This window comes from Ruegeria sp. CDSB029 (assembly GCF_059611125.1).
In genome coordinates this window covers 1-228988 of record NZ_JBXWOX010000001.1, presented here as the reverse complement: position 1 = coordinate 228988, position 228988 = coordinate 1, and the positions used below count along the sequence as shown (strand labels likewise).

The 228988-nt window shown below is 57.0% G+C and carries 221 protein-coding genes, 1 tRNA gene and 1 riboswitch (1 of these 223 cut by a window edge); of the genes, 124 read left to right on the top strand and 98 right to left on the bottom strand.

Going from position 1 to position 228988, the window contains the following annotated elements; genetic code table 11:
- The 7 genes from AC2FI8_RS01110 to AC2FI8_RS01080 form a co-directional block, all read left to right on the top strand.
- On the top strand, positions 1–425 hold the 3' end of the coding sequence (locus AC2FI8_RS01110) for a site-specific tyrosine recombinase XerD (protein WP_496766586.1). Its footprint begins 529 nt before the window's first position; only the last 425 of its 954 coding nucleotides appear in the window; its start codon lies off the left edge, out of view; the stop codon is at positions 423–425.
- Between the two features lie 63 nt (positions 426–488).
- Positions 489–1799 (top strand): HlyC/CorC family transporter, encoded by a 1311-nt coding sequence (locus AC2FI8_RS01105; protein WP_496722447.1) that lies wholly within the window; start codon positions 489–491, stop codon positions 1797–1799.
- 203 nt (positions 1800–2002) lie between these two features.
- On the top strand, positions 2003–4420 hold the full coding sequence (locus tag AC2FI8_RS01100; protein WP_496776550.1) for a GcvT family protein: 2418 nt from the start codon (positions 2003–2005) through the stop codon (positions 4418–4420).
- A gap of 31 nt (positions 4421–4451) precedes the next feature.
- Positions 4452–5051 carry a nucleotidyltransferase family protein gene (locus AC2FI8_RS01095; protein WP_496776548.1) on the top strand — a complete coding sequence of 200 codons (600 nt, stop codon included), beginning with the start codon at positions 4452–4454 and terminating at the stop codon, positions 5049–5051.
- A 754-nt stretch (positions 5052–5805) separates the two neighbouring features.
- A complete protein-coding gene (locus AC2FI8_RS01090; RefSeq protein WP_496776546.1) occupies positions 5806–7248 on the top strand; it encodes a Do family serine endopeptidase in 1443 nt (480 codons plus the stop codon).
- Positions 7249–7429: 181 nt separating this feature from the next.
- Positions 7430–8110 carry a response regulator transcription factor gene (locus AC2FI8_RS01085; protein ID WP_058273791.1) on the top strand — a complete coding sequence of 227 codons (681 nt, stop codon included), beginning with the start codon at positions 7430–7432 and terminating at the stop codon, positions 8108–8110.
- Positions 8103–9473, top strand: a complete 1371-nt coding sequence (locus tag AC2FI8_RS01080) for a sensor histidine kinase (protein WP_108858814.1) — start codon at positions 8103–8105, stop codon at positions 9471–9473. The genes AC2FI8_RS01085 and AC2FI8_RS01080 overlap by 8 nt, the downstream gene beginning before the upstream one ends.
- Here AC2FI8_RS01080 and AC2FI8_RS01075 read toward each other — a convergent pair.
- Genes AC2FI8_RS01075 through AC2FI8_RS01065 form a run of 3 tightly spaced genes read right to left on the bottom strand, consistent with a single transcriptional unit; the run spans position 9470 to position 12207 of the window.
- Entirely contained in the window at positions 9470–9937 is a 468-nt protein-coding gene (locus AC2FI8_RS01075) for a CYTH domain-containing protein (RefSeq protein WP_496776544.1), read from the bottom strand. The genes AC2FI8_RS01080 and AC2FI8_RS01075 overlap by 4 nt on opposite strands.
- Positions 9934–10689, bottom strand: coding sequence for a ParA family protein (locus AC2FI8_RS01070; RefSeq protein WP_496776542.1), 756 nt, complete (start codon positions 10687–10689; stop codon positions 9934–9936). The genes AC2FI8_RS01075 and AC2FI8_RS01070 overlap by 4 nt, the downstream gene beginning before the upstream one ends.
- A 3-nt stretch (positions 10690–10692) precedes the next feature.
- The gene (locus AC2FI8_RS01065; protein WP_496776540.1) at positions 10693–12207 is read right to left on the bottom strand and encodes a CHAD domain-containing protein; all 1515 of its coding nucleotides are present in this window, start codon (positions 12205–12207) and stop codon (positions 10693–10695) included.
- Between the two features lie 162 nt (positions 12208–12369).
- On the opposite strand from AC2FI8_RS01065, the gene AC2FI8_RS01060 reads away from it, so the two are divergent.
- Positions 12370–12717 carry a TfoX/Sxy family protein gene (locus tag AC2FI8_RS01060; protein WP_282151034.1) on the top strand — a complete coding sequence of 116 codons (348 nt, stop codon included), beginning with the start codon at positions 12370–12372 and terminating at the stop codon, positions 12715–12717.
- 57 nt (positions 12718–12774) lie between these two features.
- Here AC2FI8_RS01060 and ndk read toward each other — a convergent pair whose 3' ends face one another.
- Together ndk and AC2FI8_RS01050 are read right to left on the bottom strand one after the other, a co-directional pair.
- Entirely contained in the window at positions 12775–13197 is a 423-nt protein-coding gene (ndk, locus tag AC2FI8_RS01055) for a nucleoside-diphosphate kinase (RefSeq protein WP_496722426.1), read from the bottom strand.
- Between the two features lie 114 nt (positions 13198–13311).
- Positions 13312–14514, bottom strand: coding sequence for a multidrug effflux MFS transporter (locus tag AC2FI8_RS01050; protein ID WP_496776538.1), 1203 nt, complete (start codon positions 14512–14514; stop codon positions 13312–13314).
- A gap of 108 nt (positions 14515–14622) precedes the next feature.
- On the opposite strand from AC2FI8_RS01050, the gene AC2FI8_RS01045 reads away from it, so the two are divergent.
- The 8 genes from AC2FI8_RS01045 (at position 14623) to AC2FI8_RS01010 (ending at position 21958) form a co-directional block, all read left to right on the top strand.
- Positions 14623–16473, top strand: coding sequence for an ABC-F family ATP-binding cassette domain-containing protein (locus AC2FI8_RS01045; protein WP_496776536.1), 1851 nt, complete (start codon positions 14623–14625; stop codon positions 16471–16473).
- Positions 16470–16862, top strand: a complete 393-nt coding sequence (locus AC2FI8_RS01040; RefSeq protein ID WP_496776534.1) for an ACT domain-containing protein — start codon at positions 16470–16472, stop codon at positions 16860–16862. Before AC2FI8_RS01045 ends, AC2FI8_RS01040 begins: the two co-directional genes overlap by 4 nt.
- Positions 16859–17482, top strand: a complete 624-nt coding sequence (locus AC2FI8_RS01035; protein WP_058273801.1) for a MarC family protein — start codon at positions 16859–16861, stop codon at positions 17480–17482. The genes AC2FI8_RS01040 and AC2FI8_RS01035 overlap by 4 nt, the downstream gene beginning before the upstream one ends.
- Before the next feature lie 39 nt (positions 17483–17521).
- Entirely contained in the window at positions 17522–18103 is a 582-nt protein-coding gene (locus AC2FI8_RS01030; protein ID WP_058273802.1) for a retropepsin-like aspartic protease family protein, read from the top strand.
- Positions 18104–18163: 60 nt separating this feature from the next.
- Positions 18164–18784, top strand: a complete 621-nt coding sequence (locus AC2FI8_RS01025; protein ID WP_496720082.1) for an ImuA family protein — start codon at positions 18164–18166, stop codon at positions 18782–18784.
- 62 nt (positions 18785–18846) lie between these two features.
- Positions 18847–20061 (top strand): MFS transporter, encoded by a 1215-nt coding sequence (locus tag AC2FI8_RS01020; protein ID WP_496722415.1) that lies wholly within the window; start codon positions 18847–18849, stop codon positions 20059–20061.
- The gene (locus AC2FI8_RS01015) at positions 20058–20654 is read left to right on the top strand and encodes a YceI family protein (RefSeq protein ID WP_496766622.1); all 597 of its coding nucleotides are present in this window, start codon (positions 20058–20060) and stop codon (positions 20652–20654) included. The genes AC2FI8_RS01020 and AC2FI8_RS01015 overlap by 4 nt, the downstream gene beginning before the upstream one ends.
- An 80-nt stretch (positions 20655–20734) precedes the next feature.
- Complete coding sequence (locus tag AC2FI8_RS01010; protein ID WP_496766625.1) at positions 20735–21958, top strand: MFS transporter; 1224 nt, start codon at positions 20735–20737, stop codon at positions 21956–21958.
- A gap of 32 nt (positions 21959–21990) precedes the next feature.
- On the opposite strand, the gene AC2FI8_RS01005 is transcribed toward AC2FI8_RS01010, so the two are convergent.
- Entirely contained in the window at positions 21991–23661 is a 1671-nt protein-coding gene (locus AC2FI8_RS01005) for a flotillin family protein (protein ID WP_496766627.1), read from the bottom strand.
- Between the two features lie 34 nt (positions 23662–23695).
- On the bottom strand, positions 23696–24451 hold the full coding sequence (locus AC2FI8_RS01000; protein WP_496766629.1) for an OB-fold-containig protein: 756 nt from the start codon (positions 24449–24451) through the stop codon (positions 23696–23698).
- 216 nt (positions 24452–24667) lie between these two features.
- Between AC2FI8_RS01000 and metG the strand changes: the two genes are divergently transcribed.
- The 3 genes from metG to AC2FI8_RS00985 all read left to right on the top strand — a co-directional run bounded on the left by metG (position 24668) and on the right by AC2FI8_RS00985 (position 30997).
- Entirely contained in the window at positions 24668–26413 is a 1746-nt protein-coding gene (metG, locus tag AC2FI8_RS00995) for a methionine--tRNA ligase (RefSeq protein WP_496776532.1), read from the top strand.
- A 276-nt stretch (positions 26414–26689) separates the two neighbouring features.
- Positions 26690–27856: an efflux RND transporter periplasmic adaptor subunit gene (locus AC2FI8_RS00990; protein ID WP_496722403.1), complete on the top strand. Its 1167-nt coding sequence runs from the start codon at positions 26690–26692 to the stop codon at positions 27854–27856.
- Between the two features lie 3 nt (positions 27857–27859).
- On the top strand, positions 27860–30997 hold the full coding sequence (locus AC2FI8_RS00985) for an efflux RND transporter permease subunit (protein ID WP_496722400.1): 3138 nt from the start codon (positions 27860–27862) through the stop codon (positions 30995–30997).
- 47 nt (positions 30998–31044) lie between these two features.
- On the opposite strand, the gene glpD is transcribed toward AC2FI8_RS00985, so the two are convergent.
- Positions 31045–32637 carry a glycerol-3-phosphate dehydrogenase gene (gene glpD / locus AC2FI8_RS00980; protein WP_496776530.1) on the bottom strand — a complete coding sequence of 531 codons (1593 nt, stop codon included), beginning with the start codon at positions 32635–32637 and terminating at the stop codon, positions 31045–31047.
- A gap of 193 nt (positions 32638–32830) precedes the next feature.
- On the opposite strand from glpD, the gene AC2FI8_RS00975 reads away from it, so the two are divergent.
- From AC2FI8_RS00975 to AC2FI8_RS00950, 6 genes are all read left to right on the top strand, one after another.
- A complete protein-coding gene (locus AC2FI8_RS00975) occupies positions 32831–33592 on the top strand; it encodes a DeoR/GlpR family DNA-binding transcription regulator (RefSeq protein WP_496776528.1) in 762 nt (253 codons plus the stop codon).
- A gap of 115 nt (positions 33593–33707) precedes the next feature.
- Entirely contained in the window at positions 33708–33863 is a 156-nt protein-coding gene (locus AC2FI8_RS00970) for a DUF5993 family protein (protein WP_496766643.1), read from the top strand.
- A 9-nt stretch (positions 33864–33872) separates the two neighbouring features.
- On the top strand, positions 33873–34442 hold the full coding sequence (locus AC2FI8_RS00965) for a disulfide bond formation protein B (protein ID WP_496776526.1): 570 nt from the start codon (positions 33873–33875) through the stop codon (positions 34440–34442).
- 34 nt (positions 34443–34476) lie between these two features.
- Positions 34477–34839, top strand: coding sequence for a DUF3302 domain-containing protein (locus AC2FI8_RS00960; protein WP_113788976.1), 363 nt, complete (start codon positions 34477–34479; stop codon positions 34837–34839).
- Positions 34840–34860: 21 nt separating this feature from the next.
- Positions 34861–36006, top strand: coding sequence for an HlyD family secretion protein (locus AC2FI8_RS00955; protein WP_058273814.1), 1146 nt, complete (start codon positions 34861–34863; stop codon positions 36004–36006).
- A gap of 11 nt (positions 36007–36017) precedes the next feature.
- Positions 36018–37580: an efflux transporter outer membrane subunit gene (locus AC2FI8_RS00950; protein ID WP_496776524.1), complete on the top strand. Its 1563-nt coding sequence runs from the start codon at positions 36018–36020 to the stop codon at positions 37578–37580.
- A gap of 3 nt (positions 37581–37583) precedes the next feature.
- Here AC2FI8_RS00950 and mprF read toward each other — a convergent pair whose 3' ends face one another.
- Positions 37584–40193, bottom strand: coding sequence for a bifunctional lysylphosphatidylglycerol flippase/synthetase MprF (gene mprF, locus AC2FI8_RS00945; RefSeq protein ID WP_496776522.1), 2610 nt, complete (start codon positions 40191–40193; stop codon positions 37584–37586).
- A 98-nt stretch (positions 40194–40291) separates the two neighbouring features.
- On the bottom strand, positions 40292–40720 hold the full coding sequence (locus AC2FI8_RS00940) for an Lrp/AsnC family transcriptional regulator (protein ID WP_496722388.1): 429 nt from the start codon (positions 40718–40720) through the stop codon (positions 40292–40294).
- A gap of 86 nt (positions 40721–40806) precedes the next feature.
- Here AC2FI8_RS00940 and rocF point away from each other — a divergent pair, with 86 nt between their 5' ends.
- From rocF to ocd, 3 genes are read left to right on the top strand one after another with little or no spacing between them, the layout of a single operon-like run.
- Positions 40807–41727, top strand: coding sequence for an arginase (gene rocF / locus AC2FI8_RS00935; RefSeq protein WP_496776518.1), 921 nt, complete (start codon positions 40807–40809; stop codon positions 41725–41727).
- Entirely contained in the window at positions 41727–42647 is a 921-nt protein-coding gene (ctlX, locus tag AC2FI8_RS00930; protein WP_496776516.1) for a citrulline utilization hydrolase CtlX, read from the top strand. The genes rocF and ctlX overlap by 1 nt, the downstream gene beginning before the upstream one ends.
- A gap of 6 nt (positions 42648–42653) precedes the next feature.
- Positions 42654–43697 (top strand): ornithine cyclodeaminase, encoded by a 1044-nt coding sequence (gene ocd, locus AC2FI8_RS00925; RefSeq protein WP_496766652.1) that lies wholly within the window; start codon positions 42654–42656, stop codon positions 43695–43697.
- Between the two features lie 52 nt (positions 43698–43749).
- Here ocd and AC2FI8_RS00920 read toward each other — a convergent pair whose 3' ends face one another.
- From AC2FI8_RS00920 to dctP, 3 genes are all read right to left on the bottom strand, one after another.
- On the bottom strand, positions 43750–45153 hold the full coding sequence (locus AC2FI8_RS00920; RefSeq protein ID WP_058273820.1) for a TRAP transporter large permease: 1404 nt from the start codon (positions 45151–45153) through the stop codon (positions 43750–43752).
- 3 nt (positions 45154–45156) lie between these two features.
- A complete protein-coding gene (locus AC2FI8_RS00915) occupies positions 45157–45786 on the bottom strand; it encodes a TRAP transporter small permease (protein ID WP_496776514.1) in 630 nt (209 codons plus the stop codon).
- 63 nt (positions 45787–45849) lie between these two features.
- Positions 45850–46866, bottom strand: a complete 1017-nt coding sequence (gene dctP / locus AC2FI8_RS00910; RefSeq protein ID WP_058273822.1) for a TRAP transporter substrate-binding protein DctP — start codon at positions 46864–46866, stop codon at positions 45850–45852.
- A 427-nt stretch (positions 46867–47293) separates the two neighbouring features.
- On the opposite strand from dctP, the gene acs reads away from it, so the two are divergent.
- The 8 genes from acs (at position 47294) to AC2FI8_RS00870 (ending at position 56713) form a co-directional block, all read left to right on the top strand.
- Positions 47294–49258, top strand: coding sequence for an acetate--CoA ligase (acs, locus tag AC2FI8_RS00905; protein WP_496776512.1), 1965 nt, complete (start codon positions 47294–47296; stop codon positions 49256–49258).
- 7 nt (positions 49259–49265) lie between these two features.
- Entirely contained in the window at positions 49266–49949 is a 684-nt protein-coding gene (locus tag AC2FI8_RS00900; protein WP_496776507.1) for an adenylate kinase, read from the top strand.
- Positions 49950–50134: 185 nt separating this feature from the next.
- On the top strand, positions 50135–50419 hold the full coding sequence (locus AC2FI8_RS00895) for a DUF4212 domain-containing protein (protein WP_496722375.1): 285 nt from the start codon (positions 50135–50137) through the stop codon (positions 50417–50419).
- Positions 50420–50424: 5 nt separating this feature from the next.
- On the top strand, positions 50425–52209 hold the full coding sequence (locus AC2FI8_RS00890; RefSeq protein ID WP_058273825.1) for a sodium:solute symporter family protein: 1785 nt from the start codon (positions 50425–50427) through the stop codon (positions 52207–52209).
- A 111-nt stretch (positions 52210–52320) separates the two neighbouring features.
- On the top strand, positions 52321–54144 hold the full coding sequence (locus tag AC2FI8_RS00885) for a DUF294 nucleotidyltransferase-like domain-containing protein (RefSeq protein ID WP_496776505.1): 1824 nt from the start codon (positions 52321–52323) through the stop codon (positions 54142–54144).
- 46 nt (positions 54145–54190) lie between these two features.
- On the top strand, positions 54191–54709 hold the full coding sequence (locus tag AC2FI8_RS00880; RefSeq protein WP_496776502.1) for a hypothetical protein: 519 nt from the start codon (positions 54191–54193) through the stop codon (positions 54707–54709).
- 1 nt (position 54710) lies between these two features.
- A complete protein-coding gene (locus tag AC2FI8_RS00875) occupies positions 54711–56123 on the top strand; it encodes a 3'-5' exonuclease (protein ID WP_496776500.1) in 1413 nt (470 codons plus the stop codon).
- Between the two features lie 89 nt (positions 56124–56212).
- The gene (locus AC2FI8_RS00870) at positions 56213–56713 is read left to right on the top strand and encodes a flavin reductase family protein (protein WP_496766669.1); all 501 of its coding nucleotides are present in this window, start codon (positions 56213–56215) and stop codon (positions 56711–56713) included.
- Positions 56714–56716: 3 nt separating this feature from the next.
- On the opposite strand, the gene AC2FI8_RS00865 is transcribed toward AC2FI8_RS00870, so the two are convergent.
- Genes AC2FI8_RS00865 through AC2FI8_RS00855 form a run of 3 tightly spaced genes read right to left on the bottom strand, consistent with a single transcriptional unit; the run spans position 56717 to position 58949 of the window.
- On the bottom strand, positions 56717–57196 hold the full coding sequence (locus tag AC2FI8_RS00865) for a DUF6505 family protein (protein ID WP_496776498.1): 480 nt from the start codon (positions 57194–57196) through the stop codon (positions 56717–56719).
- Entirely contained in the window at positions 57196–57891 is a 696-nt protein-coding gene (locus AC2FI8_RS00860) for a biotin/lipoate--protein ligase family protein (RefSeq protein WP_496695154.1), read from the bottom strand. The genes AC2FI8_RS00865 and AC2FI8_RS00860 overlap by 1 nt, the downstream gene beginning before the upstream one ends.
- A complete protein-coding gene (locus AC2FI8_RS00855) occupies positions 57888–58949 on the bottom strand; it encodes an Mrp/NBP35 family ATP-binding protein (protein WP_109312119.1) in 1062 nt (353 codons plus the stop codon). The genes AC2FI8_RS00860 and AC2FI8_RS00855 overlap by 4 nt, the downstream gene beginning before the upstream one ends.
- Positions 58950–59081: 132 nt before the next feature.
- Here AC2FI8_RS00855 and AC2FI8_RS00850 point away from each other — a divergent pair, with 132 nt between their 5' ends.
- The gene (locus AC2FI8_RS00850) at positions 59082–59810 is read left to right on the top strand and encodes a c-type cytochrome (protein ID WP_496776495.1); all 729 of its coding nucleotides are present in this window, start codon (positions 59082–59084) and stop codon (positions 59808–59810) included.
- Here the strand turns inward: AC2FI8_RS00850 and AC2FI8_RS00845 are convergent.
- The gene (locus AC2FI8_RS00845) at positions 59804–61756 is read right to left on the bottom strand and encodes a 4Fe-4S binding protein (RefSeq protein WP_496776493.1); all 1953 of its coding nucleotides are present in this window, start codon (positions 61754–61756) and stop codon (positions 59804–59806) included. The genes AC2FI8_RS00850 and AC2FI8_RS00845 overlap by 7 nt on opposite strands.
- A gap of 263 nt (positions 61757–62019) precedes the next feature.
- Between AC2FI8_RS00845 and AC2FI8_RS00840 the strand changes: the two genes are divergently transcribed.
- From AC2FI8_RS00840 to AC2FI8_RS00790, 11 genes are all read left to right on the top strand, one after another.
- Complete coding sequence (locus AC2FI8_RS00840) at positions 62020–62574, top strand: DUF3305 domain-containing protein (RefSeq protein ID WP_496776491.1); 555 nt, start codon at positions 62020–62022, stop codon at positions 62572–62574.
- Positions 62571–63155: a DUF3306 domain-containing protein gene (locus AC2FI8_RS00835; protein WP_496776489.1), complete on the top strand. Its 585-nt coding sequence runs from the start codon at positions 62571–62573 to the stop codon at positions 63153–63155. Before AC2FI8_RS00840 ends, AC2FI8_RS00835 begins: the two co-directional genes overlap by 4 nt.
- 4 nt (positions 63156–63159) lie before the next feature.
- Positions 63160–63771, top strand: coding sequence for a TorD/DmsD family molecular chaperone (locus AC2FI8_RS00830; RefSeq protein ID WP_496776487.1), 612 nt, complete (start codon positions 63160–63162; stop codon positions 63769–63771).
- A gap of 62 nt (positions 63772–63833) precedes the next feature.
- Positions 63834–64022 (top strand): ubiquinol-cytochrome c reductase iron-sulfur subunit N-terminal domain-containing protein, encoded by a 189-nt coding sequence (locus AC2FI8_RS00825; RefSeq protein ID WP_108858848.1) that lies wholly within the window; start codon positions 63834–63836, stop codon positions 64020–64022.
- Between the two features lie 128 nt (positions 64023–64150).
- Positions 64151–67045: a formate dehydrogenase subunit alpha gene (locus AC2FI8_RS00820; protein ID WP_496704357.1), complete on the top strand. Its 2895-nt coding sequence runs from the start codon at positions 64151–64153 to the stop codon at positions 67043–67045.
- An 11-nt stretch (positions 67046–67056) separates the two neighbouring features.
- Positions 67057–67650 carry a formate dehydrogenase FDH3 subunit beta gene (gene fdh3B, locus AC2FI8_RS00815; protein WP_058273836.1) on the top strand — a complete coding sequence of 198 codons (594 nt, stop codon included), beginning with the start codon at positions 67057–67059 and terminating at the stop codon, positions 67648–67650.
- Positions 67651–67761: 111 nt separating this feature from the next.
- Positions 67762–68112, top strand: coding sequence for a putative quinol monooxygenase (locus tag AC2FI8_RS00810; protein WP_496733019.1), 351 nt, complete (start codon positions 67762–67764; stop codon positions 68110–68112).
- 27 nt (positions 68113–68139) lie between these two features.
- The gene (locus tag AC2FI8_RS00805) at positions 68140–69339 is read left to right on the top strand and encodes a formate dehydrogenase subunit gamma (protein WP_496776484.1); all 1200 of its coding nucleotides are present in this window, start codon (positions 68140–68142) and stop codon (positions 69337–69339) included.
- Positions 69340–70602 carry a c-type cytochrome gene (locus AC2FI8_RS00800; RefSeq protein WP_496776482.1) on the top strand — a complete coding sequence of 421 codons (1263 nt, stop codon included), beginning with the start codon at positions 69340–69342 and terminating at the stop codon, positions 70600–70602.
- Between the two features lie 14 nt (positions 70603–70616).
- Complete coding sequence (locus AC2FI8_RS00795; protein WP_496776480.1) at positions 70617–70742, top strand: hypothetical protein; 126 nt, start codon at positions 70617–70619, stop codon at positions 70740–70742.
- Positions 70743–71615, top strand: coding sequence for a substrate-binding domain-containing protein (locus AC2FI8_RS00790; RefSeq protein WP_496776478.1), 873 nt, complete (start codon positions 70743–70745; stop codon positions 71613–71615). It abuts the gene before it with no gap.
- A gap of 4 nt (positions 71616–71619) precedes the next feature.
- On the opposite strand, the gene AC2FI8_RS00785 is transcribed toward AC2FI8_RS00790, so the two are convergent.
- From AC2FI8_RS00785 to AC2FI8_RS00745, 9 genes are all read right to left on the bottom strand, one after another.
- Positions 71620–72435, bottom strand: a complete 816-nt coding sequence (locus tag AC2FI8_RS00785) for an ABC transporter substrate-binding protein (protein ID WP_496776476.1) — start codon at positions 72433–72435, stop codon at positions 71620–71622.
- Positions 72436–72455: 20 nt separating this feature from the next.
- Positions 72456–73190: an ATP-binding cassette domain-containing protein gene (locus AC2FI8_RS00780; RefSeq protein ID WP_496766697.1), complete on the bottom strand. Its 735-nt coding sequence runs from the start codon at positions 73188–73190 to the stop codon at positions 72456–72458.
- Entirely contained in the window at positions 73183–73896 is a 714-nt protein-coding gene (locus AC2FI8_RS00775) for an ABC transporter permease (RefSeq protein ID WP_496766699.1), read from the bottom strand. Before AC2FI8_RS00775 ends, AC2FI8_RS00780 begins: the two co-directional genes overlap by 8 nt.
- A 153-nt stretch (positions 73897–74049) precedes the next feature.
- Positions 74050–75039 carry an ABC transporter substrate-binding protein gene (locus AC2FI8_RS00770; protein ID WP_058274243.1) on the bottom strand — a complete coding sequence of 330 codons (990 nt, stop codon included), beginning with the start codon at positions 75037–75039 and terminating at the stop codon, positions 74050–74052.
- Positions 75040–75095: 56 nt separating this feature from the next.
- Complete coding sequence (locus AC2FI8_RS00765) at positions 75096–75941, bottom strand: ABC transporter permease (protein WP_496766702.1); 846 nt, start codon at positions 75939–75941, stop codon at positions 75096–75098.
- The gene (locus tag AC2FI8_RS00760) at positions 75938–76870 is read right to left on the bottom strand and encodes an ABC transporter permease (protein ID WP_496766705.1); all 933 of its coding nucleotides are present in this window, start codon (positions 76868–76870) and stop codon (positions 75938–75940) included. Before AC2FI8_RS00760 ends, AC2FI8_RS00765 begins: the two co-directional genes overlap by 4 nt.
- A complete protein-coding gene (locus tag AC2FI8_RS00755; protein WP_496766707.1) occupies positions 76863–77657 on the bottom strand; it encodes an ABC transporter ATP-binding protein in 795 nt (264 codons plus the stop codon). Before AC2FI8_RS00755 ends, AC2FI8_RS00760 begins: the two co-directional genes overlap by 8 nt.
- A 55-nt stretch (positions 77658–77712) precedes the next feature.
- Positions 77713–79167: a dihydropyrimidinase gene (gene hydA, locus AC2FI8_RS00750; RefSeq protein WP_496766709.1), complete on the bottom strand. Its 1455-nt coding sequence runs from the start codon at positions 79165–79167 to the stop codon at positions 77713–77715.
- 74 nt (positions 79168–79241) lie between these two features.
- Complete coding sequence (locus tag AC2FI8_RS00745; protein WP_496776474.1) at positions 79242–80492, bottom strand: Zn-dependent hydrolase; 1251 nt, start codon at positions 80490–80492, stop codon at positions 79242–79244.
- Positions 80493–80663: 171 nt separating this feature from the next.
- Here AC2FI8_RS00745 and AC2FI8_RS00740 point away from each other — a divergent pair, with 171 nt between their 5' ends.
- Positions 80664–81272: a TetR family transcriptional regulator C-terminal domain-containing protein gene (locus AC2FI8_RS00740; RefSeq protein WP_496738714.1), complete on the top strand. Its 609-nt coding sequence runs from the start codon at positions 80664–80666 to the stop codon at positions 81270–81272.
- A gap of 30 nt (positions 81273–81302) precedes the next feature.
- Here the strand turns inward: AC2FI8_RS00740 and AC2FI8_RS00735 are convergent, their stop codons facing one another.
- The 3 genes from AC2FI8_RS00735 to AC2FI8_RS00725 all read right to left on the bottom strand — a co-directional run bounded on the left by AC2FI8_RS00735 (position 81303) and on the right by AC2FI8_RS00725 (position 84557).
- Positions 81303–82733, bottom strand: coding sequence for an NAD-dependent succinate-semialdehyde dehydrogenase (locus tag AC2FI8_RS00735; RefSeq protein WP_496776472.1), 1431 nt, complete (start codon positions 82731–82733; stop codon positions 81303–81305).
- Between the two features lie 103 nt (positions 82734–82836).
- Positions 82837–83781: a LysR substrate-binding domain-containing protein gene (locus AC2FI8_RS00730; RefSeq protein WP_282168505.1), complete on the bottom strand. Its 945-nt coding sequence runs from the start codon at positions 83779–83781 to the stop codon at positions 82837–82839.
- A gap of 2 nt (positions 83782–83783) precedes the next feature.
- Positions 83784–84557, bottom strand: coding sequence for an aspartate dehydrogenase (locus tag AC2FI8_RS00725; RefSeq protein ID WP_496776470.1), 774 nt, complete (start codon positions 84555–84557; stop codon positions 83784–83786).
- 145 nt (positions 84558–84702) lie between these two features.
- On the opposite strand from AC2FI8_RS00725, the gene AC2FI8_RS00720 reads away from it, so the two are divergent.
- The 5 genes from AC2FI8_RS00720 (at position 84703) to AC2FI8_RS00700 (ending at position 89146) form a co-directional block, all read left to right on the top strand.
- On the top strand, positions 84703–85656 hold the full coding sequence (locus AC2FI8_RS00720) for a dihydrodipicolinate synthase family protein (protein WP_496776467.1): 954 nt from the start codon (positions 84703–84705) through the stop codon (positions 85654–85656).
- A 95-nt stretch (positions 85657–85751) separates the two neighbouring features.
- Positions 85752–86294, top strand: a complete 543-nt coding sequence (locus AC2FI8_RS00715) for a 3-hydroxyanthranilate 3,4-dioxygenase (protein ID WP_058273852.1) — start codon at positions 85752–85754, stop codon at positions 86292–86294.
- Between the two features lie 24 nt (positions 86295–86318).
- Entirely contained in the window at positions 86319–87293 is a 975-nt protein-coding gene (locus AC2FI8_RS00710) for a TRAP transporter substrate-binding protein (protein ID WP_496776465.1), read from the top strand.
- A gap of 63 nt (positions 87294–87356) precedes the next feature.
- The gene (locus tag AC2FI8_RS00705) at positions 87357–87890 is read left to right on the top strand and encodes a TRAP transporter small permease (protein WP_496776463.1); all 534 of its coding nucleotides are present in this window, start codon (positions 87357–87359) and stop codon (positions 87888–87890) included.
- Positions 87887–89146 carry a TRAP transporter large permease gene (locus tag AC2FI8_RS00700; protein ID WP_496776461.1) on the top strand — a complete coding sequence of 420 codons (1260 nt, stop codon included), beginning with the start codon at positions 87887–87889 and terminating at the stop codon, positions 89144–89146. Before AC2FI8_RS00705 ends, AC2FI8_RS00700 begins: the two co-directional genes overlap by 4 nt.
- 131 nt (positions 89147–89277) lie before the next feature.
- Here the strand turns inward: AC2FI8_RS00700 and preA are convergent, their stop codons facing one another.
- From preA to AC2FI8_RS00680, 4 genes are all read right to left on the bottom strand, one after another.
- Entirely contained in the window at positions 89278–90582 is a 1305-nt protein-coding gene (gene preA, locus AC2FI8_RS00695) for an NAD-dependent dihydropyrimidine dehydrogenase subunit PreA (RefSeq protein WP_496766730.1), read from the bottom strand.
- Positions 90583–90600: 18 nt separating this feature from the next.
- Positions 90601–91437 carry a methyltransferase domain-containing protein gene (locus AC2FI8_RS00690; RefSeq protein ID WP_496733001.1) on the bottom strand — a complete coding sequence of 279 codons (837 nt, stop codon included), beginning with the start codon at positions 91435–91437 and terminating at the stop codon, positions 90601–90603.
- 46 nt (positions 91438–91483) lie between these two features.
- A complete protein-coding gene (locus tag AC2FI8_RS00685; protein WP_496776459.1) occupies positions 91484–92818 on the bottom strand; it encodes an NAD(P)-dependent oxidoreductase in 1335 nt (444 codons plus the stop codon).
- A gap of 159 nt (positions 92819–92977) precedes the next feature.
- Complete coding sequence (locus AC2FI8_RS00680) at positions 92978–93610, bottom strand: cupin domain-containing protein (RefSeq protein ID WP_496776457.1); 633 nt, start codon at positions 93608–93610, stop codon at positions 92978–92980.
- Positions 93611–93777: 167 nt separating this feature from the next.
- Here AC2FI8_RS00680 and AC2FI8_RS00675 point away from each other — a divergent pair, with 167 nt between their 5' ends.
- From AC2FI8_RS00675 to AC2FI8_RS00665, 3 genes are all read left to right on the top strand, one after another.
- On the top strand, positions 93778–94773 hold the full coding sequence (locus tag AC2FI8_RS00675) for a GT-B fold glycosyltransferase domain-containing protein (protein WP_496776455.1): 996 nt from the start codon (positions 93778–93780) through the stop codon (positions 94771–94773).
- Between the two features lie 72 nt (positions 94774–94845).
- Positions 94846–96138: an O-acetylhomoserine aminocarboxypropyltransferase/cysteine synthase family protein gene (locus AC2FI8_RS00670; RefSeq protein ID WP_496776453.1), complete on the top strand. Its 1293-nt coding sequence runs from the start codon at positions 94846–94848 to the stop codon at positions 96136–96138.
- A 3-nt stretch (positions 96139–96141) separates the two neighbouring features.
- Positions 96142–96852 (top strand): GNAT family N-acetyltransferase, encoded by a 711-nt coding sequence (locus AC2FI8_RS00665; RefSeq protein ID WP_496776451.1) that lies wholly within the window; start codon positions 96142–96144, stop codon positions 96850–96852.
- 2 nt (positions 96853–96854) lie between these two features.
- Here AC2FI8_RS00665 and AC2FI8_RS00660 read toward each other — a convergent pair whose 3' ends face one another.
- Positions 96855–97550, bottom strand: coding sequence for an SIMPL domain-containing protein (locus AC2FI8_RS00660; RefSeq protein WP_496776449.1), 696 nt, complete (start codon positions 97548–97550; stop codon positions 96855–96857).
- 164 nt (positions 97551–97714) lie between these two features.
- Here AC2FI8_RS00660 and AC2FI8_RS00655 point away from each other — a divergent pair, with 164 nt between their 5' ends.
- Positions 97715–99871, top strand: coding sequence for a hypothetical protein (locus AC2FI8_RS00655; RefSeq protein ID WP_496776447.1), 2157 nt, complete (start codon positions 97715–97717; stop codon positions 99869–99871).
- A 66-nt stretch (positions 99872–99937) separates the two neighbouring features.
- Here the strand turns inward: AC2FI8_RS00655 and hppD are convergent, their stop codons facing one another.
- Positions 99938–101035: a 4-hydroxyphenylpyruvate dioxygenase gene (gene hppD / locus AC2FI8_RS00650; RefSeq protein WP_496776445.1), complete on the bottom strand. Its 1098-nt coding sequence runs from the start codon at positions 101033–101035 to the stop codon at positions 99938–99940.
- A 146-nt stretch (positions 101036–101181) separates the two neighbouring features.
- On the opposite strand from hppD, the gene AC2FI8_RS00645 reads away from it, so the two are divergent.
- Together AC2FI8_RS00645 and AC2FI8_RS00640 are read left to right on the top strand one after the other, a co-directional pair.
- Positions 101182–101637: an Lrp/AsnC family transcriptional regulator gene (locus AC2FI8_RS00645; protein WP_496722290.1), complete on the top strand. Its 456-nt coding sequence runs from the start codon at positions 101182–101184 to the stop codon at positions 101635–101637.
- 19 nt (positions 101638–101656) lie between these two features.
- Positions 101657–103537 carry a monovalent cation:proton antiporter-2 (CPA2) family protein gene (locus AC2FI8_RS00640; RefSeq protein WP_496776443.1) on the top strand — a complete coding sequence of 627 codons (1881 nt, stop codon included), beginning with the start codon at positions 101657–101659 and terminating at the stop codon, positions 103535–103537.
- Positions 103538–103565: 28 nt separating this feature from the next.
- On the opposite strand, the gene cobT is transcribed toward AC2FI8_RS00640, so the two are convergent.
- Complete coding sequence (gene cobT, locus AC2FI8_RS00635) at positions 103566–104579, bottom strand: nicotinate-nucleotide--dimethylbenzimidazole phosphoribosyltransferase (RefSeq protein WP_496776441.1); 1014 nt, start codon at positions 104577–104579, stop codon at positions 103566–103568.
- 79 nt (positions 104580–104658) lie between these two features.
- On the opposite strand from cobT, the gene cobS reads away from it, so the two are divergent.
- Complete coding sequence (gene cobS / locus AC2FI8_RS00630; RefSeq protein ID WP_496776439.1) at positions 104659–105423, top strand: adenosylcobinamide-GDP ribazoletransferase; 765 nt, start codon at positions 104659–104661, stop codon at positions 105421–105423.
- On the opposite strand, the gene AC2FI8_RS00625 is transcribed toward cobS, so the two are convergent.
- From AC2FI8_RS00625 to AC2FI8_RS00600, 6 genes are all read right to left on the bottom strand, one after another.
- On the bottom strand, positions 105420–106187 hold the full coding sequence (locus AC2FI8_RS00625) for a potassium channel family protein (protein ID WP_058277667.1): 768 nt from the start codon (positions 106185–106187) through the stop codon (positions 105420–105422). The genes cobS and AC2FI8_RS00625 overlap by 4 nt on opposite strands.
- Before the next feature lie 116 nt (positions 106188–106303).
- Complete coding sequence (locus tag AC2FI8_RS00620) at positions 106304–106822, bottom strand: CarD family transcriptional regulator (RefSeq protein ID WP_496722279.1); 519 nt, start codon at positions 106820–106822, stop codon at positions 106304–106306.
- A gap of 285 nt (positions 106823–107107) precedes the next feature.
- Complete coding sequence (gene fdxA / locus AC2FI8_RS00615; protein ID WP_058273871.1) at positions 107108–107446, bottom strand: ferredoxin FdxA; 339 nt, start codon at positions 107444–107446, stop codon at positions 107108–107110.
- A 66-nt stretch (positions 107447–107512) separates the two neighbouring features.
- Positions 107513–107878 (bottom strand): RNA-binding S4 domain-containing protein, encoded by a 366-nt coding sequence (locus AC2FI8_RS00610; RefSeq protein ID WP_496719976.1) that lies wholly within the window; start codon positions 107876–107878, stop codon positions 107513–107515.
- Between the two features lie 6 nt (positions 107879–107884).
- Complete coding sequence (locus tag AC2FI8_RS00605) at positions 107885–110716, bottom strand: helicase-related protein (RefSeq protein ID WP_496776436.1); 2832 nt, start codon at positions 110714–110716, stop codon at positions 107885–107887.
- A gap of 22 nt (positions 110717–110738) precedes the next feature.
- Positions 110739–111308, bottom strand: coding sequence for a tetratricopeptide repeat protein (locus AC2FI8_RS00600; protein ID WP_496776435.1), 570 nt, complete (start codon positions 111306–111308; stop codon positions 110739–110741).
- Positions 111309–111377: 69 nt separating this feature from the next.
- On the opposite strand from AC2FI8_RS00600, the gene AC2FI8_RS00595 reads away from it, so the two are divergent.
- The 3 genes from AC2FI8_RS00595 (at position 111378) to AC2FI8_RS00585 (ending at position 114540) form a co-directional block, all read left to right on the top strand.
- Complete coding sequence (locus tag AC2FI8_RS00595) at positions 111378–111668, top strand: SCP2 sterol-binding domain-containing protein (RefSeq protein WP_496738736.1); 291 nt, start codon at positions 111378–111380, stop codon at positions 111666–111668.
- The gene (locus AC2FI8_RS00590) at positions 111668–112651 is read left to right on the top strand and encodes an alpha/beta fold hydrolase (RefSeq protein ID WP_496776433.1); all 984 of its coding nucleotides are present in this window, start codon (positions 111668–111670) and stop codon (positions 112649–112651) included. Before AC2FI8_RS00595 ends, AC2FI8_RS00590 begins: the two co-directional genes overlap by 1 nt.
- 68 nt (positions 112652–112719) lie before the next feature.
- Positions 112720–114540, top strand: a complete 1821-nt coding sequence (locus AC2FI8_RS00585; protein ID WP_496776431.1) for a M3 family oligoendopeptidase — start codon at positions 112720–112722, stop codon at positions 114538–114540.
- Here the strand turns inward: AC2FI8_RS00585 and AC2FI8_RS00580 are convergent, their stop codons facing one another.
- From AC2FI8_RS00580 to AC2FI8_RS00570, 3 genes are read right to left on the bottom strand one after another with little or no spacing between them, the layout of a single operon-like run.
- A complete protein-coding gene (locus AC2FI8_RS00580) occupies positions 114541–115428 on the bottom strand; it encodes a DMT family transporter (protein WP_496776429.1) in 888 nt (295 codons plus the stop codon).
- A 13-nt stretch (positions 115429–115441) separates the two neighbouring features.
- The gene (locus AC2FI8_RS00575) at positions 115442–115711 is read right to left on the bottom strand and encodes a DksA/TraR family C4-type zinc finger protein (protein WP_472723549.1); all 270 of its coding nucleotides are present in this window, start codon (positions 115709–115711) and stop codon (positions 115442–115444) included.
- Positions 115712–115769: 58 nt separating this feature from the next.
- Positions 115770–116744 (bottom strand): Gfo/Idh/MocA family protein, encoded by a 975-nt coding sequence (locus tag AC2FI8_RS00570; protein ID WP_496776427.1) that lies wholly within the window; start codon positions 116742–116744, stop codon positions 115770–115772.
- A 224-nt stretch (positions 116745–116968) separates the two neighbouring features.
- Between AC2FI8_RS00570 and AC2FI8_RS00565 the strand changes: the two genes are divergently transcribed.
- Entirely contained in the window at positions 116969–118039 is a 1071-nt protein-coding gene (locus AC2FI8_RS00565) for a fasciclin domain-containing protein (protein ID WP_496776425.1), read from the top strand.
- A gap of 41 nt (positions 118040–118080) precedes the next feature.
- On the opposite strand, the gene rpoH is transcribed toward AC2FI8_RS00565, so the two are convergent.
- On the bottom strand, positions 118081–118977 hold the full coding sequence (rpoH, locus tag AC2FI8_RS00560) for an RNA polymerase sigma factor RpoH (protein WP_496776423.1): 897 nt from the start codon (positions 118975–118977) through the stop codon (positions 118081–118083).
- A gap of 146 nt (positions 118978–119123) precedes the next feature.
- The gene (locus tag AC2FI8_RS00555; protein ID WP_496776422.1) at positions 119124–120158 is read right to left on the bottom strand and encodes an RluA family pseudouridine synthase; all 1035 of its coding nucleotides are present in this window, start codon (positions 120156–120158) and stop codon (positions 119124–119126) included.
- Between AC2FI8_RS00555 and AC2FI8_RS00550 the strand changes: the two genes are divergently transcribed.
- Positions 120157–120462 carry a DUF6476 family protein gene (locus AC2FI8_RS00550; RefSeq protein ID WP_496722258.1) on the top strand — a complete coding sequence of 102 codons (306 nt, stop codon included), beginning with the start codon at positions 120157–120159 and terminating at the stop codon, positions 120460–120462. The two genes, AC2FI8_RS00555 and AC2FI8_RS00550, sit on opposite strands and share 2 nt — an antisense overlap.
- Positions 120463–120465: 3 nt before the next feature.
- Here the strand turns inward: AC2FI8_RS00550 and AC2FI8_RS00545 are convergent, their stop codons facing one another.
- The 7 genes from AC2FI8_RS00545 to AC2FI8_RS00515 form a co-directional block, all read right to left on the bottom strand.
- Positions 120466–121449 (bottom strand): hypothetical protein, encoded by a 984-nt coding sequence (locus AC2FI8_RS00545; RefSeq protein WP_496776420.1) that lies wholly within the window; start codon positions 121447–121449, stop codon positions 120466–120468.
- A gap of 31 nt (positions 121450–121480) precedes the next feature.
- A complete protein-coding gene (locus tag AC2FI8_RS00540) occupies positions 121481–122479 on the bottom strand; it encodes a glycosyltransferase family 2 protein (protein WP_496738746.1) in 999 nt (332 codons plus the stop codon).
- Between the two features lie 108 nt (positions 122480–122587).
- Positions 122588–124603: a hypothetical protein gene (locus AC2FI8_RS00535; protein ID WP_496776418.1), complete on the bottom strand. Its 2016-nt coding sequence runs from the start codon at positions 124601–124603 to the stop codon at positions 122588–122590.
- A complete protein-coding gene (locus tag AC2FI8_RS00530) occupies positions 124600–125544 on the bottom strand; it encodes a hypothetical protein (protein WP_496695087.1) in 945 nt (314 codons plus the stop codon). The genes AC2FI8_RS00535 and AC2FI8_RS00530 overlap by 4 nt, the downstream gene beginning before the upstream one ends.
- Positions 125545–125549: 5 nt before the next feature.
- Positions 125550–126533 (bottom strand): glycosyltransferase family 2 protein, encoded by a 984-nt coding sequence (locus tag AC2FI8_RS00525; protein ID WP_496776416.1) that lies wholly within the window; start codon positions 126531–126533, stop codon positions 125550–125552.
- Positions 126534–126925: 392 nt separating this feature from the next.
- On the bottom strand, positions 126926–127348 hold the full coding sequence (locus AC2FI8_RS00520; RefSeq protein ID WP_496776414.1) for a hypothetical protein: 423 nt from the start codon (positions 127346–127348) through the stop codon (positions 126926–126928).
- Between the two features lie 503 nt (positions 127349–127851).
- A complete protein-coding gene (locus tag AC2FI8_RS00515; RefSeq protein ID WP_496722243.1) occupies positions 127852–128793 on the bottom strand; it encodes a response regulator in 942 nt (313 codons plus the stop codon).
- Positions 128794–129350: 557 nt separating this feature from the next.
- Here AC2FI8_RS00515 and AC2FI8_RS00510 point away from each other — a divergent pair.
- Both AC2FI8_RS00510 and AC2FI8_RS00505 read left to right on the top strand, forming a co-directional pair.
- Positions 129351–130091 (top strand): acyl-homoserine-lactone synthase, encoded by a 741-nt coding sequence (locus tag AC2FI8_RS00510; protein WP_496776412.1) that lies wholly within the window; start codon positions 129351–129353, stop codon positions 130089–130091.
- A gap of 402 nt (positions 130092–130493) precedes the next feature.
- A complete protein-coding gene (locus AC2FI8_RS00505; RefSeq protein ID WP_496776410.1) occupies positions 130494–131627 on the top strand; it encodes a response regulator in 1134 nt (377 codons plus the stop codon).
- 66 nt (positions 131628–131693) lie between these two features.
- Here AC2FI8_RS00505 and AC2FI8_RS00500 read toward each other — a convergent pair whose 3' ends face one another.
- Positions 131694–133058 (bottom strand): cytochrome P450, encoded by a 1365-nt coding sequence (locus tag AC2FI8_RS00500; protein WP_496776408.1) that lies wholly within the window; start codon positions 133056–133058, stop codon positions 131694–131696.
- Positions 133059–133327: 269 nt separating this feature from the next.
- Here AC2FI8_RS00500 and AC2FI8_RS00495 point away from each other — a divergent pair, with 269 nt between their 5' ends.
- The gene (locus AC2FI8_RS00495; protein ID WP_496766790.1) at positions 133328–134761 is read left to right on the top strand and encodes a sensor histidine kinase; all 1434 of its coding nucleotides are present in this window, start codon (positions 133328–133330) and stop codon (positions 134759–134761) included.
- 485 nt (positions 134762–135246) lie between these two features.
- Here the strand turns inward: AC2FI8_RS00495 and AC2FI8_RS00490 are convergent, their stop codons facing one another.
- Positions 135247–135408 (bottom strand): hypothetical protein, encoded by a 162-nt coding sequence (locus AC2FI8_RS00490; RefSeq protein WP_496722233.1) that lies wholly within the window; start codon positions 135406–135408, stop codon positions 135247–135249.
- Positions 135409–135629: 221 nt separating this feature from the next.
- Positions 135630–135716 (bottom strand) — tRNA-Leu (locus AC2FI8_RS00485).
- 144 nt (positions 135717–135860) lie between these two features.
- On the opposite strand from AC2FI8_RS00485, the gene AC2FI8_RS00480 reads away from it, so the two are divergent.
- Both AC2FI8_RS00480 and lipB read left to right on the top strand, forming a co-directional pair.
- Positions 135861–136520, top strand: a complete 660-nt coding sequence (locus tag AC2FI8_RS00480) for a DsbA family oxidoreductase (protein WP_496776406.1) — start codon at positions 135861–135863, stop codon at positions 136518–136520.
- 39 nt (positions 136521–136559) lie between these two features.
- Positions 136560–137216, top strand: a complete 657-nt coding sequence (gene lipB, locus AC2FI8_RS00475) for a lipoyl(octanoyl) transferase LipB (protein ID WP_496776404.1) — start codon at positions 136560–136562, stop codon at positions 137214–137216.
- Positions 137217–137514: 298 nt separating this feature from the next.
- Here lipB and AC2FI8_RS00470 read toward each other — a convergent pair whose 3' ends face one another.
- A complete protein-coding gene (locus AC2FI8_RS00470; protein ID WP_496776402.1) occupies positions 137515–138462 on the bottom strand; it encodes a cation diffusion facilitator family transporter in 948 nt (315 codons plus the stop codon).
- Between the two features lie 84 nt (positions 138463–138546).
- Here AC2FI8_RS00470 and AC2FI8_RS00465 point away from each other — a divergent pair, with 84 nt between their 5' ends.
- The gene (locus AC2FI8_RS00465) at positions 138547–138972 is read left to right on the top strand and encodes a MerR family transcriptional regulator (protein ID WP_496738757.1); all 426 of its coding nucleotides are present in this window, start codon (positions 138547–138549) and stop codon (positions 138970–138972) included.
- Between the two features lie 11 nt (positions 138973–138983).
- Here AC2FI8_RS00465 and AC2FI8_RS00460 read toward each other — a convergent pair whose 3' ends face one another.
- Positions 138984–139403 carry an HIT family protein gene (locus AC2FI8_RS00460; RefSeq protein WP_496732967.1) on the bottom strand — a complete coding sequence of 140 codons (420 nt, stop codon included), beginning with the start codon at positions 139401–139403 and terminating at the stop codon, positions 138984–138986.
- A gap of 289 nt (positions 139404–139692) precedes the next feature.
- On the opposite strand from AC2FI8_RS00460, the gene ctaD reads away from it, so the two are divergent.
- The 4 genes from ctaD (at position 139693) to AC2FI8_RS00440 (ending at position 143787) form a co-directional block, all read left to right on the top strand.
- On the top strand, positions 139693–141366 hold the full coding sequence (gene ctaD, locus AC2FI8_RS00455) for a cytochrome c oxidase subunit I (protein ID WP_496722223.1): 1674 nt from the start codon (positions 139693–139695) through the stop codon (positions 141364–141366).
- Between the two features lie 148 nt (positions 141367–141514).
- Positions 141515–142543 (top strand): bestrophin family protein, encoded by a 1029-nt coding sequence (locus tag AC2FI8_RS00450; RefSeq protein WP_496766793.1) that lies wholly within the window; start codon positions 141515–141517, stop codon positions 142541–142543.
- 105 nt (positions 142544–142648) lie between these two features.
- The gene (locus AC2FI8_RS00445) at positions 142649–143248 is read left to right on the top strand and encodes a 2-hydroxychromene-2-carboxylate isomerase (protein WP_282118722.1); all 600 of its coding nucleotides are present in this window, start codon (positions 142649–142651) and stop codon (positions 143246–143248) included.
- 44 nt (positions 143249–143292) lie between these two features.
- Entirely contained in the window at positions 143293–143787 is a 495-nt protein-coding gene (locus AC2FI8_RS00440) for a DUF2244 domain-containing protein (protein WP_496776895.1), read from the top strand.
- 21 nt (positions 143788–143808) lie between these two features.
- Here AC2FI8_RS00440 and AC2FI8_RS00435 read toward each other — a convergent pair whose 3' ends face one another.
- A complete protein-coding gene (locus tag AC2FI8_RS00435) occupies positions 143809–144294 on the bottom strand; it encodes a GatB/YqeY domain-containing protein (protein WP_496776400.1) in 486 nt (161 codons plus the stop codon).
- Positions 144295–144477: 183 nt separating this feature from the next.
- Between AC2FI8_RS00435 and carA the strand changes: the two genes are divergently transcribed.
- Both carA and AC2FI8_RS00425 read left to right on the top strand, forming a co-directional pair.
- The gene (gene carA, locus AC2FI8_RS00430) at positions 144478–145644 is read left to right on the top strand and encodes a glutamine-hydrolyzing carbamoyl-phosphate synthase small subunit (RefSeq protein WP_496776398.1); all 1167 of its coding nucleotides are present in this window, start codon (positions 144478–144480) and stop codon (positions 145642–145644) included.
- A gap of 80 nt (positions 145645–145724) precedes the next feature.
- A complete protein-coding gene (locus AC2FI8_RS00425) occupies positions 145725–147593 on the top strand; it encodes a glycosyltransferase (RefSeq protein WP_496776396.1) in 1869 nt (622 codons plus the stop codon).
- Between the two features lie 3 nt (positions 147594–147596).
- Here the strand turns inward: AC2FI8_RS00425 and AC2FI8_RS00420 are convergent, their stop codons facing one another.
- The gene (locus tag AC2FI8_RS00420) at positions 147597–148244 is read right to left on the bottom strand and encodes a GntR family transcriptional regulator (RefSeq protein WP_496776394.1); all 648 of its coding nucleotides are present in this window, start codon (positions 148242–148244) and stop codon (positions 147597–147599) included.
- Between the two features lie 100 nt (positions 148245–148344).
- Between AC2FI8_RS00420 and AC2FI8_RS00415 the strand changes: the two genes are divergently transcribed.
- The 3 genes from AC2FI8_RS00415 to AC2FI8_RS00405 all read left to right on the top strand — a co-directional run bounded on the left by AC2FI8_RS00415 (position 148345) and on the right by AC2FI8_RS00405 (position 150597).
- Positions 148345–148989, top strand: coding sequence for a pyrimidine 5'-nucleotidase (locus tag AC2FI8_RS00415; protein WP_496776392.1), 645 nt, complete (start codon positions 148345–148347; stop codon positions 148987–148989).
- An 86-nt stretch (positions 148990–149075) separates the two neighbouring features.
- Positions 149076–149324 carry a hypothetical protein gene (locus AC2FI8_RS00410; protein ID WP_282168549.1) on the top strand — a complete coding sequence of 83 codons (249 nt, stop codon included), beginning with the start codon at positions 149076–149078 and terminating at the stop codon, positions 149322–149324.
- A gap of 76 nt (positions 149325–149400) precedes the next feature.
- Positions 149401–150597 carry a UbiH/UbiF family hydroxylase gene (locus AC2FI8_RS00405; protein WP_496776390.1) on the top strand — a complete coding sequence of 399 codons (1197 nt, stop codon included), beginning with the start codon at positions 149401–149403 and terminating at the stop codon, positions 150595–150597.
- A 13-nt stretch (positions 150598–150610) separates the two neighbouring features.
- Here AC2FI8_RS00405 and AC2FI8_RS00400 read toward each other — a convergent pair whose 3' ends face one another.
- The gene (locus AC2FI8_RS00400; RefSeq protein ID WP_496776386.1) at positions 150611–151738 is read right to left on the bottom strand and encodes an aminotransferase class V-fold PLP-dependent enzyme; all 1128 of its coding nucleotides are present in this window, start codon (positions 151736–151738) and stop codon (positions 150611–150613) included.
- 230 nt (positions 151739–151968) lie between these two features.
- Here AC2FI8_RS00400 and hutC point away from each other — a divergent pair, with 230 nt between their 5' ends.
- The gene (hutC, locus tag AC2FI8_RS00395; RefSeq protein ID WP_496722205.1) at positions 151969–152670 is read left to right on the top strand and encodes a histidine utilization transcriptional repressor HutC; all 702 of its coding nucleotides are present in this window, start codon (positions 151969–151971) and stop codon (positions 152668–152670) included.
- 6 nt (positions 152671–152676) lie between these two features.
- Here the strand turns inward: hutC and AC2FI8_RS00390 are convergent, their stop codons facing one another.
- Entirely contained in the window at positions 152677–153135 is a 459-nt protein-coding gene (locus AC2FI8_RS00390; protein ID WP_108858912.1) for an Lrp/AsnC family transcriptional regulator, read from the bottom strand.
- The gene (locus AC2FI8_RS00385; RefSeq protein WP_108858913.1) at positions 153132–153587 is read right to left on the bottom strand and encodes an Lrp/AsnC family transcriptional regulator; all 456 of its coding nucleotides are present in this window, start codon (positions 153585–153587) and stop codon (positions 153132–153134) included. The genes AC2FI8_RS00390 and AC2FI8_RS00385 overlap by 4 nt, the downstream gene beginning before the upstream one ends.
- 132 nt (positions 153588–153719) lie before the next feature.
- Here AC2FI8_RS00385 and ilvC point away from each other — a divergent pair, with 132 nt between their 5' ends.
- Positions 153720–154742: a ketol-acid reductoisomerase gene (gene ilvC, locus AC2FI8_RS00380; RefSeq protein WP_058273912.1), complete on the top strand. Its 1023-nt coding sequence runs from the start codon at positions 153720–153722 to the stop codon at positions 154740–154742.
- 73 nt (positions 154743–154815) lie between these two features.
- Entirely contained in the window at positions 154816–155718 is a 903-nt protein-coding gene (locus AC2FI8_RS00375) for a DMT family transporter (RefSeq protein WP_496776383.1), read from the top strand.
- Here the strand turns inward: AC2FI8_RS00375 and glmM are convergent.
- From glmM to AC2FI8_RS00330, 9 genes are all read right to left on the bottom strand, one after another.
- Complete coding sequence (gene glmM, locus AC2FI8_RS00370) at positions 155715–157058, bottom strand: phosphoglucosamine mutase (protein WP_058273913.1); 1344 nt, start codon at positions 157056–157058, stop codon at positions 155715–155717. The two genes, AC2FI8_RS00375 and glmM, sit on opposite strands and share 4 nt — an antisense overlap.
- A 34-nt stretch (positions 157059–157092) precedes the next feature.
- On the bottom strand, positions 157093–158091 hold the full coding sequence (folP, locus tag AC2FI8_RS00365) for a dihydropteroate synthase (RefSeq protein ID WP_496776380.1): 999 nt from the start codon (positions 158089–158091) through the stop codon (positions 157093–157095).
- Positions 158088–159008, bottom strand: a complete 921-nt coding sequence (locus tag AC2FI8_RS00360; RefSeq protein WP_496776378.1) for a dihydroneopterin aldolase — start codon at positions 159006–159008, stop codon at positions 158088–158090. Before AC2FI8_RS00360 ends, folP begins: the two co-directional genes overlap by 4 nt.
- Positions 159009–159111: 103 nt before the next feature.
- A complete protein-coding gene (locus tag AC2FI8_RS00355) occupies positions 159112–160482 on the bottom strand; it encodes a multicopper oxidase family protein (RefSeq protein ID WP_496776376.1) in 1371 nt (456 codons plus the stop codon).
- A 73-nt stretch (positions 160483–160555) separates the two neighbouring features.
- The gene (locus AC2FI8_RS00350; protein ID WP_058277625.1) at positions 160556–161197 is read right to left on the bottom strand and encodes a cell wall hydrolase; all 642 of its coding nucleotides are present in this window, start codon (positions 161195–161197) and stop codon (positions 160556–160558) included.
- Between the two features lie 186 nt (positions 161198–161383).
- Positions 161384–163945 carry a putative PEP-binding protein gene (locus tag AC2FI8_RS00345; protein ID WP_496776375.1) on the bottom strand — a complete coding sequence of 854 codons (2562 nt, stop codon included), beginning with the start codon at positions 163943–163945 and terminating at the stop codon, positions 161384–161386.
- A 43-nt stretch (positions 163946–163988) separates the two neighbouring features.
- On the bottom strand, positions 163989–166208 hold the full coding sequence (gene glyS / locus AC2FI8_RS00340; RefSeq protein WP_496776374.1) for a glycine--tRNA ligase subunit beta: 2220 nt from the start codon (positions 166206–166208) through the stop codon (positions 163989–163991).
- 9 nt (positions 166209–166217) lie between these two features.
- A complete protein-coding gene (gene gltS, locus AC2FI8_RS00335) occupies positions 166218–167432 on the bottom strand; it encodes a sodium/glutamate symporter (RefSeq protein ID WP_496776370.1) in 1215 nt (404 codons plus the stop codon).
- A 7-nt stretch (positions 167433–167439) separates the two neighbouring features.
- Entirely contained in the window at positions 167440–167964 is a 525-nt protein-coding gene (locus tag AC2FI8_RS00330; RefSeq protein WP_496738776.1) for a DUF6446 family protein, read from the bottom strand.
- 91 nt (positions 167965–168055) lie between these two features.
- Between AC2FI8_RS00330 and AC2FI8_RS00325 the strand changes: the two genes are divergently transcribed.
- Positions 168056–168688 (top strand): MarC family protein, encoded by a 633-nt coding sequence (locus AC2FI8_RS00325; RefSeq protein ID WP_496738777.1) that lies wholly within the window; start codon positions 168056–168058, stop codon positions 168686–168688.
- Positions 168689–168696: 8 nt separating this feature from the next.
- Here the strand turns inward: AC2FI8_RS00325 and AC2FI8_RS00320 are convergent, their stop codons facing one another.
- On the bottom strand, positions 168697–169626 hold the full coding sequence (locus AC2FI8_RS00320; RefSeq protein ID WP_496766811.1) for a glycine--tRNA ligase subunit alpha: 930 nt from the start codon (positions 169624–169626) through the stop codon (positions 168697–168699).
- 205 nt (positions 169627–169831) lie between these two features.
- Here AC2FI8_RS00320 and AC2FI8_RS00315 point away from each other — a divergent pair, with 205 nt between their 5' ends.
- Entirely contained in the window at positions 169832–171565 is a 1734-nt protein-coding gene (locus AC2FI8_RS00315; protein ID WP_496766812.1) for a serine protease, read from the top strand.
- Between the two features lie 55 nt (positions 171566–171620).
- Here the strand turns inward: AC2FI8_RS00315 and AC2FI8_RS00310 are convergent, their stop codons facing one another.
- Both AC2FI8_RS00310 and AC2FI8_RS00305 read right to left on the bottom strand, forming a co-directional pair.
- Complete coding sequence (locus AC2FI8_RS00310) at positions 171621–173195, bottom strand: thiamine pyrophosphate-binding protein (RefSeq protein WP_496776368.1); 1575 nt, start codon at positions 173193–173195, stop codon at positions 171621–171623.
- On the bottom strand, positions 173195–174643 hold the full coding sequence (locus AC2FI8_RS00305; protein ID WP_109312003.1) for a TrkH family potassium uptake protein: 1449 nt from the start codon (positions 174641–174643) through the stop codon (positions 173195–173197). Before AC2FI8_RS00305 ends, AC2FI8_RS00310 begins: the two co-directional genes overlap by 1 nt.
- On the opposite strand from AC2FI8_RS00305, the gene AC2FI8_RS00300 reads away from it, so the two are divergent.
- On the top strand, positions 174642–175364 hold the full coding sequence (locus AC2FI8_RS00300) for a hypothetical protein (protein ID WP_496776366.1): 723 nt from the start codon (positions 174642–174644) through the stop codon (positions 175362–175364). The genes AC2FI8_RS00305 and AC2FI8_RS00300 overlap by 2 nt on opposite strands.
- 334 nt (positions 175365–175698) lie before the next feature.
- On the opposite strand, the gene folE2 is transcribed toward AC2FI8_RS00300, so the two are convergent.
- Positions 175699–176802, bottom strand: a complete 1104-nt coding sequence (gene folE2 / locus AC2FI8_RS00295; protein ID WP_282150935.1) for a GTP cyclohydrolase FolE2 — start codon at positions 176800–176802, stop codon at positions 175699–175701.
- 169 nt (positions 176803–176971) lie between these two features.
- Entirely contained in the window at positions 176972–178162 is a 1191-nt protein-coding gene (metZ, locus tag AC2FI8_RS00290; protein WP_496776364.1) for an O-succinylhomoserine sulfhydrylase, read from the bottom strand.
- A 65-nt stretch (positions 178163–178227) separates the two neighbouring features.
- A riboswitch (SAM riboswitch) is annotated at positions 178228–178305 on the bottom strand.
- A 121-nt stretch (positions 178306–178426) separates the two neighbouring features.
- Here metZ and AC2FI8_RS00285 point away from each other — a divergent pair.
- Together AC2FI8_RS00285 and AC2FI8_RS00280 are read left to right on the top strand one after the other, a co-directional pair.
- Positions 178427–179116: a glutathione S-transferase N-terminal domain-containing protein gene (locus AC2FI8_RS00285; protein ID WP_496722170.1), complete on the top strand. Its 690-nt coding sequence runs from the start codon at positions 178427–178429 to the stop codon at positions 179114–179116.
- Positions 179117–179221: 105 nt separating this feature from the next.
- Complete coding sequence (locus tag AC2FI8_RS00280; protein WP_496722169.1) at positions 179222–179839, top strand: imm11 family protein; 618 nt, start codon at positions 179222–179224, stop codon at positions 179837–179839.
- A gap of 13 nt (positions 179840–179852) precedes the next feature.
- Here AC2FI8_RS00280 and AC2FI8_RS00275 read toward each other — a convergent pair whose 3' ends face one another.
- Positions 179853–179984 carry a hypothetical protein gene (locus tag AC2FI8_RS00275; RefSeq protein WP_496722167.1) on the bottom strand — a complete coding sequence of 44 codons (132 nt, stop codon included), beginning with the start codon at positions 179982–179984 and terminating at the stop codon, positions 179853–179855.
- Between the two features lie 212 nt (positions 179985–180196).
- Here AC2FI8_RS00275 and AC2FI8_RS00270 point away from each other — a divergent pair, with 212 nt between their 5' ends.
- Positions 180197–180913: an extensin-like domain-containing protein gene (locus AC2FI8_RS00270; RefSeq protein ID WP_496776362.1), complete on the top strand. Its 717-nt coding sequence runs from the start codon at positions 180197–180199 to the stop codon at positions 180911–180913.
- Positions 180914–180917: 4 nt separating this feature from the next.
- On the opposite strand, the gene AC2FI8_RS00265 is transcribed toward AC2FI8_RS00270, so the two are convergent.
- Positions 180918–181289 (bottom strand): OB-fold nucleic acid binding domain-containing protein, encoded by a 372-nt coding sequence (locus AC2FI8_RS00265; RefSeq protein ID WP_496722965.1) that lies wholly within the window; start codon positions 181287–181289, stop codon positions 180918–180920.
- A 127-nt stretch (positions 181290–181416) separates the two neighbouring features.
- On the opposite strand from AC2FI8_RS00265, the gene AC2FI8_RS00260 reads away from it, so the two are divergent.
- Together AC2FI8_RS00260 and AC2FI8_RS00255 are read left to right on the top strand one after the other, a co-directional pair.
- Positions 181417–181740 carry a 2Fe-2S iron-sulfur cluster-binding protein gene (locus AC2FI8_RS00260; RefSeq protein WP_170383687.1) on the top strand — a complete coding sequence of 108 codons (324 nt, stop codon included), beginning with the start codon at positions 181417–181419 and terminating at the stop codon, positions 181738–181740.
- Positions 181740–182462 (top strand): FG-GAP repeat domain-containing protein, encoded by a 723-nt coding sequence (locus AC2FI8_RS00255; RefSeq protein WP_496776360.1) that lies wholly within the window; start codon positions 181740–181742, stop codon positions 182460–182462. Before AC2FI8_RS00260 ends, AC2FI8_RS00255 begins: the two co-directional genes overlap by 1 nt.
- Before the next feature lie 81 nt (positions 182463–182543).
- Here AC2FI8_RS00255 and purD read toward each other — a convergent pair whose 3' ends face one another.
- On the bottom strand, positions 182544–183806 hold the full coding sequence (purD, locus tag AC2FI8_RS00250) for a phosphoribosylamine--glycine ligase (RefSeq protein WP_496776358.1): 1263 nt from the start codon (positions 183804–183806) through the stop codon (positions 182544–182546).
- A 74-nt stretch (positions 183807–183880) separates the two neighbouring features.
- Between purD and xseA the strand changes: the two genes are divergently transcribed.
- Positions 183881–185374, top strand: a complete 1494-nt coding sequence (gene xseA / locus AC2FI8_RS00245; RefSeq protein WP_496776356.1) for an exodeoxyribonuclease VII large subunit — start codon at positions 183881–183883, stop codon at positions 185372–185374.
- 6 nt (positions 185375–185380) lie between these two features.
- Here xseA and AC2FI8_RS00240 read toward each other — a convergent pair whose 3' ends face one another.
- Entirely contained in the window at positions 185381–185776 is a 396-nt protein-coding gene (locus AC2FI8_RS00240; RefSeq protein WP_496738790.1) for a hypothetical protein, read from the bottom strand.
- Between the two features lie 130 nt (positions 185777–185906).
- On the opposite strand from AC2FI8_RS00240, the gene AC2FI8_RS00235 reads away from it, so the two are divergent.
- From AC2FI8_RS00235 to AC2FI8_RS00215, 5 genes are all read left to right on the top strand, one after another.
- Complete coding sequence (locus AC2FI8_RS00235) at positions 185907–186545, top strand: lysoplasmalogenase family protein (protein WP_496738791.1); 639 nt, start codon at positions 185907–185909, stop codon at positions 186543–186545.
- 58 nt (positions 186546–186603) lie between these two features.
- On the top strand, positions 186604–187767 hold the full coding sequence (ftsY, locus tag AC2FI8_RS00230; protein ID WP_496776354.1) for a signal recognition particle-docking protein FtsY: 1164 nt from the start codon (positions 186604–186606) through the stop codon (positions 187765–187767).
- Between the two features lie 87 nt (positions 187768–187854).
- Complete coding sequence (locus AC2FI8_RS00225; protein WP_282118758.1) at positions 187855–188757, top strand: DMT family transporter; 903 nt, start codon at positions 187855–187857, stop codon at positions 188755–188757.
- Positions 188758–188773: 16 nt separating this feature from the next.
- Entirely contained in the window at positions 188774–189379 is a 606-nt protein-coding gene (locus AC2FI8_RS00220; protein WP_058274883.1) for an inner membrane-spanning protein YciB, read from the top strand.
- Between the two features lie 160 nt (positions 189380–189539).
- Entirely contained in the window at positions 189540–190208 is a 669-nt protein-coding gene (locus tag AC2FI8_RS00215; protein ID WP_058274845.1) for a Crp/Fnr family transcriptional regulator, read from the top strand.
- A 220-nt stretch (positions 190209–190428) separates the two neighbouring features.
- Here AC2FI8_RS00215 and AC2FI8_RS00210 read toward each other — a convergent pair whose 3' ends face one another.
- The 6 genes from AC2FI8_RS00210 to rpiA all read right to left on the bottom strand — a co-directional run bounded on the left by AC2FI8_RS00210 (position 190429) and on the right by rpiA (position 196826).
- The gene (locus AC2FI8_RS00210) at positions 190429–191865 is read right to left on the bottom strand and encodes a Do family serine endopeptidase (RefSeq protein WP_496776893.1); all 1437 of its coding nucleotides are present in this window, start codon (positions 191863–191865) and stop codon (positions 190429–190431) included.
- Positions 191866–192050: 185 nt separating this feature from the next.
- Positions 192051–192245, bottom strand: a complete 195-nt coding sequence (locus AC2FI8_RS00205) for a DUF2065 domain-containing protein (RefSeq protein ID WP_496704414.1) — start codon at positions 192243–192245, stop codon at positions 192051–192053.
- Complete coding sequence (gene hflC, locus AC2FI8_RS00200; RefSeq protein WP_282118761.1) at positions 192245–193141, bottom strand: protease modulator HflC; 897 nt, start codon at positions 193139–193141, stop codon at positions 192245–192247. The genes AC2FI8_RS00205 and hflC overlap by 1 nt, the downstream gene beginning before the upstream one ends.
- Complete coding sequence (gene hflK, locus AC2FI8_RS00195) at positions 193141–194286, bottom strand: FtsH protease activity modulator HflK (RefSeq protein WP_108858948.1); 1146 nt, start codon at positions 194284–194286, stop codon at positions 193141–193143. The genes hflC and hflK overlap by 1 nt, the downstream gene beginning before the upstream one ends.
- A 72-nt stretch (positions 194287–194358) precedes the next feature.
- A complete protein-coding gene (gene gor / locus AC2FI8_RS00190; RefSeq protein WP_496776352.1) occupies positions 194359–195717 on the bottom strand; it encodes a glutathione-disulfide reductase in 1359 nt (452 codons plus the stop codon).
- A 323-nt stretch (positions 195718–196040) separates the two neighbouring features.
- A complete protein-coding gene (rpiA, locus tag AC2FI8_RS00185) occupies positions 196041–196826 on the bottom strand; it encodes a ribose-5-phosphate isomerase RpiA (protein ID WP_496776350.1) in 786 nt (261 codons plus the stop codon).
- A 167-nt stretch (positions 196827–196993) separates the two neighbouring features.
- Here rpiA and AC2FI8_RS00180 point away from each other — a divergent pair, with 167 nt between their 5' ends.
- The 4 genes from AC2FI8_RS00180 to AC2FI8_RS00165 are packed head-to-tail and all read left to right on the top strand — an operon-like array spanning position 196994 to position 200459.
- A complete protein-coding gene (locus AC2FI8_RS00180; RefSeq protein ID WP_496776346.1) occupies positions 196994–197695 on the top strand; it encodes a glutathione S-transferase family protein in 702 nt (233 codons plus the stop codon).
- A gap of 1 nt (position 197696) precedes the next feature.
- Positions 197697–199070: an L-serine ammonia-lyase gene (locus AC2FI8_RS00175; RefSeq protein WP_058274837.1), complete on the top strand. Its 1374-nt coding sequence runs from the start codon at positions 197697–197699 to the stop codon at positions 199068–199070.
- 24 nt (positions 199071–199094) lie between these two features.
- Positions 199095–199505, top strand: coding sequence for a GFA family protein (locus AC2FI8_RS00170; protein ID WP_496766828.1), 411 nt, complete (start codon positions 199095–199097; stop codon positions 199503–199505).
- A 39-nt stretch (positions 199506–199544) separates the two neighbouring features.
- The gene (locus AC2FI8_RS00165; RefSeq protein WP_496766829.1) at positions 199545–200459 is read left to right on the top strand and encodes a DMT family transporter; all 915 of its coding nucleotides are present in this window, start codon (positions 199545–199547) and stop codon (positions 200457–200459) included.
- Here the strand turns inward: AC2FI8_RS00165 and AC2FI8_RS00160 are convergent.
- Entirely contained in the window at positions 200404–201111 is a 708-nt protein-coding gene (locus tag AC2FI8_RS00160; protein ID WP_496776345.1) for a thiamine diphosphokinase, read from the bottom strand. The genes AC2FI8_RS00165 and AC2FI8_RS00160 overlap by 56 nt on opposite strands.
- 121 nt (positions 201112–201232) lie before the next feature.
- Between AC2FI8_RS00160 and AC2FI8_RS00155 the strand changes: the two genes are divergently transcribed.
- The gene (locus AC2FI8_RS00155) at positions 201233–202864 is read left to right on the top strand and encodes a hypothetical protein (RefSeq protein ID WP_496776343.1); all 1632 of its coding nucleotides are present in this window, start codon (positions 201233–201235) and stop codon (positions 202862–202864) included.
- 73 nt (positions 202865–202937) lie between these two features.
- Here AC2FI8_RS00155 and AC2FI8_RS00150 read toward each other — a convergent pair whose 3' ends face one another.
- The 5 genes from AC2FI8_RS00150 to nthA all read right to left on the bottom strand — a co-directional run bounded on the left by AC2FI8_RS00150 (position 202938) and on the right by nthA (position 206308).
- Positions 202938–203180 (bottom strand): DUF2842 domain-containing protein, encoded by a 243-nt coding sequence (locus tag AC2FI8_RS00150; RefSeq protein ID WP_496722135.1) that lies wholly within the window; start codon positions 203178–203180, stop codon positions 202938–202940.
- Complete coding sequence (locus AC2FI8_RS00145; protein ID WP_496722134.1) at positions 203180–204472, bottom strand: adenylosuccinate synthase; 1293 nt, start codon at positions 204470–204472, stop codon at positions 203180–203182. Before AC2FI8_RS00145 ends, AC2FI8_RS00150 begins: the two co-directional genes overlap by 1 nt.
- Positions 204473–204687: 215 nt before the next feature.
- Positions 204688–205023, bottom strand: a complete 336-nt coding sequence (locus AC2FI8_RS00140) for a nitrile hydratase accessory protein (protein ID WP_496766833.1) — start codon at positions 205021–205023, stop codon at positions 204688–204690.
- Entirely contained in the window at positions 205020–205697 is a 678-nt protein-coding gene (gene nthB / locus AC2FI8_RS00135; RefSeq protein WP_496766834.1) for a nitrile hydratase subunit beta, read from the bottom strand. Before nthB ends, AC2FI8_RS00140 begins: the two co-directional genes overlap by 4 nt.
- The gene (nthA, locus tag AC2FI8_RS00130) at positions 205694–206308 is read right to left on the bottom strand and encodes a nitrile hydratase subunit alpha (RefSeq protein ID WP_496766835.1); all 615 of its coding nucleotides are present in this window, start codon (positions 206306–206308) and stop codon (positions 205694–205696) included. The genes nthB and nthA overlap by 4 nt, the downstream gene beginning before the upstream one ends.
- 150 nt (positions 206309–206458) lie before the next feature.
- Here nthA and secG point away from each other — a divergent pair, with 150 nt between their 5' ends.
- The 17 genes from secG (at position 206459) to AC2FI8_RS00045 (ending at position 221736) form a co-directional block, all read left to right on the top strand.
- Positions 206459–206824 (top strand): preprotein translocase subunit SecG, encoded by a 366-nt coding sequence (gene secG, locus AC2FI8_RS00125; protein WP_058276104.1) that lies wholly within the window; start codon positions 206459–206461, stop codon positions 206822–206824.
- Between the two features lie 158 nt (positions 206825–206982).
- Positions 206983–208626, top strand: a complete 1644-nt coding sequence (pyrG, locus tag AC2FI8_RS00120; RefSeq protein ID WP_496776341.1) for a CTP synthase — start codon at positions 206983–206985, stop codon at positions 208624–208626.
- Positions 208627–208749: 123 nt separating this feature from the next.
- A complete protein-coding gene (locus AC2FI8_RS00115; protein WP_496722126.1) occupies positions 208750–209232 on the top strand; it encodes a bacterioferritin in 483 nt (160 codons plus the stop codon).
- A 160-nt stretch (positions 209233–209392) separates the two neighbouring features.
- Entirely contained in the window at positions 209393–210169 is a 777-nt protein-coding gene (locus tag AC2FI8_RS00110; protein WP_058276116.1) for an isocitrate lyase/PEP mutase family protein, read from the top strand.
- A 110-nt stretch (positions 210170–210279) separates the two neighbouring features.
- Positions 210280–210729, top strand: a complete 450-nt coding sequence (locus tag AC2FI8_RS00105) for a tellurite resistance TerB family protein (RefSeq protein WP_058276107.1) — start codon at positions 210280–210282, stop codon at positions 210727–210729.
- 20 nt (positions 210730–210749) lie between these two features.
- Positions 210750–211187 (top strand): tellurite resistance TerB family protein, encoded by a 438-nt coding sequence (locus tag AC2FI8_RS00100; RefSeq protein ID WP_496766837.1) that lies wholly within the window; start codon positions 210750–210752, stop codon positions 211185–211187.
- On the top strand, positions 211184–211936 hold the full coding sequence (locus tag AC2FI8_RS00095; protein ID WP_496776339.1) for a phosphate/phosphite/phosphonate ABC transporter substrate-binding protein: 753 nt from the start codon (positions 211184–211186) through the stop codon (positions 211934–211936). Before AC2FI8_RS00100 ends, AC2FI8_RS00095 begins: the two co-directional genes overlap by 4 nt.
- Positions 211937–212061: 125 nt before the next feature.
- The gene (locus AC2FI8_RS00090) at positions 212062–212838 is read left to right on the top strand and encodes an ABC transporter ATP-binding protein (protein WP_058274821.1); all 777 of its coding nucleotides are present in this window, start codon (positions 212062–212064) and stop codon (positions 212836–212838) included.
- A gap of 31 nt (positions 212839–212869) precedes the next feature.
- Positions 212870–213583: a transporter substrate-binding domain-containing protein gene (locus tag AC2FI8_RS00085; RefSeq protein ID WP_058276110.1), complete on the top strand. Its 714-nt coding sequence runs from the start codon at positions 212870–212872 to the stop codon at positions 213581–213583.
- A gap of 71 nt (positions 213584–213654) precedes the next feature.
- Complete coding sequence (locus AC2FI8_RS00080; protein ID WP_108858966.1) at positions 213655–214542, top strand: ABC transporter permease; 888 nt, start codon at positions 213655–213657, stop codon at positions 214540–214542.
- On the top strand, positions 214539–215345 hold the full coding sequence (locus tag AC2FI8_RS00075; RefSeq protein ID WP_496776336.1) for an ABC transporter permease: 807 nt from the start codon (positions 214539–214541) through the stop codon (positions 215343–215345). Before AC2FI8_RS00080 ends, AC2FI8_RS00075 begins: the two co-directional genes overlap by 4 nt.
- Before the next feature lie 451 nt (positions 215346–215796).
- Positions 215797–217131: a tyrosine-type recombinase/integrase gene (locus tag AC2FI8_RS00070; RefSeq protein WP_496776334.1), complete on the top strand. Its 1335-nt coding sequence runs from the start codon at positions 215797–215799 to the stop codon at positions 217129–217131.
- 280 nt (positions 217132–217411) lie between these two features.
- The gene (locus AC2FI8_RS00065) at positions 217412–217606 is read left to right on the top strand and encodes a hypothetical protein (RefSeq protein WP_496776332.1); all 195 of its coding nucleotides are present in this window, start codon (positions 217412–217414) and stop codon (positions 217604–217606) included.
- A gap of 189 nt (positions 217607–217795) precedes the next feature.
- On the top strand, positions 217796–218308 hold the full coding sequence (locus AC2FI8_RS00060) for a hypothetical protein (RefSeq protein ID WP_496776330.1): 513 nt from the start codon (positions 217796–217798) through the stop codon (positions 218306–218308).
- The gene (locus AC2FI8_RS00055) at positions 218290–218499 is read left to right on the top strand and encodes a hypothetical protein (protein ID WP_496776325.1); all 210 of its coding nucleotides are present in this window, start codon (positions 218290–218292) and stop codon (positions 218497–218499) included. Before AC2FI8_RS00060 ends, AC2FI8_RS00055 begins: the two co-directional genes overlap by 19 nt.
- A gap of 77 nt (positions 218500–218576) precedes the next feature.
- The gene (locus tag AC2FI8_RS00050) at positions 218577–219749 is read left to right on the top strand and encodes a tyrosine-type recombinase/integrase (RefSeq protein ID WP_496776323.1); all 1173 of its coding nucleotides are present in this window, start codon (positions 218577–218579) and stop codon (positions 219747–219749) included.
- 361 nt (positions 219750–220110) lie between these two features.
- Positions 220111–221736: an adenylate/guanylate cyclase domain-containing protein gene (locus tag AC2FI8_RS00045; protein ID WP_496776319.1), complete on the top strand. Its 1626-nt coding sequence runs from the start codon at positions 220111–220113 to the stop codon at positions 221734–221736.
- 219 nt (positions 221737–221955) lie between these two features.
- Here the strand turns inward: AC2FI8_RS00045 and AC2FI8_RS00040 are convergent, their stop codons facing one another.
- Together AC2FI8_RS00040 and AC2FI8_RS00035 are read right to left on the bottom strand one after the other, a co-directional pair.
- On the bottom strand, positions 221956–222537 hold the full coding sequence (locus AC2FI8_RS00040) for a GNAT family N-acetyltransferase (RefSeq protein ID WP_496751207.1): 582 nt from the start codon (positions 222535–222537) through the stop codon (positions 221956–221958).
- 286 nt (positions 222538–222823) lie between these two features.
- Positions 222824–223471, bottom strand: a complete 648-nt coding sequence (locus tag AC2FI8_RS00035) for a class I SAM-dependent methyltransferase (protein ID WP_282022346.1) — start codon at positions 223469–223471, stop codon at positions 222824–222826.
- Between the two features lie 84 nt (positions 223472–223555).
- Here AC2FI8_RS00035 and AC2FI8_RS00030 point away from each other — a divergent pair, with 84 nt between their 5' ends.
- The 3 genes from AC2FI8_RS00030 to AC2FI8_RS00020 all read left to right on the top strand — a co-directional run bounded on the left by AC2FI8_RS00030 (position 223556) and on the right by AC2FI8_RS00020 (position 225840).
- Positions 223556–224467 carry a LysR family transcriptional regulator gene (locus tag AC2FI8_RS00030; RefSeq protein WP_496776891.1) on the top strand — a complete coding sequence of 304 codons (912 nt, stop codon included), beginning with the start codon at positions 223556–223558 and terminating at the stop codon, positions 224465–224467.
- A gap of 16 nt (positions 224468–224483) precedes the next feature.
- Complete coding sequence (locus AC2FI8_RS00025; protein WP_282022344.1) at positions 224484–224975, top strand: P-loop nucleotide/nucleoside kinase family protein; 492 nt, start codon at positions 224484–224486, stop codon at positions 224973–224975.
- 178 nt (positions 224976–225153) lie between these two features.
- Complete coding sequence (locus AC2FI8_RS00020) at positions 225154–225840, top strand: GNAT family N-acetyltransferase (RefSeq protein ID WP_496776317.1); 687 nt, start codon at positions 225154–225156, stop codon at positions 225838–225840.
- Positions 225841–226051: 211 nt separating this feature from the next.
- Here the strand turns inward: AC2FI8_RS00020 and AC2FI8_RS00015 are convergent, their stop codons facing one another.
- Positions 226052–226468 (bottom strand): nuclear transport factor 2 family protein, encoded by a 417-nt coding sequence (locus AC2FI8_RS00015; protein ID WP_496776315.1) that lies wholly within the window; start codon positions 226466–226468, stop codon positions 226052–226054.
- 626 nt (positions 226469–227094) lie between these two features.
- On the opposite strand from AC2FI8_RS00015, the gene AC2FI8_RS00010 reads away from it, so the two are divergent.
- Complete coding sequence (locus AC2FI8_RS00010; protein WP_496776314.1) at positions 227095–228039, top strand: aldo/keto reductase; 945 nt, start codon at positions 227095–227097, stop codon at positions 228037–228039.
- A gap of 131 nt (positions 228040–228170) precedes the next feature.
- Here the strand turns inward: AC2FI8_RS00010 and AC2FI8_RS00005 are convergent, their stop codons facing one another.
- Entirely contained in the window at positions 228171–228908 is a 738-nt protein-coding gene (locus AC2FI8_RS00005) for a methyltransferase domain-containing protein (protein ID WP_496776312.1), read from the bottom strand.
- Between the last annotated feature and the right edge of the window lie 80 nt (positions 228909–228988).

Here is a 228988-nt window from a genome sequence, read left to right as displayed (position 1 = left end):
GCAAAGGTGGCAAGGAACGGATGGTGCCACTGTCGCCTCCGGCGCGCGATGCGTTGGCGGCGTGGTTGCTTATCAGGGACGAGGCCGAGGACAAGCAGGTTGCAGAAGGTGCTCAGCGTTCCAAGTTCCTGTTTCCGTCTCGCGGCAAATCCGGCTATCTGACCCGGCACAGGTTTTTTCTGCTGGTCAAGGAACTGGCCGTAGAAGGTGGCGTTTCGCCGGAAAAAGTGACACCACACACCCTGCGCCATGCCTTTGCCACGCATCTTCTGGCCAATGGCGCTGATCTGAGGTCGATCCAGACCCTGCTGGGCCATGCCGACGTGGCGACCACGGAAATCTACACCCATGTCCTGGACGAACGCCTGTCAGAGCTTGTGTTGCAACATCACCCGCTGGCGAAAGACGGCGATGACGACGGCTAACCCCTTGATCCACAGCATGCGCACCCCCATAACGGATGCAGTATCACGAACAACTAAGGACCGATGGAACCCTCTTCTGCTTCTCTGATCGACGGCGCATTCTGGTTTACCACAGGCGCCATTCTACTTTTGCTTGTCCTATCGGGCTTTTTCTCGGGTTCTGAAACGGCATTGACCGCCTCGTCGCGCGGAAAACTGCGTGCGCAGGCCGACAAAGGGTCGCGCGGTGCGCAGAAGGCCCTGGACATCACTGACGATAACGAGCGACTGATCGGTTCGGTCCTGTTGGGCAACAACCTTGTCAACATCCTTGCCGCATCGCTTGCGACTGCGCTTTTCACACGGCTGTTCGGTGAAAGCGGCGTTGCGCTGGCAACGCTGGTGATGACCCTTCTAGTCCTGATCTTTGCCGAGGTTCTTCCCAAGACCTACGCGATCACCAATTCGGAAAAGGCGGCCGCTGCCGTAGCACCGATCATCGGTGTCGTCGTGACGGTGTTTTCACCCATCGTTGCAGCCGTGCGCCTGCTGGTACGTGGTGTTCTGCGCCTGTTTGGCGTCCAGATCGACCCGGACAGCAACATTCTCGCCGTGCGCGAGGAAATCGCCGGGGCATTGCAGCTTGGTCATTCCGAAGGCGTGGTCGAAAAGGAAGACCGCGACCGTATCCTTGGCGCGCTTGATCTGGGCGATCGTACGGTTGAAGAGATCATGTTGCACCGCTCGAATATTGAGATGATCGATGCAGACGCTTCGCCCGAGGCCATCCTTCAGCAATGCCTGAAAAGCAGCCACACCCGCCTGCCCGTATTTCGGGATGAACAAGAAAACATCGTGGGTGTCGTACACGCCAAGGATCTGTTCCGCGCAATGTACGCCCATGCCGGCGGCAGTGAGAACGCCGATAACCGACTGAAAGAGTTCGACATCCTCAAGGTCGCGAACGATCCCTATTTTGTTCCGGAAACCACCACTCTGGACGATCAGATGCGCGAATTCCTCCGGATGCACAGCCACTTTGCGCTGGTGGTGGATGAATACGGTTCGCTGCGCGGGCTTATCACGCTTGAGGATATCCTCGAGGAAATCGTGGGCGAGATCGCGGATGAGTTCGACATAGACGAAGACGTTTCTGTAACCCGAACCGAAGATGGGCAGTTTCTGGTCGAAGGAGCCACCACGATCCGCGACGCCAACCGCGCGATGGATTGGTCCCTGCCCGACGATGAGGCAAATACCATTGCCGGTCTGGTCATTCACGAAGCGCAGATGATCCCAACCGTCGGTCAGGTCTTTTCTTTTCACGGCTTTCGCTTTGAGGTGACAAAACGTCAAGGCAACCGGATCACCGAACTGAAAGTTCGCCCTCTCTGAGGACAACCCAAAAAACTGCAAGATTCCACCGGCGTTCTAATCCGAGCGCCGGTTTTCTTTTAGACAACCACCGTATCCTTCCTGTTTGGGTTAGCCAGCAGGCGCCGAACCCGGATCGCCTTCCGCGACACTTTCTGTCGCTGAAGCTATTGCAAAGGCAGCTTTCCTATTGAGACTGACGGCATAGCCATCAGGAGACGTGCATGAAACTCACAACCCAAGTTGCAGTCATCGGCGGCGGAGTCGTTGGATGTTCCGTACTCTATCACCTGACCAAGCTGGGGTGGACTGACGTGATGCTGTTGGAACGGTCCGAGCTGACCAGCGGGTCAACCTGGCACGCGGCGGGCGGGTTTCACACCCTGAACGGTGACACCAACATGGCGGCGCTGCAGGGATATACGATCCGGCTGTATAAAGAGCTGGAAGAGATTACCAGCATGTCCTGCGGTCTGCATCATGTGGGCGGAGTGACGCTGGCAGATAATCAGGATCGGTTCGACATGTTGCTGGCAGAACGCGCCAAGCATCGCTTCATGGGGTTGGAAACCGAAATCGTTGGCCCGGATGAGATCAAAAAGATCGCTCCGATCACCAACACCGACGGGATCATCGGTGCACTCTATGATCCTCTGGACGGTCATCTGGACCCGTCGGGGACCACCCATGCTTACGCCAAGGCGGCCCGGATGGGAGGTGCAACCATCGAAACGCACTGCATGGTACGCGAAACCATCCAGCGCCCCGACGGGACATGGGATGTCGTCACCAACAAGGGTACGATCCATGCCGAACACATCGTCAATGCCGGTGGCCTTTGGGCGCGCGAGGTTGGCGCGATGGCGGGCGTCTATTTCCCGCTGCACCCGATGGAACACCAGTATCTGGTGACAGACTCGATCCCTCAGATCGAGGCGATCATCGACGCTGGCGGCGAGCATCCGCATGTGATGGATCCCGCCGGAGAAAGCTATCTACGGCAGGAAGGGCGCGGGCTGTGTATTGGGTTCTATGAACAGCCCTGCAAACCCTGGGCCGTCGATGGCACACCGTGGGAGTTTGGCCACGAACTGCTGCCCGACGATTATGACAAGATCACCGACAGTATCGAATTCGCATATAAACGCTTCCCCGTTCTGGCCGAGGCTGGTGTCAAATCGGTGATCCACGGACCGTTTACCTTTGCGCCGGACGGAAACCCGCTGGTCGGGCCGGTGCCAGGCATGCGCAACTATTGGTCCGCCTGTGGTGTGATGGCGGGCTTCAGCCAGGGCGGCGGGGTTGGCCTGACGCTGGCGCAATGGATGATCGAAGGAGAGCCTGAGCGCGATGTATTCGCCATGGATGTCGCCCGCTTCGGCGACTGGGTCGGCCCTGGCTATACGCGCCCGAAGGTGATCGAGAACTATCAGAAACGCTTTAGCGTCGCCTACCCCAACGAAGAGCTGCCTGCCGCACGTCCGAACCGGACCACCCCGATGTACGATATCTTAAGCGATCTGGGCGCGGTTTGGGGTCAGCAATACGGGCTGGAGGTTGCGAACTATTTTGCGCAAGGCGATGAGCCGGGCTATGAAACGCCCTCGTTCCGACGTTCGGATGCGTTCGATGCCACAGGCCGCGAGGTTCGCGCTGTTCGCAACGGCGTAGGTATCAATGAAGTCCACAACTTCGGCAAGTACCGCATCACTGGTCCCGGCGCACGAGTTTGGCTGGATCGGGTCATGGCCGGACGAATTCCAAATCCGGGGCGGTTGTCCCTGACGCCGATGCTGTCGCATAAGGGCAAGCTGATCGGGGACTTCACTGTCTCTTGCCTGAGCGAGACCGAATTCCAGTTGACTGCTTCATATGGCAGTCAGGCCTTTCACATGCGTTGGTTTCTGCAACATCGGGAAGACGGCGTTTCCATTGAAAATGTTTCCGACCGATTGAACGGGTTCCAGATCGCAGGCCCAAATGCCGTAGAAGTGCTGGCGGCATGCACCCGCGAGGACATTTCTGACCTCAGGTTCCTTGATGTTCGCCGCATGACCATCGGTATGACCGACTGCACCGTTCAAAGGGTCAGCTACACGGGCGATCTGGGGTACGAAATCTACTGTGATCCGATGGCCCAACGGCAATTGTGGTGGACCCTTTGGCAGGCTGGCCAGCCCCACGGCATGGTGCCCTTTGGCATGCGCGCGATGATGAGCCTGCGGTTGGACAAGTTCTTTGGGTCCTGGATGAGCGAGTTCTCACCCGACTACTCTGCCGCGGAAACCGGGCTGGATCGCTTTATTGCCTTCACGAAGAACACCGACTTTATCGGTCGCGCCGCAGCCGAGCTTGAACGCTCCGAGGGGACCGCGCGCAAACTGGTCTCGTTCGAAGTGGATGCAGACGACGCCGACGTGAATGCCTATGAGCCGATCTGGCTGGATGGTGCGGTCGTCGGATTCTGCACCTCGGGCGGGTATTCACACTATGCCGGTAAATCCATCGCCATGGGCTTCCTGCCCTCGGACCGTATACGCGACGGTTTAGAGGTCGAGATTGAGATACTGGGCCAGATGCGCAAGTCGCGCGTGATCTCAGTATCACTGTTCGACGCGGACGGTGCACGCATGCGGGGATGACAAAAGATGGCCATGGTGGCTATGTGATTGCATGAGAGATATTCCCATCATTCTTCTGGCCGCCGGACAATCCCGCCGCATGGCTGGCGCGGACAAGCTGATGCAAAGCGTCGATGGCATACCCCTGATACGGCGATCCACACAAACAGCGTTGCAGGTAGGCCCGGTGATCGTTGCGTTACCACCTGCCCCGCATCCTCGCCAGGACGCCTTGAAAGGCATGGATGTTGTTGCAGTTGAAATACCCGACGCTGATGAGGGCATGAACGCCAGTTTGCGCGGTGCTCTTGCGCATGTGCCCCCCGATGCCGGGGCTGTCATGGTTTTACTGGCAGATTTGCCGGAAATCACAGTTGGTGACCTGAAGCAGGTCGCAGAGTCTATCCAAGAATATCCAAATTGCTTGATCTGGCGTGGGGCGACAGCCACAGGAAAGCCCGGCCATCCGGTTGTGTTTGCCCGTCCGCTGTTCAGAGAACTCAGTCAACTTACCGGCGATGAGGGCGCGCAGTCCGTTGTGCGGGCGCATAAGAATGCAGTGCATCTTCAACCATTGCCCGGCCAAAACGCCCTGTTGGATTTAGACACGCCCGAGGATTGGGCGCGCTGGCGGGCCAAGAAGGCCACATAACCTGCCTGCCAAAAAAGAAACGGCCCGGTCGATACCGACCAGGCCGTTGCCCAAAACAGGACTACCACTTTTCACCAATCCTGAAAACGCTGCCAAAAATGCCTATGGCACCCTGGCTATTCCGCCGCTGAACCTAAACAAGACCCCCTCGTTAACATGCCGCTTAGCGTTTCCAGTGACTGTGACAAGCCGTTGGCACCCCCTAGTGCCGTCGGCTCCCCCTTCGCTTGGGCAAGATCATCGTCACCCAAACGGTGCTTCCAAACAATGTAAAATTGGAAAGAACGGTTAATTTTTGGCGTCTCGGAATGGTTTTTGCGCAACATCCCGCCGAGGCGAAATCTACCTATAGAAGATCAATGAACTGCCCATTTTAGTCCAAACCTGACGTTATGCATATTCTTTATTAGTTATATATAAAAGTTATAGGGCGCATATGCACTTGATTTGACCAGACTGCAGAAACACACCACAACCAAGAGATGAGCGAATTTTCGCCAAGGCCTTCCAGCGATCCTTTGTTACCAAAACTGAATCAATTCAGGTTAAATCAGGGTTTGACTTTCAAATTGGCAACAATGGCCGATTCGTGACAAGCGATTCGCTATTATCTCGGCGGAACGTCGGCATACAACGACCTGTTTGTGGCGAAATTAAGATTTCTTAATCCTCAGCACAGGAAACTCACAGGTTGATGCCTCATCTCCTCGGTTAACGCGCGGCTGCAATCGCGTGAAATAAACAGGAGACAAAAATGAGCATCCGTAAATCCTCGCTGCTTTTGCCACGTGCAACAGGCCTCGTTGGCGCATCCGCGCTTGGCGCCGCGCTGCTGGCCACGACCGCCCTGCCCTCGCTGGCAGACGAAGCCCTGGCTGATCTGGTTGAAAGCGTGTCCCCCTCGGTGGTGACCATCATCGCCGAACAGGACATTGTGCCCGTGCAAGCACCGGGACAGGGACAGAATTTTGATTTAGAAGACCACCCCTTTGGTGAATTCTTCAAACGCTTCGGAGCGCCTGAGGGCTTTCAGGCACCGCAGCGTGGACCATCGCAAGGCTTGGGATCGGGGTTTGTACTCGACGAAGCCGGGTACATCATCACCAACCACCATGTTGTCGACAATGCCTCGACCGTGACCGTCCGTCTGAGCGACGACCGTAGTTTCAAAGCCGAAATCGTGGGCACCGACCCGCTGACCGATATCGCCGTCCTGAAGATCGACGCCGGCGAAGCGCTGCAAGCCGTTGAGATCGGGGACAGTGACGTTATCCGCGTGGGTGAGGACGTCGTGGCCATCGGCAACCCGTTTGGCCTGCATTCGACCGTGACCACGGGCATCGTTTCAGCCAAAGGCCGCAATATCTCGGCCGGGCCCTACGCTGAATTCATTCAGACCGATGCGGCCATCAACAAGGGCAACTCGGGCGGTCCACTGTTCAACATGGAAGGCGAAGTGATTGGCGTGAACTCGGCCATCTACTCGCCCACCGGCGGGTCGGTTGGTCTGGGCTTTGCGGTGACATCGAACATCGTTGAACATATCGCCGCCGATCTGCGTGACGATGGTCAGGTCAGCCGCGGCTGGCTGGGTGTTTCAATCCAGAATGTCAGCCCAGAGATCGCGGCGGCCATAGGGATCGATGCCTCGACCGGCGCACTTGTGTCAGATGTCGTCGCGGGCAGCCCCGCAGAGGGCGTGTTGGAGCAAGGTGACGTTATCCTGACCTTCAACGACGAAGCCGTCGACTCCAGCAGTGATCTGCCGATCCTCGTCGGAACAACCAAAGTCGGCACCGACAGTGTTATGACTGTTCTACGCGATGGCAAAGAGCAGCAAATTGAGCTGACAATCGGCCAGCATCAGAGCGCCTCAGCCGAGGTCGACAAATCGGTGGACGAAGGTATCTCGGGCACCGCGTTGGGCGTGACCGTCGCACCGCTGACCGACAGCAACCGCGCACAAATGGGCGTAGCTGAGAATGTCGATGGTGTGGTCGTCACTGATCTGAAGCCCGACAGCCCTGCCGCCAAGGCCGGTCTGCAACGCGGCGACGTGATCGTAAAACTGGGCGGTCAAGAGACCGCCTCACCCGACGCGCTGAAGGCTGCGCTGGACAGCGAAAAGACTGACCCCGCACTGGTGCTGATCAACCGGGGCGGAAACCAGATCTTCGTGGCGGTGGAAATCGCCTGACCCGAAGTCCGCGTGCGCCATTTGATGGGGATTTCTGGCGTGCGCCTCCTCGGCGGATTGAATTGTCCGCATTCCGCCGGGACTGCCGGGTGCGCTGCAACGCACCCGGCACGTAATTTACGCAAATCATGTGCTTTTCAGGAAATTTGTGTTTAAATCCCGATAGAAAGGAACCCGAAACATGAGCCGCCGCCTGCTGATCGTCGAAGATGACGAGGACACTCGTGAGTTCATCGCCAAGGGCTTTGGCGAGGAAGGTTATGTGGTCGAGCAGGCCGCAGACGGGCGCGAGGGTCTGTACCACGCCACGGATGGCGGGTTTGACGCCATTGTGCTGGACCGGATGCTTCCTGGTCTTGATGGTCTGTCGCTGATCCGATCTTTGCGAGCCGCAGGGGTCAAGACCCCTACCCTGATGCTGACCGCGATGAGCGCGGTTGACGAACGGGTCAAGGGCTTGCGCTCGGGTGCGGATGACTATCTGGTCAAACCGTTTTCGTTCCAAGAACTGCATGCGCGGATCGAAGCCCTGTTGCGACGCCCGCAGGAATCTGAGGAAACCGCGACGCTGACCTGCCGCGATCTTGAGATGGATCTGTTGACCCGCAAGGTCACCCGCGACGGGCAAGAGATTTCCCTGACCCCGCGTGAGTTCCAGATCCTTGAATTCTTTCTGCGCCGGAAGAACCGCGTTGTATCGCGCACAATGCTGCTGGAAGGTGTCTGGGATTATCATTTCGACCCGAATACCAACGTGGTCGACGTCCATATATCAAAGCTGCGCCGCCAGCTGGATGAAGGCGACAGGCCGCCATTGATTGAAACGGTTCGAGGTGCGGGTTACATGATATCCGATGGATAACTTGCGACTTTCGTTCAATAATTCTCGCACCCGCCTCGTTCTAGCCAGCATGGTTCTCAGCACGTTGCTGACCGCAATCGTGCTGGGGCTTGTATACTTCACCGCCAATCGCAGTATCGAGGGTGAGACCCGTTCAGTGGTATCCGCCGAACTGACAGGCCTGGCAGATGAATACGAACGACGCGGTCTGTTCGGGCTGTTGCAAGCCATTGAACGCAGGATTCCAACCGCGTCCGAGCGGGATGCGCTGTATCTTTTGACCGACCGGTTCGGTGTGAAGCTGGCCGGGAACCTCAAGCACTGGCCTGCGGATGTCACGGCAGGCAGCGGTTGGGTCGATCTGGATCTTCGCCGCGCCGATAACGACCAGTTGGTGCCGATCTCGGCCGCCTCAGTTCGCCTGCCCGGTGGCGAACGCCTGTTGGTAGGTCGGGATGCCCTTGCACGGCAGCAATTCGACCGTGCACTGTTGCGCGCGGTTGGCTTGGCCCTAGCCATTGCACTGGCGCTAAGCCTTTTGACCGGTTGGCTTTTCACCCGGCTGGTATTCACTCGCCTGTCGGAATTTGCGGGCACGGCAGAAAACATCGTGTCAGGTGATCTGTCCCGCCGCATGCCCTTGCGCGGAACCGGGGATGAGCTGGATCAAGTGGCCGGAACCTTGAACAGCATGTTGGACCGGATTGAGGAACTGATCAGCAATCTGCGCACAACCTCGAATTCAATCGCGCATGACTTGCGATCCCCCCTGTCCCGTCTGCGCCAAAGGGTCGAGTCGCTGTCTGACCCGTCCAAAAGTGATCTGGACCGCGAGGTCGACGTGGCCCGCGCTACGGCCGAGATCGACCACGTGCTGCGTGTTCTGGGGCAATTGACTGAAATCTCACGCGCCGAAGCCGGTGTCGGGCGTGAACAATTCGAACCCGTGGATCTGCAGCAACTGATTGGCGACGTCGTCGAGCTGTACGAACCAGTTGCCGCCGATCAGGGCATCTCGCTGGAGGTCGTCGGCACCGCCCACACTGTTCAGGGGCACCGCCCGCTTCTGTCTCAAGCGCTGTCAAATCTTCTGGAAAATGCCATGCGTTATGCCCCGGAAAAGACGGCAATCACGATCACCCTGTCAGAAAGCGGCCCCTACACCTGCCTGAGCGTGCGTGACCGGGGCCCTGGTGTCCCAGAAGAGGATTTACCACGCCTGCAGGTGCCCTTTGTGACGCTCGATCCCGCAAGGACCGAGCGCAACTCAGGCCTGGGCCTGGCGCTGGTGGCAGCGATTTCTCACATGCATCAGGGCGCATTCGAGGCGCGCAATTGCGACCCGGGTCTTGAGGCAACAATCAAACTGGCGCGTAAGCCCTAGATTGGCACACCCTTGATCGCCATCATTTTGTTTTTATAACGTTTATCTGCCGTCACATCTGTTCCGAACCAGTCGGGCGGCGTGTATGCCTGCGCCTCGGCCTCTGTGTCGAACTCCACCTCGACCAGCCGCAGCGGCGCGAGGCTTCCCAGAAAGATGTCCAGCTCAAACACCCGACCGTCTAGCATTTTTCCGGTATAGCGTTCTTTCTCAACCCGACGTCCTTCGGTTTCCGGCCAGAAGGTTTCGAATTGCTCGGCCGTGATCTCGGCCTCGCGTTCCACCCGCACCAAGGAGCCCGCTCCTTTGAGCGTCAAAAAATACCTGTCATTCTTTTGCCGCAGACGCAATTCCGTGGAATCGTCCGGTGCAGTCAGATAGCCTTGGCGGATGACGGCCTTATCCGCGCCGCTCAAGTCGGGCAATTCCGCCACCAGAAACTTGCGTTCAATTTCGGTGCTCATCGCTTTGAAACCACTTCGTTTTCCATCTCGTCGTACAGCTTTTGATATGCCAAACTGGCGGCGCTGCGCGGGGCGAATTCACTGACTGGCGCACGGTTCTGCCCCATCCGTTCGATATCCGCCGCAAACGGGATTGAGCTGTGCAGGAACCGCTTGCGATAGAGCTTTCGCATCGCATCCATCGTCTCAAGGTGCAGGGTCTTGCGCTGTTGCACCATGGAAAAGAATGCTGTCAGCTTTTTCTTCGACAACTTGTTGGTATCGAAAAAACCGACCAACTGATCGAAAGACCGCTCTGACAGCGTCGTCGGGATGACCGGAATCACGATCAGATCTGCGGCTTTAAAGATGTTTTCCGACAGGGTTGAAAAGTTGGGCGGGCAATCCAGAATGATCACCTCATAATCGCTGCCCGCCGAGATCAGCGCTTTTTTCAGCCGCGACCGCTTGTTCCGCATCCGTGACAGGAAGACGTCAAAATCCCGAAAGGTCATGTTTGCTGGCAGCACGTCGAGACCCTCGAAGTCACTGGCGCGAATGGACTTGGTAAACCGCGCGACATCCTCAAAGAACTTTGCATCAGTCAGTTTTTTGGACGGCTTGACGCGCAGATAAAACCCAGACGCCCCCTGCGGATCCAAGTCGCATAGCAAAACCTTGTGCCCTGCTGCCGCGTAGGCATGGGCCAGATTGACCGAGGTGGCGGTTTTACCCACACCGCCCTTGTTGCTGTAACAGGCAATGATCTTCACTCCTCAGCCCTCCTTTTGATGAAACAAACTGCGGAACAGGTGCCGGATGTCCGGGCTGTCGAAATGCTTGAAATTTGCGATGACTCGGTCGCGTTCTGCCTTTTGGAGTTGATCCAGAACAGAAATCAGCCCGCCCACGGACAAGGCCAACTGCGCATTAGCGCGGCCTTGCTTATTGGTGTGCTGTTTCACAAAATTCAGAAGCGCCTCTTGTTGGACTGAGAAATCATTGAACAGGCCCAGATTATCCTGCAGCTTTTTTAATGGCTTGATGATCGTTTTGAATGCCTTTGCGTCGAACAAAGGCGCAAAGAACTCCATAAGATAACGCAGTTTTTTGCAGTCGATCCGCAGATTATGAACATCTTCATCAGGCGTGTCCGAGGTGATACGTCGCGCCAGTTTGCAGGTTTTGCGATATCGCTTCCAGATCAGCGCGCGCGCATATTCATAGGCAGGCCGATCTGCATTTGGGCCAGGCTGCAGGTTTGTCGGATCAGCAAATAGCTCGGTCAACTTTTTCATCTGATTGTCATAGTTTTGCGTCCGAAAACGCCGGGACAGACGGCCAAGTGCCTGACTGCGTTCCTTTTCGAATTGCGCAAACATGGTCACGGCACCCGCATGAAGTTTCGACGGTAACAGGTTGAAGTAACTGCCTTTTTCCAACAGATAGACATCCAAATCCCGTACGCGACCAGTGGGTTCCATCAAACCGGAAAACTCGCGCTTTAATGCAGCGGTTTGTTCGGGTGAGAACACACCCTTGAACAGGCCGATCACAGATCGCACGCGGCGCAGAGAAACGCGGTAGTCATGCAGAAATTCAGTATCGATATCATCGATCACGCCCGCCTCGTTCTGGCGCGCGACCGCCAGATAGGTGCGAATGATGTTGGTGGCGACTTCAATTGATGGTTCTTGTTTACTAACGCGGATTTCGGGCTTGGCCCTGTATATGGTCGCGTCGGGAAACAACCAGTCGAATAATGGCTTCGCCTTGCTTTTGCCAGCCTCCAATTTCGTCAGCTTTTCACAAACAGCCTTATACGCCCGGTCATATCCGCGCATGTGTTGAACGGTTACAACTGTTACCTGCCCCTGATCCGAGGACATCAACATCATCGTGCCGCGCACTTGCGTCTTTTGCAGGTCACCCAGAATGGCAAACGAGCGGTGTTTGGCCCTGCCCGCCCCGACGCTCATCAACGCGCGCAACTTGGGAAAGCCCGCTAGACCTGCCTTGACGGGTCCGACAGGCAATTCCTGCACGAACTTGCCCTTACCCTTGCACCACTGGGTTACGGCTCGGGCACCGTGCAAAAGGATCAAGGACTCATCGGTCTCGATCAAAACTTTGGCAGATGCCCTGAGGGATTGGTCATGACAATCCAGAATATCAAAATTTCCAGCAGGTTCAGCGGCCTCGAACCGCAATGCCAATTCTTTCAAAGATTTAGTAAAACCCGCCTCATCGAATGCTCCCGGGATAACAAAACAGTTTTTGACCCGAGCCATTAAGAGCGTCCCTTTCACCGAGGATCCAGTACGTGATCATGAATTCATATTCCTGCGATCCGATCAACGACTAACTCCGTTGATCAACAGCAATGACCAGAACATCTGATTTAATTCGAACAACCAAATGACTCTGTCCGGTCATTTGGCTAAGACGGGGGTATGTCTGATCCTGTTTCATCGATCCGCAATCTCGGCCCGGCTTTTGAGCAATCCTGCGCACGCGCAGGCATTCATTCTGCGCAGGAATTGCGCGATTTGGGGGCGGATGAGGCCTATGCACGGCTGTTACAGGCGGGCACCCGGCCGCATTTCATCGGATACTACGTATTAGTGATGGGATTGCAGGGGCGCCCCTGGAACGACTGCAAGGGCGAGGAAAAGAAGGCACTGCGCGTAAAGTTCGACGCGATAAAATCCAGCGTCAGCACCGCCCCGGAAACCCAGATGATTTCTGATCTGGATGCGATAGGTATACGCGTTGCGCCGAAAGATCTTAAACAGGTCTGAAACGAAAAAGGCCGCACCCCCAATGGGATACGGCCCTGAACTTCGTCTGACGGCGGATTAGCCGACCAGTTCGATGCCCGAGAAGAAGTACGCGATTTCAACGGCAGCAGTTTCAGGCGCGTCCGAACCGTGGACCGAGTTTTCGCCAACCGATTCAGCAAACTCGGCGCGGATGGTGCCGGGTGCTGCGTCTGCGGGGTTGGTTGCGCCCATGACTTCGCGGTTCTTTGCAATGGCGCCTTCGCCTTCCAGAACCTGCACAACGACTGGCTCCGACGACATGAATTCGCACAGTTCGTCATAGAACGGACGCTCGGCATGCACGTCGTAGAACTTGCCAGCCTGAGCTTTGGTCATGTGGATGCGCTTTTGCGCAACGATGCGCAGGCCAGCGTCTTCGAACTTGGCGTTGATCTTGCCAGTCAGGTTGCGACGGGTTGCATCAGGTTTGATGATCGAGAATGTGCGTTCCAGTGCCATATCGGCCTCTCCTTACTATATGGCGCGAGGTACGCGCCGAAATCCATCGCGCGCCGCCTAACACGGTATGTGCCTCATGAAAAGTGGAATGATTGCGCCAATGGGTCTTGGCGATCAGATTGTGTCCGGCAAGGGCTCTGACGCGTCGATCCGGCGAACGTAAAGCACCGCAAGCAATCCGACAAAGCTGCTGGCAAACATCATGCCCAACACCAGATAGGGCCCATTTTCGGGGCTAACAAATGCGCCGGTCATCAAGGTCAGAATGGCTCCCAACGCCACGATCAGCGCACCAGAAAGCCCCGCGGCGCTGCCTGCCAGATTGGGTCTCACGGACATTACGCCGGCCGAGGCGTTGGCATTCGTCAGCCCGTTACCGAAGCCCACGCAAATGGCCGAGCCGAAGAATACCCAGACTGAACCCAGACCTGCTGTGAACAACAGCAACCCGCAGAAAGGCCCAATAGAGGCAACGACCCGACCGATCAGGATCATCGTCGTCAGCTTCGTGTGTGCTGCGATGCGCCCGGTAATGAGATTCCCCACCATGAAGCCGCCGGTAATAATTCCGATCCCCAGACCCAGCATGGCGGGGCTCAGGTCGAACCAGACCGCAGCGACCAGTGGCGCACCGGTGATAAAGCTGAAGAACCCGCCGATCGAGAATGCCGCACACAGTGCGTAACCCCAGAACCGACGCGCGCGAAACAGATGTGGGTATTCCTTTAGCTGAGCCGCGAATGTTGCAGATCGGTTCGTATTCGTCTCACCCATATCCGCCCACAAGAGCACCAGCATCCCCGCCCCAAGAACCGAGTACAATATGAACCCGGCACGCCAACCGAACAGCATATCCAATGCACCGCCCAGCATCGGGCCAAGCATCGGTGCCAAAGCCATTGCCATCGCAACATAGCCCAGTTTGCTGGCAGCCTCGTTCGGGGCATATAGATCCCTGATCGAGGCGCTGGACAACACGGGTCCGGCCACCACCGCTGCTTGCAACAGACGGAAGCCAAGAAATATCCAGATCGGCTCGGCCAATACGCAGCCAACCGATGCCACTGTGAAAACTGCCATGCAAATCAACAGGATCGGTCTGCGGCCAAACCGGTCCGACAACGGCCCCATGATCAATTGCAACACGGCGGATACCGCCAGATACCCGGCGACTGACAGGTTAATCAGTCCGTAGTCGACCTGAAATCCCTCGGCCATCCTCGCAAGCGACGGCAGGAACATGTTCAACGACAAAACCGACAACGCCGTGGCGAAGATCAAAGTGACCAAAGAAGGAGGCGTCTGAGCCGCGCGCATGATGAAAACCGTCGAGTAATGCCAACCGGATCAGCGCTAACACATTGCTTGGATATTGAACATATCAAGCTGCTGGCGGCGGCACCAAGGCTCTGCTAAGAGCGCGTCATGCTACGGATTCAAGACATAACCTACGCGGTTGAAGGCCGCCCCCTGTTCGATGGGGCCAGTGCGACTATTCCCGACGGCCACAAGGTAGGCCTTGTGGGACGGAACGGCACGGGGAAGACAACCCTGTTCCGACTGATCCGGGGCGAATTGGCGCTGGAGTCAGGCAATATCAATGTCCCGAAGCGCGCGCGGATTGGCGGAGTGGCGCAAGAGGTGCCCTCCTCGGATGTGTCGCTGATCAACACGGTTCTGGCGGCCGATACTGAGCGCAGTGCGCTGATGGACGAGGCCGACACCGCGACGGATCCCACACGTATCGCCGAAATTCAGACCCGTCTGGTAGATATCGACGCCTGGTCTGCCGAGGCGCGCGCGGCCTCGATCCTCAAAGGTCTTGGGTTTGATGATGACGACCAGTTGCGCCCCTGCTCCGACTTCTCGGGCGGCTGGCGGATGCGCGTGGCCCTGGCGGCGGTACTGTTTTCACAGCCCGATCTGCTGCTGCTGGACGAACCGACAAACTATCTGGACCTCGAAGGTGCGCTGTGGCTGGAGAGCTATTTGGCCAAATATCCGCACACCGTCATCATCATCAGCCACGACCGCGGGTTGCTGAACCGCGCGGTGGGTTCGATCCTGCATTTGGAAGACCGCAAGCTGACCTACTACGCGGTTCCTTATGACAAATTCGCCGAACGCCGCGCTGAACGGCTGGCACAGGCGGAATCCGAGAACGTGAAAGCCAAAGCCCGGATCGCCCATCTGCAGAGTTTCGTGGATCGCTTCCGTTACAAGGCATCCAAGGCAGTTCAGGCCCAGTCACGCTTGAAAATGATCGAGCGCATTCAGCTGGTTTCAACCCCTCAAGAGGCCGCTCTGCGCGCGTTCTCCTTCCCAGAGCCGGAAGAGCTGTCCCCGCCGATCATTCAGATTGAAGGCGGCGTGACGGGCTATGGTGAAACCGAGGTGCTGCGCCGCTTGAACCTGCGTATTGACCAGGATGACCGGATCGCGCTGCTGGGCAAGAACGGTCAGGGCAAGTCGACCCTGTCCAAGCTGCTGTCCGACCGCCTGCCCCTGATGGCGGGCAAGATGACCCGCAGCAACAAGCTGCGTATTGGTTATTTTGCGCAGCATCAGGTGGATGAGCTTTATGTGGACGAAACGCCGCTGGACCATCTGCGACGCCTGCGCCCGAACGAGGCGCCGGGCAAGTGGCGGTCGCGTCTGGCGGGGTTCGGGCTGAACGCGGATCAGGCTGAAACTAAAGTTGGTCGTCTATCGGGCGGCCAAAAGGCACGCCTGTCTCTGCTGATCGCCACCATCGACGCGCCGCATATGTTGATCCTGGACGAGCCGACCAACCACCTGGATATCGAAAGCCGTGAGGCATTGGTCGAGGCGTTGACCGCCTATTCCGGTGCGGTGGTTCTGGTCAGCCACGATATGCACCTATTGTCGCTGGTCGCGGACCATCTGTGGCTGGTCTCGGACGGAACGGTAAAACCCTTCGAGGGAGATCTCGAGACCTATCGCACCATGCTGCTGGGACGCGACAAACCGGCCAAAGAGAAACCGCCGGTGATCAAGCCCAAGCGCCCTTCGCGCGAGGCAGTACTGAACCTGCGGGCGGACCTTCGCAAATGCGAGGACCGGATCGAGAAGCTAACGGATATGCACGATAAATTGTCGGCCAAACTGGCAGATCCTGCGCTTTACGAGGACGACAGGAAAAACGATCTTGCAACGTGGAACCGGAAATTTGCCGAAGTGGTCGAAGCCATGCAAAAAGCCGAGGCGCTTTGGGTCGTCGCGGCCGAACGCCTGGAAAAGGCCGAAGCGACATGACGAAACCCGTAGTCGAAACGACTGCCATGATCGCAGGCATGCGCCCTGAACTTCACGACGGGGAATTTGCCTTTGTCGTTTGGCCGCATGACAAAGCCTGGCCCGAAGGGACGCGGGCCAGTTGCATGGAGGCCGAAGGCCTGTCCCTCGTCGTGCCGATCGACGCGGCACCCGCTGGCGCCATCAGTATGAAGTGCATCACCCTGCGGGTTCATTCCTCACTGGAAGGCGTTGGCTTGACTGCCGCTGTGTCCGATGCTCTTGCCCAAAGTGACATTCCGGCAAACATGGTCGCGGGGTATCACCACGACCACGTCTATGTTCCAAGCAATCTGGCGGAAAAAGCTGTGGCCGTTCTGTTAGACCTCCAACAAGGTGCCGGCAAATGATCGACCTCGCCTTTTTCATCACTGCCTTCACCACTCTGTTCGTGGTGATTGACCCCTTTGGCACCGCGCCGATTTTTGTGGCTTTAACTCAGGACATGGACGCCCGCGCCCGTCGCCGGACCGCCTATCGCACCTGTGCCGTGGCCTCTGGCATACTCATTGCCTTTGCCGCCTTTGGCGAAGCGGTGCTGGGTTTTGTCGGTATCTCGATGGAGGCCTTCAAGGTCGCCGGGGGCGCGTTGTTGTTCCTTACAGCATTGGACATGCTGTTCGAACGACGAACCAAACGCCGTGAAGACCGAGTCGAGGAAGAAGAGGAACACCACGACCCGTCCGTGTTCCCGCTGGCCATTCCGCTGGTCGCCGGTCCCGGATCAATTGCGACGATTATCCTGCTGGCCGGACAGCACCCGGGTATTCTTGGCATTGTCGAGGCCTGTATCGTCATGCTGGCCGTCATGGCCGTGGTTTTGACCTTCTTCCTGTCCGGCGGCCTGATTGCGCGCTTGCTGGGCAAAACCGGCCTGAACGTATTGACGCGGCTGTTGGGGATGCTGCTGGCGGCGTTGTCGGTTCAATTCATCCTGGACGGCCTCAAGGCCTTTGGATTTGCGTCGTAAAACCCCATATATCTTTCAGTGAATATGGTGAGGAGCGCTATGGACGGCGACAACATTGGACGTTTGGTATATCTGGCCGTGCTTGGTACGGCCGTTGTGGCGTGGTTTGTCGCGCAAAACCGCCAGTCTTTGAACAAAACGCTGCAACAGGCTTTGGCGTGGGTCTTTATCTTTATCGGTGTCATTGCCGTTGTCGGCCTGTGGGAAGACATCCGCACCACTGTTGGCCCTGCCCCGCAAATGACTGTCACCGGCCAGACCATAGAGGTTCCGCGCGCCTCCGACGGACACTATTATCTGCCCATTGATGTGAACGGAGAACCGATCACCTTTCTGGTGGACACTGGCGCAAGCCAGATTGTTCTAAGCTCGCGGGATGCCGAACGTGTTGGGATTGATCCCGATCAGTTGAATTATTTCGGCCGGGCAAATACGGCCAATGGCGTTGTGCGTACCGCGCCGGTGCGCCTGGACACGCTGGCATTGGGGCCGATCACGGACCAGAATATCTCGGCCTGGGTAAACGAAGGGGAATTGGACAAATCCTTGCTGGGTATGGATTACCTGCATCGGTTCTCGAATATCCAGTTCGCCAATGGCCGCCTGCTTTTGTCGCGTTAAGACGTCCGTTGTCGCAATTCCACAATTGAGAACAAAACAAGAACATGCTAACCTGACAGCATGTCTACACATCTTCTTGGCCGCAAACCCGCACGTGAGGTGCCGGGGATAGATCTTCATCCGCAGATCAGACTGCAACTGGCCCGCGTGCACGAGGCTTGCGGCCCCGCCCGGCGCAGCTTTGCCATGTGGCTGGCGGGGCAGATGCAGGGGCCGGTGCTGTGGATCGCGCCCGCATGGGAGCCCGGCCAGCTTAATCCCGATGGCATGATGGCCTTTGCCGACCCCGCCCGGTTCATCTTTGTGCGCCCGACCCGGTCCGAAGACCTGCTGTGGTGCGTAGAAGAGGCGCTGCGCAGCGCGGCCATGCCTCTGGTTGTCGGTGATCTGCCGGGCGCGCCGGGGCTGACGCCAGTGCGGCGCATGCATCTGGCCGCAGAACAGGGTGGTGCGATGGGGCGGGCTCCGCTTGGGATGCTGCTGACCCCTGGTGACGGTGGTGCACAGGGGGTAGAGACGCGCTGGCACATGGCCGCAAACCATCAGGCAGAGGCCCGGCGCTGGACCCTAACCCGCCGCCGCGCCCGCGCCCTGCCCCCGGTCAGCTGGCATGCCACGCAGACCAAACCGCGAGCCGGTTTGCACCTGCAACAGATCGCCACAGAAGACACACCCGTGTGATCACGCCCCCCTCACGGGGTTTGTGACTGGCCAAAGCAAGGGCCGAGCCCTAGCGTTTCAGGATGAGCCACGCGATCCACGATAGCCGATACTCCTGGCTGCGACTTGCGATCACTTTGATCATCGCAACCGTGGCCAATGTGGGAATGTGGGCCGTCATCGTTGTGATGCCCGCCATCGAAACCCAATTCAACGCCGGACGTGCCGAGGCCGCGATGCCTTACACATTGGCCATGATCGGATTCGCCCTTGGCAATTTTTGGATGGGGCAGTTGGTGGATCGGCTGGGCGTGACCAAGGCCCTGATCGGGGCCGCAATCCTCAGCGCCACCAGCTATCTGTTGGCGACACTGGCGCCCAATATTGTGATGTTGTCCGTCGCACATCTTCTATTGGGCCTCGGGGCATCCATCGGCTTTGGACCATTGATCGCTGACATCTCGCACTGGTTCATGAAACGCCGCGGGATCGCCGTGGGTCTGGTGGCAAGCGGAAACTATCTGTCCGGGGCCATCTGGCCGACCTTGCTGTCCGGCATACTCACACGCGATGGCTGGCAACAGGTCTACCTGACGCTGGCTGTCATAACGTTGCTGGTCGTTATCCCCCTGTCCCTACTGTTGCGTCGACAGGTCCCGGCCGAGGCGCACAGCACCGCAGCATCTGCCGCACAAATCAAGGCGCGCAGCGTTGGTATTTCCCCCCGGGCACTTCAATACATCCTCGGTCTGGCCGGTATTTCGTGCTGTGTCGCGATGTCGATGCCTCAGGTGCATATCGTGTCCTATTGCGTCGGGCTGGGTTACGGACCCACAGTCGGCGCCGAGATGTTGTCCCTGATGCTGTTCGGAGGTGTGATCAGCCGAGTAATATCAGGCATGGCCGCCGATCAACTTGGCGGCGTTCTGACGGTTCTGATCGGCTCGGTTCTTCAATGCCTCGCACTGTTCCTGTTCTTGCCTTATGACGGGATGGTCTCACTCTACCTGATCAGCCTGCTTTTTGGCCTGTCACAAGGCGGCATCGTTCCCGGCTATGCCCTTATCGTGCGCGAATATATGCCCCCGCGAGAGGCCGGCGCGCGCGTGGGGTTTGTCATGATGATGACGATCATGGGCATGGCGCTGGGGGGATGGATGTCCGGCTGGATTTATGACGTTACCGGCAATTACCAACTGGCTTTCGTAAACGGCATTCTATGGAACGGCCTGAACATCGGAATTCTGCTGTTTCTGCTCAGCCGCTCGCGCGCCCACAGACAAGAGGTTTTGGCATGAGATCATTGACGCGGCGCTTTCTGATTGCGGGTCTGGCGAGCCTTCCGTTGGCACGGCCAACTCATGCTGCGTTGGTCCAATATGAATTGTCTCGAGCCGGAACGTCCGTCGGATTTTCCTTCATGCTTTCGGGGGTTGCGCAGTCAGGCACGATGCCGATCCAATCAGCAGATATTCGGGTCGACACGGATCAGTTACAAAACAGCCGTGTCACCGTCGTGCTGAATGTAGCCGCGGCGCGCACCGGCTTGCCCTTTGCCCGCGGCCCGATGCTAAGCAAAAGCGTTCTGAACGCGCAGGAATTTCCGACCATAACGTTCAAATCCACCCGAATTCAGCTTGGCCCAACAGGCCGCATTTCCGAAGGCGCAACTATCACCGGAGACCTGACTGTGCGCGGAGTCACACGCCCGGTGACCCTGCAAGCCAATCTGTACCGTCAACCCGGATCCGAGGCTGATGATCTGAACGCATTGTCAATTCGACTGTCGGGCGCGTTGAACCGTCACGAATTCGGCGCCTCTGGTTATCCCGATCTGGTCGCCGATACCGTGTCTTTGAACATCCGGGCCGAGTTGACCCGCAAGGCCTGACACCCAAAGGACAAAAAACGACGCGCAGAGGTCGAATTATCACGCGCAACGCTCGCTGATGGGGTAATGCTGGGCGCACTATGCGCACGATCATTTCTTTTGCCGCCCTGTTTCTTTCTGTCATTCTTCTGCAGCTCTCGACGGGCGGCGTTGGTCCTTTGGATGCGATATCCGGCATCACGCTTGGGTTCACGACCGGACAAATCGGTATGTTGGGTTCGGCCCATTTTGTTGGCTTCTTCATTGGCTGCTGGTGGTCCCCCCGCCTAATGGGCAGTGTCGGACATTCGCGCGCTTTTGCGGTCTGCACGGCCTTGGGTGCGATGGGTCTTATTGGGCATACGTTGACCGAAAACCCGTACATCTGGGCAGCCCTTCGAGTCGCATCCGGAACCTGTGTCGCCGGGGCCTATACGGTGATCGAAGCATGGCTGAACGCCAAGGTCACAAACGAAACGCGCGGCCGCGCCATGGGGACTTATCGCATCGCGGATATGGGCGCGTCTCTGTGCGCACAGTTGATCATCGCGGTTCTGCCGCCTGCGTCTTATGTGTCGTACAACTTGCTGGCTATTTTGTGCTGCGCGTCCCTGTTGCCGCTGACGTTGACACGGGCCAGCCAGCCGAAAACACCCGACGCCCCTCGGCTAAAGCCCAAACTGGCCTGGCGCAGCTCGCCCTTGGCTGTTGCAGGAGTGATCGTTGCGGCGCTCAGCTCTGCGTCGTTTCGGATGGTTGGTCCGGTCTACGGTCAGGAAGTTGGGCTGGACGTGGACCAGATCGCATTCTTCCTGGCGTCATTCGTATTGGGTGGCGCACTGGCGCAGTACCCGGTTGGCTGGCTGGCCGACAAATATGACAGACGCTGGGTGCTGATCTGGCTGTCCGTTGCTGCGGTCGTCAGCAGCGGTGTCACAATGGCGGCCAGCGGAACAGGAACGGTAGGCGTCATGCTGGCTGCCGTATTCTTTGGCCTGACAACCTTCCCGATCTTCTCGGTCTCTTCCGCTCATGCGAATGACTTTGCAACGGCAGAAGAACGGGTCGAGCTTTCCGCGGCACTCATGTTCTGGTTCGCTTTGGGTGCGATAGCCTCGCCCTATATCTCATCGACACTGATTCAGCAGTTCGGACCCGGAGCGCTATTTGCATTTGTGGCCATCGGCCATGTTTTCCTGATCATCTTTGGCCTGGCCCGAATGCGCTCACGCCCGACGCCCGAAGAGCGGACAAACTATGTCTACGCGCCACGCACATCTTTCACGATTGGTCGTCTGCTGAAACGGTCGCGTGAAAGGAAATAAAAAAGGGCCGGGAAAACCCCGGCCCCTTTCGATTAGTGTTCAGTCCGCGATCCTTCTTCGATCACGCCGCCCTCTTCGGCAGGTTCGACCGTTGATTCAAGCGCACCGTTGACGACACCGCCGACACCGTTTTCCATCGACAAGCCAAGCTCTTCACCCAGCTTCTTGAGCGCCGGCATCTGCACCGCCATTCCCATGATCGAGTCCAGCGCCTGATTGACGACCGGCTTGTCACCGTTCGATGCGCCGCCGCCATTGGCGCCACCGATACCGCCGACCTGATGGATCTTGATCGAGTCGATCTTCTCAGCCGGTTTGACCATCTCCGCAATAATCGACGGCATGGTTTCAATGCGTGCCAGATCAACCTTCATGCGGATCTGATCCACTGACAGCACGTTGTCTGCCTCGACGATCGCACGCTTACCTTCGGCTTCGGCCAGCATGTCGTTCTTCTTGGCCTCGGCACGGATGTTCAGTGCATCTGCTTCGGCCTGGGCCTCTTCACGGCGGGCTTCGGCGCGGTCAGCAGCGGCTTCTTTGTCAGCTTGCGCAGCCAGTCGGATCGCCGTCGCCTGACGTTCAGCTTCACGCGTGGCTTCAATCAGAGCGATCTGCTTGATACGCTCGGCCTCGGCAACCTTTTGCGCGGTAGCCACGGCTTCGGTCGCCTTGGTCGCCTCAGCGCGGGCCAGATCGGCTGATGCACGCGCGCGGCTTTCCTCTTCGGATTTCTGCGCGATGATGATCTGACGCTCTTGTTCAGCCACTTCCAGCTCACGCTCTTTCGAGATCTCGGCCTCGCGGATTTTACGCTCACGCTCGATGTCTGCGGCGCGAATGGCTTCTTCACGGGCGATCCGTGCCCGTTCCGTTTCGCGTACCGAGTCTTCGGTCCGGGCTGCAACCTCGGCCTCTTGCGCCACACGCAGCGTTTCGATCTGTTGCGTCTGCTCGATGCGCGCCTGCTCTTCGTCCTTTTCGATCAACAGCTTCTGACGCTGAGCTTCCATCGCTGCCCGACGTACCTCGACCTCGGCATCGGCATCAATCTGCGCGCGCTCTTTCTTTGAGGTCGCAATCACCTCGGCCAATTTGCGCATACCCACAGCGTTAAAGGCGTTGTTTTCGTCCAGAGCCTCAAACGGCGTCTGGTCCAACGCGGTCAACGAGACAGATTCCAAAGACAAACCGTTCTTCAGCAGGTCTTCGGACACCGCATTCTGCACTTCTTGCACAAAGTCAGCGCGGTTTTCGTGCAGACCGTCCATCGTCATCTGGGCCGCAACAGCGCGCAGACCGTCGATCAATTTGCCTTCGATCATTTCCCGCAGCTGTTCGACGTCGAATGTACGGTCGCCCAGTGTTTGGGCTGCGCGTGCGATGCCCTCTTCTGTCGCCATGACCGAGACGTAGAACTCGACGCCCACGTCGACACGCATCCGGTCTTTGGTGATCAGAGCGGCCTCGCCGCTGCGCTGAACCTCAAGGCGTAGGGTTTTCATGTTGACTGGGCTGACTTCGTGCAGCAACGGCACGACGATAACGCCACCATCCATGATGACTTTCTTACCGCCAGCACCGGTTTTCACCAGGCTGATCTCTCGGGTCGCGCGTTTATAGAGACGGCCAAGCACAAGGCCGATAAACAAAACTACTGCCAGAATGGTCACAACTATGACGGCTAGGAATTCAAGTTCCATGCAAAATCCTCCGTGATGGGGTTAGAAATTTTGGTTATTCAGACATGCCGACCAGAACGAACCGGTCGCGCCGTCGGTCGCGCAGCACCAGCACATCGGTGCCTTGCTTCAGCGCGTCTTTGTCCTGCAGCGGCTCAGCGCGCAGGTAGTGGGCGTTGCCAAAGCGGTCCATGACACGCACCTCAGCCGGGCGTCCGCGCGAAGCGGTGCCTTGGGTGATTACGCCCCGGCGGCGAGCAAGCATCCGTTCGGACATTGCCTCGGTCTCGGTTTTGGGCAGCAAGCGGGCAAAGACCCCGCCAAAGCCACGTGCAAACCAAAGACCAAAGGCACCGGCAGGGATCGCGGCCATCCAGGCAGGCAGGTCGAAGCCAAGCAGATCGCGCAGCGCCAACTGCAGGCCCATACCGGACAGGCCAAAACCCGCCAGCAGAACAACCAGCCAGATCATGAACGGCACTTTGCCGATCCCAAGCCACGCCAAGGGTCCCGAAGGGGCCGCGCCAGGCGCGTCCGCTTCGACCTCGGCCAGCTCAAAGTCACCTAGGTCGACATCGGCATCGATATCCAGATCGAAATCACCAACATCGAGATCCGGGGCGTCAACAACGTCCAGATCAACCTCGCCCTCGCCCGCCATAAGGCTTCCACCCAGGACCAATGCGATCAGTTCCAGCACAAGCAGGCCGAACAGAAGCGCAAGCGCCAAAGTGAAGGGCGCAAATGCACCCTCGAGCAGAAAGTCGAACATCAGTTGTTTGCCCTCGTTATTGTATACTGTGGTATACATGATAGATGGGAACTCATTGTGAAAATTCAAGAGTTTGTGATTCCAATTTACAACTCTGGGGTATTGCATGCGATGAAGACGACGCAATCCAAGGCTGCAACTCAGTCCGATTTTTCCGGCGACCCGTGCCTAAAATGACGTCCGAACCAAAGCCGGGGTTTTGCTGGCCGGTAACATAATGTAGACGGGCGCGCAGACAGTACGCGGAAACGGAACATGGCTCGAATTCTCATCACCTCAGCGATCCCTTACATCAACGGGATCAAGCACCTCGGTAACCTGATCGGCTCGCAATTGCCGGCTGATCTGTACGCGCGCTACCTGCGTGGCCGGGGGAACGAGGTCATGTTCCTGTGCGCCACCGACGAACACGGCACACCCGCCGAGCTGGCCGCAGCGAAAGCGGGCAAGCCAGTGGCTGAATACTGCGCGGACATGTACGAAGTTCAGGCCGATATCGCCAAGCGTTTTGGCATGAGCTTCGATCATTTTGGCCGCTCGTCCAGCGAGCAGAACAAGACGCTGACCCAGCATTTTGCCGGGAAGCTGGACGATGCTGGGCTGATCCGCGAAGTCGGCGAAAAACAGGTCTATTCCAACGCCGATGGCCGCTTTCTTCCTGACCGCTATATCGAAGGCACCTGCCCCAATTGCGGATATGAGCGCGCGCGGGGCGACCAGTGTGAAAACTGTACCAAACAGTTGGACCCGACCGATCTGATCGAGCCGCGCTCGGCCATTTCCGGTTCAACTGATCTGGAGGTGCGCGAGACCAAACACCTGTACCTGCGTCAATCAGCGATGAAAGATCAGCTGGATGCATGGATCGACAGCAAAAGCGACTGGCCAATCCTGACAACCTCGATTGCCAAGAAATGGCTGCATGACGGCGACGGTCTTCAGGATCGCGGCATCACCCGCGATCTGGACTGGGGTGTACCGGTCAAGAAGGGCGATCAGGACTGGCCCGGCATGGAGGGCAAAGTCTTCTACGTCTGGTTCGACGCGCCGATCGAATACATCGCCTGCGCGAAGGAATGGGCGAATGCCAACGGCAGGACCGAGGCCGACTGGGAGCGCTGGTGGCGCACCGACAAAGGGGCGGATGATGTCCGTTATGTCCAGTTCATGGGCAAGGACAATGTGCCTTTCCACACCCTTTCCTTCCCGGCGACAATTTTGGGCACCAATACGTACAACGAAGAATCTGGGTCATCTGAACGTTGGAAGCTTGTCGACTACATCAAGTCGTTCAATTACCTGAACTACGATGGTGGTCAGTTCTCGACCAGCCAAGGCCGTGGTGTGTTCATGGATCAGGCGCTGGAAATCCTGCCAGCCGATTATTGGCGCTGGTGGCTGCTGAGCCATGCACCAGAAAGCAGCGACAGCGAATTCACATGGGAGAACTTCCAACAGTCGGTGAACAAGGACCTGGCGGATGTTCTGGGTAACTTTGTCAGCCGCATTACAAAGTTCTGCCGCTCAAAGTTTGGTGAGGCAGTTCCTGAAGGTGGCGCTTTTGGCGATCGCGAACACGCGTTGATTGATGAACTGACCAAACGCGTCCACGCCTATGAAACGCATATGGAGGCGATGGAGGTTCGCAAATCCGCGCAGGAACTGCGTGCGATCTGGGTTGCGGGCAACGAATACCTGCAAGCTGCTGCCCCGTGGTCGACCTTCAAGGAAGACCCTGAACAGGCCGCCGCTCAGGTACGTCTGGGCCTGAACCTGATCCGCCTCTACGCCGTACTCAGCGCACCGTTCATCCCTGAAGCCTCGGCCAAGATGCTGAGCGCAATGAACACATTGGACACCAGTTGGCCTGACGATGTCGCAGCCGCGCTGGACGCCCTGCCCGCCGGTCACGAATTCACGGTACCAGACGTTCTGTTCGCCAAGATCACCGACGAACAGCGCGAAGAATGGCAATCCAGGTTCGCTGGACAGCGCGACTGATGTTTTGGATCACAACACCATTGTTACGGAGGCCATTTGGCCTCCGTTTTCATTTGAAATGGGGCAAAAACCGGGATTAGGCGCCAAAACTCCATAGGATCTTGGCGTAAGTCCGCCTGAAACCGGAATAATTTCCGGGCACACCACCCAGCTGACGCATTCAAGAAGCTTGAGATAAAGTTCCAAAACGGCCATCCTGCCAAGAAATCAGCACGACTCGTCGAGGCAACAGAGCTGCCCCGGCGCAATATCCTTAGGTCTAATGAGGCGCCCGCCATGTCCCTTGCATTAAAGAATTCATTTTTTCGACACAGAGGTCCGGTCTTGGCCATCGCGGCACTGACCAGTTTGGGCGCCTCGTTCACGGCGCTGGCCCAGGATCAAAGCGACGCGCCGCCGCCGAAAGTGTCTATTGCAGCGGCCTATACTGAAGAAATTACCGATGAGGCCGTGTTCATCGGGCGCGCCGAGGCCATTAACAAGGTGGATATTGTCGCCCGCGTGAACGGCTTTCTTGAAACTCAGGATGTGGAAGACGGTGCGCTTGTCAAAAAAGACGACCTGTTGTTCACCATCGAACCCGATCTTTATGAGGCGACCCTGGAGGCCCGGAAAGCCGATCTGGACCGGGCCGAGGCCAATCTGGAGCTTGCCAAGGTCGATCTGGCCCGAAAGGAAGAGCTGTACAAACGCGATGCCACCCCGGAGTCCGAGCGTGACATCGCCCGCGCCAATGAACTGGTCGCCGAGGCCGAGGTCAAGGCCGCTCACGCTGCCATCCAACAAGCAGAGTTGGACCTGAGCTATACCGAAATCCACGCGCCGTTTGACGGGCGGATTGGGCGCGTAGAAACCAGCGTAGGTGACGTTGTCGGACCAACAAACCCCCCGCTCGTCAACCTGGTAAGCGAAGCCCCTATCTATGTAAATTTCTCGCTGAACGAAAAACAATTCACCTCGGTCCTCGAACAGGTTGGAGAGAGCGCAGCTTCACTGGCTGAAAGCAACAAAAGCCCGAATGTGCACCTCACCTTACCCAACGGAACCAAGCTGGACGAAACAGGCGAGATCGTTTTTGTAGATAACCGCATCGACCCGCTGACAGGCGCAATTACTATGCGTGCCGAGTTCCCCAACGCGGACCGGTTCATCATCGACGGACAATTTCTGAGCGTTCAGATCGAAGCACTGGAGCCCACCCTTCAGGTGCTGGTCCCTCAGGCCGCATTGCAACGCGATCAGCGCGGCGAGTTCGTGCTGGTGGTGAATGACAAGCAGATGGTCGAACAGCGCTATATCACAACTGGCGACGTGGTTGGGACCGCGATTATTGTGACAGATGGTCTGCGCGAAGGTGAAAGCGTGATCGTTGAGGGCCTGCAGCGGGTTCGCCCGGGCGTTGCGGTGGATGCCGTCGTCGCCTCTGAACAGCCGGGAGAATAACGGATGTTCTCAGCCCTGTTCATTAGCCGGCCCAAGCTGGCGCTTGTTATTTCGCTTGTCCTGACGATCATGGGCGGCATCGGCTATTTGGTTCTGCCGGTCGCTCAGTTCCCGGACATTACGCCACCGGTGGTCAGCGTGACGACCACCTACACTGGCGCCAACGCCGAAACCGTGGAAAACACCGTCGCCGCCCCGATCGAGGCGCAGGTCAACGGTGTAGACGACATGATCTACATGACGTCGACTTCGGCAGACAACGGATCCTATTCGCTGAACGTCACATTCGAAGTAGGCACTGACCCGGATATCGCCTCAGTCAACGTGCAGAACCGAGTGGCTCAGGCCATGTCATCCCTGCCCTCCGAGGTAACCTCGTCAGGTGTGGTCACACAAAAAGCATCCACCAACATGCTGTTGCTGGTGACGCTGACCTCACCGAATGAGACGTATGACAGTGTCTTTCTATCAAACTATGCTTCGATCAACCTGAAGGACGCGCTGGCGCGTGTTCAGGGTGTGGGTAAAGCCGACGTTCTGACCAATCTTGAATACGCCATGCGGATCTGGATGGACCCGGATCAGATGGCTGCTTTGTCCATCACACCCGGTGACGTGATCAATGCAATTCGGGAACAAAACGTCGAAGTTTCGGCCGGTTCTATCGGCGCTCCTCCGGTCCCGGAAGGGCAGACCTTTCAATACACGATCAAAACCAAGGGCCGCCTAACCTCGGCCGCAGAGTTCGGCGACATTGTCATCCGGACTGGGGATGCCGGTTCAATCGTACGGGTCAAGGACATCGCGCGGGTCGAGCTGGGCGCGGAGTACTATGCGGCCTCGGGCTATTTTGACAGTGTCCCGGCGACGGTAATCGGTATCTACCAGGCCCCTGGCGCGAACGCGCTGGCCGTGTCGGACCGAGTAGAGGCCGAGCTTGAGCGGTTGTCACGTACCTTCCCGACGGATGTGGAATACGCTGTTCCATTCAACACGACGGACTTTGTAAATCAGTCGCTGAATGACGTGGTCACGACCCTGATCTTGACCTTCATCCTTGTGATTTCGGTGGTGTTTGTTTTCCTTGGAAGCTGGCGCGCGACGATCATTCCAGCGGTTGCGATCCCCGTCTCGTTGATCGGGACCTTTGCGTTCCTGCTGCTGTTTGGCATGTCGCTGAACACGATCTCATTGTTCGCTTTGGTGCTGGCCATCGGCATCGTGGTTGATGACGCGATTGTTGTGGTTGAAAACGTCGAACGGATTATCGCAGACGAAGGCCTTCCCCCTGCCGAGGCGACGCGCAAAGCCATGGGGCAGATCACCGGTCCGGTGATTGCGACAACGCTGGTTCTGTTGGCGGTGTTCGTACCCGTCACCTTTATGCCCGGCATCTCGGGGCGGCTTTATTCGCAGTTCGCTGTGACGATCTCGACCGCTGTTGTGATCTCGTCGATCAACGCGTTGACGCTGTCGCCTGCGTTGTGCGGGTTGGTGTTGAAGGCGCGATCCGGCCCACCCAAAGGGCTGTTGGCAGTGTTCGAGAACTTCATCGGTGGTGTTCGCAGTGGCTATGTCGCCATAGTCCGGAAACTACTGATCCTGCCTATCGTTGGTCTGGGCATCATCGTGGCGCTGGCCATGGGTACGGGCACAATCATGTCCAACACCTCAAGCGGCTTCCTTCCACTTGAAGACAACGGATATCTGTTCGTGGATGTGCAACTGCCAGACGCTGCGACGTTGGAACGGACCGAAGCGGTCACTGCACGTGTCGACACACAGATCCAACAGATCCCCGGCGTCGCAAGCACAGTTCTGATCAACGGCTTCTCGATCCTGAACGGCACAACGACAAACGGCGCCGCGATCTTTGTGAACCTCGACAACTGGGATGAACGGAAAGAGGATGACCTGAGCGCTGACGCGATCCTGCAGAAAGTACTGGCGATAGCCTATGGTGAATCCGCTGCATCGATCATCGCGTTCAACCCACCACCCATTCAAGGCTTGGGCAACTCGGCTGGCGTCGAGATGGAGGTGCAGCAGACCGGAGGCGGTACGCCTCAGGATCTGGCCTCGGCGGTTGGGTCGTTCGTCTATGCGGCTAACCAACGTCCTGAAATCGGTCAGGCCTATACCACTTTCCGGGCCAACGTTCCTCAGTTGTTCGTGGATCTGGACCGCGAAAAGGCCAAGACGCTGCAAGTGTCCGTGGCCGAGGTGTTCCAGACGATGCAGGCGCAGTTGGGGTCATACTATGTGAACGACTTCAACCTGTTCGGACGTGTGTATCGCGTGATGATCCAGGCCGACGGTTCATATCGTGATAATGTCGACGATATCGCGAACCTGTATGTGCGATCGACCAAGGGTGAGATGGTGCCGTTGGGTACGCTCATCGATGTCGAAAACGTACTGGGTCCGGTCTTGCTGAAACGTCACAACCTGTTCCGTTCGGCGACCGTAACGGCGGTTCCGGCCCCTGGGTTATCCACCGGTGACGCGATTAATGTCATGACCGAGGAATCCACGACTGCCCTGCCCCCGGGCTATGCTTTTGAATGGACCGGTACTGCACAACAGCAATTGGCGACCGGTGGTCTGGTGGTCGTCATCCTCGGGCTGGCGATCCTGTTCGGCTACCTCTTCCTTGTGGGGCAATACGAGAGTTGGACCTTGCCCGTGTCGATCCTGCTATCGGTGATCGTCGCCTTGTTCGGGGCGGTGGCGGCCGTGGCCATCGTGGGCAGCGACATCAACCTCTATACGCAGATCGGGATGATCATGCTTGTGGGGCTGGCCTCAAAGAACGGCATTCTGATCGTTGAATTCGCGATGGAACAACGCGCCAAGGGGTTGTCGGTCAAAGACGCCGCAGCCGAGGCCGCTTATCAGCGTTTCCGTGCGGTAATGATGACGGCCCTGTCCTTCCTGTTGGGTGTTGTGCCGCTTCTGGCGGCCAGCGGCGCGGGTGCCGCCAGTCAGAAGGCCATCGGTGTCGCCGTGTTCGGCGGGATGCTGGCAGCCACTTTGGTCGGCGTGATCCTAGTGCCGGTCCTATACGCCTTGCTGCAAGGGATGCGGGAATGGATCAAGGGAACCAAGGATGATCCGGGCTCATCAGAAGAGGCCGCGTGATCCAAAACAAAAGCCCCGCCAAACTGGCGGGGCTTTTACTTTTTTGGTCAGGCGTTCACTACGACGGGTTCGGTTTTGCGATCCATCCAGCCTTGAATGCCGGCGATTTGCTCGGCACTTAACCGCAGGCCCATCTTGTTTCGGCGCCAAACAACATCTTCAGCCGTGCGCGCATATTCTTTGTCCATCAGCCACGCCAATTCCCGTGCGGTTAGCGTCGCGCCGAAGTCCTCGCCCAGATCCGATGCGGACTTGGCATCGCTCAAAATTGTCTTGGCCTCAGTGCCATAGGCGCGAACCAGTCGTTGCGCCCAGACACGATCCAGAAACGGGTAGTCGGCCGACAGTGCCTCGACCAAATCCGGTACGCCACCAACTGGAAAATCGCCGCCCGGAAGCGAAACGCCTGCAGTCCAGGGGCCGGGAAGATCGGGGAAATGCTCTGACACTTTGTCCATCGCACTCTCGGCAAGACGCCGATAGGTGGTGATCTTGCCGCCAAAGACATTCAGCACTGGCGCCCCACCCTGCGCGTCAACTTTTAGTGTATAATCCCGCGTTGCCGCGGTGGCGCTGCTGGCCCCGTCGTCATACAGCGGACGCACACCGGAATAGGTCCACGCGATGTCATCGCGCGTAACCGGTTTTTGGAAATACTTCGAGGCAAACGCGCACAGATAGTCCTGCTCTGTCTCCGTACAGGTCGGGGGCTCTGCTGGGTCTGGGTGATCCTGATCCGTTGTGCCGATCAGCGTAAAATCGCGCTCATACGGAATGGAGAAAATGATGCGCCCGTCTTCACCTTGGAAGAAATAGCACTTGTCGTGATCATAAAGCTTAGGCGTCACGATATGGCTGCCGCGCACCAATCGCACACCTTCACGAGAGTTGATGTGGATCTTGGTCTGGATGATGTCCCCAACCCAAGGTCCACCTGCGTTGATTAACATTTTAGCCTGCACCGTCTGCGTGTCGCCGCTGTGCTTATCGCGGATGGTAATTTCCCACAGATCATCGACGCGTTTGGCCGCCAGAACTTCGGTCCGCACCAGAATATTCGCCCCACGTGCCTCGGCATCGCGGGCATTCAGCACAACCAGCCGTGAATCCTCAATCCAACAATCGGAATACTCGTAGCCTGTGTGAAACTTGTCCTGCAGCGGCCTGCCTTCCGGCGCGCTTTGCAAATCCAGTGAGCTTGTCCCCGGCAGGATTTTGCGCCCCCCAAGATGGTCATACATAAACAGGCCCAGACGGATCAACCACGCCGGGCGCCGTCCCTTCATCCAAGGCATTACTGTGCTGAGAAGTCGCGATGTCGGCGTTTCAGAATCGAACCGCATATCCTTGTGATACGGCAACACGAACCGCATCGGCCAGCTGATATGCGGCATTGCCCGCAGCAGGGTTTCACGCTCGATCAACGCCTCGCGCACCAGACGGAATTCAAAGTACTCCAGATACCGCAGGCCGCCATGAAACAGCTTGGTCGAGGCCGAAGACGTCGCCGAGGCAAGATCGTTCATCTCGGCCAATGTCACGGACAATCCGCGCCCGGCCGCATCGCGCGCTATTCCGCACCCGTTAATCCCACCACCAATGATGAAAAGGTCCGTGACCTTGTCCGTGTGCCGTTCCATGTCCGGATGATTCTCTTTGTTTGAAAAACCGGGCTCATTAACCCGATGAACGCGCGTTTCGTCAACGTTTACTTTCGTTTATTTTCGTTTTATCACCACAAATCGAAGTGTTTCAAGTGTGTGGTCGATCAGATCTCTTGGAAACCCTTCGAAATTAGAACAAAAACGAACACACACCGTTTCGGAGCCGACCATGTCCCTTTCCTTTCGTCAGTCAGACATTCTGAACATCGCCAGACAGGATGGCCGTGTGATGGTGGATGACCTGGCCGCTCAGTTCGGGGTCACGGTTCAGACCATTCGCCGCGACCTGTCTGAGCTGGCGGATCTGGGGAAGCTGGACCGGGTTCATGGCGGGGCCGTCATTCGCTCAGGCGTTTCCAATATTGGCTATGAGGATCGCCGGGCCCTGAACGATGAGGCCAAGGCGCACATTGCGTCGGCCTGCGCCCTAGACATCCCGGACGGCGCGTCGGTTTTCATGAATATCGGGACCTCGACCGAGGCGGTTGCGCGCCAATTGGTGAACCACAAGAACCTGATGGTCGTCACAAACAACATGAATGTCGCCAATATTCTGGCCGAGAACACCGATTGCGAAATCGTCGTCGCGGGTGGTGTCCTGCGCAGATCGGATGGCGGGCTGGTCGGCAATCTGACGGTCGCAACCATCCGGCACTTCAAATTCGACTATGCGGTCATCGGCTGCTCGGCACTTGATGCCGATGGCGACCTACTGGATTTCGATTTTCAAGAGGTCCAGGTCAGCCAAACGATCCTGGCCCAGACACGGCGCACCTTTCTTGTGGCCGATCATTCAAAGTTTCAGCGTGCAGCCCCCGCGCGTATCACTTCATTGGCTGAGATCGACACGTTCTACACGGACCGGCCTCTGACGGACCGCCTAAGCAAGAGGTGTCAGGCGTGGAAGACCGACCTTCGCGTGTGCCAATAGCCCCCTAAGCAGTTCTCCTAAAAGGTGAACTGGGTAAGAGTTTTCTTGCCAGACCTCCCAGTGCCTGACAGTATCGCGATATTGCGGTCGTTGCACGGAAGGGGAGAACCGGGCCATGATAGCGCTTTTATTTGCGTTACTTACAGCCACCATGGGGCTGAATTATTTTCAACAAACAACGGCAGCCAATGCGCTGTTTTTCTTCACGCTGGCGTTGAGTGTGTACTGGCTGAAATTCCACGCCACCAGCCAATTGACCATCCAGTTGTAGGGGACGGTGATGACACCAGAACTGTCCCGAACCCTGAACGCCATGGGCATGCTGGCCGTCAGTCTGGTGCTGCTTTTGGCCTTTGTTTACCAACTGACGCTTTACGAACTGCCCTGCCCGCTTTGCCTGCTGCAGCGCGTCGGCTTTGTCGCCGTGGGCGTTGGGCTGGGGTTGAACCTGCTATACGGCGCGCGGCCGCAGCACTATTCTTTGATGTTAATCGCAGCGCTTTATGGCGGCAGCGTTTCTGTCCGCCAGATCCTTCTGCATATCGTTCCCGGCACGGGTCATTACGGCTCGCCCGTGTTAGGGCTGCACTACTATACGTGGGCGGCCATTTGCTTTTTCCTGATCCTGTTGGGCACCGCGGTTATGCTGCTGTTTGATCGCCAATACGCTGACGACACTTCGGAGCAGCCGCGGTTTGGCGGAAGCACACTGGCCAAAACAGCCTTTTTTGTCATGTTTGGTTTGGCTGTTCTGAACGCCGGCTCGACACTGCTTGAATGTGGTCCTGGCATTTGCGCTGACCCGCCAACCACCTACAAAGTGATTGACGAACTGGGCTCCAACAATTGAGGATGGGAAAACCTTCCCGAACGGAGGCACGAAGATGGGGTTACTTGGGCAGCCGCTTGGCTACTATGACTACCTGACATTTGTTGCGTTGATCTTGCTGCTGGCCGCCGTCATGGCGCTGTTTCTATTCGTGATGGGATTGCCCGGCCGCATCGCAATTAAACGCAACCACCCTCATGCCGAGGCGATAAAGATCATGGGATGGATGGGGTTTCTCGCCATCGTACCCTGGGTCCATGCCTTCATCTGGGCGTTCCACGATGGAACGGTGGTCGATATCCGCCGTATGCCCGATGATGAGCGTGAGGCGGTTCGCAAAGAAATCAAGCGCTTGGGTGGTGAGTTGACGGAAGAATACCGTGACCCGCTGGATCCGGAAGAGACGCAAAAGAGCTAAGGCCAAAGGAAACTACAAAATATGTTTGTCGCCCTCGGCATTACGCTTTTCTACATCATTTTCGTCTGGCTTATTTTCTTCAAGTTCCAGTGGCTGAAGTTCAACATCATGTGGGGCATCGTATCCTTCTGGGTCGGTGCGCACCTGCTGTTGATCTTCCTTGTCGCCCTTCGGTTCTTTCAGCCGTTCTCTATCGACAGCCACGTGGTCCGCTCGACCATCCAGATCGTCCCACGGCTGACCGAACCGACGATATTGACTGAGGTACTGGTCGAGCCAAATACCGAAGTCACAAAGGGCGATCCACTGTATCGGTTCGACGATACTGTGTTCGCGCTTGAAGTTGAGGAAGCCACAGCGCAACTGGTCGCGGCCGAGCAGAACGCCAAGATCCTTGAACAGGACGTCATTGCCGCAGGGGAAGCCATTGAGCGTGCCAACGCTCAACTTGCCTACGCACAGACGCAGCAAGCCCGATACGAAAATCTTGTACCCGCAGGTGGTGCGCGTCAGGACGAGCTGGATCGCTGGAACGAACAGGTGACCGAGGATCAGGCTCAGGTCAAAGAGGCCACGGCCAATCTGGAAAAGGCGCAACTGGCGCTGGATTCCCAGATTGACGGCGTGAACACCGGCATCCTTCAGGCGCAGGCGCAATTAGACAAGGCCCAGTACTTCCTGGACAACACAACAATCTACGCCCCCGAAGACGGCATGATCGTGTCCCAACAAGCCCGTCCCGGTCTGGTCGTCGGCGATATTCGCCTGGGCGCCATTGCCAGCTTTGTCACCAAGGATAACCCTTACATTCTTGCAACCTACCGTCAGCAGAACCTGAAATTTGTCGAGGTCGGCCAACCCGTTGAGGTAGCCCTTGATCTGTATCCGGGTGAAATCCTGACCGGCAAGGTCGAGGCAATCTGGTGGGCAACCCGACAAGGTCAGTACTTGCCGTCTGGCCGCCTGCCGGGGTTTGAGCTGCCAAAACTGCCCGGACGCATTGCCGTGCAAATCTCGGTCGATATCCCGGACGGGCACACCTTCCCTGCCGGTGGTCACGCGGCCGTGGCGATTTATACCGGTCAGGGCAAAAGCTTTGAGTTCCTAAGGCGGATCAACATTCGTCTCTATTCCTTCGCCAACTTCATTCGACCACTGGATATTTAAGGACGCAAATGATGACCCGGGCCAGACTTTACCGCCGACTGATGGGTACAGCCCTATGCGCCGCCCTTCTGGTCGGTTGTGCGCCAGTTGGCCCAGACTTCGTGCGCCCAAGCTCTCCGGTCGTGAAGCAGTGGATTGAGGTCAACACCCCAAGCACTGGTCAAAGCGGTCTGACCTCGCGCAGCGCTCCGGTGGTGAAATGGTGGCAGACCTTCAACGACCCCACCCTCAATAAATTGATCGCCGAGGCCTACGCCCAGAACCTTGACCTGCAGGTCGCCGGTGCCCGCGTCTTGCAAGCGCGCGCGCAGTTGGGCATCGCGTTCGGCGAGCTCTATCCCCAATCGCAGGCCATCGGTGCATCCATTGAACGCCGTCAGGTCAGCGACAACCTCGGACCGATTTCCGATATCCGCCGGATCATTCCGTTGGACACCGAGTTTTCGACCTCGCAGGTCGGCTTTGATGCCCAATGGGAACTGGACGTGTGGGGCCAGCAACGTCGTGGCGTTCAGGCCGCGCGATCCAATCTGGCGCTGCAAGTGGCCAACTATGACGACGCGCTTGTCACCCTGACCGGCGATGTTGCGGCGCTTTATGTCAACATTCGCGCCTTGCAGGAGTCGCTAGCCGTGGCGCGCGACAACATCAAGCTGCAACAGGAATCAGCGGACCTGACCCAATTGCGATTTGAAAATGGCGTGACAACCGAGCTGGACGTACAGGAATCCACGGCCCTGTTGAATAATACCAAGGCCTTGGTGCCAGAGATTGAAAGTGATCTACAACAGGCCAAAAATGCTTTGGCCGTGCTGTTGGGAACCACGCCGTCCCGCATGACCAGCCTACTAGGCAATTCCGGGCGGATCCCCTCTGCGCGTACGAATGTGTCCGTCGGTGTCCCCGCCGAGCTTCTGCGCCGCCGCCCAGACGTTCGCGCAGCCGAGTTGGAAGCGGCCACGCAATCAGCGCAGGTCGGGATCGCTTTGGCCGACCTTTATCCGCAATTTATCCTGTCAGGTGCTATTGGCCTGCAAGCCTCGGGCGGGCAAGATCTGTTTTCAGCAGGCAGCAACACCGGGCTCGCGAATGCCGGTGTGGTCTGGAACGTGCTGAACTATGGCCGGATCAAAAACAACGTCCGCGCGCAGGATGCGGCCTATCAGGCGTTGATCGCCAATTACCAGAACACTGTCCTGACCGCCTATTCCGAGGTTGAAAGCGCCATGGTGGCCTATGCCCAATCTCGCAAGCAAGTTGGCTTCTATGAAAAAAGCGTCGCGGCTTCGCGCAAAGCGGCTGATATCGCCATCGACCAGTATCGGGACGGTATCGCAAGCTATTCGCGTATCCTGAACACCCAAACAGCCCTGTTGCGATCACAAGCCAATCTGATTCAGGCCCGCCAGCAGGTGTCCAGCAATCTGGTTGCGGTTTACAAGGGATTGGGTGGCGGCTGGCAGATCCGGCAGAACCAAGAATTCCTACCAGAAACCGTTCTGGCCGAAATGGCATATCGCACAGATTGGGGCGATCTTCTGGAGAAAACCCCAACCCGTGCCAGTCTGAACTGAGTGTTACTTCGTCAGCCCGCGCAAACCGCCTGAAATCAGGATGTTCACCTCGTACAGAATACGTGGTGCTGCCAGACCACCGGGGCTGGCGAGGTAATTCGGGCTCCATTCTGGATCGAACTTCTGCTTGAAGGATCGCAGCCCTTCGAAGTGATAGAACTGCTCGCCGTGCTCATATACGAACCCGCCGACGCGGTTCCAGAAAGACGCCAGTTGACGGTTCTCAATTCCCGAAAACGGTGCCGCTCCTAGCGAGAACCAATGGAACCCCTGCTCTGCCCCCCAGGTCATCATCTCGGCAAACAAGGCGTCCATGATAAAGTTCGACCCGTCCGGCTCATACCGCATCAGGTCCAACGACAATTCGGACTTGTTCCCGCCTTGGAAGAGGTTGGCGAAGGCGACGATCTTTCCCGTATCTGCCTTCTTCAGCACCGCGAAATCGAAATAAGACAGGTATTCATCGTCAAACCCGCCCAAGGCGAACCCCTTCTCCTCGCCCGCCTTATGCTCCAGCCAATCGTCTGAAATCTTGCGCAATTCGGGCAACACAGGGCCCACTTTGTCCTTCGGTATGATCTCGAACACATACCCTTCGCGTTCGGCCCGGTTCTTGGCCTGACGGAACCGCTTGCGAGATTTGCCGTCCAGCGAGAAATCTTTCAACGGCACGCGCGCGACCTCTCCGATCTTCAGAATAGACAGGCCCAGATCCAGAAACGTCGGCAGGTACTTAGTCGATACGCTGTAGAAAGCGCACAACTTGCCCTCACGGTCAGCCATTTCGCGCAATTGCCAGATCAGTTGCTTTCCGGCGGTTTCATCCCCAACCGGCTCCCCCTTGGTGATCAGCGCATTGCCTGTGTCGGCATAAGCCAGAAATGCGTCATCGTCCGGTGAAATCAGGAATTGCTTGTCGCCGGTCAGTGAAATCTGCGACTCGGTGTCTTCGCTTGCCATGACCAGGCGTTCAACAACCTCGGGGATCTCCGTCCGGACCAGTTCCGGAACCTCGCGCCCGAACAAAGAATTCACGGCCACCACACCAAGAATAACCGCCACCACAAGGCTGGATCGCAAAAAGCGCGAGGCGTCACCATTCCATGCGAACTCCCACCACAAGGCGTTCTTGTACTCGACATGCGAATAGGAAAACAGCCCGACCCAAAAGACGACCAGAAGCAAGGCGACCACGCTGACCAGCCACGGGATGTTCAGACGGAATATCGAGGCCCCGCTGACCCGGTAAAACGCTCCGCGAAACGTGGCCAGCAAGGCGATAGTGCCCAACATGCTGATCGCTTCGTGCGTATCCAGACCCTTGGCCAGCGAAGCAACAAATCCGGCAACCATCAGCAGCATGGCCACTATCCATGCGCGGTACAGCTTGCGGAACAGGCCGCGTGAAACAAGGATCAGTAGAACTCCGACAGCGCTTCCGGCAAGATGCGAAGCTTCAACGAAGGACAAAGGTAGAAAGTCCCGCAAGGCGCTAAGGTTCTCGCAGCCTGCAGGCAACGCCCCGGACACCAGCAGAATGACACCCGCCACGGCGGCCACGCCTGCGGCAACCATCGGCACAATCGGACGGATCACGCGGTAAACCCACGTGGCGGCTCCGCTGATGTGATGTCGGTGCGTCAGGGCCGAGGCCACCGCGATGGAAAGCGTCGCAATGGCGAACGGTAAGAAGGTATAAACCAAACGATATAGCAAAAGGGCGGCGATCACGTCAGACCGACCCGAAGCACCTAGCCCGGCGATCAAAGTCGCCTCAAATGCGCCAATCCCACCTGGAGCGTGGCTGAGAATTCCGACTGCAATGGCGCCAATGTAAATGGTGAAGAAGAACGGAAACCCGACCCCAAGGTCATCCGGCATTAAAACATACAGCGTCATGGACGCCCCAAACAGGTCGCCCACAGCCGCCAGCGTCAGCAATCCCGGCAACTTGCCGCCCGGCAGATTGAAACCCAAACCACCGGTGGCCAGTCTGCGTCCGCCCTTGGACAGCCAAATGAACAAGGCTGCAAAACCAACAAGCAGGCACAGCCCTATCACGGTTTCGAACGTGTCACTTATCGGCAGAACCTTGGACACTCCATCCGGATGAAAGGTTAGCAACCCGCCCAAAAGCAGAATGAAACCCGACCAGAACGCGATCCAGGATGTAGCGATCACCCCCGCGACTCGACCCAGATCAAGACCCAGGGACGCATAGATCCGATACCGGATCGCCGTGCCGGTGATGTAGGAAAACCCAAGGCAATTCGAGACGGCATAGCCACAGGCCCCAGCCATGCCTGCGACAGGCAATGGGACCTCACCATCTGCCACGCTTTGCACGGCAAACACATCGTAAAGTGACAGTGACAAAAAGCTGACTGCCGTCCAGCACAGGGCGAAAAACATCAGTTTCCACGATGTGTTCGCGACGTCCGTTTTTACATCGGCCCATTTGACGTGCGAAGACAGTTCATGAAGGACAGTCAGGGCAATAAGGGTAACCAGAATCGGTATCGCGATTCGGACTACGGGCTTTTCAAGAAATCCCGATACCCGCTCGGCCAGGCGCACAGCCCAGAGTTCTTCGGCATTTTCATGAGTTGCCATGCTTTGTCCCTGCTCTCAGGCGCGATCACACTCTGCACGATCGAAACGCGCAGGCCGACTTTCGCACAATTTCGTTCAAGCTCAAAGCGCTACGGGCGTCAGACCCGACCTTTGCGCGTGGACAGCAACAGGTTAGTCTCGGACTTGGTTATCCCTTCCATGCGCCGGATCTGGAACAAAACCTCGTCCAGTTCGGCCAGGGTTTCGGTCCAGATTTCGGCGATCAGATCCCAGCTGCCGTTCGTGGAGTGAACCGCGCGCACCTGCCGCATAGCAGCGATACGAGCCATCGTACGTTCAGTCCCACGGCCTTCGATTTCCAACATCATCAGCCCGCGCACCGGGCTTTGCGCAACGTCCTGTCGGGTGAGGACGGTGAACCCAACTATCTCACCAGACTGTTTGAGCCGTTGCAGTCGGCTGCGGACAGTGGTGCGGGTTACCCCCAGCGTTTCGGCGAGTTCGGATAGCGATGCTCGTGCGTCGCGGTGCAATGCACTCAGCAGCCTACTATCCAAATCGTCCATAACCACTTCCCATTTCGCTTATCCGAATGTCATTTTGAACATTTTGCTGTCTTTTCGCAAGCCATCATGAGGGACTAGATAGTCATATGGATACGCAAAATGTAATATTGGTTGGCGCACCGATGGACGCAGGAAAGCGTCGTCAGGGCTGCCGCATGGGCCCGGACGCCTATCGGGTGGCCGGTCTGGAACAAGCTCTAACTGACCTCGGACACCAAGTGACGGATGTCGGAAATGTCGGTGCCGATCCGTCAGATGTACCGGAGCATCCACACCTTGTGGCCCTGCCCGAGTGCGTCGGTTGGACCAGCGCTCTGAGCCGCGCCGCACAGGAAACCGCACCGAACGGCCTGCCGATTTTTATGGGCGGCGATCACGCCTTGTCCATGGGTACGGTTTCAGGAATGGCAGCGCATGCCGACGGGATCGGGCGACCTCTGTTCGTGCTTTGGCTGGACGCACACAGCGACTTTCATACACCTGACAGCACGGGCAGTGGCAACCTGCACGGCACACCGGTTGCTTATTTTACGGGGCAACCCGGATTTGACGCCTTCCCTTCGCTGACTGCCCCGGTCCCAACGGATCGAGTAGGCATGATCGGCCTGCGATCCGTGGACCCGGCTGAACGTGCACGACTGGAACAGGATCAGGCCATGTTGGCAGACATGCGCAGCATTGATGAACATGGCATCAAGGCGCCGTTGATCGCGTTCCTCGACCGAGTACGCGCAGCAAACGGTATCCTCCACGTCTCACTGGACGTCGACTTTCTGGACCCTTCAATTGCGCCCGCTGTTGGCACAACTGTTCCTGGAGGAGCGACCGAACGCGAAGCCCATCTGGTGATGGAACTGCTGCACGAAAGCGGTCTGGTCTGCTCACTGGACCTGGTCGAACTGAACCCGTTTCTGGATGAGCGTGGACGAACCGCAAAACTGATGGTCGATCTGGCCGCATCCCTGCTTGGGCGCCGAATCTTCGACCGCCCGACCCGGAGTTTCTGATGAATTCCCTGCAATCTCCTTCCGCTGTCGTCATGGTTCGACCGCACGAGTTTGTGTCGAACCCAGAGACTCGCCATGACAATGCGTTTCAGACACTGGCACACCGATCCGCCGAAGCGACCTCAGCAGCCGCGCGCGATGAACATGATCGCGCAGTCGAGCAACTGCGCGATGCAGGCGTCACAGTTCATGTATTTGATGATCACGGTCAACAGAACACGCCGGACAGTGTCTTTCCCAACAACTGGTTCTCGACACATCCCGGCGGGCACGTTGCGATCTATCCGATGTTTGTTCCGTCGCGTCGACGCGAACGCCGCACAGATGTTATCGAGTTGCTGAAACAGGAATACCGCGTTCAGGACGTGATCGATTATTCGGGGCTGGAACAGGACGATCTCGCACTGGAAGGTACCGGAGCAATGGTTCTCGATCACGTCGGCCGCATCGCTTACACGGTCAAGTCAAACCGCGCTGATCCCGTTTTGTTGGAGCGGTTCTGTACCAACTTCAATTACGAACCCATCGCGTTCGAAGCTAGGGACGACGCAGGCCGAGACGTTTATCACACCAATGTCCTGATGGGGATCGGCACACATTATGCACTGATCTGCCTCGACATGATCATCGATGCCGAACGCCGCGCGACCGTACAGGCGCGATTGGAAGAATCCGGTCGCGCCGTAATCGATCTGTCCCATGACCAGATCGCAGATTTTGCCGGAAACACCATCGAGCTTAGTGGTCGTGATGGGCTCGTGCTGGCTCTTTCCAGTCGCGCCAAAGATGCGCTGACACCCCAACAGACCGACATTATCGAAGACAGCGCCACTCTGCTGCCATTGTCAGTTCCAACCATAGAAACAGCCGGAGGATCAGTGCGTTGCATGATCGCCGGTATCCACCTTTCCCGCCGATAGGAGACCATGATGCAACCTTCCGACAAGGCGCTTGTGCCCTTTGTATCCGTCGACAACATGATGCGGCTGGTGCACCACATCGGGCTTGAAAAGATGATCACTCAGATCGCAGCTCAGATTGAATCCGACTTCAAACGCTGGGAGAGCTTTGACAAAACCCCCCGCATCCCGGCCCACTCACCCCATGGCGTGATTGAGCTGATGCCGACTTCGGATGGCGAGGCCTACGGGTTCAAGTACGTCAACGGCCACCCGAAGAACACGTCCGAGGGCCTGCAGACCGTCACCGCCTTCGGCCTGCTGGCTGACGTTTACACCGGCTACCCGACCCTGTTGACCGAGATGACGATGCTGACCGCGCTACGCACCGCCGCGACGTCAGCATTGGTGGGCAGTTACCTGGCCCCGAAAAACTCGCGCGTCATGGCTATGATCGGCAACGGCGCGCAGTCTGAATTCCAATGTTTGGCGTTCAAGGCCATGTGTGGAATTGACACCGTACGTATGTATGACACCGATCACGCAGCGACCGAGAAATGTGCAGCGAACCTCAAGAACACCGGACTGACAGTTGTGTTATGCAAAACACCTGAAGATGCCATCGAGGGCGCGCAGATCATCACCACCTGCACAGCGGATAAGAAATATGCCACTATCCTGACCGACAACATGGTTGGACCGGGCGTGCATATCAACGCCATTGGCGGAGACTGTCCCGGCAAGACCGAGTTGCACCGAGACATCCTTCTGCGGTCTGAGATCTTTGTCGAATACCCCGAGCAAACTCGTATCGAAGGCGAGATTCAGGCGTTGGATGACGATCATCCGGTGACCGAGATGTGGCAGGTGATGACAGGTCAGGCCAAGGGGCGCCAAGATGACCACCAGATCACGCTGTTTGACAGCGTCGGCTTCGCGATCGAGGATTTCTCTGCGCTGCGCTACATCCAGTCCGCCATCGAAGGCACTGATTTCTTTGAACCTTTGGACATGCTGGCCGATCCGGATGATCCACGGGATCTGTATGGGATGCTGATGCGGGCGAGCTGAAGAACCCGCACTTCGCATCAACTAACCCCCGGTTCACCACCGGGGTTTTTTTCTATCCGGCGAGTGACGGCAGGTAGAGTACGATACCGGGAAACGCCACGAGCAGCGCGATCGTCACACCATCGGCGATGAAGAACGGGGTTACGCCTTTGAACACGTCCTGAACGCTCAGATCCGGACGCACGCCTGCAACCACGAAACAATTAAGGCCAATGGGCGGCGTGATCAGGCAAAACTCGGCCATTTTCACCACCAGAATACCAAACCAGATCGCACACATTGGACCAGACATGCCAAAGGCGCTTTCGGCGGCGCTGACCGTCTCACCCCCGTTCAGGGCCATGACCGCCGGATAGACGACCGGTAATGTCAGCAACAGCATCCCGATGGCATCCATGAACATGCCCAAGACCGCATAGGCGAGCAGGATACAGATCAGGATCAGCATCGGCGACATTTCCAACGAAGTGATCCAGTCCGAGAACGCGCCCGGAAGATCGGCAAACCCCAGAAACCGTACGTAGATCAGCACCCCCCAGATGATCGTGAAGATCATCGCGGTTAGTTTGGCAGTTTCCAGCAGCGCCGACTTCAGTTCGGGCCACCGCATTCCGTGGAAAAGGGCGAAACAGAAGACGATGAAGGCACCGATAGCCCCGCCTTCGGTTGGAGTGCCCCAAGCCTTTTCTCCAAACGGGTTGTAGACAAAGCAAATGATGATCAGGATTACAGCGACAATCGGAAAGGCGCCCGGCAGTGACGCAAAACGCTGTTTCCAGGTGAAACCTGTTACCGGTGGACCAACGTTTTTGAATACAACCGCGATGCCGACGATAAGCAGACCGTACACAACGGCCGAAAATGCACCGGGGATAAACCCGGCGAGCAGCAGTTTACCGACATCCTGTTCTACGATGATGGCATAGATCACAAGGATCGCAGATGGCGGGATCAATGAGGCCAGTGTACCGCCCGCTGCGACCACTCCGGCTGCGAATTGCTTGTTGTAACCGACTTTCAGCATCTCGGGGATAGCGATCCGGGCGAACACAGCCGAGGTCGCCACCGACGCGCCAGAAACGGCCGCGAACCCGGCTGTGGCGAACACAGTCGAAACCGCGAGCCCTCCGGGCACCCACGCAACCCAACGTTTAGCGGCCTCGAACAACGCGCGCGTCAGCCCTGCGTAATAGGCAAGATAACCGATCAAGATAAAGGTGGGGATCAGGCTGAGTGTATGGGCCGCAACCTTGGAATGGGGCACCTGCCCCGCCGTCTTGACCGCGACGGTTAGTGCTTTGCCGAAGCGATCAGGATCGTATCCAAACTTGGCCCAGAAAATCCAAACCAACCCGACCAGCCCCGCAAGAGCCGCCGCGAAGGCCACGCGCATTCCGGTCACAACCAGAACCAGCAGGCCACCCGTGACCCACAGGCCAATCTCTATCGAGTCCATGCGTTAGTCCTGCCCTTCGAATTGTTCGGCTTCGGCAGCGGCCTGAGCAGCCGCATCCTGTATCAGTGGAACGGCTACGGGGCTTTCGGCCCCTACGATCAGCGCGCGACCATATCCCCAGACCTGAAGCAGCAACCGCAAGCAGAGCACCGAGAACGCCACAGGTGCCAGCAATTTGGCCGGCCAAAGCGGGATGCCGATGTCGATCGAACTGTCGCGGCTCCACATAGGAGCGCCAAAGTCGAACGAGCGGTCAAAATGGGACCAGCTGCCCCACACTAAAGCCAACATCAGCAGAAGGATCAGAAGGACCGAGATTAGCTCGAACAACCAAAGTGCCCGCCCGTGCAGACGTGAGATGACAATGTCCATCCGGATATGACCGCCATCGCGCTGTACATATGAAATGCCCAAAAACGCAATCAGCGGCATCGCCTGTTCGATCCAGTCGACATAACCGGGCAAAGGCGCGTTGATCGCATTGCGTCCGCTGACCGAGACAACCGCCAGAACCATAAGACTGAACACGGCGATACCGCTGATCAGAGCCAGAAACCGCTCTAACCTCAACAACTTACGGCCCAAAGAACTCAGGAGGCTGTTGTCTTCAAGCACCGTGGCCTGTCCTGCCATTGCGGTGTTCCCCTGTATTTTTATCGGTGTCCGGATGCCCCGATGGGCACCCGGATTTTGCGTTTAGTTACCGCTGCGCTGCTGTTCCAGCGTGGACTGGACCAGATCATACAGGTCCTGCGCAGGGATACCCTGAGCGGACATATCCTCAATCCACTGTGCCCGGATGGGATCGGCAGCTTTGGTGCGGAACTCTGCGATTACCGCATCATCGATCTGTACCTTTGCGACGCCCTTTTCGTCCAAAACACTGTCCCACTGGTCCAGCAGCGACCCATAATTGGCCAGATAGTGATCAATCGCTTCGTCGATCGAACTGTCCAGCGCCTCGCGATGCTCAGCCGGCAGTGCCTCATAGGCATCGATATTGACCACAACCGGGCAATTCACAGTGCCGGGGTTCAGGTTGGCCGTCCACCAATCTGCTTCGTTGATCGTGCCAAAAGACAGGTGCGCGTGCTGAGCAAAGGCAACCGTGTCAACGACACCGGACTCCATTGCGTTAAAGGCTTCGGTTGCAGGAACCGAAGTCGGCACACCACCAACCGCCTCGAATGCCTTGCCCAGACCACCTGTGGCGCGGACACGCATGCCTTCGAACTCGGCAAGTTCGTCACGCGGGTCGCCGGTTCCGACGATGTTGTACTGCGGCATGGGCGAGGTCATGATGATACGCGCATTCCACTGCGCCATCTCATCCTTAACGGCAGGGTGATCGTAGACCGCGTGGCTGACGGCAACTTCCTCATCCAGATTGTTCACGCCCAGGAACGGCAGTTCCAGAACGGTGATCGCGCGGTTTTTGTCGCGATGATATCCGGCACAGAACTGAGCCATCTCAAACGCACCAATTTCGATTCCATCCAGATTTTCGCGCGGCTTGGACAGGCCACCATAGCTGACATTGATGGTGAAATCGCCGTTTGTCTTTTCGCTGACCAACTCAGACAGTTTCTCGACATGCTCGGTGAACGCACGACGTTTGCCCCAGACCGAAGCATTCCATTCAGTTGCGGCTGCCTCGGACACGAACGCAACACACAAGGCGGCCACAGCAGAGCCGCTCAAGATCTTTTTCATACTGATTTCTCCCTTTGCTGCACCCCCTTACCGAGGCGCTTGGCGTCAAAGCTAGCGCCAACATCGGAATGTGCCAACCCCCGGTCAACATTCCTGACCAGCTGCGAATGGCACCGTTGAACGCTAACAACCGAAAGGTGAGTCACAGATGCAATTTAGTTGTAACCGGGCGGCCTATTTCCACAGAATTTTTCATTACAGCCAAAGCTATGTAAAAAAACTACTTTCCCCGATAATGGTCTCTTTCTTTACAAAATCACCCTGGGTCAAAAAAATAATTTACAAACTAATCGTGAGAATTCGGTAATTTATTTCCTTGTTTTCAGCTCTCCGTATTATTGCGCATAAGGAGGAAACAGATCGACATCGCCAGTTCAGCAGGCAAAATCGGTCTGATTCAATATGATCCAGAGGGAGGAGCCTCAGAATGACAACCGCTGCCCAGGCAGAAGCCAATACCTTTCCGCCGTCCGCCGAAACCGTGGCCCGCACGCATGTTAACGCTGAAAAATACACTGAGATGTATGCGGCTTCGATCAACGATCCCGTCGCGTTCTGGGACGAACAAGGCAAGCGGATCGACTGGATCAAGCCCTACACACAGGTCAAAGACGTAAACTATGATTTCGGCTCGGTCGGAATCAACTGGTACGCAGACGGCACGCTGAACGTTTCGGCCAACTGCCTGGACCGCCATCTGAAGACCCGCGGCGATCAAACTGCGATCATCTGGGAACCGGATGATCCAAAAGACGAAGCGCAGCACATCACCTATGCTGAGTTGCACCGCCGGACCTGCCGGATGGCAAACATTCTGGAATCGCTGGGCGTGCGTAAGGGCGACCGCGTCGTGATCTATATGCCGATGATCCCCGAGGCCGCCTATGCCATGCTGGCCTGCGCGCGTATTGGCGCGATCCATTCGATCGTCTTTGCGGGTTTCTCACCAGACGCTCTGGCGGCGCGCGTCAATGGCTGCGACGCAAAGGTTGTCATCACCGCCGACGAGGCCCCTCGAGGCGGCCGCAAGACTGCGCTGAAATCCAATGCGGATGCTGCTCTTCTGCACTGCAAAGACACAGTGAAATGCCTGTTGGTCAAGCGCACCGGTGGTCAGACCACATGGATCGACGGCCGCGACTACGACTATAACGAAATGGCGCTTGAGGCGGACGACTATTGTGCACCCGCTGAGATGAGCGCAGAAGATCCGCTGTTCATCCTCTACACCTCAGGCTCGACCGGACAACCCAAGGGTGTGGTACATACCACTGGCGGCTATCTGGTATTCGCATCGCTGACCCATGAGATCACCTTCGATTACCACGAGGGCGATGTGTATTGGTGCACGGCTGACGTGGGCTGGGTCACAGGCCACAGCTATATCGTCTACGGCCCGCTTGCCAACGGCGCGACTACATTGATGTTCGAAGGTGTCCCTACCTACCCCGACGCAGGCCGTTTCTGGGAGGTGTGCGCCAAGCACAAGGTCAACCAGTTCTACACCGCACCAACCGCGATCCGCGCGTTGATGGGGCAAGGCAACGAGTGGGTCGAAAAGCATGATCTGAGCGACCTGAAACTACTGGGCACCGTGGGCGAACCGATCAACCCTGAAGCCTGGAACTGGTACAATGAGGTGGTCGGCAAAGGAAATTGCCCCATCGTTGACACGTGGTGGCAGACCGAGACCGGTGGTCATCTGATGACTCCCCTGCCCGGAGCACACGCGATGAAGCCTGGTGCCGCGATGAAGCCTTTCTTTGGCATTCAACCGGTCGTGTTGGACCCGCAGTCTGGTGTCGAGATCACCGGAAACGGTGTCGAAGGTGTTCTGTGTATCAAAGACAGCTGGCCCGGCCAGATGCGCACCGTCTGGGGTGATCATGAACGATTCGAGAAGACCTATTTCTCGGATTACAAAGGCTACTACTTTACCGGGGACGGCTGCCGTCGTGACGAGGATGGTGATTACTGGATCACTGGCCGGGTTGACGACGTGATCAACGTCTCGGGCCACCGCATGGGCACAGCCGAGGTCGAAAGCGCTCTGGTCGCGCACGGCGCGGTCGCTGAAGCTGCTGTAGTTGGCTATCCCCATGAAATCAAAGGACAAGGCATCTATTGCTATGTCACTCTGATGAATGACCGTGAGCCGTCGGATGAGTTACTGAAAGAGCTGCGCACATGGGTCCGGACCGAGATCGGCCCGATTGCATCGCCTGACGTGATCCAGTGGGCTCCTGGTCTGCCCAAGACCCGCTCGGGAAAGATCATGCGCCGTATCCTGCGCAAGATTGCCGAGAACGACTTTGGCGCATTGGGTGACACGTCTACGCTTGCCGATCCGTCGGTGGTCGAAGACCTGATCGAAAACCGTGCGAACAAGTGAGGATGTGATGGACGCTGCCACGATCACCACACCCGCTGTTCTGATCCTTCTCGGCCCTCCGGGTGCCGGGAAGGGAACACAGGCCCGTATGCTTGAAGACAAGTTCGGGCTGGTTCAACTCAGCACCGGCGACCTGTTGCGTGCGGCTGTCGCCTCAGGAACTGAGGCCGGCAAGGCCGCTAAGGCGGTGATGGAAGCCGGCGATCTGGTCAGCGACGAGATCGTCATTGCCATTTTGCGCGACCGTCTTGCTGAACCGGATTGCGCCAAGGGCGTCATTCTTGACGGCTTTCCACGCACAACGGTTCAGGCCGAGGCGCTGGACGGATTGCTGTCGGAAACCGGGCAGAAGATCAACGCCGCCATCAGTCTTGAGGTTGAGGACGGCGAAATGGTTATCCGTATCTCGGGCCGCTACACCTGCGCCGGATGTGGCGAAGGGTTCCATGACACGTTCAAGGTCCCTGTTGTTAAAGGCAAGTGTGACAAGTGCGGCAGCACCGAGTTCAAGCGCCGTGCTGATGACAACGCCGAAACCGTCGCCTCGCGGCTGGCTGCGTATCACGCGCAAACCGCGCCTTTGATTACTTATTACCAAGACCACGGCGTTCTAAAAGGCCTGAACGCCATGGGCAATATCGATGACATCGCGGGCAATCTGGAAAGGATTGTCAGCGACGCCATGAACTAAGGGAAGACGGCCCGCCCTGAATAAGGGCCCAATTCCTAAAGGAAAACTTCAAAGTACCCGCCTTGGCGGATCGGAGAAGTCGTGCCTGATGCCACCCTGGCATTCGGCATTTCGAAAAGCGACCCCGCGCGTTGGAGGTTTTGGACAACGGGTCGCCCATGGAAGAAGCGAAGGAGGAACCCGCAATGGCGGATCAATCAACACACTCCGCGCAGACTGCCGAGGCCGACAAGGGCTATTGGCAGGCGAACCTGCGTCTCATCTACATCAGCCTCGTGATCTGGGCGCTGGTGTCTTTTGGATTCGGCATTCTGCTGCGTCCGCTGCTGTCTGGCATCGCCGTTGGCGGCACCGATCTGGGCTTTTGGTTCGCTCAGCAAGGATCGATCTTGGTCTTTTTGGTGCTGATCTTCAACTACGCCTGGCGCATGAACAAGCTGGACGCCGAATACGGCGTGGATGAGGAGTAAGCGGAATGGACCAGTTTACCATCAACCTGCTCTTTGTCGGCGCGTCCTTTGCGCTGTACATCGGCATCGCGATTTGGGCCCGTGCGGGTTCCACATCGGAATTCTACGCCGCCGGTCGCGGCATTCACCCGGTCACCAACGGCATGGCAACAGCGGCAGACTGGATGTCTGCGGCCTCGTTCATTTCGATGGCGGGCCTGATCGCCTTTACCGGCTATGACAATTCGACCTTCCTGATGGGTTGGACCGGCGGTTACGTGCTGCTGGCACTGCTGCTTGCGCCCTATCTGCGTAAGTTTGGCAAATACACTGTCTCGGAATTCATCGGCGACCGTTTCTACAGCCAGACCGCGCGTATCGTTGCAGTGATCTGTCTGATCGTTGCATCGGTGACTTACGTGATTGGTCAGATGACCGGTGTGGGCGTGGCCTTTGGCCGCTTCCTCGAAGTATCGAACACCTCTGGTCTGCTGATCGGTGCTTGTGTCGTGTTTGCTTACGCAGTGTTCGGTGGGATGAAAGGCGTGACCTACACTCAGGTCGCACAGTACTGCGTACTGATCACTGCCTACACAATCCCGGCGATCTTCATCTCGCTGCAGCTGACCGGCACGCCGGTTCCGGCGCTGGGTCTGTTCAGCGATACTGCCAGTGGTGAGCCTTTGCTGACCAAGCTTGACGCGATCGTGACCGAGCTGGGCTTTAACGAATACACTGCCCACCACTCGAACACACTGAACATGGTTCTGTTCACACTGTCGCTGATGATCGGCACCGCCGGTCTGCCGCACGTGATCATGCGCTTCTTCACCGTACCGAAAGTGTCGGATGCCCGCTGGTCCGCTGGCTGGACGCTGGTCTTCATCGCTCTGCTGTATCTGACCGCCCCTGCGGTTGGCGCAATGGCGCGTCTGAACATCACCGACATGATGTGGCCCAATGGTGGCATCGAAGGTGGCGCTGTCTCGGTCGAGGATATCGACAATGATCCGCGCTATGACTGGATGCAGACGTGGCAGAAAACCGGTCTGTTGGACTGGGAAGACAAGAACGGCGACGGCAAGATCCAGTACTACAACGACAAGAACGCCGACATGCAGGCACTTGCCGAAGAAAAAGGCTGGGTTGGAAACGAGCTGACCAAGTTCAACCGCGACATCCTGGTTCTGGCCAACCCCGAGATTGCCAACCTGCCGGGTTGGGTGATCGGTCTGGTCGCTGCCGGTGGTCTTGCGGCTGCTCTGTCGACCGCTGCGGGTCTGTTGCTGGCGATCTCGTCGGCGGTATCCCACGACCTTGTCAAAGGTGCGATCAACCCGCAAATCTCTGAAAAAGGAGAACTGCTGGCTGCTCGTATCGCAATGGCTGTGGCCATCGTTGTCGCAACCTATCTGGGTCTGAACCCACCGGGCTTTGCGGCGCAAACCGTGGCCCTGGCGTTTGGTCTGGCGGCTGCCTCGATCTTCCCGGCGCTGATGATGGGGATCTTCTCGACCCGCATCAACAATACCGGCGCGGTTGCGGGCATGCTGGCTGGTCTGACCGTAACCCTGGTCTACATCTTCCTGCACAAGGGCTGGCTGTTCATTCCGGGCACCAACTCGTTCACTGATGCTGATCCGCTTCTGGGTCCGATCAAGTCGACCTCGTTCGGCGCCATCGGTGCAATGATCAACTTCGGCGTCGCTTACGTCGTCGCCGGAATGACCAAAGAGACTCCGCCGGAGATCGTTGAATTGGTCGAAAGCGTGCGTATTCCCCGTGGCGCAGGCGCAGCTCAGAATAAATGAGTATGATGCGGTGCATGGATCCTTTTCACGTACCGCATCTTTCGACCGACTACTCCCGCCCGGCACTATGCCGGGCGGGATTTTTCAAAACCGGAAAGCCAGGATTTGACGATGCCCCTGTCTCATGACGAAATCACCCGGTTCCTGAAATCCGTCCACCCCTATGATGCCTTGCCCCCAGAAACACTGGATCAGATCGCCAATCAGGTCGAGGTTTGGGAAGTCGAGGAAGACTTTCCCGTGTACGAACTTGGGCGCACCCTGCCCGGCGTTTTCGTGATCTATGAAGGGCACGTTGAAATCACCGATGAGAATGACGCCGTGGTATCTCATCTTGGTCTGCGCAATTCGTTTGGTGAGCGTGGGCTACTGAAAGACGGGAAAGCCGCAACCAAGGCGCGCGCGCATACGCCATCCGTTTTGCTGGTCCTGCCGCCAGATCTGGTGCGCGAGTTGATCGATGGGCATGACGTCGTTTCGAAATTCTTCAACCGGACCCGTTCGAACCGGTCCGGCCCGCAAAGCCTGGCCACCAGCGCGATTGACGTTCTTATGGCGCATAACCCTGCAACCTGCCCACCGGACACATCAGTTCAAGAAGCCGCCCAAATCATGCGTGACAAGCACATTTCATCCTTGTGCGTCACCGAAACGGATAACCTGCTGGGCATCGCCACCTTGCGCGACATCTCGGGCAAATACGTAGCCAATGGCATGCCCGCAGAGACGCCGGTGTCAGCGATCATGACAGCGAACCCAATCACCCTGTCGCCATCTGACATTGGATCGGACGTTCTGCACGTGATGATGGAACGCGGGATCGGTCATATCCCGATCAGCGAAGGTGGACGTTTGGTCGGCATCGTAACGCAAACGGACCTAACCCATTATCAAGCCGTGAATTCGGCAGAGCTTGTCCGCCGGATCGCTCAAGCGGACTCGGCAGAACAAATGGCGATGGTAACGGCTGAAATCCCGCAGCTTCTGGTGCAACTTGTGGCTGCCGGAAACCGGCACGAGATCGTGACACGGCTGATAACGGACATTGCAGACACGGCAACCCGCCGACTGTTGGCCTTGGCCGAGGACAAGCTGGGCCCAGCACCCGTTCCCTACTTGTGGTTGGCTTGTGGGTCGCAAGGGCGGCAAGAACAAACTGGAGTATCCGATCAGGACAACTGTCTGATGCTGGACGACAGCGTGACCGATGCCGATATGAAGTACTTCGCCGAGCTTGCCAAATACGTCTCGGATGGCCTGGACACCTGCGGATATTTCTATTGCCCGGGCGACATGATGGCGACCAACCCACGATGGTGTCAGCCGGTGCGCGTCTGGCGCGACTACTTCAACGGATGGATCGCCAAACCGAACCCCGAGGCGCAGATGCTGGCCTCAGTCATGTTCGACCTGCGCCCTATCGGAGGGGCCTTTCACCTGTTCGACGATCTGCAGGCCGAGACACTGGCAGCGGCCAACGCAAACTCGATCTTTGTGGCGCACATGATCTCGAACTCGCTAAAACATACGCCTCCGTTGGGTCTGTTGCGCGGGTTTGCGACCATCCGGTCTGGTGAACATCGCAATACGCTGGACCTCAAACATAACGGAGTGGTCCCAGTCGTTGACCTTGCGCGGATCTACAGCCTTCAGGGCCAGTTGACCGAAGCCAATACTCGGGCGCGTTTGAAAGCAGCCGCATCTGGCGGTATCCTCAGCCCCTCGGGCGCGCGGGATTTGCTGGATGCGTATGATCTGATCGCAGAAACCCGCCTTGAGCATCAGGTCAGGCTTGTGAAGGGCGATCAAAAGCCGGACAATTTCCTGCCGCCCTCGGACCTGTCAGATTTTGAGCGAAGTCATCTTCGGGATGCGTTCGTTGTGGTAAAAACCATGCAATCGGCAGTAGGTCACGGCAAGGGAATGCTGGGCTAAAGCGGCAATAACTATTGGCGACTACGCCAGACATACGGAGAGTCACATGTTTCTGGAACTGATCGGCACCATATTTGCAGGCTTTGCCTTTGCCGGCATCGTAATGGTTCTAAACAAAGTGACGGGTGGCCGCCTGCCCCGCTGGATAACGCCCGTTGCCGCTGGTCTGGGTATGATCGGCATGACGATTACCAGTGAATATTCCTGGTACGACCGCACACGCGATACTCTTCCCGAAGGTATGACCGTCATTCAAGAAGTTGAAAGTCGCGCCTTCTATCGCCCCTGGACCTATGCTGTGCCCTTCGTAGACCGCTTTGCCGCCATTGATGCCGGTTCCGTTCGCACCAATGAACAGGTTCCCGAACAACGGTTGGTAGAACTGTATCTCTTTGGTCGCTGGGCCCCGGTCTCAAAACTGCCGGTCGTGGTCAACTGCAAAGAGTTCAGCCGCGCCAATCTTGCGGATGGGGCAGAATTCGCGGATGACGGGCGGCTGCTGAACGCCGACTGGATCGACGTCACCGCCAGTGACCCGATCGTCGAGGCAACCTGCGGAGTGTGACATGCTGAACCGGTTAAGCCTGCGTCTGCGCATTTTCCTGTTCTTCTGCCTGTTGGCCTTTGGCGCTCTGACCGTCAGCTCTCTGGCGCTGTGGATCAGCTATCGACGCGTTGCTGATCCTGATCTGCTTGATTCATTCATCTTTGCCGAAATCCTGATGGGTTTTGGCTTTCTGGCTTTGACTGCGGCGGTTTGGTTATTATTCGACGACAATGTCGCCAAGCCAATCGAACGGATATCCGCCCAACTTAGGGCCCGCGCGCATGCCGGGGTCAGCACCGAATTGGACACACAGGCCGCGCGATATCTGGGCGATCTGGCACCAGCCGCGGCTGGGCTAGCCGATCAGTTGTCCGGCAAAACACTGGACGTGGCGCAGGCCGTGGCCGAGGAAACCGCGCACCTGGCGGCAGAGAAACAACGTCTGACGGCCCTTCTGACCGAAATCCCAGTTGCGATGCTGTTGGCCGGCCCTACCCACAAGATCGTTTTGTATGATGGTCAGGCTGCCGAGGTGCTTGCACAGATTGCGCATCCCCGGCTGAATGCTTCGTTGCTGGAATATCTGAAGTCTGATCCGTTGGAAGAAGCTCATGCCAAGTTGGTGAAGACCGGGCTAGAGGTCACCTGTACACTGACCAGTGTTGATGGTACCCAGAGTTACAGGGCGCGCATGAAACCCTTGGGCAACGCACCGGGGTATATGCTGGTTTTTGAGGACAGTGCTGCAAACATCGCGCCCGAGGCTGCTCGACCCTTGGTCTATGACTTCGACTTGTTGAACACGTCCACGGACGAGGCCATCGACAACCTTGCTCTGCGGGACTTGTGCTTTGTCGTGTTTGACACCGAAACCACCGGACTACTGCCCCACAAGGACGAAATTGTTCAGATCGGGGCCGTGCGAGTTGTCAACGGGCGGATCGTGGAAGGAGAACAACTGGACATGCTGGTTGATCCCGGCATCCCGATCCCGCCGGCCTCGACCAAGGTGCACAAGATTAGTGATCATATGGTTCAGGGTGCGGCGGGCATTGCCGAGGCCGGGCGGGTGCTGCATCAGTTTGCCCGCGATGCAGTGATCGTGGCCCACAACGCGCCATTCGACATGGCGTTTCTACGGCGGCATGCCAAACGCATGGATGTCGATTGGGATCACCCCATTCTGGATACAGTTCTGTTGTCTGCCGTGCTGTTCGGGGCAAGTGATAAACACACGCTGGACGCCCTGTGCGAACGGTTGGACATCACCATCCCCGAACAACTGCGCCATACCGCTTTGGGTGATGCGATTGCTACCGCCCAAGCGCTGGTCAAAATGCTACCGATGCTGCAGGCGCGCGGCATGACAACCTTTGGCCTGGTCGTTGAGGCAACGCGCCAACATGGTCGTCTGTTGGAAGACCTGAACTAGTTCGGAAAACACGCATACCGGACGCAGCTTTTAATGGACAAACCCCGCGCGTCGTGGCACCTGAGGCACGGCCACGGGATGAGCGCGCAATGACGGAAAAACAATTCACTCCAACCCCGGATCGAAGCACCGCTTTCCGTGAAGCGTTGGGGTGTTTCGGAACCGGTGTGACGGTGATCACCACAAACACTGATCAGGGCCCTCGGGCCATCACGGTCAACTCATTCGCGTCGGTATCGCTGGACCCGCCCCTTGTCTTGTGGTGCTTGGCCAAAGACTCCAACCGGTTCGACGATTTCAATGCCAGCCGACATTATTCGATCCATGTGATGGGGCAGGATCAGCAGGAACAGGCCCTGCGCTTTGCCCGCGACGGCAAGGATTTTTCGCACGCGGAATGGGCCCACGACACTGCGCGCCGACCGCAATTATCCGGTTGTCTGGCCCGGTTCGATTGTCAGGTGCACGCACAACACGATGCGGGGGATCACCTGATCATTGTTGGCGAGGTTCAAAAGGTCATGTACCGCACCGGCAAAGGATTGATCTTTAAGCGCGGTCAATTTGGCGGCTTTGCGGATCTGATCTGACGGTTATTCGTCCAATGACCCATGTACGGCCAGAGCCTCTAGCTGAGTCTCTTGCGGCGTGATCAAACGGAAAGCCTCACGCACTCCGGCGTCTGACAGCTCACGCGAGACGGTCAGCAGCGTGTTTGGGTTATGCTCATCACACAGCTCGGACATGTGGGCGATCTCGGCCCGTGCGACGTCCATGGCGGCCTCGACCGACGGTGCCCCGTAAAGCTGCACAAAGTGTTCAGCAAGGCTCTGCGCGATCTGATCCAGCTCGCCCTGTTCCACCTGCGTGACCGCGACGAAGGTCACCCGCCCAAAGGTTTCCACGCCTAACCAGCCATTCGCAAAAGCCTGACGCGCTTTGCCTTCAAGATCGCCTTCGCCCCAATTTGAGAACTCGAATCCGCCCGAAATGCACCATTCCCCGGTTCGCGCCGGGGAGTGGAACACATTCATGTCGCTTTCGTCGAAATGGATTGCGCGCGCTAGTTTCATCATCCGTTCTCCAACAATTCCGTCAGCGGGCGAAGCTGTGTATCTGAACCATGCCGGATCAGCATGCCGAACCGTTCATCCGTCCCCAGAAACACGCCCGTTTCACCGAAGGGCTCTCCTACTCCGCGCAGCAGGCCTATCCATTCTCCGTGCACAGGCGCGTTACCGTCCTCTTGCCAGCGGTTCAGCCATGTCATCATGTGCCGCGACCAGCTTTCGACAAGCTGCGTTGCCGAGACATCCGCGCAGCCCTCGTCGTAAAGTGCGGTGACATCCGGGTTTTCGCCCGGTGCCTGACTGGTTTGCAGCAGCGCCAAATCCCAACCGACGATCAGCCAATCCGGTTCTGCTTCTGGATCTGCATCCGAAGCTGCCGCACGGAACATTCCGCATTTGGCCCCATTCACACATATCAGCCCGTCCCACCCCAGATGAACCGCGACCTCAGGCGGAGCTAGCGCGCCCAGCGCGTTCTGGAACCCAACAGCGCAAAGCGGCACCATTGCCATCGCATCGCGCAAGACAACCTCGGGGGCAAAAACGATGGCCACACGCAGACGATCGGCCTGAATGTTATAAACCACGGTACCGCCATCACAGCCCAGCGCAGCCATGGCCTGCGCGCGCTCGAACGGGTCTTCCCCACCCTGCACCGGGTGGCCCGTCAGCAAAGGGGGAAAGACCGGCTCGTTCATGCGTTGCCCTTGGCAATCATGCCGCGCGCAATTTGGCGAAACGCTTCGGCTTGCGGACTGTCGGGCTTGCTGACCACGATCGGTGCACCGCCATCAGCGGCAACCCGGATATCCAGATGCAGCGGGATTTCACCCAGCAAAGGAACGCCCAGCGCCTCGGCCTCGGACTTTACGCCGCCATGGCCGAACAAGTGTTCTTCATGCCCGCAGTTCGAACAGATATGCGTCGACATATTCTCAATCATCCCAAGGATGGGCGTCTTGAGCTGGTTGAACATGTCGATCCCCTTGCGGGCATCGATCAGAGCCACGTCCTGAGGGGTCGAGACAACAATGGCACCGTCCACGTTGAACTTCTGGCTCAACGTCAACTGCACGTCACCGGTGCCGGGCGGCAGGTCGACGATTAGAACATCCAGCGCGCCCCATTGCACCTGACCCATCATCTGTTGCAGCGCGCCCATCAGCATCGGACCACGCCAGACAACAGCCTGACCTTCATTGGTCATCAGGCCCATCGACATCATGGTGACGCCGTGGTTGCGCAATGGCAGGATCGTTTTGCCGTCGGGACTGGCCGGACGGCCCGAAACACCCAGCATCCGGGGCTGCGACGGGCCATAAACATCCGCATCCAGCAGACCAACGCGTCGCCCTTCGGCCGCCAAGGCACAAGCCAGGTTGGCGGAAACCGTGGACTTGCCAACGCCGCCCTTGCCCGAAGCCACAGCGATAATCCTGTCCACACCCGGCACGGCCTGCGGCCCGGTCTGCGAGGGCTTCGGTTTCGGCTTCAGATCTGGCGGTGCCTTTTCGGAATGTGCGGTCAGCATGGCCGAGACCGTGGAAACACCGTCGACCAACTTTGCAGCCTGTTCGGCTGCGGCACGGACGGGTTCCATCTGCTCAGCCTGCTTGGGGTCGATCTCAAGCACAAAGCGCACGGTGTCGCCTTCGACGTTCAGCGCGCGAACAACTCCAGCGCTGACGATGTCCTGTCCAGAGACGGGGTCAGTGATCTTTCTCAGGTTTGCAAGAACTGCGTCACGAACACTCATGCGTCATTCTCCTTTTGGAACCCGCTGGCCAGGGCTCTGCGTATCGACAAGCTGTGGTTGCCGTTCATTGCACGTGTCTCCGTCTCATTCAGTTCATTTGACGCATTTGGTGCCGTGCCGTTAGGCTGTGGCATGCGCTTTGTCCTCTTGTGCCTGAGCCTGACGCTCTCTGCCACCCCCTCTTGGTCGCAAGAGGCGATTGGTCTTGCCGCGCCGGACGAGGTTGCTGACTCTGGTCTGCTGCAACATATCCTTCCTCGCTTTTCTCTCAAGACCGGGATCCGGGTTATTGCAGATGATGCCGGCGTTTTGGTGCTGGAAACCGCCCCTCCGGGTGATCCTGTGTTCGCGCGCGACGGTGTGATCTATCACCTTCGGATCGAAGAGGACGTCAAACATGAGCGATTCCGCGACTGGCTGCTGTCCGATATCGGAAAACGGACGGTTGAAAGCTATGCGCCAGAGCAAGGCGCGCCCTTCTCGGCCAGCTTCGACATTGCAGCCGTGGAAACCGAAACAGTGATCGACGGCGATACGCTGCGCGGCGAGGAACTGTCGATGACCCATTGCGGTCGGTGCCATGTGATCGGACCAAAAAACCGGATGAATGGTCTGGGATCGACGCCCTCTTTCGCGGTGCTGCGCGCCATGCCGGACTGGTCGGAAAGATTTGAGGCGTTCTTTGCCCTAAACCCGCACCCCTCGTTCACACAGATCGACGGGCTGACACCTCCGTTTGATCCGCAGCGCCCATCACCCATCTATCCTGTCGAGATGACGCTAGACGACCTAGAGGCCATCCTTGCCTTTGTCTCGGTCATGACCGCAGCGGACTTGGGTGCGCCCTTACAGCTTCAGTGATCCTTTCGTTTTGAGAAATAATCCTCGGTCGTGACGACACGAGGTTTCGGGTTAGACTGGAACGGGTTGTCCTCTTGCTGGAACTGTGCGTTCACGCGGCAATTGTCACACATCTGGATCATCCGCGCCTTGTCCGAGGTGGCAAACATCGGATGTGTACCCGCAAGCTTTTCCATGATCCGTTCCACGGTGGACTTAACTCCGAACAATGCCCCGCATTCTACACAAGCAAACGGCTCCTCTTCATTCAGCACCTGCTGGGACAGGGCTGCATCGCTCAGGTCAAGCTGCGGGACAAGAGCAATCGCATCCTCCGGGCAGATGCCTTTGCACAACCCACATTGCAAACAGGCGTCTTGCTGGAAGTTCAATTGCGGCTTGTCCGGGTTATCGATCAAAGCACCCGACGGGCACAGCGACACACAGCTGAGGCACAAAGTACAGGCATCCGTGTTGACAGCGATCGCCCCATAGGGCGCGTTTTCCGGCAAGGCCAGCGGCTTTTCAGCTTTGGGGTTCAGTGCCTGCGCAGCCAAACGGGCGATCTGTCGGCGGTTACCCAATGGCAATACCGGGTCGGCCAAAGGCTGAGGGACATCTTGCGCATAAAGGACATCAGACAGCGCATCCGGGTCGGCCTCATCCAACAACCCCAGGGCATTCGCCCCCGCTATTGCCTGTGCCAAGGCCAGTTCACGGTCCAACGCATCGCGCTCGGTCGTTGGGGATAGCAAGACGTCCACTCGCGCGAAACCATGCGCCAAAGCAGCCAGCATCTCGGCATGGCCAAAGCCTGAAATCACACTCAGCTCCAGTGGGACCACATCGGCAGGCAAGCCACGTCCAAAACGGGCGGCCAATCGGATCATTTCGGCCCCGTGGGCATTATGCACCAACAAGCGTGGCGCGGCTCCACCAGCACGGCGGTAGGTGCGCGCCAGGATGTGCATCCGCGACAGCAACGCCGAAACCGGCGGATCTTCGTAGGTGATCGCAGTTGACGGACAAACCGCCGCGCATTCACCGCACCCGGCGCAGATCATGGGGTCGATTTCCACATGCTCACCGGCAGGTTTGATCGCACCGGTCGGGCAGATGTCCAGACAGTTCGTGCAAGCGACCTGTTCGGCCCGTGAATGGGCACACAGCGTTTCTTCCATCCGCACGTAAAGCGGCTTTTCGAACGTGCCGACCAATTGAACCGCCTCAAACGCCAACCGTTCGACGGACAATGGATCTTTGGGATCAGCCCGCAGATAGCCTTCGCGCTTGCCCGGTGCCTGAACCAAGGGTGTGTCGCCGGTCAGGTCCAGAACGATGTCACAGCCCGATTGTGCCCTGTCACGTGCCTCTGTCCACATAAAAGCTCCGCGACCGCCGGGCTCAAGCTGCTGAAACGCGTCAAGCTGCAGGGTAAACCCACCCAATGCACCGTTCAGCGATTTGATGCGCCCACGCACCACGTCGAACGCGCGCGAAAAGGGCGCAGCCTCATCTGTAACAAGCACCGTAACCGCCAGTGTAACGGCCAGTTTTTCAGCAGGTGCAAATGCAACGTCGCCGGGACCGATGATCAGGCATGTGCCTTCGCTATAGACGTCTACGCTGGGCGTCACCGGCTGCGGCAACAAGGCTTCGGCGGCCAGGGCAGCCATCTTGGGGGCCGCATCCGCGCCCTCATCAGACCACCCGGCCCTGTCACGAAGATCAACAAAGCCCGGGGCGTCCACATTCAGTTCTTTGGCCAGGGCCTGAAACACTTCCTGCTCTTGTCCGCAGGCAATGATGGTGTCCCCCTGTTGTATCTCCGCGGCCGCCGCTTCCAACTCTCGCGTGCAAAGCGCTGTGAAAACCTTGGAACATTCCATCTCGCAGGCCGAACCGATCTTGTCGGAATTCAGAGGTTGAGACCCGGCGCAATCGCATAACAGTAGTTTGGTGCCCATGATCCTCCCCCGGATACTTCTCCACCTCTTCGCATCTCAGGCTGTATCCCCGTTGCTGGAATGTAAACCCTTTGGGCCAGCGGGCCATTTGGCCACGGAAACCCCATTCTTTACAATAAACAAAGGTGTCCGCTTGCGAGGATCACTATTTTGCTACCAGCCATTACGACTAAGGTCGTACGAAGCGGGCTTGGCACCTGAGCGCTTTGTGTACCATAGTGGACCTCAGGGAAGGCATGGGAGAGCCTTCCGGGGAGGAGCCAGTGGCCAAGGCCGCAAGCCAGATTGAAATGCCAATCGGCGTCGTCGTGCGCAAAACACCCGGTGTAACCCGCTGGGCGAAATGGAATTGGCGCGCCATTGCTGTGTTGCCCGGTGCCGGGCCTGCGGACTGGCACGAAATGCGGCGTGAAGGCGAGGCCATTGAGTACCACGCAGCGACCCTGCCCCTGACCCTTTGGGCGGACGAAACCGAAGCCTATATGGTGAACCTGTCGGACGGCCAGCCGTCGATCTACCTTGTCCTTCGTGATGCGCTGGATGGCGAAAGGCCGATGGATGCAGTGCTGGTAACGGCGTCACCCTTCGAAGGTCAGGACTATGCCGATACCGGTGAAGAGATCGTTGAGAAAATTCCGATGACCGATGGGTTGATCGCCTGGGTGCGCGACTTCGCTCTGGAACATCATAACGACGAAGTCTTTGTGAAACGCCGTCGGGACAAAAAACGGATCGATTTGGTCGAGAACGGCAAGGGCGACGCACGCATCCGGCAAGAGTCAGACGTGTACCGCGCCCCGCGGAGGATCGTGCAGTGACCCAAGCCCGCGATTTCTGGTCCCGCCGCAAAGCGGCAGTACAGGCGGAAGCCGAGGCCGAGGTCATCGCGATTGAAGAACAGGCCATTGCCGCCCAACACGCCAAACTGGAAGAAAAATCCGATGCGGAGATTCTAAATGAACTCAACTTGCCCGACCCTGACGAATTGCAGGCGGGCGATGACGTCTCGGGCTTTATGGCCAAGGCGGTGCCTGACCGTCTGCGCCGTCGTGCCTTGCGACGGCTGTGGCGACTAAACCCGGTTCTGGCCAATGTCGATGGCCTTGTGGACTACGGCGAGGATTATACCGACGCCGCCTGCGTGATCGAAAACATTCAGACCGCATATCAGGTTGGAAAAGGTATGCTTGCACATGTCGAGGCGCTGGCGGCTGAGGCCGAAGACAGCGAAGCGGACGAGGCATTTGAATTGGATGAACCGCAGGAAGAACCCGTGGCACCCTCAGAACCCGCGCCAGAGCCCGTTGTGATAGTTAAGGCTGAAATAACACCGGACGCGTCGGAGGATGCAGAAATCACCCCTGCCCCACGCCGCATGAAATTTGAATTCGAAGGATAACCTGATGACCGCAAGTGAAGCGCAACAGATGAATGTCTCGACAGAGGATCGTATGCGCGCGGATTTCTACAACTTTCTGGGGCTGCTTCTGTCTGCGCCGCCTGATCAGATGCTGCTGGATCAAGTTTCCGGTCTGACTGGCGATGAAACCGATCTTGGACAGGCCATTCAGGCCATGGCCCGCGTCGCCAAAGTGACCAAGCCCGCCGCTGCGGAACGCGAATTCAACGCGTTGTTCATCGGGTTGGGACGCGGCGAGCTGCTACCTTACGCCAGCTTCTACCTCACTGGATTCCTGAATGAGAAACCTCTGGCGCAACTGCGCAACGACATGGCGATGCGCGGCATTACCCGAGCCCGGAATGTTTTTGAACCGGAAGACAACATCGCTTCATTGATGGAGATGATGGCGGGCATGATCGTTGGTCGCTTCGGCGCAGCTGCATCTTTGGAGGACCAGAGGGCATTCTGGAACAAACATATCGGCCCTTGGGCCATGCATTTTTATTCGGATTTGGAAGGCGCCGAAAACTCGGTTCTCTATGCCTCGATCGGCACAGCCGGTCGGATCTTTATGGAGATCGAGCGCGAAGCCTTCCGAATGACGGCAGCGTGAAACGCTGTCATTCGCCAGCGCCCCCATGGGGCGTCACACTGCAAATGGGAGAGGAGAAACCCATGAGCAAGACCAAGGAAGAAGGCGCAACGCGCCGCGACTTCCTCAAATTGGCTGGAACCGCAGCGCCCGCTGCCGTTGCCGCCGCCAGCCTGAGCGGAAAAGCCGAGGCAGCCGAGCTGCCTACGGATGAAACCCGCATTCAGGACACCGCGCACACGCGCGCATACTTGAAAAGCGCACGCTTCTAGCGCGACGACAGCGCCCGGTTCTAACCCGGACGAGGTCACACCCGACTGACGGTTGCGATTGGCCCTGACGTCGGCACCAGCAGTACCAAGCCAGCCGTGGCTCACACGGCGCGCAAGGGAGGAAAGAAATGCTTAGGAAAAAGACCAACGGGGTTGCGAGACGCCCCCAGCGGACAAGTATCCTGTCCCAGGTCGGCGAGAAAACCGTCGATCGCCGCGCATTCCTGCGTGGCTCGGGCCTGACGATCGGCGGCCTTGCCGCGATCAGCGCCACGGGTGGAACCGTGACGCCAGCCAGTGCCCAGACAGCGGCCAATCAGGCCGTCGAAAACATCAAGTCCATATGCACCCACTGCTCGGTCGGCTGTACCGTCGTCGCCGAAGTGCAGAACGGCGTCTGGATCGGGCAAGAGCCCGGTTGGGATAGCCCGTTCAATCTGGGTGGACATTGCGCCAAGGGGGCCGCAGTTCGCGAGCACGCCCATGGCGAGCGTCGCCTCAAGTATCCGATGAAGAAGGAAGGCGGCGAGTGGAAGCGCATCAGCTGGGAAGAGGCGATCAACGAGATCGGCGACGGCATGATGAGCATCCGCGAGGAATCCGGTCCAGACAGCGTCTATTGGCTGGGTTCTGCGAAGCATAACAACGAACAGGCCTATCTGTTCCGCAAATTCGCCGCCTATTGGGGCACGAACAACGTGGACCATCAGGCCCGTATTTGCCACTCAACCACGGTTGCAGGTGTCGCGAACACATGGGGCTATGGCGCCATGACCAATTCGTACAATGACATCCATAACTCTCGGGCCATCTTCATCATCGGCGGCAACCCGGCCGAGGCGCACCCTGTCTCGCTGCTGCACGTTCTGCGCGCGAAAGAGCAGAACAACGCGCCGCTGATCGTCTGCGACCCGCGCTTTACGCGCACCGCGGCGCATGCGGATGAATATGTCCGCTTCCGCCCCGGTACAGACGTTGCTTTGGTCTGGGGTATTCTGTGGCACATCTTCGACAATGGATGGGAGGACAAAGAATTCATCCGCACCCGTGTCTGGGGCATGGATCAGATCCGTGAAGAGGTTGCCAAGTGGAACCCGGAAGAGGTCGAGCGCGTCACCGGCACCCCCGGTTCGCAGCTGAAGCGTGTTGCGCGCACCATGGCCAACAACCGTCCTGGTACGGTGATCTGGTGTATGGGTGGTACGCAGCACACCAATGGTAATAACAACACCCGCGCCTACTGCGTGTTGCAGCTTGCGCTTGGCAACATGGGCACCTCGGGTGGTGGCACCAACATCTTCCGCGGCCATGACAATGTTCAGGGCGCAACGGACCTTGGTGTTCTGTCCCACACCCTGCCCGGCTATTATGGCCTGTCAAAAGGTGCATGGGGTCACTGGGCACGTGTCTGGGGTGAAGAGCCCGAATGGCTGGCGGGCCAGTTCGCCACGATCAAGGACAAGGAAGGCAAGGACAAACCGCTTCAGAACGAACGCGGCATCCCTGTTTCCCGCTGGATCGACGGTGTTCTGGAAGACCCGGCAAACATGGATCAGGACAACAATGTCCGCGCCATGGTGCTGTGGGGCCACGCGCCCAACTCACAGACCCGGATGACGGAAATGAAGACGGCGATGGAGAAGCTGGACATGCTGGTCGTGATCGACCCGTATCCTACAGTTTCCGCCGTTTTGCATGACCGTACCGATGGTGTCTACCTGTTGCCCGCCTGTACGCAATTCGAAACCCGCGGCTCGGTCACGGCATCGAACCGCTCGCTGCAGTGGCGTGACAAGGTGGTGGAACCGCTGTTCGAAAGTCTGCCAGACGAGGTCATCATGGCCAAGTTCGCCAACAAGTTCGGCTGGGCGGACCGTCTGTTCCGAAACATCGAAATGGACGACCCGGAAACACCGAATGTTGAAAGCATCACACGTGAGTTCAACTCGGGCCTCTGGACCATCGGTTACACCGGTCAGTCACCGGAACGTCTGAAAAGTCACATGGCCAACCAGCACACGTTCGACAGAACCACGCTGCAGGCCATTGGTGGACCCAACGACGGCGAGTATTACGGTCTACCCTGGCCTTGCTGGGGAACGGCTGAGATGGGTCATACGGGGACACCAAACCTCTATGACATGTCCAAACCGGTGGCCGAAGGCGGCCTGACCTTCCGCGCCCGTTTCGGCGTGGAACGCGATGGTGACAACCTGCTGGCCGAAGGGGTTTATAGTGTCGGGTCGGAAATTCAGGACGGATACCCTGAATTTACGATGCAGATGCTGATGGACCTTGGCTGGGATGGCGATCTAACCGCCGAAGAACGCGCGGCCATAGACGCCGTTGCGGGACCAGAAACCAACTGGAAGACCGACCTGTCCGGCGGCATCCAGCGGGTTGCGATCGAGCATGGCTGTGCGCCCTTCGGGAACGCCAAAGCCCGCGCGGTTGTCTGGACCTTCCCGGATCCGATCCCAATCCATCGTGAGCCGCTTTATACGCCACGTCGCGATCTGGTAGAGGACTATCCGACCTACGAGGACCGTCAGGCCTATCGCCTACCCACGCTTTATGCATCGATCCAAAAGAACGACTTTTCAAAGGATTATCCGATAATCCTGACGTCTGGTCGTCTGGTCGAGTATGAGGGCGGCGGTGATGAGTCACGGTCAAACCCGTGGCTGGCCGAGCTGCAACAGGACATGTTCGTCGAGATCAATCCGCGCGATGCCAACAATCTGGGCATTCGTGACGGGGCACAGGTCTGGGTCGAAGGTCCCGAGGGCGGCAAGGTCAAGGTGATGGCGATGCTGACCAACAGGGTCGGTGCCGGCGTGGCCTTCATGCCGTTCCACTTTGGTGGCCATTTTCAGGGTGAAGACCAGCGGAATAAATACCCTGCTGGTGCCGACCCCTATGTCTTGGGTGAAAGTTCCAACACCGCCCAGACTTATGGCTATGATTCAGTGACCCAGATGCAAGAGACCAAGTGTACTCTCTGCAAGATCTCGGCAGCGTAAGGAGAACGATAATGGCTAGAGCAAAGTTTCTCTGCGACGCTGAACGCTGCATCGAGTGCAACGCCTGCGTAACCGCGTGTAAGAACGAGCACGAGGTGCCGTGGGGCATCAACCGCCGCAGGGTGGTGACGATCAATGATGGCAACCCGGGCGAACGCTCGATCTCGGTGGCCTGTATGCATTGTTCGGATGCGCCTTGCATGGCGGTGTGCCCGGTCGACTGCTTCTATCAGAACGAGGAAGGCGTCGTCCTGCACTCCAAGGACCTGTGCATTGGCTGTGGCTATTGCTTCTATGCGTGCCCCTTCGGTGCGCCGCAATACCCGCAGGCGGGCAACTTCGGATCACGTGGCAAGATGGACAAATGTACCTTCTGCGCCGGTGGTCCCGAAGAAAACAACTCGACCGCAGAGTTCGCAAAATATGGTCGCAACCGGATCGCCGAGGGCAAACTGCCCATCTGCGCCGAGATGTGTTCCACAAAGGCCCTGCTCGCCGGCGACGGTGATGTTGTGTCCGCCATCTACCGTGAGCGCGTCGTGGCGCGCGGGTTTGGCTCGGGCGCATGGGGTTGGGGCACAGCCTACGATCAGAAAGACGGATAAATCCGTCTGACAAGAAAAGACGGTCCCGTGTTCATCCACGGGACCGTCACAGCGCGACCAAAGGGATTTGGTCGAGCTTAGGTTGCATGTCCAATCTGCGCGGAGCATTTCATGACCGAAGATATTTACTGGCTGCTGAAACTTGAGTTGCAGGCCGATCAGGATGCTGCATTTGATGCGCTGATGGCGGAAATGGTGGATGCGACACTGAACGAAAGTGGTGCGAAATCTTATGAGTGGCATCGTACAGGGTCGACTGTTCACATCTATGAACGCTACGCCAGTTCAGATGACGCAATGATCCATATGCAGAACTTCGGAGCGAATTTTGCCGACCGTTTTCTGGCAATTCTCACCCCCACCACGTTAGAGGTTTACGGACCAGCAAAAGATGACCTGCGCGATACCCTGACACCCGTAGGAGCAGTTTTTCACGAACAAGTCGGCGGCTTTGACCGATAACCCCGTACGACACAGGAGATTCGATAGATGCGCCTGATCCAAATGCTGCTGATACCACTTTTCCTTGCCAGTTTTGCCTGGGCACAGGAAAACACTGAAGTTCCTGCAGAATCTGACCGCAGCGCCACAGGCGGTGCAACCACTCTGCAAGATATCATGGCCCGTCAGCGTGGTGAAAAGGTCGACAACAGCTATCGGTCCGAAAACTCCGGCCAAGGCAATGCCGAAGGCTTGCTTGGACAGCTTGGAACGCGCGGTGTGACCTCGGACAGCGATGTCTATCGCGCACTTCGCTACGGTTTGGCGGATGTGACCGTGTCATCTCATGGACCGGCCGCGACTGTACTGATCCAGGACGGCGGCATGTGGTGGCTGAACTTCCGCACCGGCCCTTTGCGTGAATACGGATCTTACATCATCGGCGGTATGCTTGTACTGTTGCTGCTGTTTTTCCTGATCCGCGGAAAGATCAGGATTGATGGTGAAAAGACCGGGCGGAAGATTCTGCGTTTCAACGGGATTGAGCGGTTTGGGCATTGGCTGTTTGCCGGGTCCTTCCTGATCCTGGGCATTACCGGCCTGCTGACCTTGTATGGCCGTGATTTCCTGATCCCCGTTTTTGGCAAAGAGGGGTTCGCGACCATCGCTCAGGGCTGCAAATGGCTGCACAACAACCTGGCTTGGGCCTTTATGCTGGGGCTGATCATCGTGACCGTGAACTGGATTTCTCACAACATCCCGAACCGCACCGACCTGAAATGGCTCGCTGCTGGTGGGGGGTTATTCACCAAAGGCAGCCATCCCCCAGCCAAGAAATTCAATGCCGGACAAAAGATCATTTTCTGGCTGTGCATCCTGCTGGGCGTCTCGATCAGCCTGTCGGGTCTGTCGCTGCTGTTCCCGTTTGAAATGCCGCTGTTTGCCAAAACCTTCTCTATCGCAAACGCGACAGGCATTCCGCAAATGCTGGGCTTGAACCTGCCCGTGCAGATGTCCCCGCAGGAAGAGATGCAATACGCCCAGATTTGGCATGTCATGGTCGCCTATGCGTTCATCGCGATCATTCTGGCCCACATCTATCTGGGCTCGGTCGGTATGGAGGGCGCGTTTGACGCCATGGGAACCGGAGAGGTTGAAGAACAATGGGCGCGCGAGCATCACTCGCTGTGGCTGGAAGAGGTGCAGGCAAAAGAGGCCAGCGAAGGGGCGGCCTCGCCCGCCGAATAAATGCGCAAGCTGGTTCTGGCTCTGGCGTTGATGCCCCTGCCCGCAATGGCCGAGTTCTTTACGCTCAAGGGCCACGGCGGACCCATCATGGGGATCGCCACCGCGCCAGACGGTCGGATCGCCACGGCCAGCTTTGACAACTCGGTCGGTGTTTGGACGGATCAATCCCCAAAATGGTTGGAAGGCCACGAAGCGGCTGTCAATTCAGTTGTTTTCAACGGCACCGCGATCTATTCGGCAGGAGATGACTTTACATTGCGCCGGTGGCCCGAAGGTCAGGTTGTGGGTCAGCACAAAGGCAAGATCGTGGGCGTGGCCGCATCCAAAACCCATGTGGCAACGGCCAGTTGGGACGGCACAATCGGCCTATGGCCAGTTGACGGTTCGGCGCCGTCGATCCTCGGCCCTACTGGCAGTGGTATAAACGCTGTCGAATTCTCGAACGATGGTTCACAGCTCTATTCCGCGGGCATCGACGGGTCATTGCGTATTTGGGACGTCGCCACCGGGCAGGAAACCAACCGGTTTGTTGAACACGGCTTTGGTATCAACGAGCTGGTGCTGAACGAGCGGGATAACTGGATTGCCTACGGTGCGGTTGATGGCGTCACCCGCGTCCTCGACCTGACAACTGGCGACGAGCGTGATTTCACTTTGGAACGTCGACCGATCCTTGCATTGGCGCTCAGCCCGGATCGCAGCATGTTGGCCGTCGGAGACGGCGAAGGCTATATCATGGTGATCGACACGGTCGAATGGCGCATCGCGCAGGATTTCAGGGCCACCTTACGCGGCCCGGTCTGGGCGCTGGCCTTTTCGCCTGATGGGCAGAACCTGCATGCGGGTGGCATCGACGAGGCCATGTATAGCTGGCCAGTTACCGCGCTTGGCGATCAGGAACAGATGGCTGCGAATGAACCTAGTTTTCTCAAGAACCCTGAAGAAATGGAAAACGGGGAACGCCAGTTTGCCCGTAAATGCTCGATCTGCCACAGCCTGACCTCCGACGGGCAACGCCGCGCAGGCCCGTCCCTGTACGGAATTTTCGGGCGCAAATCGGGAACGTTGCCTGAATATTTTTACTCGAACACGCTGCAAGACTCTGATATCGTTTGGAATGAAGAAACGATAAACGCTCTGTTTGACGAAGGGCCGGACCACTACATTCCGGGGTCGAAGATGCCGATGCAACGGATCACCGAACCCAGGGACAGGGACGACCTTATCGCCTTTCTACGCCGCGCCACGGCACCAGAAAACTGAGCCGGAGGAGACCTATGAAAGCCTTTCTAGCTGCTGTCGCCGTAATGGCGGTGATTACTGTCGCCGCGCCTTATACGCTGCAACAGATCGGTTTCAGTGCTGCGGATACCGGCACCAGCTCGGCTGTGCGTCTCGACTGAATGTCCGAATATCTGACCACCAAGGAACTGGCCGATCTGCTGCGCATTGGCGAACGGAAGGCCTATGACCTGGCCTCATCGGGTGAGGTGCCTTGCGTGCGTGCCATGGGCAAACTGCTGTTCCCGCGGGCCGAGGTGACTGCATGGCTGAACGCCTCGCGATCTGGCCCGGAAGTGGCCGAACCGCCCCTTCCCCCGATTGTCGCTGGCAGTCACGATCCGCTGCTGGACTGGGCGCTGCGCGAAAGTGGTTCGGGGCTGGCGACCTATTATGATGGCTCGTTCGACGGGCTGACCCGTCTAAAAGACCGCAACGCGCAGGCGGCAGCGCTGCACATTCATGAGGATGGCGGGTTCAACACCCAAACCCTGAAAGACGCTTTGGGTGAGGCCCCGGTCGTTCTGTTCGAAATCGCGCAGCGGCAGCGTGGGTTGCTGCTGGCACCGGGCACGTCGGATATTCAGGGTTTTGCGCAGCTAAAAGGCCGACGTATCATCCTACGCCAAGATAGCGCGGCCAGCCAAAGGTTGTTCGATGCACAGCTAAAGGCCCACGATATGACGCGCGAAGATCTGGAAACCCTACCCACCTGTGCCCGCACAGAAGAAGAGTTGGCCATTGCCCTGCATGACAACAAGGCCGAAGTCGGGTTCGGACTAGGCGCATTGGCTGGGCTGTACGATCTGGGGTTTGTTCCCACGCATACCGAACGTCTGGACCTGGCGATTTGGCGTCGAGCCTATTTCGATGACCCGATGCTGAAATTGCTCAGCTTTGTGCAGTCCGACCGGTTCCTGACCCGCGCCGATGAGTTTGGTGGGTATGACCTGTCCGGTCTGGGAACGATCCACCACAATGGCGCCAGCGGGTGATCCCCTATTTCGCGTTCGGAAAGAACAGCTGCTGACCATTCAACTCAAAGGCCTCGATGGCTGCCTGCCCGTCCGGGCCGATCAACCAATCAACAAACCGCTGCCCTGCCGCCGCCCGTACACCCGCGTGTTTTTCGGGGTTCACCAGAATAACGCCGTACTGGTTGAACAAGCGCGGGTCACCTTCGACCAACACTTCAAGGTTTCCACGGTTGCCGAAGGACTCCCACGTCGCACGATCCGTCAGGGTATAAGCATCCATGCCACTGGCCACGTTCAACGTCGCGCCCATGCCTGAACCGGTTTCCCTGTACCACGTGCCCGATTCCGCAGTCGGATCTACTCCGGCGTCGTTCCAGTGGCGCATTTCGGCCTTATGCGTTCCGCTGTCGTCCCCGCGTGATGCAAAGGGAACTTCGGCCTCAGATACCGCGGTCAAAGCGGCCACGATATCCGGTCCGCCCTTCACCTTGGCCGGGTCTGATTTCGGACCGACAAGAACGAAGTCATTATACATCACGTCAAATCGTTCAACACCCCAGCCGTCGTCGACAAACTGCTCCTCGTCCGCCTTTGCATGGACCAACAGAACGTCACCATCCCCATTGATTGCGTTACGGATCGCCTGCCCGGTGCCCACAGCAACAACGCGCACGTCGATCCCGGTTTCCGCCTCGAACCAAGGAAGGATGTAATCCAACAGTCCCGAATTTTGGGTCGAGGTCGTTGATTGCACCACGATAAATGGTTCTTCGGCCATGGCCGGACCTGAAAACAAGCCAAGTGAAACCAATGCTGCCCGAATGAAATTCCGGATCATTCTAAACTCCAGATTTTTTGTTATGTCACCAATCCGCCTGCAAGATACCTGCGCGAGGCATCACTTTTGGGATCGTCCAATACCTGACGCGCATCGCCATGTTCAACCACATGACCGCCCTGCATCATGACGACATCCGATGCCAGCCGGCGCGCCTGACCGATGTCATGGGTCACCATGACAATGCGCACCCCCCCTTCTGATGCCCGCAGGATCATGCGTTCAATCACCTGAGTGGCGCTGGGGTCCAGCGCGCTGGTCGGTTCGTCTAGAAACAAGGTATCCGGGTCCAGCGCCAGCGCGCGCAGGATGGCCAGCCGCTGCGCCTCACCTCCCGACAGCGATCTGGCCGATTGCCGGGCTTTGCCTTCCAGCCCGCCTTGGGCCAGCAAATCAGCAATACGCGTCTTGCGAGCAACGCGCTGCAGGCCCTGCCGTTTCAGGACAAAATCCAGATTGGCTGCAACGGACCGGCGCAGCAAGACGGGTTGCTGAAACACCATCGCCTGCCGGGCCTTGTGATCAGCATTCAAAGGAACTCCATCTTGCTCCACGTACCCTTTGTCCGGCGCAATCAGCCCATGCAGGCACCGCAGCAACAGGCTTTTGCCCGCGCCGTTCGGTCCAAGGATTAAGGTCGGCCCCGGCCCGCTCAATGTCAGGTGCGGAACGTCCAGCAATGCGGTGCCATTACGCGCAATCTGCAATCCATTAACGGTGATGCGCCGCGCCATTTCCGAGACCAGATCACGCATGGCGCAACCCCTCTCTCTCAGCCCGCAGGCTGAGCGTGCTGACCATGGCGTTCACCGCTATGGCAATACCGATCAGGATCGCGCCGAGCGCCAGGGCCAGCGCAAGATTTCCCTTGGACGTTTCCAACGCGATGGTCGTCGTCATCACCCGTGTCACGTGGTTGATGTTGCCGCCAACGATTATGACCGCCCCAACTTCGGCAATGGCGCGACCAAATCCGGCCAGCAACGCCGTGACCAGCGCCAACCGCGCATCCCACAGAAGTACTGGCACAGACGCCAGCCGCGACACGCCCAAGGATCGGAGCTGTTCCGAGTATTCCTCGGCCAGCATCTCGACCACCTGCCGCGTCAACGCAGCGACGATGGGCGTCACCAAAACAACCTGCGCGATGATCATCGCGGTCGGTGTGTAGAGCAGTTCAAGGACGCCCAAAGGCCCGGATCGCGACAACATCAGATAAACCAGCAGGCCTACGACAACCGGCGGGAACCCCATCAGCGCGTTCATAAGAATGATCAAAACCCGCCGCCCCGGAAAGCGTACAACAGCCAGCGCAGCGCCAACAGGCATGCCAATAAGTGCAGAAATCAGGACGGCAAAAATGGAAACTTTCAGGGAAAGCAGCACAATCGCCCAAAGCTCTGGATCCCCATTCAGGATCAGAGTGAACGCCGTATTGAATTCCGCTGCAAATCCCTGCATTTTATTCGGACTATCGCCAGTTTCGTATGAAATGCGCTGTTATTCATAGAATTCTACGCCATTTCGATCTCAAGTACAGACACATTTCCGACATAAGAACCAGGAAACGCGGCCCCGATTGGGACCGCGCCTTTTCAGTCAGTGCGAAGCGGATCAGTTCAGAGCCGCATCCGTGATCTGGTGCGTCCAAGCGCCGTCTGGCTGCTTGGTGATCACAGGATCGGAACCGCCCGCCAGCAGAGTGGCAACGGTGCGCTCAAAATCGGCAGGGTCCAGCGAACCGTTCGAACCTGAGGTCAGCTTCGCGATCTCGCCCATCATGCGTTTCTGGTGCTCTTCGGTCTGGGCGCCGGTCTCATCGTTTTCCAGCACGATATCGGCTGCCTCATCCGGGTGTTCTTCGGCGTATTTCCAACCCTTCATCGAGGCGCGAACGAAGCGTTCCATCTTGTCGACAAACGCCGCATCCCCAAGGTTCTCTTCCAGAACATACAGGCCGTCCTCCAATGTCGCGACGCCCTGATCTTCGTATTTGAAGGTCACCAGCTCATCCGGGTTGACGCCGGAATCGATGACTTGCCAGTATTCGTTGTAGGTCATGGTGCTGATGCAATCGGCCTGACGCTGCAGCAACGGATCGACGTTGAAGCCTTGCTTCAGAACCTCGACACCGCTTTCGCTTTTGCCACCCGTGTCGATGCCCAGTTGGCTCATCCAGCTCATGAACGGGAATTCGTTGCCAAAGAACCAAACGCCCAGCGTGCGGTTCTTAAGGTCTTCGGGTGCCGCGATCCCGGCATCTTTCCAGCAAGTCAGCATCATACCCGAGCTTTTGAATGGCTGCGCGATATTGACCAGAGGCAAACCCTTTTCGCGTGCAGCCAGCGCGGCGGGCATCCATTCGACGGTCACGTCAGCGCCGCCACCTGCGATCACCTGCGTCGGTGCAATGTCTGGTCCACCAGGCAAAATAGTGACGTCCAGCCCCTCTTCCTCGTAGAACCCCTTGTCCTTGGCAACATAGTAGCCCGCGAACTGAGCCTGCGTGACCCACTTCAGTTGCAATGTCACCTCATCCGCAGCGAAAGCCGAACTGGCGGCCAGACTAAAGGCGGCTATCGCCCCGCTGAGTAGCTTATTCATCTTCATATCTCCTAGTTGCTGTTGGTGCCCCTTTTGGGGTCTGTTGAATTATTGTTTTATCCACGTTGCGACGGGTGCCAGAAGGTCACCGCCTTTTCGATCATTGCGACAAGACCATAAAATGCGGTCCCGGCCAAAGCGGCCACCACAATCTCGGCCCAGACCATATCCAGCGACAATTGCCCCACGCTGGTGGATATCCGAAAGCCCATGCCTAGCGTGGGCGAGCCAAAGAACTCTGCCACGATAGCGCCGATCAATGCCAGGGTGGTAGAAATCTTTAAGCCGTTGAAGATAAAGGGCATCGCGGCAGGTAACCTTAGCTTGAGGAAGCTCTGCCAATACGTCGCCGCATAGGTCTCCATCAGGTCACGCTGCATGGCCGTGGCCTCGCGCAACCCGGCCACTGTGTTGACCAACATGGGAAAGAACACCATCACCACAACGACGGCGGCCTTGGAATGCCAGTCGAATCCGAACCACATCACAAGAATGGGCGCGGTCCCGACAATTGGCAGCGCTGCGACAAAGTTCCCAACGGGCAGCAACCCAAGTCGCAGGAATTCCCAGCGATCCACAGCGATTGCCATCAGGAATGCAGCGCCACAGCCTATCAGATAGCCGCTGAGCGCCCCCTTGATGATGGTCTGCACAAAGTCGGCCCAAAGGATCGAAAGGCTGTCGGCAAATCGCACCGCAATGACGGACGGCGCTGGCAGAATGACCAAGGGAACGTCGAGCCCCCGGACCACCAGCTCCCACATAGCGATGATGGTCAGACCGAAAATCATCGGGGCCAAAAACCGAACTGCGCGGCTGTCAGCCTGAGGTCCGCTGGCGAGACGGCTGTTCAACCACCACCCAAAAAGCCACAGGAAGATTGCAAAGAAAACCAGGATCATTGCGACATCCCCATCCGCTTTAGCACCGAGCGTTCAAGAACCCCAAGCAACCCGACCAGACAGGCCGCCAGAATGGCCGCTGCAAACAAGGCTGACCAGATTTGAACCGTCTGGCCGTAGTAGCTGCCTGCCAGCAACCGCGCGCCTAGTCCGGCGACGGCACCCGTCGGCAACTCACCCACAATGGCCCCGACCAGCGACGCTGCGATACCGATCTTCAATGAGGTAAACAGATACGGCATCGAGGCCGGCAAACGCAGTTTCCAAAACCCCTGAGACCGGCTGGCATTATAGGTGCGCAGCAGGTCAAGTTGCATTGCATCGGGACTGCGCAGCCCCTTCACCATACCGACAACGACAGGAAAAAAGCTCAGATAGGCCGAGATAATTGCTTTGGGGATGATCCCCTGAATGCCGATCGAATACAGCACCACGATGATCATCGGTGCCAGAGCGATGATGGGAATGGTTTGGCTGACGATGGCCCAGGGCATGACAGACAGGTCCATCACGCGGCTATGCACAATCCCCACGGCCAGCAGAATGCCCAACCCCGTGCCAATCGCAAAGCCCAGCATAGTGGCACTGAGTGTAACCCAGGCATGATAGATCAATGATCTTTTCGAGGTGATTTTCTTCTCGACTGTCGTTTCCCACAACTCTTCAGCCACCTGATGCGGTGCGGGCAAGCGTGGTCGGTCTTGGTCCCAAGTCTCATCGATGGCGTAAGGATTGTCGAATACCAGCTCAAACTCGCTCATGTCGCGCCGATCAACCGCCTTGGGCGGATCAACCGCCTCCCCTGCGCGTTCAAATTCCGTCAGAACACCCTTGATGTTCATTGGCACGCTGGCGGCATACCAGAACAGGATAATAACGCCCACGACAGTAAGGACAGCCCAGACAGCTCTGATCCCTGCACTAGTCATCTGTATGCCCCGCCCGCAGGCCCTCACGCACGCGATGAGCGACTTCTATGAACTCAGGCGTGTCGCGAATATCCAACGGCCGCTCTTTCGGCAGAGGGCTGTCGATCACATCCGTAATCCGACCCGGGCGCGGGCTCATCACGACGATCTTGGTGCTGAGATAGACCGCCTCGGGGATTGAGTGCGTGACGAAACCGATGGTCTTTTCCGTCCGCGCCCACAGCGCCAGAAGCTGTTCATTCAGATGATCACGCACGATCTCATCCAGCGCCCCAAAGGGTTCGTCCATTAGCAGGATATCGGCGTCAAACGCCAAGGCGCGCGCGATACTGGCCCGCTGCTGCATTCCTCCGGACAACTGCCAGGGAAACTTGCCTCCAAATCCTTCAAGATCAACTAGTTCCAGAACGTTTCTCACACGTTCATCTTGCTCAGCGGCCGAATACCCCATGATCTCAAGTGGTAGCTTGATGTTCTTAGCGATTGTGCGCCAAGGATACAGACCCGCCGCCTGAAACACGTACCCATAAGCCCGGTCCCGCCGCGCTTCGTCCGGGGTCATGCCATTGACAGTCAGGGTTCCACCCGTTGGGGTTTCCAATGCCGCGATACAGCGCAAAAAGGTAGTTTTGCCGCAGCCCGAGGGGCCAATAAAACTGACGAATTCGCCCTTGCCGACAGTCAGGTTGACGTCTTTCAACGCGTGAATCGGTCCGTCATTGGTTTGGAAGGTCAGATCCAGCTGCCTTGCCTCGATCACAGGCTGGGTAGTGCTTTCAGTATTCATTCCATAGCCTTGAAAAGATTTGATTTTGGGCCGCCACAAAGGCGACCCACACGCGTCATACGCCCGTCGCGGGGATGCCCGACCGCTCGATCGGTCGAGGCGCGGTCAGCTCTTTCCAGGTGCTCAACGCCTTGTTCACATGGCCATTAGGTTCGCGTGCGACAAAATCACCGTGACCTTCCTGCGTGCGAATCTCGCCGTCATGCACAGCCACATGCCCCCTCGTCAGGGTAAAGCGCGGCAGGCCTTTGACCTCTTTCCCCTCAAACACGTTGTAATCAATCGAGGATTGCTGGGTGTCCGCGCTGATCGTCTTTGATTTCTCAGGGTCCCACACAACGATATCCGCATCTGCCCCAACAAGGATCGCGCCCTTTTTGGGATAGCAGTTCATTATCTTGGCGATGTTTGTTGACGTCACCGCGACGAATTCATTCATCGTCAGACGGCCTGTATTCACCCCATAGGTCCACAGCATAGGCATCCGGTCTTCCAATCCGCCCGTGCCGTTCGGGATTTTGGTAAAGTCGCCAACACCGTACCGCTTTTGCTCGGTCGTAAAGGCGCAATGGTCTGTCGCTACAACGCTCAGCGTGCCCGAGTGTAGACCGTTCCACAGGCTGTCCTGGTGCTGCTTATTCCGGAACGGAGGGCTCATGACCCTCCGTGCGGCGTGATCCCAATCTTGATGGAAGTACTCGCTTTCATCCAATGTCAGGTGCTGGATCAAAGGTTCGCCCCAAACGCGCTTGCCCTGCATTTTGGCCCGGCGGATCGCTTCATGCGCATCCTCGCAGGACGTATGCACCACATAAAGCGGCACGCCCGCCATATCGGCGATCATGATCGCACGGTTGGTCGCCTCACCTTCAACCTGCGGCGGGCGGGAATAGGCATGCGCCTCGGGGCCGTTGTTCCCCTCGGCCAGCAGCTTAGCGCTGAGTTCAGCCACCACATCGCCATTCTCGGCATGCACCATCGCTATACCGCCCAGTTCGGACAGGCGCTTGAACGAGGCGAACAACTCATCGTCATTCACCATCAACGCGCCCTTGTAGGCCATGAAGTGCTTAAACGTGTTGATCCCCCGCGTCTCGATCACCGTCTTGATGTCATCGAACACCTGCTCCCCCCACCATGTCACGGCCATGTGGAAGGAATAGTCACAGTTTGCACGGGTGGATTTGTTGTCCCATCGCTTCAGCGCGTCCAACAGGCTTTCGCCCGGGTTGGGCAGTGCGAAATCGACGACCATCGTGGTGCCGCCCGCCAAAGCGGCCCGCGTTCCACTTTCGAAATCGTCACTGGAATAAGTGCCCATGAAGGGCATCTCAAGATGTGTATGCGGATCGATCCCGCCGGGCATGACGTAGCAGCCCGTGGCGTCCAGTTCCTTGTCGCCCTTCAAACCCAGACCGATTTCAGTGATAACACCGTCCTCGACTTTGACATCTGCTTTGTAGGACAGATCGGCGGTAACGACGGTCCCGTTCTTGATCACAGTAGACATGTTTTTCTCCCTGCGGGCGCTTTGCGCCTCATGTTGTTTTGATGTGAGAACCCGGCGGTCAGGCCGATTCCCTTTTATTCAACGATTTCTGCAGTTTCGACGACGGCGTGAAGCAAGACATCCGCACCTGCCGCGGCCCATTCCTTGCTGATCTCTTCGGCTTCGTTGTGACTCAATCCGTCAACGCACGGGCACATGACCATCGCAGTCGGCGCCACGCGGTTGATCCAGCAGGCATCATGCCCTGCTCCCGAGATGATATCGGTATGCGAGTATCCCAGCCGCTCTGCCGCATCGCGAACCGCTGCAACGCAGCCATCGTCAAATTTCACCGGATCAAACCCGCCAACCTTTTCAAATTCGATCTGCAGGCCCATCTCATCGACAATGTCCTCAGCTGCCACGCGCAGACGGTTTTCCATATCAGTAATGACATCCAGCTCGGGCGAACGGAAATCGACCGTGAACACAGCCTTGCCGGGGATCACGTTACGAGAGTTTGGATAAACATCGATGTGCCCAGCTGCGCCAACAGCGTGAGGTGCGTGGGACCACGCTATCTCGTCTACCTTCTCTAGAATGCGCGCCATCGCCAGCCCAGCGTTCTTGCGCATTGGCATCGGAGTCGAGCCGGTATGAGCGTCCTTGCCGGTCACGGTGACTTGGGTCCAGCTCAGGCCCTGCCCGTGTGTCACAACACCGATATCCTTGCCCTCGGCTTCAAGGATTGGGCCTTGTTCGATATGCAACTCAAAGAAGGCATGCATCTTCCGAGCACCGACTTCCTCGTCGCCCCGCCAACCAATACGCTGCAATTCATCCCCGAACTTCTTGCCCTCGGCATCTTCACGGTCATAGGCCCAGTCCTGCGTGTGCATTCCTGCAAACACGCCCGAAGACAGCATTGCCGGTGCGTACCGAGTGCCCTCTTCATTGGTCCAATTGGTCGCGATGATTGGATGCTTCGTCTTGATCCCCAGATCGTTGAGCGTACGAATGATCTCCAGCCCACCAAGCACCCCGAGAACACCATCATACTTGCCACCGGTCGGCTGCGTATCCAGGTGCGAGCCGACATAGACGGGCAGCGCCTCGGGGTCGCTTCCTTCGCGGCGAGCAAACATGTTGCCCATCTGATCCAACCCCATGGTGCAGCCTGCATCCTCGCACCACTTTTGAAATAAGGCGCGCCCTTCGGCATCTTCATCCGTCAGGGTTTGGCGGTTGTTGCCGCCCGCAACTCCGGGGCCGATCTTGGCCATTTCCATCAGGCTGTCCCAAAGTCTGTCGCCATTGATCCTGAGGTTTTGCGCCGGAGCTGCCATCTTGTTCTTCCCTGTTGCTTGCGATTTGGCTCGCTTTTGGTGTCTTGATTTGACCATCTGGTCAAACTCACGCTATCACGGGTTCGACATCAGTCAAGAAATTGCATGGTGCCGCCGGAAAATTCGACATATTTGGTGCCCGCTTGGCGGAAAATGAGACAGTCAGGAAACATGCCCAAAGACCGCGCCCCGACCCGAATTCAGAAAAAGAACCGCGCCGCGATTCTCGAAGCCGCACTGAACGTGTTTTCGGCGCATGGTTTTCGTGGGGCGACCGTCGATCAAATCGCCACCGAGGCCGGGCTGAGCAAGCCGAACCTGTTGTATTATTTCCCGTCGAAAGAGGCGATCCACACAGCCCTGCTGTCAGGCCTGCTGGAGGTCTGGCTTGCCCCACTGCATGATCTGGACGCGGATGGCGATCCGATGGAAGAAATCCTCGCCTATATCCGCCGCAAGCTGGAAATGAGCCGAGATCTGCCGCGCGAAAGCCGCTTATTTGCAAACGAGCTGGTTCAAGGCGCTCCGCGCATCCACGAATCTCTGTCGCACGACCTAAAATCTCTGGTGGATGAGAAGACGGCAATACTCACACAGTGGATGGATCAGGGCAAAATCGCGCGCCTGCACCCCCATCACCTGATTTTTTCAATCTGGGCGCTGACACAGCATTACGCCGACTTCGACGTTCAGGTCCGTGCCATTCTGGGTGACGAAGATCCCTTTGAGGGGGCCGAACCGTTTATCGACACGCTGTATCGGAAACTTCTTACGCCATAGAAGAACCGCTTTTTTCGGCGGTCCCTATTCTCAGGTAATATTGGCGGAATGCCACACATTCTTGACAACCATGTAGTTGTCCAGCCCCTCGGTGCCGCCTTCGCGACCATAACCGCTGGATTTCACCCCACCAAAGGGGGTTTCGGGCATGGAAGCCTCCAGCGTGTTGATCGACAGGTTACCAACCTCAACCTCATCAATCAGCCGGTCGATATAGTCCGCGCGATTTGTGAACGCGTAACCGGCCAGCCCATAGGGCACCGAGTTTGCTTTGGCGATTGCATCATCCAGTGAGGATACCGGATTGATCACAGCCACCGGACCAAAAGGTTCCTCCTGCATGATCCGGGCGTTGTCGGGCACGTTCAGCAGGACGGTGGGCTGAAAGAAGTACCCTTTGTCGCCATGTTTGGCGCCACCCGTGGCAACCGTCGCGCCCTTTTCACGGGCGTCTTCCACCAATTCGATCAGTGCAGGCACCCGCCGGTCATTTGCCAAAGGCCCCATTTCCACATTTTGGTCCATGCCGTTTCCGACAACAGTTGCTGCAGCGCGTTCAACGAAAGTTGTGGCGTAATCGTCAAAGATGCTCTCGTGCGCAAAGAACCTTGTGGGCGAAGTGCACACCTGCCCGGCATTGCGCATTTTTCGAACTGCGCTTGAGATCCCGGCCACTTTCACATCTGTGTCTTCGCAGACAATTACAGGCGCGTGGCCACCAAGTTCCATCAGCACCGAAGTCATGTGTTCCGATGCCAAGGTAGTCAGATGCCGCCCTACAGCGGTTGAGCCGGTGAAAGCCACAAGCCTTACAGGATCCTGCGGGATGAGGTGGTCTGAGATTTCTGCCGGCTCTCCGAACACCAGGTTCAGGACGCCCGAAGGAAGACCGGCATCTTCAAAGGCTTTTGCAATATGTATTGCCCCGGCGGGTGTTTCTTCTGCCGCCTTCAGTATGATCGAGCAGCCCGAAGCCAGTGCTCCGGCAATTTTTCGTGCTGGTTGGCTCATCGGGAAGTTCCAGGGTGAAAAGGCCGCGACGACACCGATAGGCTGGTGATGAACGGAAAGCTTGTGACCCGGAGCCGCAGGGATGACCCGCCCATAGGTCCGCATCGCCTCGCCCGCGTCCCATTCAAAAAACTCTGCCCCTCGGATAACCTCAAGCCTGGCCTGCTTCAGCGGCTTGCCGTGTTCCATGGTGATAGCATGGGCAATCTCTTCCTGACGTTCCCGCATCAGCGCAGCAGCGCGCAGAATTGTGTCGGAACGTTCGCGCGGTGAGGTGCGACTCCATACGCGAAACCCTCGGACTGTAGCCTCCAGGGCGTCATCCAGATCCTGCCTTGAGGCGCATGGAAGACGCCCGATTTCGCCCTCGGTCGCTGGATTCACAACCGGAATGTCGCGGCTGGTTGTGCGCCATTTGCCTGCAATGAACAGCTTGAGCTCAGGATACATGAAACCGTTGCCTCCAAGTTTGACCATTTCAAATCACGCAATGGCTGGCATTACTTCAAGTGAATTGGGTGAATACTGATATCAATTTGACGAATACCTGACCTCATTTCTGTTTCACCGCCTGATGCAGCGCCGATTTAAAGGCCCGGCCAGCGGGGGAAAGATCATCATCCGCCCGGAATGAGACACCAATCGGCCCCTGCCCAAATGGGACATCCCAATCCAATGGCGACAGGTAGCCGTGGGCGATGTCCTGCGACACGACCTCGGCCGGCATAAGCCCGATCAGATCGCGCGACTGCAGCAAAGCACGATTGGTCAGGTAAGATACGGATTCGATCGTCACGGGCGGAACGTATTGCTGCTGGCCAACAAAGAAATGATCCAGCTGACGCCGCAATGTGGTTTCCAGCGGCGGGACGATCCAGCCAAAGGGTTTGGTCTGAGCGAAGGAAACATCCGGGCGACCCGCAAGAGGATGCTGATTGCCGACAATCGCCAGAATGCGGTCTTCAAACAGCTTTTCCTGCCTGATCTTGTCACGGTGCCTATGAGAGGGAAGCCGCCCGACTACCATGTCGATTTCGCCCGAAAGCAACCTCGGCATCAGGACTTCGTTCGTGCCCTCGTTGATCTTGATCGCCACATTCGGGCGGTCAGCCAAAAGGATTTCAATGGCCGCCGGCAGCAGGCTGGTTGAAGCCGCCAACAAAGTGCCCACCACCACGCGGCCTGCATTGCCTTCGTTCAGGTCATCCAGTTCCTGCGCAGCGTTCGAGACCTGTGCAAAGATTAGCTTGCCGTGACGTATCAAAGTTTCTCCGAACACGGTCGGAATCACACCCCGATTGGTCCGGCTAAACAGCTTGACCTCAAAATCCAGTTCCAGATCCTGAATCATCTTGGTTGCGGCCGGTTGCGAGATGCCCAGCTCGCGTGCAGCGTTCTGGATGTTACCGTGGGCTCCCACCGCTACCAGCAGGCGCAGTTGGCGCAGTTTCAGCCGGGTCAGGGCGCGATCGACGATGCGTGAGTGACGTCCCACCATGGTCAGATCACAATTGGGTCCAGAAGCTGCTCGAGCTTTGCCACCACACTCATCGCGGCCAAGGCCGAGCTGCGTGGATTGTCCGGCAGGGACTTGCCGCTGATCTGGAAATGAAACCGCCCGAATTCGCCTTGGGCCTCGATCTCGTGAGTGTTGCCGTTGGCTGAAGGGTCCGCAATCAGTTGAACCTGCGTGTCGTCGAACCCTAGCCCAGCCAAAGCGACTGCCGCCGCCACGTTTGCATTTTTGGGATAATTCAACGCGGCCTCACGAGCGGTGCCATTGAAATGCGTTTCCGGCTTGGTGAGATTTGCGAGGTCTAACTTGTCCTCAGCGATTGAACCTTTCCAGCCCTGCGGTGGCTTGCGCGCGACATAGATAACCTTGTCCAACTTGCCGGTCGCAGCCGCACCAAGACAATCCAGCGCACCGATGGCGCCACTGGCCAGGTGCAGCTTGGCCCCCCCGCCGCGAGCAGAGGACTCCAGTGCATCCGCGACCTGCCGGTCTGCCAATGCGCCGATGGATACGGTGACCATATCAATTCCACGGGACAAAACCTGAGGACCGTACTCCGCCAACGCGTGATGGCCCGCGCAGTCGATCACCAGATCTGCTCTGGAAGTGAGATCTTTTACAGAGCTCACAAATAAATCCGGATCCTGCGAAACGCTGCTTGCGCGAACCAGAACCGCATGAACCTGATGCCCTCGCGCCTGAATCGCATCCAAGACATGCTGCGCGATCGCGCCTTTTCCAATCAATCCAATCTTCATGCGGCAAACTTAACCCAGAGCCAAAGATTCCTAAATTGATATTCTATGGATATTCTAATTTCTGATATCCAATTCCCAGCTTTCGCATTGGATCAGAAGAGATGATCGGGCTTTCATAGCAGCATAACCAGAAGGTCCGCCTGATATGAATTACTCTAAACACGATGCAAAAGCCTATGCGCGCGCGCACATGACCGGTATCTGGGCGGCGGCCCTGAACCCGTTCAACGATGATTTGTCACTGAATGAGGCAGGCCTGAGGTCAAACATTCGTCACTGGATCGACGATCTGGATATTCAGGGCCTGTTCGTGGCGGGGAAACAGGGCGAGTTTTTTTCGATGAGCCTTGATGAGCGCAAGCGCAACTTTGAAATTGCGGTCGATGAATGCGCGGGCACGGCCGGAGTGATCGTCTCGGTCTCGGATCAGAACATGGACACGGCGCTGGAACTGGCCCGCCATGCGCAGAATTGTGGGGCCGATTACATCGTCTTGCATGCCCCTGTCCTGAGCTTTGTTCAGGATCGTGGTGAAGTTCTTTACCAGTACTACAAACGGTTCTGCGATGAACTGGACATCGGGATCGCGATGTGGAGCCACCCGGACAGCGGATACCTGATGCAACCCGAAGAATGCGCACGGATTGCTGATTTGCCCAACATCGTGGCCATCAAATACTCCGTCCCGCGTGAGATGTATGTGAAACTGACGCATATGGTGGGCGACAAAATTCATGTCTCGACATCGGCTGAACATGAATGGCTGGACAATATTCTGGAACTGGATTGGAAACTGTATCTGTGTTCGTCGCCGCCTTACCAATTACAGACCAAGAATGATCAGCGCATGAACGAATACACGCGGCTGGCGTTTGCCGGCAAAGCAGATGAGGCGCGCAAGGTGTTTGACAGCCTGAACCCGGTTCGGGACGCGATGAAGCGAACCAAACCTGCAGGCAAACCCACCGCTTTTGGAAAATACTGGCAAGAGCTGCTGGGACAGGTCGGAGGGCGTGTGCGACCCCCAATGCTGGAACTGACCGAGGCGGAAAAAGAGATCATCCGCAAAGGGTTCGCGGAATGCGGCCTGAAGCCATAGCCACATCGATATAAGCAAATCGGATATCTAGATGCGGATAATTTCTTTGCGGTTATGAAAAAACCGGCCAAACTTCTACTAACAGGGAGTGGGACATGTCGAAGTTAAGTGCATTCAACTTTCAGAAATGGATCGACGAACACCGTCACCTGCTGAAACCACCTGTCGGCAATCAACAGGTGTGGGAGGATGCCGACCTGATGGTCACCGTCGTCGGCGGGCCGAACAAGCGAACCGACTATCACGACGATCCAGTTGAAGAGTTCTTCTATCAGCTAGAAGGCGACATGGTGCTGAAGCTGTATGACGGAGAGGAATTCTATGACGTTCCGATCCGCGAAGGTGAGATCTTCTTGCTGCCGCCGCATGTGCGCCATTCACCACAAAGACCGCAGGAAGGCTCAATCGGATTGGTGATCGAACCCAAACGGCAAACAGGCGAGCTGGACGCGATCGAATGGTATTGCTTTGAATGCGGCACCCGCGTTCATCGGGCCGAGATGCAATTGCAGTCTATCGTCAAGGACTTGCCGCCGGTCTACGAAAAATTCTATTCATCAGAAGAAGACCGAACATGCCCGAACTGCCAGACCGTGCATCCGGGAAAAGAGCCGCCAGAGGGCTGGGTCACACTCTGAGATGAACAAACAACAGGGAAGAACATGAAACATTTTGCTAAGATCGCCGCTTCGGCTGCAGCGCTTGCTGTGACATCGCTGGCCGCCCATGCAGATGAATTCCGTCTGGGCCTGATCACGCCACCTCCGCATATCTGGACCAAAGCTGCCGAGTCCTTTGGGGCCGAGCTGAACGAAGCCAGCGGTGGTGCCCATACCGTATCTGTATTCCCTGCCCGTCAGTTGGGCAACGAGGCAGAGATGCTGCAACAATTGCAAACCGGCGCGCTGGACATGGCATTCATGACCGTGGCCGAAGTGTCGAACCGCGCACCTGAGCTGGGTGCGTTTTATGGGCCGTATCTCGCGGATGATATCGGCCACGCGGGGCGCATCCTGCGTTCGGATGCCGCAAAATCGATGCTGGAACCCCTGCCCGGTCAGGTAGGTGTTGTCGGCGTTGGTTACGGCATGGCCGGACTGCGCCAGATCGTCAGCCGGGGTGATGTATCTTCTGCCGAGGACCTGTCCGGACTGAAATTGCGGATCACTCCGTTCACACCAATTTTGGATTTTTACAACGCAGTTGGAGCTGCACCAACACCGATGCCGCTGCCTGCTGTCTATGACGCGCTGGCCAATGGGCAGGTCGATGCCATTGATATGGATGCTGAACTGATCTGGGTGCTAAAATACTACGATCACGCCGACACAATTGTTCAGTCTGATCATATGATGTTCCCGATGGTCGGGCTGGTCTCGGCCAAAGTCTGGGCGGGACTGTCCGAAGAAGACCGCGCGATGATCGGTGAACTGATGGCCAAGCATGTCGACAGCACCATCGACGCCTACGTTGCCAACGAAGCGAAGTGGCTGGAACAGATCGAGGGAACCGGCAAGGCCTACAAGAAAGTCGATGCCTCATTCTTTGGCGACGCGATTGAGGAGTGGAACGGCATCTGGTCCGAAAAAACCTCGTCCCTTGACGCGCTGCGGGAGACTGCGGCAGAAACCAAATAAAGTTGAACGTTTCAAGGAAAGGGCGCAGGTCAATCCTGCGCCCTTTTCCATAGGGGATCGGCGATGTTATACCGGCTGTCTGCAGCGTGGGCGTGGGTTGAGTTATGCTGTGCTGCAGCACTGGCCGTTTGCGTCACCCTATTGATCTTGTTGAATGTCGTGACACGCACTGCGGGTAACGCCTTGTTCTGGGTGGATGAACTGGCAATCTATGCCATGGTGTGGATGACATTCCTTGGCGCATCCGCGGCGTTACATCACCGCAATTCGGTCTCGATCACAATCCTTGTGGATCTGGTTCCGCCTCAAGCCCGGGCAATCATCCAAAAAGCGGTCGATATCGTTGTCTTCATTTTTGCAATCGCGATGCTGTGGGTCTGCTGGCGCTGGTTTCTGCCTTTGGACATCGCCCGCACTGGGTTCGACGCAATGGCTTTTCAGGGCAACACGTTCAACTTCATCTATGCTGAGCCGACCTCGACACTCGGGCTGCCAAAATTCCTGTTTTGGTTCGTGATGTGGCTATTTGCCTTGGGGGCCACGCTGCATTCAACAATGCATCTTGTAGCGCGACCTGAACGAGGGTTGCAGGCATGAGTCCTATTGTCTTTCTGGCGACGCTGCTTTTGTCGGTCCCTGTCGCCATCGTGCTGGCGATCACCGCGATCTGGTACATCTGGGAAAGCGGGAACACGGTTCTTTATGACAGTTTCGCTCAGAAGATGTTTGGCGGGCTGGAAAACTACGGCCTGCTGGCTATCCCGCTCTTCATGCTGACAGGAGAATTGATGAACGAAGGCGGCATGACCCGTCGACTGGTCGCCTTGGCGCGCGTTTTCGTGGGCGGGTTTCGGGGTGGGCTGGCCTATATCAACCTGCTGGCCAATATGTTCATGGCCGCCATCATCGGTTCGGCGACCGCACAGATCGCTGTGATGTCCCGCGCCATGGTCCCCGCGATGGAGGAAGAGGGCTACAGCAAGGGCTTCGCCGCCGCCACAACAGCCGCCGGTGGCCTGTTGGCGCCGGTCATCCCGCCGTCGATGATGTTTGTTATCTTCGGTGTTCTGGCGCAGATCCCTATCGGCGACATGTTTATAGCCGGGATCATTCCCGGATTGCTTTTGGCCGGAGCTTTTGCACTGGTAATCACGTTAATTGGTTGGGTTCAGCAATTCCCCAAGGGAGTCTGGATGTCCCGCAAAGATGCCGTACAAGCCCTGATCGCCGCCCTGCCCGCCATGCTGATCCCGGTTTCGATCATCGGCGGCATTTTGTTTGGCATTGCAACGCCAACGGAATCCGCCGCCATCGCTTCGCTAATCGCATTTCTGGTCGGGTGGCTGATTTACGGAGATCTGAAGCCGCAGAATCTGGGCGAGATGTTCAAACGAACAGCCGCAAATGCGTCGATGATCCTGTTCATGATCGCCGCGGCCAGCGTATTTGGCTGGGTCATCATCTACGAGGAAATACCGCAGCAGCTCGCCGGGTTGATCACATCCATCACATCCAACCCGTTCATGTTTCTGCTGATCGTAAATGCCGCCCTGCTGTTGGTAGGGATGGTGATCGACGGGATCGCCGCCATCATCCTGATCACCCCTATTTTGTTACCGATTGCCACTGGATCCTACGACATCAGCCCCTACCAGTTCGGAGTTGTTGTATGCCTGAACCTTGTTCTTGGCCTGCTTACGCCACCCGTCGGGATCGGCCTCTATATCACCTCATCCATGAGCGGCACGACCCCCGGAACAATTCTGAAATCGCTTTGGCCGTTCCTGATTGCAGTGGCCGCTGTGTTAATACTGCTCAGCTATGCGCCGATCTTGTCGACCTACCTGATCTAGCGAAACGAGATGAAGCTGCGGGTCTTTGGAGACACTGTTCAGTTGGGGCAATAACCGCCATCCACGTGGTCAACAGCACAATTAGTAAGGGGCCCACGCTTTGGGGCCCCTTCTTGTTTTTAGCAACCAAATTACTCGGCAGCTTTGGCCATCGGGTTGTTTGGATGGGTCGTCCAATTCGCATATTCCGGCTGAACTTCCTGCCCTGTACGCGGATCAACCTCGCCCGCGGCCATTGGCACCATTGAGATACATCCATCCACTGGGCACACGTCTACGCACAAGTTACAGGCGACGCATTCGTCATCCATGACCTCGAATACCCGATCATCGGACATGGAAATCGCCTGGTGGCTGGTGTCTTCGCACGCGGCATAGCAGCGACCGCATTTGATGCACTGGTCCTGATCGATCTTGGCCTTGGCCACGTAGTTTAGGTTCAGATACTGCCAGTCAGTCACGTTCGGAACGGCACGACCGACAAACTCGGACACGTTTGTGTACCCTTTTTCGTCCATCCACTTGGACAGACCTGCAGTCAGTTCGTCGATGATCTTAAAGCCGTAAGTCATAGCTGCAGTACACACCTGGACGTTTCCACAGCCCAGAGACATGAACTCTGCCGCATCGCGCCATGTGGTCACGCCGCCAATGCCGGAAATCGGCAAGCCATGGGTGGCTTCGGCGCGGGCGATCTCGGATACCATCGACAGGGCAATTGGCTTGACCGCCGGGCCACAATACCCACCGTGGCTGCCCTTGCCATCAATCGATGGTTCCGGGCTGAACGTGTCCAAATCAACGCTGGTGATCGAATTGATCGTGTTGATCAGTGACACCGCATCCGCGCCACCGTTTTTCGCCGCCTCGGCAGGCTTGCGAACATCAGTGATGTTTGGCGTCAGCTTCACGATCACGGGCCGGTCATAGTATTTCTTGCACCAGCGGGTGACCATCTCGATATATTCCGGCACCTGCCCTACGGCTGCGCCCATGCCACGCTCGCTCATCCCGTGCGGGCAGCCAAAGTTCAGCTCGATCCCGTCCGCGCCGGTTTCTTCGACACGCGGCAGGATTGCTTTCCAGGCCTCTTCCTCGCAGGGCACCATGATCGACGCGATCAGCGCGCGATCTGGATAGTCCGCCTTAACCCGGGCCATTTCTTCAAGGTTCACCTCAAGCGGGCGGTCGGTGATCAGTTCGATGTTGTTGAGACCCAACAGGCGGCGATCCGCGCCATAGATCGCGCCGTAGCGCGGCCCGTTCACGTTTACGACCGGCGGCCCCTCGGACCCGAGCGTTTTCCAGACGACACCGCCCCACCCGGCCTCGAATGCGCGGCGCACATTGTATTCCTTGTCTGTCGGCGGCGCCGAGGCGAGCCAGTAAGGATTGGGGCTGGAAATGCCCAGAAAGTTTGTTGTCAGATCGGCCATGGCTTCTCCCTTCCCGGCTCAGCCGGTTTTCTTGAATATCATTTCGGTCGGACGAATGCGCCCGGCCTTGAGGTTCGTGACGTAGTTTTGAAACTTTTCAGGCGCCGTCTCGCCCATCATCAGGTGGATGCCCAAGGGCGGCGGGCCGCTTTCGGCGATGCGCGCAAACACCTCTTCGAAAAAGGTCAGCGCGAAGTCGGTCCGGTCCGTCTCGGTGACCAATTCGAAGCCCGCCGCTGCGGCGGCGTCTTTGTAAACCTCTGGCGCATCAACAAAAGATGTCTCGGCGACAGTCGACCATGGCAAAGGATAGGCCAGTGGCTCGGCAACTTCCCCACCCATCACATCAAACAGGGCAAAGGTCCCATCCCAGGCCAGCGCGCGCGAGACTTCCGTGAAAAGGCCAGCCTTGTTTTCGATGTTCATCCCGACATGCATCATGACAGCAAGATCGAAGCCTGCATCCGGCACAGGCATGTCCAGTGCGCTGCCCACCAGAAAACTCGTCTTTTCGGAATGACCGACAATCTGACTCAAAGCCGTGGCCGTTTCGACAAACTCCGGTGTCAGGTCGACCCCGGTCACCGTTGAGTCATAACGATCCACGATGTACCGCGACGTCCCACCGATGCCGCAGCCGACATCCAGCACACGGGTCGCGTGGGTCGGTGAAAGCTGGGCGAAAAGGTTGTCCGTCGCAAGAACACCGCCGGTGTGGAACTCATCACCCGCCTTTAGGTCGGCAACCGTGGCCGCATTGGGATCAATGCCACTGGCTTTAAGCGCTTCACGCATGCGTTCCGTAAGAGCACCAGTTGTATAGTGTTGCGCAACAGCTTGTTCGATCTGGGACATGAGAATACCTCAGCAGCGAATGGGATGGGGTGAATGCCCCATCCTATCACGAAACGAGCGTTGCGTGGATGTCCATCGCCGCATCCCGGCCTTCGGCCACGGCGGTCACGGTCAGGTCTTCACCCCCCGCCGCGCAATCGCCCCCGGCCCAGACACCGGTCATCGAGGTGCGCCCCGCGCCAGACACAGCGATCTTGTTGCCATCCAGCTTCAGCCCTTCGGGCGCGCCGTCTAGGTTTTGACCGATCGCTTTGAGGACCTGATCAGCGGGTATGCGGATCATCTCTCCGGTGCCCGAAAGCTGACCGTCGTGACTGGACGTATACTCCAATTCGATCTCCGCTGCTGCCCCGTTTCCGTGCACAGCCACGGGCTGCACGTTGGCCATGATCTTGACTCCGTGCGAGGACGCGAGGTCCTGCTCATACCGGCTGGCGCCCATTGCATCTCGCCCACGGCGGTATGCGATGGTGACATGTTCGGCGCCCAACAGTTTCGATTTCACCGCAGCGTCCACAGCGGTCATGCCACCGCCGATCACCACGACGTTGCGACCCACCGGCAGATGCGACAGGTTCGAGGCCTGACGAACGTCCGAGATGAAATCGACCGCGTGGCGGACACCGTCCAGGTCAGCACCCTGCGCACGCAGGGCATTCACCCCGGCAAGGCCGATAGACAGGAATACTGCATCGTAGTTCTCAACCAGCCCGTCCAGCGAGACGCCCTCTCCCAAAACAGAACCGGTTTCGATAGAAATACCGCCGATTTTAAGCAGCCAGTCTACTTCGGCCTGCGCAAAATCGTTCGTCGATTTGTACGCGGCGATCCCGTATTCATTCAGTCCACCCGGCTTGGGGCGGCTTTCGTGGATCACCACGTCATGCCCAAACATCGCCAGCCGGTGCGCACAGGCCAGACCCGCAGGTCCTGCCCCGATTACGGCAACTGTTTTGCCTGTTGGTGCGGCCCGTTGGAACGGATGACTTCCGCCAACCATCACACTGTCTGTTGCATAGCGCTGAAGACGACCGATTTCCACCGGTGAACCTTCGGCGGTTTCGCGCACGCAGACTTCTTCGCACAGCGTTTCAGTCGGGCAAACGCGGGCGCACATGCCGCCCAGAATGTTCTGCGCCAAAATGGTCTCACCCGCCGCTTCGGGCTGACCAGCCTGAATCTGGCGCATGAACAGCGGAATGTCGATGTCTGTCGGACAGGCTGTGACGCATGGTGCGTCGTAACAAAAATAGCACCGATCCGCTGCCACGGCGGCCTCATGAGGGGCCAGTGGCGGATGCAAATCCGTGAAATTCGAGGTCAGCTCATCGCTGGACAGCCGCCCGGAGACAATGCCGGGGGCAATCTGGCCCTGTGCCATCACTCTACTCCCTGTAGATATGTTTGTTGTAGCCTCAGCTTGCCACAAAGTAATTTTTTATCAAATGGTAAAATTTGCCAAATGGTCAAAAAATGAAAAAACCGGACCAATCGACCCGGTTTTCCTTTGTTTCTGCCTGTTTTTCTTGCAGCGAACGTATCAGACCATCTGGGCCAAATGCCCTGTTTTGGTCCAAACGCGCGCGCCAGAAGGCCCAGCCACGGCGGTTGATCGCGCGCCCGGCGGCAATCTCAGCCAATCCCAGGTCGTGAAATCCTCGTCAGATTCCCTCAGCGAACCTTCGATCACAAACAGCTCCATTCCGTGCGACGCGTCCAGATCCAACGCCTCGCCCGCCGCAAGATTGAACACGCGGACATCTTCATGCGCGTCCTTGAACAGTTGAGTGTTCCCCTGACCATTGATCGAACGGCGCACCTCAGTCCGGTCGTCTGGGTCAAACTGATGCAACTTCACCAGGATTGTCGCACCCTCTTTAGCCGAAGGTGTGTGCGAAGAGGTTGGAGGGTTTCTCACATAGCTGCCGACCGGGAAATCACCGGTTTCGTCCTGAAATACGCCGTCCAGAACCAGATACTCTTCTCCCCCGTCATGGGTGTGGGCAGAAAACGCGCTGCCCGGAGCAAAACGGACGATTGTCGTTGCGCGGGCAACCTCCTCGCCGATGCGATCCAGCATCTTGCGTTCTACACCGGCAGCTGGCGACGCGATCCATTCATTCTGGTCGAAATGAACTGCAACACGTTTGGTGAAATCTGCGTTGATCCTCATGGGGGCACTCCTGAACGGGGACGTGTCCCTAACATGGGATTGCGCCGACATTTTTCAAATTGCGCGCATCGCATCTGGTTTTGACGGGCGCGTCTGCATACTGTACGTCCGACAAGAAACCCGAGCAGCGCCGGACCACGGCACCCACAAGTACTGAAAGTCACCGGATGCAGGCCAGCGCCCCGAAATTCAACATCGTTATCATCGGGCAAAACAACCGTCTGCAATACGAAGCCCTTTTGTTTGCCGCCTCGCTGCGGCACAGCAGCCCTGATTTTTCCGGTCGACTGTTCGTGGCTGTTCCGCAACCCGGTCCACGCTGGCCGCAGGACCCTACCATCCAGGACGAGGATCTGCTGAAAGCACTCCGCCAGTTGGATGCCGAGATCCTGCCGTTCGAAAACAGTGTATTTGGCGCCAGTTACCCTTATGGCAACAAGATCGAAGCTTTGCTGGCCATGCCCGAGGGTGAGCCCTTTGTGTTTTTCGACAGTGACACACTGATCACCGGCGACCTGACCAGCGTCCCCTTCGACTTTGACCGCCCCGGCGCATCGCTAAGGGTCGAAGGAACCTGGCCCAAACCAACCTTGTATGGTCCTGGACTGGATGGGATCTGGAAGGCGCTTTATCAAAGGTTCGGACTGGATTTCGACAGTTCGCTGGATACCAGCCAACCTGTGGATTACTGGCGGCGCTATCTGTACTTCAATGCCGGGTATTTCTTTCATTCCTGCCCTCACACCTTCGGAAAGCGCTTTCTGGACTATGCCCGCACGATCCGCGACGGCGAGATCCCCGAGATGGCTGGACAGAATTTTGACCCCTGGCTGGATCAGGCTGCACTGCCGCTGGTTATCCATTCGTTCGGCGGCGGTCGCGATGCCCTGCCCGCAGGTCTTCTGGACGGATCGGTCAGCTGTCATTACCGCCTGTTTCCCTTGCTCTACGCTCGTGAAAGCGATCACGCTGTCGAGGTGCTGGAAACCGTGGTTGCGCCGAACCGGGTGAAGAAAGTCCTCAAGGGGTACGATCCGATCAAGAAGCTGGTGCTGCAGCGCAAGGGTCACAAAATCAGGGACATGTTCGACCGCGAGAACCTTCCCAAACGCGAGCAGGTTATTCGCAACACGATACGCAAGAATGGTCTTTGGATGCGCTGACAGGAATGTTGTCTGCACGCGCCCAATCGCCTAGAGATTCAGCAACGCACTTTCCAACAGGAGATTTCCAAGATGTCTGACGGCCCCACCTACGGTTTTGATACGCTTCAAATTCACGCGGGCGCCCGGCCCGATCCCGCAACTGGCGCGCGTCAGACACCGATTTATCAGACGACAGCCTATGTGTTCCGCGACGCGGATCACGCGGCCGCCCTGTTCAACCTGCAAGAAGTTGGTTTCATCTATTCCCGCCTCACCAACCCCACCGTGGCCGTTCTGCAGGAACGTGTTGCCACTCTGGAAGGTGGCGTCGGTGCCGTGTGCTGCTCATCAGGTCACGCGGCACAGATCATGGCGCTGTTCCCGCTGATGGGTCCGGGCTGCAACGTGGTCGCCTCGACCCGTCTGTACGGCGGCACGGTTACGCAGTTCAGCCAGACCATCAAACGCTTTGGCTGGTCTGCCAAGTTTGTCGACACCGATGATCTGGACGCCGTGAAAGACGCAATCGACGAAAACACCCGTGCGGTGTTCTGCGAATCCATTGCCAACCCCGGCGGCTATGTCACCGACATCCGCGCGCTGGCGGATGTGTCTGACGCTGCGGGCATTCCGCTGATCGTCGACAACACCTCGGCCACGCCATACCTGTGCCGCCCGATCGAACACGGCGCGACTCTGGTCGTGCACTCGACCACCAAATACCTGACCGGCAACGGCACCGTCACCGGCGGCTGCATCGTGGATTCGGGCAAATTCGACTGGTCAGCAAATGATAAGTTTCCCTCTCTTAGTGAACCGGAACAAGCGTATCACGGCCTTAAATTCCATGAGACCTTCGGCCCGCTGGCCTTCACTTTCCACGGAATTGCCATTGGCCTGCGCGATCTGGGCATGACCATGAACCCGCAGGCGGCACACTATACGCTGATGGGAATCGAGACCCTGTCCCTGCGGATGGAGCGTCACGTCGAAAACGCACAAAAAATCGCCGCATGGCTCGAGGCGGATGACCGCGTGGAATATGTCACCTATGCCGGACTGCCATCGTCGCCGTACCACGATCGGGTGAAGACGCATTACAAGAAGGGCGCGGGAGCCCTGTTCACCTTCGCGGTCAAGGGCGGCTATGACGCGTGCATCAAACTGGTCAACGCGCTTGAGATTTTCAGCCACGTGGCCAACTTGGGTGATGCAAGGTCGCTGATCATTCACTCTGCCTCGACCACGCACCGGCAGCTGACCCCGGAACAGCAAGAGGCCGCAGGCGCTGGCCCCGGCGTTGTGCGCGTGTCCATTGGTATCGAAGACGCAGATGACCTGATCGCCGATCTTGATCAGGCGCTGGCCAAAGCGTCGGCCTGATCCATGAGCGGGCACAACACCAATGATCTGGGCCAACCCATCGGATTGCCGGTAACGGGCGATTTCCCTCGCCCTACACCACCCTACACGCCGATGGAGGGCCGATATTGTTCCGTTGTCCCGCTTGATGTGAACAGGCATGCGCCCGGGTTATTCCGGGCGTTTGCCAACGACACGGATGGCCACAACTGGACCTACCTTCCCTACGGGCCGTTCGACGGCGAACGCGAGTTTGAAGATTGGACCCGTGAGACCTGCATGGATTCCGATCCGATGTTCCACACGGTACTGGATAGCAACGAAACGCCGGTGGGTATGGCTTCATTTCTGCGGATTGACCCGGCGGCGGGTGCGATCGAGGTGGGACACATCCACTTCTCACCCTTGTTGCAGCGTAGCCCGCAATCGACCGAGACCATGTTCTTGATGATGCGGCGCGTGTTCGATGAGTTGGGCTATCGCCGTTACGAATGGAAGTGCGACGCGCTGAACGCGCCGTCCTGTCGCGCGGCCGAGCGTTTGGGCTTTACCTTTGAAGGTATTTTCCGACAGGCCACCCATTACAAAGGTCGCAACCGGGATACGGCGTGGTATTCCATCCTAGACAGCGAATGGCCCCGCATCCGCGGCGCCTTTGAGGATTGGCTATCGCCGGACAATTTCGACCAGACGGGCCAACAAAGGCAACCTTTGAAGGCCCGCGCAAGCGTCTGAGGTTACTCAGAGATTTCGAATTCCATGGTGACGGTGACCGAAACGGACACCTCGCCACCTGCGACCGGCACACCACCTGCATCCGCAGAGCTGAATTCCCGCATCATGGCCACGGCGCGCGCGCCACCGACCTGTTCGCTGATCTCTTGAACTGGTCCGAGTGTCACGTTAGCCGCCTGTGCCAACTGCTCGGCCTTGGCGGTCGCTTCGGCCACAGCGTTGGCCCGCGCCTGCGCTTGCAACGGTTTCGGATCCTGCACGCCAAAGCTCAACCCGCCAAAATCATTGGCTCCATCCTGGATAACCGAGTCCATGATCGTACCAAGCTGCGACAGGTCACGCACACGTACTACGACTCGGTTCGAGGCGACAAAACCGGAAATCTCGGGTCGATCTCCGCTGGCGCTGTTCCGGTTGTTCCAAACCGGCGACAAAGACACATCGCGGGTCTGCACATCACGCGTTTCGATCCCAAGTTCCTGCAACCGGCTCAGGACCTGAGACACCGATTCCGAAGTGGCCTTCATCGCGTTTGAGGCCTGCCCGTCTTCATTGGTCACGCCCAGAGTAATAGTCGCCATATCAGGCGCGGCCTGCACGGTTCCCGCCGCGTCAACGGTGATGCGACGTTCTTCCGCATGGGTCATGCCCGCAACTGACATCGTCAGAACTGCAGCTAGAAAAGCGATTTTATTCAAGGTCTTCCCTCCAATTTTCTTTCTTCCAACATGGGGTGGCGGGGGTCTGCCGAACAAGGGGAAAGACCGGCTTTTTCTTTCCCTCGGCGGGATCCTGCTTTAATGTCGCTCTGCGGGCGAATGATCGTTTGCACAGATGCTGACAACTATGGTTTTTCCGGATTATGAAACCCGCCTTTGCGCTGTCTTTTTCTTCGACCGGAATATCCTTGCACCACCATTCGGATGGTGACTGGTACTGCATTGGCGAGGTTGCTCTGGATGCGCCCGACCTGAATACGCAGATCATCGCATTGCGGGATCAGGGCTTTGCCCTTGAAAACGACCTGAACTGCAAGCTGGTGATACCAGCGGATCAGGTACGATTTTTGTCCGTATCAACAGAGGGCCTAAGCCCCGAGGAAAGCGCTGAAAAAGTGCGGGCGGAACTGACCGAGGCAACTCCCTATGCGCTGGATGAGCTCGCCTTCGACACCGCAACCGTCGGTCCGACAACCCATATTGCCGCTGTCGCCAGGCAAACCTTGGATGAGGCCCGGACATTTGCCGCCGAGCACGGGTTTGTTCCGGTACAGTATTCAACCCCGACCGAGGGTCAGGAATATCCGGCTGAACCTCGGTTCGAAATCGATGCCCCAGACACGGTCATTGCTGCGGAACCGTTCGAGGTTGAGGATTCTGCCAAAACTGATGAAGGACCTATCGCAGACACGATTGCAGATTCCGAGACCCCGACAGAGTTTCCTTCAGTCCCCGTCACGGCCGGTGCTGTGGAAACGGTTGAGGTAGAAGAGTCCGCAAAAGAAAATGAAGCTGCCGCCGATCGGGCAATCGTTTTTACCGAGCCCCAAACGGAGCTTCCTTCCGCGCCCAATGCGACCGCGGCGGTGGACCCCGGTGAGGGCGAAGAACCCGCCAAAGAACATGATGGCCCTGCCATTCACGCGATCGCTGATACCGAGATCCCACCAGAGTTTCGTTCAGCGCCCAACGCGAACATTGCTGCCGAAACGAAAGCCACACACCCAATCAACCGCTACGCCGTTCCAGCTGCGGCAGCCGCTCTCGTTGCCGGTATTGCCCTGACCGTGTGGTCGTTGACCGGATCTGACGACACCGAACCCTCAGTAGCCGAGGCGGTTTCGATTGAAGAAACTGTGCGAAACCCCACACCTGACGAGCAGATCGCCGAAACACAGGAGGTTGACGGCGATCCGGAGCTTGAATTCGAGCCTGAGGCGGCCGCAACCGCGCCAGAGGAAGAGCAGCAAACCGAACCTGTTGAAGAAACCGCCGCTGATCTCAGCGCGACCGATGCTGCAATCCTCGAAGCGCTGAATGTGGCACCGACGCAGGTTGAACCGGTGGGACAAGAGGCTGAGCCCATAGAAATCCCGTCACAGGTGGGCATCGAGATATTTGCCCCTGATCCTTTGCCCGATCCGATCCTGGAATCGGCAGAGGACCTGTATCTGGCATCCCTGGACAGCACTGAGTTGTCGCGGGACGCGGTGGCGCTGCCCCCCGTCAGCAGCTTCGAAACTGACCTGCCGTTTGAGCAAAACGCCCTGCCCGCTCAGGCTGGAGTCCAGTTTGATCTGGACGAACGCGGCCTCGTCACGCCTTCAGCCGAAGGGACCCTGAATCCCGACGGAGTAGTCGTTTACCTTGGCCGGCCCGCCAAGGTTCCCCCGGCAGTTCCGGTTCGGTTCGAACAAGAGCCGATTGAGGAAGATCCTACAGCCCGCTTGGCGCAGAAACGCCCGAATCCCCGCCCCGCTAATTTGCTGGAAAGCTTTGAACGGCAACAACTTGGCGGACGCACACGCGAAGAACTGGCGGTTCTGCGTCCAAAACTGCGCCCCAAGTCCCTGCAAAGCAGCCCTCAAATCGACGAAACGCCGACGGCTTTGGCAGTCGTTCGCGTTCCGCGCCCCAAAACACGACCAGCCGGACTTGCCCGCCCGACCAGTACAAACACAAGCACCGCCAATCTCGGGTCAACTGCTGCGGTCGATCAAAGCTCGGACGAAGCTGGCTCTTTCCAACCAAGGGCCGTGGCACCGAAAATCCCGTCGACCGCCTCGGTGGCGCGGCAGGCGACTATCGACAATGCGCTCAACCTGCGCAAGCTGAACCTGATTGGGGTTTACGGGACCCCGGCCAATCGGCGCGCGCTGGTCCGATTGCCCAGTGGTCGGTACAAAAAACTGAAAGTCGGAGACAGGCTGGACGGCGGCAATGTTATCGCCATTGGCGACAGCGAATTGCGATACCAAAAGCGTGGAAGAAACCTGACGTTGAAAATGCCGCGAAGCTGACGGTTCAAAAAGCAAAGGCGGCCGAGGGATATCCCCGACCGCCCTTTGGTGACTTAATTTACGCCGTTAAGCAGCTGAAATTTCACCGCTTTCGATCTGCTCGCGTTCGATAGATTCGAACAGGGCCTGAAAGTTCCCTTCGCCAAATCCGTCATCGCCTTTGCGCTGAATGAACTCGAAAAAGATCGGACCGATCACGGTTTTCGAGAAGATTTGCAGCAAGATCCGGGTCTCGCCACCGTCCAGCACGCCCTCGCCATCGATCAGGATCCCGTGTTTGATCATCCGGTCCAGGGGTTCATCATGATCCACGACACGTTCCTTGGACATGTCGTAATAGGCCTGGTTCGGACCCGGCATGAACTTCAGGCCCTTTTCCGCAATCGCATCGGTCGAGGCGTAAATATCTTCACTACCCACCGCGATATGCTGAATACCTTCACCCTTGTACTTCTTGAGGTATGATACGATCTGCCCGGTTTCGCCCCGGTCTTCGTTGATCGGAATACGGATACGACCACAGGGCGATGTCAGCGCGCGGCTAAACAGGCCAGTGAATTTACCCTGAATGTCAAAAAAGCGGATTTCGCGAAAGTTAAACAGGCTCTCGTAGAATTTGAACCACTTATCCATGTTGCCCTTGTAGACGTTGTGCGTCAGGTGATCGAGGTAATAGAACCCATCGCCGCGCGGTTTGGACTGTTTGTTCCAGGTGAATTCCTGATTGTAAGGCGATGTTTCATAATACTGATCGATGAAATAGATCAGCGAACCGCCAATACCCTTGATCGCTGGGGCCTCCATGGTCTTGTCCGCCGCGTCATAAGGTTCAGCGCCTTTTGACACCGCGTGTTCATAGGCTTTCTGCGCGTCCACGACACGCCATCCCATCGCAGGGGCACAGGGACCGTGATCGGCCACGAACTTAGCGGCAAAGCTCTCCGGGTCAGCATTCAGGATGTAGGTCACGTCCCCCTGCTGCCACAGCTCAACCAGGGGCTTGTCCGTGTGGTGTCCGACCAGCTCAAACCCCATTTTGGCGAAAAGATCGCGCAGTTCTTGCGGCTCAGGGTGGGCGAATTCGACAAATTCAAACCCATCGGTTCCGGCTGGATTTTCAGGGCTGATGACAGATTTCGGGGCGTTATGCGGGAAAGGTCCCATGGCGCGTCTCCGTAAAAACAGGAATTTCTTTGCTGATTCCAAAATACGCCTTACCAAGCGCTGTTTCTGCGCATAGTTTTCGTGTAAACTATGGTCGCATGCGCAATTTGCGCATATTCTTTAAAGAATATGGAGAAAATCCGCATATGCTGGATTCCACCGATACGCGCCTGCTGTCTGCCTTGCAAAAGGACGCACATCTGACCGCGCATCAATTGGGTGAAATGCTGAACCTGTCACCAAGTCAGGCCGGACGTCGCCGTCAGCGGCTTGAGGCCGAAGGCTATATCACCGGGTATGCCGCGCGGCTGGATCCACTCAGGCTGGGTTTGCAGGTTCAAGGCTTCATACAGGTTCACTTGGGCACTCATGGCCCGGAACAATCCGAGAGCTTTGCTCGCATGGTCAACACCCGCCCCGAAATCACCAGCGCCTGGACGATGACCGGAGAGGCAGATTATCTGCTGCACGTCTATTGCGACGATCTTTCCGCGCTCAACCGCTTGCTTCACCAGGTGATACTGCCGCATCCTGCAGTGGCACGGGTGCACAGCCAGATCGTGATGGACCAACTTAAACGCGACGCGCCATTGCCCACCTGACCGGGCCGAGAGGACAAACATGGACGATTTCCTTTACCAGGCTTCGATCTATCTGGCTGCCGCCGTGATTGCAGTGCCCTTGTCGGCACGTCTGGGGTTGGGTTCTGTTCTGGGTTATCTGGCCGCTGGCATCGTCATCGGCCCTGTCTTCGGTCTTGTGGGGGCCGAGACCGAAAGCCTGCAGCATGTAGCGGAATTCGGTGTGGTCATGATGCTGTTCCTGATCGGGCTAGAGCTTGAGCCGCGCGCTTTGTGGGACATGCGAGACCGGCTTCTGGGTTTAGGCGGCCTGCAGGTGTTGCTTTCCACCGCAGTCATCGCTGCAGTGGCCATGTATGCAAATCACCCCTGGTCGGTCGCCCTGGCCGTCGGGTTGACCTTATCACTGTCCTCAACCGCTATTGTTTTACAGACCCTCTCGGAAAAGGGTCTGATGCAGACAAATGGCGGGCGAGCGACGTTTTCGGTCCTGTTGACACAGGACATAGCCGTCATTCCCATTCTGGCAATGCTGCCGCTTTTGGCGCTGCCTGCAATGCCTCATATCGAAAGCGACGGCTCAATCGACCGCGGCGCGGACGCACTCCATGACGCGGGCCATCACAGCTTGTCACTGGTCGAAGGTTTGCCTGGCTGGGCTGTTACGCTGGTCACCATCGGCGCGGTTGCCTTTGTCATTTTGGCCGGTATCTACCTGACGCGCCCACTGTTCCGCTTCATCCACGCAACCCGGTTGCGCGAAATGTATACGGCGCTAGCGTTGATGATCGTCGTGGGCATTTCCTTCCTGATGACACTAGTCGGGCTCTCCCCTGCTCTGGGCGCGTTTCTGGCGGGCGTTGTACTGGCCAGCTCGGAATTCCGGCACGAAATGGAAAGCGACCTTGAGCCGTTCAAGGGCCTGTTCCTGGGTCTGTTCTTCATCACGGTTGGTGCCGGGATTGATGTCGGCTACTTTTTCAACGACCCGCTTGATCTGATTGGTCTGGCACTGCTGGTCATACTGGCAAAGGGCATCATCCTGTTTCTGGTTGGCCGCGCGTTCCGGTTGCGTGGTCGGGATCACTGGTTGTTCACATTGGGTCTGGCCCAAGCGGGCGAGTTCGGCTTTGTGCTGCTGGCTTTCTCAACGCAGCAAAACGTCATCCCACCGGATTTGTCGCAAAAACTGCTGATGATCATCGCCCTGACAATGCTGATCACGCCGTTGTTGTTCATCATCTATGATCTGATGTCGCGCCGTATGGGCGATGGCGCCGCGGAAGTCGAACCAGATGAGATCGACGAGAAAGGCCCTGTGATAATCGCCGGGATTGGTCGTTTTGGTCAGATCGTGAACCGGCTTGTTCGCGCCAGCGGCTTCAAAACCGTCGTTCTGGACCACGATATCGAGACAATCCAGTTGATGCGGCGGTTCGGCGTCAAAGGGTTTTTGGGTGATCCCACGCGGCCAGAACTGTTGCGTGCCGCCGGGCTTGAAAAAGCTTCTGTTCTGGTCGCCGCGATGGACGACCCCAAGCAGGTCACTCGGTTGGTTGGCTTTGCCCGGCGTCAGCGACCGGATTTGCATATTGTAGCCCGTGCACGTGATCGCACCCATGTCTACCAATTGTATCAGGCCGGAGCGGATGACATTGTCCGCGAGATGTTCGACGGATCGCTGCGAGCGGGCCGCTATGTTTTAGAAAACGTAGGTCTGAGCGAATATGAGGCGGCGCAGGCCGAGCAGACATTCTATCACCACGACCGCGCCTCTGTGCGTGATCTGGCAGAGCTGTGGATTCCCGGAATGCCAACCGCTGACAACAAGAAGTACATCGAGCGGGCGCGGCAGCTTGAGAAAGACCTGGAAACCGAGCTGTTGGAACTGGCCGAGAAACACGCAAAGAAATCAGCCTGACCCGGTCTTGCCGGATCAGGCTGCTCGATCAACCGTCCGAAACACCTGCTTCGGCAAATGTCGCCATTCCGGAATGGCACGCGACGGCACTTTTGAGAATGTTGATGGCCAGCGCTCCACCAGAAGCTTCGCCCAGGCGCAACCCAAGGCTCAACAGCGGCTCTTTACCCAATTTGGCCAATACGGCTGTGTGGGCACCTTCGGCGCTTTGGTGGCCTGCGACCGTGTGATCTAAGGCACCTTCGGCCACGCCTGCCAGACAGGCTGCAGCCGCCGAACAAATAAAGCCGTCAAGAATGACCGGAATGCGCAACGCCCGCGCAGCGGCGATGGCCCCGGCCATAGCCGCGATTTCGCGCCCGCCCAGACAGCGCAGGATTTCCAGCCCGTCGCGTGATCCGGCATGCAAGGCGACGCCTTCAGCCACAACACGGGTTTTGTTGGCCAGACCGGCATCATCAACACCTGTGCCGCGTCCGGTCCAATCGGCCGCCTCCCCCCCGAACAGGGCGCAGGCGATGGCAGCCGCAGGTGTGGTGTTGCCGATCCCCATCTCTCCGACAACCAGCAAGTCGGCGCTTGGATCAACGGCAGTCCAACCCATGCGCAACGCCGCGAGCAGTTCGTCCTCGGACATAGCTGGGCCCGAGGTAAAATCAGCCGTGGGTCGGTCCAAATCCAGCGCGTGCACATTCATGGTCGCACCAGCGGCTTTGGCCAATTGGTTAATCGCCGCGCCGCCATGTTCAAAATTCATGACCATTTGAACGGTTACTTCTGGCGGAAAGGCGGAAACACCTTGCGCAGTAACGCCATGATTGCCCGCAAACACGATGACTTGGGGGGCAGAGATCTGCGGTCGGGCGTCCCCGCGCCAGCCCGCATACCAAATCGCCAAATCCTCGAGCCGACCCAAAGCACCGGGCGGTTTGGTCAATTGTCCGTTGCGCTCGGCAGCACCTTGCAGCGCATTTCCATCCGGTCCCGGAGCGTTACTCAGGGCCTCGCGAAGGGTATTCAGGTCTTTTAATTCCGGCAGCATCCAAAGCCTCGTTGCATCAGAGTGGTCCTGTGTGTTTAACCGAAGCGTCCGATCCAACAAGACCCCGAAAGGCGCGGGAGTGAACAAAAACGACACCAAACTGTTTTCCGCGTGGGATTTTCCGCTGTCGCTGGTCCTGTTGACGCGTCTGCCGATGCCGCGCCTGCCGGAATATCGGTTTGCGCGGCAGGCCAATGCGGCCTGGGCTTTTCCCCTGGTGGGGCTGGTCGTCGGGGCGTTGGCCTGTGCCGTCGGTTGGACAGCCGGTGCATTCGGCTTACCTGCATTCGCCAGCGCCGTAATACTTGTAGCGGTGCTTGTGATCGCCACTGGCGCGATGCATGAAGACGGGCTTGCGGACACGGTTGACGGATTTTGGGGCGGGTTCACCACCGAACGCCGCCTGGAAATCATGAAGGACAGCCATATCGGTGCTTACGGCGTTCTAACTCTGATCTTTACCCAACTGCTGCGCGTCGCGCTGATCGCGGCGCTTCTGTCGGACAACGCATTTGCAGGTATTCTGGCGGCCTGCATCGTCTCACGCGCAGTCATGCCCATCCTCATGGCAGCTTTACCCAACGCCAGAAAAAGCGGGTTGAGCCATTCGGTCGGCGGCCCAAAGGCCGAGACTGCGGCGACAGGCTTTGGCCTTGCGGTCATCTTATCGCTGCTGCTGATTGGACCAAGCACACTGATGGCAACGGTTTTTTCAGCGCTGATTGTTGGAATCCTGGCACTCGTCGCCAAGGCCAAAATCAATGGACAAACGGGGGACGTCCTTGGTGCCTCGCAGCAACTGGCAGAGCTTGCGTTCCTTTTGGCATTGGTTGCAGCGATCTAAGTCGTCCCGCCTGTTTCGATCCTCAGGGTTTCGCCGCAATGCTTGCAGTGAACCGCGTCTGGATCGTGACGATACAGGCCACAGTTTGAGCATTTGTGACGCACTTTCTGCGGCATGAAAATCGCCTGCGCCAACCGGACAAACAACGCCACCCCGACGATCATGATGAAGACCGAAAACAGTTTACCCCCCGGGGTCGCCAGCGTGATGTCTCCGAATCCGGTGGTCGTCAGGGTTGCCATGGTGAAGTAAAGCGCATCGATATAGGCGTGCGGGCTGTTTTCTGGGATGAAGAACACCAAAACAGCGGTGGACGTGGCGAACACAAACACCAACAGGTTGATCGCCGCGATCACTGCGTCCTCATGCGTCCGGAAAAAATCGCTGTCCCGCCGCAGATCCCTTAGCAGGTGATAGGAATGGATCAGGCGTAGCGCTCGTAAGATACGCAGGAACGCCAGATTCCAAGGTAGAAACAGATCAAGAAACAGCGAAACGATCACAACAATATCGGCCATCGTGTAGACTTGGCGCAGCAGCTTCCAGCGATCCTTTGAAATCCACATCCGCGCCGAAAAATCCAACACGATGAAGAACCCGATGATCAGGCTGGCAACGGTGAATCCCGTGCCGTGTTCGCCATTTGCCGTGGCGACAAAGAAAACGATGGTGATCGCGTCAAACAGGATCAAGCCATAGCGAAACCAGACGGAAATGGGGTCGTGGCCGATATATAGATATTTGACTGTCTGTTTTAGGTTCACTGTCTACGCGCCTCTTCTTGCTGGAAAATTAGCCGTAAACTGAGCTTTCACCAAGCCATCAACGTGAAAAAGCCGCCCCCTTTCGGGAGCGGCCAGAAATTTGACTGGAGAAGCGATCAGGCAGCCGCAGCCGCGCGCGAGGTCAGAACCTCATCAATCTGCTTGGCCGCCGACACTTCACCTGCGCTGGACACAGCCGCGACTTCGCGGGTCAGGCGTTCCAGCGCGGCTTCGTAGAGCTGACGTTCAGAATAGCTCTGTTCGCGCTGGTCGTCAGTGCGGTGCAGATCGCGCACAACTTCAGCGATCGAGATCAGATCACCGGAATTGATCTTTTGTTCATATTCTTGTGCGCGGCGCGACCACATTGCGCGTTTCACCTTGGCCTTACCCTTCAGCGTTCTCATCGCCTGACTTATAACGTCAGGAGAGCTAAGGGACCGAAGGCCGGATTCGGTAACCTTGTTGGTCGGCACCCGCAGGGTCATCTTGTCTTTTTCAAAAGAAATGACGAACAGCTCGAGCGAGTATCCCGCGACTTCCTGCTCTTCGATCGAGATGATCTGGCCCACACCATGGGCGGGATAGACAACATAATCGTTCGGGCGGAACTCAAGCTTTTTCGACTTAGACATACAGGTTCATCCTTGGTTACGAGGGAGAGGCAGAGACAACAAAAGACCCCAAACCGCGCCACTATCTGGCCCAGTCAGGCGGTAAGTTTGTCAAAAAATCAGAACTCCAAAGCGTACATACTTACGGAGTCATCCCCATCTCATTCATCATTCAGTTTCTGAGTATATCACAAAATTGCGACGCCCGAAAGTCTGCCCCCCACAATGGTGAAGAAACCCGAGACTTTTCAAAGTGATACAGCAGAAGACCGCTATTCAAACCACCCGGTTGAGTTACCGAATCGCTTAACCGCCTTCGCCGGGTGCTTCGGAGAAATACTTCTCCATTTTGCCCTCTTCGCCGTCACGCTCTTCCGCTTCAGGCAAGGGGTCTTTCTTGGTCACGATAACGGGCCATTGTTCCGAGAATTTTCGGTTGAACTCGACCCACTGTTCCATTCCAGGCTCAGTGTCGGGACGAATGGCGTCCGCAGGGCATTCGGGTTCACACACACCACAGTCGATGCATTCGTCGGGGTGAATGACCAATGTGTTCTCACCTTCGTAAAAACAATCCACCGGACACACTTCGACGCAGTCGGTGTATTTGCAGCCAATGCAGTTTTCGGTGACGACATAGGTCATTGTGGGATTCCCATTCTCGGTTTGGGCGTCTAGCTAATTCAGTCTGGCCTTCTCTTCAAGGTAGGATCAACCATCCCGGGGGCGAGAAAGATCAAGCGCGCGCCTATCTTTCTTTGTTGGACGACCCTTTCCCTCAAATCCCGGATTCTTAGGGGGCACGTCCTTCTTTTCCGTCATATCGAAGTATAACGTTTGTGCCTCGGTCGCCGGGCCACGCCTTTCCCCCAGTGCTTCGACGCGTACTACGCGTACGATACGGCCTTGGGGAAAGGTCAGAACGTCACCGGGCCCAATGGCCTGTGCCGGCTTCAGAACCCGGTTTCCGTTCAACCGGACATGACCGCCGCTGACCTGTTTGGCGGCCAGGCTGCGGGTCTTGAAGAACCGCGCCTGCCACAACCACTTGTCGATCCGCAGCTTGGCCTCGGCCATCGCAGATCAGTTGCCGTCCTTCAAACCCATAAGCGCTGCTGCAAACGGGTTATCGGGATCGATCGCCTTTTCCTTCCGGGGCGGACGGGATGAGAAGGTCTTGCCACCTTGCGGTTTGCCACCCTTCTTACCTTGCGGCTTGCCGCGACCATCCTGCGGTTTACCGCGCGGTTTGCCTTTGCCCGGCCCCTGCCCTTGTCGCTGTTCACGACGCGGAGCACGATTGGCTGGACGCTGACGACCCCAGGTGAAAGTGTAGAACACCTCAACTTCGGTCTCGTCTGAGGTGGGTTCGGTTGCCGGAGCCTCGGCTACCGCCTCGGTGCTTTCGGTGGCCTCGGCTGGCGCCTCGGCGGTCGCGACGACCTCTTCGGCTTTTGCCTCGGGCGCCGGGGTTTCCTCGGCGGCAGGCTGTTCCGTCACGTCAGTCGCGGGCTTTTCGGCTTCGACGGGTGCGGCTTTCACCTTTTCACGCTCACCGCGCTCGGCCTTATAGCCCAGCCCTTGCATCAGATCCGCGAACTGCTCAAGCGTCATGCCGGTGATCGACAACATATCGGGCTTGGCCTCGAAACCACCTCGGCTGTCTTCGGCACGCAGCATGTCTGCCAGACGTTCCAGCATGTCGATGCGGATCGAACGCTCGCCGGCATCGCGGTAACCGCACATGGTATCGTAGCCCTCGGGCGCACCTTTGGCGACCGGAACAGTGACCAGACCCGGAGGCGGCGCGTCAGGGAATTCCTGCAATCCACCGGCCAGCGCCCAAAGAACCAGACGCAGACGCGTAGGCGCGGGTTTCAGCAGAAGCGGCATGAAGATTGTGAACTGACCAAACCGAATGCCGTGCTTGCGCAGGGCTCCACGGGCGTCCTGATCCAGATCTTTGACCTCTTGCGCAACACCTGCGCGGGGCAGAACACCCAGCCCTTCAACCATGCGGAAGGCGAACCCTTTGGCCAAACCTGACAACTCTTCGTCGCGCGACAGGTTCAGCAGCGGCTCGAACAGGGCGGCAACCTTTCGGTCGATGAAATGTTGCAGACGGCGCTGCACTTTCTGTTCGACATCCGGGCCTGCGGCCTCATCCACAAAAACCTCGACCATCGGCTTGAGAGGTTCTGCCCCGGCAACCAACTTGCCAACAGCATACTCGCCCCACATCAGGCCACCCTGATCGGTAAAATCAATTTCGGTATCGGGCGCGTTATAGAAGCGGTCTGCACGCAGATGGAATTGCGGTGCGAGTGCTTGCAGAGAGGCCGATTTGAGAGCTTTCGCCTCGGTTCCCTGTGCGCTTTTGTCCGGGGTAAACCGGAACCCTTCCAGACGACCGACGAATTCTCCTTCGACGGTCACTTCACCCTTGTCATTTACTTCGGCCAAAAGGGCCTCCTTCTGTTTGAGCCGGCGCAACAACACTGACGTGCGCCGGTCCACAAATCTCTGAGTCAAACGATCATGCAGAGCGTCCGACAGCCTGTCTTCTACAATGCGCGTTTCCGCGCGCCAATGTGATTCGTCACGCACCCATCCGTTTCGTTGCGCAACATATGTCCAGGTGCGAATATATGCCAACCTTTTGGACAGTGCATCAATATCCCCATCTGTTTTGTCGATGCGGCGGATTTGCCGCGCCATGAACTCGTCAGGGATAGCGCCGCGTTCATGCAGATGACCATAGATCACCTCAAGCAGGCTGGCGTGCTCCGCGTGGCTGATACCGCGAAAATCGGGGATTCGGCACACATCCCACAGCAATCGGACGGAAGAGCCATCGCTGGCACGGGCGATAACCTCGGCATCCTGAGACAGCGATTTCAGTGCGTTCAGGTCGTCTGCGGGTCGGGCCTTGATCAGATGTTCGCTGTCAGGGCTAACCTCAAGCGAGTCGATAAGGGCCTCAACCGAGCCAAATCGCAAAGCGGCATTTCGCCAATTCAGCTTTTTCATCGGCGTGAACCGGCTGTCCATGATCGCCTGCGCCACCCCGTCGTCCAGCGGTGGGGCTTCACCGGTCACGCCAAAGGTGCCATCCGACATCCCGCGCCCTGCCCGGCCTGCGATCTGGGCCAGTTCATTGGGCGCCAGAAGCCGCATACGCCGGCCGTCAAACTTGGTCAGCGACGAAAACGCCACGTGGTTCACATCAAGATTCAAACCCATCCCAATGGCGTCAGTTGCAACGAGGTAGTCCACCTCACCGTTCTGATACAGCTCGACCTGCGCATTCCGGGTGCGCGGGCTGAGCGCGCCCATAACAACGGCCGCCCCGCCCTTTTGGCGGCGCAGCAGCTCGGCAATGGCGTAGACGTTATCGATCGAAAACCCGACAATGGCACTACGTGCGGGCATGCGGCTTATCTTTTTCGAGCCGGAATAAACCAGCTGAGACATTCGTTCACGGCGAATGAACTGCACTTCGGGCACCAGCGCCGCAATCGGACCGCGCAAAGTGTCAGAGCCCAAAAACAGAGTCTCATTCGTTCCGCGCGACCGCAGCAGACGGTCGGTGAAAACATGACCACGCTCGGGATCTGCACACAGCTGGATTTCGTCGATGGCTACGAAATCTGCGCCCATACCCTCGGGCATCGCCTCAACGGTACAGACCCAGTATTTAGCACGCGGCGGAACGATCCGCTCTTCACCCGTTACAAGGGCAACGACCGACGGCCCGCGGATCGCGACGATCTTGTCATAGACCTCGCGCGCCAGCAGACGCAGCGGCAAGCCGATCACACCTGTCCGGTGCCCCAGCATCCGCTCAATCGCGTAATGGGTTTTGCCTGTGTTGGTCGGGCCCAGTACGGCCACGATTCGGGATGACCCGCTCACCTTTGCCCCCTGCCCCAGCTTGTTAGAGGGCCGAGCCCTCGACCCGGGGCTTCAGTCGATTCACGGCATTGGTTACTTCTTCGTGATGGGGATGTATAGCTAAAGCACGTTCATAAGCGTCCAGCGCTTTGTCGGGTCGATCGACGATCTCAAAAATCAGCCCTAATCCGTAGATGGCCTCGTAATTGTTGGGGTTCAGCGTCAGGGCGTATTCCAGATCAGCCGCAGCCATACCGAAACGTTCGATCCCAAAAAAGGCCGATGCCCGCACGTGCCAGGCTTCCGCAAATTGCGGCGCGTGATCCGTGAGCGCAGTCAGATGCTGGATCGCGGCCAGCGAGTCACCGTCCTCCAATGCCTCGCGCCCGCGCTCAAGCAACAGATCCGCCGAGGCCGAGCCAGACTGTGCCCACAGCGCCTTGAGCTGACGATCTATGTTCATCGCCTGTTCGGGGGTTGCCTGCGACAGTTGCAGCAATAGTTGTTCCTCATCCTTGGAATCCGCCGTTTGGGCGAAAGAAGGAATGGAAAACGTGACTAGAAGCGCTGTTGCCGCGACGATACCTTTGAGATTGGTGCTTGCAATGCTCATAACAACGTTCAGTGTAGCGCTGCGCCCGCGGATGTCCATTCCCGGCGCACAAACATAGTGAGGAGAATCATGAGCGACACTCTGGAAAAAGCGGCAGCCGCATTGAACGAAAAACTGTCGGGCGGCGATTTTACCGCATCGGCAAAATTTGCCATCGCCGATCTGGGCTCGATCGTTCTGGACGCAAGCGGCGCGCGCGTCAGTGATGAAGAAACGGACGTCACCATGAGCGCGGACGCAGACACGTTCGAACAGATCCTCAGCGGCGAGTTGAACCCCACCGGCGCCTTCATGTCGGGCAAGCTGACCGTGGATGGTGACATGGGCGTTGCCATGCAACTGGCATCGGCACTGGCCTGATGGATCTGTCGCCGGCCCCTTTCTTTGCAGACATGGCCGGCGTCCCCGCCGGTGGTCAGGCTCATTGGCTGAACACAGCGGACAACACACGCATTCGGGTGGGCCACTGGCTGCCCGAAGGCGATACCTGCGGCACGGTGATGATGTTCCCCGGCCGCACCGAATACATCGAGAAGTACGGCAATTGCGCGGCCGAATTCACTGGCCGCGGCTTTGCCTTCCTGGCTGTCGACTGGCGCGGTCAGGGTCTGGCCGACAGGCTACTGGATGACCCGCGCGTCGGGCATGTCGAGCAGTTCACGGATTATCAACAAGATGTTCAAGCCACACTGAACCTGGCAACCGAACTGAATCTGCCGAAGCCTTGGTTTGTGATCGGACATTCCATGGGCGGGGCCATCGGTATGCGCGCAGCATTGGAAAAGAACTGCTTTGCCGCCTGTGCCTTTACCGGGCCGATGTGGGGCATTTTCTTTACCCCAATCATGAAACCGCTCAGCCGTCTGACAGCCTATTGGGGGCCTAGGATCGGGTTGGGGGAAAAAACACCACCGACCACATCCTTGGAAAGCTATGTGGCCTCCCAACCGTTCGAGGGGAATGTACTGACCCGCGATCCGGACATGTTCCAGATGATGAAGGATCAACTGGCTTCACAGCCCGAACTGGCGCTTGGTGCGCCTTCGACCATCTGGCTGCGCGAAGCCTTGGATGAATGCGCCTGGTTGATGGACCAGACCGCACCGGATACGCCGTGTCTTACCTTTCTGGGCAGCCATGAACAGATTGTCGACCGCAAGGCTATCCGCGCCCGCATGGCGAACTGGCCCAGTGGCACTCTGGTCGAAATCCCAGATGGCGAACACGAAGTTCTGATGGAGGCACCCGACGTGCGCGGGCCGGTCTTTGACCAATTGGCCGCTCATTTCAAAGCCACGCAAACTGACGCGGTGCCGGAACCGGTTCTGTCTTCCGAAGTCTGATCACGCACCGCTTGTGATCCCCGTCTCGCGCGCCTAGATGTTGGCGAAAGCTATTATCGAGGTGATCCATGCGCGACCTTCCCTTTCCCGTCCGAGACGCAAATGCTGCCGGAGGTGCCGGCAATCTGGGCAACCTGCCGGAATGGGATCTGACCGATCTCTACACCTCAGAGGACGCGCCCGAACTGTCCCGCGATCTGGACTGGTTGGAAAAGGAATGTGCCTCGTTTGCCGAAGACTACGAGGGCAAGCTGTCTGATCTGGATGCTGCGGGTCTGCTGACCTGCGTCGAGCGCAATGAGAAAATCAATTCAATCGCCGGGCGCATCATGTCGTTTGCCGGCCTGCGCTACTATCAGCTGACCACAGATGCCGAGCGTGCCAAGTTTCTGTCCGACATGCAGGAAAAGATCACCATCTTCACCACCCCGCTGGTGTTCTTCACGCTTGAGATCAACCGCATCGACGATGATGTCCTGAAGGCGCATTTCGATGTGAATGCCGATCTGGCGCGGTACGAGCCAGTCTTCCGCCGCATCCGCGCGATGAAACCCTACCAACTATCTGACGAGCTTGAGAAATTCCTGCACGACCTCGGCGTTGTTGGCGACGCGTGGGAGCGTCTTTTTGACGAAACCATTGCCGGGTTGACCTTCACTGTTGATGGCGAAGAACTGAACATTGAAGGCACCCTGAACTTTCTGACCGAGCAGGACCGCGCCAAACGCGAAGCAGCCGCGCGCGAGTTGGCCGCTGTGTTTCAGGACAACGTCAAAACCTTCGCCCGTGTCCACAACACACAGGCCAAGGAAAAGGAAATCGTAGATCGCTGGCGCAACATGCCGACCGCGCAAACCGGTCGCCACCTGTCCAATGACGTGGAACCCGAGGTTGTTGAGGCTCTGCGTGAGGCGGTCGTGGCCGCCTACCCCAAGCTCAGCCATCGCTATTATGAGCTGAAACGCAAATGGCTGGGTCTGGATGTCATGCAGGTCTGGGATCGTAACGCTCCGCTACCGATGGAAGACACCCGCATCGTTGATTGGGATGAAGCGGAAAAGACGGTGATGGACGCCTACAATGCCTTTGATCCTCGCATGGGTGAGATTGCGGCGCCGTTCTTCTCACAAGGCTGGATCGATGCGGCCGTGAAGCCCGGTAAAGCTCCGGGCGCTTTTGCACACCCAACCGTCACCGAGGTTCATCCATACGTGATGCTCAACTATCTGGGCAAACCGCGCGACGTGATGACACTGGCGCATGAGCTTGGCCACGGCGTGCACCAGGTGCTGGCTGCCGATCAGGGCGAGATGCTGTCGTCAACGCCACTTACGCTTGCCGAGACTGCATCTGTATTCGGCGAAATGCTGACCTTCCGCAAGATGTTGGATAAGGCCAAGACCCCCGAACAACGCAAAGTGCTGCTGGCCGGCAAGGTCGAGGACATGATCAACACAGTTGTCCGACAAATCGCCTTCTACGACTTCGAATGCAAACTGCATGCGGCCCGCCGCGAGGGCGAGCTGACCCCGGATGACATCAACGCTTTGTGGATGAGCGTTCAGGCCGAAAGCCTTGGGCCCGCATTTGAATTCATGGATGGGTACGAGACCTTCTGGGCCTATATCCCGCACTTCGTCCATTCACCATTCTACGTCTACGCCTATGCGTTCGGTGACGGTTTGGTGAACGCGCTATACTCGGTCTACGAAAGCGGTGCGGACGGGTTCGAAGACAAGTATTTCGAAATGTTGCGCGCTGGTGGGTCCAAACACCACAAGGAACTGCTGGCCCCGTTCGGATTGGATGCAAGCGATCCCAAATTCTGGGACAAGGGTCTGTCGATGATTTCCGGCTTTATCGACGAGCTGGAAGCGATGGAAAACTAGTCACTTCTGGCTTTTGGTCGTCAGGAAAATGGCGACCACAATCAACACAGCCCCTAGGGCCGCGACCGGCGTGATTGCGGCCCCCAGAAACAGGGCTGAGTTGATGAACGTAAACACCACGGATGCGGCGAACATCAAGGTCGCAGTCAACGTCGAGACCCGCGCGGCGGCCTCGTACCAGAGGTAGTAGGCCAAAGCGGTCGGCAGCACCCCCAACAAAATCAGGAAGACGGCATCGTTGGCTGTTGGTATTTGCAGTGAAAATGCGGCCAGCGGGACCAATAGCACACCCGAGCACAAGAATATCCCAAATAGGAAGTTCAGACGTTCTCCGGTCGTTTCAGAGTTTCGCATCGCCCGGCTGCTTGAGATTAGGAAAACCGCCCAGCTTAGCCCTGCGCCGATTTCAAGCAGGTCCCCGAACAGGGGTTCTCCACGGCCTTGGAAATCCTGAAATACCGTTAGGAAGACGCCAAAAATCGCCAACCCCGTGGCAAGTATGTCTGTGCGCGTAACGGGCGTGTCCGCAAAGAAATACAAGAAGATCAGCACAAAGAATGGCGCCGTGTTCTCAAGAACCATGGCATTGGCTGCACCGGTATGTTCAAGCCCGATATGGAACAGGATGTAGTTGACCACGGTGGACAGAACGGCCAGCCGAAAATTCCAGTCATTCAACCGGATCGAAACAGCGACCCGCATCACGCGCAGCATGCAATAAATAGCGATAGCTGCGATGAACAGGCGCGTTACCGCAATTTGCAGCCCTCCCAGATCGCTGGTCAGGTAGCGGACTATGACGCTGTGCGTGCCCCACAGGAAAGCCGCAAGAAACCCAAGAACCAGCCCGTTTTGCAAGAGTGGCTGCTTCTCTTTGGTGTCGGGCATCCTTGTGCCCCGCTTACTTCAACTGACTGTCTTTAGAACCGCGCCGATTGATTCCGCCACGCGCTTGGAATGAGCTGTCCCGATCCTGTTGGCAATCCAGGCAAAGTTTAACACCGGGAATGGCGATCCGTCGCTTTTCTGGAATCGGCTCTTCACATTCGGCGCAATGGGTCAGGCTTTCCCCGACAGGCCGCTTTTGCGCCTGCATCCGGGCCAGTTCGTCCGTAATGGACGCTTCAATCTGTTCGCTCACCGCGCCATCACGCGCCCAACCGCCTGCCATGGTCTCCCTCCTGATCAGGTGACAGCCAGATTAGTCCAGCCGAGCGCTGCGTGGCAAGTCAGAGGGCGACCGCGCCCTCAAACACCCTGTCAATCATTGCCTGCGTTCCGCGCGAGAATTCCAACGGGCATGGGTAATCAGCCCCGTCGCGGACTGACTGGCAAAATGCCTCGACCTGAAGCTTGTAGTGATCGTCGCCGGGGAAGCGCGTGACCTGAACCTCCAATCCTGGGCGGTGCAGTTCCACCCGCGCCTCTCCAAAGACCCGCGCGTTGAACGGCGCGGTCAGGCGGATCACACCACCCTCGCCATGAAACACCATCTCTTGATGCGGGTGCATCCGGATCGAGACATAGCTGGAATAGGTGAAATCGGGGAATTGCGCGCGTATTTCGGTGAAGGCATCAATGCCGTCTTCCCAGCGGATTGCAGATTGTACCGAGACCGGTTCTTGCCCGGTGGCGAACCGGGCGCTGCCGATTACATAAACGCCAATGTCGCGCAACCCACCGCCCCCGGTTTCGGCCCGGTTACGGATGTTTCCGGTGTCTGCGCGGTTGTCAAAACTGAACGCGCCCGTCACATGCACGAGCTTTCCAATGGCCCCATCCGCAATCAGTTGTCGCACGAAATGCCACTGCGGGTGGTGCACAATCATGTAGGCTTCGGCCGCCAGCAAACCGGTCTGATCCCTCCTTTCGATCAGCGCATCAAACTCGGGCGCGGACATGGCCATGGGCTTTTCACACAGAACATGCTTACCCGCGTCCAGCGCCTTGAGGCTCCATTCGACATGCAGATGGTTGGGCAGCGGGATATAGACCGCGTCGATCTTGGGATCGGCCAAAAGGGCGTCATAGCTGCCATAAACCGTCAGATCAGGGCAGTACTGCTGGAACGGCTCAGCCTTGGCTGCGTCCGACGTGGCGAGACCTGCCAACCGGGCCCCGTCCGCCGCGTGAATTGCCGGCGCCATGAACTGTCGTGCGAATTTCGCGGCGCCAAGAACGCCCCATTGAACAGGTTGCTGCATACCGCCGCCTCATCCTTTGTTAGCTTGTGCCGTCTCTATCAGGGAATCGCTTTAAAGTCAGGGGTTTCGTGGTGTTTTCCGCCCAATAACGCACGCAAACCTGAGAATTTCTTGATCCGTTTCATTGTCCGCGCCGTAGCAGCTATGTCACCGGGTAATCGGCATTGTCCGCTCAAAGCACCCGGGATTGATGTTGTGACCAACTGGGTGGGAGATTGCCAGACATGCCAACACCGACAGAGACAATTACCGGAATCGTGTTGATGAGCGGAGCCGTCGGCTCGTTCGATGACAACAACGGAGATTTTGACATCCTGCGCGAGGCCGTTGTTGCCGCTGGCCTTGCTGGTGCACTGGATGACCCCGAGGCCAGCCTTACGGTATTCGCCCCAACCGACGCCGCCTTTATCGGACTTGCCCAGGCTCTGGGCTATGCGGGTTCGGACGAAGCAGGCGCGTTGGGGCACATCGTCAAGGCGCTGACCCTGTTGGGCGGAGGGGATCCCATCCCCCTGCTGACAGAGGTGCTGAAATACCACGTGGTCAACGGGGAATTCGACCTGGCTGCGGTCGCCGGCTTGGGCGACGGCGCACAGATCGAAACGTTGCAGGGTTCGTCGGTTGAATTGAACCTTCAAAGCGCCCCACCAAGTCTGGGCGATGCGGATGACGGCATCGCCGATCCGGGTATCATCCAAACCGATATTGATGCCACAAACGGGATAATTCACGCCCTAAACGGTGTCCTTCTGCCCGTATCGGTGACGGACATTCTGGGTCAGAAAAACACCGATTTCATCCTCGGCGACGACTCGGACGACTTCTACTTTACCGGGCGTGGTCAGGACTTTGTTCATGGTGGTGGCGGGAACGATGTCATCAATACCGGCAGAGAAAACGACGTCGCGTTGGGCGGCGCTGGAAACGATGTGATCATTGGCGGTCGCGGCAAAGACATTCTGCGTGGTGACGAAGGCGAAGATACGATATTCGGCGGCAGAGGGGCCGATGTGATCGATGGTGGAGCCGACGATGACATCCTGTTCGGTGGGCGTGGCAAAGACATGTTTGTCATTGAAAACGGAGACGGCGATGACTGGATCGTCGACTTCCGGGTCGGAAAGGACAAAATTGACTTGTCCGGCTACGAAGGCATCGCCGGGTTCGAGGATATCGAGGATGATATCTCGGGTGGTTTCTTCCAGACCACGATCGATCTAGGTGACGGGGACAGTATTGTCCTGGCGGGCGTTGGGGCCGGACATCTGACCGAAGACAGCTTTATCTTCGTCTAAAGAAAATCAGCCCGCCGTTATGGCGGGCTGAACCAATTGGGTCAGACAGTACCCATCATGCCCTTTTCACGGGCCAGTTCGCGCATCTTTTTCTGCAGCTTCTCGAAGGCACGAACCTCGATCTGACGAATGCGCTCGCGGCTGACATTGTACTGCGTGCTGAGCTCTTCCAGCGTGACGGGCTGATCCATCAGACGGCGCTGAGTCAGGATGTCCTTTTCCCGGTCATTCAGGACATCCAGCGCAGCGGCCAGAAGCTCGCGCCGGGCGTCCAGCTCGTCGCGGGCTTCGTAATCGCCCGCCTGATCGGCATCTTCGTCCTCAAGCCAGTCCTGCCATTGCATGGTGCCTTCGCCCTCGGACCCGACGGTCGCGTTCAGCGAGGCATCACCACCCGACATCCGGCGGTTCATGCTGATGACTTCAGCTTCGGTCACGCCCAGATCTTCGGCGATCTTTTTGACGTTCTCAGGACGCAGGTCGCCTTCTTCCAGCGCACCAATACGAGCTTTGGCCTTGCGCAGGTTAAAGAACAGCTTTTTCTGTGCCGACGTGGTGCCCAGCTTGACCATCGACCACGACCGAAGAACGTATTCCTGGATCGAGGCACGAATCCACCACATCGCATAGGTCGCCAGACGGAAACCTTTTTCCGGATCAAACTTTTTGACCGCCTGCATCAGGCCCACATTGGCCTCGGAAATCACTTCGGCCTGTGGCAGGCCATAGCCGCGATAACCCATAGCGATCTTGGCCGCCAATCGCAGGTGTGACGTGACCATTTTATGTGCAGCTTCAGTGTCTTGCTCTTCGACCCAACGCTTGGCGAGCATGTACTCTTCTTCCGGCTCAAGCAGCGGAAATTTGCGAATTTCCTGCATATAGCGGTTCAGACCGCCCTCGGGCGTCGGCGCGGGGAGATTTGCGTAATTTGCCATGATTCATGTCCCTCCGACAAATGTTTACTTCGTTAACATGGGATATGGGAATAAGTCCCGATCCATTCAAGAGGTACCGTTAACAGTTTGAAATTAACGATTGATAAAGGAAAGCTAAGAACGCGTTACTCACGTATGTTTGCGTATTATGTCAGTGGCGCGCGCAATTGTTCAATCAGAATTTCCATATCTTTTGGCAAATCAGCCTCAAACCGAAGGTTTTCGCCTGTCACAGGGTGCTCAAAGCCTAAAACTGCGGCATGCAGCGCCTGTCGCGAAAAACCGCGCACAGCCTCAGCAGCGGCAGCACTGAAGGCTTTCGCCGCAAGCTTGCGTTTGCCCCCATACACTGGATCGCCAACCAGCCCATGCCCGGCATGGGCCATATGGACACGGATCTGGTGCGTCCGGCCGGTTTCCAACCAACATTCAATCAGCGCGATGCCAGCCGGGTTGCCAAATGTCTCGACCAACCGCGCCCGAGTGACCGCATGCCGACCACCGTGGAAAAGAACCGCTTGTTTCTGCCGGTCGTTTTTGTGCCGCGCCAATTGCGTGGTCAGCCGCATGATATTACCCGGTTCAAAGCTGACACCCTTGATGCCGCGCAAACGTGGGTCATTCGCATCCGGTACGCCGTAGCAAATCGCGCGGTAATAGCGTTCGACGCTATGCGCCTCGAACTGCGCCGCCAGACCGTGATGGGCCGCGTCAGACTTGGCGACCACCAGCAAGCCGCTGGTCTCTTTGTCGATGCGGTGCACGATGCCAGGGCGTTTGACGCCCCCCACACCTGACAGGTCCTTACCGCAATGATGCAGCAAGGCATTGACCAGTGTTCCGTTGGGCGAGCCCGGCGCAGGGTGAACGACCATGCCTGCCGGTTTGTTGATGACGATCAGGTCCGCGTCCTCATAGACGACGTTCAGCGGGATATCTTCGGGACCTATGTGGCTTTCTTCGGCTTCGGCGACGGAGATCGACACCGAGGCGCCTTCGGTCACCTTGGCCTTGGGGTCCCGAACTTCGACACTGTCGATTGTCACCTCGCCGTTCTCGATCAGACGGGTCAGGCGGGTGCGCGACAGGTTTTCATCCGCTGGTACATCCCGTGAAAGCGCCTTATCAAGACGTGGCGGCGGATCGGCCGCGATCTGAAATTCAATCTGGCGGGTGCCCATGACTGTCCCTTCCGAACCCCAAGAACCGCAGGAAACACCACAGCTTCGCTTGCTGCGGCGCATGGTCATGCTGCTGACCGCGGTGATGATTGGCGGGGTTCTAGTGACATTCGCACTGATTGTCATCCGACTATCGGACAGAACCCCTACCCTGCCCGATCAAATTGAACTGCCGGATGGTGCCAAAGCACAGGCCGTAACCATCGGCAGCAACTGGTACGCCGTCGTGACCGATGACAACCGCATCCTTATTTTTGACAAGACGACCGGAAAACAGCGTCAGGAAATCGTCGTACAAGAGTAGCGATCAGCTGTCCAAAGCCATCCGGAATACGATCTCAGAGGCTTTACGCAAAGCCTCATACTCTTCCGGCGTATCCCTGCGGAACCTCTTGTCCTCATCGCTTAGCTTTGTCGGGCTGAACAGTTCGGGCCGGTCGGGAAAGAACTCTTGCTGAAAGGTGGTATCCTGCTTGGCCAGGAATTCGTCCAGCCAAGCGCGCTCATCTGGTTCCAGCACATCATTCCGGCGCACCATGACGGGATCATCGACAAAAATTCGGCGTAACTGGCGACTTTTCTTACGCCCCATTGCACGGGAGATGACACCAAAAGCTTCGCTCGCCGCGCGGGATTGCGACGGGTTAGACACGGCTCCTGCTGAAACCTCCTCGGCCAATGGCGTACCGATCCGCGACAGGAAATCATCAACGACGTTGCCCCGCACCATGCCCGAGCGTTCATACAAAAGCGGAGCAACGGTGACGCCGGGAAAGGCGGTCCGGATTTCGGCGATTTTGGCAGAAAAGCTCAACCGTTCCGGGTGGTTGCGGATAAGATCAAGTTGCTGGCGGATGTATTCACTGCCGCCGTTGGACAACCGCCCTGCCTTGGCCCGCTGTTTGTAATCCGCCTCGAAGAAATCGGAATACCGGCGGCAATAGTAGGTGATCGTCAATGCACGCGAGGGGATATCAGCAAAAACCTCGGCCAGCCGGTTCAGATTGCAGGAATAGAACATCTCGGACGAAACAACACAGGTCTGATCCGCATGCGCATCGTACTCAGTGGTCATAGCAGACCGAAACGGATCCATCGGATCAGCGCTCTGGTTGATGTGAAAGGCGACGATGTTGTGACTTATCGCCAGACGTGTGCCGCCATCCAGCCTGCGTCGGCCGGTCTCCATATAGTGCAGGCCGATCTCGTTCATGACCGATTGTTTCCGGCGCAGAAATCCCTGCAAGGCGGTCGTGCCGGTTTTGGGCATCCCCATGTGCAGCCAAAGCATTACCTAGCTCCTGTCCACGAACTGTGCTGCGTCATGCCTGCTGGCTGGCCGTGAAACCTGCGGTCATCTGCTGCATGAGGTCCTGCATCTCGGGCAGGTCGCGCAATTGCCCGATCTGTTGGCGGTGCAGATCGCAAGACGCATGATGAAGGCGCGCAACCTCGGGGTCAGAGAGCATTTCGTAATAGAAACCACGTTTGCGATCCAAAACCACATCTATCGAGGTATTCATCTCAGCGTTCTGGTTCATCATGTTCCAGTATTCCAGGCCAAGGCTTTCCCCCAAATGGTGAGCGCGACCGCGCATCTTTTTGACCAGATAACTTTCGCAGGATTTCAGAGCATAGTGGTTGACCTGCACGAACTCATAGCCGACCGAGTCACGGGCGGATCGCCAGCTTCTGTCATAATATCGTTCAGGCATCAGCTGACCCGACCCGTTGTACCAATGGCACTCTTCAATGGTTTCGACTGTCGGCTTTTTGGGACGATGAACGCCCAAGCCATCCCAGATCTCACGCTGGAACATGGTCTTAAAGCCCCAAGCCTGCGGCGGTCGGTAGATCTTTTCCGGAGCGGCCTGTCGGAACTGATCCGACAAAAACCGGTCTTCGTACCGCACGACACCTGCGTTTCCGAACAACCGCCATGTCATTGAAATCGTCTTGGCGTTAGGGATGGCATCGGTCAATGCCCGCAGCGTATGATCCCCGGTCTTGATGTTGATATGTTCATCGGCGTCGATCACCACGACCCAATCCTGCGGGCGTGCGACTTCCATCTTCAGGAAAGTATTATAAGCACGCTTTTGCGGGCTGGTTTTGCGGCGTGAATTGTTGTCGATATGCGTCAGCACGCCCTTTTCATCCAACCGTTGCAGCAAGGCATCGGTGCCATCGGTGCAGTCATTGGTCATCACAACCATCTGGTCGATACCAATCGCACGATTATGGGCCACCCACTCTAGCACGAACGGGCCTTCGTTCTTCATCGGAGTGACACTGATATATCGAGGGTCCTGATCGGTCATGATTGACTGCCCTGTTCGTTGTTTTTGCCCGGAACTAATCGGGATCATTCTGAATTTGCCGGTAAATTAAGTTGAATTAATGGAACTACCAAGGGGAAATCCGGTCAATTACCCACCTGCCCGTTTAAGTTGGTTCGAGAACCGCTTGAGTTTGGGGCAAAGGTCACGCGCCCGGGACAGGTATTTTCGGGCTTTGGCCTTTTCTCCCTTTCGAAGCAATAATTGCCCTGCAGCACCCTGTATTGCCGCTGTATTGTCATCGATGTCGGCTGCTTCCATAATTTGTTGATGTGCCTGCTCTTCTGCGCCAATCCGGTCCAGAAAACACCCCATCGCGAAAATCAGAAACGGATTACCGGGATCACAGGCCAATGCATCCGCCATCGCCAAACGCGCCCGCGAATTGTCGCCTTCCGCTTCATATAGTTCTGACAGACGTTTCTGATAAAGAGGATTGTCCGGACGTTGTGTACAAACCCATTGCGCAACATCAATGGCCTTTTCATTTGGCATCCGGCCCAGACGAACCTGCAGCACGGATGTCAAACTTTTGTGCTCGGGGCTATCCTCGGAAAACTGGGCATCTGGTGACAAGTTCTTCATGGTCTTAAGACCATCTTGCAGCGCCAAAAGACGTTCTCTGTTGCCTTTCAAACGCCGCGCGCGCTCATCCAGAGACAGAACGGACCAATCCAGAAGAATGAGATCAAAGTTACACGGACGGCGGGCAATAACCTTCCGTTGCGCAACATGTGCATTGAAATTGAACCAAGATCTACGAATTGATTTCTGAACAGCCCAGTCGATTGGTGGCAGTGCCCTGAAAGCAAGTTGATCACGGAACAACAGGCGCGACCCAAAAATTGTAACATCCGGCCGCAGAGGTTTGGCCCAAAACGCCAAGCTGAATTCTCGTGCCGCCATCCACCTTTTTTTTTGAGAGCCCAGAACCGCAGCCCTCAACGCGCGCGCTACCGCGTGGTCCTCGGGCCAGAGGTTAATATCTCCCAACGCCCGATCGGCCATCTGCAATGCTTCGTCGCCTCGCCGCAAATAGAAAAGGTTAATTGCCTGTAACACTGGCAGGAACGCATTGTCCGCTCCGGCCTCAAGGATCTGGCTTCCAATCTCCGTTGCCAATGCAGTGCGATCCTCAGCGCGAAAATCAAACAGATGAAACGTCGCTTTTGCGTAAATGTGTGCAGCTTCGGACGGATTTAGAAACCCCGTATCTCCTTTGGACAGTCTCTGAACGACTTTCTCGTTAGCGGCATTGAGTTCGTCTTCTGAGAGAACGTCCCGAAACACCTTGCTTTGATGTCCTGCAATCCGTGAGGCCGCCATCGAAAATGCCGAAACTGCAGGCGCAATTACCAGATCCGCCCGCGACATTGTGTAGAGTTCAAGAAAATCCCGCTTTGCTCGCGTCATGCCTGAGACATCAGCAATGTCTGACATCTGCAATAGATGCGGAAACTGTTTCTGAAACCGGGCAATCAGTTCCGGCTGGTCCGAGAACATAATGGCCCCTTTATCGGTGTTCTTCGCCAGATGTGCCTCATACAGTTCTTCGGGTTCGATCTTTGCGGGCCAGGTCGTGTGCTTCCACGGCAACCCATTCAAAATATCACCGCGGCGGATGTGATAGGCAGATACGCCCAGCCCTGACAGCCTGGCATCCGCGTAATCCATAATTTCGCGTATTTCTTCCGTGAACCCGACCCGGTGAATGAAGTCGCGATACCTTGGCCGGATGGTCTCGACGTCCTCCCACGGGAAGGCCAGCACCTCGAAACCTTCCTCGACCAACACCGACCGTCCGGCGTTGAGATGCGCAATCAGGCGGTCGGGCGACGTGTCGCTTTGGAAGGACCAGATCGGCAAGGCATTCTGCGAAAGGGCTCCGAACTCCTTGGGAGTAAGGAAATGTTCATCCATCCAGTCCTGCGCGAACAACTCTTGTGGGTGGTCCAGCTCGGGCGCGTCCGCGCCTTGCGGGAACCAATTCACCCGGTAGGTCGTGTTGAAATCTTCGGCCAGCCGGATGCAGGTCAGCATCATCAGCAACCGCGCGCCCATGCGGTCCTTGCGCTGGCCGACAAACACACCTTTGGCAGCGCTCACGAGGCGTCCCTTTCCTTCTCGGCCATGGCCTGCCGGCGCAGTCGGCGGAACCGCTGCCGGGCTTTTGCCGCCAAGTCAGGGTGCCGCTCGGCGCCGATGGCCTCAATCCCCCGAATATACATAGGCAGGCGACGTCGGGCGCGCATCATCTTGTAATAACCGACCGTATCCAGTGAGCCGTCCATCGCCCCCAGCATCACGGGCTTGAGGATATCCAGCTTGCGCAGCATAGGCGCCGCGAAATGGTTTGAAAACCAGGTCTTGAGCAACATCACGTTGTCGCCCTGCAGACGCTGAACCTGCTGCCGGTCCAGATCAAAGAATGGGTCGTAAAAGACGTAAGCCTTACCAGCTGTCTGAACAGTTTGAGCCGCATCGCTCATTGGCAGATCCCAATCCTGTACGCGGCCGAACCTATAGCGGGTTTCCCAAGGCACCAGCCGTTCATCCAGTGTTGTCTGAGGGTTGAACGCGATCACATGCGCGCCGGGTACATGCGCCGAAAAGGTCAGTGCCCCAAAGCCGCCCATCGATGCGCCTGCAAAAACCACCTGATCGAACCGGTCAAAGAACCCCTCGGCGACCTTGTTTTCGAAATAGGAAATGATCTCGGGGTCGCGATACCATGCCTTGGTGCGCGCGAAGACACCCATGTGGGACCACCCTTCGTCGCGAAAGAATTTCCAGCCCCACGGCTCGCGCGCGAAGGACAGGTCATTGGCGTTGGCGATATTGTCGAAGCTGACTACCAGACGCTTCGGGTAGCGCTGATGGAACAGGATCGAGTGGCGTTCCAGCTTTTGAAAGTACCCAGTGCCGTCGCCGCCGGGGTACAGCTCGACAAACCAAGGCGGAGCGGGATCCGTCAGAATACGCTCATACCCTGTCTTGCGATCAGGGTGTTCAGGTTTCAGCTGCTCTTTCGAAAGGTCTTCGGCCATGATGATCAGATCAGGTTATCGGCGAGCCAGACGCGAAACTCTACCCATTCCGGGCGCATCTTGATTTCGGACACTTTGGCTCGGTGCCAGTCGCAAGCCTGCGCGTGCAATTCATTCAACTCTTCATCCGCCTTCAGTTCGGTCAGCAGAGGTGCGGCGCGGCGTGCGGCGGGCAAGATGGATTGGTCGGACTCTTTGTTGGCATTCATGTCCTGCCAATAAGCTTGCCCCTGATCTACTTTGATGTGGTTTGTTCTACCCCGGTCGCGCTTGACAAGAAACCCGTCCATGGACCGGACTGAATAGTGGTGGATGCGTCCCAAGGAATGGTCGAACCCGCGCCACGCCCGCCAACCGACTTTATCGGCTGGAAACAGCTTTCCGCCAGCATCTGACCAAGCGATGTCAGGCGCTACCTCCTCGTCAAAGCCCTTTGGGCGATGCGGACCAAACCGAGTGAACTTGCCATTGTTTCGGAACAGCGTTTTCAGCCCAAAAGCGCGGCTTGAATGATAGGGGAACTCTTGATCCCCCATCGAGAATACCTCTGTCACCGGTCTGTCTTCGAAACTGATGTTTCCAGAACTTCCAAACAACTTCCACGCAAGAGATATCGCATCGACCGGTTGACCTGCCTTTTGTTCGACCTCGGAAATCAGGTCATGAAATCCGTTGTCGCCGCAGCGGATATTCCAGAATTCATCTACATCCAGACATAACAGCCAATCGGCCTCCTTGACCTTGGGCTGACGGCGCGCGCGGCGCAGCATCTGGTGCTGGGGATTGCCCCCTTCTTTCACTTCATTGCTGACATGAGTGGCCATGCCAAGCTCTTGCAATCTTGCAGCAATCTTGTCCGTTCCGTCATCACAGTCGTTGGTGAAAATCACAAAATGATCAATGCCGAGTGTTTTGTGGAACGCGACCCATTCCAGCATATACGGGCCTTCGTTCTTCATCGTTGTGAACACGGTGATGGACTGAGACATATTACCCTTCCCAAATAGTCTTGCCCCACTCATACACATCCCGATCCACGTGGGCGAGATAGGAAATTGCGGTGCGGGCATTCCGACGCGAACTGGTGCATCTCTAAACGGCAGATGCACTGATAAATCGCTAATTTCAGCTGGATAATGGTGCGGTCGAGAAGCATCTGGCGATTTCGAACTAGCTTCTCAGACCCAATATTTTTATGAGCAAAACGCCCTTCTTTAGCCATCAGGTTTCCCCAAATGTGTGCTGTGTAAGGAGGTATTGTGTGTTGTGGAGGCTGTCAATCGGCTCCGGTTTTTTCGTCCAGATAGTTATGGCACACGCTTTGCACATGCAGAGGGTTTTCTGCTTCACACCGTGCCGCTGCCTCCGCATGGCGAAGTTCCTACTCTTTATCAATTCGAACTAATTCGGCAGTATACCGTTCCGGGCCGATATCCGCCATTTCGGAAATCCAGAGTTCTTGGTCCTTGTCTTTTAGCGAGGGAAGGTATGCCTCTGGGTTGTCTTGTTTAAGTAACGCTGGTTCAACTTCATCTTGTTTGTTTACCATGCTAAGTGACCTGAACGTGGCTGGCATCCCCACGAAGGACAATACAGCGAAGCTAAAACCTCTATGGCCCAGCTTGAGCTTAGGCAGCGGCTTGATCAGCGCAAACCCCGGCACAAGCAACAGCAATAAGCCCGTGACGAAACCTAACTCAGGCGATACGACAGCCAAAAATACTGACCCGATTAACAGGGCAATTACTATACCAATGCCGTTTACTAATTCCATATTTTTCAATATCTTAACTGCTGCACTCAAAACTGAACCCTCATACAAAACTGTGCCAAGAAGTTGGAGAGTTCGAAAATTCCGCAGAACTCTTGGGATTATTTGAGAACCTGAAGGGGCCCCAAATATTGGTAATGGTCACGCGGCAAACCGAAGGACCAAATTGGAGGAATTGCCGTCAGCGGCCCAACCCACTTCGCTTGGGTTTACAGAGCAAGGCGCAGAAACAAATGAGCGCATCTTGGGTGTGAAGCCATAGAAAGATAAGAGTTTACTATTCAGGGAATGAAAGAAAGGCGGGGATACCAGATCTCGCATCAAGTCGGACCCCGAGAAAAGGCTGACGGGTTCTTTCTCCGAATTGTTGCCGCCGGATGGGCGCTAGGATCGAACAAAGTAGGGCAAATGCACACAGTTTGACCGCCCTATGAATGAGCGCGTAGCTTTACTTCCCCCCCAAAAAAACTTTGGGCGTTTTAACGTGCTCTTTCCACCAGTATCTGGTCATAATCACCATCCATGTGTGCAGTTTTTCAACCGATATTCGCCGCTCGACCTTCCGACATTTCAGCCATTTCGACGGCCTTGTCTATCAAGAACAACGCCTCCATCTTGGTTTTGGCTTTTAGCATAACTTCTTCGCTCACCTGGAAGCCAATTGGCCGGCCTGAAGTGGCATCACCGGAAATATCTTTCAATGCTTCCGGAAGCGGAGCACCCAACTGGTCCACTCTCAAGTCAATTTGATTGTCGTAGATCACCAAGAACACGCCATTCCCCCAATAGGTCGCCACTTTACGCCCTTCCTGATTAGCTGACAGAACTGCTGTGCCAGCTAAAGTCATGGCACTACGGAATTCACTGACCGTGCTCGTCTTATAGATTTGTTCAGCGCCTGTGCATTTAACCGCCACAAGTTTTGCAGCCATGGAGTGCATAGTTGAAAGCTGAATTACGTAGTTCTCAAATTCAGCTAACCCAATGAATCCGGGCAATTCTCCGAAACATTGTGGATCACTTAAGCGAACGTCCGGACTATTGTCAAAACACAACTCAAAATCCGCTTCAGCTTCGAGCACCTCGATTGCGGCTCTGCGTTCCGCTGCCATCCTATACGCGTCGGACAACCTCTGCTTCAGATCAGAGAACTCAAAAGGCTTTGTAACGTAGTCTGTGGCCCCAACTCCGAATGCCTCGTCGATGTACTCTTTTTGCACCATGGCGGTCACCATGATAATGGGCGTGTACGTGTGTTCTGGTAGTTTTCGCACTTCTTCGCAAAGAGTAATGCCGTTCATTTGCGGCATCTGCACATCCAGTAGCAAGCAGTCAAACGCTTCGTTAGGTCTCGACAGTATTTCAATGGCCTCCCGCCCACTTCTGGCGGTGACGACATCTTTATAACCGAACGCGTCCAGAACTCTATCTAGCAACTCCAGGATACTCGGATCGTCATCTACAGCAAGTATACGCATAACTTTTCACCAACCTTTTGCACCTCACCAAACGTTAGGCATTGCAGACTTAAGGCAACGTTTGGCCGGCGCATAAAACACTCAGGGTTTCTTCATCCTCTCTTACGAAGGCGGCAAAACGGTGACATAAGGCGGGCTTCCTTATGTCTGTGCATTTTTTTTAATTTGCACAATATTTTCCGCGCAAGTGCGCATATTGAAAAGTAAATCCCTCAAATTCTTGATGCCATTTTGATTTTACTCCTATCAGCCGTCACGGCTGCCTCGAAACATTATCGGAGAGCGAGACGGCGCCTGATCCATCGTGGATTCGAAAAGAATACGCAAAAGAAGCTGTCTTTTTTCAAAGTGTTGCCAGACGCGAGGAAATAAATGAAGCCTGCGGGAGAAAATAACAGCCAAGAACTATCTAAAGTTTTTGGTCAGTCAGTAAACTCAACCAAAGGGAGGGAGGAGATTTAGACACACCTATCCATCTATTCGGACAACTACCGCATAGGGTTGTGGACTTGCTGAACTGAATCTTGCCATAAGTGTGTCAAAAATATGAGTAAAATATGGACAGACCACTCAGGTATAAGCAGACATACCCGCTCTCGGAGGGGTTTCCGAAACTAACACCTGCTAACGGGACTTCAGGCGCACCAAGTGCTTTGGCGCGACTAGAAATTTTTGCTGTCAAAAGCAGTCCGCCAACGTCACGTGGTGACATTGGCAATATTCGCGCGACTACACTTAATTTTCGCAATATTTACGAGTATGGCACCCTGCTGGCAAAATACCTTGAAACCAGAAAGTCAATTTTCATTGACCAGTTAAAGTGGCAAGTTGGTGAAGCTGACGGGATGGAATTCGACCAATACGACACGCCAGCCTGTCGATGGATTGTGTTGCATGAATTCGGTGAAGTTTTAGGCGGTGTGCGACTTCTACCCACGACCGCAGAATGCGGCGTATATAGTTATATGCTGCGCGACGCGCAAAGAGGTATCCTTAAAGGAATACCATCTGACGTTTTATTTATGGACGCCCCGGTAAAGCACTCTGTTTGGGAAGCATCCCGTTTCTTCGTGGCAAAGGATGTTGCATCGTCACGCAGGCTGCTGGTTCAACAGGAGTTGTTTCACCAGATGACTACTGTCGCGATGGAAGGTGGTGCGACCAGCATACTGGGCATCGTCCCCTCAGTCTGGGCACGGTGGTCACGGCGACTGGGCATCAATGCCTCGCCTGTCGGCGCAAAGTTTTCCATCGATGGCACCGTCAGTCAGTCAGTTTTGTTCAACATCGATAAGTAAATGGAACCACTCAGCCACTAGAGCGTCTTTTGTACTCTTGGACGCTCGGCGCAGATTTCTTAGCAACTATGATTGATTTTCAGACTATTGGGAAACCGCGGCTGTTTTGCATGTTAGTGGGGTTTCCAGAATTGATGTTTGGACTTCCAACCGTTGTTCAATTCCGTAGTTTTGCGATCTTAGACTGCTCTTAGGCACGAACACATTGCCAAAAAAAAATGTTAAGAGAATGCGACGGTAGTTCACAACAATAACTGGCAACTCGTCGTTGAAGCCGCTGGCGCCAAATAAAGGTCAAGAAAAAACCCCTTTCTACGACGATTTTCTCCATTTTTGCCGCTGTTTCGACCCACTCGCCTCATAAGTTTAACCCGTTATGAGGATATCGGTGGTTCACCAGTTATGAGACATTCCACATTCGTAAGTGATCGGTTCCAAAAAAAGTTGGAGCTTCGAGCACAAAGAAAGACCGCGCTTGCTGTTCTGGCGGTTGATGATGATCCTGACATTCTGAAATTGCTCCAATCAGCACTTCCTGAACTCGAAAACTGCAAAGTGGTTGCCGCCAGTTCAGCTGATGAAGCGCTTCGGCAGATAGAAGCAGCGGAATCCCCATTCGACTGTCTGCTTGTTGACATTCAGATGCCCGGAACCTCTGGGATAGAGTTGCTTTCGCAAATCCGAAACTTGCCGGACAATCTGGAAACACCTGTTATAATGTTAACTGCTCTAGATGACAGGCAGAACATCGAGAGGGCATTTTTAGAAGGCGCATTTGATTACATAACTAAGCCCTTCGACTTCTTCGAATTGCGCAGCCGTATGAACGCCGCCCATCTTCTAATGATGGAGAGAAAGAAAACACAATCCTCTTCAGCGTCGATAGAAAGTCTTCGTAGTGAACTGGATTTTAATCAGAAATTCAGTTTTGAAGACCCCCTGTCTATCGACGAGCAGGAACAATGCTTGGGGTATGTCGAGTTCGACAACTATGTGGAGCAGCTTTCACGGGGGCGCCGATTTGACTCCTGGGTTACAGCAATCAAATTTCGCGATGCGGGGTACCACTTTGATCTGAGGGAATTTGGAGATTTTCGGCGCGCTGTTTCCGACATTGGATTTTGCATTCAAAAGACAACACAGGTCGCCGGAGGAGTCTATTCCTATCGAGGGAGTGGCGTTTTTCTCGTTATTACACATGGACGGGAACGCACCCTGAATATTCCAACCGAAGCTTTTCTAAACCAGGAACTAAGGACCGTTCTCAGTAACCGATGCGCCTCTGTCCATCTTAAGGTGGTGAAGAGTACACCGGTGTCGCTTCGTTCAATTACAAAGGTTGGAGCATTCGCATCTTTGGACACCGCTGTTAAAATGGTGAATCTTCGTGAGACCAATCTCAGAAAGGGCCTTGTTGCGACCTGCCCCTCGATTTCAAAGCACACGCCACATCGCAAAGAAATGGCCAACAATAGATTGTTTGATACCGTCCTGCGTGAAATGTACGGCGATGACACTTACCTCACTCGCCGGTAGCAAGCTTTGTCTTTGGCAAAGGCCGACCTCGAACAGAAGTCGAACACTAGGGTTTAGATATTAACTTTAGTCGCGAACCCGTTCGGCATTGAGGATGAGTGGGCCACTGGTACGCATGGTGAACGTCAAAACTGGTTCCGGTATTTCTGACTCAGTAGTCGAAAAATTTATTCTACGGAGCACTGAAGCCATAAGCACCATGATCTCAGTTTCAGCGTACTGAGCGCCAATGCAGATTCTGGGACCATCTCCGAACGGAATGTACTGACCTCGAGGCAGTGTAGATCCCAGGAACCGTTCCGGCCGATAGTCGTTGGGAGCATCCCATAATTTTTCATTTCTGTGCAAAGAGTAAACTGGGAAAAACAAAGCATCGCCATTTTCAATCTTTACCCCTTTAATTTCAAGGTCCGCAGCTGCGTCTCTGGCAAAAAACGCGGCGGAGGGATAAAGCCGCAGCGTCTCTTTAACATGCGCGCGCAAGAGTGGCATTGCCTCCAGGTCCGAGAATTCCAATAGGCCTTCTGGGCGAACAGATCGAATTTCTTGTCTAACCCTTGCTTGCATATCTTGGTGCAAGGCCAGCAGATAGTATCCCCAGGCCAATGCGTTAGCGGAAGTTTCATGACCAGCGACGACAAAGGTCAAAAGGTTGTCAACAGTTGTCGCTTCATCTTCGAAATCGGTTTTCAAGGCCTCAATCATGAAATCGAGGAAGTCCAATGGCTCGCTACGGCCTTCGGCCCGACGCTGATCTATGACCCGTCTGGCGAGGTCTCGCATATTAGTAACCGGGGCCAAGCTGCGTAGCCAATTTTTCCGCGGCAACCACTTTGGCAAACCCATTAAATCGAAAAGGGACAGATCAGAAATGTACTCGAAATACTTGATCAGCCCCACTCGTACCTGCTCTGAACTGACTTCCTTATTACCTGAAAAAATCACTCTAGAAATATTCGTCAATGTTGATGCAGGCGCAATTTGTGCAATATCCACTGGGCCTTCGTGATCCGCCAATGAGTCTGCAATCTCGACACCAGTCTCTGCAAAATGCCGAGCCAGAACCGGGAGGTTTCTGGCGGCGAACAATGGAGAATACCTTCGCCTCTGCTGACGCCATTTTTCCCCTTCTGAGAGTATTAAACCGTTGCCTACAGCCGATCCAATAATGTCTTTGGTGAACTTGGCTTTGGGAAACGAACGGCCCTGGCCGACGAGTAATTCGGTTACCATTTCAGGATCGCAGATATAGTGTATGTTCAAAGGTCCACGAACATAAGTTTCACGCAGAGTTTCTGCCGGGATGACTTCAAACATGTTGCGGCCAGCTGACCTTGCAAACTGAAGCAGTGTCACCGGCTTTGTCGCAAGCCTAGCGGTAACAGGAGCGACAGTACCCTGCCTCAACTTCGTAATTTCAACTGCAGTCAAGCCCCAACCCTTTTAGAATTATTCTTTCTTTCGGACACATTAAGGTGAAAAAATTCCCACTTAGCAACGAGATCCTCGATTTTGGGTACCCTGCTCTGCAATTGTGCAAAAAATTTGCGGCCTCCTATACCAAAAACTTGCGTGAATCGCCCAACAATCGCGGTAGGCTTCAAAGGATTGGCGCCAAACTGTGAACCCAATTTGGACCAACTAAGTCCTCATTATGCCGGTATTGGTACTTTCCAAGCGCGAAAAACGAAGACATTTGGATGACAGCCACCGACGCCAATCTGCCGGACCGGGATTCCGGTGAAACGGAAAACCGGCTTCTGCAAAACATCATAGATTATACTGCCATGAGCTTTGCGCTTCTGTGGCAGCGGCAGGCTATTTATCTGGCCACGACCATTTTGACTGCGTTCTTCTTCGATCCCTTTAACGCCATGTTGTTCTATGGGACGATCCTCATTTGTGAAGTGCAAGATTTATTGCTGGCCAAACGCGTACCGCGCTTAAAGCCAGACCAGCACAAAGCAATAGGTATGATGGTTGTTTGGATTCTGTTGAACACGGTCCTGAGCTCAGCCGCAATCTGCCTGTACGCAGTTTCAGTTGCTTTCGCACAGCCCGCCGGTGGTCACTTTACGCCAATGTTCTTCTTGTTTGCTGCGGCGTTGTTTGCAGCAATGAACAACCATCAGTTTCTGTGGGCGATGATTGTCCGTTTGGCCATGTACGGCGTTTCGTTCATGTTGATTGTCGTCAAGGATATCTGGATCGAACGCCCCGAGCTTTCATCTGAACTCTGGCTGCACTTCTTCACCGTTATCTTTGTAATGTATTTTCTGATCGACTGTTCGATGGTGTTTCTGAAGCTCTACCGCAGGAATTTGGAGCAACTCGAAAAGCTCAAAGCAGAGCACGAAAGAACAAAAGCGGCCTACATTGCAAAGACTCAGTTCATATCGACAGTCAGCCATGAGCTGCGTACGCCTCTTACATCGATCAAGGGGTCACTTGACCTAATCAACACAGGCGCATTGGGTGAAGTTCCAGATTCAATGCAAAGCCTCATACACTTAGCGTGCAAAAACAGCGAACGGCTAGCATCACTTATCAATGATGTGCTGGACATCCAAAAAATGGAGGCCGGTGAAATGAACTACCGTGAAGGAACTATTGATGTACATACGCTGGTTCAGGAAGCGATTTCCGTTAACACCGGTTACACCAGTGCTCACAACGTAGAAATTGTGGAGGACATAAGGGGAAACAAAGATCTGTTCGTTAAAGGTGATGCGTCCCGCCTTCTTCAAGTGTTGGCCAACATGATCTCCAACGCAGCCAAATTTTCCCTTGATGGAGGCGAGATAACGGTCGGATGCGAAAAAGTCCGTGGGAAGATTCGCCTCTTCGTCAAAGACCACGGCATAGGGATACCCGAGGGGTGCCAGGACAAAGTCTTCGATCGTTTTTCACAGATTGACTCTTCCGATGAACGTCACGCAGGCGGTACAGGGCTCGGGATGCACATTTCAAAAGAAATTGTGGAGCATTTTGGAGGAGAAATAGACTACAGAAGCAAACTTGGTGAAGGCACAGAGTTTTTTATTATGCTTCCCGCCATAAGCGGGCATGAAGTAGGTACCGCCGGAGACGAGCAGACCTCACTACCCTGCGCCATGCAATCCAAGCAACATTAGCGGAATCCTACTGAGCAATTTCGATGGCACATCACCGTACTACTTCGAAGCAATCCCATGGTTCCCGAGCGGATTTTCCATGGTAGAGTTAACCCTAAAATCACAAGACCTCGTGGCACACTCGAAACCGCCTGTGGTGAAAAGAGGGATTCTGCGTAATGCCAATGCAACTCCAAAAAGAAAATGCTGTTCCGATCATGCGATCGGAACAGCAAACTCGTTACTAAGTACATTTCCTAAGATGCGGTAGGTTCACAACTTTCGGCAAAAAGGCCTCCTACTTGCAGGCCGCGATATCACAAGATTTATATTAAGGTATGAACTATCCAAGCACTGAGAATTTCTCGTGTTTTGTTCGTTTCCGCTGTTCCAAATGATAGAAACTGGAAACAAAGAAGCCAATGGCCACCAAACTGTTAACGTTTTTCAGCTTACCCATCGATTCGGCACTCTCTATTTGAACTAATTCACTCGTTGTCCTGCGCTTAAATATCCAGCATGTCGAACAACATCGGCTTCGGGGGTTCCCGATTAAGGTTCAGGATAGCGGCTACAACTTCGCGGGCCTCTCCACGGGCTTCTAGGCTTTCCCCCACTAGCCGACGGGTCCAGCTATCGTCGGGGTCCAACCCTTGAACACCCGCCATTTAATGCTTTGCAAGTTGCTGGGCGTCGATGAACTTCTGAGTGGCAGATCTAGTGGCAACCTCAGGTTGCCGCCTGTACGTAAGCAAACGATGCCGTTCAATTTATGCGTAATCGATGCGAAAATATTGCGTAAAGGTCTACGAAACAGTTGAAATTACAGTGATTTTTTTGAGTTTCACTCCGAAAGGTATTGTTTTTATTTTCAATAACTTACAAGATATGGTGCGGTCGAGAAGACTCGAACTTCCACGGGTGTTACCCCACAGCGACCTCAACGCTGCGCGTCTACCAATTCCGCCACGACCGCACTGCCAATGACTTGGTAGAGGGGCATATAGACGGTGGTGAGCAGGATGTGAAGAGGCAAAAAACACGCCGATTTGAATTCCGCGGTGCCATCCATATCTGTACTGCAGACAGCGTATATTTCCCCCTTCCCCGGAGCCCGCCCATGACCGCGCAAGATCCCCGCCCAATTGTCCAGATTGATATCGTCTCAGACGTCGTGTGCCCCTGGTGCATCGTGGGGTTTCGCCAGCTTGACCAGGCTTTGAAAGAACAAAACGTGCTCGCCAATCTCAGATGGCATCCTTTTGAGCTGAACCCCAATATGCCGCCAGAGGGTCAGAATCTGCGCGAACATATCATGGAGAAGTATGACTCGACGGTCGAGCAGAGCCAGCAGGCCCGTGATCGGCTAACCCAGATCGGCGCCGAGCTTGGCTTTTCGTTCAACTTCAATGACGACAGCCGGATGGTAAATACTTTTGCAGCGCATCAGCTGCTGGACTGGGCCGAAACGCAAGGCCGCCAGCATCCGTTGAAGATGGCCCTGTTCGAGGCTTACTTCACCAATCAACAGGACGTATCCCAATCCGAGGTCCTGCTTGATGCGGCCCAAGCGGCGGGGCTGGACCGGGACGCCGCCCAAGCGGCTCTGACTTCGGGCGATCACGTTGCGGCGGTTCGCGAAAAGCAACAGTTCTGGACCAGTCGTGGTGTTTCAGGTGTTCCGTCGATGGTGTTTGCTGGCAAGTACCTGGTGACCGGTGCGCAGGGGGCCGAAACCTATTCGGACCTGTTGCAGCGGTGCCTGACCGAGGCTGCGTGACCTCTTTTCTTCGCACTGCCCCGGCGGTATGGAGCACTTATGGAATGGAAGATCACTGACGGGCTGACCGATTACAATGACGCCGTCGCCTTCATGGAGGCGCGCGTGGCTGCAATTGCGGCCGGAGAAGCGGATGAGTGTGTGTGGCTGCTGGAGCATCCGCCGCTATACACCGCTGGCACGTCAGCCCGGATCGAGGATCTGACCGACCCGGATCGCTTTCCGGTCTTTGAGGCCAAGCGCGGCGGTGAATACACCTATCACGGCCCCGGCCAGCGCGTGGCCTATGTAATGCTGGACCTGAACAAACGCGGCAAGGACGTGCGCCGCTTCGTCAAGCAACTGGAAGAATGGGTGATCGCAGCGCTGGCCGAGTTCAACGTGCATGGTGAAATCCGCGACGGACGCGTTGGTGTTTGGGTGCGGCGCAATGACAAACCGCTGACCGCTTCGGGCCAACCTGCCGAGGATAAAGTGGCCGCGATCGGATTGCGCCTGCGCAAATGGGTCAGCTTCCACGGCATCTCGATCAATGTCGAACCTGACCTCGAGCATTTTTCAGGTATTGTCCCCTGCGGCATCACCGAACATGGGGTTACGTCGCTTGTCGATCTGGGGTTGCCGGTCACCCTGGTGGACGTGGACACGGCCCTGCGGAAAACTTTTTCAGAGGTTTTTGACCTCGATAGGGCCTGAATCGATACCCGCGAATCGTTCAGAGTCCATATTCTGTTAACAATATCGCGATTTTTGGCAGCTCTGTTTCCACATTGGACCGAAATTTCCAAATATTTACAGTTCAAAATGAGCAAATTAGCCAAAAGCTCACTCAAATAGATACATCCTGCGTGTTTGGGGGTAGTATAGACTTACCGTTCTTAGAGTGAGTGGTGTGTTAACCGGTGATCTTGGGTCATCCCGAGTAATCGGAAAGGTATTAGTTAACGAGTCTGCCGTTCCGACCCCAAATCGGAGCGGCAATTCACATTCAACTCTATGGATTCTCTTCCGTATGCCCGAAACGTGACGACCCGACATACGCGCGGTCGATCTGCTCAAGCTCAAGCGTGGCGTGACCAATGGCAAATCGGTCGCGGAGCGAATGTCTGACGCTGGCTCTCACCCCTTCCGCATCAGCCCAGGCCGCCGCGTCCACGACCAGATGGGCCGTCAACGCAGGCTCTCTCTCCTGCATGCTCCACAAGTGGATATGGTGAACCTCGGACACTCCGGGTATGTCCTCGATGGCCGAGGCAACTTCTTCCGGGTCCAGATCGGGGGGCGCTGCCATCATCAGAACGCGGATCGTTTCGCCAATTTCACTTTTGACATGCCACAGTATGTAGGCCGAAATCAGGATCGTGACGGCGGGGTCTACCCATGTCCAGTTGAACAGGATCACCGCGGTGCCGGCAATAATCACAGCCACCGATCCCAAGGCGTCCGCCACGTTGTGCAGAAACGCCGCCCGGATGTTCATGCTGTCCTTGGCCATCGAGTAAGTTAGCGCAGCCGTGACAAGGTCCACAATCAAAGCCAGCGCCGCAATCCATACGACCATCCAGCCGTTAACCGGCTCAGGCTCAAAAAACCGCATCACACCCTCGTAGAACAGGTACACCGACAGCACGACCAGAGTGGTATAGTTGACAAGCGCGGCTACGACCTCGGCCCGGCCATAGCCGAAACTCATGCGTGGGTCGGCAGGTCGGCGGGCGATTTTGCGGGCAAAAAACGCGATGACCAGCGCAATAGCGTCAGAGAAGTTATGCAGGGCGTCGGCGATCAACGCCAGCGACCCTGAAAAAATGCCCCCAATGACCTGTGCCAGCGTCAGGAACATGTTGACGGCAATGGCCCAAGCAACGCGCGCGTCCCCTGCTTCCGGGTCTATGTGATGGTGCGCGTGGCTGTGCCCCTTATGAGAGTGATTATGTGCCATCTGAAATGTTTGTCCCTTGTTACGGCTGCACATTGCATGTAATTCCTCTAGTAACTAGAGGTTCAAGAGCCCTGAGGAAAAAAGATGTATTCAATTGGGTTTCTGTCGCGTCATACGGGGGTCAAGGTTCCGACCATCCGGTTTTATGAAGACAAAGGGCTGTTGCCGCGTCCGGACCGAACAGCGGGTAATCAGCGCCGGTACGACGACACTGCATTGAAACGGCTGCTTTTTATTCGCCATTGCCGCGATCTGGGTTTACCGCTGACCGATGTCGTAGGTTTGCTGTCTCTGGAAGGCGCGTCTGGCCGCGACCTTAACCAAGCGCATGAAATTGCCGAAAGACAGCTGGCCGACCTGCGGGACCGTATTTCCCGCCTGCGCAGCCTTGAGGCCGAACTGACCCGAATTTCCAAAGCCTGCGATGGCAAGCACGACCATGTCTGCGCCGTGCTTCACGCATTTGGCGATCACAGTGAGTGCGCGGGGCCACACGCGCACTCGAAGTAACTGCTTGCCGGTCAGCTCAGCGCGGCTTTGATCTTTTCGGCATGCTGCGCGATCAGGTCGAAATCGCCCATCGTTCCGGGTGCCCGCACGGCAACACCATCATGGCGTGGCAGGATATGGAAATGCAGATGGAACACCTCCTGCCCTCCGGCGGCCTCGTTGAATTGCTGGACCGTGACCCCATCCGCATCGAACGCTGCAACGACGGCCTTGGCCATTTTCTGGACCGTTGCGGTCACAGCAGCCAGTTGTGCAGGCGTTGCATCCAGAATGTTGCGGCAGGGGGTTTTAGGGATCACCAGCAGATGCCCGTCCGCGCGCGGCATGATATCCATGAAAGCCACCGTATCGTCATCTTCGTATACTCGGCTCGAAGGGATTTCTGCGCGCAAAATCTTGGCAAAAATATTCTCGGGATCATAAGCGGTCATTTCAATTCTCCGATTAACGCGTTGCCGACAGTTCTGCGGCGCACCCTGGCCCGGGTCAAGCGGGGAACGCAATTCCCAGCCGCCCCCTTGAATTCGAGGCGCTGATACCCAGATGAATGAGGAATTTGGTGAAAATTTCGCGGGTCGCCCTCCTGCCCGCGACAATTAATCTTGATCCAGATCAAACTCGACCATTGAAGGTCGTCCCCCCGCAATCTAAAACCAGCAGGAATCCCGCGCGTTGGAGAGGTCCAACTGCGCGGTGCAGTTGCAACAGGAGGCACCTATAATGGCAGACGCAGCCATTCATGGTCACGACCATGAAGACCAGCGCACATTTTTCCAGCGCTGGTTCATGTCGACCAACCACAAGGACATCGGGATTCTATACTTGGTCGTCTCGGCACTTGCCGGTCTGATTTCAGTTCTGATGACTGTTGTCATGCGGATCGAATTGATGGAACCCGGGGTGCAGCATATGTGCCTGGAAGGCTTCCGACTGTTCGGCAGCGGAGCCGAGCTCTGCACCCCTAACGGACACCTGTGGAACGTTATGATCACCTATCACGGTGTTCTGATGATGTTCTTCGTGGTCATCCCCGCGCTTTTCGGCGGATTTGGCAACTATTTCATGCCGTTGCAGATCGGTGCACCGGACATGGCCTTCCCGCGGATGAACAACCTGTCCTTCTGGCTTTATGTCGCTGGTACGTCGCTGGGTGTGGCCTCGTTGCTGAGCCCCGGTGGTAACGATCAGCTCGGTTCGGGCGTTGGCTGGGTTCTGTACCCGCCGCTGTCGACGACCGAAGGCGGCATGTCCATGGACCTTGCGATCTTTGCCGTGCACGTATCGGGCGCCTCCTCGATCCTCGGCGCGATCAACATGATCACCACCTTCCTGAACATGCGTGCCCCGGGCATGACTCTGTTTAAGGTGCCGCTGTTCAGCTGGTCGATCTTTGTCACCTCGTGGCTGATTCTGTTGTCCCTGCCGGTTCTGGCGGGTGCGATCACCATGTTGCTGATGGATCGCAACTTTGGCTTCACCTTCTTTGATCCCGCCGGTGGCGGCGATCCGATCCTGTATCAGCACATCCTGTGGTTCTTTGGCCACCCGGAAGTGTACATCGTGATCTTGCCTGGGTTCGGAATTATCAGTCACGTCATCGCCACCTTCTCGCGCAAGCCGGTCTTCGGTTACCTGCCGATGGTTTGGGCGATCATCGCGATTGGTGTGCTGGGCTTTGTCGTATGGGCGCACCACATGTACACCGTTGGCCTGTCACTGCGTCAGCAGGCGTACTTCATGCTGGCCACGATGGTCATTGCGGTGCCGACCGGGGTTAAGGTCTTCTCGTGGATCGCGACCATGTGGGGCGGTTCGATCGAGTTCAAGACACCGATGCTGTTCGCCTTCGGCTTCCTGTTCCTGTTCACCGTAGGCGGTGTGACCGGTGTGGTTCTGTCGCAGGCCGGTGTGGACCGTGCGTATCACGACACCTATTACGTGGTTGCGCACTTCCACTACGTGATGAGCTTGGGTGCCGTGTTTGCGATCTTCGCGGGCGTGTACTTCTACTTCTCGAAAATGACAGGTCGTCAGTACTCGGAATTCTGGGGCAAGGTTCACTTCTGGCTGTTCTTCATCGGCGCCAACCTGACCTTCTTCCCGCAGCACTTCCTGGGCCGTCAGGGCATGCCGCGTCGTTACATCGACTACCCCGAGGCATTCGCTCAGTGGAACTTTGTATCGTCGATTGGTGCGTTCATCTCGTTCGCTTCGTTCCTGCTGTTCTTCGGCATCGTGATCTACGCCCTGCTGCGCGGCGCGAAAGAAACACGTCCGAACCCGTGGAACGAATACGCGGACACGCTGGAATGGACCCTGCCTACCCCGCCGCCCGAACACACGTTCGAACAGCTGCCAAAGCAGGAAGACTGGGATAAGGGCCACGCCCACTAATCCCGGCAATATAGACTGACAAAGCCCCGCAGATGCGGGGCTTTTCATTTTTCACGCCTCAAGAATTAAACAACGCTGGCATAGACTTGCCCGAGAATAAGCCGCTAGACTGATCTGCAATCGCCAATTGCGCAGGACCCGGTCGGTCATGATCCTTCACGACGGAATTACTGTACGACAGATGGTCAAGGGCTCCTTTGGCTTTATCTGCATCGTGCTGACATGGACGCTGCTGGTTGTTCTGGCGGACGAGATCACGACAATCGAGTTGATCTCGAACCCCAGCCCGCCCGTCACCATGCTCGGGCTGGCAGTGGCATTCTTTCTGGGCTTCAAAAACACATCGGCCTTTGCGCGCTGGTCCGAAGCGCGCAGCATCTGGGGCGAGATCGTCAATGCCAGCCGGGACTGGGGCAACACTATTAGCAATCTGGTGCTGCCCGACGGCACACCGATTGATCCCGCGCTGCGCGACGAACTGATCGAACGTCACATCGCGTGGCTCAATATGCTTGCCTTTCAGCTGCGCCAGCCCTCGCCGACAGGACGCAGCCGACGCCCATGGATGTTTGGGCACAAACCTATTTCTGACCGAACCGAGTTGCATCAAATGCCCGAATGCTGGCGCGAACGCCAGTTGCCAATCGACTTGGCAAGGCTTGAGGGCAAGAGCAATCGCGCCGCCTATCTGTTGTTTCTTCAGGGCGAAAAGCTAGCAGAATTGGCACGCAGCCGCGGCATTGACCCCTATTGGCACGTCGCCCTGATGGACCGCCTCGCGCGGTTTACGACGACACAGGGGCAATGTGAGCGCATCAAGAACACACCCTTCCCAAGACAGGTTGCCGAGGTCGGTCGCGTCTTCAGTTGGATCTTCATCTTCATGCTGCCGCTGGCGTTCAACGACGAGCGATCAATCATCCCCGGGGCAGATATCTCTGTATGGCAGCTTGTTATTTTCGACTGGCTGACATTCGCGCCGGTTGGGGCGCTGGTTTGTTGGATCTTCTTTGTCACCGAACGCGTCAGCGCCTCGATGGAGGATCCGTTCGAAGGGGATGTGACCGATGTTCCGATCTCGGCCCTTTGTCGCAGCATCGAGATTGACTTACGGCAGATGACAGACTGCGGGGTTGCGCCTCAACCCGCGCAACCCATCGAAAAAGTTCTGTTTTAGAGCGACCCGATTTGGCGTGTCCGCAACGCCATTTCAGGGTGCGTTCGATAATCTGCCCAAATTAGGGTATCATGTATCCAGAAACCCTGGGATCGGAGCCATCAGATGCCCGAAATTGACTTTTGGTTTTCCATCGGCAGCACATACAGCTTCCTGACAATCATGCGCCTGGATGATTGGTGTGATGAGCATGACGCGACCGTCAATTGGCGACCGTTTAACGTGCGCACCGTGATGTCCGAACAACAGAACATTCCATTTGCAGGCAAACCGGCCAAATCCGCATATATGTGGCGTGATATCGAGCGGCGAGCCGCAAAATACCACCTGCACGCAACGCTTCCTGCACCCTACCCGATCTCGGATCTTGCGCTGGCCAATCAGGTTGCCGTGCTGGGTATGGCGGATGGCTGGGGTAAATCCTTTACTCAAAACCTGTACCGCATCTGGTTCGAAGAAGGGATCGAGGCGGGCAGCGAAACCGCGTTATCAGAAGCGCTGCATCGGTGTCAGCAGGACCCGCGCCTGACCCTTGCCCGCGCACGCAGCCCCGACACGATCTCGGCGCTTGAAACCGAAACCGAACAGGCCACAAAGCTGGGCGTTTTTGGCGCCCCCAGCCTGGTCGTTCGCGGCGAGGTTTTCTGGGGCGATGACCGGCTGGACGACGCGTTATCCTGGGCCAGAGTTGGGCACGTCATCTGATCTTTCCTGTTAGACACCGGCAGGTGTTGCGCTATTTTTGCACCATGCCGTATCGATGGAATCAAACCTCAAGTTCCGAGCAAGAGTTGCGCCTGTGGCCGCATAACTCTCTGCCCCCACGCTGGGCGATGCGTGTGGTGTTGGCGGTCTTTTTGTTTGGCTTGATTCCCCTGATGGCTGTTCTTGGGTCGGTTTTGCTGTGGGGTTTGCTGCCATTCATGCTGTTGACCGTTCTGGGACTGTGGTTCGCGATCCAGTCCAATTACCGTGCACGCAGCGTTTTCGAGGTGTTGACCTTGACCAGATCGCAGGCCCGTCTGGTGCAGCATCACCCCCAACGGGGGCAGCAGGCGTGGTCGTGCAACCGCTATTGGGCGCGCCCCGAAATGCACGAGCGCGGAGGCCCGGTCCCGAATTATGTCACACTGACCGGTGACGGTCGCGAAGTTGAAATCGGCGCGTTTCTGTCTGAGGAAGAGCGGATTTCGCTGTTTGATGAGCTTACAAAAAAACTGCGCGAACCCGTCGCGCAGTCTTAGCATCTGGCAAAAGAAAAGGGCTTAGCAACCGCCGCTTGCCCCAGCGCAAAGCTGGTCTTTGACCATCGGGCCAACCTTGCCGAAATCCATCTGGCCGGTGTAGCGAGTTTTCAGCTCACCCATCACTTTGCCCATGTCGCGGATCGACCCGGCGCCGGTGGCCGTGATTGCGGACTGAATGGCCTTGCTCACCTCGTCATCGTCCAATTGCTTGGGCAGAAATTCCTCGATGACCTCGACCTCGCGCAGTTCCCGTTCGGCCAGATCCAAACGGCTGCCCTCTTCATAGGCACGGGCGCTTTCTTTGCGCTGCTTGGTCATTTTACCAAGAATTTCAAGCACCTCTGCGTCGCCGCAGCCTTTGGCTTCTTCGTTGTCAGACGCGCGCGAAGCGATGTCACGGTCCTTGATCGCAGCATTAATCAAGCGCAGCGTCGACAGACGCTCGGCATCCTTGTCTTTCATTGCTTGCTTCAGGGCAGTGTTCACCCTTGATCGCATATCCATATGTTCTGTCCATCCCCATGGCAAAGGAACCCCGACCATATCGAAACAAAAAGCGCGATACAACAGGGGGCGCATGCAGCTAACTTATTGATTTTAAACAATAGCCTAAAAATTGAACAGACTTGACCCGAGCGGACAACCCCCTTAGGTATGCGCCGGTTTACCTTGCAGGAGAGTCGCGCCATGGCCCAGAACGCCCCGTCCAAGCCCACCGCATGTCTGGCATTGGCCGACGGTACATTGTTCTACGGTATGGGCTTCGGTGCCACCGGCCAAACCGTGGCTGAACTGTGCTTTAACACCGCCATGACCGGATACCAGGAAATCATGACCGACCCCTCTTATGCGGGACAGATCGTGACCTTCACCTTCCCTCATATCGGCAATGTCGGCGTAAACCCCGAGGATGACGAGACTGGCGATCCGGTTGCCGCCGGAATGGTGGTCAAATGGGACCCGACCGAGCCATCGAACTGGCGCTCGGCCGAAGAACTGAAGGCCTGGCTGGCCCGCCGCGGCCGCATCGCCATCGGTGGCGTGGACACCCGCCGCCTGACCCGCGCCATCCGTCAGCAAGGCGCACCTCATGTCGCGTTGGCGCATGATCCCGACGGTAACTTTGATATCGAGGCATTGGTCGCCGCCGCGCGTGGCTTTGCCGGTCTGGAAGGCATGGATCTGGCCAAAGAGGTCACCTGCGCCCAAAGCTATCGCTGGGACGAAATGCGGTGGGCCTGGCCGGACGGGTATAAACGTCAGGAAGCTCCGGTGCATAAAGTAGTCGCCGTCGACTTTGGCGCAAAGCGCAATATCCTGCGCTGCCTCGCCTCGGCTGGTTGCGACGTCACGGTTTTGCCTGCAACGGCGACAGCTGCCGAGGTGCTGGCCCATAATCCCGATGGCGTGTTCCTGTCGAACGGCCCCGGAGACCCGGCAGCCACTGGTGAATACGCCGTGCCGATGATCAAAGAGGTTCTAGACGCCACCGATCTGCCCGTCTTTGGCATTTGTCTGGGCCACCAGATGCTGGCGCTGGCTTTGGGCGGCCATACCGTCAAGATGAACCACGGCCACCATGGGGCCAACCATCCGGTCAAAGACCTGGATACCGGCAAGGTCGAGATCACCTCGATGAACCATGGCTTCGCTGTGGATGGCCAGTCCCTGCCCGACGGCGTTGTGGAAACCCACCGCTCGTTGTTTGACGGGTCCAACTGCGGCATCCGCATGACCGATCGCCCTGTCTATTCAGTGCAGCACCACCCCGAAGCCTCACCCGGCCCACAGGACAGCTACTATCTGTTCGAACGCTTTGCCGAAGCAATGGCAGACAAGAAAGCACAGGCTTAACCACTCCATCGTTTAGTGTTAACGCGCTGTTAACCTTGATTGAGCCACCCTGACGCGGGTCACCGTGTCAGGGTTTTTTTATGGTTGAACATAGCCTGCAGCAATTCGCGCGCGCCGCGCCGATTTCTTTTGGGGCGCGGAAACCCCTTGGCGCCTGTTTACTCGAACGTGGATGCATCACCCCCGCGCAGCTCGAAAAGGCGCTGCACTTGCAATCCAGACAACAGGCCCCGCTGGGCGAGATCCTTGTCGGAGAGGGCTGGATCAGCCGTCAGGAAGTCATGGATGCTTTGTCCGAGCAGACCAATCTGCAAATTGCCGATCTGAAAAACACGCCCCCCTCCCCGACCTTATGTGACATCAAACCGGTCGAGTTCTGGCTGAAGCATAATGTGATCCCGTGGCAACGCATCGGCCCGATCCTGCTGATCGCGACCGCTGATCCGAACCGCTTTGCCGCGGTACGCGCCGCCCTGTCCCACACCGAACACACGATTGCCCCGGTACTTGCATCGGCCAGTCAGATTGATCACGCGATTGCCAGCTCATTTTCCGAAACTTTGGCAAAAGGCGCGGAAACCCGGGTCGGCAAGGATCAGAGCTGTCGATCGTGGACGCCGACAAAGCGCGCGGGTCCCATCGCTGTCCTTGCGGGACTTCTTTTCTTTTTTACAGCCTTTCCTCTGGTTGGTCTGACTGTTCTTTTGACCACAGCCACGGTTTCGCTGCTTATGTTCATGATTTTGCGCATGGCAGGCTTGGTCTCATATCTTATGAGATACCGCCTAGTGTGCCCAACGCCCGAACCTGTTCCGCTGCGATTACCACGCGTGTCGATGATGGTACCCCTTTACAAAGAACGAGAAATAGCAAGCGCCTTAATTAAGCGGCTACAACGCCTGACCTACCCAAAGGCGTTGTTGGATGTCATTCTGGTGCTGGAGGCCTCAGATGAGGTCACGCGCACCACATTGGGACGAGTGGATCTACCCAGCTGGATCAGAACTGTTGAAGTCCCAGAACTGAACGGACTGACGACAAAGCCCCGCGCGATGAACTACGCGCTGGATTTTTGCCGTGGCGACATTCTGGGTGTGTGGGATGCCGAGGACGCCCCGCAATCGGATCAGATCGAACGGGTGGTCCGGCATTTTGCGCGGGCTGACGAGGACGTCGTCTGCCTGCAAGGTGTTCTGGATTATTACAACCCGCGCACAAATTGGCGGTCACGCTGTTTTACAATCGAATACAACAGCTGGTTTCGGATCATCCTGCAAGGCATTGCGAATCTGGGTCTGGTCGTCCCGCTTGGGGGCACAACATTCTTTTTCCGCAGGGACAAGCTGCTGGAGCTTGGCGGCTGGGATGCCCACAATGTAACGGAAGATGCCGATCTGGGCGTGCGCCTCAGCCGCGCGGGCTATCGAACCGAGATGGTTGATACCACCACCTATGAAGAGGCAAACTTTCGCGCCTGGCCCTGGGTCAAACAGCGCTCGCGCTGGCTGAAGGGGTTCATGGTGACCTATCTGGTGCACATGCGTGCGCCGCGGCGTCTGCTGGGTGACATCGGGTTCAAGCGATTTCTTGGCGTTCAGGCGTTCTTTTTAGGCACTATTGGCCAGTTTTTAATGGCACCGGTCCTATGGCTGTTCTGGTTGGCGACTCTGGGCTTGCCTGGCCCGTTCGATCCGCTTTTATCTGATTGGGCCTTCCACACACTCATCAGCCTGTTTCTGGTGGCAGAGATCACCAATCTGGTCGTTGGAATGCTGGCCGTAGCAGCACAGGAAAGACGATTCCTTATGCCGTGGGTTCCAACAATGCCGCTTTATTTTCCGCTAGGCGTGTTAGCCGCCTACAAAGCCCTGTGGGAACTGGCCAGCAACCCGTTCTTCTGGGACAAAACCCAGCATGGGCAAGCCCGCGAAGAAGTACAGCCGCACTGACGGTCATTTTTCGCGCAGCACCGCATCCTGTTTCAGCCGGGTCATGAAGGCCACCGAGATATGTTCTTTCAGCGCGCGCTCTGCCGACTCTTCATCCCGTGCGGTGATTGCCTCAACAATGCCCTTATGCTCACTTTGCGCAATCTCGCCACGGCCCTGAACGGCAAGCGAGGTCGTAGCCATCAACGCCATGGTGCGGTGCACAAGATTCAGCTGCTGCACCAGATACCGGTTGTGCGAAGCCAGATGGATCTGTTCATGAAACCGCCGGTTAGCCCGCGACAGTGCCGTTGGATCATTCACCAGCGCATCGTCAGCGGCGACCATGTCCTGTAGCACTTTGATCTCTTCTTCGGTGGCGTGTTTCGCGGCCAGCTTTGCGGCCAACCCTTCCAACTCGCGCCGGACCACATAAAGTTCGGCCATTTGGTTGTGATCCAATGAGGCCACGATCAGTGATCGTCCGTCACGCTCTAGCAGGGACTGCGTCTCAAGTCGCTGCAACGCTTCGCGGATAGGTGTACGAGACACGCCAAATCGTTCTGCCAGCTCACTTTCGACCAATCGGTCGCCGGGCTTGTAAACGCCCACATCAATCGCTTCGAGAATAAGGTTATAGGCGTCTTTGTTGGGCTGACGGGATTGCGGCATGGGGTGTTTTTTCTCCTCGTTCGGACATGTCTATCCGCCTCAGGCCCGTGCAATCAAGTGTAGCATTGAAAACCTGTGCATGGCGGCCTAAACCCAACCCATGGTCAAACCTTCTTTTTCGCACGTCAGCCAATGGGTGTTCGACCTCGACAACACGCTGTACCCGCCTCATATGCAACTATTCGACCAGATCGAGGTTCTGATGACGGATTACGTGGTGCAGGCCATTGGCGTCGACCGGGCCGAGGCGGATCGTCTGCGCTCGCACTATTGGCGGGAATACGGCACCACGCTGGCCGGCTTGATGGCCGAGCATGACCTGGACCCCGACCCATATCTATACGCCGTGCATCAGGTGGACATGAGCCACATGGACCCCGACGCTGAGTTGGCCGACCACATCAGGTCCCTTCCCGGCCGTCGTATCGTTTACACCAACGGCAGCGCGCCTTATGCCGAACGGGTGCTAAAAGCACGCGGCCTCAGCGGTTTGTTCGATGCGGTTTATGGCGTAGAACACGCGGGCTATCGTCCAAAACCCCAACAGGCCGCGTTCGAGGCGATCTTTGCACAGGATGGCATCGACGCCGCCAAGGCGGCTATGTTTGAAGATGATCCGCGCAATCTGACTGCTCCGCACGCGATGGGAATGCGCACTGTTCACGTCGCGCCCGAGCCGCATAAGGCTGAGCATATCCACCATCATACCGACGATTTGACCGCGTTTCTGGCCCGCCTGCGATAGGCTGTCACACTGCGACGATCTGCACATTCTGCAGGTGCATCATCGACCCTATATGCGCCTCAGCGACGAACAGAATCGGAGACCCCATGAGCGCGATCGAGATGCCCGGACGCCTGCCCATCTGGCAGCGCCTGTTGTTTGCAATCCCCCTGTTTGGCTGGCTAGCCAAGGATGCCGCTCATGCAAAGGGCGAAGAATGGGGTTATACAGCGGCCGCGATTTTCAGCATGTGGGGATGTTCTGCCCTGTTGTTTGGCTTGCCGGGCCTGTACATCCCGGCGGTGATGATGGTGCCGGTGATGTTCCTGATCCTCATCCTGATCTCGCGCGGCTGACACGCGAGACAGGATGTCACTTGGCACCGGCGGAGGAACCGAACTAGGGTCTGCCCAACACTCGGAGGCCAAGGTCATGAAAGACAGCTGTGACATCCTGATTTCCGGCGGAGGAATCGCCGGTCTGACCGCCGCGGCGGCCTTTGGAACCGCCGGGTTCGACGTTATTTGCGTGGACCCGACGCCCCCGATAACCGAGCGCGACGTGGACGGCTCTGATTTGCGAACCACCGCATTTCTTCAGCCCGCACACGGGCTGTTAGAGCAATGTGGGTTGTGGCAACGGCTGGACGCACACGCGGCCCCTTTGCAGATCATGCGGATTGTGGACGCAGGCGGAGATGTTCCTGAACCCCGCGTTGTGCGCGATTTCAACGCCGCTGATATCTCGGATCAACCGTTCGGCTGGAACCTGCCCAACTGGCTGCTGCGGCGCGAGATGGTGGCACGACTGGCCGTACTGCCCAATGTCGATTTCCGTGCCGGTACAGGCACCGTCAGCCTGTTCACCCGCACTGCCGAAGCGCGTGTCGGCCTGAGTGACGGCAGCCGCATTCGTTGCAAGCTGGTGGTCGCTGCTGACGGGCGCAACTCTCCCATGCGCGAGGCGGCTGGGATCAAGGTCCATACAACGCGCTATGGCCAGAAGGCATTGGCCTTTGCGGTCACACATCCGATTCCCCATGACAATGTCTCGACCGAGATCCATCGCTCGGGTGGGCCCTTCACCCTGGTCCCCCTGCCCGATTGGCAGGGGCAACCGTCTTCGGCGATTGTGTGGATGGAGCGCGGACCCCGCGCGGTTGAGTTGCTCAACACCGAGCCCGAAGCGTTTGAGGCGCTGATGACCGAACGGTCCTGTGGGTTGTTCGGACCGTTAAAACTGGCTTCGCGCCGGACCATCTGGCCGATCATCAGCCAGTCCGCAGAACGTCTGGCTGGCGAGCGAGTCGCACTAATGGCCGAAGCTGCCCATGTGGTGCCGCCAATTGGAGCCCAGGGATTGAACATGTCGCTGGGCGATCTGAGCAGTCTGCTGGAACTGGCGCAGGCCCGCCCCGAAGGTTTGGGCGACGCGCAGATGCTCGAGGCCTATCACAAAGCCCGCCATACCGAGATCGAGATGCGGGTCAAAGGAATTGATCTGTTAAACCGCGCCTCGATGATCGAGGCGCGACCGTTAAGGGACGTGAGGGCAATGGGGTTGAATGCGCTCTATTCCCTGCCGGCTGTTCGCAAGACCTTGATGGAAATGGGCCTCGGCGTACGCTAAGGCCCGAACGGTTTCACAGAACCTGATCCAGCACGCGCTTGAGCCGCCCGATGGTGCCGTCAACGTCATACAATTTGTCCAAACCAAACAGACCGAGGCGGAAGGTGCTGAATCCTTCGGGCTCATCACATTGCAGCGGCACACCTGCTGCGATCTGCATGCCCAAAGCCGCAAATTTCTTACCATTCTGAACATCTGGATCTGAGGTATAACTGACCACAACGCCCGGCGCGCCAAATCCGTCCGCCGCAACAGAGATAATACCGTATCCCTTCAAGAGCTCCCGCACTCCATTTCCCAGATTCCATTGAGCATTTCGAAGAGTTTCCCAACCGCTTCGCTCGGTCTCGACCATCGTATCGCGGAACGCCTTCAACGCATCCGTGGGCATGGTCGCGTGATACGCGTGCCCGCCATTTTCATAGGCTTGCATTATCTGCCGCCATTTCTTCAGATCAACGGCAAAGCTGTCAGACGTCGTCTCCTCCAACCGCGCTTCGGCACGCTCAGAAAACATGACAAGGCCCGCGCAGGGCGATGCGCTCCAGCCTTTCTGGGGGGCCGAGATCAGAACGTCCACACCGGTGGCCTTCATGTCGACCCAAGCACAACCCGAGGCGATGCAGTCCAGCACCATTAACGCCCCAACCTCATGCGCCGCCGCGGCCATGGCAGTCACGTAATCGTCGGGCAGAATTACACCGGCCGAGGTCTCTACATGTGGGGCAAAAACAACGTCCGGACGCTGTTCACGGATTGTTGAAACAACCTCGTCAATCGGTGCGGGGGCAAAGGGCGACGGGCTGGAATTGCCGGTTTCACGAGCCTTAAGAACCGTCGCCGACGCCGTCAGATCACCGGATTCGATGATCTGGCTCCAGCGGTAGGAAAACCACCCGTTCCGAACGACAAGTACATTGGCGTTGCGTGCAAATTGCCGGGCGACGGCCTCCATCCCATAGGTGCCACCACCAGGGATAATCGCCACACCATCCGCATTATACACATCCTTCAGCAACCCCGAGATGTCCCGCATCACCTGTTGAAACTGCACTGACATGTGGTTCAGAGACCGATCCGTAAACACGACCGAGAACTCTTCGAGCCCAGAGGGATCGACGGTGTCCAATAGCGCTGGCATGGTTTGTCCTTTCAAATTGTCGTCAGCGGCCTCGCGACCCGGGTTAGTTTGCCGAGACCCGTACTGAACCCGAATATCTGGCCTAAGGGAACCAAAAACAAAACACTCAAATGATATTTTGTTGGTCGAATCTGGCAAGAAATGACGCCAATTAGTGTCAGTCGCCCTTTACACTCTGACGTGTTTCTGACCAGATGCACTCACTTTGCAGAAGAAAGGTATTTCGACAGGTGAATGCGCATAAGCGGATCAGTTTTCAAGTTGTACGGGACGAAGTCAAACGGCGGATCGAAAGCCGCATTTGGCCGCAGGGATCGCTTCTGCCAACCGAAACACAGCTTGCCGAGGAATTCAATTGCGCACGCGCGACAGTGAACCGTGCCCTGCGCGAGCTTTCTGATCAGGGCTTTGTCGAGCGCAAACGCAAAAGCGGGACCCGGGTCAAAAAGGAACCCAGCAAGCACGCCAAGCTAGAATTTTCGTTGGCTCGTCAAACGGTTGAAAGCCAAAATGCAACCTATCGGTACTCGCTGGTTGAACGCAACGTGGTCGCAAGCCCCGGTTGGCTGGCTTCACAGATCGGTGTTTCCGCGGACATTCGCGTCCTGCAAGTCATCTGCATGCATTATGCCGACAACCGTCCCTTCCAGTTGGAAGAACGCTGGATCAACATAGATGCGGTACCCGAAATCGAACATGCTGATCTGAGCACCCAGGGCCCCCATGAATGGCTATTGAACGCCTCTCCGTTTACCGAGGCTGAAGTCTCCTTTTGCGCGATCTCCGCGGACGGACGATTGGCGGAATTCATGGGAACTACCCCCGGAACGTCGATGATCCAGCTAGAGCGCACGACCTGGAAGAACGGAAATCCGATGGCATTTGCCCGGATGACACACCATCCCGGATATTGCATCCGCACGCGGTACTGAACGGGCTTATCCGATCGGTCCCGGCAAACGTTCCTCACTTAGCAGGACGTTGGCTTCGACATCTCCTGCGCCGGGCAAGGTCATTATCCGACGGCGCAGGACACGCTCAAAATCCGACAGGTCGCGGGCAACAACCCGCAGACGATAATCGTACAGACCCAGCACATGCTCAACTGTCTGAACTTCGGGAATTGCACTAACCGCGCGCTCAAAATCCTCCAAACTGATCTGTCCCTTGCGTGCCAGTTTTACGCCTAGGAACACGGTCACGCCGAATCCCAACGCCTCGGCATTCAGGCGCAGCCGGCGACCTTTGATAACGCCCGAGGTTTCCAGCCGGCGGATGCGGCGCCATGTCGCCGGTTGTGACAGACCCAGCTTACGCCCCAACGCCCCGGCGCTCTGGGAGGCGTCCTGAGCCAACGCACACAGTATTTTTCGGTCCAGCTCATCCAATTCGGTCATACCGGCAAGACCTCTTCGCTCTTGACCCTCGCGATATGCATCAAGGCCTCAATATCCGCGATATGCGGCAGGGTCAGAATGCGGTCACGGTAGAGTTGTTGGTAGTGTGACATGTCCCTGGCAATCACCGACAGCCGCACATCCACCCTGCCCAGAAATGTTTGCAATTCGATCACCTCGGGCACTTGCCGGGCGGCGGCAGTAAATTCGTCAAACGCGCGCGATTGCGTCTTGTCCAGCGTTACGCGCAGCGAAACCTCGACCGCATACCCAAGCGCCGCCCAATCGATCACGGCCTCCTGCCCCTGGATTATTCCGGTTGCCTGCATCTTTTCGACCCGGCGCCAGCAGACACCCTGGCTGATACGGCAACGCTCGGCCAGTTCCGCAGCAGTCAGGCTGGGATCGGCCTGAAAGTGGCGCAGGATTCGGCGGTCTATGTCATCAAGCATGAATTTTTCGCATTTCTGGTGTTACACGAATTATTCTTCATCTTTTTCACAAATACTCAAGTGCAACCCTATCGCCAATACAACATCCGGCAGGTAAAAACCTCGGCAATCTAACCAGAAAGGACCGGCGACATGCGCGTCTATTACGATCGCGATTGCGACATCAACCTGATCAAAGACAAGAAAGTGGCGATCCTGGGCTACGGCTCGCAAGGCCACGCCCACGCACTGAACCTGCGCGACTCGGGCGCGAAGAACCTTGTCGTCGCTCTGCGCGAAGGCTCCGCATCGGCCAAGAAAGCTGAAGCCGAAGGCCTGGAAGTCATGGGCATCGCCGAAGCGGCAGCCTGGTGCGACGTCATCATGTTCACCATGCCCGACGAACTGCAGGCCGAGACCTACAAGAAATACGTGCATGACAACATCAAGCCCGGCTCTGCCATTGCTTTTGCCCATGGCCTGAACGTGCACTTCGGATTGATCGAGCCGAAAGAAGGCATCGACGTCATCATGATGGCCCCCAAAGGCCCCGGCCACACCGTACGCGGCGAATACGTCAAAGGCGGCGGCGTGCCTTGCCTGGTCGCTGTTGACAGCGACGCGACCGGCAAAGCCCTAGAAATCGGCCTGTCCTATTGCTCAGCCATCGGTGGCGGCCGCTCGGGCATCATCGAAACCAACTTCCGCGAAGAGTGCGAAACCGACCTGTTCGGTGAGCAGGCCGTTCTGTGCGGCGGTATCGTCGAACTAATCCGTTGTGGTTTCGAAACTCTGGTTGAGGCAGGTTATGCACCCGAAATGGCCTATTTCGAGTGTCTGCACGAGACCAAGCTGATCGTTGACCTGATCTATGAAGGCGGTATCGCGAACATGGATTACTCGATCTCGAACACTGCCGAGTACGGCCAGTACGTCACCGGCCCACGGATCCTGCCCTATGAGCAGACCAAGAAAGCGATGAAAGAGACGCTGTCGGACATCCAAACCGGCAAATTCGTGCGTGACTTCATGCTGGAAAACGCTGTTGGTCAGCCGACCATCAAAGCGGCTCGCCGCCACAATGATGAGCACCAGATCGAGCAGGTTGGTAAGAAACTGCGCGACATGATGCCGTGGATTTCCGCCGGCAAGCTGGTCGATCAGGAAAAGAACTGATCCTGCCAAGCGAATGCGAAAGGGCGGCCCATCTGGCCGCCCTTTTTTGTCCATGCCCCAAGCCGAGACGAAGATGGTCCAGCACCCCACATCCCGCGATTGGAGCGGCGTTATCATCCTCGGCCTGATCTGGGGCGGGACATTCATGGTCGTTGCCATGGCGCTGGAAGGGTATGGACCTATCACCGTCGCCACCGCGCGGACGACGCTGGGCGCAGTAATGTTGCTGGGGCTGATGGCCGCTACAAACCGCAAGCTACCCTCGGGGTCGGCCGCCCTGTGGGCTTCGGTCATCGTGATCGGTATCTTGTCCTCGGCCCTGCCCTTTGTTCTGCTAAGCTGGGGGCAGCAATACGTACCGTCCGCCTTCGCGGGACTGTCCATGGCCGCAATCCCTCTGATGGTACTGCCGCTGGCGCACTTCTTTTCGGACGAGCCCCTGAACCTGAGAAAACTGGTGGGCGTGACCCTTGGATTCTGCGGTGCGTTGGTGCTGATCGGCCCCGGCTTGGCGCAACTCGGCCACGGGTCGGAACCTTTGGCGCAACTGGCCTGCATCGGGGCCGCTTTATGCTATTCCTGCGCGTCGATCTTCACCCGGCAGTGCCCGCCCATTGATCCGGTGGTTCTGGCCGCCCTGACCCTGCTGGTCGGCGCAGTAATCCTGCTGCCGATCATGTTCGTGACTGAAGGCGTCCCGACATGGGAAGGTACCCGCCCAAGCATTGCCATCATCGTTTTGGGTTTGGTCCCTACGGCATTCGCAACACTGCTGCGCGTATCCGTCATTCGCAGCGCAGGATCGGTGTTCATGACACTCGTTAACTACCAAGTGCCAATCTGGTCGATGGTGTTCGGCGCATGGGTCCTGTCCGAGGCGTTGCCGCTGCGCTTTTTCGTGGCGCTGGCCATGATCCTGACAGGTCTTGCCATCAGTCAGTGGTTCAGCCTGCGAAAGATGCTGACCGGGCGCTAGCCTGTGACGGCCTCGACTTCGGCAACGATGCCGTCGACAACCTGGGTCAGCAGCGCATCATCTTCACATTCCGCCATGACGCGGATCAGAGGTTCGGTACCCGACTTGCGGATCAGCAACCGCCCCTGCCCGTTCAGCCGCGCCTCAGCGTCAGAAATTGCAGCCTGCACGCTGGCGGCCTCAAGCGGGGCTTGTCCTTCGCCATAACGCACATTCTTCAGCATTTGCGGTACGGTTTCGAACTGCACCGCCAATTCCGATGCTTTGCGACCCGTATGCACCATCTCCGCCAGGAAATGGAGGCCCGCCATCAGGCCGTCACCTGTGGTCGCGTAATCGCTCATGACGATGTGGCCTGATTGTTCGCCGCCCAGATTGAACCCGCCTTCGCGCATACGTTCAACGACATAGCGGTCCCCGACGCCGGTGCGCTCCAGACGCAGACCATGGTTTTCAAGATGACGTTCCAGACCTAGGTTCGACATCACCGTTGCAACCAACGCACCGCCTTTCAGGCGGTCTGCCTCGGCCCAACTGGTCGCCAAAAGCGCCATCAACTGATCGCCATCCGCGACCTGACCATTCTCGTCGATCATGACGACGCGATCGGCGTCACCATCCAAACAAATCCCGACATCTGCACCATGGGCCACGACGGTTTCGGCAGCCAGCTGCGGTTTGGTCGAGCCACAGTTGAGGTTGATATTCTTACCATTCGGCGTGATGCCGACCGGGATCACCTCGGCACCCAGTTCCCACAAAACCTCGGGCGCCGTGCGGTGCGCGGCCCCATTGGCGCAATCGACTACAACTTTTAGCCCATCCAAACGCAAGTCACGCGACAGCGAAGATTTGACGCGTTCACCATATCGGAATCGCGCATCATCCACCCGTCTGGCACGGCCGATATTCTGGGCCTGCGCAGGTTTGACACCTTCTTCGATCAGCCTTTCAATCTCGAGCTCCGCCTGATCAGACAGCTTGTATCCGTCAGGGCCAAAGAACTTGATACCATTATCTTCGGCCGGGTTATGGCTGGCCGAAATCATGACCCCCAGATCTGCGCGCATCGACCGTGTCATCAGACCGACAGCGGGCGTCGGAACCGGCCCAAGCAGCAACACGTTCATCCCGGTCGAGGTCAATCCGGCCGTCAGGGCGTTTTCCACCATATAACCGGACAGGCGCGTATCCTTACCGATCACCACACGGTGAACGTCTGATTGGTCACGGCGAAAGTAACGGCCAGCGGCGGCCCCGATGCGCAATGCCATTTCAGCCGTGATTGGATGGGTATTGGCTGTACCCCGCACCCCATCGGTTCCGAACAGCTTGCGCATAATGTCACTCCGTCATTTCTTGCCTGCCTCCGCCTTACCGGACGGCGGCCCAAAGGCGCAAGGCCTGAGCGGTTTCTGCAACATCGTGCACGCGCAGAATTTGAACGCCTTGTGACAATCCAGCCAGCCCTACGGCGATTGATCCCGGCGCGCGGGCGCCCTTGCGCGGCTCTTTGCCAATCTGCCCAATAATACCTTTTCGGGACACACCCAGCAGGATCGGGCAACCTAGACCATGAAACAGGCTGATCCCTTGCAGCAAGGCCAGGTTATGTGCCTCGGTCTTGCCAAACCCTATGCCTGGATCAACGATAATCTGATCCCGGTCCAACCCGAGTTTTTCGAGACGATCTACCTGCCCTTCAAGGAAATCGTAGACATCCAGCAGAACGTCGTCATAGGTCGGGTTGTCTTGCATCGTGCCCGGGTCACCTTGCATATGCATCACACAAACCGGGGCACCAACTTTTACACAAAACGGTGCAAGCTGTGGGTCAAAGGTAAATCCTGTTACATCGTTGATCAGCCCTGCTCCGGCCTCCCACGCTGCTTTGGCGACGGCGGATTTGCGCGTATCGATGGATATCAACGCATCAGTGCGGGATTTGATCGCTTCGATCAGGGGGCGGGTCCGGGCGATCTCTTCATCTTCGGGCACGAAGGTTGCTCCGGGTCGGGTCGATTCGCCGCCGATATCCAGAATGGTTGCGTCTTGTGACACCATTTGCTCAGCCGCAGATTGGGCCGCGCTGACCGAATTGTGCACGCCGCCATCTGAGAAGCTATCTGGGGTCGCATTCAGAATGCCCATAATGTGCGGACGATCCATGGCAAGGCCGGCGACATCGACACGCGGACGCGTCAGACGGTCCAGCACGTCGCCCGGCACATCCTCCACAGCAATGACCCTTGGGGACTCTTGACGGCTTAACCGTTCGACATTGGTAAACCACAGCGGCTGGCCCGCAATTGAGACAGCCCCCGAAGGACGGTTCAGACCATTCTGAACCAGAGGTCGAAAATAAGCGGTCACAGTTGTGCCTGATCCACCGAGATCGCACGCAAAGGGGTTTCAGAGGCGTCGGGCAGCGCGCCGCCGATCACCATCATCTCACTCGCCTCAAAAGTGGCAGCAAACCATGCCGCCAGCGCCACCGCATCCGAAGGTGCCGCCGATTGGCCGTCAACAGCATCCAGCACGATTTTTGAGGGTGCCCAGACGCAAATCTGACCATTTTTCATGGCCCAATCCAGCTCAGTCCGCGTTGAAACGACAACACAGCGGTGATCGCGGGCAGCCAAAACCCAGGCGTTCTGTTCAATCGCCAACAGATCAATTCGGCGTTGGGTCATCGCGTGGCCAGTCTGTGAAACAGGCATATCCGCCGCGCCGACACATAGGATCAACGGGCGTTCACGATTTTCCAGCTGATCGATCCATCCGGTCAGATTGGGCGATGCGATAGCCTCGTTCGACAGAAAGGCCAGTCGGGGATGCGGGCGCTCTTCCTCGACGACGTCGTGATGAGCCTTGTCTTTTCCGCGCACAATCTCGACACCCAAAGCCCCAGGACCGCGATCAAGTTTTTCTATTCTGACGAAGGCTCTTACGGCCTGTGGCTCAAGTAGAATTCGTTCTGCAACTCGGTCCGCCAGAGTTTCCAGTAAGTTGAGCCGTTCCGCCGCAAGCTCATACGCGATCGCCTCAGTCACCCGGTCGTAGGACAGGATGCGATCCACGTCATCGTCGATGGGATCACTCAAGGGGCGAACTTCCACTACTATGTTAAAACAAATACGCTGGGTCGTTCCACGCTCGGCCTGAAACGCGCCGATTTCAACCTCGACGATATGGTCGCGCAGAGAAATTCGATCCAACGGCCCCCGGGCAGCGGTCGCTTCGGACCGCTCGGACGGGTGCGCAAAGGCAAGACGGATTTCAGAGCTCATACAGGCGGACCTTTTCGGGCTTTGTGGACGTGTTTGCCCAAAATAGACGATGCGCGCGCGTATAGCACCGCAACATGCGTCTTTCCAGCCATCGAATGCGGCGTCAGCTGACGCGGAACCAGCTCATCATGCCCGAGGCGGCGTGTCCCAGCATATGACAATGCAGCAGCCAGTCGCCTGGGTTATCTGTGACCAGAGCGATTTGACGGGTCTGGCCCCGGTCCACCAGTACAGTGTCGCGCCAAGGCCCCAAACTGCCATCCGGCAGGATGAGCCGGAAGTGGTGACCATGCAGGTGCATGGCATGAGGGAAAGCGGTTTCGTTCACAAATTCGATCCGGTGCACCTGACCCAGACGCGCATCCAGAAACGGATCCTTGGGTCGTTCCGCGTATCCGTTCAACGTCCAGAACCTGCCCAGTTGAGCCAGCTCACGGCCTGTCAGGTCCTGATCGCCAAGCTTGGCCCCTTCCAGCCATCGCATCGCGCCGCCCTGCAGGGACATGCGATGCAGCGGTGCCTGATCATACTGAAATTCAGGCATATTGTTCGCAGGCAATGGTTCAATACCCTGCCTTTGCGATATGGAGGCCACGGAAACTTGAAAGCGTACCAAGCCATAGCCGCCGTCCCGCTCGATACTGGCGAGACCCGCGACTTCCCCGGACGCGGACGTTACATCCACGACAAGGTCCGCCCGTTGTGCGGGCGCAAGTGGGAAGCTGTCCTCTACAGGCAATGGAACTGCTAGCGGCATCCCATCCAAAGCCACAATCCAACCTGCAAGCCCGTCCAACGCCAAATCAAATATCCGAGCGTTCGATGCGTTGATCAGGCGTAATCGCAATCGTTCCCCCGATCCAACAGGGTATGCCGGATCGAAACCGCCATTGACGGACACCAGATTACCCAGCCGCCCCGCATGGCTAAGATCGTGCCCATTGTCAAAATCGTCCACGATATGCGCTGTTTCCGGGTCCAGCCGCCAATCGTCTAGCATCAGCGTCAGATCCTGATCAATATCCGGCGGGCTAGATTCTTCAACGATCAGGGGTCCATAGAGACCTCGGGCAACCTGTTCGGTAGACCGGTTATGCGAGTGATACCAATAGGTTCCTGCATCTGGCGCAACAAAGTCATAGTCGAAGGATTGGCCCATCTCGACCGCGTCCTGCGTCAACCCGGGCACGCCATCCATTGCGTTGTCGATCCGAATTCCGTGCCAATGCACTGCCGTCGGTTGAGACAGGTTGTTTATCAGCTTGCGACTGACGCGCCCGCCCTGAGGCAATCGGATGTCGACTCCGGGAACGCGGCCGCCATAGGTCCAAACCGGCGTAGCTGGATATCCGTCAGGCGCAATCTGTTGCACCGCTTCTTGCGCGACCAGATCAGAGCTGACCGCATGTGCTACCTTTGGCAGCAGAGCAAGCGCGGTCGAAGTTTGCAGAAACCGTCTGCGGGATAACATCATGGCGGACCTCCTGGCCCGCTACATAAGGCAGAAAACGCCCCGCGCAATCAAGGTTCCAGCGCGGGTGCGTCAATCAGTTGCTCGCGGTCCGATAGTTGTGGCGGTAGAAAATGTGAACGCCGATCCGGGCCGTTTCTTTGTAGACGCGCGACCATGACGGGCGCACCGCCTTGGTGTGGTAATGGGTCGCCCCTTCGGTCAGCCCGACGCCAACGCCGTCGATTGCCGCACGGGCAACCTTGGACACACGCTCATAGGCTCTTTTCTCGCGGATAACTTCTTTCTGACCATCGCAGGTGTAGGTGAACTGGCATTGGTACTTCTTACCGGTTCCCTGCTTGATCACCCCGCACAGCGAACTTGGAAAGCGGCTACTTTTGACCCGGTTCAGGATCACCTCGGCCACGGCAAACTGACCGCGAACGCTTTCGCCGCGCGCTTCAAAGTAAAGCGCCTCAGCCAGACATTTGAAATTCTCGTCACCAGCGGCAGTCGGCAGTTGATCCAGCCAATCCTTGGAATAGGACACCTGTTGCAGCACAGGTTCTTTACGTGGCTTGAACAGGCCCAAGTAGTCGCGAAACTTTTGCCCGGGCAATTCGCTCCGGGTTACAAGTTCGCGTTTGGCAGATTCGGTGGCTTCCCTCTCGGCGACGGAAACACTCGGCAGCACGGTTGCTGCCAATGTGGCAACAGCCAATATGTATCGTAGCATCAGATAACCTCGCACAGGCACAATTAGCGCCAGACCCTCCCCCGGCGGGCGCGATGAGGCTCATACCGAATTCAAACGGCAACGTCTAGTTCTGACGGAAAAGCAAGTGGAAAATCGCCGTTTCGTCAACAATATTTGACGACGGCGCTTTCTGTTACCTACTAATTCTAGAGTGCCGCCCTTCTGTCAACCCCCAAGTCTGGACGAAATCGCCAGTTGAGCGGCAGCCAGCCGAGCGACAGGTACTCGGAAGGGTGAACAGGACACGTAGTCAAAGCCCAATTCCCGGCAAATGGCGATTGATTCGGGGTTACCGCCATGCTCGCCGCAAACTGACAATGTGACTTCTGGTTGTGCTTGCCTGCCGCGTTCAGCCCCCAGTTTAAGCAATTCGCCAACTCCGTCCGCGTCCAACACATGAAACGGGTCTTCGACAAAGACACCCTGCCGGACATAAGCCGACATGAACCGGCCTGCGTCATCGCGGGACAGGCCATAGGTCATCTGCGTCAGATCGTTTGTTCCGAAACTTAAAAACGCGGTTTGTGGCGCGATCTCGGCAGCCCGCAAACAGGCCCGAGGGGTTTCTACCATCACGCCTAGCCGATACTCAAATTCCTGCCCGCGTTCACCGGCGACGGCTGCTGCCACAGAATCGATGCGCGCCTTAACCAGCTCGACCTCGCGCTTGGCGGATACCAGCGGGATCATCACCTCGGGCACCACCGGCGCTCCGTCTTTGCTGGCTTCAAGCGTCGCCTCAAAAATCGCACGCGCCTGCATGTCGTAGATTTCCGGAACTGTCACGCCCAGACGCACACCGCGCAAGCCCAGCATCGGGTTGTATTCGGTCATGGCGTCGACGCGGCGTTCGACATCTGAAACCGGCAGGTCCAGCGCTTCGGCAAGTTCGCGTTGGCCTGTGCGCGTTGTTGGCAGAAATTCATGCAACGGTGGATCGAACAGGCGGATACAGACAGGCTGTCCCTCCATGATCCGGAAAAGCTGGGCGAAGTCATCGCGCTGCATCGGCAACAGGCGTTCCAAAACCGCTTCGCGACCGGATGAGGTCTGCGCAAAGATCATCTCGCGCATTACGATCAGGCGACCGGGGTCAAAGAACATATGCTCGGTCCGACACAACCCGATCCCTTGCGCCATGAAGTTCCGCGCTGTTTGTGCGTCAGCGGGTGTGTCCGCATTGGCGCGAATTGCGATGTCCCGCTCTGCGTCAGCCCAGCCCATCAGGGTCTGGAAACAGTCATCCAACGCGGCCTCGAGCATCGTCGGCTTCCCAGCCAACACCTGCCCCGAGCTACCGTCGATGGTCAATGTGTCGCCGGTTTTGAAGACCCGCCCGTCGGGAGCCATCAGCTGTTTTTTCTTTGTCTGAAAACGCATCTCGGACGCGCCGACGATACACGGCAGACCCAAACCCCGGCCAATCACCGCCGCGTGGCTGGTCATGCCGCCCTTTTCCGTCAGGACCGCCACGGCGGCATGCATGCCCCGCACATCTTCCGGAGAGGTCTCGCGGCGCACCAGAATGCATGGCTCCCCCCGCGCGGCGCTTGCCTGCGCCTCGGCCGAGGTGAACACGATCTTGCCGGTCGCAGCACCCGGACTGGCGGCAATTCCGGTGGTCAGGGTGTCTCGTTCCGCATCAGGGTGAACCTGCCGGTGCAACAGCTCGTTCAGGGAATGCGGATCAACCCGCATTACAGCCTCTTGCGGCGGGATGATCCCGTCTTCCGCAAGCCGCACGGCGATGCGCATCGCGGCCCGGGCACTGCGTTGCACCCGTACACCGTCCAAAATGTGAACGTGGCCGTTTTCGATCACGAACTCGACCTGCATTTCCTCGCGCAGCTTGACCCGCATCAGCGCTGCATGCGTCTTGAGGTCCGCAAAAGCCTCGGGCGCGACATCTTCCAAAGACACTCCGCGCGGGTCCTTTTCGAGGTACAGCGCCGCGACGCCTTCCCCTAGCGCATCCCGTCCCTGACTTTGGCTCAGATACCGACCGGTGATCTGAGGCAATCCAGTGGTCGGATCAATCAGTTGCAGCACACCCGATCCGCACTCGCCCTGCCCGACGCCGGGGATCATCTCTTGGATCACCAAACCCAGACCCGCGTCCGCCGGCGCACCCTTGGCCTGACGCAACAATCGGGCCGAGGTGCCCTCCCATGCCCGGGCCATCGAACGCAGCACGGCAATCAGCTGCTCTCCGCGATCCTGTGGAAAGGCTTCGTCCGTCTCGTCCTCGTAAGCCCGCAGAGATTCCTGCAGACCTTCACGGCCATCTGCATCGATCTCGTCAAACACATCGGGGTCCAGCCGCGCAACATGAACGGCATAGCTTTGGACAAAGCGCAGATACAGCGCTGCGGCGGCCTCGACCCCCATCGAATCCGACAGGTCGACATAGCGCGCGTCATTCATGCCGATGTTCAGGATGGCACCCGGGCCGCCCCAATCGGGATCTTCGGAACTGGGCCGGACACACAGCAGCGCAGTCTGATCAAACTGCTCAAGAACAGCAGCTAAATCCGGCACCTGTCCGTCTGATATCTGATGCACCGCATCAAACGACAACGCGACCGTTCGTGGAACCGGCAGTTCCAGACGAACCAGACGTTGCAAACATTTCGCGCGCCCGCCATGCGTGTTGGCGGCAACGGGCGCTTCGGACGTGATAAGCGTAGTATGTGGATTATTCTGCACTGCGGCACCTTTTGGTTTCACCGCAGCATAAGCCCCTGCACCAATGGCGCAAGGGCGTTCTGGATCAGCCGTCGATGCGGCTCAGATCGGCAACACTGGAACAGACCTGACGGATCTGGCTTAGCAGGTTCAGACGGTTACGGCGCAGGATGTCGTTGTCGGTATTGACCTGAACATCCTCAAAGAACGCATCCACCGGGCCGCGCAGATCGGCCATGGCCGACATGGCGGCGGGGAAATCCTCGGCCTTCAGCGCCGGGTCTATCTTGGCCTGTGCAGCTTCCAACGCGCCGAACAGAGCTTTTTCACTGTCGGTCTCTGCAAACTTGATATCCGCACCATAGGAGTACTCGACCCCGTCCTTCTCCTCGGCCTGGGTCAGAATATTGTTGGCGCGCTTGAACCCCTGCACGAGGTTCTCGCCATCCTCTGTCGCGATCACGGCATTCAGCGCGCGGGCGCGTTTGACCAGCAGGTTGAGGTCGTCATTTCCCTCCATCGCGATACATGCGTCGATGATGTCGTGGCGGATGCCCTCGTCCCGGAGGAAGGTTTTGAGGCGGTCATGGAAGAAGGAGAGGAGATCGTCGGACGCGTCCGGGACTTTCTTCTCCAACCCCAGAAATTCAGCGGTCGGCTTGTCGCCGAGATTGTCTTTGACCGCTTTGAAGGCTGCACCGAAGACGCCGTGATCCGCGATTTCTTCCAGCAGGTCCTCGACATCTGATTTCGGCAACGCGTCATTGATGGCACCCTCTGCCCGAACCAACTGGCTATCAAAGAACCGATCCAATCTTAGACGCAAATCGTTTTCGAGTATCAATCGCGTCACGCCCAACGCCGCGCGGCGTAGGGCAAACGGGTCTTTCGATCCCGTGGGCTTTTCCTCAATCGCCCAGAACCCGGTCAGCGTGTCCAACTTGTCGGCCAGCGCCACAGTTACTGACAACGGCGCGGTGGGCACATCATCCGACGGCCCCAACGGCGAGTAATGTTCCTGCGCCACGGCGGCCACGGCGGCGTCCTCGCCGGCGGCTTCGACGTAATAACGACCCATAAGCCCCTGAAGTTCCGGGAATTCATAGACCATCTCGGAGCTTAAATCGGCCTTGGCCAGACGCGCGGCTTTCTCGGCCTGATCGGCATCCGCCCCCGTCACCGGGGCCAATTCGCGGGCAAGCGCCGCGATGCGGTCGATCCGCTCGGCTTGAGTTCCCAGCTTGTTGTGGAAGGTCACATTCTCCAGCGCGCGGGTCCATTGGGCGATGTCCGATTTGGCAACGCGCAGATCGTTCTCCCAAAAGAACTTGGCATCCGCCAGACGAGCCGACAGCACCTTTTGGTTCCCTGCCAGAATGGTCGCGCCATTATCAGTGGTTTCACGGTTCGCAACGGTGATGAAGCGTTCAATCCGGCCCGTCTTGGGGTTTTTCACGGAAAAGAACTTCTGATGCTCTTTCATCGAGGTCTGCAGAACCTCGGGAGGCAGTTCCAGAAACTCATCATCGATCTGCCCCATCAGGACAACTGGCCATTCGACCAGACCTGCGACCTCTGCCAGCAGGCCCTTGTCGTCAACGACCTCAAGCCCCGCCGCAAAGGCAAGGTTCTGGGCGTCGTTCCAGATGTGCTCTGCGCGTTCCGCAGGCGACAGCACCACAAACGCGCGCTTCAGTTTTGCGGCGTAATCCTCAAAGGACGAGACCGCAAAGCGACCCGGCGCCATGAAACGGTGACCTTCGGTGGTGTCGCCGGACTTGATGCCGTCGATCTCCATTGGCACAACCTGCGCGCCGGTCTCGTCGGTCAGAATGCACAGGATCGAGTGCAGCGGGCGCACCCAGCGCAGACCGCCACTGCCCCAGCGCATCGATTTCGGCCAGGGGAAATTGCGGATTGTCGCCTCAAGCACTTCGGCCACGATCTCGGCCGCAGGACGGCCGGGCTTTTCGATGGTGGCGAAATAGACCGAGCCTTTGGGGGTCTCACGCTCTTCCAACTGATCGCGGCTCAGACCTGCGCCGCGCAGAAACCCTTCGATGGCTTTGTCCGGCGCGTCTACCTTTGGGCCCTTGCGTTCTTCGCGGATCATGGGGCTTTCCGCCAGCAATCCTTCGACCGCCAGTGTCAGGCGGCGCGGTGTTGTCAGCGTAGCAGCAGATGCGTAGGTCAAACCGGCCTCAACCAAACCATCGGTGATCCGCTTTTTCAGGTCTTCGCCGGCACGGGTCTGAATGCGCGCGGGGATTTCCTCGGAAAACAATTCGATCAGCAGGTCGGGCATTTTCTGTCCTTAGAAATTGACGATCGTCTGAATGACGATGGCATTAGCGATATCCACAAAGAATGCGGATACAAGGGGCAGCACGATAAAGGCAATAGGCGAAGGACCATATCGCTTGGTAACGGCGGTCATATTTGCGATTGCGGTCGGGGTCGCGCCCAGGGCGAAGCCCCCGAAACCTGCGGCCAGCACGGCAGCGCGATAGTTTGAGCCCATGACGGGAAATAGAACCCAGATCACGAAGGCGATGGCAAACAGTGTCTGGGCGGACATGATGACCACGATTGCCAGACCCAGTTCCGCGATGGTCCACAACTGCAGGCTCATCAACGACATCGCCAAAAACGCACCCAGCGAGAATTCCGAGATCAGCGCCAGTGAGGGTGTACGTTCAATCGGTGGACGGTTGGGGAAAAACGTTGCACGCAGATTTGCGATAACGATGCCCATGATCAGACAGGGCACAAACAGGGGCAGCTTCAGACCAGCGGCGGTGATCACCTCTCCCAAGAAATACCCCGCGATAATCGCCAGATTGAGAAACAACAAGACCCGCATGATTGTGACATGGTCGATCTTTACCGCCGTTTCGTCGGGATCCATCGGCAGGCCAACAGTGTGGTCCTCATCCGGGCGCGCGGGGCTGAGGTTGCGACCCTCAACCAAAAGCCTTGCGATCGGTCCGCCAATCAAAGCGGCCAGAACCAGCCCGAGGGTAGCAACGGCAACACCCAACTCGGTCGCGCCGTCCAGACCGGTGGCTTCGGCCACCTCGGGTGCCCAGGCGATTGCGGTTCCGTGGCCGCCGATCAGGGATGCCGAACCGAACAGAACACCGGCCTGCGCCGGATAGCCGAACATAGACGCCCCAATTGCCCCGATCCCGTTTTGTGCAACAATCGTCGCCAAGGTCAAGATCAGTAGTAAAAACAGAGGCTTGCCGCCTGATATTAGGTCAGAGAGCCGCGCATTCAATCCGATGCCTGCAAAGAACACCACCAACAGAAAATCCCGTGTGGCGAGATCAAAGGACAGCTCAAGATCGAAGGCCAGATACAATAACAGCACAACCAGTGAGGCCAGCAAGCCACCCGTGACAGGTTCGGGAATGTTAAACTGCCGTAATCCGGCGACGCGCGCGTTGATCTCGACCCCCAAAAGATAAACCGCAAAGCCCAACGTAGCGGTCAGGAAATCAGGTATCTGCAGGGTCTCGGCGGTCATCACATCCTCAATTCTGTGGCCGGTCCGGGCATTCTTCGCCGATCACGGTGCCGTCATAGGCCTTTTCGCCGCAATTGTTCAGCGCGTGCCAGACAAAGCCTTTGCCACCCTTTGTAACCGCAACAATTCGGTCAACGCCAAAGTGGATGTTTTTTGCGCCCAGAAAGGCCTTGGCCTCGCCTGTTTTCAGGGCATCCGCTACCGCCACGGCGTCAAAGCAATCGAACCATCCGGGCGCGGTCAGCGGCTCTGCATTCTCGACCTCGACATGGGTTTCCTCAATCTGCGCAAGCGTCAGGTCCGTTTCGAAACAGGCACGGTAGCGGATGGGTGAGCTGTCTGCGTCAATCGCCTGAAACGCACTGTAGGAAATAGGCGTCGGCGCCTCGGCCCCGCCAATCATCAACATGACGTCCTGTCCGGGCTTGGATTCCACGTCATAGTAAAATCCGTAGATCTGCAGGTAATACATCCCGACACCGGCTACTGCCGCCGAGATCAGCACTATGATCGCAAGCACTTTTCCTGTCATCGTCTTTTCCTTCTGCTCACGATGCCTCTTTCACGAACGGTGAAAATAGGACAAGTTCCAATAGATTACAGGCCGCAAAGAGACGTTTTAAATGGACAGCACCCTTGCCGTAGGATTCTTCGGAGCGCTTTTTGCGATCATGAATCCAATCACGAACCTGCCAGTGTTCCTTAGCGTCACGGATGGCCTTGCCCCGACCGATCAGCGCAAAGTGGCTACAAAGACGGCGCTCTATTGCCTGATCCTCGGCGCATCGTTTGCGGCTGTGGGAAGTCAAACGCTCAGCCTGTTCGGCATCAGCGTCGATGACTTGCGCGTCGCGGGCGGTCTGGTTGTTCTGATGATCGGCCTGAACATGCTGAACGGAAAGCCCAGCACGTCGCATCACGGAACCGAGGGGGAACGGCAAGCCTACCCCGAACCTGACACGGTTGCCTTTTATCCGCTGGCCTTTCCGATCCTTGTCGGACCGGGCACAATTACCACGTTGATCCTGTATGCGAACCACATCCACAAGCCGGTAGATGCCATTGTTTACGCTGGCGTTTTTCTGGCCGTTCTGTTGTTGCTGTTCGTGACATTCTGGAACGCCGCAGCCATTGCCAAACGTCTGTCTGACAATGCCCGTGTTATCATGAGCAGGTTCATGGGCATGATCCTGTCTGCCATCGCAATCAGCATGATCGCGGCTGGCCTTAAGGTCTTGCTGCCCGGACTGGCCTGAGCGGCGCATCAAGCCTCGAACCCGGCGGCCTCGGTCAGCAGAAATGCGTCCGCGCATTGCTTCGCCAAAGCCCGCACGCGGCCGATATAGGCCTGACGTTCGGTTACCGAGATCACGCCGCGCGCGTCCAGCAGGTTGAACACGTGACTGGCCTTGATGCACTGATCATAGGCCGGGTGCGCCATGATGATGCGCTTGCCGGTTTTTGGGTCGTCATGCTCTTGTGCCAGAATGGCCGCGCATTCGGCCTCGGCTTCTTCGAAGTGGCGCAACAACACTTCGGTGTTGGCCACGTCAAAGTTCCAGCGGGCGTATTCTTCTTCGGTCTGTTTGAAGATGTCGCCATAGGAAAGCGGGCTTGGTGACTGCGGATCATTGAATGGCATGTCCATCACGTGATCGATACCAAGTACATACATCGCCAGACGCTCCAGACCATAGGTCAGCTCGCCCGAGACCGGTGCGCAATCATGGCCACCGACCTGCTGGAAATACGTGAACTGGCTGACTTCCATGCCGTCGCACCAGACTTCCCAACCCAAACCCCAGGCACCCAGAGTGGGGCTTTCCCAGTCGTCTTCGACAAACCGGATGTCATGCAGGTTCATGTCGATGCCGATGGCTTCGAGGCTGCCGAGATACAGGTCTTGCAAATCCGGCGGGCTGGGTTTGATCAGCACCTGATACTGATAATAGTGCTGCAACCGGTTGGGGTTCTCGCCGTAGCGTCCGTCCGTCGGACGGCGCGAAGGCTGCACATAAGCTGCGGCCCAGGTTTTCGACCCCAACGCGCGCAAGGTGGTCGCCGGGTGGAACGTGCCTGCACCAACCTCCATGTCATAGGGCTGCAGAATAGCGCAGCCTTTCGAGGCCCAATAGGTCTGAAGCCGCAAGATAATCTCTTGAAAAGAACGTGGTGCGCTGGACTGGTCGGTCATGACATTCCCTTTGGACGCCACTGCGCCCGGTTCCGTTGGGTTTTGCCCTTCCTATGCAAGGGGCCGTTGGGCGTCAACGGGCGGCAAAGCCTATGCTGTCACTGCGCAGCCACACTGTAAATTCCCCGTATTCCGGGCATGGCTTTCGGTACGTGAGTTCGCGTAGGGTCCGGCAAAGATAAAACACTGCGGACACGGGCAGACAATGACTCGCATATTCACGGCAATTTTGTTTCTTTTTCTCATCGGCGCGCGCGCTGTTTTTGCACAGCAGGACGCAGGCGTCTGGGTGCAGGTCGAAGCGCAGCCCTCGCTGCGCGAAGCGCAGGAACGTGCGCGGGTCTATGCCAGCACCCTACCGGACGTAAACGGGTTTCGCTTGAACTCTGGTTGGTATGCCATTGTTATCGGGCCTTATTTACGCAACGATGCGGAACAGGTTCTAAGCGTTTACCGCGCCGAGGGGCAAATCCCTGCGGACAGCTACATCGCTTTTTCCAGCGCATTGGGACAGCAATTCTGGCCGGTTGGAGAGAACATTCTGGACCGGGGCGTCGTGACGCCACCAGTTGAATCCCAGCCTGAACAGCCTGCTGTTGGCGTAACCCCGCAGGCCTCGGACGAGACACGCTCACAAGCGCTGCAAAGCGAACGTCTTCTAAGCACTCAGGAACGCATGAATTTGCAAACCGCTTTGCAGGCCGCGGGTTTTTACAATTCAACGATCGATGGCGCATTTGGCCAAGGCACGCGCCGCTCCATGGGCGACTGGCAGCGGTTCAATGGCTTTGAGGCTACCGGCGTTCTGACGACCGCACAGCGCAAGGCGTTGATTGACGACTTTAACGCCCCCCTTCTGAGCGTTGGAATGGAGCGTTATTCCGACCCGCAGGCCGGTATCGATGTGGATCTGCCGATGGGTGTCATCGCATTCGACCGTTATGAGGCCCCGTTTGTTCACTTCAAAAGCACAACCGATCTGAACGCCAAGGCCCTGTTGATCAGTCAGAAGGGCGACAAGGCCACGCTGCGCGCCCTTTATGAAGTGCTGCAATCGCTGGAAATCGTTCCACTCGACGGCCCACGACAACTGCGCGGCGACAGCTTTACGCTGGAAGGGCGTGGTAATGGGATCGTGACCTATAGCGAAGCACGGTTGGACGATGGCCAGATCAAAGGCTTTACACTGGTTTGGCCAGAGGATGACGATGCCCGGCGCGCCAGAGTGCTGGCCGCAATGAAGACCGGCTTTACTGCAACTGGCGCAGTACTGGACGCAGCAGCAGGTGCCAATGCCGAGCAGCGGATTGATCTGGTGTCCGGGCTGCAGGTGCGCACACCGCGTCTGTCCCGTTCCGGTTTCTTCGCTGATGCAAGCGGCACGGTTCTGACTGTTTTTGAGGCCGCTGACAGCTGCACACGCATTACGTTGGATGACGATCAAGAGCTTCAGCTCGCCTCGTCTGATGCCGATCTGGGTGTGGCGGTTCTGCGCCCCAACCGCAATCTGGTTCCGGTCAACGTGGCAGAGTTCAGTGCCGATGCACCGCGCATTCAATCTGAGATCGCGGTGTCGGGTTTCTCGTATGAGGGCGCTTTGGGCGCACCGACGCTTACCTTTGGCCAAATCGCTGATGTGCGCGGCCTGAACGGAGAAGACGGCGTGAAACGCCTGGCGTTGGCAGCCCAGCCCGGCGATGCGGGCGGGCCAGTGTTTGACGGCAATGGCCAGGTTGTTGGCATGCTGCTGCCGACCCCGACCGAAGGACGCACCCTGCCCGCGTCCGTCAGCCTCGCTGCAACGGCCAACAGCCTGAGTGAGGTTCTGGCCAAGGCGGGTGTATCCGGTCAATCGGGTCAGCCGACGGCACAAATCTCGCCCAATGAACTCAGCCGCCGGGCGACCGGAATGACCGTATTGGTTCATTGCTGGGATTGATCTCTGCGCCAAATCGCACAAAGCGCCGCTCGTCCGAGCGGCGCTTTTTTGTTGGCTAAAGGATATCCGGCGTGACACGGATCAGTGTCGGGACCGGGGCCGTAAAGGCGGCTCGGACCGCCTCCTGCATCTCGGGTAAGCTGGAGGGCGCAGACGACAACGCGCCGAAGGCCTCGGCCAGTTTGCAGAAATCCGGGTTGCGCGCGACAACCGCATTCGGTGCGATCTGACCTCTGACCATGCTGTCCTCGATCTCTTTGAGTTTTCCATTGTCCCAAAGGATGATCGGCAGAGACAGGCCCAATTCGACCGCTGCCCCAAGCTCTTGCATCGTATAGTGAAAACCGTAATCGCCAGCGATCACCGCTGTAGGCTTACCTCGACGCGCCACGGCGCCGCCAATTCCGGCCGGCAGCGCATAGCCAAGTGTACCGAACCCGGTCGGATGGTGCCAGTGATAGGGATAGACCATATCCCAAACTTCTTTGGCGACATAAGCGAACTGGGTCATGTCAGAATAGATCATGGTGTCGCCGGGCATCGCCGCGCGAAGGGGATCCAGCACCGGGACGATGCCCGGTCGTTCCGCATCCACTTCGGCCCGCCAACGTCGGCGGGCGTCGGCTACTTCTTCCGCTGTCCAGCCCGTTGCAGGTTTGACATGATCAATGGCTGCCCAAAGCGCATGGGCAAAGCTTTCCCCGTCAGCTTGCAGCTTGACCGCTGCGCGATGCTGATCCGACAGCACCTTCGGGTCCAGATCTATACGCACCAGATTGGCCGTGTGGCCCAATGTGCTTCGCCACAAGTCGACCTCGCCCAATTCCGCGCCCACGACGACCACAAGATCGGCCGAGGCGATAACATCAGCGCTGCCCGGTCGTGGCAACATGGCTCCATAGTCCAAGGCATAGCCCAACCCCGCCATTCCGCGCCCGGCATACGTGGTGAAACAGGCCGCGCCCAACTGCGTCAGGATTTGCCGCCACAGATTCGACCGCGCGCCCCCACCCAGAATAAACAACGGGCGCCGTGCGATGTTCAGCATGGACATTACCGGAGCCAAATCCGGCGGCAAAACTTTTGAGCGCAAACCAGGTTGGTGGGGAAACGGTGCAGGATCAGCATCGGCCTCAAGCTGTGCAATCGGCACTTGGATGTGTTTTGGGCGTGGGCGGTTGAGTTCGAACTCCTCAAAAGCACGCTCGACCAGATTGTAGGCTGCCTGCGCCGTATTGGCCTGATGCGACCAGTCCGTCACGGTTTCAGCCGCAGCACGCTGGTCTTTCATCTGGTGCAATTGCCCGTGCACCCCTTGCGTTTCATCAAGGCACGAGGACATCACCAGCATCGGGACCGAGTCCGTATAGGCCTGCCCCATCGGTGTCATGATATTGCACAACCCCGGTCCGGTGATGACATATGCAACACCCGGCTTGCCGGTCGCACGGGCATAGCCGTCGGCCATGAACCCTGCCCCCTGCTCGTGCCGGGCCAGCACATGGGTGATTCCGGCCTCTTCGATCCCGCGATACATTTCCTGATTGTGCACGCCGGGAATACCAAAGATCACATCCACTCCGCGATCCCGCAGCATATGCGAAATCTGCGCACCAAGGGGTCTTTTCATCAATTCCTCCAGAACTGGACAGTGAAGAGTGCATAAACGGCCAAAAGCTCAAGCCGCCCTACCAGCATTCCGATTGAAAGCAGCCATTTCGCGGTGTCGCTGAGCCCTGCAAAGTTGCCAGCCGGTCCGATTTGATCCCCCAGCCCCGGCCCTACATTGGCCAGCGCTGTGGCTGCACCGGAGACGGCAGTTATGAAATCCAATCCCGTCAGTGCCAGCGCCCAGGCCAGCACGCCCAACGAGAGCACGAAAAACATAAAGAAGCTCATAACCGAGGTCAGTACGTCTGGACCAATCGACCGGCCATCATATTGCGGCTTGAAAACACCATGAGGTGAGCGGATGCGGCGGATCTGGGTTTTGATCGAAGCAAACAGCAGTTGATACCGGAAGATCTTGATAGAACAGGCGGTTGAACCCGCGCAGCCGCCAATCAGACCGATCAGAAAGAACATCATGATCGGGAAACTGCCCCAGCCCATGTAATCGACGCTGGCATACCCGGTACCCGAAATGATCGAGGTGATATTGAACAGGGATTCCCGAACAGCCTGTTCCCAATGATGCGGGAAAACGGAGGTCAGAAAGACCGCCATAATGACCACCAGCACCAGAATGGTCGCCAGAAAGGTCCGTATCTGGCTGTCGCGGAAAATGGACCTCGTATTGCCATTGGCGAATTGGACGTAGCGCACGAAAGGCAGTGCAGCGAGGATCATGAAGACAGCGGCCGCATATTCTGCCGGGCCGGAAAACGTGCCAAAGGACGCGTCATAATTTGAAAACCCGCCCGTTGAGATCGTCGTCAGGGCGTGCACCACGGCATCAAAAAAGCCCATCCCCAGACCTGCATAGACCAGCGCGCAAACAATCGTCAGAAAGACGTAGATCAGGGAAATCTGGCCCGCGATCTCTTGCGCACGCGGCAGAATTTTCCCCATGGTTTCAAATCCTTCCGAGCGGAAGATTTGCATCCCCCCGACGCGAAGCTCGGGCAAGAAAACCATGGCCACGACGATGATGCCGATGCCGCCCAACCATTGCAGAAGGCCACGCCAAAGCAGCAACCCCTGTGGCAGGTTATCGAGGCCGGAAATCACTGTCGAGCCTGTCGTCGTCAGGCCCGACATCGCCTCGAAATACGCGTCGACAAAGCGCAGTTCGGTCTCGCCCAAAAGAAACGGAATGGCGCCAAAAAATGGCAGTGCGACCCAGACCCCTGTGGTCAGTAAAAAGGTCTGACGGATCGTTAGACCTTCGCCTACTCCGTTCGAGCAACTCATCGCCAGAACGACGCCGGTCAGAATCGTGATGACGCCGCTTTCGAGAAAAACGTGCCACTCGCCTCGGCCTTCGATGAAGTCCGCAAGCATAGGCAGCAGCATGGTCGCCCCAAGAATGGCGACCAATAGGCCAATCACATATCCAACCGGGCGCATATCCGTCATGAGGCGCAGCGTTGGCGCGCCTGCACGACTGTGTCAAGCCAGTGTCGGGTTTTACCCGTCCGTTTTGCGGGCCGTTGTTGGCATCGCGGGCGGATTAGACGGGGCGCGCGGGCGACGCGCCGGAGTTGCCTGTACCCCTTCGGGCTTTGCGGCAACGGCTTTTGCAGGCGCAGGCTGCGCCGCGACCGGCTTGGCGGGTGCAGGTTTCGCCGCGACCGGCTTGGGTGCGGCTGGTTTGGCCGGGGTCTTTGGCGCAGTGGTGTTCGCTGCCACAGGTTTCGGCTTGGCAACCGCTGCCGGTTTTGGCGCAGGTGTTTTTCTAGCAACGGCAGGCTTTGGTTTGGCTGCCGCTGCGGGTTTGGCCGATGGCTGCCCTTTGGCGACCGCAGGCTTGGCGGCAGGCTTTTCTGCAACTTCGGTCGATTTGGCCGCCACCAGGGTGGGTTTGGTCACTTCAGCCACCGTTTTGGACGCGGTCGGCTTTGGTGATTCGACCTTGGGCCTTGCAGCAGCTTTCTTGCGGGCCACAGGCTTGGGTTTGGCCACCACCGCAGGTTTTGCCTTGGCGACCGGTTTGGCCTTGGGCGCGGGTTTTGCCGAGGGTGCAGCCGGGGCCGGAGCAGCAGCCGACGCGTGCAAGGCACTAACCGACACAAACGGCAGCTCCATCGCCGAACGAGTCAAAATCTGCATAATTTTCATTTGGTTGCTAACCGCATAGCCGGCCATTCTGATGGCCGCAGCCTGAAATTCCAGCGGTTGGGAAATTGGATTCATACTTTAGTTCTCCTCTGAAAGCGATGCAGCCTGCAAAAGAGTGAATTGAGCTGCCCGTCCCGATTTTCGGGCGGATCAAGAAGTCACGAAGTCCTGAGCGTCGCACGTCTCAGCTTCCCTTCAGAGTGGCAGACGCACGAACAGAAATTCGCCTGCCACGGCTGCATTCCACACCAGTGTTACTTGAAGGATCGTGCAAATGCAGCACGAATTGCCGCGCTGCGGCGGAAAACCGCTCTTAGTCTAAAAATGATACTTTATTGATCCACCCTGCCCCGTCACCCGACGTGGAACAGGGTGGTGAACAGCCGCGGGTCCAGGCTGGGTGACACAAAGGTCGGACCTTCGGTCAGAACCGACACCGCATCGTGGCTGTGCAGGCTTTCCTGGTGGCTTGCGACCACGCGGAAATCGCCGATATGGTGATCGGCCAGCAATTCGGCACAGAACAAACGGGCAGCGTCTTCGACAAAGATCGGATTGGCCGCATTAAGCTCGGCAAAGGCCTGTTCATCCTCGCGTTTGACCATCACCTGCGTTTCTGTCGGAACGGCACGGCGGCACAAGGCAATCAGATCCTCGAACCACAGGCAATCTGTGTCGCAGTCGACCACAACAGAAATCCGCGCCACTGAACGTTGCGAATGCGGTGTGGCCAGCTGTCCACGTGTTGCGCGTGCGTGCTCGCTAAGTTCCAGCGAACAGGGACATGTTGAGGAATATACGTAGTCCAGATGCATGATCTTCTGGCGCACTCCGCCCTGTTCAACCAGCTCAAGTGCGATGTCGTAATACTGGTACCCTTCCAAACCGGACCGCAGGCTTTGCACACGGTCGGGATAGGAAAACCGCATCTGGATACGGGCGTCAAAGCTGTCCAGATCGGTCATATAGTCATCCAGCGCGGCCTCCATGACTTCAAAGCTGAACGTACGCTCGGCGTGTTTGTAAAACGAGCGCATGATCCGGGACATGTTGATGCCCTTCTTTTCGGCATCCAGACTGACAGTCCCGGTCACCGAGGTCTCAAGCGTCAAGTCATCGCCGCGCTTGCGATGAAAGCGGATCGGCAGGCGGAAGTTCGAGATACCAACATGCTGGATTTGTTGCTTTGCGCCCCGGATCAAGCTGGACGGGCCATTCTGCAGGTCCGGCAAGGTCGCACGATACGCGCTGTCGACCGTGAACCCATCAGGGTATTCGCGCGACAGGGACGGATAATTCACGGGCACCAGACCAGGCACAAGGCGCGCAATCGCCGGGTCGAGCTGGCTGATCTCGGCCTCGGTTGCGGACTCGGCCCATTTGCGCAGCGTCTTCAGAGCGGCTGCGGCTTCGTCATTGTCGGGCGTGTCCTCAATGTCGCGGGGGTGCACGTTCATCGATCGGGTTCCTCGGTTGGTCGCCGAACCTTGTTTGTATTCGGCTTGCTTTCCAGTGTAGCTTTATACGCTGAAAAACACAGCCCGGATCGAAATTCGGCGAAAATCGCATGACTTACGTCATTTTCACCTAGTTTCGACCCGGTTGTCAGTAAACCGCTGCCGTTAGTTAACGTTGCGACACGTCCAGCGCGTGTTTGATGTCTGCAAGCAGGTCTCCCGCATCCTCCAAACCGACAGAAAAGCGGATCAGGCCCGGTGTAATGCCCAATTCGTCCTTCTGATCGTCACTCAAACGCTGGTGCGTCGTCGTTGCGGGGTGTGTTGCGATTGACTTGGCATCGCCCAGATTGTTCGAGATGACAGGGATCGTCAGCGCGTTCAGGAATGCAAACGCTGCGTCCTTGCCGCCCTTGATGTCCAGCGACAGAACAGTTCCGCCTTTGCCACCCAATTGGGCTTGGACCAACGCGTTTTGCGCATGGGTTTTCAGACCCGGATAAAGCGTCCGTTCCAGCGCCGGATGCCCCTCAAGCGCTTCTGCAATGGTCTGCGCCGTCTCGGCCTGAGCGTTAACGCGCAGCGCCATCGTTTCCAGACCTTTCAGCATGACCCAGGCGTTGAACGGGCTCAGCGCTCCGCCGGTGTGTTTCAGATAGGGCTCAACCGTTCCCCGGATGAAATCCTTGGTGCCAATGATAACGCCGCCCAAAGCGCGCCCCTGCCCGTCGATATGTTTGGTCGCAGAATAGACAACAACATCCGCCCCCTGTTCGATTGCGCGCGAGAAGACGGGCGTGGAAAAGACGTTATCCACGATGACAAGCGCGCCAACCGCATGGGCCAGTTTGGCAACTGCCTCGATATCAATGACCTCAAGCGTCGGGTTTGACATGGATTCGAAGAAAACCGCCTTGGTCTCAGGGCGGATCGCCGCTTTCCAAGCGTCCAGATCGGTGCCGTCGACAAAGGTGACGTCCACACCATAACGGGAAAGGATGTTTTCGAGGATATACAGACAGGACCCGAACAATGCCTTGGCCGAAACCACATGGTCGCCCGCCTGCAACATCGACGTCAGCGCCGCATTCACCGCAGCCATGCCGGACGCGGTGGCAAACGCGTCCTCGCCACCTTCCAGCGCCGCGATGCGCTGTTCGAACATCGAAACGGTCGGGTTGCCATAGCGGGCATAAATAAACTCATCCGGGCCGGATTCGATGAACCGCGCCTCGGCTTGTTCGGCTGTCTCATAGACGAAGCCCTGCGTCAGAAAAATTGCTTCGCTGACTTCGTTGTATTGGCTGCGACGGATGCCGCCATGGACGGCTTGGGTGCGTTTGTTCCAGCTCTCGCTCATCTCATTCCTCTCGACCCTTGTCTGGCAAGGGCATCAAAAAAACCCCAGACGCGGTCAAGCGAAAGGGGCCTTTCATCCTGACCTTTTAGCGGTGTTGTTTAGCGTGGCCCGCAATCCGGTAACAAATCGCCACGTAGCTTCTGCGATGCAAATACGCCGCGCATTCTTGGCCGTCAAGCCCGGTTGCCCTGTGTCACGCTTTCGTAACCGCCTCTTGCCGATTGCGCAGAATACCGCATCATCGCTTCAACCTGAGGAGGCACCATGATCGATCTATATTTCTGGCCCACGCCGAATGGCTGGAAGGCGTCCATCGCTTTGGAAGAGATGGACCTTCCCTACACCACTCACCTGATCAATATCGGCAAGGGTGATCAGTTCGACCCCGAGTTCCTTAAAATCGCGCCTAACAACCGGATGCCTGCCATCGTTGACCCGGACGGCCCGGATGGCGCGCCGATCTCGGTTTTTGAGAGCGGCGCGATCCTGATGTACCTGGCCCGCAAGACAGGTCGCTTTTACGGCAACACCGAGCGTGACCGGATCGCCGTCGAGGAATGGCTGATGTGGCAAATGGGCGGCGTCGGCCCAATGGCCGGTCAGGCGCATCACTTCTTGAAATACGCGCCAAACCTCGAGCCGCCGCAGGACCTGCCCTATGCCAAAGACCGCTACCGCACCGAGGTCGGGCGGCTGTACGGAGTATTGGACCGGCGGTTGGCCGAAAATGAATACGTCGCGGGCGATTTCTACTCGATCGCGGACATGTCGGTCTGGGGCTGGGCCAGCCTGTGGGAAGGTCAGCAGCAGGTATTGGATGACAAACCCCATTTCGCCCGCTGGCTTGAAACGGTAAGTGCCCGCCCCGGTGTTCAGGCCGGACGCGCGCTACATGCGGAGTTGCGCGGGGATCATCGGGACAAGCGAGCTCAGAGCAACCTTTTTAAACGGTGAAGCTCAATTCACTCTTGAAACACAACAAAACACTGTGCCATCGCTGGCATTGCAATGGCGCGACACATATTTGATTTAAAACACATTTTCAGGCGAGAAGTTTAAATGGCATATGTTTGTTACTACCCTGCAACCGGTCGTTACCTAAAAGGGTTCAAGTTGCCCGGTTGGAGCGAAAAGTACCACTCCGGCGAAATTGCGGATGATGTTGCGAGCGTCTTTCATACTGGTCAACGGCGCTTAGAACCTGGTGAGGCACCGAAAAAAGTGCTACTCAAGAAACAGGCGGCAAAGCTCCCAGACATATTCTCTGCGTCGGGTGGCGCTCGGATTATCACTGATCGCGTGCGTCAAATTTTGGAAGCATTCGATCCGGGTGTACACCAAATCCTTCCGATCGAAGCCTTTTACAGAGATGGGTCAAAGCCCGATACAGCATATTTTTTCATGAACGTGACCAAGCGCCTAGACACAGTCATCGATGAGGCATCCAGTGTTGAGATGTCTTGGCAATTTTCAGGTATCAAAACGACTGAGCGAATGGAGTTGTCCCCTCCATCCTCAAAAGACTTAGTTTTGCGAAAGGAGAAAACTGCTGGGAACAATCTTTGGCGTGAGAAAAGATACCTACATCTGCCACTGTTAATGTCCGACGAAATGCATGCCGAGTTCAAAGCCCAAAAGATCAAGGCCTACCATTTTTGGCGCGCTGAAGAGCGATAGTCTTATTCTGGGGTCAGCCCGACCCCTCTCCCCGCACCAGCATGTCCAGCATGCCCGAGATATCCTCGACCTCTTCCGCGATCACATCGGTCATCGAATGCGCCCGCTGAATGTTGATTTGAGCTCGGGCAACCGGGACAAGCAAGCGCAGAGCAGTTTGTTCAAGCGATAAGGATTTTCTGCTATACTCTGGCTTTGCACAGGAAAAGGATAATACAAAGCCCCGCCCTATCCGCACTTCGCGCAGACGTACCAAGACCGGTCATGATACAATCGGTCCGAGCCGACAAGGGAACGAGTTATTTTATGCGAGTATTGGCCCCTCTGTTTGTATTATGCGCAGGTATGGCGAGCGCCATGCCGGATTGCGAAGAACCTGCTCAAGCGCATGAGCTTGTGGCGTATGAACCGTCCACTGAACTGGACGTTCTTTTGGAGGAAGACACCGCACCTGTTCCCCCTAAGCAAGAGCTGACTGTGTCCCCCAGACCGCGGCTGCGGCCCTGCAAGTTTCGTCAGATCGAAGTCGGCCGCGAAAGGATGCGCGAACGTGGTGCAGTGTGTGGCGACTGGACTATTCTCGGCGAAAAGCGAAAACCCTTTAGAGGAAAGTACCAGGGATGCGGCATTGCTGATCCCGTGCGCATCCGCATGGTATCTGACGTCCTTCTCAGCCAATTGGCGTTGATGGATTGCGAAACCGCCGTCACACTCAAAACATGGTTGGAGAACACAGCCAAACCGGCCTTTGCGAATCTGGGCGGCGGCCTGAAAGGATTGCGTCTGGCTGGTCATTATGCGTGCAAGACGCAGAACAATCAGCCACGCGCGCGGATTTCGGAACATGCCCGTGGCCGCGCAATCGACATTTCATCCTTCATACTTTTAGATGGCACCGTGATCACTGTGCGCGACGGATGGGCAGCCGAAGATACAAGCGATGTTATGCACGAACTGCACGCAGGCGCCTGCGGTCTGTTTGGCACCGTGCTGGGTCCTGACGCCGATCGCTATCACAAAGGGCACTTCCATTTTGACACAGCGCGCCGCCGTAGTGGACCCGTTTGCCGCTGACGGACTACCCCTCCCCCCGCACCAGCACATCCAGCATGCCCGAGATATCCTCGACCTCTTCCGCGATCACATGGGTCACCGAATGCGCCCGCTGCATCCGGCCCGTGACCCGCAGCAGCCGCCCCGAGATCACCGCCCGGCGGAAACGTTCATAGATCTTGCGCCAGACCACCACGTTCACGATGCCGGTCTCATCCTCGAGCGTGACAAAGATCACCCCCTTGGCCGTCCCGGGCCGCTGCCGCAAGATCACCAGCCCCGCGACCGCCACCAGCGCGCCCTCGGGCGGGTCGTTCAACCGATTGGCGGGCAGACACGCGGGCGGCCGCGGCCAGTTCCGGTTCGTAGATATAGGGCGGGTAGGCAACACAATCATGAGAACAAAAATAGAACATACGCAAGGAAAGTCCATAGACGGCGTGACGAGTCGCAAATGAGGCTGGAAAGACCTAAATGCCTTCACTAAGGAAGAATTCGACAAGCGAAAGAGGAAGACGCAAGCAATGGCAAAGATCACCTATGTCGAGCACGGCGGTACCGAACATACAGTCGAAGTCGCCAACGGCCTGACCGTCATGGAAGGAGCCCGTGACAACAATATCCCAGGCATAGAGGCCGATTGCGGTGGCGCTTGCGCCTGTTCGACCTGCCATGTCTACATCCACCCGGACTGGGTCGAGAAAGTTCCGGCCAAGGACGACATGGAAGAGGACATGTTGGACTTCGCCTTTGAACCCGACCCCGCCCGCTCGCGTCTGACTTGCCAGATCAAGGTCACTGATGAATTGGACGGGCTGGTTGTTCAAATGCCCGAAAAGCAGATCTGATGCTTTTCAAAGCGATCGCGGCGGCCGCGATCGCAATTGGAACCTGTCCGAGCCAGACAAGATCTCAGCAGCCATGGCAGTATGAGCCGCTGGGTTCGGCGGAGTACTCCGAACCCACTGCGCGATACCCGCACGGGGTACTCGGTGATCAGATTGAATACGGCGCCCTGATCCTGCAATATGCGCCGGAATGGGCGAAATACACAATCCGGCTGCCAAAAGAGCGCGTTTTCGAAGATATCCGTCCGCGCCTGATTGATGTTGATAATGATGGCCGTCGCGAAGCTTTGGTGGTTGAAAGCCATCGTGATAAAGGTGCACGGCTTGCAATCTACAATGGCGGCGGTCTGATCGCCGCTACGCCCTACATCGGAACCCGCTTTCGCTGGCTCGCTCCGGTCGGAGCGGCCGACATGGATGGCGACGGCAACGTCGAGATCGCATATGTCGATCGCCCTCACTTGGCCAAAACCCTGCGCATATGGCGATTTACAGACGGCGAATTGATCGAAATCGCATCGCTGCCCAATCTCACCAATCACCGTATTGGAGAAGATTTCATCTCCGGCGGTCTGCGCGATTGCGGCGGCACTCCGGAACTGATCCTTGCCAACGGCAACTGGACACGCGTTATCAGCGTCACTTACGAAAACGACTGGACCACCCACGACCTCGGCGCGTTTACCGGCCACAAAAGCCTGAACAACGCACTCAAGTGCTGATCCGCCTCTTCATCTGGCTAAAAATTTCCTGTGAGTGAGGCGATAGGCCGAAGGGGCAAAGCCCCCTGACCTACCGACTGTTCAAAGAGCCCGCCAGCCGATATCGCGGCGGTAAAAGCCTTCGGGCCAATCCACACCTTCAACCATCGCATATGCCCGGTCGCGAGCCTCTTGCAGTGTATTCCCGCGCGAGGTCACATTCAGCACGCGCCCGCCTGCGGCTTGCACTTGCCCATCAACGGCCTTGGTGCCCGCGTGGAAGATCATGTTGCTGCTGTCTTCAGGAAGCGCATCCAACCCCTTGATCGCAGATCCTTTTACGTAGGAACCCGGATACCCCTGTGCCGCCATCACAACAGTGATCGCATGATCGTCGGCCCAGTTTACCTGCGTCTCGCTCAAACGGCCCTCGGCCGCGGCATGAAGTAGGTCCAGAACCTGGGCACCAAGCCGCATCATCAGAACCTGGCATTCCGGGTCACCAAAGCGGACGTTGTATTCGACCAACCTCGGTTGGCCGTCCTTGATCATCAGGCCAGCATACAAAACGCCCTGAAACGGCATGCCTCGGCGCTTCATCTCGGCCATAGTCGGACGCACGATCTCTTCCATCGCCCGCGCCTCGATCTCGGCACTCAGGACCGGCGCTGGGGAATACGCCCCCATACCGCCCGTGTTCAGGCCTGTGTCGCCTTCTCCTACGCGCTTGTGGTCCTGCGCCGTGCCAATGGACAGAATGTCCTCGCCATCACACAAGACGAAGAGAGACGCCTCTTCGCCGTCCATAAACTCTTCGATAACGACCTCGGCACCCGCGCCCCCAAAAGCACCGCCGAACATGTCGTCGATAGCCTCCAGCGCGGTCTGTTCGTCCATCGCGACGATCACACCCTTGCCTGCCGCCAAACCATCGGCTTTGACCACGATCGGCGCGCCCTGTTCGCGGATATAGGCTTTGGCAGGCTCGGCCTCGGTGAACCTTGCATAAGCTGCGGTCGGAGCGTTCGACGCGTCACAGATTTCTTTGGTAAAACTCTTCGACGCTTCCAGCTGTGCTGCATCGGCCGACGGCCCAAAGACCAGCACACCCGCTTCACGCAGACGATCTGCAACGCCAGCGGCCAATGGGGCCTCGGGGCCAACAATCACGAAATCAATCGCGTTCTCTTCGGCAAAGCTGACAACCGCGCCGCCGTTTTCAGTATCGAGCGCTGCGCACTCAGCGATCTGCGCAATTCCGGCATTTCCCGGCGCAACGATCAGACGGTCACATTTGGGGTTTTGCATCACCGCCCAAGCGAGACTGTGTTCGCGCCCGCCGCTGCCGAGAATAAGGATGTTCATGAAGGTCTCCGATCTGCTTGGCCTCGCCTTCCGGGCGTTCTAAGCTGGCCGGGCATTTGACACAAGGCGCTGAAATGTCCGACCTGCTTGATGACCCGATCCCGGGCCAAAACACACCAGAATATACCGTTTCGGACATCTCGGGTGAGGTGAAACGCACGCTGGAAGGCACGTTCGGGCGAATCCGTGTGCGTGGTGAGGTCGGCCGCGTGTTCACGGCGCGGTCGGGCCACCTGTACTATGACATCAAGGATGACCGGAACGTGTTGGCCTGCACAACATGGAAAGGTCAGGTTTCCGGCCTATCGGTGGTGCCGGAAGAAGGTCTTGAGGTCGTGGTCACCGGTCGCCTGACGGCTTTTGGCGCGCAGTCGAAATACAACCTGAACGTCGATGAGGTCGCGGTCGCCGGGCAAGGCGCTTTGATGGCGCTGCTGGAAAAGCGCAAGAAACAGCTTGAGGCTGAAGGTTTGTTCGCACCCGAATGTAAAAAGCCTCTGCCCTACCTGCCCCAGATTATTGGCGTGGTGACATCACCATCTGGCGCTGTGATCCGGGACATCCTGCACCGCCTGCGGGATCGCTTCCCGCGCAAGGTGCTGATCTGGCCCGTCGCTGTACAGGGCTCCAACTGCGCACCAGAAGTTGCGCAGGCCATCGACGGTTTCAACAAACTGACGCCGGGCGGCTCACTGCCTCGACCCGACCTGATTATCGTCGCCCGTGGCGGCGGTTCGATTGAAGACCTTTGGGGGTTCAACGAAGAAATTGTCGCGCGTGCGACGGCCGCTTCGGACATTCCGCTGATTTCGGCCGTTGGTCACGAAACAGATACGACGCTGATCGACTTTGTATCAGACCGCCGCGCGCCAACGCCGACCGCCGCGGCCGAGCTTGCCGTGCCGGTTCGAATGGAACTTCTGGCCTGGACGGGTGAGCAAGGCGCTCGTCTGTCTCGTGCCGCGACGGATGCGGTTCAAAGGCGGTCTCAACGGCTTCGCGACCTGTCCCGCGCGTTGCCGCGCCCGGAAAGCCTGTTGAACACCCCACGCCAACGACTTGATTTGATTGCAGATCGACTGGCGCCCGCACTGAATCGCGGCGTCCAGAACCGGCGTTTGCAGGTGGTCGAACTGTCTGCACATCTGCGCCCGTCGACTTTGCGCAACCTCGTGTCGACCAGAAACGAATCTTTGCGCAACCTGTCATCCCGTCTGTCCTTGCGCCCAATCCGGCGCGAAGTCGAACAGCAACGACATAATATCAACAGGTTGGAAGAACGAATGAACACGGCGCAGGCTACGCGCCTTGATCGGATGCGGAGACAGCTGGAAGCCGCCGATCGCCTGCGTGAAACACTAAGCTATAAAGCTACACTGCAACGTGGTTATGCTGTGGTCCGGGCCGAGGGAGAGGTTCTTACAACCAAGAAACAGGCCTCAAAACACAGCACGTTCGAGATCGAATTCGCGGATGGCCTCCTAAATACCGGTCAGCCCACGGCTTCGCGGGCGGCACCAAAGAAACCGGCCAAGAAAGATGCACCTGATCAGGGCTCTCTGTTCTAGCGACCTTCAGACGCCAATCTCGGGGCCGAGACAGACCATCTCTTCATTGATATCTTCGGCCTCGTACAGCTCGGTGGCTTCCGAGTTGCCTTCGAACAAGGCGGTCAACCCCCTGTCGGTCTTGGAAAAGACCCAGCATTGCGGATCAATCCTGTCTTCATAGATGAAGCAGATCTGCCCTCCTTGTTCGTACCAAACGCCCTCTTTGCAATTGCCATCCAGAAACGACCAGATCACGCGTTTATTGGGCAAATAGCGTTCCACCCCGTACACCGTACCCTGAAACCCGTAGAACAGTGTTTTCCCACGCGTGTAGCTGTCAAACTCAGACCCGGACAAGGCAGGCTGAGCAACAGCCGCCTGCGCAGTGAGTGTCATAAGAATCGCAAGACGCGTCAGCATGAGGTCATTTTGGCAGATGCAGTTCGGCATCGCCAATAAACAATTCCCACGACCGACTGCCTTCACGTCACGGCTTGAGTTGCACTGGCGATCCCGGCGATGCTGCTAAAAAACTTAACGGGGGACAACTATGACAACCGCTCTTTTCTGGATCGCCGCCGCATGCGCTCTGGCCTATTTGCCGCTGTCACCGCGACCCGCCAGCCCTCTGCGATCCCTCTTCAAGACGGCATCTGTCGCACTATTAGCGGTGACAGCGGTTCTAAGCGGCACTGCGATGTTACTGACCCTTGCCTTGGCTCTATGTGCTTTGGGCGATGCGCTGCTTTCGCGTGAGACGGATTCGACTTTCATGGCGGGGATCGGTGCATTTGCAGCCGGCCACCTGGCCTATATCGCTCTGTTCCTCAGCCACCCAGCCAGCGACACTGCCCTGATCTTTGACAAGCCCGGTATCTTCTGGTCCCTAATCATCCTCGGCATCGTGGCCGCAACCTTGCTCGCCCCCCGCGCCGGTGAGCTCAAGATACCGGTGCTGGGCTATATCCCGATCATCCTTGGTATGGGCATCGCGGTTCTCACATTGCCCGAAACAGGCGCGCTGCGTTGGGCCCTGCCTGCCGCACTGGCCTTCATAGCCTCAGACCTGATCCTTGCGACCGAGAAGTTTCTGCTCCCCTCCAATCATCCGGCGCTGCGCTTAACGCCCTATATGATCTGGATCCTATACTGGGGCGCGCAGGCGGGGCTGTTGATTGCGTTTTTGTGACCCTTTGCAACTGCCGCAAATCCGCATTAGGTGAGAGGAACACCTGCGGAGACTAAAAATGGCGTTTTTCTCAAAGCTCAAGGACAAGCTGTTCAAATCCTCGTCCCGCCTCGAACAGGGGCTGGATGCCATCGTCGAAGACGGTGGCGAGGAAACGACCGCGCCCGATCCAGTTATCCCCGAGCCTGAGCCGCAGCCAGAACCGGTTCCCGAAATTCCGCAGCCGGTGCCAGAGACACCTGAACCCGCCCCTGTGCCACAGCCGGTCGAAACACCTGAACCCGCACCGGTCGATCCAACCCCTGCTCCGCCCCCGCCTGAGGCCGCGCCATCCAAAGGGGTGTTGGGACGCCTGCTTGGCCGGAACGAAGCCAAGGCCGTCTTCCGTCGTACGTTGGACGACGATATGCTTGAGCAGCTAGAGGAACTGCTGATCGCCTCGGATATGGGCGTCGACACCGCTTTGCGGGTCACATCCAACATGGCTGAGGGGCGATTGGGCCGCAAACTCTCCACGCAAGAGATCAAACAATTGCTCGCCCAGGAAGTCGCCCGTGTGATGGAGCCGGTTGCCAAGCCTCTGCCCATCTACCCCAAGCGCCCGCAAGTCGTGCTGGTCGTTGGCGTCAACGGGTCCGGCAAAACCACGACCATCGGCAAGCTCGCCAGCCAGTTCAAAGCCGCCGGCAAGAAGGTCGTCATCGCCGCCGGGGACACCTTCCGCGCCGCCGCCGTCGAACAGCTCCAGGTCTGGGGCGACCGCGCCGGCGTGCCGGTGCTGACCGCACCCGAAGGGTCTGACCCGGCCTCATTGGCTTTCGACGCTCTGACCCGCGCGCAGCAAGACGGCGCAGACCTGCTGATGATCGACACGGCCGGGCGCCTGCAAAACCGGGCGGACCTGATGGAGGAACTGGCCAAGATCGTCCGCGTAATCCGCAAAATCGACGAGACCGCCCCGCACAACACGCTGCTGGTGCTGGATGCCACCACGGGCCAGAACGCGCTGAGCCAGGTCCGGACATTCCGCGACCTCGCTGACGTGTCAGGGCTGGTGATGACCAAACTCGACGGCACCGCCAAAGGTGGCGTATTGGTTGCACTGGCTGACAAGTTCGGCCTGCCAATCCATGCCATCGGCGTCGGAGAACAGATCGACGACCTCGCCCCCTTCGACCCCGAAGAGTTCGCCGCCGCCCTCACTGGCCTGGACCAAACCTGATCCCCCCTCTATCTGGCCCCAAATATCCTCCTGGGGTCTGGGGGTGGAAAACCCCCCGACCTCTCCTCCCAGCGAAAAGACTGACATTTGAGCGACTGGCTGATTTCTCTCGAAGGCACAGAAGCGGGCCATCAGCTGGCTCTTGGCCTCGCTCTGATGGCCGCCTTCCTGCATGCTGTATTTGGCGCGCTGCAGAAGGGCCGCCACGATCCCTGGCTGTCCCGTGGAGCAATCGACGCCTGCTATTGCCTGATGGCCGCCCCTTTTGCCTTTTTCGTGGTGCCGTGGCCTGAACCCTACATGTGGTCCATCTTCGCCGTGGTCTGGGTGATCCACATCGCCTACAAGGTCCTTCAGGCCATGGCCTATACAAAGGGTTCATACACTGTCGTCTACCCTGTCGTACGCGGCACTGGCCCCCTATTCACGGTCATCGGCGCCTATCTGCTCTTTGGCGAGACCTTTACCGGGATTCAATGGTTTGGCGTTTTGGTCCTGCTGGCCGGTATATTCGGCCTGGCCGCCTATAATTTGCGTTTTCTGGAAACCAACCGGGAAACGTTGGGCATAGCGCTGGTACTGGCCATCGCAACTGGCCTGTTCGTCGCGCTCTACACCACTTATGACGCCTATGGCATCCGGGCCACCGCCGACCCGTTCACCTTTCTGGCGTGGTTTTTTATGATCGACGGGTTTGCGATGCCGATTTACGCATTCCTCAGATGGCGCGCCATGATAAACCGCCCTGCCGTTGGCCCATTGATGTTGCGGGGCTTGGCCGGAGGCATCATCGCCCCTATGTCCTTCGGAGCAATCATGCTGGCCACCCGTCTGGACAAGGTCGGCGAAGCCGCCGTTCTGCGAGAAACCTCGACAGTCTTCGCGGCGCTTATCGGGTGGCTGGTGTTAAAAGAAACTGTGGGGCCAAGACGGGTCGCGCTGATGGCATTGATTGCATTGGGCGCCGTAATAGTTGAAATGGGTGGGTAAAAATCAGGAAACAGACATGCCAGGCAAAAAAGAAATCAATCCATTTCTGAAACAAGCGTTAGAGCTTGGGCCGCCACTGGCCTTTTTCTTCATCTACCTACGTCTGCGTGACGACAGTTTCCTGATCGGAGGCATTGAATATTCAGGCTTTATCATTGCGACGATCATCTTCGTCCCGCTGATGCTGGCCGCCATGGGCATCCTCTGGGTCCTGACCGGCAAACTGAGCCGGATGCAGATATTCACCGCCTTCATGGTCATCTTCTTTGGCGGCCTGACCGCTTGGTTCAATGATGAGCGGTTCTTCAAGATGAAAACCACGCTGGTTTACGGTTTTTTCTCGGTCATCCTTGGAATTGGCCTTCTGCAAGGGAAATCTTACCTGGCCTATGTCCTCGAAGATATGCTGCCGATGCGCCATGAGGGCTGGATGATCCTGACCCGCCGGTTGTGCGGCTGCTTTGCGGTTCTGGCCGTTGCCAATGAATTTGTCTGGCGAACAATGTCGACGGACCTGTGGGTCAAAATTGAAACTTTCGCCTTTCCGATCGCGCTGATGGCGTTTCTGATGCTTCAGTTCAGTCTGTTGCAACGCTACATGGATGACCCCGACCACCAATAGGCGAACACTTATAATCGGCGCGCAGCTTAAGCGTTTGCTTTCATATTGAGCCATCGCACAGCGCGCAATCAGACAAACCAATAAAAACCTTGGAATAATAGCCCGGCTGTGGAACATTGGGGCACCACTCAACACCAGCAGCCGGAGACCCCTCAACCACATGAAGGCACTCCCAAACAGCGGATTCCTGTCCGAGGCATCAGACCGACTCAGGGCTATGCTTTCGGCACTCGCGACCGAGATTTCCTTGGATCAAGGCCAGGTGCTGTTTGAGCAGGGGGACGAAGGCGATGCGCTCTATGTGATTTCTGAGGGCACGCTTGAGGTTTCATTCCTTGCGATGAGCGGGCGCAAGCTGTCTTTGACCCTTATGAAGCCGGGCGAAGTGTTTGGCGAAATTGCGTTGTTCGACAGCGGGCCGCGGACCGCCACGATAGCAGCGGCCGAGCCATCGAGTGTGCTGCGCGTGCGCCGCAGCGACGTCATGGACCAGATCCGCCAGCATCCCGATCTTGCCGTCGACATGATCCGTCTGGCGGGGCTGCGCATGCGCTGGATGGGGTCACAGCTAAACGAACAAGTGTTCTTGCCGATGCCCATTCGTCTGGCGCGCAAATTGCTGCATCTGTCTGCCCTTCAGGACGACCCCGCAATGCGCATCACCCTGTCCCAAAGCGAATTGGCCGAGTTCGTCGGTGCCACGCGCGAGGCTGTATCCAAGACGATTTCCACCTGGAAACGCGACAATGTTGTCGAGGCATCCCGCGGCGGACTGATGATCCAGGACTTCAACGCCCTGAAAGAACTGGCCGAATCCGACTTAATCTGACCTTGTGACCTCCTTCACATACGGCACATGCCAAAATAGCTAATGTCTTAGTTGTTACCGTAGGGGGCCAGAGAATCATCCCCGATATCTGTCCACTGGCCTCTCCCTGTACCAGAGCCATGCGCCTCCCCGGCGTGTGGCTCACTTACTTTCAGCGCCACGTGGACCGGAAAAGGCCGAGGCATTGCCCCGGCCTTGTCACAACGTTTGATGTGGTGCGTTACTCGCCCAGGCTCAGCGCCACAAAGCGGGGGTCGCCACCGCGACGTACAAGCAACAACAGCGATTTACGCCCGGCCTCACGCGCCTCTTCCATGCGTGCTTCCAAATCTCCAATCGACGTTACCTTTTGCTGTCCAGCCTCGGTGATCAGATCACCGGCGCGCAACCCTTTGGAAAACGCCTCAGAGGCCTCATCCACTTCGGTTACAACCAGTCCCTCGGCGTCCTCTTCAAGACCAAGGTCCGTACGTAGCGTGTCCGTCAGTGGCGAAATGGTCAGGCCCAGAATAGCAGCGTTCTCTTCCGTTGGAGCCTCAGACGTTTCCTCATCGCCCTGCTCGGCCCGTTCGGCATCCTCACGACGTCCCAGAGTAACCAGGACGGTCTGTGTGCCGCCATCGCGATGCACGACAACACGCACGGCTTTGCCTACGGTCGTCTCACCGACCTGACGCACAAGACCGCGTGTATCTTCGACCTCGACCCCATCAAAGCTGAGGATCACGTCACCAGCCAGCAGTCCGGCATCCTTGGCCGGCCCATCCGGAACATCGCTGATCAGCGCACCGCCCGGCTTGGCTAACCCCATTGCCTCGGCCATGTCCTCGGTAACATCCTGAATGCGAACGCCTAGCCAACCACGGCGGGTTTCACCGAATTCGCGCAGTTGATCGACCACCTTGACGACGACGTTGGACGCCATCGAAAAGCCGATCCCGATCGAGCCGCCATTGGGCGACAAAATCGCTGTGTTCACACCAATTACTTCGCCATTCATGTTGAACAGCGGACCGCCCGAGTTGCCCCGGTTGATGGCCGCGTCGGTCTGGATGTAGTCGTCATACGAACCGCTCAGCGCCCTGTTGCGGGCCGAAACGATCCCGGCCGAAACCGAGAAGCCCTGCCCCAACGGGTTGCCCATGGCAATAACCCAATCACCGACACGGGCGACGTCACTGTCGCCAAACTGCACGTATTGCAGCGGGCCCGGGGCCTCGACCTTCAGCAGCGCAATATCGGTTTTCTCATCCGTGCCGATCACCTTGGCAGGCAGTTCCTCCGGCGGCTGTCCATCACCGGGGAAGAACTCCACCAGGATTTCATCGGCCTCGGCGATCACGTGGTTGTTGGTGACGATGTAGCCGTCCTCGGAAATCACGAACCCCGAACCCAGCGCGTTGCTGCGGCGCGGGCGATTTTCATCATCACCGTTCCGGTCCTGAAAATCGCGAAAGAAATCTTCGAACGGTGATCCCTCGGGCACAATGCCCTGCGGGCCGGTCTGGCCTTCGATCAACGTCGAGGTGGTAATGTTGACCACGGCCGGGCTGATCTTTTCTGCCAGCGGCGCCAGGCTTTCGCTCCGCGCCTGCGCAGCGACGGATTGGGCCAGAACAAGAATCATCCCTGCAATGGCCAGCCACATCAGCCGCATGAAACCAACACCCTCGTCCTGCCGGACCGAAATACTGCGTGCGTGTGCCTGCACTTGGGAACTCCTTGTCAACAAGTCTTGTAAAACTGCCCTCGGGCAAATCTTCTCAGGAACCAATGTAGTCGGTTTGTCCTTGCCCGCAACTCGGGATCGCGGGGAAATCACTTGCAAGTGAGGTCACCGCATCAAAACCCAACCTGATAAGCCCCCCATAGCAGGACAAACCCACTAACTACGCTCAGCAGACCGACCAGCCGCCGCGCCTGCTCGGGCAGTGACCGCAGTGCCTCTAACATGCGCTCAATAAGCGAAGGGGCCAGCGCATAGGCCAGCCCCTCGACAATCAATACCAGCCCGAAAGCCAGAAGGATCAGCCCCATTATTCGGAGGCCGCAGCAGCCGGAGCTTGCCGTCCGGTTGGCGAACCGAGGTAGTTGAAGAACTCGGAATCCGGGCTCAGAACCAACGAGCTATTGCCGCCCTGCAACGCGTTTTCATACGCGGTCAGCGAACGGTAGAATTCAAAGAACTCCGGGTCCGCGCCATAGGCTTCGGCAAAGATCGCGTTACGTTCGGCGTCCGCTACACCACGGGTGATTTCGGCCTCACGACGTGCATCTGACACCAGTTCGACCACGGTCCGGTCAGCTTGCGCACGCACACGCTGCGCCGCCTCGTTACCACGGGCACGTTCGTCTGTTGCTTCACGTTCCCGCTCAGCCTTCATACGGTCGAAGGTCGCCTCAAGGTTGGCCTGTGGCAAGTCGGTCGCCTTCAATCGCACGTCGATTACAGTCACGCCCAGCGCCTGTGCTTCGGCAATCGCGCTGTTTCGGATGCGCAGCATCAGTGCCGCACGGTCCGAGCTCAGGATGTCACGGGACGAAACCGAGCCCAGAACTTCGCGGGTTTCGGCCCGCAAAATACGATCCAGACGATCCTCGGCAACCGGGATACCACCGACACCAACGGCCTGACGGAACTGGTTCAGATCTGAAATCCGGTAACGTGCGAATGCATCGACAACCAGACGCCGATCGTCCAGAGGGGTCACCTCAAGGGGCTGTACGTCAATAGACAGGATACGGTCGTCATAGCGGACAACTTCTTGAATCACCGGGATTTTGAACGCCAAACCGGGGTCTTCCTTGACCGCGACGACACGACCAAATTGCAGGACCAGCGCGCGTTCACGTTCATCCACGATGAAGATCGAAGACAGGCCAACGACGCCAAGGATCACGACAAGAATGAGGATAATGGGTGATTTACGCATCAGTTGCTCTCCCCGGCTGGGCTACGACGCAGCTCGTTCAGCGGCAGATAGGGCACAACACCCTGCCCTTGCCCGGATGAGTTCTGGTCCAGAATGATTTTGTCAACGTCACCCAGAATCTGCTCCATACGCTCCAGATACAGACGCTTACGCGTCACATCGGGTGCTTTGGAGTATTCTTCCAGAACTGCGCTAAAGCGGCTGGCTTCACCCCGCGCACTGTTGATCTGTTGGGCACGATATCCTTCTGCCTCTTCCAGAACCTGCGCAGCTTCGCCGCGCGCTTCTGCCAACACCTTGTTCGCATAGGCATCGGCTACGTTCTGCAACCGGTCCCGTTCCTGCGCAGCAGCTTGAACGTCGCGGAAGGCGGCGATCACATCCTGAGGCGGGTCGGCTTTGTCAAAGTTCACGCGGACAATGTTGATCCCTGAATCATAGCTGTCCATTGTGGACTGGATCAGTTCCTGCAAGCGATCCGCGATAACACCACGATCCCGGTTCAGGATCGGTGCAAGCTCGCTTTGAGCGATAATCTCGCGCATCGCTGATTCCGACACCGCACGGATCGTTTGGCGCGGATCACGCAAGTTGAACAGGAACTTCGCAGGGTCGTTGATGTTCCAGACGACTTGATAGTCGATATCGACCACGTTTTCGTCGCCGGTCAGCATCAAGCCATCATCGCTGCCGCGCGCGCCGCCCATATCTTCGTTCTGTTCGCGGGTGACCGGGATGACCTCGGCGGTAACGAAAGGCCACGGCGCAAAGTTCAGACCCGGATTTCCGACGGCCGAGAATTCGCCGAGGAACAACTCAACCGACTGTTCTTCAGGCTTGACTGTGTAAAAACTGGCCGCCCCCCACAATACCGCCGCGACGACGACACCAATAAGAACCGTACCTTTTGTGAAGATAGGGCCACCGCCGCCAGAGCCCTGACCGTTGCCACCGCGGCCTGAGCCGCCGCGGCCGCCCATAAGGACGCGCAGCTGTTCCTGGCCTTTCTTCATCAGCTCATCAATCTCGGGGATCTGCGGACCATCGCCTTCGGGGGGCTTGCGCCCATCACCGTTGTCACCCCGATTTCCTCCGCCGCCCGAGGAGCCTCCGCCCCCCCAGGGGCCGCCGCTATTGCCCGCCATATGTATCTATTCCCTTGTGTTGGACCGTGTGATCACGGGTTCCCTTGTAACTTGTGTGCGCGCGGTTGCAAATCAAGCAGTGCGCACAGGTTGCCGCATTGTTACCAATTCCTCTGCCATCACCGGATGAACGGCAACCGTGCGGTCAAAATCTTCCTTGGTTGCGCCCATTTTTACGGCAATGCCAGCCAGCTGGATCATCTCACCCGCGCCCGGCGCGACGATGTGGCAGCCCAGAACCTTACGGGTCGCCTGGCTGACGATCAGCTTCATCAGCACGCGCTGCGTTCCACCGGCAAAGGCTTTTTGCATTGGTTTGAACGATGTCGCGTAAACCTCAATCGGTTCCTGTGCCACGCCTTCTTCTTCGCTCAGACCTACCGTTCCGAATTCCGGCTGCGTAAAGATCGCGGTCGGGATCAGTTCATGATCCACAGGCGTCGGGTTGCCTTTGAACACGGTTTCGACAAAGGCCATCCCCTCGCGGATCGCGACGGGTGTCAGGTTCACGCGGTCGGTCACGTCGCCGATGGCATAGATCGAGGGTACGCCAGTCTGGCTGTACTCATCCACCACGATCTCACCTTTGCGGCCACGTTCCACGCCCAGCGCCTCGAGGCCCAGATTAACCGCATTCGGGGCACGCCCGGTGGCGTACATGACCACGTCGAACTGATCCTCGGTGCCATCGGTGGCCTTGACGCGGATCTTGTCGCCTTCTTTGGTCATTTCCAGCACATTGGTGCCCAAACGAACATCGATGCCGTTCTGGCGCATCTCTTCGCAGATCAGGCCACGTGCTTCTTCGTCGAATCCTCGCAGAATTTGCGCACCGCGATAGAATTGAGTGGTCTTGACGCCCATCCCGTTCATGATACCGGCGAATTCGCTGGCGATGTAGCCGCCGCCGACGATCAGAATACTCTGGGGCAGTTTTTCAAGGTGGAAGATTTCGTTCGACGTGATCGCCAAGTCCGATCCCGGAAATTCGGGCACAACCGGACGACCGCCTGTGGCGATCAGGATGTGCTTGGCTGTCTTGCGTGTCCCATCTGCCAATTCGACCGTATGTGGATCGACTAAGGTTGCACGTTGATCAAAGCTTTCGACGCCGTTGTTTTTTAGGATATTGCGGTAGATGCCTTCAAGCCGGTCCAGTTCAGTCACCAGCTTGCCGTGAAAAGTATCCCAGTTCAAAGCACCGGCCTGAATGTCCCAGCCATAGGCTTGCGCATCACCGACCATACCAGAAAACTCGCTGGCGAAGACCATCAGTTTCTTGGGCACACAGCCCCGGATGACACATGTGCCGCCGTAACGGTCTTCTTCGGCCAGCCCCACCTTGGCACCGTTCTCACCAGCTGCTACACGTGCGGCCCGGACCCCGCCTGAGCCTCCGCCGATTACGAACAGATCATAGTCAAAGCTCATTTGTCCTGCCTCTTCCAAATTTCCGCAAGTGCCCGCAGGCCTTGCATGGGGTGTACTCTATCTCGCGCTGCTGTCCAGAGTGATCGCCGGGGCGCCGGCCTCTTCGATTTCTCGAACTTGCGCAGGGAACCGCTGCAGCGTTGTGAACAAACGCCCAGATATGGTTGCTTTTGTTTTATTCAACGGCAGCCTCCACGTCTTGGATTGGTCAAACCAAGTGCCAAATTGTAAGTGTCCCAAATCGCTCGCGGTCACGACTTCACTCAAAACAATGTAGCGTCCGAAGAAAACGAGTGACGTAAAGCGATCTGTGTCTGTTCCGCTTAATCCGCCAGATCTAAGAACAAGTTCTCGCCTGCTTCCACCGACTGATCAACTTCGATCGTTCCATCGTTGATATCGCGCAACTCGACCCGACCATCGCCGTGGCCGATCACAACTTTGTCACAGATGTCGATGAACAAACCATTCTCGACCACACCCGGAACCTGATTAAGTACCAGCGCCAGTTGCCTGGCATTTCCGATGCGCTGAAGGTGGAGGTCCAGAATGTGATTGCCCTCATCCGTGACAAACGGCGCCTCTCCGTTCATGCGCAGCGCGGCAGAAGTGCCCAGAACGTCCATCGTATCCAACGCCTCTTGGATCAGCGTTCGCGTAGTCTGCCAGCCAAAAGGGATAACCTCGACCGGCAACGGGAATGCGCCCAGCGTTTCGACCTCTTTCCCGGCATCAGCAATGACGATCATCTGATCGCTTGCCGTGGCAACGATCTTTTCCTGCAGATGCGCGCCGCCCCCACCTTTGATCAGGTTCAGATCGCCGTCAAATTCATCCGCGCCGTCAATGGTCAGGTCTAGCCAACCCGCCTGATCCAGCGAGACAACCTCGATCCCCAACTCACGGGCCAGTTGCGCGGTACGGGTTGAGGTCGGAACAGCCTTGATCCGCAAACCTTCCTGCTGCACCCGCTCTCCCAGACGGTGGACCATCCAGGCGGCCGTTGATCCGGTGCCCAGCCCAACGCGCATCCCGTCCTGAACTATATCGGCGGCCCGTCGCGCCGCGACAAATTTGGCTTTGTCTATGGGTGACAAATCTCCGGTCATTGTTGCATTCCCCCTTGGTATTGCGGAATTTATACGGAATGTCCGACCCAACTGCGAGCGCCAATTCGCCGATCCAGCGGGCCAACTTGTCGCGAAACTACGCGTTTCCTATTGGAAACGTCGCAATCGAGACGTTCGACATCCCAGCTGGTGTATAAATACAGCCCATGAACGCGTCCTACAGATTGCACTTTGCCCCCGACAATGCCTCTCTGGTGATCAGACTGGTGCTGGAAGAGATGGGCCTGCCTTATGAGACGGCTTTGGTGGATCGACGGCAAAACGCACAGGATGGCGCGGCTTACAGAGGGTTGAATCCGAACGGCCTGATCCCGGTTCTTGAAACGCCACAAGGTCCGATCTTTGAAACAGCCGCCATCCTTTTGTGGCTGGCAGATACACATTCGCAACTGGCTCCCGCCTCTGACAACCCGGATCGGGCTGCGTTCCTGAAATGGCTCTTTTTCGCATCGAACACTTTACATGCCGATCTGCGCATCCTGTTCTATGCCGAAAAATACATCGACGCGGCACAGGCCGAAACCTTGCGCAACGGTATCCGCCCACGCCTACGCCAACATCTTCGGGTTCTGGACGACGTTGCTAAAACTGCGCCCAGCTGGTTGCACGCCGATCAGCCCTCGGTCCTTACATACTACCTTGCCTGCCAGATGCGGTGGATGTCCCTTTACCCGGAGCACGCTGATCGCAGTTGGTATCAATTGGCGGATACGCCTTACCTGCAATCCATTCTGATGCGCCTGGAAAGCCGTCCCGCAACCCGGGCTGCCATCGCGGCCGAGGGGTTGGGGGTTACCCCCTTCACCAGTCCATCTTATGCTCACCCTCCAGAAGGCTCTGCTACCTGATATGTTCTTGTCTGTTTTTGATATGTTCAAAGTGGGCATCGGCCCGTCCTCGTCACACACAATGGGGCCGATGGTTGCCGCCGCACGGTTTCTGGACCTGATGCGCGCCTCGCCGTTTGAATTCGCCGGTCTTCGCGGATCGCTGCACGGATCTCTGGCTTTTACTGGCGTAGGTCATGCAACAGACCGGGCTACGATCCTTGGACTGGCCGGGTTTGTTCCTGACACCTATGACAACGACAAGGCCGAGGCCGCGCTGGCTGCTATTGCTGAAACGCACTCTGTCACGCCCGAGGGGTTGCCGACCCTGCAATTCGATCCAAAGGCCGATCTGATCTTTGACTACGACCACAACCTGCCCGGCCATGCCAATGGGATGATCCTGATGGCCACCGATGCGCAAGGCGACGTGATTCTGCGGCAAGTCTATTATTCCGTAGGCGGCGGTTTTGTTCTGACCGAAGAGGAACTCGCCGAAGGCAAAGCCACCAATGACGGCCCTGCCGTGCCTTTCCCGTTCCACTCGGCGGCCGAAATGCTTGAGATGGCAAACGCCAGCGGCAAAAGCATCGCCCAGATGAAGCGCGAGAATGAAATCGCGCGGGGCTGTGCGGACAGTTTCGCCAAAGGCACCGCCCGGCTTTGGGAAGTCATGAACAACTGTATCGAACGTGGACTGAAGACGGATGGCATTCTGCCCGGCGGCCTGAAAGTGCGCCGCCGCGCCAAGGGCATCCATGACGCGTTGTTGGCCGAACGGGGTATGAACTTGAACGCGCCGCACACCATCAACGACTGGATGAGCGTCTATGCGATGGCGATAAACGAGGAAAACGCGGCTGGCGGGCAAGTCGTCACTGCGCCCACAAACGGGGCAGCTGGTACGATGCCTGCCGTACTGCGCTATTACCTCGACCACGTTCCCGGTGCCTCGGAAAGCCATATCGAGGACTTCCTCCTTACGGCAGCGGCCATTGGCGGGCTGGTCAAATACAACGCCTCGATCTCGGGTGCAGAAGCCGGTTGTCAGGCTGAAGTTGGAAGCGCCTCGGCAATGGCTGCAGCGGGCCTCTGCGCCGTGATGGGTGGTACGCCCGAGCAGGTCGAAAACGCCGCCGAAATTGCATTGGAGCATCATCTGGGCATGACCTGCGACCCGGTCGCTGGTCTGGTGCAAGTTCCTTGCATCGAACGCAACGGTTTGGCGGCCATCAAAGCCGTCTCTGCTGCTTCACTTGCGCTGCGTGGCGATGGGAAACACTTCGTACCGCTGGATTCAGTGATCGAAACCATGCGCCAGACCGGGCATGATATGCATGAGAAGTACAAGGAAACGTCTCTGGGCGGGTTGGCCGTAAACGTGCCAAACTGCTGACAGTGACAGCAACGGAGGTCAACGATGCAAGGACATTGCCTGTGCGGCACCATCCGCTACGAGGTTGATCCTCCGGTCCTGTCCTGCGTGAGCTGCCATTGCGATAGTTGCCGCAGGCAATGCGCCGCGCCGATGACGACCTATTTTGGCGTGCGCGACGGGCAATGGCGCTGGACTGGTGAGTCGCCGAAAACCTTTAATTCCTCGCCCGGTGTCGAGCGCAGCTTTTGTCCCGATTGCGGCACGCCGATCTCGTTTCGATCGCAAGCCATGTCGGACGTGCTGCATTTGTATGTCGCCACGTTAGAGGATCCCAACCAATTGCAGCCCACACTGCACGTGGCCCATGAAGAACGGTTGGATTGGCTGAAACTGGACGACGACCTGCCCGTCTGCATCGGACCGGACTACACAAAGGTCCAGCCGATTTCATAGACGCTTTCACCCGGGCACCAAAACCCGTAGCGTCGCCGCATGACCCAGGATCGTCCCGTCTTTGGCATCTTGTTGATGCTGTGTTTTTGCGTGATTGCACCGATGGGCGATTCTATCGCCAAGCTGTTGGGTGGGACGACACCGGTCGGCGTTTTGGTGTTCATCCGCTTTGCCGTTCAGTCGTTGATCCTGATACCTTTGGTGGGCCTGACCGGTCGGCACTGGCGCATGCGCGGACGTCTTATGTGGCTGGCGCTTATCCGAACAGTTCTGCACATCATTGCTATCGCAGCAATGTTCAGCGCACTGCAGTACCTGCCGCTGGCGGACGCGGTCGCCATCGCCTTTGTCATGCCCTTCATCATGCTGTTGCTGGGCAAGTGCGTGCTGGGTGAAGAGGTTGGTATGCGCCGCCTGATCGCCTGCGGTGTCGGGTTCGCGGGCACTCTGCTGGTCATCCAGCCCAGCTTTGTTCAGGTTGGCGCCGCAGCCCTGTTGCCCTTGGTCGTTGCGGTGGCCTTTGCCCTTTTCATGCTGGTGACACGACAGATTGCCAAGGACACCGACCCGATTGCCTTGCAGGCTGTATCCGGAGTGATGGCGACGGTTCTGCTGCTGCCGGTTCTAGCGCTGGGAACACTCGGCAATATTTGGGAGCTGTCCTTCATTGTTCCCGAGCGCGAAAGCCACCTGCTGCTGATCGGGGTCGGTGTCTTGGGCACAGTCGCGCATCTGTTCATGACTTGGTCCTTGCGCTATGCGCCGTCCGCCACGCTGGCCCCCATGCAATATCTTGAGATCCCAGTGGCCACGTTCTTTGGCTGGTTGATTTTCCATGACCTTCCGGACAGCATGGCCGCCGTCGGCATCGGCATCACCGTCGCCGCGGGCCTGTATGTCATTCTGCGCGAGCGGGCCAGCGCCCGGTCTGCCCCGACACAAACGCCTGCATAACCTGATCCAGCGCATACCTTGGCACCATCACCAGCAATCCCGGCGCATCCACCGTCAGCTCAACATCTGCCAGCGCACGGTTGGATGTGCCTACTTGCCCGCCGGGTTCCATAACCAGATCGTCGATGGCCCATTCAAGGCCTTTGCTGGCACCGGTTACCCGTTGGAACGGAAACAGTGAAACGACATCGCCGGGTGTGATACTAAGGGAAACCCGCGGCGGCGCGTGAAAGACGACCTCAGTCTCACCCAATAAGACGCAGGGGCGATCCTGCCTCAAGACCAATGTGTTAAGAACAGCAAGCTGATGATCCAGCCGCCCGCCCAGGAACCCGGCCCCCAACACGACAGGCGCTTCGATGCTGCGCAGAGCCTTGTCAAAATCCGTGCTGTTTTGTTCCCGTATGGGATACAACCGTTCCACCGGAATTTGGTCTTTGTGCCGGCTGTCCAGCGAATCGAAATCGCCAATCACGGCATCCGGAATGCGACCTGATTCTACCAAAGGGGCGGCCCCACCATCGGCCGCCACAACCGTCTTGGCGCGAATCAGCATCACATTTAGGTCGTCAGGGCCGATTTCCCCGCCTCCGACCAGTGCAATTGGCTCAAATGACCGCACAATTGGGCGTTTTTTACTTAGATTGACCATTTTTTCCGGATTTGGACACATTGAGACCACAAAATGATAGGTTCATGCAAAGAGTTCCGAGCCAATAGGTGTGCCTGCATAAGGTGGTTGGCTCTCGTAGTTTGTAGAGGACGTGCGTCTGATGGTACAGAACAACAAGGTATTGACCGTTTCTTATGGAACCTTCTCCTGCACTTTGGAAGGATTCGACGATTCATTCGAAACGATGAAGGCAATCGCTGAATACTTCCGCGATCTTTCTGCCGATGATCGGTATTTTGGTTCTGAACCCCCGCAACCTGACGCAGAAATGCTGACCCGGATCGCACAGCGCGACGCCGCAAAACATGTAGAAGCCAGCCAGAGCGATTCCGGCCTGTTGCTGCGTGCAACCCAGCAGGCTGCAAAGCCAGCCCCTGCTGCGGTTCCAACCGCTGCGCAAACAGACCCCCATGTGATGAGCCCCAATGCCACCCCCCCTGCACAAGGGGCCGACTCGTTTTTCGCTGACGCCGAGCCGGTCGAAAGCGCGCCTGCCCCGGCTGCGGACAGCATTGCCGCCAAACTGCAGCGCATCCGCGCCGTCGTTTCGCATTCCGAAGAAAACTCGGTGATTTATACAGAAGACGAGGACGCAAGCCTGGGTAATCAGCCAGCTGCACCGATGGATGCGATCGCCGCCGCGTTCGAGGCAGGCTCGCTCGACGCATCGGACCTTTCGGAAACGGACAAGGCTGACGCAGCCGTTGAACCGATGGCACCGGCTTTTGAAGCAGAAGAAATCGCGGATACCCCCGCCGTGGCAGCGCCAGCGGCAGAGGCCGAAGCAACGGAAGAACCGGTAGAATCCGTGCAGCCATTCTCGATGCAGCAGGACGCAGATTATGAAGACGAGGAAGAGGCGCCTGCACCCTCGGCGCTGTTCACCGATCTTGAGGAAACGACCGAAACTGATGAGCCCGTCAATATCCTGAGCGAAGAGACCGAAGAGGATCTGATAGATGAAGTCGCAGAGACCCAAGAGGGTTATCTGACCGCCGAGGATGAGGCCAATGTTCTAAGCGAGATCTCGAAGGTTGAGGCCGCAATGGGTGGTCAATCACCGAACGAAACGGCCCTGGATCAGGATTTGTCCCGCCTGATGGACAAGGCGGACAGCCAGATGGATGACCCGGCGACCAGCACGCAGCGCGAAACATATTCACATCTGCGCACGGCAGTCGCTGCGACCGAAGCTGAGCGCGGGAACCAGCCGCGGGACGAAGACTCCGAAGAAAGCGGATATCGTGGCGATCTGACGTCGGTCGTAAGCCCGCGCCGCCCCGAGATTCAAGTCACCAGCATGCGCCCGCAATCCGACACTTCATCCCCCTTGAAGCTGGTTGCAGAACAGCGGGTTGACACAAATGAACAGGACGCCGGCCCCGTGACCCCCCGCCGCGTCACGTCCAAATCAGAAGACGAAGCCGACGATTCCAACGAAGAAGGTGGTTTTGCCCTTTTTGCACAGGAACAAGGTGCACAATCTCTGCCTGACCTGTTAGAGGCTGCCGCCGCTTACCTGTCGTTCATCGAAGGTCAGGAACAATTCTCGCGCCCGCAGCTGATGAATAAGATCCGCTCACTCAAGCAGGACGACTTCAACCGCGAAGAAAGCCTGCGCTCGTTCGGTCAATTGCTTCGGGACGGCAAGATCGAAAAAGCCGGTGGTGGTCGTTTTGCCGCCTCAACACAGATCGGGTTCCGCCCCGATGACGAGCGCGCTGCAGGCTGAACTTAAGAAAATCAAAAGAAACGGGGCCGATGCAATCATCGGCCCTTTTTTGTACGGGAAATGAATCGCCCTCTCAGTCTTGCGACTGATCCGGGTCTGCTTGCCCAACGCCTTTGAACACGAATTTGAAAGGCAAGGCCCACACGATGCCCAGACCGATATAGACTAGCAGCTCAAGCCAGAGCGGCGGGCGGTCTAGCCAATTCACAACCGTCACGACCGCCACAATATAAAGAGGCAACCCAACCAGCAGCAGCACTAGTGACCAGCGACGGCGCGCTTTATAGCTGAGGCCTCGTTTCTGTTCCTCTGCCATCAGTCTGCAAACGGGTCAGTCACCAAAATGGTGTCATCCCGCTCCGGGCTGGTGGACAAAAGGGCGACAGGGCAATCGATCAGCTCTTCGACCCGGCGCACGTATTTGATGGCATTGGCCGGCAGATCCGCCCAGCTGCGCGCCCCTTCGGTGGATTCGCTCCAACCCGGCATCTCTTCGTAAATCGGTTTGCAGCGCGCCTGTTGATCCGCGGCCGTCGGAAGGTAGTCCAGACGTTCGCCGTCCAGCTCATACCCAACGCAGATTTTCAGGGTCTCGAAACCGTCCAGAACATCCAGCTTGGTCAGCGAGATGCCGTTCACACCGCTGGTCGCACAGGTCTGGCGCACAAGGCAGGCGTCAAACCACCCACAACGGCGCTTACGGCCCGTGGTGGTCCCGAACTCGTGCCCGCGCTCACCAAGCCGCTGACCATCGTCGTCGTCCAACTCGGTTGGGAACGGGCCCTCACCCACGCGGGTTGTATAGGCTTTGACAATGCCCAGAACGAAGTCAATCGAACCGGGACCGATGCCGACGCCTGTTGATGCCTGACCGGCAATGACGTTGGACGAGGTTACAAACGGATATGTACCGAAGTCGATATCCAGCAGCGCCCCCTGTGCGCCCTCGAACAGGATGCGTTTGCCAGCCTTGCGCTTTTCGTTCAGCACTTTCCAAACCGGCGCGGCAAAGGGTAGGATTTTTGGCGCGATCTCTTTCAGCTGGGCAATCAGTGCATTTCGGTCAATTGGCTCCAGTCCAAGCCCGTTTCGCAGCGCATTGTGGTGAACCAGAGCGCGATCAACTCGCAATGCCAGCGTTGCATCGTCAGCCAGATCAGCCACACGGATCACGCGGCGACCAACCTTGTCTTCGTAACAAGGACCAATTCCGCGACCGGTCGTCCCGATTTTCGCAACCGAGTTTTGACTTTCACGTGCCCGATCCAGTTCCCCGTGGAAGGGCAGGATCAACGGTGTGTTTTCCGCAATCATCAGGTTTTCAGGGGTGATTTCAACGCCCTGCGCCTGGATGGTTCCGATCTCTTTGATTAGGTGCCATGGGTCCAGAACGACACCGTTGCCGATGACACTCAACTTGCCGCCACGCACAACACCCGACGGCAGCGCGTGCAGCTTGTATACTTCTCCGTCGATGACCAGCGTGTGCCCGGCGTTATGTCCGCCCTGAAAGCGTGCAATCACGTCTGCACGCTCGCTGAGCCAGTCGACGATCTTGCCTTTTCCTTCGTCACCCCACTGGGCGCCGACAACAACCACATTGGCCATATCCGGTCCTTTTGCGCTGAGTTATCAAACTCGGCTCGTATAACGGGGGGAAAGCGACAGGGAAACCGGTAATTCGACGCATGCAGAGATCGTGCTGCGCACGATGCCTCCGGCGGGGATATTTTTGGCCAGGTGAAGAAACGGATCCCCCGCTTCATCTGGCTGAAGATACCCCCGGGGGAAGTGCCCGGCACGGGCAACGAGTGCAGAGCCCCCTACCCCTTGGCCAACCGCACCGGCTGTCCATGAGAGGTGGTCAAATAAGCCTCTTCCCACTTGTCGCGAAATTGGACCACTTCATCTGGAGCTGCGACACCTTGCTCGGCCAAAAACGCCTCGAGCGTTTCCAGCCAGGCAAAAAAGTAGTCATCCCCTCCATTCAGTTCGCGATCCAAACCGTTCTGTTTCAAGCTGGCCGAAAAGCGCGCCGCCCAATCCGGCCAGTCGAACCGTCCGGCCTCGTTTAAGGCAACCGTCACAGCAAAGACCTGAGCGTGCCAGGGCTCTGCGAAGGCTGGTTCGGGAGCAGTATGAGTTATGCAGTCGCTCATGCGAGTTCCAGATAGCTTTGCCAAAGATCCAAAACGACTTCATCCTGCGAGTGTTCGGGATTGGCCCAAAGCTCGGATGCCGGAAAGACCACGGCGTAAAGCGGCTCGGGTGCATCCCCCAACCTATGAGCACTAGAGTCCGGCAGCACATGCGTTCCGTGCATCATAAGGATGCGCCCTTTTGCCCCGGTGGCGTACATGGGCAAACGCGTATGCCCGCCGTCGACAAGGCGGTTCGCGGCTTGACGGGCGGTCACAACTTTTTGCCCCGGTTCAAATTTCACCCGCACATTTGAAGGGCGATCCGCAGGCCCGCCGCTGGCCAACACTTTCGCAACCGCGTCAGACTTCAGCACGCGGCTTGCCAGGGGGTGATTGTCGCCGTCTGTCTCGCCGCGCAGATCCTCATCTGTCAGCACGCCTGTTTCGACGAGAAGGTCCGCAAGCCCCGAAATCCATTTCTCGTAATAAGAAAAACGGGCGTAGTCCTTAGGCGACAATCTCTCGCGCGCATGCCGGGATACGTCGATGTTCCACTGCCCAAGCGATCCCGCTGCCAGTGTTACGGCCAATGCCCTTGCATGCCAGTCTTCGGCAAAGACCGGGGCATCTTCGGGTTCAGGGAGCACAGGCCCATCGCCAAAGCGCCCGCCCATATCGTGAACTCGGGTCATGATGGCACCTTTGGCAAACCGGTTCCGATCATGCTGTCGCGTGTGACAAGCGCCGCCAACTCGTCTTCTGTTAAGCCATCCGTGTCTTCTGGCCGCATCGGAAGCACAAGGTACCGCACCTCGGCCGTCGAATCCCAAACGCGAACTGAGGAAGTTTCGGGCAGGGTCACACCAAATTCCGCCAGAACCTTGCGCGGCTCACGCACAGCCCGCGCCCGATAGGCATCGGATTTGTACCAACCCGGCGGAATACCAAGCAGCGGCCACGGGTAACAGCTGCACAGGGTGCATACGACCATGTTGTGCTGTTCATGGGTATTTGCAACGACAACCATGTGTTCACCCTGACGCCCGTAATAACCCAGATCGGCGACAACCGATGTGGCATCTTTCAGTAATGCGGCTTTGAAGTCCGGGTCGGTCCAGGCTTTGGCAACGACCCGCGCGCCATTCTGCGGACCTATCTTGTTCTGATAGGTATCAATAATTTCATCCAGCGCCGCCGGATCGATCAGACCTTTACGAGTCAGAATCGTTTCCAGCGCCTTTACCCGCAGCGCAGGATCAGGTGGCAAAAGGGTGTGCGGGTGGTCGTGATCATCATGTGGCATGGCCGCAGCCTGCGCGAGGTGCGGCCATGCTGTCCAGTCCCTTTGCCGTGATCCGGAACATCACCGATCTTGATGCCAACTCCTCACTTGCCCCCGCTGGCAAACTTGCATAAGTACCACGCGATACACGCCACGCTGTACAGGAACACCATGGAAAACGTCGTTCTCATCATCCACCTCCTACTGGCCCTTGGCCTGATTGCCGTTGTTCTGATGCAGCGGTCCGAAGGCGGTGGCCTTGGCATGGGCGGCGGGGGTGGCGGCGCCATGACCGGACGCGCCGCAGCGACTGCTTTGGGCAAGGTGACGTGGATCCTGGCCGCTTGCTTCATCGTGACATCAATCACGCTGACCATTCTGGCCGCACAGAAATCCTCGGGCAGTTCGGTGATCGACCGTTTGGGCGTTCCTGCCCCGGCACCGACCGAGGAAAGCACACCTGCGGTTCCGTCGGCTGACGATCTGCTGCCTCCGGCAGATGGCGACAACGCGCCGCTGATCCCACAAGCCAACTGATCCACAAAACCTAGAAACTTGAAAGAGAACTGCAACAGCATCTTGCGGTTCTCTTGCGCTATTGGCGCGAATCCTCTATATGTGAAGTCCCGTGGTGCAGCGGTTTTTCGGAACCGTCGGGCAGCTGATTTTGACGTCTCACGGGAGCAGCCGAAAACATGGCGCGTTTTATTTTCATCACTGGTGGTGTGGTTTCGTCTTTGGGTAAAGGACTGGCTTCGGCGGCTTTGGGCGCGCTGTTGCAGGCCCGAGGGTATTCGGTACGTCTGCGCAAGCTGGACCCCTATCTCAACGTTGACCCCGGCACGATGTCACCGTTCGAGCATGGCGAAGTGTTCGTGACCGATGACGGAGCCGAAACCGACCTGGATCTTGGTCACTACGAACGTTTCACCGGTGTGGCAGCGCGCAAAACCGACTCGGTCAGTTCGGGTCGGATTTATTCCAACGTACTCGAGAAAGAGCGCCGCGGCGACTATCTGGGCAAGACCATTCAGGTGATTCCGCACGTCACCAACGAGATCAAAGACTTTATCTCGATCGGTGAGGATGAGGTCGATTTCATGCTGTGCGAGATTGGCGGCACAGTCGGCGATATCGAAGGCCTACCCTTCTTCGAAGCCATCCGTCAGTTCAGCCAGGATAAGCCACGCGGCCAATGCCTGTTCATGCACTTGACCTTGCTACCTTACATCAAGGCCTCGGGCGAATTGAAAACCAAGCCGACGCAGCACTCGGTGAAAGAGCTGCGCTCGATCGGTCTGGCCCCTGACATTCTGGTCTGTCGCTCCGAGGGTCCCATCCCGGTCAAAGAACGCGAAAAGTTGGCGTTGTTCTGTAACGTGCGCCCCGACAGCGTGATCGCGGCACAGGATCTGTCGACCATTTATGACGCCCCACTGGCCTATCACCGCGAAGGACTGGATCAGGCGGTTCTGGATGCGTTCCAGATCAGCCCTGCCCCCAAGCCCGATCTGACAAAATGGGAAGATGTCAGCGACCGCATCCACAATGCTGAAGGCGAAGTCAAAGTCGCCATCGTCGGCAAATACACGCAGCTTGAAGATGCCTATAAGTCGATTGCCGAGGCCCTGACCCATGGCGGTATGGCCAACCGGGTTCGCGTAAAGGTCGAGTGGGTCGATGCCGAGGTATTTGATACCGAAGACGCAGCCCCGCATCTGGAAGGCTTCCACGCGATCCTCGTTCCCGGTGGATTTGGCGAACGCGGCACTGAAGGCAAGATCAAAGCCGCGCAATACGCGCGCGAACACAAAGTGCCCTATCTGGGAATCTGCCTTGGTATGCAGATGGCTGTAATCGAAGCAGCCCGCAACGCCGCTGGCATCACAGAGGCGGGCTCAGAAGAGTTCGACCACGAAGCGGGCAAAAAACGTTTTGAGCCTGTTGTTTATCACCTGAGAGAATGGGTGCAGGGCAATCACAAGGTCGAACGCAAGGTCGGTGACGATAAAGGCGGTACCATGCGTTTGGGCGCCTATGACGCGGTACTGGCCGATGGCTCGAAAGTGGCAGAGGTATACGGCGGCACCAATATCGAAGAACGCCACCGGCACCGTTATGAGGTGGACATCAAGTACCGCGACAAGCTGGAAAAAGCTGGCTTGAACTTCTCGGGGATGTCGCCCGATGGCCGTCTGCCGGAAATCGTAGAATGGTCAGACCATCCGTGGTTCATCGGCGTACAGTACCATCCGGAACTGAAGTCCAAGCCATTTGATCCACACCCCCTGTTCCGCGACTTTGTGCGCGCAGCGAAAGACACCTCGCGCCTCGTTTAAGTGGTGTCTGTGTCGGACTGTCACCCCGCATTGTTTTGTGGGGTGTAACCTCCTAACTATTTGAACAAGCAGGTCCACCTGCCGTGCACCATGGATGCAGTTCAAAGATTTAGGAGTTTTCAGATGAGCAATGCGACAACGATAACAAACCTCCAACAAGCGCTTCACATGGAAATGACCGCAGCGCATCAATACCAGCTGCATTCGCATGTACTGAACGATTGGGGTTTGGACATCCTGGCCGAGAAGATGCGCGGCGAGATGCAGGAAGAGTTGGGGCATTCTGATGCCTATATCGAACGCATTCTTTTCCTTGGCGCAAAGCCAGAGCTTGAGCTTCAGAAAAACCCAAAGGCGGCGGACGACCTGGAAGAGATGTTTACCGCGGACCTGAAGGATGAAATGGAAGCCATCGACTTCTACACCCAAGCTGCGGCACAGGCGGCTGAGGCCGGTGACGTGGGAACCCGAACCCTGTTTGAGCGAATTCTGCTGGAAGAAGAAGGTCACAAGGCGTGGCTGGAGACCGAATTGTCGCTGCTCAAACGATTGGGTGAGCCGGCGTTCAGCGCTCGATACGTGTCGAGCACAGCCGGCGAAGACTGACTCCTCAGCAACTGATCTCACCATGTCGAAGGATTCGGGCCAACAAATGTTGGCCCATTTTCGTTCGTCACCGCAAAGTGACGGTGTGCGGCCAAAAAACACTACTCGGGCACAGTTCCAAGTGGTTACTGTTAAGTAAATGATGACAGGAGAGGCCCAAATGACCGATCAAATCCAAAACGCAGAAACCTTTGCGGCCCTGCACAAAAAGGGCGATCCGGTCATCCTTTTTAACATCTGGGACGCTGGCAGCGCCGGTGCCGTGCGGGATGCAGGCGCCATGGCATTGGCGACCGGCAGCGCACCCGTTGCAATGGCGCAGGGGTTTGGCGACGGCCAGAACATCCCGCTGGATGTCGCTTTGGACAACGCCGGCCGAATCGTCAGCGCCGTAGACCTTCCTGTTTCTTTGGATTTCGAGGGGGCCTATGCCGAGGACGCGGTGGGAATCATCGCCAATGTCCAAAGTGCACTTGAAACAGGTGTCGTCGGCTTCAACTTCGAAGACCAGATTGTCGGCACCAAGGACCTATACGACATCGAAACCCAAGCCGCCCGCGTTGGTGCGATGCGCGAAGGGTGTGACGTCGCTGGCGTCCCTGCTTTTATCAACGCCAGAACGGACATCTTCCTGAAGGCTGCGCCGGAAACGCATGACGAGGCGATGCTCGACGATGCGATGGCCCGCGCCAAAGCCTATGCCGACGCGGGTGCCAACGGATTCTTTGCACCCGGCCTCAAGGATGAGGACATGATCGCCCGGCTTTGCGAATCGACTGATCTACCTGTGAATATCATTGCCCTGCCCGGGACGCCGGATACCGCGACGCTTGCGTCGCTGGGCGTCGCCCGGATCAGTTATGGGCCTGTGCCGTATCGGAAGATGCTCGGCTGGCTGCAGGAACAAGCGAAACAGGCGCTGCAGTCAGGCGCCTAGCCAGAGGGTAGATACCGATACAAGCGGATACCGGCAAAGTTGTGACCATTCAGGGCTATGACGGGTAGTCAGCGCTTGGCGGGCCACAAAATATGGAATAACCTCGCGGCATGTTGAAAAAATTCCTTCAGGCGTTTCGCCCGCCACAGCACGACCATTTGCCCGATCCTGACGCCGAACTGGCTTTGGGTGCTTTGATGGTGCGCGTGGCGCAGGCGGATCGGGATTACAAACTGGAAGAAATCAGCCTGATCGACCGCATTCTTGCGCGGCTCTATCAGCACAACGCGATCGAGGCCGCCAAGGTCCGCGCCACCTGCGAAAAATTGCACGCCGCCGCGCCAGACACCGATACATTCGGCAAGTTGATCCGCGAAACAACCGACCTGCAGGAACGTCTGGCCGCGCTGGACGCTTTGTGGGAGGTCGTTCTGGCCGATGGCAATTCGGACGAAGGCGAAATGAAGATCGTCGAAGAAGCCCGCATCGCCATGGGCCTGAGCTTTAAAGACAGCCAAGAAGCGCATGAACGGGTACAAACGCGCTTGGAACAGAAGTAGTCCGCTTCTATAACCAATTCATGTTCAGCGATTTTCTGTCCCGGCTCACGCAGCCGCAGCCCGACCCACTTGCCGATAACGACGCCCGTTTGGCCCTTACGGCCCTTCTGGTTCGCATCGCCAGATCCGACAACGACTATGCCGACACGGAAATGGCCCGAATCGACCGGATTTCGACGGAACGCTATGGCCTGTCCCCTTTTGAGGCCGCAGCCCTTCGCGCTAGCGCCGAGGATCTAGAAGCCGAAGCCCCCGATACTGTCCGCTTTACCCGCGCGATCAAAGAGGCCGTCGCTTACGAAGATCGTCTGGCCGTAGTTCAGGCGATGTGGTCGGTCGCGCTGGCTGATGGGCATCGTACTGGCGAAGAAGATTCGCTGCTGCGTCTGGTTGTCAGCTTGCTGGGTGTCAGCGACGTCGATTCCGCCCTGGCCCGGCAAAAGGCGGCCAAATCGTGATTTCAATGCTGGGCATGTATGACATGCCCGCGCTGCAACCAGCCAATGATCGTTTCTGGTCGTTGATTCGGGCGCATCTTGGATTTGGCGCCGCGCATCTGACACGTGGCGCCGACGTTTGGGATATCTGGCATAGCCCTGACCTTGTTTTCTCCCAAACCTGCGGCATGCCTTACCGCACCCTATTGCACGGTAAAGTTCAGCTTGTTGGTACGCCGGACTACGGTTTGGCAGGCTGTCCGCCAGGATACTACCGGTCTGTTATCGTGGCCCTAAAAGACGATACCCGCGATCTGGATCAGCTTGCCAACGGCACCTTTGCATACAATGAGGCGCTTTCTCAGTCCGGTTGGGCTGCGCCCATGGTTCATCTGTCACGTCACAGCCGCCTTCCAAGTTCCGTGCTGGAAACTGGCGGTCATGCCCTTTCGGCAGCCGCTGTTGCGGAAGGCCGCGCGGATTATGCCGCGCTGGATGCGCTTACGTGGGAATTACTCAAGGAACACTCGAATTTGGGGGCTGAGCTTCGCGAGGTCGCAGCAACCGAACCTTCGCCCGCCCTGCCCTACATCACGGCCAATAGCCAGGATGCGCCCCAGATTGCAAAGGCGGTTCGTGCAGCCATTAACGATCTTTCCCCCGCCGACCAAAAGATGCTGCACTTGCGTGGTCTGATCGACATTCCAGCCGAGCATTACCTTGCCGTTCCCAACCCGTCCCCTGAGGCTGCCAAATTGATCGATCCGTGACCACTTTGGTCAGAACGTCTGGTCATTTTGACAGTTTGTGGCCCGTTCCGTGTCATTTGCGCATTGCATTGCTCTGAAATTTCAGCCCTAGTACCGCACCAACACCAATAGCAGCTGGACCACCCGTGACAGATTCCACTCCGGTCATCGAGATCAAGAACCTACACAAGAGCTTTGGCAATCTTGAGGTATTGAAAGGGGTGGATATCACCGCCAGACGCGGTGATGTCGTCTCACTCATCGGTTCGTCCGGTTCTGGCAAATCGACGCTTCTGCGCTGCTGCAACCTGTTGGAAGACAGCCAAGAGGGCGAAATTCTGTTCAAGGGCGAACCGGTCCGCTGGACTGGCAACGCACATAACCGCCGTCCGGCTGATCCTAAACAGGTCCTGCGCATTCGCACAAACCTGTCGATGGTGTTTCAGCAGTTCAATCTGTGGGCCCATATGACCATCCTGCAAAACGTGATGGAGGCCCCCGTGACCGTCATGGGCCGCGACAAGGCCGAGGCTGAAGACAGCGCCCGTAGGTATCTGGAAAAGGTCGGCATCGGCGACAAATGCGACGCGTATCCCGCGCAACTGTCAGGCGGTCAGCAGCAACGCGCCGCGATTGCGCGCGGCCTGTGCATGGAGCCTCAGGCCCTGCTGTTCGACGAACCGACTTCGGCGCTGGACCCCGAACTGGAACAGGAAGTGATCAAAGTGATCAAGGATCTGGCCGCCGAAGGTCGCACCATGATCATCGTGACACACGATATGAAAATGGCTGCCGATATCTCAAGCCATGTGGTGTTCCTGCATCAAGGCCTCATCGAAGAAGAAGGCCTGCCGGAAGACATCTTTACGACCCCTGAATCCACGCGACTTCAGGGTTTTCTCTCCGCCACCATGGCGGCATAAATTCAGGACAGAACCAAAAAGGGGAGTAACAATGAAAAACCTGATTCTGACCACAGCAGCACTGGCGCTGAGCGCCGGTATGGCCATGGCCGATACGGTCCGCATGGGCACCGAAGGCGCCTACCCTCCGTGGAACTTCATCAATGACGCCGGCGAGATCGACGGTTTCGAGCGTGAGCTGGGCGACGAGCTGTGCAAGCGCGCAAACCTGGAATGCGAATGGGTCAAGAACGACTGGGATTCGATTATTCCGAACCTGGTGTCGGGCAACTATGACGTCATCATCGCGGGCATGTCGATCACCGACGAGCGCGACGAAGTGATTGATTTCACTCAGAACTACACGCCGCCAGATCCGTCGGCTTATGTTGCAACCTCCGACGACGTAGATGTCGCGAACGGCGTTGTTGCGGCACAGACCGGCACCATTCAGGCCGGTTACATTGCTGAATCCGGTGCAACTCTGGTCGAGTTCGCCAGCCCCGAAGAAACCATCGCAGCCGTGCGCAATGGCGAAGCTGACGCCGTTCTGGCCGATAAGTCTTTCCTTGCGCCGATTGCAGATGAAGACGCGGACCTGCGCTTTGTCGCCGAAGATGTCCCGCTGGGTGGTGGTGTCGGCATCGGTGTGCGCGAGTCGGACGGTGATCTGAAAGAGAAGCTCAACACTGCCATCCAGTCCATGAAGGACGACGGCAGCCTGAACGAGCTGATCACCAAATGGGAAGTGTCCTCGACCTTCTGATCTGAATCAGGTTGCGCGCCCCAATACCGGGGCGCGCCGCCCCTGAGCCTTAGCACCTCAAGAGGCCCGCCATTTTCTCGTTTTGCACTGATCCCGATACGCTGGGCACGTTCCGCTGGTTTTCCTGCTACCTCACCAACGGCGTACACTGGTCGTTTTACCTGTCATTCCTGAAGGTTCTGCTGTTGCTGGCCGTCACAGCGCCCGTAGCGTTGAGTTTCGGGTTCGTTGGTGCCATGGCCGCCCGCTCGCATATCCCCCCCGTCAGCTGGCTGGGCAAGGGCTATATCGCGATTGTACGGGGTGTGCCGGACATCGCCTTCTTCATGTTCTTTGTGATCGCTCTGGATCAGGCTTTTGAATGGACGCGCCATAAGATCCTTTGCCCCGACTGGCCGGATCCGATCCGCCAGGGCAACGACTTCATCGTTTGCCAGTCGGCAAAACTACCGCTCAGCACCGCGCCGGAATTTGTGCATGAAACCTATGGTTTCTTCCTCGCGGTGATCACCTTCTCGATCGTTTTCGGAGCTTTTGCGGCCAACGTGCTGTTTGGCGGAATGCGGGCGGTTCCCCATGCGCAGCTGGAAACTGCAGCCGCTTATGGCCTTTCCCCCAGCCAGACATTCTGGCGCATCCTCGTGCCGCAAATGTGGGTTTACGCCCTGCCCGGTCTGTCGAACCTGTGGATGGTGCTGATCAAAGCCACCCCGCTGCTGTTCCTGCTGGGCATCGAAGACATCGTCTATTGGGCCCGTGAATTGGGCGGGACCAAGACCACGAAATTCACCCAATACCCCCATGGCGACTGGCGGATGTGGTACTTCCTGGCTCTGCTGATCTTCTACCTCGGCATGACTCGCGTCTCGGAAATCGGGCTTGAAAAGCTGATGCGCCGCCTGTCCCACGGACAGGCCACATCAGGCGGAGAGCTTCTGCGCAAGGAGACCACCGCATGAGCTGCATCCAGACCATCCAGGATTACGGCCTGCGTTCCCTGGGCCTTGGTGAGCGGCTACTGCCGCGCAACGATTTTACCCTGTGCGAGCAATTCACCCTGATCGGTTCAGGTATGATCTGGAATATCTATTTCGGCATCATGGCACTGGTCACCGGGTTCTTTCTGGCAACCGCCGTGGCAATGGGCAAAGCATCCACCAACAAGTGGCTGCGCAAACCGTCCGAGTGGTTCGTCTTTATCTTCCGCGGCTCGCCGCTGTTCATCCAGTTCTTCTTTGCCTACTTCTTCTTCCTGTCGCTGAAGAAGTCCTATCCCATGTTCGACGCCCTGACGTCGGCATGGCTGGGGGCGTTGATCGTTTTGTTCCTGAACACCGCCGCCTATACCGGTGAGATCTTCTATGGCGCGCTGCGCTCGATCCCCAAGGGTGATATCGAGGCCGCTGATGCCTATGGCATGTCGGGCTGGTCGCGGTTCCGCCGGATCGTTTGGCCCACCATGCTACGTCTGGCGTGGCCTGCGTACACGAACGAAGCAATCTTCTTGTTTCACGCCACAACGCTGGTCTTCTTCTCGGCCTTCCCCGCCTGGCAACAACGCGGTGACGCGCTGTATTACGCCAGCTATTTCGCCGACAAGACGTTCAACCCGTTCATCCCCTACCCGATCCTGGCTTTCTACTTCATCCTGCTGACGCTAGTGGTGGTCGGGGTGTTCGGGCTGATCAACAAACGACTGAACCGCCACCTGCCGGCCGCCAGAAAGGCCAAGATGAGGTTCCGTTTGAATCTGGCGCGCTAATTCAGGCTATCCAACACTGTAACAGCCGGGCTGGTTTTAAGCCCGGTTTTTTCTCGTCAAAACTTCTTAGGAACGTTCTACGGAGGCTTGCGTATCAGGAGAAGATGGTACCGCCTCCCTGGCTTGAACAGGGGACCTCTGGATCCACAATCCGCTGCGTCGATTTTTCACCCAGATGCACGGCAATACATCTCGCCCCAAGTCAAAGACGTAAATTCTTGAAATAATTTCGTTATTTTTGAATTTTTGATGCACCCTAATGCACTGCGGCTTGCAACGATGCACTAGGTCGTTGACTTGAAATCCGCGATTTGGTGCACTAATGGTGCACTAATGGCTTGATGGGTGATTTTGGACCAACTAAGTATCCAGTGTTCAAAACGAACGCAGCCCGGCTCCGCGCCAACGGAAACCGGACTGCTAACCACAGACGTTATTAGGAGTAACGACGATGACTGTAACGATTTTACAATTTGCAAAAGCAAAGGCAAACGACAGCACAGACGCCATCTCGGCGAAGTTTGAATTCACGCGGTCCAGCCTTGCAGAGGCGTTCACGGCGTTGGAAAACGAGTCGGACGTCACTCTGCGAGACACCATTGTAAATGGCCTGTTCCTACGCAAGCAGAGAGGCTCTTGGTCTGCAGGCGTTCGCCGCAAACTCAAAGGCACTCGCAGCAACGGTTACGAAACGATGGCGGGCTGGACCACGGTCACGCCGGTCCACGAACTGATGGCGTGGGCGTCATCCACATCGAAGGCGATGGGAAACGGGACATGGGTGTCGCCGAAGCAGCGCAAGGAAACCGAGCGCCGGGAGGCTGAGTTGAAAAACGTCGTTGACCAGATGGAAGCGATGGCTTTGGGCGAGGCTCTGGCCCTGCTGAGAAAACACAAGCCACGCACCCGGCAAGGCACTCTGAACCGCTACGCCTACAGCTGTCTGGATTTGCTGGGCACCAAGCGCCCGGCGGACGCTCCCGAGATTTGGGAATACGTGACGACCGCCATCGACTTGCCGATGACCTCAATCACGCGCGTGACCGTCAAGACGGCTTACGAACGGCTGCTCAAGGAAAAGAGCATCGGAACGGCGAACGCGATGATCCGCTCCCTCGGGTCAATCTGGGAAAATTGGGCGGAGGCGCACGGCGACGAGGACGCGCGACCACGCAACAATCCCACTTTTGGTGTCAGCCGAAAAAAAGAGGTGCGTGTCAAAACGCCCGTGCGCACAAACTCGATCCCATCCGACCAACGGGCGGATTGGTATCATGCAGCCAAACTCCACGACGAGTTTGCGCCCTACTCCACGTTTGCAGCCATTCGGTTCATCTACATCACCGGGCTTCGCCGCAATGAGGTTTTGGAACTGGCGTGGGACGAGATCGACGTAAAGCCGGGCTGGCTGACAATTCCGGGCGAGCGCATGAAATCGGGCGTGGAACTCGAACGTCCCATCACCGCCGAGATGCGTGCCATCCTAGAACAGCAACGCGCGCGTAGCCCGGAGAGCAAATGGGTGTTCCCTGCCGCGCGCGGTGACGGGCACGTAACCGACACCCGCAAATCGCTCGCCAAGTTGCCCGTGCAAGCCGTGAACCACGATTTGCGGCGAGGGTTCATCGCAGCGGCGGCGCAGGCCAATGTGCCGGGACCGATCTACAAGCTGCTGGTCGGCCACGCACTGGACGGTGTGACCGGTGAATACCTGCTGACCCTGCAGCAGGAATTGCCCAATTGGGCACCCAAAATTGAGTCGGCGCTGCTGGGCGATTCTCAGTAACTATGACACCATGGACTTAAAGGGCCGTGCCGATGGCGCGGCCTTTTGCCTTTCTGGGCAAACACGAATTATTTCTAAAAATCGACCTTTCCGAGGATTAGCTTTTCAAAACCCCCGTCCAAACCTTTGCAGATCGTGCATTTGCGGCGTGCGTTGCGCTGTTGGCTTAACTGGCTCCACCAGCCCAATGAATTTATTTTTGACTCGGCGGTAGCGCATCGCAATCCTTGAAGCCGCAATAGGCCTCGCCGAGGGCCGCAATGTGAAAGGAGCCTGCAACATGGGTAACGCCACCGACCAACTGGACGCCGCCGTGCAAGAGCGCCGGAACAGCTTCAACATGACGATCCACGAAAAATCCGAAGAGACCGGGATGAGCGCGTCCTTCCTTGCGCAGGACCGCGCCAAGGAGAACCCCGTCTTCGCATTTAGACGCTACGGACGCGCAATCCGCTACCGGCGCGAACTAGACTAACCGCCTAGTAGCACCCCCCAACATCGCTGGTTTCATCCAACCGCAGGCGCGCCCTGCGGAACGGTGAAGGCTTGCCAACGAAAACGCGCCGCCCGTGAGCGACGCGTCAACTGGACCCGCTAAAGTCCCGCAATTCTGACAAAATGCAGGGCAACCTTAGCAGAGTTCCTTAAATCAGGAATCCTGCGCGTGAGCCGCGAAGCCTTCGCACTTTTTCGCAAAATGAAACGACACTTGCCGCCCGGTAATTGTCACAGCGCGATGTACCAGCTTGCGTGGGACGAGGTGGCGATAGGCAAATTCCGGCGGCTAAACGTCAATGCGTTGGCAATCGAAATGAACGTGGACAGAAAAACCTGCCGGAGATCGCTGCGACGGCTTGAGGCGGTGGGGATAATCCATCTTCGCAGGCGCGGGCCGGAAAAGGGTCGCATGGAGGTCCGCATCAACCACCGATGGACGCCGAACGAAGTGGTGGAAACTGGGGCAGAATGCACCACCCCAACTGGGGCAGAACGCCCTACCCAACTGAGGCAGAACGCCCCACTAACTGGGGCAGAACGCCCCACCGTTAGTAGAAAGATAAAAAAGACCGCGCCGGGGAGCAGCCCTCAAGCAGCGAGCGACCCGGCGCGTTCTTTTTCAGACGAAATTTCAGAGATTCAAAAAGGAGTCGCAAAGCGATGGAACATGGAAACTTGATAACCCAGCTTGAGGCTGAAACCGAAAAGCTTGAAACGGCCATGTCAATGTTGATGACCGAGATCGCGAATATTGCTGTGGAACATGCGCAGGCGCGAAGGGTCAACTTTCTTACCCACTCCGTCTTGGATCAACTCGATGCCCTCCGAGGCAGGCTGGCCGACCACCGCAACGGACAAGCGGACGAGTGAGGCACCGGGTACACGAGTTTACCCAAAGGTCTCTGCAACGGCTGGTGGCCGAAACAGCGGGGCCAGGTTGCGTCGTTGTGGCCGATGACGTACCCGGCTTGGAATTGAGAGTCGGAAAACGCCGCGCCACGTGGACGAGCCGATTGTCTTTGAACGGGACCGCTCACAAGGTGAGGCTGGGCTACTTCCCGGCCTTCAGCGTAGCAGCGGCGGTGGAAGCCCACAAGACGGCGTCCAAGCGGGCAAAGATGGGGCTGGACCCTTATTCGGATGCCCAACGCCGCGCAGACCTGCTTGTCGCCGATCTGGTGGACCGCTGGGAGGCCCAAAGCCCCCAGAAGTCAGCTGAACACCGTGCCAGACTCGTGAGGCGCAATTTCAAGCCGCTCTTGTCCATTCCGGCAGCCCTACTCTCCACATCCGATGTTCAGGCGATCTACACCGTCCTCCGGGCATCAAAAGAAACCACCGCCCGGAACGCTCTGGTGGCCTTTCGGACAATCCTGCGCACTGCCATCCAAGAACACCTGATCGAGGTTGATCCAACCGCGCCCTTGGCATTGCCTCCGAGGCCGTTCGGAACCGCCCGCTACACGCTCAACGACGTGGTGTCCATCTTCGCCGCTGCCGATGACCTGCGCGACTGGCAAAGAAGGTTTTTGTTCACGCTGGCATTGATCGGCACGAGAACTGGAGAAACAAGCGCGCTGAACGTCGGCGACGTGTCCCTGAACGAGAACAGGCTGGAAATCCCGGCGGCGCTCACCAAGACCAAAAAGACCCACTGGATTCCGATCTCGCCGTGGTTGCGGTCAATCCTGAAGGATGCCATCGGCGACAGAACCCAAAGCAGCGCCCCCCTGTTCGTCAACGGCAACGGCAACCGCATCCACAAGGTCGACCGCGCCGACCTCATCCGTTGGGTCAACGCACACCGTGATCCTCTCGTCAAAAAGGGCGACCGACGATACTGCAAGCTGCATGACTGGCGAAAGACGCTGCTTACCGATGGCGCGCGGCTGGGCCTCGATCACGGCCTGCTGGACCTGTGCCTCAACCACAGCGCATCCGCGACCTTCGACGCTGTCACGCAAGCCTACCAAACCTCGCACCGATGGCCGGAGCGCCAACGCACTATGCTTGCGTGGTCCGAAGTCCTCAAACACCTGACCCAAAACAAACCTGCCCAAAACCTGCCCAAAAGCCAAAATGAGGAGGAGTTGCGAAACATCATTAAGAGGCTGGTTTGAAAAAGAAAATCAACGTTCCAGACAGAGCCATTGGAGTGATCCCCATCATCACAGAAAAACTTCCTTAAGGTCATGTGTCGGCAACCACTAATTATTCACGAGTGGTGCAATGATTGCGGTCAGGAACGATAGCCTAATCGGGGAAAGCGGAACTTCGTGCAGGACGCAGCATTTTGTTTGCTAGGGGCTCGGAGCAGTCATTCGCCGCACTCGGCATGAACGACTGCTACGCGGACAAAGCCGTCATTCGCTGCATCGATGTGATGATGTATCAAGGTTGAATCGTCCGCTTTCAAAAGATGACAATGTTTGAACGTTGTCTTAACCTCGCTTTATGAAAGCTCGCCTTGCTGTGATCTTGATGGCCGACCTGGTCGGCTATACGTCCGCAATGGAGGCGGATCAGGCGCTCGCAATTGAGCTGGTCCGAGACCTTCGTGATAAATTACTGGAACCAGAAGCCTTACAAAGAGGCGGCGAGATACTTAAGCGTATGGGTGATGGATGGATAATTGCCTTTCCATCAGTATCAGCCGCAATCGAAACAGCTCAATCTGTGCAACTGGCATTGGTTGAAAATAAAAAAATCAGACTGAGGATGGCAGCGCATCTTGGGGAGATCGTTCAAGACGAGGCCGACACTTATGGCGCCGGAATAAACATCACCGCGCGCCTGCAAACCGAGGCGCCACCCGGTGGCGTGATGATCTCCGAAGACCTCAAGCGGCAGTTGGACGAAAAGCTCTCAGCGGGTTTCAGCGATGCGGGTAGGTTCGATTTAAAGAACGTTGCTAACCCGGTGAATGGGTTTCAATGGCGGCCCGCCACGCAGCGTGAAATTGAACTTACCGAATTGCCTTCCATTGCAGTCGAACCGGTCACAAGTGCTCCCGAAACGAGAGAGACGCTTGAGGTTTGCGCTGACCTGCAGGAGCAGCTGGTCCACAGTCTTTCGCGCCGCACCGGTGTTCGTGTAATTGCAACAGATTCAACATCCGAGACCAAAGCGACTTACAGCCTGAGGTGCAGGTTGCGCTGCCGGGAGACCGAAGCAAGGATATCGTCAAGCCTGACCCGGTTGGGAGATGGACAGGTGACCTGGTCGCGCTTCTTAAACGGAGATTCAGAGGATTTGTTTGAATTAAGCGACCGGGCTGCAGAACAGTTGTCAGACGATTTACGTCTGCAGATCAATGCGTTTGACGGTGACCGGCTTAATGATATTCCAGACGATCAATTGAGCTCAAGTGAGTTGAGATCCCGAGCGGCAATGCTGTTTTATCGTGCCACCGTCGAGGACTACAATCACGCGAGTAAATTGCTAGAGCGAGCGCTTCGACTCGATCCCGAGAATGGGTCCGGGCTTGCAATGTGGTGTGAAGCCAAACTGTACCCCTTAGAAGCATGCTATCGCGAGGCTGATCCTGATTTGCGTGTACGGATCATTGAGTCTTCGAACAAGGCTGTTCAGTCCGCGCCTCGCTCCGACTATTGCTGGTACACGCGGGCACAGGTGCGCGCGCGCCTCGCGGGTGATTTGCATGGTGCACGGAAGGACATTGATAGAATTTTCCGACTGAATCCTAGTTACGTTTTGGGTATGGAGGCGAGCGGTTATACCGAAGTTATTGCCGGCAACTGGGAAGCTGCTCGGAAGAGTTTGGTGGAGGCTGTGGGTCGTTCCACCGAGGATCCGTTTCTGCCGTACCGGCTTTATCCCCTTTCGATTGCCCACATGATGGCAGGTGATCAAAAACTCGCGATTGAAGCAATTTCAGACGCGACTGAAATGCGCCCCTATTGTCGACACTTCTGGTTGGTGAGGGCGTGGATACTCAGGAAGTCGGGAATGCACTGCGAGGCGGAAACGACCGTAGAACATGCGGAAGCATTGCCAGAAAAAGCGGATATCTTAGCACAGAACCTTCATTTGCCTGACCACATCAGAGAGGCGATAGGGTTGCCAAGCAACCCAATCCAAGCATAGAGGCCTAAATGGGTTACGAGCGCAGAGGTTTAGAACCGAACCGCAGCTATGCATCTCATTGTCGTCGTTCGATATTCTGATGCAACTTTACCTAAAGCCTGCTACCCACAGAAGCCGCAAGCACAAAGATGCATTATTTACCAGGGCAGCTTTGGGCTCGTTGTAAACATTTTCGGTACTCCGCGTGAACGATTGCTATGAAGACTATTGCGGCATCATTCACGGCAGCGACTTTGACAGCAGCATCCAGTTTTCTGTCTCAGTTTCCCAGTCTTCTTTTACGCAAGGTGCAGATGCTATTTCGTGGTAGCCGATGCGTTCATACAAACTTCGGGCACCGATGTTGTTGTCAGCCACTATTACGCTCATTCGGTTCAGTCCTTCGGAATGTGCTATCTTTTCAGCGATGCCAAGCAGGCGTGAGCCAAGCCCTTTTCCCCTATGATCGGGGTAGCAAGCCAAGACATTCACGTACCAACTTTCAGTTACTTTGTTCTCCAGTTCCTGAAACGGACGGAAAAGCGCTGGGAAATCTTTCCCAATCTCAACTGGCTCTGAACCGATCGCATAACCGGTTAGGCTAGCAACTGCGCCAGCTCCGTAGTCTACGACGACAATTTGACCTTCACGCGCTTTGCTGGCCTGCCGCGCACGGCCTACCTCCCATGCATCTTGTCCGCCTTCTGCAAGGCCTTTCCAGATGTAATGAGGCAAGCCCTCTCCGGCAAAGTTCACCAATTCGGCGAGTTCGCTAGCATCCGTTTCGTCAGCGAGCCTCAACGGTGGTTCAAGTGTAATCATATTAGCCTCCAACGAATTTCACGTTCGCAGCACTTCGGAAACTACGTACCAAACTCAAACGACTTGAAGCCGACTGACATAGTCCGCTTTGGGCTCAAAGCTGTCATTCGCTGCAGCGCCGCGCAACGTGACCGTCTGAACGACCGCTTTGCGGACAAAACGGCCTTTCGCAACAACACTCTTAAGGTACAGCAGACCGAGGTAACTCCGTTCCTTCCAGTATGAAAGTATCGTGCAAGTTTACGCAAAGATCGTTTCAACGGATGCAGCTAAACGAACTAACACTTCAAGATTTTTGCGCGACAATATAGCGGCTCTGGAGCATTGAGGCTTGATCAGCAGTATAATGCACGTCGAAGCCTGCGGACGCGATTTTCCTTTCAAGCACTGATCCAGACACAAAATGCACAAACGGGGCTTTCCCAAGAGCCTGCATGACTGGGATAGCGATCCGACTGATCATCGCATACTTGAAACCACCGCTCTCAGGTGCGCAGACGGTTTTGGATATAAAAAGCCCACCGGGTTTTGTAAGCGCGGAAATGTGCTCGAGCGCTTGGTCCAAATCGGGCAGAAGATGAAGCAAATTATGCGCCAAGATCGCATCGTAAGAACCTTCATCTAAACCGTGCTCAAGAACTTCAGCCACCTTGAAAGTGACGTTCTCCAATCCTTCTTTAGCACGCTTCTCATCGGCAATCTTGATCATGCCCGGAGCGAGATCCGTGGCAGTGACATGGGCGACATGCGGTGCAAGCAGCAGCGCGGTTGAACCCGTCCCGCACCCGATTTCCAGTACGTTGTCCTCCGCTTTCAGGTAGGACTTCGTAAGCTCGAGTGTTTTCAGATACCCTTCCATGTTGCGGATTGGGTCTGCCGCGTACTTTTGCGAGATTTTGCTCCAGAACGCGGCATCCTTGGACAAAGCAGTCATTTCATTACTCTCAAAAAAGGTTGTTGCCGTATCCTTTACTTCCAAACAATCATTTATGGAATTGCCACAATTTGCAGAAGTGTTATGCATAAATGCATGAACTGGAAGGCAATCAATTTCGACTGGAACCAGGTGCGGTCCTTTCTTGCGACAGCCGAAGAAGGCTCGTTTTCTGCAGCGGCACGCGTTCTTGAGCAAACTCAACCCACTGTTGGCCGTCAAGTTGCTGCGCTGGAAACGGCCCTTGGCATCACCCTGTTTGAAAGAGTCGGCAAGTCGCTTAATTTGACGACTGCTGGCGCCGAGCTTTTGTTGCATGTCAGAGAAATGGCGGATGTGGCGAACAGGATTTCTCTTACTGCGACAAGCCAGTCGCAAGCTGTTGAAGGGCAAGTCAGGATTACTGCGTCCGATGTGATGTCTGCTTATCAGCTGCCACCTATACTGAAAACGATCCGACTTGCGGCACCGCGACTAGAGATCGACATCGTTGCTGCAAATGACATACGAGACCTACAGCGACGTGAGGCTGATATCGCAATCCGACATGTGCGTCCAACTCAGCCGGATCTGACAGCAAAGCTTGTCGCCGAGGCCACGGCCCATTTTTACGCAGCACCTTCGTACCTTGATCAGGTGGGACGGCCGAAAAATGAAAACGAACTTGCGAAATTGGACTTTGTCGGGTTTGGCGACATCGACACGATGATCGGTTTTCTCGATCCGGCGGGCATTAAAGTAACACGAAAGAGCTTCAGGATTGGCTCACAAAGCGGGATTGTATCCTGGCAACTGGTGCGCCAAGGTTTTGGCATAAGTGTAATGTCGGATGATGTGGCTGCCTTAACACCTGGTGTGGAGCGCGTGCTCCCCGACCGCGAGCCGTTTAAGTTCCCGATTTGGCTGGCGACACACTCCGAGTTACATACCGCACGAAGGATCAGGTTGGTGTTTGATCAACTGGCGGACCAACTTAGCGCAGGGACCATCAGGTAATCCGGGAGTTCGTTCTATGTCACAGGCTATTTCAACGCTTCACTTGCTATGCGGCAAAGTCGCTTCTGGAAAATCTACTCTGGCAGCGGAACTAGCGGAAAGAGACACAGTCGTGCTCATTTCGGAAGATGAATGGCTTAGCGCCCTGTTTGGCGACCAGATGAAGTCCCTGCAGGACTACGTGAATTGCGCTTTGAAACTGCGACCGGTCATGGGGCGTCACGTGGCTTCTTTGCTGAAGGCTGGCGTTTCAGTGGTTCTCGATTTTCCAGCTAACACAATTGAAAATAGAGCTTGGATGCGCGACTTGCTGAAAGACACTACTGCGCAGCACCACCTTCACTTTTTGGATTTGCCAGATGAGGTTTGTCTGCACCGGCTGCATAAGCGCAACAGAGAAGGCGCGCATGCCTTTGCACCAACAGAAGATCAATATCGCCGTATTGCGCGGCATTTCGTGCCACCATCACCCGAAGAAGGTTTTAACATCATAACTCACCGTCAGTAGCGGCGGCACCAAACATGTTTCGAGCACCTACTCTGCATCGACGGATGAACGACTGCTTTGGGCTCGAACCGGACATTCAGTAGTTCATTGACCCGGTTCTAACAGCCCTAAAGCCTGCTGTGCGGATAATTCGGGCGATCGCTATGAAACTGAAACTGTTAGACACAACGGACTGTGTTTGAGTAAATTGACGCCACTTGTTTTGGGGGAGTACCAAGTGGGCAGTTCACAGATTGTTATACGACGAATGTCGGAAGCAGATAATGGTGAAATGTCAAAGCTGCTTGGCGACGTTTTGAGCAGGCGAGATCCACCCGCCGTTTCGACTAAATTCTCGCCCGAAAAGCTCGAAAAGCTCGCCGCAGTATTTGGATTAAAATCTGCAAAAGAAGGTTTGTCATCTGTCGCTCTTGATGAAGCTTCTGGTGAGATTGTAGGCGCTGTTTTAGCACATGATTTCGGTCAGCCGCCGCCCGATGGGATTAATGCGATGGATTTAGGTTCCGAGCCAGTCATCACGTTAATTGATGAGCTAGAAAGCGTTTTTTTGAATACGCACAACGTTCATGCAGAGAAATATCTTCATATTTTCATGATCGCTGTGCGTGACGATTTCTCGAGAAAGGGAATTGCTCAAAGCTTGCTGGATGCCTGTGTAAGTCAAGCCAAGAGATCCGGCTATCGGATTGCTTTTGCGGAAGCGACGAACCGTTTCTCACAACGCATTTTTTTGAAAGCGGGCTTCGACAGCGTTCATTCGATTGACTACGAAGACTTCGAACTGGACGGACAACGGCCTTTTCTGGATATCAAGTACGAGGGAGCTTGTGTGCTAATGGAACTCGATATTTCAGCCAATTTATGATTTTCCGAAAGGCATAGAGCGAAGTAGTCTGCTTTGGGCTCACTTCGGACCTTAACTGTAAGACGCAAACGGCAGCAACGCGCACAAAGCTGCCGATCGTAATGCACAAACCAGCCGTCGGGTCGAATCCCCCAGAATTGAAGAACCGCAGATTGCCTCACGAGTCTGCAGGTAATTTTCTAAGTCCCTCGAACGATCGGTTAAGCAACTTCTAATGGTCGATCCGATTTTCCGGGGCGTCAAAATCTGAACGGACGGTTGCGGTATCGTATAAGATGTTAACGGCGCTGATCTGATCTAAAGTCTCCGTCAAGTCGAACATATCAATCGTCTCGATCGTGCCGGGAGCGCTTCCTCTGACCGTGCGAGTATACGCCATATAAAGTGCAATCTTGTTAGGATTTGAACTACTCAAAAATACATCTCTGAGGACCATCTTGCGATCTGAAATCACCTCAAACACATACGAATAAAACTCACGTGCCGGTTTGTGACCTGAAATCGGTGTTTTGACCGTGGCGGATCGAGCAAAAAGAGCATCGATTTCTTGTAGATCGCCTGTTTCCATCGCTGAAATGTAACGGTGGCAAATTTCGTTGGCTTGTTTTGATGTCACACGATCCGGCATCTTGATCTTCCCTTAGCTTTGAATCTGGAATCCAATCTCCTCGAAAGTTGCTCCGCGGCCAATAGGGGTATGCCGTTGCTCTCGCCTGAGCTTTCGAACCACCAGATCAACCAGGACTTCCTCATCTGTAAGTATGCACTCGCTTTCGTTCCTGATCTGAAAGCGATCCTTGGGAGCACTTTCGATGAAGCTGGCGCGCAGCTCAGCATTCACTGATGTGGCCGCGCACGTCGGGACAATCACTGAGCATAGAAGCGAAAAGGATGATCGATCGAGATTAACTTGCATATTCTGATCCACTCTATCGGGTTCGGAATGCTTACGAAGCGCCAGCAATTTCGGATCATACCCGCAACCTGTCTCGATCGGCTGAGTTCCACTCGGTAGGTTAGTCCAGCGATCGGCCGTTTCTGGCTGTCCGCTTCGGGCTCAGAGCGGTCGTTCGCTGCGCTCCGTCTCAATGACCGCTCTGCGGACATTTCTGCCATCCGCGAAAGGCCTAGTGAATTTGCCGCTTGAAAGATTGCGTTTAGGCCGGAGAGCAACTCCGGCGACAAGTCTGACTTGTTTTCAATAAACTACTCGCGCAACATCTGCGAATGTCCGGAACCAATTGGGAGGTTGGCATGGCAGAGTTACGCGAAATTGGTAAGACAGGTATACGGGTCCCTCGCATCGGGTTTGGGTCGACGGGGTTGGGAAGTATCCCGGAAATCTATGGGTATGAAGTTGAGGAAGACCGCGCGATTGATACAATTCGAGCAATTCTATCGCAGCCAAATGCGTTCCTGGACACATCCCGTTGCTATGCCATGGGACGAAGTGAAGAGCGCATAGGAAAAGTCATTCGTGAGCTTGGCGGTTGGCCGGACGGTCGGGTGCTTTCCACCAAAATCGACCGGGACATGGAAACCGGTGCTTTTGATGCTTCACAGGCACGTAGATCATTCGAGGAAAGTCTCGCGGCCCTAAGCGTCGACAGCGTTGATATACTCCACGTCCATGATGTCGAATATGCAAATGACCTATCTGAGGTCAAAGGACGAGGTGGCGCGATTGAAGAGTTGTTCCGTATCAAGGAGGAAGGTCTGGCAAAGGCGGTCGGAATCGCGGCGGGACGTATCGACTTAATGATGCCAATTTTGGAGGGTTGGGATTTTGACGTGGTCCTGACACACAACAGGCATACGCTAGTGAACGATAACGCGGCACCCCTGATAGAACTCGCGAAATCAAGAGGCGTTTCGATATTAAACGCAGCACCTTATTCCGGAGGTGCACTTGCCCGAGGCAGTGCGATCCATCGCTTTTATGTCTATCGACCAGCAGATGATGAAGTACTTGCGCCAATACGTGCTGTTGAAGAGGTATGCGGGCACTACGATGTCCCAGTCGGGGCTGTCGCGTTGCAATACTCGTTGAAAGATGGCGACATCACTTCGACGGTTTGCGGAGTGACATGGCCTCAGCACGTTCAACAGGCGATGGAATGGGCAGAGTGGTCCATCCCTGAACGCCTTTGGGAAGAACTCGCTGAGCTCGATAAAACTTCGAGCGACCCAGAAGCTTAGAGGCGATTTTCGGATAGGATACTGTTCTGCCAATTGACTGCTTTGGGCTCGAAGCAGTCATTCGCTGCTCATTACATCAGTGACCGGAGTGCGGACATTTATTTCGTTGACCAACCTTTCTGGTACCAACTTCAAACCGATTTTCGAGCCGTGACAACAAAGTGCGTTAGAGAAAAGAAAAAACGCCCACTGTCAGCCAGTAAACGTTGCTCTTCCGCCCAGTTTTTGGCTTCCTCGGCCGGAACAAGGTTCCTGGATTCAGCAAATCCGCGCATCAAGATGATCATCATATTCGCCAGCCCGTCGGGCTTCAGTTGCGTATCACAAATAGTGATTGGCGTGACGCTTTCTACTGAGAAGCCAGCCTCCTTCAGCAATAGTGGCAATAGGACCGGAACTCGGCGTTCGGCGAAATGATGGTCCCAGGCCTTAACCATTCGCTCCATTCTGTCCGGAGCGTCGCTGTGCCAAATCAGACTGTCAAAGTGAATATCGCCGATGACGAGTATTCCGCCGGGTTTGAGCACGCGATGAATTTCAGACAAAGCCGAAGGGATATCGTCTAAGTACTCAAATACCTGTACCGAAACCGCCTTGTCTATCGTACTGGACGAAATCGGTAGACTGTCTGCTGAACCGGCGGCAAGCTCAACACAGCTTTGGTCTTGGCACCGTTGTTGAGCCGACTGACGCATGTTCTCACTTGGGTCCACGCCAATAATACGACCGCTGGTCCCCACCGCCCGGGCAAGCTCTAGGGTCAAAAGTCCGTTGCCGCAGCCAACGTCAAGGATAGTTTCACCTGGACCGGGCTTAAGGGCATCAAAGGACCCCTGCCGCCGTCGTGTGACATCAGCGCCTTGGTACACGCTTGTCTGACGTCAGCGCCTACCGGACAGATTTGGGGTTTGAGCAACGGAGGATTTCTGGTTCATCGAAGCCGTTAAGG

Bases quoted from the DNA above. Each gene is read 5' to 3' on its own strand.
- AC2FI8_RS01105 (WP_496722447.1), top strand. From the start codon at position 489: ATGGAACCCTCTTCTGCTTCTCTGATCGACGGCGCATTCTGGTTTACC.
- AC2FI8_RS01100 (WP_496776550.1), top strand. From the start codon at position 2,003: ATGAAACTCACAACCCAAGTTGCAGTCATCGGCGGCGGAGTCGTTGGA.
- AC2FI8_RS01095 (WP_496776548.1), top strand. From the start codon at position 4,452: ATGAGAGATATTCCCATCATTCTTCTGGCCGCCGGACAATCCCGCCGC.
- AC2FI8_RS01090 (WP_496776546.1), top strand. From the start codon at position 5,806: ATGAGCATCCGTAAATCCTCGCTGCTTTTGCCACGTGCAACAGGCCTC.
- AC2FI8_RS01085 (WP_058273791.1), top strand. From the start codon at position 7,430: ATGAGCCGCCGCCTGCTGATCGTCGAAGATGACGAGGACACTCGTGAG.
- AC2FI8_RS01080 (WP_108858814.1), top strand. From the start codon at position 8,103: ATGGATAACTTGCGACTTTCGTTCAATAATTCTCGCACCCGCCTCGTT.
- AC2FI8_RS01075 (WP_496776544.1), bottom strand. From the start codon at position 9,937: ATGAGCACCGAAATTGAACGCAAGTTTCTGGTGGCGGAATTGCCCGAC.
- AC2FI8_RS01065 (WP_496776540.1), bottom strand. From the start codon at position 12,207: ATGGCTCGGGTCAAAAACTGTTTTGTTATCCCGGGAGCATTCGATGAG.
- AC2FI8_RS01060 (WP_282151034.1), top strand. From the start codon at position 12,370: ATGTCTGATCCTGTTTCATCGATCCGCAATCTCGGCCCGGCTTTTGAG.
- ndk (WP_496722426.1), bottom strand. From the start codon at position 13,197: ATGGCACTGGAACGCACATTCTCGATCATCAAACCTGATGCAACCCGT.
- AC2FI8_RS01050 (WP_496776538.1), bottom strand. From the start codon at position 14,514: ATGCGCGCGGCTCAGACGCCTCCTTCTTTGGTCACTTTGATCTTCGCC.
- AC2FI8_RS01045 (WP_496776536.1), top strand. From the start codon at position 14,623: ATGCTACGGATTCAAGACATAACCTACGCGGTTGAAGGCCGCCCCCTG.
- AC2FI8_RS01040 (WP_496776534.1), top strand. From the start codon at position 16,470: ATGACGAAACCCGTAGTCGAAACGACTGCCATGATCGCAGGCATGCGC.
- AC2FI8_RS01035 (WP_058273801.1), top strand. From the start codon at position 16,859: ATGATCGACCTCGCCTTTTTCATCACTGCCTTCACCACTCTGTTCGTG.
- AC2FI8_RS01030 (WP_058273802.1), top strand. From the start codon at position 17,522: ATGGACGGCGACAACATTGGACGTTTGGTATATCTGGCCGTGCTTGGT.
- AC2FI8_RS01025 (WP_496720082.1), top strand. From the start codon at position 18,164: ATGTCTACACATCTTCTTGGCCGCAAACCCGCACGTGAGGTGCCGGGG.
- AC2FI8_RS01020 (WP_496722415.1), top strand. From the start codon at position 18,847: ATGAGCCACGCGATCCACGATAGCCGATACTCCTGGCTGCGACTTGCG.
- AC2FI8_RS01015 (WP_496766622.1), top strand. From the start codon at position 20,058: ATGAGATCATTGACGCGGCGCTTTCTGATTGCGGGTCTGGCGAGCCTT.
- AC2FI8_RS01010 (WP_496766625.1), top strand. From the start codon at position 20,735: ATGCGCACGATCATTTCTTTTGCCGCCCTGTTTCTTTCTGTCATTCTT.
- AC2FI8_RS01005 (WP_496766627.1), bottom strand. From the start codon at position 23,661: ATGGAACTTGAATTCCTAGCCGTCATAGTTGTGACCATTCTGGCAGTA.
- AC2FI8_RS01000 (WP_496766629.1), bottom strand. From the start codon at position 24,451: ATGTATACCACAGTATACAATAACGAGGGCAAACAACTGATGTTCGAC.
- metG (WP_496776532.1), top strand. From the start codon at position 24,668: ATGGCTCGAATTCTCATCACCTCAGCGATCCCTTACATCAACGGGATC.
- AC2FI8_RS00990 (WP_496722403.1), top strand. From the start codon at position 26,690: ATGTCCCTTGCATTAAAGAATTCATTTTTTCGACACAGAGGTCCGGTC.
- AC2FI8_RS00985 (WP_496722400.1), top strand. From the start codon at position 27,860: ATGTTCTCAGCCCTGTTCATTAGCCGGCCCAAGCTGGCGCTTGTTATT.
- glpD (WP_496776530.1), bottom strand. From the start codon at position 32,637: ATGGAACGGCACACGGACAAGGTCACGGACCTTTTCATCATTGGTGGT.
- AC2FI8_RS00975 (WP_496776528.1), top strand. From the start codon at position 32,831: ATGTCCCTTTCCTTTCGTCAGTCAGACATTCTGAACATCGCCAGACAG.
- AC2FI8_RS00970 (WP_496766643.1), top strand. From the start codon at position 33,708: ATGATAGCGCTTTTATTTGCGTTACTTACAGCCACCATGGGGCTGAAT.
- AC2FI8_RS00965 (WP_496776526.1), top strand. From the start codon at position 33,873: ATGACACCAGAACTGTCCCGAACCCTGAACGCCATGGGCATGCTGGCC.
- AC2FI8_RS00960 (WP_113788976.1), top strand. From the start codon at position 34,477: ATGGGGTTACTTGGGCAGCCGCTTGGCTACTATGACTACCTGACATTT.
- AC2FI8_RS00955 (WP_058273814.1), top strand. From the start codon at position 34,861: ATGTTTGTCGCCCTCGGCATTACGCTTTTCTACATCATTTTCGTCTGG.
- AC2FI8_RS00950 (WP_496776524.1), top strand. From the start codon at position 36,018: ATGACCCGGGCCAGACTTTACCGCCGACTGATGGGTACAGCCCTATGC.
- mprF (WP_496776522.1), bottom strand. From the start codon at position 40,193: ATGGCAACTCATGAAAATGCCGAAGAACTCTGGGCTGTGCGCCTGGCC.
- AC2FI8_RS00940 (WP_496722388.1), bottom strand. From the start codon at position 40,720: ATGGACGATTTGGATAGTAGGCTGCTGAGTGCATTGCACCGCGACGCA.
- rocF (WP_496776518.1), top strand. From the start codon at position 40,807: ATGGATACGCAAAATGTAATATTGGTTGGCGCACCGATGGACGCAGGA.
- ctlX (WP_496776516.1), top strand. From the start codon at position 41,727: ATGAATTCCCTGCAATCTCCTTCCGCTGTCGTCATGGTTCGACCGCAC.
- ocd (WP_496766652.1), top strand. From the start codon at position 42,654: ATGATGCAACCTTCCGACAAGGCGCTTGTGCCCTTTGTATCCGTCGAC.
- AC2FI8_RS00920 (WP_058273820.1), bottom strand. From the start codon at position 45,153: ATGGACTCGATAGAGATTGGCCTGTGGGTCACGGGTGGCCTGCTGGTT.
- AC2FI8_RS00915 (WP_496776514.1), bottom strand. From the start codon at position 45,786: ATGGCAGGACAGGCCACGGTGCTTGAAGACAACAGCCTCCTGAGTTCT.
- dctP (WP_058273822.1), bottom strand. From the start codon at position 46,866: ATGAAAAAGATCTTGAGCGGCTCTGCTGTGGCCGCCTTGTGTGTTGCG.
- acs (WP_496776512.1), top strand. From the start codon at position 47,294: ATGACAACCGCTGCCCAGGCAGAAGCCAATACCTTTCCGCCGTCCGCC.
- AC2FI8_RS00900 (WP_496776507.1), top strand. From the start codon at position 49,266: ATGGACGCTGCCACGATCACCACACCCGCTGTTCTGATCCTTCTCGGC.
- AC2FI8_RS00895 (WP_496722375.1), top strand. From the start codon at position 50,135: ATGGCGGATCAATCAACACACTCCGCGCAGACTGCCGAGGCCGACAAG.
- AC2FI8_RS00890 (WP_058273825.1), top strand. From the start codon at position 50,425: ATGGACCAGTTTACCATCAACCTGCTCTTTGTCGGCGCGTCCTTTGCG.
- AC2FI8_RS00885 (WP_496776505.1), top strand. From the start codon at position 52,321: ATGCCCCTGTCTCATGACGAAATCACCCGGTTCCTGAAATCCGTCCAC.
- AC2FI8_RS00880 (WP_496776502.1), top strand. From the start codon at position 54,191: ATGTTTCTGGAACTGATCGGCACCATATTTGCAGGCTTTGCCTTTGCC.
- AC2FI8_RS00875 (WP_496776500.1), top strand. From the start codon at position 54,711: ATGCTGAACCGGTTAAGCCTGCGTCTGCGCATTTTCCTGTTCTTCTGC.
- AC2FI8_RS00870 (WP_496766669.1), top strand. From the start codon at position 56,213: ATGACGGAAAAACAATTCACTCCAACCCCGGATCGAAGCACCGCTTTC.
- AC2FI8_RS00865 (WP_496776498.1), bottom strand. From the start codon at position 57,196: ATGAAACTAGCGCGCGCAATCCATTTCGACGAAAGCGACATGAATGTG.
- AC2FI8_RS00860 (WP_496695154.1), bottom strand. From the start codon at position 57,891: ATGAACGAGCCGGTCTTTCCCCCTTTGCTGACGGGCCACCCGGTGCAG.
- AC2FI8_RS00855 (WP_109312119.1), bottom strand. From the start codon at position 58,949: ATGAGTGTTCGTGACGCAGTTCTTGCAAACCTGAGAAAGATCACTGAC.
- AC2FI8_RS00850 (WP_496776495.1), top strand. From the start codon at position 59,082: ATGCGCTTTGTCCTCTTGTGCCTGAGCCTGACGCTCTCTGCCACCCCC.
- AC2FI8_RS00845 (WP_496776493.1), bottom strand. From the start codon at position 61,756: ATGGGCACCAAACTACTGTTATGCGATTGCGCCGGGTCTCAACCTCTG.
- AC2FI8_RS00830 (WP_496776487.1), top strand. From the start codon at position 63,160: ATGACCGCAAGTGAAGCGCAACAGATGAATGTCTCGACAGAGGATCGT.
- AC2FI8_RS00825 (WP_108858848.1), top strand. From the start codon at position 63,834: ATGAGCAAGACCAAGGAAGAAGGCGCAACGCGCCGCGACTTCCTCAAA.
- AC2FI8_RS00820 (WP_496704357.1), top strand. From the start codon at position 64,151: ATGCTTAGGAAAAAGACCAACGGGGTTGCGAGACGCCCCCAGCGGACA.
- fdh3B (WP_058273836.1), top strand. From the start codon at position 67,057: ATGGCTAGAGCAAAGTTTCTCTGCGACGCTGAACGCTGCATCGAGTGC.
- AC2FI8_RS00810 (WP_496733019.1), top strand. From the start codon at position 67,762: ATGACCGAAGATATTTACTGGCTGCTGAAACTTGAGTTGCAGGCCGAT.
- AC2FI8_RS00805 (WP_496776484.1), top strand. From the start codon at position 68,140: ATGCGCCTGATCCAAATGCTGCTGATACCACTTTTCCTTGCCAGTTTT.
- AC2FI8_RS00800 (WP_496776482.1), top strand. From the start codon at position 69,340: ATGCGCAAGCTGGTTCTGGCTCTGGCGTTGATGCCCCTGCCCGCAATG.
- AC2FI8_RS00795 (WP_496776480.1), top strand. From the start codon at position 70,617: ATGAAAGCCTTTCTAGCTGCTGTCGCCGTAATGGCGGTGATTACTGTC.
- AC2FI8_RS00790 (WP_496776478.1), top strand. From the start codon at position 70,743: ATGTCCGAATATCTGACCACCAAGGAACTGGCCGATCTGCTGCGCATT.
- AC2FI8_RS00785 (WP_496776476.1), bottom strand. From the start codon at position 72,435: ATGATCCGGAATTTCATTCGGGCAGCATTGGTTTCACTTGGCTTGTTT.
- AC2FI8_RS00780 (WP_496766697.1), bottom strand. From the start codon at position 73,190: ATGCGTGATCTGGTCTCGGAAATGGCGCGGCGCATCACCGTTAATGGA.
- AC2FI8_RS00775 (WP_496766699.1), bottom strand. From the start codon at position 73,896: ATGCAGGGATTTGCAGCGGAATTCAATACGGCGTTCACTCTGATCCTG.
- AC2FI8_RS00770 (WP_058274243.1), bottom strand. From the start codon at position 75,039: ATGAATAAGCTACTCAGCGGGGCGATAGCCGCCTTTAGTCTGGCCGCC.
- AC2FI8_RS00765 (WP_496766702.1), bottom strand. From the start codon at position 75,941: ATGATCCTGGTTTTCTTTGCAATCTTCCTGTGGCTTTTTGGGTGGTGG.
- AC2FI8_RS00760 (WP_496766705.1), bottom strand. From the start codon at position 76,870: ATGACTAGTGCAGGGATCAGAGCTGTCTGGGCTGTCCTTACTGTCGTG.
- AC2FI8_RS00755 (WP_496766707.1), bottom strand. From the start codon at position 77,657: ATGAATACTGAAAGCACTACCCAGCCTGTGATCGAGGCAAGGCAGCTG.
- hydA (WP_496766709.1), bottom strand. From the start codon at position 79,167: ATGTCTACTGTGATCAAGAACGGGACCGTCGTTACCGCCGATCTGTCC.
- AC2FI8_RS00745 (WP_496776474.1), bottom strand. From the start codon at position 80,492: ATGGCAGCTCCGGCGCAAAACCTCAGGATCAATGGCGACAGACTTTGG.
- AC2FI8_RS00740 (WP_496738714.1), top strand. From the start codon at position 80,664: ATGCCCAAAGACCGCGCCCCGACCCGAATTCAGAAAAAGAACCGCGCC.
- AC2FI8_RS00735 (WP_496776472.1), bottom strand. From the start codon at position 82,733: ATGTATCCTGAGCTCAAGCTGTTCATTGCAGGCAAATGGCGCACAACC.
- AC2FI8_RS00730 (WP_282168505.1), bottom strand. From the start codon at position 83,781: ATGGTGGGACGTCACTCACGCATCGTCGATCGCGCCCTGACCCGGCTG.
- AC2FI8_RS00725 (WP_496776470.1), bottom strand. From the start codon at position 84,557: ATGAAGATTGGATTGATTGGAAAAGGCGCGATCGCGCAGCATGTCTTG.
- AC2FI8_RS00720 (WP_496776467.1), top strand. From the start codon at position 84,703: ATGAATTACTCTAAACACGATGCAAAAGCCTATGCGCGCGCGCACATG.
- AC2FI8_RS00715 (WP_058273852.1), top strand. From the start codon at position 85,752: ATGTCGAAGTTAAGTGCATTCAACTTTCAGAAATGGATCGACGAACAC.
- AC2FI8_RS00710 (WP_496776465.1), top strand. From the start codon at position 86,319: ATGAAACATTTTGCTAAGATCGCCGCTTCGGCTGCAGCGCTTGCTGTG.
- AC2FI8_RS00705 (WP_496776463.1), top strand. From the start codon at position 87,357: ATGTTATACCGGCTGTCTGCAGCGTGGGCGTGGGTTGAGTTATGCTGT.
- AC2FI8_RS00700 (WP_496776461.1), top strand. From the start codon at position 87,887: ATGAGTCCTATTGTCTTTCTGGCGACGCTGCTTTTGTCGGTCCCTGTC.
- preA (WP_496766730.1), bottom strand. From the start codon at position 90,582: ATGGCCGATCTGACAACAAACTTTCTGGGCATTTCCAGCCCCAATCCT.
- AC2FI8_RS00690 (WP_496733001.1), bottom strand. From the start codon at position 91,437: ATGTCCCAGATCGAACAAGCTGTTGCGCAACACTATACAACTGGTGCT.
- AC2FI8_RS00685 (WP_496776459.1), bottom strand. From the start codon at position 92,818: ATGGCACAGGGCCAGATTGCCCCCGGCATTGTCTCCGGGCGGCTGTCC.
- AC2FI8_RS00680 (WP_496776457.1), bottom strand. From the start codon at position 93,610: ATGAGGATCAACGCAGATTTCACCAAACGTGTTGCAGTTCATTTCGAC.
- AC2FI8_RS00675 (WP_496776455.1), top strand. From the start codon at position 93,778: ATGCAGGCCAGCGCCCCGAAATTCAACATCGTTATCATCGGGCAAAAC.
- AC2FI8_RS00670 (WP_496776453.1), top strand. From the start codon at position 94,846: ATGTCTGACGGCCCCACCTACGGTTTTGATACGCTTCAAATTCACGCG.
- AC2FI8_RS00665 (WP_496776451.1), top strand. From the start codon at position 96,142: ATGAGCGGGCACAACACCAATGATCTGGGCCAACCCATCGGATTGCCG.
- AC2FI8_RS00655 (WP_496776447.1), top strand. From the start codon at position 97,715: ATGAAACCCGCCTTTGCGCTGTCTTTTTCTTCGACCGGAATATCCTTG.
- hppD (WP_496776445.1), bottom strand. From the start codon at position 101,035: ATGGGACCTTTCCCGCATAACGCCCCGAAATCTGTCATCAGCCCTGAA.
- AC2FI8_RS00645 (WP_496722290.1), top strand. From the start codon at position 101,182: ATGCTGGATTCCACCGATACGCGCCTGCTGTCTGCCTTGCAAAAGGAC.
- AC2FI8_RS00640 (WP_496776443.1), top strand. From the start codon at position 101,657: ATGGACGATTTCCTTTACCAGGCTTCGATCTATCTGGCTGCCGCCGTG.
- cobT (WP_496776441.1), bottom strand. From the start codon at position 104,579: ATGCTGCCGGAATTAAAAGACCTGAATACCCTTCGCGAGGCCCTGAGT.
- AC2FI8_RS00620 (WP_496722279.1), bottom strand. From the start codon at position 106,822: ATGTCTAAGTCGAAAAAGCTTGAGTTCCGCCCGAACGATTATGTTGTC.
- fdxA (WP_058273871.1), bottom strand. From the start codon at position 107,446: ATGACCTATGTCGTCACCGAAAACTGCATTGGCTGCAAATACACCGAC.
- AC2FI8_RS00610 (WP_496719976.1), bottom strand. From the start codon at position 107,878: ATGGCCGAGGCCAAGCTGCGGATCGACAAGTGGTTGTGGCAGGCGCGG.
- AC2FI8_RS00600 (WP_496776435.1), bottom strand. From the start codon at position 111,308: ATGAGCATTGCAAGCACCAATCTCAAAGGTATCGTCGCGGCAACAGCG.
- AC2FI8_RS00595 (WP_496738736.1), top strand. From the start codon at position 111,378: ATGAGCGACACTCTGGAAAAAGCGGCAGCCGCATTGAACGAAAAACTG.
- AC2FI8_RS00590 (WP_496776433.1), top strand. From the start codon at position 111,668: ATGGATCTGTCGCCGGCCCCTTTCTTTGCAGACATGGCCGGCGTCCCC.
- AC2FI8_RS00585 (WP_496776431.1), top strand. From the start codon at position 112,720: ATGCGCGACCTTCCCTTTCCCGTCCGAGACGCAAATGCTGCCGGAGGT.
- AC2FI8_RS00580 (WP_496776429.1), bottom strand. From the start codon at position 115,428: ATGCCCGACACCAAAGAGAAGCAGCCACTCTTGCAAAACGGGCTGGTT.
- AC2FI8_RS00575 (WP_472723549.1), bottom strand. From the start codon at position 115,711: ATGGCAGGCGGTTGGGCGCGTGATGGCGCGGTGAGCGAACAGATTGAA.
- AC2FI8_RS00570 (WP_496776427.1), bottom strand. From the start codon at position 116,744: ATGCAGCAACCTGTTCAATGGGGCGTTCTTGGCGCCGCGAAATTCGCA.
- AC2FI8_RS00565 (WP_496776425.1), top strand. From the start codon at position 116,969: ATGCCAACACCGACAGAGACAATTACCGGAATCGTGTTGATGAGCGGA.
- rpoH (WP_496776423.1), bottom strand. From the start codon at position 118,977: ATGGCAAATTACGCAAATCTCCCCGCGCCGACGCCCGAGGGCGGTCTG.
- AC2FI8_RS00550 (WP_496722258.1), top strand. From the start codon at position 120,157: ATGACTGTCCCTTCCGAACCCCAAGAACCGCAGGAAACACCACAGCTT.
- AC2FI8_RS00555 (WP_496776422.1), bottom strand. From the start codon at position 120,158: ATGGGCACCCGCCAGATTGAATTTCAGATCGCGGCCGATCCGCCGCCA.
- AC2FI8_RS00545 (WP_496776420.1), bottom strand. From the start codon at position 121,449: ATGCTTTGGCTGCACATGGGGATGCCCAAAACCGGCACGACCGCCTTG.
- AC2FI8_RS00540 (WP_496738746.1), bottom strand. From the start codon at position 122,479: ATGACCGATCAGGACCCTCGATATATCAGTGTCACTCCGATGAAGAAC.
- AC2FI8_RS00530 (WP_496695087.1), bottom strand. From the start codon at position 125,544: ATGGCCGAAGACCTTTCGAAAGAGCAGCTGAAACCTGAACACCCTGAT.
- AC2FI8_RS00525 (WP_496776416.1), bottom strand. From the start codon at position 126,533: ATGTCTCAGTCCATCACCGTGTTCACAACGATGAAGAACGAAGGCCCG.
- AC2FI8_RS00515 (WP_496722243.1), bottom strand. From the start codon at position 128,793: ATGCGTATACTTGCTGTAGATGACGATCCGAGTATCCTGGAGTTGCTA.
- AC2FI8_RS00510 (WP_496776412.1), top strand. From the start codon at position 129,351: ATGGACAGACCACTCAGGTATAAGCAGACATACCCGCTCTCGGAGGGG.
- AC2FI8_RS00505 (WP_496776410.1), top strand. From the start codon at position 130,494: ATGAGACATTCCACATTCGTAAGTGATCGGTTCCAAAAAAAGTTGGAG.
- AC2FI8_RS00495 (WP_496766790.1), top strand. From the start codon at position 133,328: ATGACAGCCACCGACGCCAATCTGCCGGACCGGGATTCCGGTGAAACG.
- AC2FI8_RS00490 (WP_496722233.1), bottom strand. From the start codon at position 135,408: ATGGCGGGTGTTCAAGGGTTGGACCCCGACGATAGCTGGACCCGTCGG.
- AC2FI8_RS00480 (WP_496776406.1), top strand. From the start codon at position 135,861: ATGACCGCGCAAGATCCCCGCCCAATTGTCCAGATTGATATCGTCTCA.
- lipB (WP_496776404.1), top strand. From the start codon at position 136,560: ATGGAATGGAAGATCACTGACGGGCTGACCGATTACAATGACGCCGTC.
- AC2FI8_RS00470 (WP_496776402.1), bottom strand. From the start codon at position 138,462: ATGGCACATAATCACTCTCATAAGGGGCACAGCCACGCGCACCATCAC.
- AC2FI8_RS00465 (WP_496738757.1), top strand. From the start codon at position 138,547: ATGTATTCAATTGGGTTTCTGTCGCGTCATACGGGGGTCAAGGTTCCG.
- AC2FI8_RS00460 (WP_496732967.1), bottom strand. From the start codon at position 139,403: ATGACCGCTTATGATCCCGAGAATATTTTTGCCAAGATTTTGCGCGCA.
- ctaD (WP_496722223.1), top strand. From the start codon at position 139,693: ATGGCAGACGCAGCCATTCATGGTCACGACCATGAAGACCAGCGCACA.
- AC2FI8_RS00450 (WP_496766793.1), top strand. From the start codon at position 141,515: ATGATCCTTCACGACGGAATTACTGTACGACAGATGGTCAAGGGCTCC.
- AC2FI8_RS00445 (WP_282118722.1), top strand. From the start codon at position 142,649: ATGCCCGAAATTGACTTTTGGTTTTCCATCGGCAGCACATACAGCTTC.
- AC2FI8_RS00440 (WP_496776895.1), top strand. From the start codon at position 143,293: ATGCCGTATCGATGGAATCAAACCTCAAGTTCCGAGCAAGAGTTGCGC.
- AC2FI8_RS00435 (WP_496776400.1), bottom strand. From the start codon at position 144,294: ATGGATATGCGATCAAGGGTGAACACTGCCCTGAAGCAAGCAATGAAA.
- carA (WP_496776398.1), top strand. From the start codon at position 144,478: ATGGCCCAGAACGCCCCGTCCAAGCCCACCGCATGTCTGGCATTGGCC.
- AC2FI8_RS00425 (WP_496776396.1), top strand. From the start codon at position 145,725: ATGGTTGAACATAGCCTGCAGCAATTCGCGCGCGCCGCGCCGATTTCT.
- AC2FI8_RS00420 (WP_496776394.1), bottom strand. From the start codon at position 148,244: ATGCCGCAATCCCGTCAGCCCAACAAAGACGCCTATAACCTTATTCTC.
- AC2FI8_RS00415 (WP_496776392.1), top strand. From the start codon at position 148,345: ATGGTCAAACCTTCTTTTTCGCACGTCAGCCAATGGGTGTTCGACCTC.
- AC2FI8_RS00410 (WP_282168549.1), top strand. From the start codon at position 149,076: ATGAGCGCGATCGAGATGCCCGGACGCCTGCCCATCTGGCAGCGCCTG.
- AC2FI8_RS00405 (WP_496776390.1), top strand. From the start codon at position 149,401: ATGAAAGACAGCTGTGACATCCTGATTTCCGGCGGAGGAATCGCCGGT.
- AC2FI8_RS00400 (WP_496776386.1), bottom strand. From the start codon at position 151,738: ATGCCAGCGCTATTGGACACCGTCGATCCCTCTGGGCTCGAAGAGTTC.
- AC2FI8_RS00390 (WP_108858912.1), bottom strand. From the start codon at position 153,135: ATGACCGAATTGGATGAGCTGGACCGAAAAATACTGTGTGCGTTGGCT.
- AC2FI8_RS00385 (WP_108858913.1), bottom strand. From the start codon at position 153,587: ATGCTTGATGACATAGACCGCCGAATCCTGCGCCACTTTCAGGCCGAT.
- ilvC (WP_058273912.1), top strand. From the start codon at position 153,720: ATGCGCGTCTATTACGATCGCGATTGCGACATCAACCTGATCAAAGAC.
- AC2FI8_RS00375 (WP_496776383.1), top strand. From the start codon at position 154,816: ATGGTCCAGCACCCCACATCCCGCGATTGGAGCGGCGTTATCATCCTC.
- glmM (WP_058273913.1), bottom strand. From the start codon at position 157,058: ATGCGCAAGCTGTTCGGAACCGATGGGGTGCGGGGTACAGCCAATACC.
- AC2FI8_RS00360 (WP_496776378.1), bottom strand. From the start codon at position 159,008: ATGAGCTCTGAAATCCGTCTTGCCTTTGCGCACCCGTCCGAGCGGTCC.
- AC2FI8_RS00355 (WP_496776376.1), bottom strand. From the start codon at position 160,482: ATGATGTTATCCCGCAGACGGTTTCTGCAAACTTCGACCGCGCTTGCT.
- AC2FI8_RS00350 (WP_058277625.1), bottom strand. From the start codon at position 161,197: ATGCTACGATACATATTGGCTGTTGCCACATTGGCAGCAACCGTGCTG.
- glyS (WP_496776374.1), bottom strand. From the start codon at position 166,208: ATGCCCGACCTGCTGATCGAATTGTTTTCCGAGGAAATCCCCGCGCGC.
- gltS (WP_496776370.1), bottom strand. From the start codon at position 167,432: ATGACCGCCGAGACCCTGCAGATACCTGATTTCCTGACCGCTACGTTG.
- AC2FI8_RS00330 (WP_496738776.1), bottom strand. From the start codon at position 167,964: ATGACAGGAAAAGTGCTTGCGATCATAGTGCTGATCTCGGCGGCAGTA.
- AC2FI8_RS00325 (WP_496738777.1), top strand. From the start codon at position 168,056: ATGGACAGCACCCTTGCCGTAGGATTCTTCGGAGCGCTTTTTGCGATC.
- AC2FI8_RS00320 (WP_496766811.1), bottom strand. From the start codon at position 169,626: ATGACCGACCAGTCCAGCGCACCACGTTCTTTTCAAGAGATTATCTTG.
- AC2FI8_RS00315 (WP_496766812.1), top strand. From the start codon at position 169,832: ATGACTCGCATATTCACGGCAATTTTGTTTCTTTTTCTCATCGGCGCG.
- AC2FI8_RS00310 (WP_496776368.1), bottom strand. From the start codon at position 173,195: ATGAAAAGACCCCTTGGTGCGCAGATTTCGCATATGCTGCGGGATCGC.
- AC2FI8_RS00300 (WP_496776366.1), top strand. From the start codon at position 174,642: ATGAGGCGCAGCGTTGGCGCGCCTGCACGACTGTGTCAAGCCAGTGTC.
- AC2FI8_RS00305 (WP_109312003.1), bottom strand. From the start codon at position 174,643: ATGACGGATATGCGCCCGGTTGGATATGTGATTGGCCTATTGGTCGCC.
- folE2 (WP_282150935.1), bottom strand. From the start codon at position 176,802: ATGAACGTGCACCCCCGCGACATTGAGGACACGCCCGACAATGACGAA.
- metZ (WP_496776364.1), bottom strand. From the start codon at position 178,162: ATGAGCGAGAGCTGGAACAAACGCACCCAAGCCGTCCATGGCGGCATC.
- AC2FI8_RS00285 (WP_496722170.1), top strand. From the start codon at position 178,427: ATGATCGATCTATATTTCTGGCCCACGCCGAATGGCTGGAAGGCGTCC.
- AC2FI8_RS00280 (WP_496722169.1), top strand. From the start codon at position 179,222: ATGGCATATGTTTGTTACTACCCTGCAACCGGTCGTTACCTAAAAGGG.
- AC2FI8_RS00270 (WP_496776362.1), top strand. From the start codon at position 180,197: ATGCCGGATTGCGAAGAACCTGCTCAAGCGCATGAGCTTGTGGCGTAT.
- AC2FI8_RS00265 (WP_496722965.1), bottom strand. From the start codon at position 181,289: ATGATTGTGTTGCCTACCCGCCCTATATCTACGAACCGGAACTGGCCG.
- AC2FI8_RS00260 (WP_170383687.1), top strand. From the start codon at position 181,417: ATGGCAAAGATCACCTATGTCGAGCACGGCGGTACCGAACATACAGTC.
- AC2FI8_RS00255 (WP_496776360.1), top strand. From the start codon at position 181,740: ATGCTTTTCAAAGCGATCGCGGCGGCCGCGATCGCAATTGGAACCTGT.
- purD (WP_496776358.1), bottom strand. From the start codon at position 183,806: ATGAACATCCTTATTCTCGGCAGCGGCGGGCGCGAACACAGTCTCGCT.
- xseA (WP_496776356.1), top strand. From the start codon at position 183,881: ATGTCCGACCTGCTTGATGACCCGATCCCGGGCCAAAACACACCAGAA.
- AC2FI8_RS00240 (WP_496738790.1), bottom strand. From the start codon at position 185,776: ATGCTGACGCGTCTTGCGATTCTTATGACACTCACTGCGCAGGCGGCT.
- AC2FI8_RS00235 (WP_496738791.1), top strand. From the start codon at position 185,907: ATGACAACCGCTCTTTTCTGGATCGCCGCCGCATGCGCTCTGGCCTAT.
- ftsY (WP_496776354.1), top strand. From the start codon at position 186,604: ATGGCGTTTTTCTCAAAGCTCAAGGACAAGCTGTTCAAATCCTCGTCC.
- AC2FI8_RS00220 (WP_058274883.1), top strand. From the start codon at position 188,774: ATGCCAGGCAAAAAAGAAATCAATCCATTTCTGAAACAAGCGTTAGAG.
- AC2FI8_RS00215 (WP_058274845.1), top strand. From the start codon at position 189,540: ATGAAGGCACTCCCAAACAGCGGATTCCTGTCCGAGGCATCAGACCGA.
- AC2FI8_RS00210 (WP_496776893.1), bottom strand. From the start codon at position 191,865: ATGCGGCTGATGTGGCTGGCCATTGCAGGGATGATTCTTGTTCTGGCC.
- AC2FI8_RS00205 (WP_496704414.1), bottom strand. From the start codon at position 192,245: ATGGGGCTGATCCTTCTGGCTTTCGGGCTGGTATTGATTGTCGAGGGG.
- hflC (WP_282118761.1), bottom strand. From the start codon at position 193,141: ATGCGTAAATCACCCATTATCCTCATTCTTGTCGTGATCCTTGGCGTC.
- hflK (WP_108858948.1), bottom strand. From the start codon at position 194,286: ATGGCGGGCAATAGCGGCGGCCCCTGGGGGGGCGGAGGCTCCTCGGGC.
- gor (WP_496776352.1), bottom strand. From the start codon at position 195,717: ATGAGCTTTGACTATGATCTGTTCGTAATCGGCGGAGGCTCAGGCGGG.
- rpiA (WP_496776350.1), bottom strand. From the start codon at position 196,826: ATGACCGGAGATTTGTCACCCATAGACAAAGCCAAATTTGTCGCGGCG.
- AC2FI8_RS00180 (WP_496776346.1), top strand. From the start codon at position 196,994: ATGAACGCGTCCTACAGATTGCACTTTGCCCCCGACAATGCCTCTCTG.
- AC2FI8_RS00175 (WP_058274837.1), top strand. From the start codon at position 197,697: ATGTTCTTGTCTGTTTTTGATATGTTCAAAGTGGGCATCGGCCCGTCC.
- AC2FI8_RS00170 (WP_496766828.1), top strand. From the start codon at position 199,095: ATGCAAGGACATTGCCTGTGCGGCACCATCCGCTACGAGGTTGATCCT.
- AC2FI8_RS00165 (WP_496766829.1), top strand. From the start codon at position 199,545: ATGACCCAGGATCGTCCCGTCTTTGGCATCTTGTTGATGCTGTGTTTT.
- AC2FI8_RS00160 (WP_496776345.1), bottom strand. From the start codon at position 201,111: ATGGTCAATCTAAGTAAAAAACGCCCAATTGTGCGGTCATTTGAGCCA.
- AC2FI8_RS00155 (WP_496776343.1), top strand. From the start codon at position 201,233: ATGGTACAGAACAACAAGGTATTGACCGTTTCTTATGGAACCTTCTCC.
- AC2FI8_RS00150 (WP_496722135.1), bottom strand. From the start codon at position 203,180: ATGGCAGAGGAACAGAAACGAGGCCTCAGCTATAAAGCGCGCCGTCGC.
- AC2FI8_RS00145 (WP_496722134.1), bottom strand. From the start codon at position 204,472: ATGGCCAATGTGGTTGTTGTCGGCGCCCAGTGGGGTGACGAAGGAAAA.
- AC2FI8_RS00140 (WP_496766833.1), bottom strand. From the start codon at position 205,023: ATGAGCGACTGCATAACTCATACTGCTCCCGAACCAGCCTTCGCAGAG.
- nthB (WP_496766834.1), bottom strand. From the start codon at position 205,697: ATGACCCGAGTTCACGATATGGGCGGGCGCTTTGGCGATGGGCCTGTG.
- nthA (WP_496766835.1), bottom strand. From the start codon at position 206,308: ATGCCACATGATGATCACGACCACCCGCACACCCTTTTGCCACCTGAT.
- secG (WP_058276104.1), top strand. From the start codon at position 206,459: ATGGAAAACGTCGTTCTCATCATCCACCTCCTACTGGCCCTTGGCCTG.
- pyrG (WP_496776341.1), top strand. From the start codon at position 206,983: ATGGCGCGTTTTATTTTCATCACTGGTGGTGTGGTTTCGTCTTTGGGT.
- AC2FI8_RS00115 (WP_496722126.1), top strand. From the start codon at position 208,750: ATGAGCAATGCGACAACGATAACAAACCTCCAACAAGCGCTTCACATG.
- AC2FI8_RS00110 (WP_058276116.1), top strand. From the start codon at position 209,393: ATGACCGATCAAATCCAAAACGCAGAAACCTTTGCGGCCCTGCACAAA.
- AC2FI8_RS00105 (WP_058276107.1), top strand. From the start codon at position 210,280: ATGTTGAAAAAATTCCTTCAGGCGTTTCGCCCGCCACAGCACGACCAT.
- AC2FI8_RS00100 (WP_496766837.1), top strand. From the start codon at position 210,750: ATGTTCAGCGATTTTCTGTCCCGGCTCACGCAGCCGCAGCCCGACCCA.
- AC2FI8_RS00085 (WP_058276110.1), top strand. From the start codon at position 212,870: ATGAAAAACCTGATTCTGACCACAGCAGCACTGGCGCTGAGCGCCGGT.
- AC2FI8_RS00075 (WP_496776336.1), top strand. From the start codon at position 214,539: ATGAGCTGCATCCAGACCATCCAGGATTACGGCCTGCGTTCCCTGGGC.
- AC2FI8_RS00070 (WP_496776334.1), top strand. From the start codon at position 215,797: ATGACTGTAACGATTTTACAATTTGCAAAAGCAAAGGCAAACGACAGC.
- AC2FI8_RS00065 (WP_496776332.1), top strand. From the start codon at position 217,412: ATGGGTAACGCCACCGACCAACTGGACGCCGCCGTGCAAGAGCGCCGG.
- AC2FI8_RS00055 (WP_496776325.1), top strand. From the start codon at position 218,290: ATGGAACATGGAAACTTGATAACCCAGCTTGAGGCTGAAACCGAAAAG.
- AC2FI8_RS00045 (WP_496776319.1), top strand. From the start codon at position 220,111: ATGGCCGACCTGGTCGGCTATACGTCCGCAATGGAGGCGGATCAGGCG.
- AC2FI8_RS00040 (WP_496751207.1), bottom strand. From the start codon at position 222,537: ATGATTACACTTGAACCACCGTTGAGGCTCGCTGACGAAACGGATGCT.
- AC2FI8_RS00035 (WP_282022346.1), bottom strand. From the start codon at position 223,471: ATGACTGCTTTGTCCAAGGATGCCGCGTTCTGGAGCAAAATCTCGCAA.
- AC2FI8_RS00030 (WP_496776891.1), top strand. From the start codon at position 223,556: ATGCATAAATGCATGAACTGGAAGGCAATCAATTTCGACTGGAACCAG.
- AC2FI8_RS00025 (WP_282022344.1), top strand. From the start codon at position 224,484: ATGTCACAGGCTATTTCAACGCTTCACTTGCTATGCGGCAAAGTCGCT.
- AC2FI8_RS00015 (WP_496776315.1), bottom strand. From the start codon at position 226,468: ATGCCGGATCGTGTGACATCAAAACAAGCCAACGAAATTTGCCACCGT.
- AC2FI8_RS00010 (WP_496776314.1), top strand. From the start codon at position 227,095: ATGGCAGAGTTACGCGAAATTGGTAAGACAGGTATACGGGTCCCTCGC.